Source organism: Trichocoleus sp. DQ-A3, from assembly GCF_039961975.1.
Lineage (GTDB): Bacteria > Cyanobacteriota > Cyanobacteriia > Cyanobacteriales > FACHB-T130 > FACHB-T130.
In genome coordinates this window covers 403,700-634,385 of the sequence record NZ_JAMPKC010000001.1, presented here as the reverse complement: position 1 = coordinate 634,385, position 230,686 = coordinate 403,700, and the positions used below count along the sequence as shown (strand labels likewise).

The following is a 230,686-nucleotide window of genomic DNA, read 5'->3' as shown; positions in this document are numbered from 1 at the left end:
GTTTTTTTAAGTGATAGGCTTGAGGGAAACAATTCGGCATCGGACTCAGGTTTATGTAAATTCCACAGTTATATAAACCTGTGATGGGAGAAATTGGGAATCCCGGCGAATCAATTCGGGGGATACACCGACTTGACCCCCTCATGATACGATGCCATTGGTAACACCCGTGGGTGCCTTGGAACTAAAAACGCGAAACCCAGGTGGAACGAGGTCAAAAGGGTTTACAATTCCATCTGCCCACGTTCTACCCATTCGCGGTCTGACTCCAGTCATTGGGGGATTCATTTCAATTCATTGAATGGAGGAAGCCACGTCAGTTGACAGTGTTACGAGTCCCAAGCCTAGAGACGGAAATCTTTAGAATATGTAACATCGGTGATTACCCTGACCCTGCTGCATCCTATCCAATCTATACCAGTTCAGAATTGGACTTTTGAACCCGAATCAGTAGTAATTCGGATTGGACGGTCAACCGAGAATGATGTCATTCTTTACAGTGCGGTTGTTTCTCGACACCACGTCGAGATTCGGCGTAGTGCTTCCGATTGGGAAGTTGTTAGTTTAGGTGCCAACGGCACCTATCTCGATGGAAAACGCATCGACCAAGTGCCGGTGGTCGATGGGATGATTATTCGCCTCGCCAGCTCCGGCCCCCAAATTCAAATTCGGATTGGCTCGGCAGAAACTAAGGCAAGGCTAAATACGGTTGCAGGTAAGCAATCGGTCACTCGAAAGTTTGAAGAGAAATCCAGAGATAGAGAGACTTTCATAGATGCCCGTTCGCTTGAACCAGATGAAAAGAATCAACCAAACGTGAAGCTGGTTGCTGCTTTGGAAAATCTTGGTAAATCTAAAAAATTACCCTAGGGTTGCCAAGATTCTGTCCTAGGTCTTTACCATCGCAATTCAAGGGTTGTATGGAATACATCCGTAGGGGCATGGCAATCAAAAAGCCCCTACCTAATGGGCGCCGTTAAAACGTAGAGCCGCGATATCTTCCACTCAACTTAAGAAACGCTATAAACAGGTATTGAGCTAGCAATAAGCGAAAATGCCAGTAAAATGCCTATCTCACAACAATGCTATCTCTCAGATAGCAACGGATTGCCGATCTGGAGATAGCATTGATTTTGGCTTGAATTGAAATGGGGGCAGAGGGACTTGAACCCTCACGACCTTTTACGGTCAACGGATTTTCATTCTCTCGCAGCTTTCGCTACTGTCTTTTACGACTTTGAGAATTGGACTCTCCCTTTACCCTCGGCTTGACGTTAGGGTAGCTCCCGTCGAGTCTCTGCACCTTCCAAAGAGTTTTGAAGTTTGGTTTTTGAGTTTTGAGTTTTAAATTCACTCAGTCCTCAGTTTTCAATCTTCAAGCACTGACTTTGGCTTGGCTCAGGATTGCCATGTCTGTTGCCAGATTTAGGTTTCCCTGAATTTGAGAGCCGTCACTTGACAGATTTCTCCATCAAGGCTCAGTTTTCTAAGTCCGTAGCGTCTGCCATTCCGCCATGCCCCCCCGATGGGGAGAAGTGTCGTTACGTATCTTCTACAAAACTAACTTCATTGTCTATTGCACCATTAAATGGGGACTTTATGCAACTATTCCTTTAGTAGTCTCACTAATTAAGCGGCTGATTCCAGCAAACGGTAAAATATGGACAGTTCGTCGGGTGTCTAAACGGATAGTTCTCTGTTGAGAGACTTTTTGTGTTGATGTCCGCGCCGGGACGCCGGTACTCGCGCTCGTTCTTCTACCGCCAGAAAAAATTATGATGGTTGCGATATTGTATCTAGTTTTGAGTGGAGCCTACCTGGTAGTGATTCCCTTCGCCCTGTATGCCTACCTGCAACAGCGTTGGTATGTGGCTAGCTCCTTTGAACGGAGTTTCATGTATTTCCTGGTTTTCTTTTTCTTCCCAGGTTTGTTGCTCCTCAGCCCATTTTTGAATTTTCGACCCAAGCGGCGGCAAGTTCAGAGTTAAGGTTTGTCGTTGGGTAAGCGCTAAATGCGACGAATTGACATCATTGGAATTGGCATCGGCGTCTTTGCCGCCGGTGGAATTGTGTATTTGCTGTTGCTGGTGGCTGGGCTAGATAGCCTGGAAGCGGGGATTTGGAGTCAAGTTTTCCTAGTGGGCGGGTTGGTTGGCTGGCTGCTGACCTACCTGTTCCGAGTCGGAACGAAACGGATGACCTATAACCAGCAGCTCAAAGACTATGAAGAAGCCGTTTTACAAAAGCGCCTGGAAGAATTGACGCCAGAAGAACTGGCTCAGCTGCAAGCTGAAATCGAACGGGAAAACAAATTAAAAAAATAGCTGATAGCCGTTAGCGGTCAGGTGTGTAGGGGCACGGTAATGCTGTGCCCGTATAAGAGCCTGTAGTTTCTTGTTTGCCCCTGACTGCTGATCCGTGAATTGCTAACGCCCGAAGTGCCACTGACCACTGACCACTGATTTTTGACAAATGACTTCAATTTCCGAGTGCTTTGAGTCTCTCGCGCGTCGCTCTGAATGTGCCTTAATTCCCTTTATCACAGCGGGAGATCCGGATCTGGAGACCACGGCTAAGGCGTTAAAAGTTCTTGATGCCGCCGGTGCTGACATGATTGAACTGGGCGTCCCCTATTCAGATCCGTTGGCAGATGGACCCACGATTCAAGCTGCCGCGACTCGCGCCTTGCAACGGGGAACCCGCTTGGAACAGGTAATAGAGATGGTATCCGGGGTTAGCAAAGAGGTGCGATCGCCTATCGTCCTATTTACCTACTACAACCCGATTCTAAACCGAGGCCTTGAACCGTTCTTCAAGCAGATTGCGAATGCTGGGGTGCGGGGATTGGTCGTGCCAGATTTGCCCTTGGAGGAGTCTTCCAATCTGCTGCAAACTGCTGCCAGTATGGGAATTGATGTAGTTTTATTGGTAGCGCCTACCAGTTCCCCAGAGCGAATAGAAGCGATCGCGCGTCAGTCTCAGGGATTCATTTACTTGGTGAGTGTCACTGGTGTAACGGGAATGCGATCTGGGTTGGACTCGCGGGTGCAAGATATCCTCAAGCAGATCCGAAGCGTTACGGATAAGCCCATCGGCATTGGGTTTGGCATCTCCGAGCCAGAACACGCCCGTCAGGTGAAAGACTGGGGGGCAGATGCTGCAATTGTCGGGAGTGCCTTGGTGAAACGTTTGGCAGAAGGAACACCCGAACAGGGACTCGATGCGATCGCTGAGTTTTGCCGGAGTTTGAAAACGGCGATTACAACCTAACCCCGTTTGTAAAGTAGTGAGTTTTAAGTGATGAGTTTTTTAATTCAAAATTCATCACTTAAAATTTTTGTCCGCCCAATTACCGATTAAATAACTAATCGCCACCCCTGATTTTGGCGAGTAACATGGGCGCGATCTCGGTGACGGGCAAAACATACTGTGCTGCACCGAGGGCGATCGCTTCTTTTGGCATTCCAAACACCACACAGCTTTTCTCATCTTGGGCAATGGTAATGCCACCGGCACGAGCGATCGCTTCCATCCCTTCCGCACCGTCTCTACCCATCCCAGTCAACAATATCCCCACCGCTCCTTGACCGTAGAAACTCGCCACCGACTTAAAAGTAACCGTGACAGAGGGGCGATGTCCCCCCACTGGCGGGGCGGCAGAATGACAAAATCTGCCTTGAGTATCCAATTCTAAATGCAGCCGTTCCGGTGGAAAATAAATCGTTCCCGCTTTTGGTATTTCCCCAGCACGGGCAATTTTGACGGGCAAACGACATTCCAACCCTAACCAATCCACCATTCCCTGCAAAAACCCCTCGCTGATGTGTTGAATACAAATCACTGGGAGGGGGAAATTCGCTGGCAGATGGATAAGAATGTTGTATAAAGCTTGCGGCCCTCCAGTAGACGCGCCAATTGCCACGATTTTGGATTTTTGATGGGGGATTTTAGATGGGGAATTTATCGTCGAAAATTTAAAATCCAAAACTGGCTTCTTCCGATACTGGGTAAAGACACTCACGCCAGACAGGATTTTAATCTTGCCGATTAACTCCTGTTTTACTAACTCATAATCCGATCCCGCACCACCACGAGGCTTGGGAAAAATATCCACTGCCCCCGCCTCTAAAAGCCGGAAAACATTTTGCTTATCCTCTTCCTGTACCGAAGTGCTAATCACCAGAATCGGACGAGGATAAGTTGCCATAACCTCAGAGATAAATTCCAGACCGTCCATCTGTGGCATATGTAGGTCTGTGCAAATCACCTGTGGCGAACAAGAAGGAATCAATGCCAATGCTTCCCGACCCGTTTGAGCCATTCCCACCACTTCAATTTCTGGTGAGGATGACAGAATCCGTTTCAGCACTGCCATTGCAATCGCAGAATCGTCTACTAATAAAACTCGAATTGGCATTTTGTTCATTGCTAATTGCTAATTATTCAAAAGCCATTAGCGATTAGCGATTAACTACACAAGTCTTCTTAAGGTTTCTAATAATATTTCTTGGTTAAAAGTGCCTTTGGTAATGTAAGCATTCGCACCAGCTTCTGCACCTCTGCGTTTATCTTCATCTGAAGCCAGAGATGTCACCAGAATGATTGGAATTTCATTATATTCCTTATTCTGGCGAATCTTTGCAGCAAAACTCAGACCGTCCAAATTCGGCATTTGCACGTCGGAAACCACCGCATCAAAAGAACGAGTTTTAAGTTTGTTGAAACCGTCCAATCCGTCCACTGCTGTTACCACTTCATAACCGGCACCCTCCAGAATGCGTTTTTCTTGAGTGCGAATGGCAATGGAATCTTCTGTCAACAAGATTACGGGTTTTCTGTCCTCTTCTGTAATGGGTGCAAATGATTTCACAAGCGGGTTTCGTTTTCGCACAGATTTAATTAAATCTGAAGGATTTAAAATCATACAAACTTCCCCAGTACCGAGGATAGTTGCGCCAATCACATTGCGAACTCGTTTGAGCAATTTACTTTGAGATTTGAGTACCACATCCTGTTGATCTACCCAGCCATCAACGAATAGTCCCAGTTGATCATCTCCCACTTTCAAAATAATGCAGGGCAGTTGTTCTAAATCGGTAGAAGTCGTTCGTTGTCCGTTGCTACTGGCGACTGGAAATTCCAGCAAATCTGCCAGTCGCGCGACGGAAACCGGGTGTCCATTCACAACAATGGTTTCTCTGCCTTCAATCGTAAAAATTTGATTCTGGGAAATCAACCGCATTGTTTGCACAAACTCCACTGGAAGGGCGTAAGCTTTTCCGCTCACTTCCACAATCAGTACCGGCGCGGTTGCCAGGGTCGTGCCTAAACAGAGCCGAAGCGTGCAGCCTTTTCCAGGTGTTGATTCAACCTCAATGCTGCCTTTGAGACGTTCTACATTGGTGCGAACCACGTCTAACCCTACGCCTCTGCCTGAAACTTCGGTCACAAAAGTCCGCGTTGAGAAACCAGGGGCAAAAATCAACGAGTGAATTTGAGCCGGTGTCATGGCGGCGAGTTCTTCTTCCCGGCAGAGTCCGCGCTTGAGAGCTGTCTGCTTAATCTTTTCGATGTCTAATCCTCGCCCATCATCCTTAATGGCGATCGCAATATTTGTGGCTGTTTGGTAGCTTTTAATCTGAATAGTGGCGGTACGCGGCTTTCCCTGCGCTTCTCGCTCTGCTGGTGTCTCAATGCCATGATCGACGCAGTTGCGAAGGATATGCATCAAGGGATCTTTCATTTCTTCTAAGATGCGCTTGTCCGCTTTGGTTTCGCCGCCTTCAATGACCAGATTGACTTCTTTATTTTGCTGTCTGGCTAAATCCCGTACCATCCGGGGAAATAACTGAAAAATGGTGGATAGGGGCAACAGGCGGAGAGTGCGAATGCCTTCTTCCAAATCACCGGCAATCGTGTCCAGTCGGGCGGTATCTTCATAGATGGCATCTCTTAACTGGTTGATCAGAACTCCCAGGCGCTCATCGAAGTCCTGTAGAGGCTGCCTTCCCCCGTTCATACTGTAGGATTGCCCCCCCACCGACGCTGTAGAGATGGGGTTCCTCCGCCCGTTCTGAGCGGCAGAGGTGACACTTACTGCTTGCCTGTCACCTGTTATCTTTTCTTTGTGTAGGGTCAGGGCTGAAGTTTTCTGCACGCTTAGACGGCTCGACTCCTCCCACAGCGCCACGATTTCCTCAATTTCAGCTAGTCGATGGGCAATGCGGATTTTGGTAACGGTGAGTTCGCCTGCTTGGGTCAGCAATGCATCAAGATTGCGGGTTTCGACGCGAATCGTTTCGATGCGGTAGGGTTCGCCGAGGGCAACGGGGGGGGAGTTTGGGTGTTGAGAGCCGTTGTGCGAAAAGTTGGGTGGACTGTCCTTACCGTCGGGAGCATCAGGGGCAGGTTTGACACCCACCTCCACTGGTGTGAGGGATGCGGGTGTTTGGAGAAATGTTGTCTGTAATACTTCTATGTTGGCGGATGTTTCGGGCAGTTCGGAAGTTATATCCGGGGCAAGGGTTTCTTGCTCAATTGCTTCCTCATGTTCTGGCTGAACGCCTTCTTGGTCTAAATAATTCTGATTATTCTGATTCGCTGGAGTTGTAAATTCAGCTCCCATCATGTGGGCGAGGACGAGAAAGGTGTTGATACCTGTGGGTTCCCCGGTGACGGCTTCGCAGACCAGTTTGCGAATGGCATCTAAGCCTTGATAGAGGCGATCGCATATTGCAGATACCAGTTGTGTCTCGCCACGTTTGACACCTCCCAAAATATGTTCCAGCTGATGGGTGAGAGTTTCCACATCGCGCACGCCCAGCATTCGAGCATCACCTTTGAGACTGTGGGCTTCCCGCAATAATTCTTCTAGTCGAGCTTCGTCGTTGGGGTACTTTTCTAAATGCAGCAACCCATCATCAAGTTTCTGCAAATGTTCTTCGCTGGCAATTTTGAATAAATCTCGGAGTTCGTCGTCTTCTATCATCATGGTTAACTGAGAAGCTTTTAGCTTTTGATTCTTAGTTTTAGAGATAATTAGCCGTAATTTTTTGGGATATTTCTAAGCGAATCTAGCAATCCTGGTTGAATAGGGAAATTTTCTTTTGTTAACGAACCGCGTTGGCGGAGCCTGCGCCTTAGTGCTTAGACGCTCTAGCAAAGCAGGGGGAAGCTCAGGACGCCAAGTAAGAGAGAAAAAGGAGCAGATAATTTTACGACTTTTGCACGGATTGCCATAGGATTCGCTACACCACTGACTTGAGGTTCAGAGCCGCTTCATTCAGTCTTTGGATGCCGATTTTAGTTTGAGTAATGCCACTGGCATTTTCTTTAGCTGCGACATTGAGGCTGCTCATTGCATCAACGACTTGTTGAATCGCGATCGCTTGTTGTTTGGCAGAAAGCGAAATTTGTTGACTGTTTATGGCGATATTTTCGATGGCATCAGCCACGCCGGTGAATGCTTGTGCTGTGCCCTGAGCGGTTTTCACCCCAGCTTCCACCGTTTTCGTCCCTTCATCCGTCACCATCACCGTGACATTGATCGCGTTTTGAATATCGCTAACCAGGACGTTAATCTTTCCGGCAGATTTCTTACTTTGTTCTGCCAGTTTGCGAATTTCTGCCGCCACCACCGCAAAGCCTTTGCCGTGTTCGCCAGCTCGAACAGCTTCAACGGCTGCATTCAGTGCCAGCATATTCGTCTGGTTGGCTAAGTCACTCACCAAGCCAGAAATATTGCCGATTTGATTCGTTTGCTCGGATAGACGGAGAATTTGAGAAGCGATCGCTCCCACTCTATCCTTGAGCAGCGCCATTTCCTCCAAAGTTCGCCCGACAGCTTGGCTTCCACCCTCCGTCAGCGAAAGCACCTGCCGCGATCCAGTTGCTGCTGCCTCGGCTTGCTCTGCTGATTGCTGAGATGAAGCACCCAACTCATCCATCGTGATCGTGGTTTGATTCACAGACGCCGCTTGTTGAGCTGCCGTGCGTTCTTGTTGCTCTACTGTGGCAGCAATTTCTGATGAAGAAGTGACAATCGTGTTGACAATGCCAGATATTTTGGCACCCAGCGGCTTAGCAATCGTGATGCTGAAGAAAACACCAAAAATAATCGCAGTCAGGGGGCCAAGAATCATCCCAACAAACACCCAAAAAGAGGTTTGAGCCACATCTGTTTCTGCTGCCTTCTGGGCTGCTTCCCCAAAGTTCTGGTTGTATTCCACAACTGCTAGCACCGATTCTGTGGCTGTGTTAAATGAGTTTAGTTCTTCATTTGCTGCCAGTTCGCTAAGTTCGTCCAGCAGGGCATCCGCCGCTTTTGCCCGTGCAAATTCTGGTGAGGTCTGCCTCTCCTGACTTACAAGCTCAGCCAGCCGATTCGCAGGATCTAAGACGCCCAGTTTGGCAAATTGTTGATAAATGTCCAGGAATCTTTCATGGTCTTGCTGCCACCTTTTCCAGTCCCCAAGAAATTTTTGATAGAGCTTTTTTTCGTCGGCAGTCTGTGAAATTGACTCATATTGTTTAAACCCTTCATCAATCTGCGCTTTAGCATTTTTAATTCTATTCAATTCAAACTGGCGATTTTCGGTTTTCAAAAATGTATTGAGTAGCGCTCGTTCCGATGACTGGATTTGGGTTTGTCCTTCATTGATTTTCCACAATCCAGTTACGCTAGGCAAAGTATTATTCCCCAGTGTATTAATATGGTCGCCCAGCCGAGTAGCTCCGCTCCAACCTACGAGAGCAACCACTAATACAATTAGACCCATTAGTAAAAATGAGCCGATTAATCGAGATTGTAAAGATAAATTTTTAAACATCAGACTTATCCTGCATTATTAAATTCGACGATCGGGTAAAGATTGAAGGCAGCTTTGTTCAGATTTTGGCGCTAAGTTTGATTTTGCTCGTACTAGTATTTTTTTGTTTCCTCAGTCAAGCCACCATGACTAGCTGGATAGCGATCGCTTAGGGCGATACAAGGAGTGAGAGAAAGCCAGTAACTCAAAATACTGTAGCTAATTTACCCGTTTTATGACTTTTCGTTTTTAAATTTAATACACCTAGAGGATTAGTATAAATACTGGTGATAAATTCTTCTTAGGGTAGGTTCTCCTAAAAAATTGAATTGCCAAAGAGAGGATTGTTTAGAAAATGTAAAATTTCTTAGTCAAACCTGCCCCTAACATCTCTATAATCCACCAAGAAAATACTCTTTGGAATTTTTTTTAAAATCTATACATACTTAGTTGTGTGTTAGAACGGCTCTTATTATTAATCCCTCTTCCGCTCTAGGAGTGTTAAGAGTTTAAAAAACTTAAAATATAGAAATGATATTTATTCACGCTGCTAACCAGCCGCATACAGATTAACCAAATGACTGCCTCGAATCTCAACGCAGCTTTGTTGAGGTTTTAAGTGCCAATCGGTTGAGTAATGCCGCAAGCGGTGTCTTTGGCTTGCTGATTGAGAGCCTTCAGCGCTCCAACAACCTGTTAGATAGTGGCTTTCGCTCTTCTCTTCTCAGCATCGCTGCCCCTTCTAATGTTAGCGATGCCGCCTGGGTTGCTATTCTCAGCCAGCATTAAAGCTTTCTGGGCAATGGAATTTAACAACTAATCACACTTCTTCATCAACCATCAACCCTGCTTGCATCAGGATTTTGGGTAGCTCTAAAATAGCTATCATCTTTTCGCCGTAAGCAACCGTTCCTCGGAGGTATTCTTCCTTAACAGAACGGGCTGCGGCAGGTACTGGCATCATCTCCGACAGGTGCAAATACATTACATCCAATACCTCATCAACTATCAAACCAGCCACTAGATCGTCGATGCAAGCAACCATCGCCTTCGCTGTATTCTCTAGATTACCCAATGGTAAATTTAATACCCCACGAATATCGATTAATGTCAAAATCTCACCCCGCAAATTCATATTGCCGACAATATAAGGTGGGCAACAAGGAATCGGAGTAACTTTGCGAATATCAGTAAATTCGCGCACGTTCCCCAAATCCACCCCAAAATATTCATTATTTAAATTAATCACTGCCATCGGGCGGCTTCCCGTAAAATCTTGGTTCTCCGCTTGTCGCCTTAAATTTTCTGCCCGTTCCTGAAAAATCGCTTTTTCTTCTGAGGTTTTATTGGAGAAAAATAGACGACTCTCTTGGTGAGAAACAAAGGCAATATCAGCTTTTATTTCTGGATTTAGCGATTTTTTTCCTGTAATTAATGTTTCAATTTTTTCTGAGAACTGGAGGAGCTTTTCCGGGTTTAGTAACATCACGATATCTGCCTCTAACTTGGCAATCCCCGTAACAAAATTGGGTTGATTTGCGATCTCTCGTTTATAGGAAAAATCTGCCGCGATCGCATTAGTGTAAATCTTCTGCACGTCATGAACTTCATTGACAATAATGCCAAATCTAAATCCCTGACATACCAGAACAATTACACTATCCATAAGGCGATATTCTGGGAATCCGTACCCCAGGCGAAAATGAAGATCCATAACTGGTAAGATTTCACCCCGGAGATTAAGCACTCCTACCATTTCAGGCGGTGCTTCTACGATTGGCGTTAACTCTGGGAGAAAGAAAATCTCTTGTACTGAAAATGCTTCTACTCCATAAAGGGAAGCATTCAAGCTGAAAATAATATATTGTTTATATTCCATAGAGATTATAACTGTGGTTGTAACATTTTTTGGATGTGTACGCTCAATTCTCCAACGGTCATTTTTTCTTGGGATTCAACTATCGATTCCTGGGGTAACTTTTTTAAAATTTCTAAAGCAACTGTTCGCATTTTTAAAGCTTTAGAAAGATTTCCTTCTAGTTCGTAAATGCCGCTAATTTCCAGATATGCCAAGATAGAGGAAGGCACTAAGTAAATGATTTTTTTTAATAAACTTTTAGCTTCTTCAACATCCCCTCGTTCTTCCGCAATATGGGCGAGTAGGTATAAAGGTTTTTCAGAAAGAGAATCGATTTTAAGTGCTTGTTGGCAGTAGTGAACTGCCTTGCCATATTCACCTAAGTTGGCATATATTTGAGCCATCAGATAGTAAGAGTCAAAGTTTTTGGGTGCCAAAGCGATCGCTTGCTCTGTTTTTTGAATTGCTGAGGGATAATACTTCTGTTTAAAAAGGGTTTTAGCTTCACAGATAAGTGCCTGAAAGCTTGAAGTAGTCGCCGGTTTTTCGCTGAATTCAAGATTAGATAAGCGTTCGCATTCATTGACTTCGTTACTATTTTTTCCTCTTACTTGTACCGGAAAATAATTTTTAGAAACTAATGGTGCAAGTTCTATTTTTACCTTATTTGCCGCTGGGGAAGATGGGCAAAGTATTGGTTCTTCAGTGTCAGAATAAACTTTTACTTTCTTCCTTGAAAGCTTCCCTCCAAACGTCTCCTTAGGGCGTTGATAGATTGTTGATTCGGGAAACGACTCCGTGTGAAGTAAGCTGATATCTATCCCCTGAAGTTCAGCATGAGCCGTCAAAAGATATCCTCCTGGTTGTAAAGTATTGTAAAATTTATTAACAACAAGTGAAATAGCAGGTTTATCAAAATAAACAAAGACATTTCGACAAAGAATTAAATCAATATTTTGAACATCTAAAAATAAATTAGGAAAGGGCGTTTTAATTAAATTGACAGTTTTGAAATTAACCATGTTTTGAATGCTGTTGTTAATTTTCCATTCCGTCCCATGTGGCTCAAAGTAGCAGTTTTGTAGTTTCTGGTCTAACAATCGAAATGACCAAGAACTATAAACTCCTTGTTTTGCTTTATTGATAGACTCTTGATTGATATCTGTTCCTAAAATATAGAGATTCCAGCTTTCCCAATCTGGAATGAGTTCGGTGAGGAGAATAGCTAGAGAATAAGGTTCTTCGCCAGTTGAGCATCCCGCGCTCCAAATTCGCAGGGTTTTCGTTTGCTTTTTAGCGGCTATCAATTGCGGTAAAATTTGATATTTTAATAGAGAAAACTGACCTTTATCTCGAAAGAAGTAACTTTCGCCAATTGTTAACAAATTCGCTAGTTCTTGCCATTCGCCCTGACTTTGATAAGTATCGGTTTCTAATAATTGGTAATAAGCCTCAGGAAGATAGATAGAAATGACGTTCATCCGGAAGCAAATTTTTTCACATAAAGCTTCTCGCTCTTGCGGACGAATCTGTAAGCCTATATGAGTCCCAATGAGTTGTATAAAACGCTGTATGAGAGCTTCATTAAATTGTCTTTGAAATGACACGGAATCTCCTTCTCATTAAACTTCCCTGGTAGGACGAGTAAATAGCTTACTGAATACAAGAGGGCGATCGCTTTAGCGGCAGATGCATTCCTCGGCAAGGGCAACGCTTAGTCGTGTTGAGTAGTTACAGGCAAGGAATCATAGGAATTTCAATCCAAAACTCTGCTCCCTGTCCTGGTTCTGACACGCACTTGAGCATTCCGCCATGTTTCTCCACCACAATTTGGTAGCTAATGGATAGCCCCAAACCAGTTCCCTTGCCGACTGGCTTGGTGGTAAAGAAGGGGTCAAACAGACGCTTGATAACGTTCTCTGGCATTCCTGGGCCATTGTCTCGAATCCGAATCACAACGACTTGGTTCTTGGTCATTGGTAATGGATCTTCGGTGATTGGCGTCAGCGACGTGTTAGGGCTTCCAGTCTCTTCCTCATTACCCGTTAGACGATTACGGATTTCGGTGGCGATAGTAATTTTCCTTGGTTCGGGTTGGCTGTCGAGGGCATCAATCGCATTGCTGAGAATGTTCATGAACACTTGATTGAGCTGACCGGCGTAGCAATCGACTAAGGGAAGATTGCCGTACTCCTTCAAGACTTGAATCCCGCCGTAAGCGCCATTGGGTTTCAGACGGCTATGGAGAATTAGCAAACTATTGTCGATTCCCTCGTGGATATCGACCGGCTTCATTTCAGCTTCATCCAGACGAGAGAAGTTCCGCAATGACAAGACAATCTGACGGATGCGGTCAGCGCCCATTTGCATGGAAGATAGCATTTTGGGCAAGTCATCAATGATGAAGTCTAAATCAATCTCTTCTTCTTGCGCTTGAATTGCGGGAACGGGATTGGTGTAGTGCTGTTGATAGAGGTGTACGAGATCGAGTAGGTCTTGAATGTAGTCGCTGGTGTGGCTGAGGTTGCCGGTGATGAAATTGACTGGGTTGTTGATTTCGTGGGCGATACCGGCGACCATTTGACCCAAGCTGGACATTTTTTCGGTCTGAATTAGCTGAGATTGGGCTTGTTTGAGATTGTGCAATGCTTGCTCTAGTTGTTGCGTCTGGGTTTGAGCGGCACGGGCGGCGGCACGGCTTTGGGCGTAGAGTTCTGCTTGGTCAATGGCGATCGCTAGCTGATCCACGACGCCTTGCAGTAGCTCAATTTCGCTGTCAAGCCAGGGACGAGATCCACTGCTATGACTACAGACAATCGCGCCTAAATGACCGGCGTGGGTTTTCAAAGGTAGCAGCAGCACCGAACGAACGCCCAAATTGCTCAGTAGAGGTGCGATTTGCATTTCTCCATCCTCGGCATTTAGGCTGCGATCGCTTGTCAGATCGTCAACCCGCAACGTCTGAAGTTTGCGGATTTTGTCGCTCAGGGGATCGAGTTTTTCTGGGGGACACTCGGAGAGCAAACTCGGTCTACTGTCTTCTGCTGTCGCTTCGTGAGTTACGGTCAGACTCGCCTGATTGGACTGCGCCCAGCACCACAAATACTGACATTGGTCAACTTGCAACAAACCGCGAATCTCATTTACGGCGGTTCCCAGAATGGTATCTAGGTCGAGGGAATCTCGAATCTGGCTTGCTAAGCGGAACAGCAAGGCTTCCCGACGTGCCGAGAGGGCTTCTTTCGCCCAAGACCGATCGATGGCGATGGCGATCGCGTTGACGACCCACCCTAAGACTTGATGAACGGCTTCGGTAAAGCGTTGGCTGCTGCATACAGCCATGACGCCCACCAGTCGCTCTTCGACAATCAGGGGATAGGTTGCTAAATAGCTTTCGGGAATTCGCAAACAGCTTTCAGCGACAAAATCATCGTACAAGCGGGCTTCCAACCCGCCCCCAGACCGATAATTACTATCCTGAGTCAGGTAGGGTTGACGAGTTTGAGCGACGAAGCCGACGAGGGTACCGTCTAGAACCTGGTGACGCTGAGCCAACAAATCTTGCCAATACAATTCGCTGTCTCGATCAACCCTTGTCGTTGCTTGCAATTCCAAGCGATTGAGTTTTTGGTTAAATGTCCAGATACAAGCAAAAGTTGCATCGAGATGCTGCACCATTGCTTCCGTACAGTGATTGAGACTTTCCGATAAAGACCCAGCCGCACCCAAAGCAGTACCGATTTCTGCTTCTAGGGTCGAGAGGCGCGATCGCTCCATCAGTGCTGCTTCTGACTGTTTGCGACCTGTAACATCCCGGAAATAAACCGATAGACCATCTTGATAGGGATAGCCCCGCACTTCAAACCACGACTCCAGCGGCTCGTAGAACACCTCAAAGTGAACCGTTACTTGATTGGCAACTGCCCGCTGGTACTCCTGATAAAAATTAGAAGTGACTGCTTCTGGAAACTCATCCCAAATACACTGATTAATCAACTCATCTTTGCTTCTAAACAAAAGCTGCTCTGCCCGCGAGTTCAAATAGGTGAATCGCCACTCGGTATCTAAAGTAAAGAAAGCATCGGTAATACTTTCCAAAATGCTCCGAGTGCGGTTCTCGCTGTTGACAGCCGCCTCGCGTGCCGCCTGTTCTCTCGCCAAAAGCTGGATGCGCTCCTCCTCTTGCCGCTTGCGCTCGTCGATATCCGTGTTCGTCCCAAACCAACTAACGATCCTGCCTTCGTTATCATGCACGGGTACCGCCCGTCCCAAGTGCCAGCGATAGTTTCCCTCAGCCGCATTCAGCAGGCGAAATTCAACTTCGTAAGGCTCTCCCGTAGAGAGAGAATGACTCCAGCGGGCAATACACCCCGGCACATCCTCCGGATGCAGCACATCTTGCCATCCCCAGCCCACCATTTCCTCGAAGGTGCGTCCGAAATATTCTAGAACGCGCTGGTTCACATAATCGAGTGCGCCATCTGGCTGTGCCGTCCATACCTGTTGCGGAATCACTTCAGCTAAAGCGCGAAAGCGCTGTTCGCTCTGCCGCCGTAATTCTTCTGCCCTTTTGCGCTCAGTGATGTCTTGACGGATTGCTACATATTCAACGGGTTTTCCATCGGAATTTAAGACGGGCACAATGGTGGTATCTACCCAGTAACAAGTTCCGTCTTTGGCTCGATTTCTGATTTCGCCATGCCAGACGCTGCCACTACTGATGGTTGCCCACATCTGCTGAAAAAATTCCTTGGGGTGATAGTCAGAATTGACGATGCGGTGATTTTGTCCGAGCAGTTCCTCTTTGGAGTATTGAGAAATTTCGCAGAATTTATCGTTTACATAGTTAATCTTTCCGGTGGAGTCAGTAACTGCCACGATTGAAGATTGAGCGAGTGCAAACTTGATGTCTGCCACTTCTTTGAGGGATTCAGACAGTGCAAATTCAGCTCGCTGACGCTCTTGTTGTGCATGAGCGTCTTTGATGGTAATCATCAAGTATCCGGCAATATCAGTTAAGGTGGCTAGCTCATGTTCGCTCCATTTGTATGGTTGCGGCGAGTCAAAGCACAGCAAGCCTACTAACTGGTCGGAATACGGAAACGGTACGTCAAGCATAGACTGAGTTTGGACTGCCAGCAGGACATCAGCGAGAGGTGCTAGCCGGAAGTCTTGGGTAACATCGTTACAGATGAATGATTCGCCCATCTGCAAGGCATTGAGATACTCCGGAGCCGCAGTGAGGTCAACCACCGCTCCTGAGAGTTTCGGCATTCCTGGCGGCTCGATGGCAGAAATTACCGTCAAGATACCTTGGTGATTAATCGTTGAGTAAGCTATTCGCAGATAAGGGAAATATTCGCTAATTTGTTTGAGCGTGCGCTCAATTATTTGCTCTATCGACAAACCAGATCGGGTTTTAGTCGAGATGCTGTTAAGCAACTGAAGACGAGTTTTGCTCTTCAGAAGCGCTGTCTCGGCTCGCTTGGAGAGCGTGATGTCTGTCTGAATGCCAACCAAGTAAAGTAAATCGCCATTATCTGAGAACACGGGCGAAATTTTTAATTGGTTCCAGAAAGGTTGACTATCTTTGCGATAGTTTAGCAGCGTGACTTTAACTTCTTTGGCTTGAGCGATCGCATTCCTAATTTTTGCGATCGCTTCTGGATCGGTATCGGCACCTTGCAAAAACCGGCAGTTACGACCAATCGCTTCCTCTGGCTGATACCCAGTAATTCGGGTGAAAGCTGGATTCGCGTATACAATCGGGCAATCTAGTTGATGGGGATCGACGATGACAACGCCATCTGAAACTGACTTTACAGCTTGTGCCAGTTTCAGATTTTCTGCGGCGGCTCGACGCAAGGCATCTTCAGTTTGCTGACGTTTGGTGATATCCATGACTGTGCCGATCGTGCGAACCGTTGTTGCCGTTTCGCTGTAAAGAACTTTGCCTTTTCCCGCTATCCAGCGGATACTGCCATCAGGACAGACAATGCGGAATTCAATCTCGTGGTCTGTTTTACCCTGAATAGAGTCAGCGATCGCCCCAGCGACAAGTTCCCGATCTTCAGGATGAACCCATTTTAGGAAGCATTCCTGAGTTGCGTCAGTGCCCGGAACTAAACCCAATAGCCCCTCTAAATTATCAGATCCTGTTGGAGCGATTCCTTCACCTGTCAAAAGATTAAAATCCTCAATGTTAGTGCCAGAAGCTGCTCGTCCCAACTGAAATCGAGTTTCTTTCTCCTGAAGTGCTGCTTCAGTTTGCTGTTGATTGATGATAATTTGTTCGAGGTTTGTTAAGTTTTTTCCCAGTTGTAAGTGAGCGATCGCTTGCCTTCCTAATGTCCCCAGTGCTTCCTGCTGTTCCCTGCTTAAATCTCGCGGCACATCATCGAGGGCAGATAGCACCCCTACCATCACGCCCTCAGACGTGACTAAGGGCACACCCGCATAAAATCGGATTTTTGGATCGGATTTCACCAAGGCATGGCTAGCAAACCGTTTATCAGACAGGGTATCCCGAACGAGCATCAACTCGCATTCGCAGATTTCTGGTTGCAGGATGGCATAAGTGCAGAAAGCAACATAGGCGTCAGTGTCTGGGGTAGAAATGCCCAATTTTGACTGAAGCCAATGTTGTTTGCCATCCATAAAGCTGAGCAAAGCCAGCTTTGTCTGGCAAATATAGGCTGCTAAACGGGTCAGATCGTCGAAAGCAGCTCCAGATATTTGAAGATACGCTAGCTCCGGAGGAGCTGTAACGCTGATGCGATCGGGGATAGAGTTGAGTAGCGGACACCATCCCAGAGCATCGAGCGGGATTGCTCCGTTTCCAGGTATTCTTGCGTTCATGTTAAGCGCCCTTTTCTGCGAATGCTGCACTTTTTAGGAGCTAGCTGTATAAATGTTTACTTTTATTAAAACCGGATGATGAAGGCACTCTTTGAGACTTACTTTCCCTTTGCCTCTATGAGAAGCTTTATTGAAAGTTATATGATGTAGATGTTCCCTTATTTAGTTACTGAACTTAATCTTTGATACTGCATCGCTCAAGTTAGGTTAGTTGATGCCAGCCACAGACTAAAAGAAACAACAGCGTAAAGTTTAGGTAGGCAATACCCTCTTCACCGCAATTGCCAAGCCACCATCCGTCTTTAGGGAAAGCTAGGTTTTTGGCTGCAAGCAGAAATGCGATCGCGCTTCTGCTTGCAGCCTGCTAACGAAGCCTTTCTAGAGCAACTTGGCAGAACCTTCTCTATCTAGGATTCCCGTCGAGGATATATTTCTATCACAGACTGATATTTTTTGATTAACAAACACCCCATCCGCTCTTTTAGTATTTTTATCTTTACAAAACAAATGCAGCTTCAGTTTGTTTTCTTGTTACAATTATTTAACTATATTCCCGTAATTCTTCTATTCACTGAGCAATAATCCTCAAGCTATAGTGCATATAGTAGAATGTTTATTTTAATAAAATTCAATTTTTGTAAAGCATTTTGAGATAGACAAACATTGAACAAACATTTATTAATAAGGAGTCCTAAAAAACTCAACGAAACTAGAAAAGCCTTAAATTAAGAATAGCTGGACAGGATAGATGTATTCTGACAAAGGAAAGCGATGCTCTCTTACCTACTGGGGCTGACGTTAGAATAATTTGGATTGGGCTTTTTAATCGCCTTTGAACCGAATTCAATGATTGTAGGTTTTTGTATACTAAAAACTGGGTAAAGAAGATGTCTTCAACTTTGAGTGATATACCGACTATCCTAGCAGTGGATGATAGTAGCGTCATGCAGACGCTGATCAAACGTGCCCTAGAAAGAGACTACAAAGTTTTGGTGGCAGATAATGCAGTAGATGCCTTATCGGTGATTTACCACCAGCAGATTTCAATTTTATTACTGGATGTTTCCATGCCAGGGGTAGACGGCTTAGAACTCTGCCGCACAGTCCGGAGTTTACCGCAATTTAGCGAGCTACCCATCATCATGCTGACAGCCCGAGACGGAGTTTTTGATAAAGTACAGGGGCGTCTGGCGGGTGCAACTGAATATTTGACAAAACCCTTTGAGGCTGAGCAACTGCGCCAGATTGTTGGCAGTTTTATTAATTCAAATTGTTCAACTGAAATTTAATTTCCACTCCCTCAAACTAGAAGTGTTAGCGTAGCGAATACTTGTTGGTTAAAATTAGTTACCAACACGATGCCATTGGTTCACATCCCCAACTTCTCTCTCGAAGTCGGGGATCTCGCCTTCAGGAATCATTTAAGACGGTTACAGTTATCCTAATCCTGGGTGATTTTGCTGATAGCTCATCGCAAAAATAGAGGCTTGAGATTAGCCATTAGCCATTCCTACTTTTCCGTCAACGTGAAAACCCCATCCCAGTTATCAGGAGGCGGTTCTTGGAGAAACAACTGACAGCGTTTCAGGTGCAAAGCAGCCGCTTTGTCGTTTTTGTCAATTTCTTCCAGAATCGTGCCAAACTCACCCATTGCGCGAGTAAACTTGCGATTTAGGTAATACTCGCGTCCTTTATGGTAAAGCTCGATCGTCATTTGCTTTTGATCTGAGATTTTCTCTTCCCGCAGTCCCACCAGTTCATAGATATTCACTGGCGTAGTCTTACCTTTGACTCGAATACAATCAAGTTCTCTTGCCCAAATCAGATTCTTGCAAGGCTGATAAGTGCTTTCGCTAATCACAATATCGCAACCATATTGTTTGCTAGCACCTTCTAAGCGAGATCCCAAATTCACTTCGTCACCAATTGCGGTGAACTCCATGCGCTTACTGGAGCCAATATTACCGCTAATTACCGTACCGGAATTAATCCCAATCCCAATCTTAAACGTTGGGAATCCGATGTCTTGGCGACAGGCATTAAATTCTGTCAAACGATGACGCATTTCGACGGCTGTTTGTACCGACATCCAGGCATGATCCGGCAAGGGTAAGGGAGAACCAAAGACTGCCATAATGGCATCGCCAATATATTTATCGAGGGTGCCTTTGTGTGTAAAAACAGCGTCTACCATCGACTCAAAATATTCATTGAGCATCTGCACCACGTCTTCTGCATTCATACTTTCGGTTAAGGTGGTGTAGCTGCGAATATCTGAGAACAAGATGGAAACTTCTTTTTTATCGCCCCCTAGTTTGGCATCACCGCTATTGATTAACTGTTCTGCTAATTCTTGAGTCATATAGCGGTACATCGTACTCTTGAGCCGTTTCTCCTGAGAGATGTCATCCATCACTACCAAGGCACCGTAGACGTTGTTATTGTCGCTGGCATCTGCAATGGAGTTAATTGACAAGTGAACGCTATGTTGTTCTGCTTCTGTAGAGAGCAGAGTTTGATCGGGGTAGTATTGCTGGCGGCTTTTTTCTTCAGCGGCGTCTATCGCAGCTTTAAACCATTTAGAAAAGTCACCTTCTTTGATGCGGATCAGATCGGCAATTTTTCTACCTTCTATATGGTCTTCATTTTTAAATCCTAAGAGTCGCTTGGCGCTTTCATTCGCTGCAATAATCTGACCGGATTTATCAGTAGAGAGAACTCCATTAGAAAGGCTGCGGAGAATGTCACGCTGCATTTGTTCTTGCTGTTTGACCGTAGCAAACAATTTGGCATTTTGCAGCGCTACACCGGCTTGAATATTAAATGCTTCCATGAAAGCTTCATCACTTTGATTAAAGCTTGCCTTCCAGCATTCGGGAGGTTCGGGCCAAGTTTCCGGATTATAAGGGGGAAATTCTCCCTGTTTTTTCTTATTTACAAGTTGGGTGACACCAATCAACGCTTTGTCAGCGTTAAAGATTGGCATACATAATAAGCTACAAGTACGATAGCCATTTGCCTGATCGACTTGTTTAGACACTTCAGAATCTGGATCGGCATAGAGGTCAAAGGAGATATTCAGGGGTTTGCCGGATTCAGCAACTTTCCCGACATAACCTTTTCCGACTGGCACTCGCAGTTCTCGCATGGAACCGTCGGAAAGAGGGATTCTTGTCCACAAGTCATGGCGATCGCTATCTAACAGCCACAGGGTGCTACGATCTGCATTCATCAGCTCCTGGGCTTCATGCATCACCCGGTTCAGGGTATCTTCTAAGTCGAGATTGCTTTGGCTTAAGGATCGAGTCGCCTTCATCAAGGCATCAGAAGCCCGCTGTCTCTGCGTTGCCATGTAAAAAGAGCGGGAACTTTCTAGAATCAGGCGAATGGAAGGCGCAAATTCTGCAAAAATTCTTTCATCTTTTGAAGTAAAACCATTGAGATCGATTCTTTCCCCTAACGGCTTTCCTGGCTGATTTGGTAAATTTAATTTATTAATTAATTGAACGACAGCGACTAAATTTCCCTCTTCGTTTACCAGAGGTAAAGTCAACATCGTATAGGTGCGATAGCCATTTTCTTGGTCTTTCTTTTTGGCGAACGCAGAGCGCGGATCTTCGTAAAAATCAAAGGGAATATTAATACTTTTTTTATGGGTTGCTACCTCACCGGCAATGCCTTTATCGGCCGGAATCCGCAACTCTAAAGGTCGCCCCTCTGCGCCTTCAGCAAGAATTGACCAGAGTTGGTTCTTTTCTTCATCCAGTAAATAGATGGTTGTGCGATCTGCGCCGAGTAATTCTCCGGTTTTTAAGGTAATGGCATTCAACATTTCTTGAAGAATGGCATCAAACCCCTGACTATCAGTCAACATCGACAGGGTTTGATTGACTACCTGAAGTTTTTCTTCGACACCTGTGACGACTTCTTTGAAAGTTTCCTTATTCAGTGGGGCAAGAAGTGCCGTAAAACTTCCTTCTTTTGTGGCTAATGCACCACCCGTACCAGTAGGAATATTTGTAGGGGTTTGGGGAATTTGATTTCCTGTTTGATTTTCATCGTGGGGAACAACATCAATCACCCTGTCTGTATCGTTCCAACCATGCATTTTGGTAGATGAAGGTGTCATAGATTTTTTCAGATGCCTGAATTTGAGCGAGGTACGAGGCGGTGGAATTATCCTACAAATTTAACAGCCAAACTTTTTGTGCCTAGTGAGCAAATGCCATACTACTTACTCAACAGTTTACTCTTTGTTTTGGGGTTGGATAGAGGGCAGGTTATTTATTTGTTGTTCTTGGTCTTGCGTCCATTATGTTTGACTGCGGCTTGAGCTAGCAAGGACTCTGCAAAAGCGATCGCATCTTTGGCAGAATGTCCCCCAGCTAGTGTTGCTAATTCTTGGCGGCGAGTCTGGTGATTGTCAAGCACGCTGACTCGGACAACCGTGCGTTCGGAAGCCTGAAGGATGTAAGATGTCGGGTCTTCTTCCCGGAGTCCTTGAATTGCTCTCTCTAAGGGGAGGGTTGGATGAATTGCTTCGGCGTTGGTTGTCGAGACTTCGCCCTTTTTCCCAGCCTTCTTGGAGGGATCTGGCTTCTGGCTTCCTTCAACGACGTGTTTATCGACGCGGAAATGGCGGTCAGCCATTGCGGCGACGAGGGGTTGGTGAGTGACGCAAAGAACTTGATGTCCCTGAGAAAGTTGGTGGAGTTTCTCAGCGATCGCTTGGGCAACCCGTCCGGACACCCCGACATCGATTTCGTCAAAAATTAGGGTTCCGGCAGCTTCCAGTTGCGAGAAACAAGCTTTCAGCGCCAGCAGGAAGCGGCTCATTTCCCCCCCAGAGGCAGTAGCAGACAGCGGTTGCAGGGGTTCGCCTGGGTTGGGACTAAAATAAAAGGCGATCGCGTCGGCACCTGTTGCGGTTGGGGGACAAGGGGTAATTTTGACTTGAAACTGCACCTTTTCCATCGCTAAAGGCTTGAGTTCTGCCACGAGCCTGCTTTCTAGTTTGTTGGCAGCAACGCCGCGCAAAGCGGTCAACTGGTCAGCCGTAGATGTCAAAGTTTCATGACATTGAGAATAGATTTTTTCCAGTTCTTCGAGGGAGTGACCGCTATCGGTGAGGAGAGCGAGTTCAGCTTGGATGCTCTGACTGTAGGCGATCGCTTCCCCTAACGTCGGGCCATACTTACGGCAAATCTGCTTCAGGGTGCGGATGCGCTCTTCCACTTCCGCCAGTCGCTGGGGATCGGCTTCTAAAGAAGCACCGTAAGCATTAATTTGCTGTCCGGCTTCCACCACTTGCGCCAGAGCCGTACTCACCATATCCAGAACGGGTTGCAGCGTGGCATCATACGTTACCATATCAATCAGCGTGGCTTCAGCTTGACCTAATAAGTCTGCACCCGCTGACTCCCCCGCATCATTTTGATAAAGAGCTTGATAAACCTGATAACTCAGCTGTTGTAACTCCACCACATGACTTAAGCGCTGGCGTTCTTGTTCGAGCTGTTCTGGCTCATCCGGTTCGCTCAAATTAGCGGCAGTTAATTCTTGGGCTTGATACTGTAGCAAATCGAGCCGTTGCAAGCGTTGCTGCTCGGACTGACGGCGTTTGTCTAAGCGATCTCGTGCTTGTTGGCAGTCGAGATAGGCAGCTTGAACGACTGAGCGTTGCTGTAGCACCGCCTCGCCGCCATAGACATCCAGTAACTCTCGCTGAAGCGCGGGTGCCACGAGTTGCACGGTTTGACCTTGGGCAGTAATTTCTACTAAGCGATCGCGCAGGCGATCCATTAATTGCCGGTTGACCAGAACGCCATTGACGCGAGAGCGGCTGCGGAGGCTTCCTTGCAGGCAGGCTATCTCCCGACAACAAACCACTGCTGTATCATCCAGCAGCTCGATCTCTTGTTCGGAGAGCCACTCGGTCACAACTCGGTCAACCTTGAAGGTGGCTTCAACCAAAGCGCGATCGCTACCCGTGCGAATCGACCATTTGCTGACTTTTCCGCCCAAGGCGGCGTCAATCGCATCCAGGATAATCGACTTTCCCGCGCCGGTTTCGCCGGTCAGGACATTCAATCCAGAGCCAAATTCAAGCTCCAGATGGTCAATCAAGGCAAAGTTTTCAATCCGTAGGGACAGGAGCATGGAGCAAAATTCACCTTGAGGGAAGAGGGCAGGCAGTGGCAACCCAATGAACAATGGCAAGTGCGAAGCATTTGATGCTGTGCGAGTTATTTAAAAAAGGTACTGGGCTACCAAACTTAGTTTAGTGTTTAGTTTTAAGTCCCGAAACTTTTTCAGGGTAGCGGGAAATTGACCGAACTGGCATTGTCCCCAGCTAGAGCCGGAATACCTTGTCCTGGCGCTTCCCCTACTTATTGTTACAATACTTAACAGAGTTGCTCTGAGTCGGTTCCCAAGCTTATGAATGTTAAAAGAGTCTCCCCTATGTCACATCGGACAGACGCAAGCGATCGCATTTCTACAACAGGTGTGATGAAACCTGCCCAGACAGCGTCCGCCGCGCCAGGAGAGGCGGTCGTGGTGGAGTATGAGCTGACGCCGACAGCAGAGCAATATCCAGCAGCCGTAGATGCCCAAACCGCCTATATCCAAGCAGAAGAACTGCGCTACGACCCCGTCGCCATTACCGATTACTACCGGAGGCGTCCATTCCAAGTTTGGGGGCGATTGTTCAATATTCTGGTGCCGATACTCCGCTTTGGACTGAGTTTGTGGTGGGACAAGCAAACAGGTAGCGTTCCCAAGAACGAGCGGAAACGGGCAATTCGATTGCGGACAATCATCACGAGACTGGGACCCGCCTATATTAAGGTGGGGCAAGCGCTCTCGACCCGACCAGACTTAGTTCCGACGACTTATTTAGACGAACTAAGTCACTTGCAAGACCAACTGCCACCTTTTCCCAATGAATTAGCTTATCGGTTTATTGAGGAAGAATTAGGCGATCGCCCCGAACAAATTTACGCCGAACTCTCCCCCACCCCGGTAGCCGCTGCCTCCTTGGGACAAGTCTACAAAGGCAAGCTCAAGACTGGCGAAACCGTCGCTGTGAAGGTGCAGCGTCCCGGCTTAAGAGAAAACATTGCCCTAGATATTTACATCCTGCGTACCCTTGCCGGGTGGGCGCAGAGAAATCTCAAACAGGTGCGGAGCGACCTCGTATCCATCATGGATGAATTTGGCACCCGCATCTATGAAGAGATGGACTATACCCAAGAGGGTCACAACGCCGAGCGCTTTGCCTCTCTATACGGTCACTTACAAGATATTTACATTCCCAAGATTTACTGGGAATACACCCAGCGTCGCGTCCTGACAATGGAGTGGATTAACGGCACCAAATTGACCCAGCCAGAGGCACTCCGCGCTCAGGGAATTGATGCCGTTCATTTAATCGAGGTTGGCGTTCAGTGTTCGTTGCGGCAATTGCTAGAACATGGCTTTTTCCACGCTGACCCCCATCCAGGTAACTTGTTAGCGACGACTGACGGTCAACTTGCTTATCTGGATTTTGGCATGATGAGCGATGTCAAACCTTATCAGCGGTATGGCTTAATTGAAGCCGTGGTTCACATGGTCAACCGGGACTTTGAAGGCTTAGCCCGCGACTACGTGAATCTAGAGTTTTTAACCCCAGAGACTGACCTGGCTCCCATCATCCCAGCCCTTTCCAAGGTCTTTAGCAACGCGCTGGGAGCTAGTGTCGCGGAGATGAACTTTAAGAGCATCACCGATGATATGTCGGCGTTGATGTACGAGTATCCCTTCCGCGTTCCAGCCTACTACGCGCTGATTATCCGCTCTTTAGTCACGTTAGAGGGGATTGCGATTAATGTCGATCCCAATTTTAAAGTTCTCAGTAAAGCGTATCCCTACGTTGCCAAGCGCCTCTTGACAGACCCTTCCCCGGAATTGCGGGCATCTCTGCGCGACCTCCTGTTCAAAGACGGCAGTTTCCGCTGGAATCGTCTGGAAAATCTGTTAAAAAATGCCCGTTTCAGTGACGATTATGACCTGACTCAGGTGCTGAACCAGACTCTAGATTTTCTGTTCTCAGAGCGGGGTGCATTTATCCGGGAACACCTAACGGATGAAATTGTGAAGGGTATCGATTCGCTGGGACGCCGCACCTTCCAAAATGTCACGTATTCGCTACGCGAACGGGTGGGGATGACAGTGAATGAGGCACCGCCGTCGGCAGAAACGCCCGCCAGTCTGGAGCATATTAAACGGATCTGGGATATTCTCCAGGAAACGAGCGGATTTGACGCGATGCAACTGTTGCCTGTGATTCCCCAATTGCTGATGAAGCCAGAAACTCAGCGCATGGGTCAAAAAATTGCCGGGGGTTTGGTGCAGCGAGTGGCGGCGCGATTGATTCGGGACGTTTTACTTCAGGATGCGCCCCCAAAAGCCTCCCAGAACGGTCACACGCCACGTACTTATCCCCCTACATCACCACGCTTAGCGTTGCCGCCTGCTGCCGCGAGATAAGGCTGTAGAGACCGTTGGGACATGGGAAAACTAGCTGGGTCACTGAAGAGCGTGAAGAGCGATCGCTCTGGTGACAATATCGTTCAGTTGAGAATGATCTTAGTTAAGAATGATCTTAGGTTGGGTGGAGCTGACGCTCCGCCCAACTTTTGCTTTATTAAGTTGGTTTATCTTGGCTTAACCTCAACTCACACTTTGATTAGGAAACGTTTACAAGAAAGCTAAGTTTGAGGCGATCGCTTCCCGACTCTTGTTAATCTAAAGCAGCATATATTGCCAATTGGATGAATCTCTAAGGATTTTGGTCATGAACGCGCAACCACAGATAATTAGACAAAGTGACTTACTCAATCGGCTGGTACTCGATCGCAGTACAGCAGAAGAAGTCGGTCGGGTAGAGCAATTGTGGCTAAATTCTCAATCTCACCAAGTCGTAGGGTTTAGCTGCAAGTCAGGATTTTTGGGTAGTCTAAAACAGGTGTTTAGGTGGGAGCAAATTACTACGATTGGCACCGATAGTATTATTGTCAACAACACTCCAGAAGTTATTGAACCCGAAACGCCAATTCAGAAAATTTCTTTAATTGGACATGAGGTGTGGACTGACGCTGGCAACAAAGCTGGCAAAATTATAGACTATCTCTTCAATCCTAAAACCGGCGCTGTTGTTAATTACTTATTTGTTTCTAGTGGTTGGCGCGGCGTTTTGAATGGTGTTTATTTGCTCCCGGTAGAAGCTATTTCTAGCACGGGTAGTAAACGAGCGCTTGTCGCGGATGCCATCGTCCAAACTCCGCAACAGTACACCCAGGGACTTAATCAAAAAATGAGTCAAGCCGCAGAGTTACTCAGAGAAGACTATAAGAAAACTCAGGATGATTTAGAAGCGCTAAAGCGCAGCGCTCAAAATATTGCTGAACAAGTCAAAGATACGACTGAAACAATGACTAGCATAGCTAAAGAAAAACTTTCTGAGGCGAAGCAGCAACAAGACGCTTCTCAACCAAATGAGACGATAAAAACGATCGATACGACGGCTCAGCCTTTACCGAGTGAGCCTCCAGAGCTACCTGGAAACACTAATTAAGCGAATGGGAGAAGAAATTGATGATGAAGCGCATCAAATAATCTTTACTTATCATTTTTGATTCAGTTGATTGAGCGGCAACTTAACGGTAAAAGTCGTGCCACTGCCAACCTCACTTTTGACAGCGATCGCTCCATCGTGTAAATCAACACACTCTTTAACGATTGTCAATCCCAGCCCTGTACCAGAGATTGTGCCGACATTCGTTCCTCGATGGAATCGCTCAAACAAGCGTCGTTGGTCCTCTTTTGGGATTCCTATTCCCTCGTCCTGAATTTGGAAGATTGCCTCACGATCCTGACAGATAAGTTCAAAATGAACTTTGCCACCTCTAGGAGAATATTTAATTGCATTTGAAAGCAAATGGTCAATAATTTGTCGCAGCAGCTTTTTATCCAGGTAGGCGTTAGCACACTGCCCTTGATGAATAAAAGTAATCGCGTGTTGGGAGCCTATGCTAAGTTGCAATTCTTCCACCAACTCGCGGCTAAACTCTACTAAATCCACTGGTATGGGATTAAGCTCTAACTTGCCAGCCTCTGTTTTATCCAGAAGGAGGATGTCGTTTAACAACCGAGCCATTTGTTTGCTAGCAGCTCTTATTTTCTGGAAATGCGAGTCTTTTTGTACGTCAGATAATTTGTGTTTGTAGCGTTCCAGTAATTCAGCAGACATAGAGATAATTGTCAGTGGCGTGCGGAATTCATGAGATGCAGCCCTGATGAAGCGAGATTTGAGATTGCTAAGTTCTTTTTCTTGTTCTAGTGCTTTTCGGGTTTGTTCCGCCTGTTTGTGGCGTTCGGTGATGTCACGCACTAGCCAGCGCAAACCGATTAAGTTGCCGGAGCGATCGCGTATCGCAGCCACATTCAGTGCAGCTGGGAACGACTGACCTTTTGAGGGTTGTACGCGCACTTCCCAGTCGTGCAACTGCGGGAAGTCATTCAATTGGGTCAATATATCCCGAAAGGTTTTGCGATCTTCCTTAGGCACAAAAATCGCCATTGGTTTGCCGATTAGAGAATTCTGGGAGCGGTTCAGCAAAGCCGATGCTGTGCGGTTAGCCTCCTGAATGATTCCCAAGGTATTCGTCACTAAGTACCCGTCTGGGGCAAACTCAAATAGCTCTTGGTAGCGCTGGCGTTCTGCTTTCACAGTCTCGTAAGCGATCGCAAGTTGTTCGTTACGTTCCTGCAACTCCTCTGTAGCGACCTGCAACTCTTCCAAGGCTATGGAGAGTTCCTGCAAAGCCTCGTTTGTCAGTGTTTCCTGCGAATGCGGAAGGGAAGGGGATTCCCTAGTACGCTTCCACAGCTCGTGCAGGCGCTGTTGTGCCGCCTCAATCTGTTGGTTAAATATTTCCTCTTCCATCACCTACTTGTTCTGTGAGAATAAAGTTTAAGGGTTTATGCGCTTCCAGGAGTTTTCATCGGTTTATCAGCGATCGCTTCCTTCATTCTCACAGCCGCATGAATTTAGTATAAAAGCAAATACTCTCACAAACGATGGCAGATAAGGAACAACCCTATTACTTACCAGAATAATATTTGTAACTAGCGGAAGCAGCCAACGATAAAAGTGAGTATTACGAGAGTAAAGTCTTGCCCTTGCTAAGTTGAAGCTCTCAATGAGCCTTAAAAAGGACAAATAGAATTCTCATTTAGGACTGCTACAGTGATCGCGCGTTGCTGCAATGGACGCGATCGAGCTTCTTTTCCTCATCCAAAGTCTATCTTCCCGATAAGTAAAGAAGTTGTAAAATATTTTCTGTTTATATAAAGTTAGTAAGTTGAAAGGAGCAGCGATCGCGTTTTCAATAATGGTATCAAGCTTGGACAAAATCAATTCTGTCATTGCTGACTAAGTACACTCTTCTGAGTCAATCCCTAACTCCTCACGATGGCTGTCAATACTCTGTGGTTCTAAAGTTCTAGCTTTGGCTCGTTCTAAAGCAGTTAGCAAACGTGCTGCATTCTTAGGTGAACGAAGTAAATAGGCTGTTTCTAGCAAACTATTTAATTCGTCAGCAGCAATCAAGGCGACGCTTTCACCTTCGCGCCGAGTAATTATCACCACATCTCGATCTGCAACTACGCGATCGCACAGTTCGGCTAGGTTGGTACTAGCATCAGTGAACGTTGTCTGGTTGGACATGGTGGATGATTCCCTCATGCTATATGCCTTTTCAGTACATGATAGCTTGACGAACTGGAGAGAGCGAGCGCGCCTTTAATTAAACACACTCAAACTTACCTTCTCAATCCTTAAGCAATTTTTTAATTAAGATTGTTACTTTGTCTCAATTTTTGGGAACTCTAGATAAGAAGTTAGTCCTGAATTTTTATTCAGGCAGAAGTTCAGGGGAATTTATCTATAAATGTAGTCCCCGCTCTTTATTCTTCACAAATAGAAGTATCTTTCAGTAGAGTAGTCAAAAAAAATGAGCGAAGCTTCTGAAAAAATTCGGGTTTGGGGTCGCGTACAAAAACTTTTGAGTGACAGGAAAGCCGGATTTATTACACCCGATCAGGGAACTGACGATCTTTATTTTGTTGCTCAGCAAGTTGAGGGTGATAAATTTGAAATCCTAAAACAGGGAGATACAGTTACTTTTACGATTGGTAAAAGCAAGGACGGCAGGCAATTCGCTAATGAAGTAGCATTAGCAAAAGAAGAAGACAATAACACATTTTCTGGGACTGAAACTCGTCTCACAGGTTGGGTCAAAACTCTTCTCAGTCACAAGCCAGCCGGATTTATTAGGCTTGATGGCAGCACTCAAGACTTTTATTTTGTCGCCCAACAAGTTGAGGATGATAGATTTGAGGCTCTAAAACAGGGAGATGTAGTTACCTTTACGATTGGTAAAGGCAAAGACGGGAAGCAATTCGCTAATAAAGTACAGCTTTCTCTTGATAGCTTTACAGATAAAAACAATCTTCCCGCACCTCAATTAACTGTTATAACCTGTGAGGAACTTAAGAGACAAATTATTGAGCAATTCAAGCGCATATTATTAACAACAAATCCTAGCGAATTTGAAGACCTTGTTTTTTTATTACTAAGAACCCTGGGAATCCACTCTCTTTATCAGTATGACAAAAGAAATCAAGCTGGTAGAGCAGATGGCTTTTTTGTGATTGGTAACCTTGCTGTCATGTATGATTGTACTCTTAGGCAATCTTTTGAAGAATATAAAAAAGATCAAATTGAAAACTATGTCAATAAGCTGGAGCAAGCTCAGTTGACCTTTGATCTCAAATCATCAGATGGTGCGAAAAGGAAAAAAACTCTCAAAATCTCTGGCAAAAGTACACAAGTTTGGATAATTACGACAGGTCAAACACGGGAAATCAGCGACTACGGGGACATTAAAGTTAAGGAAGTCTCAGTTAACGACCTTATTTGGCTACTTCAAATGAAGTTGAACATGGATGCAATAGAAGAAGATGATCTTGCCCTAAATCTACTTTCCCGTATAGAGAAGGTCATTCCCGGCTAACCCTGAAGATTTCAGAATCCTGAGTAGGGGCGGTAACACCTCTCCCTACTCAAATAATCAGCTAATTACTAATCGTTAAATACCCGCCGATATTAACGAACAAAAAACTAAGTAACTTGCTGGTCTGTACTCAGAAAATAGTTCAGCAGCCAGTCCTATAAACTGGCTGCTGAATACTCATATTCACCAAGTTTTAATTATGCGCCGACAGCTTCCTTGGCGGCATACATCACTTCTAAAGTGATGACGTTGAAACCGCGATCGCGTGCAAATTTCTCAGTGTTGCGCTTCACTTTACCGCGCACAAAACCGGGAACTTTGTTCAGTTCTGCTTGCGCTTCCTTGTTCCAACCGAGGTCAGAATCAGCCGAAATCCCCTTGGTAATCACTTCCTTGGTGTCGTGTCCGCCGAAGATTTCTAACAGGTGATCTTCCATTCCCAAAGTGAAGGAATTGTAGATCAAATCTGTAATTTGGTTCGTACCTTCGTAACCGCAGAATGGCTTGTAACCAATGGGGAAATTCTGAACGTGAATCGGTGCTGCAATGACGCCGCAGGGAATATTTAGACGCTTACCGACGTGACGTTCCATTTGGGTACCGAAGATGGCAGAGGGTTCCACACGAGCGATCGCATCCCCAATTTGACCGTGGTCTTCGGTGACGATCACTTCGTCGCAGTATTCGCCTACCTGCTCTTTGAACCACTCAGCGTCGTACTTGCAGTATGTTCCCGCCCAAACAACGTGAATTCCCATTTCTCTGGACAGAATTTTCGTGATAGCGGCGGCGTGGGTGCTGTCGCCAAACACCACAGCTTTCTTCCCTGTCAAGTTTTGGCAGTCAATAGAACGGGAGAACCAAGCGGCTTGAGAAACGTGCAAAGTTTGCTCGTTGATGTAGTCTTCGTAGTTAACATCTGCGCCTTGAGCATTAATGATTTCCTGAATTTTGCGGATGCAACGTGCAGTTTCCACCACACCCATCGGCGTAATGTCTACAACAGGCATCCCAAATTCTTTCTCCAGATACTGAGCTGCCATTGGCCCGATTTCGCGGTAAGGAACCAGGTTAAACCAAGCCTTTGGCAAATTCTTGAGGTTGTGAACTGATGCGCCTTCGGGAATTACTTCGTTGACTTGAATCCCCAAGTCAGCCATCAACCGCTTCAACTCGGTGCAGTCGTGGTGATTGTGAAATCCGAGGCTGGAAATTCCGAGAATGTTAACCGAGGGCTTTTCAGTTTTCCCTTCGGGTAAATCGCCTTTTTTCCGGGCTTTCTCGATGTAAAGCTGGACAATTTGCCGCAGGGTAATGTCGGCTGCTTGCAGTTCATTGACGCGGTAGTGGTTCACGTCCGCCAGCATTACGTCTGACTTGGTTTCTATGGAAGCTCGTTCTACGAAGTTTTCCAGGTCTTCTTGGAGAATGCTGCTGGTACAGGTAGGAGTTAAAACAATTAGGTCTGGATGTTCCTCAACGTCTTTGCGGGTGATATTGTCCACCACCTTTTCTTGGGAACCACGCGCCAAAACGTTCCGGTCAACGGAACTGATGGTAACTGGAGTGAAGTTGCGATCGCGCTCTAGCATCGAGCGCATGACGTTAAAGTAGTCATCGCCAATTGGCGCGTGCATAATGGCGTGGACGTTCTTAAAGGAACTGGAGACCCGCAGAGTACCAATGTGCGCGGGACCTGCATACATCCAGTAAGCCAATTTCATAGAGTTCTCCCTTCGTGCTGATGACTATCTATCTATCTGGAATGAGCTGAAACAGTTGATTTCAAAGGCTAATTGTCTCAGATTGTCTCAAACATCCACCAACCCCGATCTCATGAGCGGTTAGGGTTCTGGTGAACTGCAAAAGTGCCTGGAATGCCCTTCATCTATATAATCCAGGCTGGTATAAGAGCGATCGCACTCTCGTCGATCTGAAACGATTCTTAATTTTTAGGGATATTCCTTTATTTAATGGGTCGAGGAACTCAATGCTTTGCGCTGTGCATCTAGCAATTCTTGAATCCCCTGTTCGGCTAAATCCAATATTTGATTGAGCTGAGTCCGATTAAAGGTGCCTTCCTCAGCCGTTCCTTGAACTTCAATGATGTTCAGTTGGTCGTCCATCACCACGTTGAAATCTACCTCAGCCGCCACATCCTCAACGTAGTTCAAATCTAAAACTGGCTCTCCCTGCAACAGTCCTACCGAAACTGCGGCAATTTGATGGCGAATTGGCGATCGCTCTAACTCTCCCTGCTGTATCAGCTTTTCTATCGCGTCTGCAAGTGCCACAAACCCGCCGAAAATCGAGGTTGTGCGGGTTCCCGCATCCGCTTGTAAAACATCGGCATCTATCGTTATCGTGCGTTCTCCGAGTACCTCTAAATCTAGCGACGCCCGCAAGCTGCGCCCAATCAATCGCTGAATCTCTTGAGTGCGTCCAGACAGCTTCATAAATTCCCGTGCTTGGCGTTGGGGTGTCGCACCCGGTAGCATCCGATATTCAGCCGTTAGCCACCCTTTGCCGGTGCCTTCTAAAAACTTGGGGACACCTTTTTGAATCGTCACACTACAGAGAACATGAGTGTCGCCGCAGCTCGTGAGAACCGAACCCGCTGCAAATCGGGTGAACATTCGTTCAAACCGAACCGGACGTAGTTGGTAAAATTGCCGACCATCAGGACGCAGCCAAGACATCGCACTTGCCTCAAAATTCTTGATTAGGATACAGCACTTACCAGTCAATTTAAGTTAATTAATCTGTTGAACTTTAACAATCTACGATGATTTATTTAGGAACGACTCACTGCTATAGCTTTCGGCTAAGGCGGCGAGTCGTTTGCTATCATTTTCGTTCTGCGATTCGCAGTTTAGCGGAGCGAGAGCGAGGATTATTTTCCAGTTCATCGTCTTGCGGTGTAATCGGTTTTTTGGTTAACACCTGCAATATCGGCGATTCTCTAAAACCATGCTTTACCAAGCGATCTTCTAAACTGTGAAAACTGATGATGCCAATCCTACCGCCTGGTTTGAGCCAGGTGGGTGCTTGATTGAGGAAAGTTTCTAGAGACTTTAACTCATCGTTGACGACAATTCGGAGCGCTTGAAATACCCGTGTGGCAGGGTGAATTCTGCCGTAGCGGTACTGACGGGGAACGCTATACGCGATCGCCTCTGCTAACCCAGTTGTTGTCTGAAATGGACGCTTTTCTACAATCGCCCTAGCAATCCGCCGCGACAGCCTCTCTTCCCCGTATTTAAAGAAAATATTCGCCAGTTCCGTTTCTTCCCAGTGATTAATGACTTCTGAGGCGGTCAGCGATTGCTGCTGATTCATTCGCATATCTAAGTCAGCTTGGTGGCGAAAACTAAAGCCTCGCTCTGGAACATCGAACTGAGCAGAACTCACGCCTAAATCCGCAATAATTCCGTCAAATATTAGACCATTCGCTTGATATTTGGTGAAATTGCCATGCCAAAATTGGATGCGTTCCCTAAAATCGTGCAATTGGGTTTTAGCCGCAGCGATCGCTTGTTCATCCTGGTCAATCGCCGTCACCCGAACATCCGGTGCCGCTTCCAGAATTAACCGACTGTGTCCGCCACCCCCCACCGTCGCATCCAGGTAGTGTCCCCCCGGACGGATTTCCAACCCGGCAATTAACTCCCGACTCAGTACCGACAGATGAAAAAATGCCGGTGCTTCCGTCTGATTGGTCAAACTCTTGTCAATTTCATCCATCAAAAAAACTTAGCGACGATAAATAGGCGCACCCTCTATTTTGCCTATAATTTTTCCGATTTTCTGGTTATACCCATGCTTATCGTTATAGGAGCAGGACATAAGCTTGAGCTGGAAGCTGGATTTCCAAGACCAGTTTATTCAGAGTGGAAATCTATCGCCGTTGCTCATTGTCGAGCGCTCTTGCCTTGCTCTCAATAGTAGCTGGTAGTGATTTTGGGCACGCTTTTGGTAAACGTTTGCCGCCTGGATTTGTCCTTGTTTGAGAAAAGCGCCAATTAACTCGCCCCCTGAAATAAGGTGGTCTGGATTGATAGCGATCGCCTTCTCAATTGAATACCTGAGTAATTAAGCTCTTGTTGAAGACGATCGAAATCGCAGAAAAACCAAGCTGTACCGCAGTCAATTTCCGAATTGGCTAGTCATGTCAAGCTGCCTATTCTACTTGTAAACCCAATGTCCCCATCGCGTATGACGTCGCCTTGTTCACTAAATCAGGCCCCGCTTTTTCGGGTGAACCAGCATCGAAGGGTGGGGCTGGATTGTACTCCATCAAGAGTTGAGCGATCTTGGCGGCTTCTTCACCACAAAGCGCTTTAGCAACCACGAGACCAAAATCAATGCCTGCTGTCACCCCTCCCCCCGTCATGCGATTGCGGTCAATGACGACTCGCTCTGTTCCGACTTCAACCCCCAACGCGGCTAGGTGTTCCCGCATCATCCAGTGAGTCGCTGCTCGATAGCCTTGCAGCAGTCCTGCCTTCGCCAAAAACATAGACCCGCCGCACACAGAGGTAATAAACTTTGCGGTGCTTCCTTGCCGACGCAGAAATCCAAGGATCTCTGGATCGTCTATGAGTGCCATCTGTTTTAAGCCGCCGCCCACACAGAGCACATCCAAGGGCGGGCAACGGTCAAAGGTGGTATCTGGCAAAATCATCATGCCGTCATCGGTTTCGATCGGGTCTAGCGTTTTCCAGATTCGATGAATCTGGACATTGGGAAGCGCACTAAAAACTTGCTGGGGTCCCACAATATCAAGTGCGGTCATGCCGGGATAGATAACCAAACCAATAATGTGCTTTTGCGAGTCAGTCATACATCAATCCTACTAATCGGGCTTGCAATGAAATCTATCCTTATACTAGGAATGGCAAACCACCGCGCCTAGTCCTCGATTGAGTACTCTTTAAGGCACAACACCCAATCCAAGATGATTTCCTTGCAGCTTTTATTTGAAGCCATCAGTCAGGTAAAAGAGGAACAAGACCTGCGATCGCAACTCGTGCCAAAAATTGGTGAGTACTTTGCTGCTAAGCGTTCGGGAATTTTTTTCTTCGACCAGCTTTTAGGCGACCGCAAGTTTCAAAAAGTGCTGAATGTTGTCTTATCCATTGAACATAATCCTGTGGCGCGTTACCTAGCAGAGCGCCATACGCCTGTCCATGAAGGATTAGTGACATCCCCAAAAGCCTGGGCAATCATTTGTCCTCGTCCCGATCATTGGCACGTGATGGCAGGACCAATTATCGATCGGGGTCAATTAATCGGCTCAGTGGGTTGCACCCGTGACAAATCAATGCCTGCCTTTGATGCCCAAGATATCGCTGATTTGAGTGCCATTTGTTTACACCTATCAGTTTGGATCGCCAGCGTGCGATTCGCGCCAAGCACAGTTAAAGACCCGATTTTGGAACCTCAGCACCAACCCTTAAAGACCCATCGCTTAACGTCTCGTGAGTTGGAAATTGCCAACTTGGTAGCGCTGGGTCGAACCAACACAGAAATCGGAACTGAACTTTGGATTACCGAGAATTCTGTCAAGCAGGCTTTGAAGCGAATGTTCCGTAAGCTTGAGGTTTCGTCTCGTACAGAAATGGTTGCACAGCTTTTTGCGACACAACACCATTTTCCGAGTGCAAAGCCATCTCCATCCAACTTGGCGCTGAACGCTCACCAATAACCTTTGGCGGCGTTGCCTAAATGATTACGATTTCAGCAACGCCGGATTCTCTACGTTGTGCCAAAATTCCCCTTGGTTAAATGCAGCTCGAATTCCGACGTATCCTGCGGACAAAGCTCCATATAATTAAGGAAGCGAAACAAAAATCAACACTCAGTAGTAAACAGACAGTGCCAGTCGGAGTGATTTTGGCGTGTTTACGAAATTTCAGGTGCGGCTGCCCAAATCGGCTTCAAGGAGAGATGGCTGAACTATGGCAAAGATAGAAACTAGAACAGAACCGATGGTGCTGAACATGGGTCCGCACCATCCCTCCATGCACGGAGTGCTGCGACTCATCGTTACCCTGGATGGGGAAGATGTCGTGGATTGCGAACCCGTGATCGGCTACCTGCATCGCGGCATGGAAAAAATTGCCGAAAACCGCACCAACATCATGTACGTCCCCTACGTCAGCCGGTGGGACTATGCAGCGGGAATGTTTAACGAGGCTGTCACCGTTAATGCGCCGGAAAAACTAGCCGGTATCTCAGTTCCCAAACGCGCCAGCTACATCCGCGTCATCATGCTGGAATTGAACCGTATCGCCAATCACTTGCTGTGGTTAGGACCATTTTTGGCTGATACGGGCGCTCAGACTCCCTTCTTTTATATCTTCCGCGAACGGGAGATGATTTATGACCTGTGGGAAGCCGCCACTGGTTATCGGATGGTGAATAACAACTACTTCCGCATTGGGGGAGTTGCCGTTGATTTGCCCTACGGGTGGGTTGACAAGTGCTTAGACTTTTGCGACTACTTCCTGCCAAAAGTTGACGAATACGAGCGCTTGATTACAGACAACCCCATCTTCCGCCGTCGCGTGGAAGGCGTGGGCACCATCAGCCGCGAAGAAGCGATCAACTGGGGACTTTCTGGCCCGATGCTGCGGGGTTCTGGCGTCAAGTGGGACTTGCGGAAAGTTGACCACTACGAATGTTACGACGACTTCGACTGGCAAGTGCATACGGAAACTGGCGGTGATTGTTTTGCCCGCTACTTGGTGCGGATTCGAGAGATGCGCGAATCTGTCAAGATTATTTACCAAGCTATCAAAGCACTCCCCGGTGGTCCTTACGAGAACTTGGAAGCCAAGCGTATGGCAGAAGGGCCAAAATCCGAATGGAATGGCTTTGACTACCAGTACATTGGTAAGAAAATCGCTCCCACTTTTAAGATTCCCAAAGGCGAACATTACGTCCGAGTCGAGAGTGGGAAAGGTGAGCTAGGAATCTATATTATTGGCGATGATAATGTCTTCCCTTGGCGTTGGAAGATTCGTGCAGCCGATTTCAACAACCTGCAAATCCTCCCTAGTCTTCTCAAGGGTGTAAAACTCGCTGATATTGTGGTGATTTTGGGTAGTATCGATATCATCATGGGTTCTGTAGACCGCTAAAAAAAGCAAAAGGCAAAAGGCAAAAATCGGTCGGAAAATGTCCACCTAAAAAGCCTAAAGCTTTAAAAGTAGCAGCGGATAGGTAGCGAATGTAACGGAATCGATTGTCGGTTAAAGGAGATAGTTTAACTGCTTCTAAAGCTGAGAAAAGATTCATTACAGTCGTTTCCAATCGTTGCTACTTTTTTTGTTGAGGTTTGTTAATGACTATTCCTGAAATTACTCAAATACTTTTGGCTGCTAAAAAAGAAAAAGGGTTAAGCTTTGCTGATTTAGAAAAGGCTGTTGGACGCGACGAAGTTTGGATTGCGGCAGTGATGTATCGTCAAGCAAGTGCTTCTGAAGAAGAGGCTAGTAAGCTGCTCTTCGCCTTAGAGCTTGACCCAAATTATGCTAAAGAACTAACAGAATGTCCGGTGAAAGGATTGGGACCAATTGTTCCCACTGACCCTCTGATTTATCGGTTTTATGAAATTATGCAAGTGTATGGAATGCCGCTAAAAAGCGTTATTCACGACAAGTTTGGTGACGGAATTATGAGCGCGATTGACTTTACTTTGGATGTGGAAAAAGAAGAAGATCCCAAGGGCGATCGCGTAAAAATTATTATGTCGGGTAAGTTCCTCTCCTATAAAAAGTGGTAGCTCGTTGGTAGGGTTGGGAAAGGCGATCGCTCTCAGGATGAGATCGCCTTCTTGATGGGACGCTGGAAAGCGCGATCGCTTCCCTGTTAAACTCCTGTTTTAAGGATTTTTTGGAGAAAACTGTGGCGAACCAACCCAATGCCGTAGAGTGGACACCCGAAGCTGAAGCCAAGTTGAAAGAAATTCCCTTTTTTGTCCGTCCCGCCGCTCGGAAAAAAATCGAAAAATTTGCACAAGAAGCAGGGCAAAAAATAATAACGGTGGAAGTTTATCAGCAAGCTAAACAACAGTTTGGGCAGTAGCAGAATTCGCCCGGAAGTTTAAGGGCGATCGTATTTTCGGTTGAGAGCGCGATCGTGTTTTGTCTTAGTTTTGCCTCAAGTATCGCAGTCGTAAATGATTCGTGAAGGCGAGATCCCCGACTTCGAGAGAGAAGTCGGGGATCTGAAGAGCCGAAGCGCAACTCAAATAGGATTGCTATATCAGGCGACACACACCCAGTTGAACGTTTAAAACCCGCTATAGTTGAGCGTTGGATTGGGTGTAGTTGAAAATCCTGTGTTCGGCAAGCTGGTGGTGCCAGGAGTCGTGATTAACCCGCCAGAATTGCTGGTACTAGGAGTGATGGGATAGCTACTCGGCAAGCTGGTAGTGCCGGGAGTCGTCATTAACCCGCCAGAATTGCTGGTACTGGGAGTGATGGGATAGGTACTCGGCAAGCTGGTGGTGCCTGGAGTCGTCATTAACCCGCCAGAATTGCTGGTACTGGGAGTGGTGGGATAGGTACTCGGCAAGCTGGTGGTGCCGGGAGCCGTTATCGTCCCATCTGGCAAGGTTGTATTACCCAAGGGGGCGGGAGACTGATTTGGTTGGGTTGTAGCATCCGGCTGGGTTGTATAGACTCCGAACATGGTTGTCGGATCGGCGGTCGTTGTAGACTGTTTTGCCTTGGTCTTTTTGGGTGAAGAACGCCTAGTTGTGCCAGTCTCCTCAGAAGCAGTTTCCTTGAGAGTAGAGTTTTGATTGAGTTGGGACATGACTGGAATACTGACCAAATAACAGATTCCAAGAAATCCAGCGATGCCAACAAAACCTTTGACTAAATTTTGCCCCGCCGATGACTTTTCTGATTTTGATCTTGTTCGTGGATTCATGGGTGCTTCCTAAATTGAGTAGAGTACCCGCATGGTGAACAAACCTCTCACAACCCCGTAAATATACCTATCGACTCCCCCTACACTTTAAGGAGTCTCCAAGGAGAAGTGCTATAAAATCAGGGCTATCTTTATCAATCCTTTAAATAAATCGGTTATTCTCGCCCGATCGTAAAGCTTCTATGAAGTGCCTGTGAAGCGATCGCAGCACGTAAAAAGCCGGGAAATTTACTTCCGGCTTAAAGCTAAAGTAAGCTAAAGCTTTCTGGTCAGCCGCTGGTTGACTGACAAAATTCAAGAAGCAAAACCTGCAAGACTCTCCAAAACTCTCGAAACCCAATCTACACCGAAAGATTTGTCAATCAGATAGCGATCGCCTCCTCAGCGCGATCGGTTTACTCGCAACTTTTACTCCAATTCTTTAGTTTCTCTGTTGCGAACTCGCGCACCTTCTGGTCTGGGTCATTAACAGAGCGATCGCGCAACAGTGGTAGAGTCTGGGGATGGTGAGGATAATTTTTGATAATTATCTCAAGTGCTAATTGCCGAGGGTTGTCTTCCCAGTCTCCCTCACGCTCAAAGGGATCATTGACAGCGCGATTGTGCAAAAATTCAAACATATCAGGCTCATCGTTCCAGCCATGCGCTAATTCTTGCACCGCAAACTCACGCACTTCGTAGTCAGGGTCATTTACAGCGCGATCGAGCAACAGTGGTAAAGTCTGGGGATGGTTGGGATATTGCTCAAGGATTCCCTCAAGTGCTGTTTGTCGAGGGTTGTATTCCAAGTAATCCTCACGCTCAAAGGGAGCGTTGAGGGCACAATTGCACAAAAATTCAAACATTCCAGGTTCACCCTTCCAACCATCGGCTAGCTGCGATATCGCTGCTAATCGCACATATGAGTCCTTATCAGACTGAGCATAGCCTTTGAGAGTGGGTAAGATTTCCGGGTCATCTTTCCAGGCGTTGCACCAACCGCTCAATGCTGTCATTCGCACTGTCGGATACTCATCTGACTTAGCTAAAGTCTTCAGCCAAGGTAGAGTTTCAGGTTCCTCTTTCCAACCCTGTACCACTTGATCTACTGCTTCCACTCGTACAGCTCCGTAATTAACAGACCAAGCCAAAGTTTTAAGCCAAGGTAAAGTTCCAGAATTGTCTTTCCAACCCTTTGCCAATTCTTCTACTGCTGTTACTCGTACAACCCAATCATCATCGAACTGAGCCAGATATTTAAGCCAAGACAAAGTTGCTTGGTCATCTTTCCAATTAGCTGCAATTACTGAAACGGCTTGAGTACGAATTGCACGGACACGATCCTCCCCTTTGAAATAGCCCTTTGAGTTATCGTAATTTGGGTCATATTTAATCAGGTCTTTCAAGCTACTGAGTAGTTTCACACTGACTGTCATAAGCTCAAAGCGATTTCTTACTTCTGAAAGACACTCAGATGCCAGAAAGACATTCGTGAATTTTTCTGCTTCGCCATTCAGACTAATCAGATAATCAATGATTTGCCCTACAAAGCTCGTATCAATCATTCCAGCAATCAACCGCAGCACTTCATGCCAAGACTCATCCTGCCAGTGCTTACCAAACACTTCAGTCTTGAATTCTTCAAGCGTCAAGCCCCCTTCAAGACCCCGTTTCCCAAACTGCTCAATAAACTCGCAGGCACAGAAGTATTCTAAAAATGTTCGATGCACAAACGCATAGGAATCAGCGCCCAGGAAACACAAAATAAAATTGCGACTCCGTAGTTGTTCGATCAGCAACCTGGCAACCGTTCTTGCCTGACTAACTTCTATATTTTTCAAATAGCCAGTCAGAATTTTTTCTAAATCCTCCCCTTGCATCAGATTGCCAGCCAAACCCTTATCTGCCGCTTGCATATGGTAGGCAACCTGACGCAGTATCGCCTGCTTATCTTTATAGTCAATTGTTACCGAATCTACCCTCGGATTTTCTAGCAATTTCTGCTCCACATCCCATTGATGCAGCAGTAACCGCGAGGCTTGGTTGTAAAGTTCTGGTCTATCTCTGGGCAATTCTTGATTGCGGTTTAAAATCGCCATCATCGTCAGTAACAGAGGATTTCCCGCCAGTTCTCCAATCGCTGAAGAAGTCTCAATTGCCCTTTGCAGTCGCTCCCGCTTTCTAACTTTATCCGCCTCATCGGTGAACGTTAATTCATGCCATCGGTAGATAAAATCCTGAATCTGGTCTGGCTCTAAATCTTGCAGCATGAAGTGACGAAACTCAGCATCTCGCAACCGTTGGGGTTTGTAGCCAATAATGCGAGAAGTGACCATTACCCGCGCCTTCGGATAATCATTCGTGAAGCGATGGATATCAGTAATTACCTCCTCCCGTTTCACCGGATCGAACACCTCATCCAACCCATCAAACATCACCAAAACCTTACCAGCTTTTAGCAGTTCGTGGAGTTCAAGCTGATTGAGGCGACAGACAATTCCACAGCCCTTGTGGAAGAATTCCAGAAAATCCTTGCACTCTCCAGAGTCCCGATTGCGAATATAAGTCCGCAATTCAATCAGCAACGGAATCGGCTGTTCAATGACCGTATTGAGAGGCGTTCTTGCCCAATTCAAAGCGATGTATTGCAACAACGTAGACTTCCCCGAACCCGGATCGCCCAAAATTACAACATAGAGATAAGTTTGAGGGTCATTAATAATATCTAAAACTGAGCGAATTGGCTGTTGATAATAAACCTGTTTATATCGTTCCCACTCCTCCGGGTCAACGTCTGCTTCAAGTTGGTTACTCTCCTTCAGTCGTTTTTGATGCTCTTTAGGCATCTCGTAAACTTGGGGTAAATATTCCTGGCATTCGCGCACATTTTGTGCGATAAATACTTGCCATACCTTGAGTTTTTCTCGATAGTCATAAACCCTCGTATCTAAACTATCTAAATTAAGATTGCTGTATCGCTCTTGCAGCCCTTCCTGATACCGCTTCAAGTCAAATTCTGTAGGAACTCCAGCCAATTCTCTAGTGTTTTGTTGAATAGCTTCTATATTTTTTGAGTCAAAGATAGCGCGTAACTCATCCGACTCCCGGATAATGGCTTTAACCTTTTTGAGATAAAGCTTACCAATCCGTCCCCAATCAAAATCTTCTGGTAAAGACAACAAATCAAGGCGATACCAAATTTTAGATAATTCCTTAGTATCTATCGCTTGACAGTCATATTGAAAACCACTGCCCAGTATTTCTTTCACTGAGGTATCGTTAATAGATTTGTTTAACGATTCAGTGTATTGTTTCAGCCGTTCCTCAGAAAGGTCAGCACTTTCTAATTCCTGCTGCACCAATTGCAAAAATTCCTTCAGAGCTTTACCCGCTGCCTTTTGCAGGGTATCTTTCTGGGATAATCCCGTAAAATCCTTGATGCTGTCTTTGAAAAAATCTTTAACGTAATCCTCTAAAGCTCCTTTGGCTAAGGGAACCAACACCTCTGTAAACACAAATCCGGCAACAGTATGAACTCCCCAGACCACTAACCAATCCACCATAATCCTCGCACCTACTGAATTCCGTAGACTACGAGTATAGCGAGTGGATTGGAGCGATCGCCTTCAGCGTGCAATCGAAAGAGCGATCGCGACAACCAATTAGTATGGAGTTGATATCAGATAATTTTGATGCCCAGAGGTTTTTTATGAAAGAAAGCACCATCAACAAACAAGCGAATATCTCTGCTGAGTCTCCCTTATGGGAAGAACTTGCTGATGAAGCCGCCGCTACCTGCGTCGGGGGAACTGCGCTGACGGATCTTTTCGGCGAATTGGATAATGCGATCGCCACATCGCCTTTTTCAGAAGAAGGTAGCCTGTTTGTTGAGGAAAATAGCGGGACTATTCAAGACATCTTCCAAGGTTGGATCAATTATATTGACCTGATTAACAGCCTGGGTTGAAGCCTCTAGCACTCTAGCAATTCTCTATGGAATGGAGTACATAACCCCACCTCTGCCCCTCCCCGCAGAGGTCGAGCCACTAAATATTGCCCCTCTCCGTTCACGGAGAGGGGTTGGGGGTGAGGTTCCGAATTCCCCTCTCCTACTGCTCTACATAAAATCGCGGGGGTCAGTCACATATCCAGTCAACGCCGAAGCCGCAGCAGTATAAGGCGACGCCAGATAAATCCCCGCCTCTTTATTTCCCATCCGACCGGGGAAATTGCGGTTAGTCGTAGAAACGCAAATTTCCGGCTCATTCACACGACCGAAAGTATCCTTGGGACCACCCAAACAAGCCGCGCAGGAAGGTGCCGCAGGCTCAATGCAACCAGCCGCCAAGAAAATCTCAGACAAAGTTTGCCCTTCGTACTTCTGGGTGAACAAGTCTTCGTAGACTTTCTGCGTTGCCGGTACTAGATAAGTAGGAACCTTCACCTGCTGTCCCTTAAGAATGCGGGCAGCGTACATAAAATCTGAGGTTTTGCCGCCAGTGCAAGAACCGATATAAACTCGGTCAATTTTGACATCCCGGCATTCCCGCGCCAAGGCACGATTATCTGGAGAATGGGGCTTCGCGACGACCGGCTCTAACTTAGAGACATCATAATGTCGATCCGAGTAGAAACGAGCATCAGCATCCGTATAAACTGGCTCGAAAGGCTTATCAGTCCGAGCGCGGACGTACTCAAACGTCGTCTCATCCGGGGCGACCGTACCATTTTTGCCACCCGCCTCAATCGCCATATTACACAGCGTCATTCGGTCTTCCATCGACAGACCGTTAATGGTAGTACCGGCAAATTCCAGCGCTCGATACGTGGCTCCAGCAACACCAATATCTCCAATGATTTGTAAGATCAGGTCTTTTGCCAATAGGTAATTCGGCATCTCGCCCTCAAAGACAAAGCGCATCGTCGCCGGGACTTTGATTAGCAGCTTGCCGGTTCCCATAATGAAGCCAGCGTCTGTGTTGCCGATGCCGGTGGCGAACTGACCAAAAGCGCCCGCGTTGCAGGTGTGGGAATCGGTACCAAACAGCACTTCCCCCGGACGGGTGTGACCTTCTTGTGCCAGGGCAATGTGACAAACACCTTTGTAATCGGGATTGGCTTTAAAGTCGGCTCGGTCGGTGATGTCGTAGAAATATTTAATGTCTTGCTCTTTGGCAAAGTCGCGCAGAATATCAACGTTGCGGTTAGCGCGTTCGTCAGCAGTAAAAATGTAATGGTCTGGAATCAAAACAATCTTTTCTTTGTCCCAGACTTTGGCATCAGCGCCAAATTCGCGCTTGAACACCCCGATTGTACCGGGACCACAAACGTCATGGGTCATTAACAAATCAACGTTAACCCAAATATTCTCCGCCGGTTCGACAATAGCCCGACCGGAGGCACGAGCCAAGATTTTTTCGGTGAGAGTCATCCCCATAGCTATTTTCCTCTTCCTTGCAAAGACGCGATCGCTTTTATTTGATAATGCCTATTTTCTCCAGCCCTCTGTCATTCTATAACAATGTATTTCAGACAACTAATACTAAGGATAGATGTGGGCTGGATACCTGAAATGTTTTATTATCAACCTTGTCCACGATTTAACTACTCAAATTTATCAGGCAAAACTAAAAATAAGGGTTCAACGTTACTGAAGATAAATCTGAAGATAAATATAAATATTAAAAACGCTTGTAGATTCATCAATCTACATTTATATCCCTAAATATTAATCACTGATTTTTCTGGCGTTGTTAGTAAGGAATAATGGGTAATTGGTATAGGTAAAAACTTTTCAGTTCTAGAGACGCCATTATCGCCTCTAAATTTTGAATTCAAGAGCTTTCTTCAACTCAAAACACTCATTACCCATTACCCATTAACCATTACCACTTCAACAGATTAAACTGCTCCATGTCCACCGTCTCGCGGTTGCGATAGATTGACAGCACAATCGCCAAACCCACAGCGGCTTCAGCGGCTGCAACAGTAATCACAAAGACGGAAAAAACCTGACCTTTAATTTCTTGAGGATCGAGAAAATTAGAAAAGGCCATTAAATTCAGGTTGACAGAATTCAGCAGCAATTCAATCGACATCAGCACGCGAACAGCATTACGGCTGGTAATCAAGCCATAGATACCGATGCAGAAGAGGGCAGCGGCTAGCAGTAGAAAATACTGAAGTTCTAGGTGCATGAGTTTTCTTTGTTTCTATGTGTTGGTATCTGCGGGGAGTTTACCGCTTTCGGAGCCGACCGTCAAAAGTTCGCGAGGACGTTCCGGCAACGTTAACGAGGTTGGTTGAGTTAGCTGAGGTGAAATTTCTTCTGGAATATACTCACGACGTGCCAGAACAATTGCGCCCACCATTGCCATCAACAACAACACAGATGCCAACTCAAAGGGTAGCAAAAAGTCACTGAAGAAATGCAGACCAATCTGCACAATGCTACTTTCAATGGGAGTGGTCAAGACCGCTAAAGTCCAGGGAGTTCTGATCACCATCGTACCCAGAAGCCCAAACAAGCCGATACAGACCAAAGCCGTTGATGCTTGGCGAATCCAGCGATTGCGAATGGGTGCAAAATCTTCCCGCTTGTTTACCAGCATGATGGCAAACAAAATCAGGACGTTAATCGCTCCAACATAAATGAGAACCTGCGCCGCCGCTACAAAGTCTGCATTGAGAAGAAGATACAGCCCAGCGATGCTGACAAAAACTCCACCCAGTAAGAAGGCTGAGTAGACAATATTAGTAAACAGCACCACTCCTAAAGCTGAGCCAATCATCATTAGCGACAGCAGGCCAAACGAAACAATCTGAACGCCTTCAGCTAGATTCATTTTTGTCCTTTGTCAGTAGTCAATCGTTTATTTGTCATTCGTCATTCATCATTAGTTTTTTACAAGTGACTAATGACGAATGACAAATCACTTTTATTTTTCCGTTTTTTGTTCCAGAATTTCCGCTGGAAGCTGACCGGGGCGACGGGAACCTTCTGGCAGGTCGTGCGGGTCCATGACGCCCTTGGGTAGGTAGACAAGTTCGCGCAGCGGCGTCACCATTGGGTCTTGCGTGACTTTGTACGGTAAACGACCCAGTGCCACGTTGTCAAAATTCAATTCGTGACGGTCGTAGGTGCTAAGCTCGTACTCTTCGGTCATTGACAGGCAATTGGTCGGGCAGTATTCCACGCAGTTGCCGCAAAAGATACAAACTCCGAAGTCGATGCTGTAGTGCTTGAGGAGTTTCTTTTTGCTTGCTTTGTCAAACTCCCAATCCACTACTGGCAGGTTGATGGGACAAACCCGCACGCAGACTTCGCAGGAAATGCACTTATCAAATTCAAAGTGAATTCGACCCCGGAAACGCTCGGAAGGAATGAGTTTTTCGTAGGGGTACTGCACGGTAATCGGACGCCGCCGCATATGGTCGAAGGTTACAGACAACCCTTGACCAATATATCGAGCCGCTTGGACGGTTTCTTTGGCGTAATCGCCAACTTGTTTGAGGAACTTAAGCATTGTTCTGTGTCTCTCTCTGATTAGAGAATCGGTGATTGGTGATTGTGGAAAAGGTAATTCTTACCCCGATTTATTACCGATTACCGATTACCAATTACCCGCCAAAAGCAACGGGAAATGCTAATTTTAGGGCTGCGGTCAGTAGCAGGTTGACTAAAGACACTGGGAGCAGAAACTTCCACCCTAGATCGAGCAGTTGGTCAATGCGAACCCGTGGTACAGTCCAGCGCAGCAGAATCGCTATGAAAACGAGGAAGTAGGCTTTGAGGAGGGTCATGGTGATCCCCAGTGCTGCATCGATCACCTGCAACCAAGGACTGGTTTCACTGACTCCCAGCCAGCTGCCTAGCATTGAGATAGGAATCGGAAATTCCCATCCGCCTAGATACAAGATTGCAACTAGCAGGGCAGAGAGGACGAGGTTGACGTAAGAGCCGATATAAAATAGACCGAATTTCATCCCGGCGTATTCGGTCTGATAACCGGCAACCAGTTCTTCTTCTGCTTCTGGCAAGTCAAAGGGGAGTCTTTCGCACTCTGCCAAAGCGGCAATCCAAAAGATGAGGAAACCCACGGGTTGCCGCCAGACGTTCCAGCTGAGGACGCCGTAGCCAGATTGCTGTTCTACGATGTCGATGGTGCTAAGACTGTTGGACATCATCGCGATCGCAAGTACGGAAAGCGCTAGGGGAATTTCGTAACTAATCGACTGCGCTGCCGCCCTTAAACCCCCTAGTAGGGAATACTTGTTGTTTGAAGAATAGCCGGACATCAGCAAGCCAATCGGCTGAATGCTGGAGAGGGCAATCCACAAAAAGACGCCCATTCCGACGTTAGAGATTACCAGGTTTTGCCCAAACGGCACAATCAGGAAGGACAAAAACACTGGGATGACGACGATGATTGGGCCTAGCGTGAATAGCAAGCGGTCGGTCTTGGCTGGGACAATATCTTCTTTGAAAACCAGCTTTAGACCATCGGCGACCGGCTGCAAAACACCCAGTGGTCCGGCGAATTCTGGTCCAATTCGCTGCTGAGCCGCAGCAGAAATCTTCCGCTCCAGCCAGACGACCACTAGCACCCCTACGGTAGCACCAATAATCATCAGAAACATCGGCAGCGGCATCCAAATGGCTTTGGCGGCACCTGCTGGGATGCCCAGATCCCTGAGGGATTGGATAAAAGTTCCTTGTAGGTCAATACCTGGGTTCATGTTTCCCGAACGAAGTAATTACTAGGACAATTCGAGACAAGATGTATCGAATCAATCTATCTGTTCTTTTGTGAAGATTTTTTTCAGCTACACAGCCTAGTATATCGTTGGAGCGCATCCAGCCCAGCGCAGCAAATAAGAAATTCTACTTATCCTTAAGTTAAAGTTTTCTGTGGTCAGGAAGAAGGGAGGCGCGATCGCTTGTTGTGGCGGGTGAAAGTGCGATCGCCTGTGTAATTATCACTGATACTGCTCGAACCAGATGGCTAAATCCGTCGGTGCCGTAAAATCCAACAGCGCCTCACCCAACTCCTCTAATTGAGCGATGGGTATCTGTTGAATCCGGCTCTTGCATCTGTTGGTCAACTGAGGCAACTAATCCCTACGAAGGTCAACCAATTAACAGTAAGCTTCCCCATCTACCCCAATTTTCGGAACCAGCGATCGCTCCTCCCGTCTCCGCCACAAAAAAAGCGCGATCGCTTCTCTATACAATTTTTGTCGGAAGCGATCGCGTTTTTTCGGGTTCTAGATGACTATCGTTGTTCTATAGAAATGTAGCCAGCTTCGCGAGAACCTTTATAAATTTGAGTCGGACGATAGATGCGGTTTTCTCCTAACTGTTCCTTCCAGTGAGCCAGCCAACCAGCAACACGAGCGATCGCAAACACGGGTGTAAACAAATCTGTAGGAATGCCCATCTTTCGGTAAACCAGACCCGAATAGAAATCCACGTTTGGATAAATTCCTTTTTCGCCTAATTTTTCCTCAAGTACCCTTTCCAACTCCACAGCAATGTCGTAATACTTATCGTGACCAAATTTCTCAAACAGTTGTTCTGCCAAGTTTTGGAGAATTGTCGCTCGCGGGTCTTTCACTTTGTAAACGCGATGACCAAAGCCCATAATTTTCGCTTTGCGCTGTAAGGCATCCTCTAGCCACGCAGTAACATTTGCCACTGAGCCAATTTCTTCTAACATGGTGATGACTTCTTCATTCGCCCCTCCATGCAATGGCCCTGCTAAAGTTCCCACCGCTGAGGCAACGACTGCGTAGGGGTCGGTCAGGGTAGAAGCCGTCACCCGTGCCGAGAAGGTAGAAGCGTTCATCGTATGTTCTGCATGAAGCGTCAAGCAGACATCGAAAATCCGCGCCGCAAGGGGGTCGGGTTCTCGCTCGTTCAGCATATACAAGAAGTTGGCAGAATAGTCCAAATCATCGCGAGGGCGCACGGGGTCGTTGCCTTTCCGCATCAGTTGGAACGCTGCCACCATTGTGGGAATTTTTGCTAGGAGGCGCACCACCGCTTCCCGAATGTAAGCAGGGTTATCTAAAGCGCGACGGGAGTAAAACAAACCCAAAGCAGCGGCAGAAGCTTGCAGCGCATCCATTGGATGCCCGGTTTCCGGAAAACACTTCATCATGTCCCGGATGCGATATTTGATCCGCCGATGATAGCGAATTTCACTTTCAAAGGCTTCAAGTTCTTCCTTCGTGGGGAGCGTACCCCAAATTAATAAATACGACGTTTCTAGGAAGGTACTCTTTTCTGCGAGGTCTTCGATGCGAATGCCGCGATATTCTAGTATTCCCTGTTTTCCATCGACATAGCTGATACTGGATTGGGCAGCGGGAATGCCTTCTAAACCTGGTTTATACTCGCAGACAGTCATGTTGCTACGGATTGGGTGAGGGGAACATACTCAAGTTACCTTACCAGAAACCGTTTTTGTAGTCGCTAGTTTTACCAGAATTTCTAAACGGGGATTACAACAGCCACTTGGGTGAGGAAAGCAAAAACATCTGGCTATGACCCACGGGAGACTGAGTTTCTGGAAGGCTTAATCCAATCATGCCTGCTTTTTTCAAAATTAGCGCTTCTTGGGTATCGCCCCACACCAAAATTTCTGCCCAATTTCCCAAGTTAGGTTGATGACCTACTAGGGCTAATTGAGATCCACCCGCTCGCCGCCATTCCTCTAACCATCTCAGCCAAGCTTGGATGCCACCCCCAGGAGCTAGGTCGATTGATTCTTCTAGATGGGGACACAAACGGGCGGCGACGAGAATTTTGGCGGTTTGGCGTGCCCTCACCAAGGGACTGGTGAGGATCAGGTCGAAGCGCACACCGATTTCATCCAGTCGTTTTGCTACTTTAGCGGTTTTCTTGCGTCCCTCATGGGTCAGGGATCGCGCTTCATCTTTGACGTCCTCAGATGGCTCGGCGGCGATTCCGTGGCGGATCAAATAAAGTTTCATAGGTTAATTGCTGATGGAAGAATGGAAGAGTCGCAATTTCCATTCTTCCACTCGCTTTTACTCCCCATGAAGCAGATGGTCTTTTGGGTTGACCAACCGAAGCAGCTTTTGCTTGATTTGGGTGTCAAAAACTTCCCATTTCATCTTGGCGTACTCAGAATTTTCATTGAAGCCGCCCAAGAACCCCATCGGAATTTCAAAGCCACCCGCGGAAAGTCGTCCGCCGCCAAAAAAGCGTCCTTGATTGTCTTGCCCAAAGGCTTCTTTGATAAACTCGTCAGGGTCGAGAGTCAGCTTGCTGGTTCTCAGGGAGCCAATTACGACTTCCAATTCTTCGTCTTCGTCGTGGACGATTCCGTAGACGACAGCCGTGTGGACGTTTTCTTCTGTCACGAGAAAGTCTGCCGCTTGGGGGATGGCATCCCGATCTTCATAGCGAAGATAACCAACACCAGCGATAGAGAAGTTATTTTGGACAGTGCGGTTGGTTAGCGATCGCTCGATTACATCCATCACCCGTTTTGAGCGATACGCCTGCAAGACTGCATTCAGCAGCTGGGCGTCATAAAAACGGCTGAGATACCCCGCAGCTAGAAAATCCTCTTCCTGAGCTTGCATCAGCCGGTTCGTGTCTGACCTCAGACCATGCATCAGTGCTGTCGCACATTTCACGTGTTCGCCAATACCGCTATCCAGCTTGAGCAACCCTCCTTGGAGGTACTGGGTTAAAATCGTCGCCGTTGCTCGTGTAGAAGGGCGAATATCCGTAAATTCAGCATGAAGTTCCGTCTGTATACTGTGATGGTCAATCACCACCGTAATCGGGATTCCTGCCTTTTGTACCCAAGGCAGCAATTGACAGGTAGTGCCCTGGTTATCAATCAGAACACAGCCCTGATACACCGACAAGTCCTTCTCCTTTTCCTTCAGGCACTGGACGCCCAAGCGTTTTGCGGGTAAGCCTGTAAGTTTAACCAGAGCAATATTTTCTTGGTGGCTGAGAGTGCCAGCGTACACAATTTCGCATTGGATGTTGTACTGCTTGGCAATCAGTTGATACGCCCAAGCACCCGAAAGGGCATCCGGGTCCGGGAAATCTTGCAAAATTACCAGATGGCGATCGCCCCGGTGACGCTCTAAAGTCTGTCGTAGCGATTCCACGATTCTTTCCAGTGGGGGTTCGCTAGACCCTCTTGCTGAATAATTACCAGATCCATTCACTGTCTGTGTGGGAGCCGCCTCTGTTAGTTGAATTTCAACCACAGATTCCGAATCTGGCTTGGTGTCTATAGGCTTTGACTCGGCGGCGATTGGAGAACCATTGAGAGGCTTGAGCAAATTAGATCGCATATTATGGATAATGCAGGTGTGCAAAGCTATAAAATTAGTATTCCAGTTGCTGCAACAGTCTCTCTCCTCACGCTTCCTGCCAAGTATTTGACAGATTCAGTCAATCGCCCAAAGGGCAAAAAAAGCGCAGTACAGAAACCCTTGTAAATGCCGCGAAAGCTCGCCTCTTTACTGCGAAAACAGGTTTCCAGAGACGCCGTGATTACGCTTGTCTTGATATAGAGCTACCTATTCATAGATCTTGACAAAAAAACTGGTAAACGACACTCCCCCTGCGGTCGCGTTTTCCGGTCTTGACCTTTTACAGTTGCGCTCTTGCTCTTTCATGGCTACCGATTGGCAATGAGGGGTTAAGGAAGAGTGCAATGTTCCTCTGCCCCCAGTACTAGGGGCACCACCCGTACTTGCCAGTCTCTTGACTAGCCAAATTTTAAAACCCCCCGCAGTTGATTTAAATGCAGGGGGCTAAAGGCCGATCACATATTTTTTCCACTCCTGATGCGTACCACTTTTGAGGTGTTTCGCAACTTCAAAGTGCAGACTACTGTAAGGCTTGCGAGGCGGCTGCCGCAAAATCATGTTGGCTTCCTTGGGGGTGCGGCTGCCTTTATTAACATTGCAGCGCACGCAGGCGGTGACAATGTTTTCCCAGGTATCGCCGCCGCCACGAGAGCGGGGAATTACATGATCGAGCGTTAAATCGTCCCCGGTATAACCGCAATATTGACAAGAATGACTATCGCGGTGGAGGATATTTCGACGAGTCAGGGGAATTTCCTTATAAGGAACCCGGACATAGTAGCGCAGCCGAATAACCGTTGGGAGTGGAAACTCTGAGTAGACGTATTTGCCGTTGTGTTCAACCCGCTCTGCTTTCCCTTTGATCAACAAGACAGCAGCCCGCCGCCAGCTGGTGATGTTGAGCGGTTCATAAGAGGCGTTTAACACCAGAACCTTGCCCATAGGGTGATTGAGATATTGAGAAGATTTTTCCAGATGGTAACACAGTTAACCCAAACGCTGTCAGGGTCAAGAGATAGAGAGGGAGTAGGAGAGCATTCCTGTTTTCATTCAAACCTCAGACCTCACTCCTCAGCCTGCCGATTTCAGACCTCAACACTGCTATACGACAGCTTCTAACAGTTCTCTTAAGAGAAAACTATAGTTGAATAACACTTAAATTTTGTCTTTGAGTCCCGAAAATGCTTCTTCAACATTCCGTCTTTACATTAACTTTTTCTAATCGTTGCTATAAACGTGACTTATCCTTTAAATTAATTTTTTTTAAAGATAAAAAATCAATTTAAAAATATAAAAACTAATAACTGTATCAATAGATTTTTCAAGCGTTCTCTTATCGCAATCCTAATTTCAGTTGGAAGATGCCAGCCTTTCAGAACTCCGGCTGCTATAGGAAGTCGGGATTTTTTTTGCTTTGACGTTGCATGAAATTAGGCGAGCAATGCCTACCTGCCATACTTTTCGGGCACCCTGTTAAGATAGTACGGTTTCTAGGGGTAAAGAGATTGGTAGTTCTATGGTCATTGCCTTTGACATACTTTGACATAGATGATACCCCGCGCCTTAATCAGATGAAAGAGCATACTACTCAGCATTCACCCGCTTCTTGATGTAGGCTGAGAAGTCCTGTACGGGCGGCAATCATGCTAAAAAGCGCGCTGTGTAAAAACTTGCTACCCGCATGAATGTGACGTCTGCGTGACAGGCGTCACATTCATGCGGTATCCAGCCTCACTAAGTCATGAGGCGACTATCATACGCTATCAAGGTTTTCAATCACCAAATCCTCTAAAGAAAAAGTTTACATTTAGAATAAAGAATTCTCGATAGCGCAATGCAAGTTCAAGCAACCAGTAAGCACTCAAGAGTTCTTAAGACATCCACACTTAAGGATGTCTTATTAGATACTCATCAGACTGAACCACTCATTAATTCAAACAAGCTGGTGCCGAAGATTCCAGATCCTCAGGAAATAATTTGTCAGTTTTTTTTGGACATTGTTAAACAATGGGCACCAGATTTAGTTCTGTATGAGTTTAAAACTTTATTTATTAATCCAGTCAAGGCGATTGGTTCAGCACATCTGCAAGCACTTAAAACAATTGTTGATTCTAAAAATGAAGAAGAATTTAAAAATACATTAAAGCGTTCTTGTTATATTCTTCTCAATAACTGGATATTGGCTCGCCACTACCAAGCCTTAAAAGATTTAATTCAATTAATTTCTAATTCTGCTAACTGTGATAGCATCTCATCTCCAAGTGTAAAATGTCTAAAGGCTTGGCTTGCAGATTTCGTTAATAGCCAAGATTATGAGGAACTTAAGCTATTTGTTTCTAGATATGAAAATCGAGAGCAAGACCATTGGAAGAGCCGTTATACATCTTATTTGTTAGCGCCTCAGTATGTTAATAAGAAAAATTCTGAAGAACAGCGCCAAGCTGCTAAAGGCTTATCAAAGCAGTTGAAAGACCAGTTTAAGTTTGATCTGGCAATGTACACAGCTCATTCTGAGTCTAGGGGATTTAACAATAAGAAAAACCAAAATCCTACGGCTTTGGGCGATCAAGCACTCCGTTTAGTTAAAAAAGTTATCGCTAGACGCGGAATGTTTAGCTATGAAAACATTGCAAATATTTTTTTAAAACAAACCAAAGAATTGAAATACAAGCATTTTAAACAAGGCTTGCTAAAATATTTATTTTATTCGACTGAAAGCCAAGGTCAGGTAGAGACTTTAAAAACTAATTTGTGGAAAATATTAGAATTTATCTATAAAGAGGCTGATGAAGAAGAGATCAATAGCCTTCTGCTGATTAAAACCTGTAAACGGGTAATTGAATGTTTAACGATCAAGAATAATGGAGAACCTTCTTCTCTGTTCGTTTCATTAGCTTCTGAAGGAAAATCGGTTACTCTAGCAATCCTACTGCTGAAAATTATTCTAATTTGTCCTCCCACTCGGACTCATTTAGAAGTTTGTTTAGCTAAATTGATTCAATACTATGAAGAATATTCGCAAGAAGAATGTTCTTGGGTAATTAACTTTTTAGAAGTAATCAGAATTACTTTAACAATTTATACAGAAAATGTTCAATTCGATTTAGTAAATATGGAGGAGGATAGCCTCTCTCCGTCGGGTAGTATTGATGGGAAGGGTTATCGAGTTTTCTCTCGGAAGTATCGGAAGTAACCGGAAACTTGGTAGTGGCTCTAGAGGGCTACCTGTTTAAAGCGGGATGGTGGAACTTACTTCAATACTAATTTTTCCTGGTGATGCTAGCCATCAGAAATCCCAACCCTCTTCACAAGGGAGCAAAAAGAAAATCGTAAGTGTAGCGCCAGTAAAATGATGGGTATAAGTTGGTAAACCTGTAGAGCTAGAGTTAGTAGACCTGTAGAGCGATCGCATCTATGTAGCGAGTCTCAAAAAATTACTCCACCAGCCTACAAAAAAGGGGCGATTGATGAATCACCCCTACCTGTGTGTTGATTTATACCATTTTGTTGTAGATCTGCCGCTTGTGCCAATTTTGAAGTTATGTTGCGGCGCTTGTTTGGTCGTCCCAACCCCTAAATCTAAAATCCAAACGAGGATTAATGGCTTGACGAAGCGACTGGTTCCCCACCTGGCGTGCGTAACTCTTCCACCATTTCCTGTATTTCCAGCGGCGGTGGCGGAGTTAGACGCGAAACAACCCAGGTGACAACAAAATTGATCGCCATGCCCAAGGTGCCAATTCCCTCAGCAGAAACGCCGAAAAACCAGGGTGACATCCCATAAAATTTGACACCCGCAATGTAGGAGATGGTAAAGATAAGACCAGCTAACATCCCAGCGATCGCGCCTTCCCGATTTGTCCGCTTGTCGAAGATACCTAAAATGATGACTGGGAAAAAGCTGGCTGCGGCTAAACCAAAGGCAAAAGCCACCACCTGCGCCACAAAACCGGGAGGATTGATGCCGAAGTATCCGGCAATTGCGATCGCAAACCCGACCATAATTCGACCCACCATCACTCGCAGCGATTCTGACGCACCTGGATTAATGATGCGGTAGTAGATATCGTGAGCAACCGCACTGGAGATTACCAAAAGCAAACCGGATGCGGTAGACAGCGCCGCCGCTAACCCTCCCGTCGCCACCAAGCCAATCACCCACGGAGCGAGTTTTGCCACTTCTGGTGTTGAGAGAACGATAATATCCGGATCGATGCCGATCTCGCTGGTGGCTTTATCGGGCGTCAGCTGAATCCGCCCATCCCCGTTCTTATCTTCAAAAGTAAGCAGCTTGGTGTTTTCCCACTTGTTCACCCAGTCGAGTTGATGAATTTCCTGAATCGTCTGGTTGTGCAAACTGTCGATCAGGTTATAACGGGCAAACGTTGCAAGTGCGGGGGCACTAGTGTAGAGTATCGCGATAAATAGCAGCGCCCAACCCGCTGAGTAACGCGCCGCACGGACATCAGGAACTGTGTAAAAGCGCACGATGACATGGGGAAGTCCCGCAGTTCCCACCATCAAAGCAATGGTGGTAAACAAAACATCCAGCATCGATTTGTTGACAAACGGTTTGGTGTATTCCTGAAAACCGAGGTCAACCTGGATTTGGTTTAATTTCGGGACAATATCGCTAAAAGGGAACGCCAGTTGGGGGATCGGGTTGCCGGTGAGCAGCATGGCGATCGCGATCGCGGGAATCAAGTAGGCAATAATCAACACGCCGTACTGTGCCACCTGAGTCCAGGTAATCCCCTTCATTCCCCCTAAAACGGAGAAAAAGCCGACAATCACCATCCCAATGATCACGCCAGTGCTTACATCCACTTGCAAGAAGCGGCTGAACACAATTCCCACACCCCGCATCTGTCCAGCGACGTAGGTCATGGAAACAAAAACTGCCGCCACAACTGCCACTAAACGGGCGACATTGGAGTAATAGCGATCGCCCACAAAGTCCGGCACCGTATATTTACCGAACTTCCGCAAATAGGGAGCCAGCAACAACGCCAGCAGAACATAGCCACCCGTCCAACCCATCAGATAGATCGAGCCGTCGTAACCCAAGAAGGAAATCAACCCTGCCATTGAGATAAACGACGCCGCCGACATCCAATCTGCTGCTGTCGCTGCACCGTTGGCGATGGGTGGAACTCCACGCCCAGCCACGAAAAAGCCTGCACTTTCTTTAACGCGCGACTGCCAACCGATGTAGAGGTACCCAATGAAAGAAAGACTAACCAATAAAATAGTCCAGATTTCAACTGACATTATTTCCCTCACTCATCGATATCGTATTTGCGATCGAGCTTGTCCATCTGCACGGCGTAGATGAAAATCAGCCCTACAAAGACAAAAATAGAACCCTGCTGTGCCATCCAAAAGCCGAGGGGAACGTTACCAAAACGCACCGCATTCAATGGCTCAACTAACAGAATGCTAAAAACGAGGGATACTAGCGCCCAAACGATCAAAAGATTTCGAATTAAAGCAGTATTGGCTCGCCAGTAAGCCTGACGTTTATCTTGATGCATAGATTTTTACGGTTGCCAGAACCTCAAAAGAGAATAACTTGATTAGATTATCAGGAGTGGACGCGATCGCGCTCTTTTGATGCAGCCACCTAGCAGCGAAACATCTCGTAAAACTAAACGTAAAATCCCGGAGGGAGATAACTTCAGTTCCTACAAAATCCGGGTTTTTGAAGATTTACACTTACATGCTCAGCGTATACCGCAATGCTTCAGCTTCTTAAACTTAGGAAGTGGCAGAAAATCCGCGATCGCTTCCGAGTAAATACATAAATTGGGATTCTAAAAACAAAATGCAAAATTTTGTAAGAATTGGGATGAATACTCTGCATTATTTGTCGGAAGCGATGGGAATACTAATAAAAGATAACGGGGAGTAAACATCCAAGAGGGCTACTGTGAACAATCCCAAGCATCCAAGCGAACCGACTGAGCCGCTGGCGAAAGCAGAGTCCGAACTCAATGCATTTTTTAACCTGTCCCTCGATCTCTTAGGCATTTGCGGGCAAGATAGGTACTTCCAGAAACTCAACCCCGCCTGGGAGAGCGTTTTGGGCTGGACGCTGGAAGAATTGATGTCGCGCCCTTGGATTGAATTTGTCCATCCAGATGATGTTAATGCAACGCTAACCGCATCCGGAGAATCTGCTGACAATGCGATCGCTCATTTTGAAAATCGCTATCTCTGCCAGGATGGCAGCTATCGATGGCTGTCTTGGAGAACGTTACCGCATCAAAATGGATGCTTCTATGCAGTTGCCAAAGATATCACCGAGCATAAAGCCGTTGAGTTAGAACTACAACAACTCACCGCCCAAGTTAAGCAACAATCCACAAACCTCGACCAAATTCTCTCAGCTTCTCCAGATCAGATTTATCTGATCGATAGAGCGGGAAAATATGCCGATACTAGCGTTGCAGGTGCCAAGGCACTGGGGTTCCAGCGTAGTGACATAGTGGGGAAGACATGGCAAGAACTCGGCTTGCAACCGGAAAATATGGGGTCAATTGAAGCGCACCATCAGACAGTATTTTCTACTGGGCAACCGATGACTGGCGAAGCTTACCTTCCCGCCATCGAGGGTTTCAGGCACTACGAGTACAATATCACCCCCATCCATAATCCAGATGCCAGTGTGGATGCAATCCTCAGCACTGTCAGAGATATTACCAGTCAAAAGTGGGCAGCCGCCGCCCTAAAAGAAGCCAACGAAGAACTAGAAAAGAGAGTAGAAGAGCGTACAGCAGAATTACAACAGGTCAACGAGCAACTCCGGGACGAAATTAGCCAAAGCCTGCGACACGCTGCGCTAAGCCAGCGTGCAGAAGCAGCACGGCGCGAGAGCGAAGAAAGATTTCGTCGAGTTTTTGATGATGCTCCTATCGGTATCACCTTAGTCAGAAAACCTGACTATCGGTTTTTCATGGTAAATCGAGCCTTTTGTGAAATTTTGGGTTACACGGAGTCAGAACTGACAACCCTTGACCTTTTTGATATTAACCATCCTGAAGATTTGGAAATAGAAACGCCTTATCTCAAGCAAATCATTCAGGGAGACATAGACAGCTATCAGCTTGAGAAACGTTATATCAAGAAAAACCAAGAAATTTGCTGGGTGAAGTTAACGGTAACGGTAATCCGGAATGAAATTGGAGAAATCCTCTATGAATTAGGCATGGTTGAAGACATCACCGAGCGGAAACGAGCTGATGCTGAAATACGGAATGCGATGGAAAAAGAACGGGAACTCTGCGAACTGCGTTCTCGCTTTGTTACCACCGTATCCCACGAATTTCGCACTCCGTTGAGCATCATCATTCTATCTGCCAGATTACTAGAACGTTTCCCACATCAAGCAAGTGAAGAAAAAAAACGCGAGTATTTTGCTCGCATTCAAGCAGCTGCCAAGAATATGACCCATCTATTAGATGATGTGTTGTTTATTGGTAAAGCCGAAGCCAAGAAGCTTGCCTTTAATCCAGCACCTTTAGATTTAGAAAAGTTCTGTCACGACCTCGTGGAAGATATCCAAGTGACAATTAGCAAGCAACACGCGATCGCTTTCGCTTGTCAAGGTCAAAGTACCCATTTTTGTATGGATGAAAAGTTGCTTCGGCAAATTTTTACGAATTTGCTTTCAAATGCCATCAAGTATTCCCCGAAAGGCGGCAATATTCAGTTCGACTTAGTTTGCGAACAAGGAACAGCACTTTTTTCCATCCGAGATAAAGGAATCGGCATTCCTCCCGAAGCCAGAACACGGTTATTTGAATCTTTTCATCGAGCTGATAATGTGGGGACGATTCCGGGTACTGGATTAGGACTTTCTATCGTAAAAAATTGTGTAGATTTACACGGTGGAAAAATTTCAGTAAACAGTGAAATTGGAGTGGGAACGACCTTTGCTGTTACCCTTTATTCAAGTAATTGTGGGTCTAAAGTAGAGGCAATTAATCCTCTGGTTCGAGCTTCATAAATTTTAGGAATTATTTTTATCAAAATAATTCCTAAAATCAAGGCATTCATTTAAATTTGAGCTTAGATATTCCCTCCCTTTTTCAGGAACTGCTTCAAGATTTCGCTGGGTTTGCGATCCCATGTATCGATGTGATTGTAAATTAACCCATCTTTATTGAGTTTATAAGTAGAGTAGCCATTAAAAAATAGGCGAGGTTTCCAGAGAAGGCGCAAAACACCGCGTACAGTCCAATTCGCCCTAATGGTGTCTTCATCTGTCTGCTCCACATCATGAAGATCGAAAAATATTTCTGTAAAAAATAGCTGCGCGTGAAATCGCAGCGTCCAAAAGATAATCCGATAGTTGAATTTCCATTTAAATTTATTCACTGGATCTTCAAAATAGATATCCTGTGTATAAATGTCGTAGGAAATATCTCTTTCAAAAAGCATGGGTAGATCGTTTTTAAGCGTTTCCACCACTTGTTCTACTTGTAATTGATATTCCACCCGCATTCTCTCCTCAACCAGCGGCACAGTGATGATTTTAGCGGTTTTTTAAGTTCTTTTTTTGCAAAAAACCGGATTCTAGACCAGCTGCGATTTTACATTGATTTTCAGCGATTGCTTCTTGTCTATGGATGCGATCGCTTACAAAGTAATAAAAGATCCGAAATTCTACAGTAGACGGTATCTCCAGCTAATGCTGTGTCAGGGCGTTAGCGACAAAGATTTCTAGTCAAAAGTTTTCTGCCTAAAAATAAACTGATAGTTGCTGTCTAGATGACCTGCTAGCTATCCGTAATTTCTCTGAAATCTGTCGATTAACACATAAATAGTCAAAGTCGATTGTTTGCACAAATTGTAAGCAAATTGTTACCTTATTCATGAAAATCAACAAATATATGAAATATTCCAAGATAAGATACAAATTGAATATTAAATGTAAAAACTATTACAGCCATAAATCTTGATGCTAAAATTTGTGCAAAATTTTTTGTCAAAAGATTTTATTCCCCACGGGCATTGTTACCTGTGGAAGCCTGGATTAGTGTGGCTGCACATTACATCTGATATTTTGATCGCAGTCGCTTATTATTCGATTCCAATCATGCTGGTATATTTTGTCTCCAAAAGGCGAGATATGCCCTTTTATGGGATATTCCTGTTGTTTGGAACATTCATTGTTGCGTGCGGTACGACGCATCTAGCAGAGGTGGCGACGCTGTGGCATCCGTATTATTGGTTATCAGGATTCTTGAAAGCCTTTACGGCTGGGGTTTCTGTGTATACGGCGTTGATGCTAATACCCTTAATTCCTCAAGCACTTGTATTTCCTAGTCCAGCGCTATTGGAAACTGCCAACAACACACTAGAAAAGGAAATTGCCGAGCGCCAAGCCACTGAAGAAGAACTACGAAAACTCACATTAGAGTTAGAAAGACGAGTTGAAGAAAGGACTGCGGCGCTACAATCTGCCAACATCTTGTTACAACAGGAAATTGTCGAACGCCAGCAGACAGAAGCGGCGTTACGGGAAAGCGAAGCGCAATATCGTCGCATTGTCGAAACCACGACTGAGGGAATCTGGGTTCTCGACACCGCAGGCAATACATCTTTTGCGAACAATCAGATGGCCCAAATGCTAGGCTATACCATCCCTGAGATGCTAGGTCAGACTTTATTTGCATTCATGGATGAAGAAGGTCAGGCGATCGCGATCGCTCAGATGGAACGTCGCCGCCAAGGAATTAAAGAACAACATGACTTTAAATTCACCCGTAAAGATGGCTGTAACTTGTGGGCGATTGTTGCTACAAATCCCATCTTCGATCAAACAGGACAATACATCGGTGTCTTAGGAATGATTACCGACATTACCGAACGTAAAGCCGCCGAGGAAGCCTTACGGCAATCGGAAGCGCAATTGAGACAACAAACAAACCAGCTAGAACAAGCTTTTCGAGAACTTCAACAAACCCAAGCGAAGCTCGTTCAGAGCGAAAAAATGTCCAGTTTGGGGCAGTTAGTCGCCGGAGTTGCTCACGAAATTAATAACCCAGTCAACTTCATCTACGGCAATATCACTCACATCAGCGACTATACTCAGGAACTGCTCAACCTGCTGTCCCTCTACGAGAAACACTATCCTCATCCGGTTCCTGAAATTCAAGCCTATGTAGAGATGAGCGACTTCCAATTTATGAAGAACGATCTCCCAAAGCTGCTGGCGTCGATCAAGGTGGGAGCAGAACGCATCCGCCAAATTGTCTTGTCGCTGCGTAACTTCTCCCGACTGGATGAAGCGGAAATGAAAGTCGTTGATATTCATGAGGGAATTGAAAACACTTTGCTGATTTTGCAGCATCGCTTGAAACAAGTCGGAGGCACTTTAGGCATTCAACTGGTCAAAGAGTATGGCAAGTTGCCGCTAGTCGAGTGCTACCCAGGTCAGCTCAACCAAGTGTTTATGAATATTCTCAGCAATGCAATTGATGCCCTCGAAGAGGCAATCGGCAATGGGTCATGGGTTGTGAATCATGGGGAAGAAAGTACCCATGAACAATTACCTACGATTCTGATTCATACTCAAATGCTAAACACCAATCAGGTAGCAATCTACATCGCTGATAACGGCCCTGGTATGAGTCAAGAGGTGCAGCAACGAGTGTTCGATCCGTTCTTTACCACAAAAAGCATCGGCAAAGGCACGGGGTTGGGGTTATCCATTAGTTATCAGATTGTGGAAAAACACGGTGGTCAATTAAAATGTATTTCCGCAGCGGGACAAGGGGCAGAATTTACCATCGAAATTCCAATTCACCAGACCAGTCGGCAGCCTGCTTTTGTGAAGCCATCTGCCTTGTTTTTAGAGCCGTATAAATCTTGATAAAATTTATAAAAAATTAGGCAGCTCTCTGCTAAAGACAATAAAATCCCCGTATTTTCACGGTTGCTGAATTTTGCAGTTGCTCCAGCTAGAATACAAAAATTTAAATAAGCAGCATTTTGGCTACCGAGCCAAGTTGTAAATAGATTAATTAAATAATCTTTGTGATCCTGTATACAGACTAACTTTCTACATCTAAAAATTAATAAAATTAAAAACTTATTAAGGGAATTTGTGACAGAAAAACGAAATTTTTGTGACTTAGATCCCTCAAGAACCTATGTAAATTAAGGTAAAAGTAAAAATTAAGAATATAAATATAGCTAACCCATCTGCGGAAAAACAGAATATGGTAAACCTGAGCCGGATAGGTATATTTGAAGCTATATCCCAAAAAATAACCAAAGCTAGTGCCAACAAAAATGTCGCCAGCATCGAATCTGGAGAAATATCCTGGGTGAAAGCGCCTATGCCTAGCCATGAAGCAGCAAGGCTGAAAGCCCTCAGGCAGTATGAGATTCTTGATACCGATCCCGAACAGGCTTTCGACGATCTAGCTCGTGTGGCTGCACATATTTGCGGAACACCGATTGCGCTGATCAGCCTCGTCGATGCGAATCGGCAGTGGTTCAAGTCAAAAGTCGGTGTGGAAGTATCAGAAACACCGCGAGATATCGCCTTTTGCTCCCATGCTATTCTGCAACCCGATTTGTTTATCGTCTCAGATGCACTAACCGACCAACGGTTTGCCACGAACCCTTTGGTAACGACTGACCCCAATATCCGCTTTTATGCAGGTGCGCCTTTAATCACACCCGCCGGTTATGCGCTGGGAACGCTGTGCGCGATCGACTTTGTGCCGCGTCAACTCAAGCCTGAGCAGCAAGAAGCCCTCTTATCACTGAGTCGTCAGGTCGTAGCGCAACTGGAACTAAGACGTAATTTAGTAAATATGCGACAAGCGATCGCTGAGCGCTTGCAAGCAGAAAGTCTCTTAGCTAGTCAGAAGCGTGTACTGGAAATGATTGCTAGAGGAGACTCTCTCAATAGCGTCCTGAACGTCTTATGCCGCAATATTGAGAAACATTCCAGTAAAATGCGATGTTCCGTTCTACTTCTGGATGAAAATGGGCGCAATCTCCGCCACGCCGCAGCACCTAGTCTTCCAGAAAGCTATAATCGTGCCCTTGACGGAATCGCCATTGGGTCGCGTGTTGTTTCTTGCGGGACAGCTGCCTATTGGAAGGAGCCTGTAATTGTCTCAGATATTGCCATCGATCCGTTGTGGCAAGATTACCGCGAGTTAGCGTTGAGCAACGAACTGCGAGCTTGTTGGTCTACACCAATTCTTAATTCGGATGGCAAGGTGTTGGGTACTTTTGCCATGTACGACTCCCAGCCTTGCACCCCTACTTCTTATGATTTACAACTGATTGAAATAGCGACAAACTTAGCAGGAATTGCCATTGAGCGCCAGCGGACAGAAACCGCACTCCAGAAAGCGCACGAAAAGCTAGAAAATCGGGTTCGGGAACGAACCCAAGAGCTAGAAAAAGCGAATCAGACATTACAAGCCGAAATGGAAGAGCGCCAGCGAGCAGAAGCGGCGCGGCGGGCATCAGAAGAGAGATTCTTTAAAGCCTTCCGTTCCACTCCTGACGCAATCACTATCAGTACGGTGGCAGAGGGACGCCTTGTTGAAGTCAACGATAGCTTGTTAAACATTACTGGTTATACCCGCGAAGAAATCATCGGTCGCACCACAGTTGAGCTGAAGATTTGGGCAAATCAGGAGCAGCGCGATCGCATGAAGCAGATATTGCTAGAGGAAGGGTCTGTTCGCAACATAGAATTTACCTTCCTTACAAAATCAGGTGAGGCGCGTGTGGCATTACTATCAGCAGAGATTATTGACTTTGACAATCAGCAATGTCTCCTCGCTGTGAGCCGAGATATTACCAGCCGCAAGCAAGCAGAAGAAGCACTTAGAGTACAACAAGAGTTTCTTCGCAATGTGATTGACTCCACCCCAAATTTAATTTTTGTCAAAGACTGGGACGGAAAATTTACTCTGGTTAACAAAGCATTAGCAAGTATTTATGGAACAACCGTTGAAAATTTGCTTGGCAAAACCGATGCAGATTTCAATCCAAATTTTGAGGAAGTAGAACGGTTTCTCTCTGATGACAGAGAAGTGATAATAGGAGAAACGGAAAAAATCATTTCTGAGGAGACCCTCACCGACTCTACAGGCAACGTGCGTTGGTTTCAAACCACTAAGAAGTCTCTAGTCTCGCCAGATGGAAAAGCCCGACAAGTGCTGGGTGTTGCTACAGATATTAGCGATCGCAAACTGGTAGAGGATCTATTAATCCACGATGCCTTTCACGATAAGCTGACAGGTTTAGCCAACCGCGCTCTATTCATGGAGCGGCTCGGACATTTGGTTGAGCTGACAAAACGGCGTCAAGATTACTTGTTTGCTGTACTGTTTCTGGATCTCGATCGCTTTAAGGTGATTAATGACAGCCTTGGACATACAATCGGCGATCAACTACTTGTCGAAATCGCTTACAGGCTCCAGAGGTGTCTGCGTCCTGGAGATATGGTTGCCCGTCTTGGGGGAGATGAGTTCACGATTCTTCTAGAAGATATTCAAGATGTGAGTGACGCCACCCGCGTTGCGAACCAAATTCAAAATGAACTCGCTTTACCTTTTAACCTAAACGGGCAGGAAGTCTTTACCAGTGCCAGTATTGGCATTGCCTTTAACACTACAGATTCTCACCAGCCGCAAGACCTCCTACGCGATGCCGACATTGCCATGTATCGTGCTAAGGCATTGGGTAGAGCGCGTCATGAGGTCTTCGACATGACGATGCACACTCGCGCTGTGGAACTTTTGCAGTTAGTAACTGACTTGAGGCAGGCTGTTAATCGCCAAGAGTTTCTACTTCACTACCAGCCCATTGTTTCGCTCTCCACAGGTCAAATTACTGGATTTGAAGCTCTAGTGCGCTGGCAGCATCCAGAACGCGGTTTGATTTCTCCAGCTGAGTTTATTCCAGTAGCAGAAGAAACTGGACTAATCGTTCCTATCGGTTGGTGGGTATTACAGGAAGCGTGCCGTCAGATGTATGTATGGCAAAAACAACTTGTTAATGATTCATCATCCGGTGTTCCTGGCAACAAACCATTAAGCATCAACCATCAACCATTAACTATTAGCGTAAATCTATCGAGCAAACAGTTTACGCAACCTCATCTCGCTCAAGCAGTCCATCAAATTTTAGAAGAAACAGATTTAGATCCTGGCTGTTTGCGGTTAGAAATCACTGAAAGCGCGGTGATGGAAAATGCTGAATCTGCGATCGCGACCCTCTTACAATTGAAAAAACTAGGCGTCCAACTCTATATTGATGACTTCGGCACGGGTTATTCATCTTTAAGTTATCTGCACCGATTTCCGATTGATACGTTGAAAATTGACCGCTCTTTCGTCGGTAGAATGAGCAGTGATAGCGAGAATTGGGAGATTGTCCGTACCATTATCACACTGGCTCACAACTTGGGTTTGGATGTGGTGGCAGAAGGAGTAGAAACAGCAGAGCAACTTGCCCAACTCAGAACCCTGCAATGCGAGTATGGACAAGGTTACTTTTTCTCCCGACCTCTGGATGTTGCATCTGTCGAGACATTCATGGCGGCAGAGCATCAGTGGTGAGGAAAATCGGCTGTTTTGTTCTGAGAATGTGGATTTTCCTAACACCCTACAGAGACAGTAACGGGAGCATCCCCTGAATTGCGTTCCGGGTCTTGGCGTATGCGTTCTCTTTGCTGCTGGTTTTCCCCATAAATTTAATAATTTTTTGGGTTCAAATTAGAAAAAATAAATACAATAAGTATAAATACATATTCAACCGAAAAAGGTTGGAGTTAGCCATGAACAATGTGCAGTACGCTTTTGTACTTCGACGACTGGCTACTATTTTGGCTGTAGCGATTTTGTCTTTGAGCCTGACAGCAGCCGTCACCGGAATTCTTCTATCTTTCTATTACGAACCGACCGCAGGTGGAGCCTATAATTCCTTAAGGGAAATCAAATCAGAGATTCCCAATGGTTGGCTAATTCAGCGTCTCCATGAGATTGCTGGAAATGGATTAGTCGGGACTTCTCTGATAGCGATCGTTGTGATGTTTCTGGGTGAAAAATTTCGCCGAAGCTGGCTGACCGCTTGGATTAGCGGAATTTTATTAACTTTGGTAGCGATCGCGCTTGGTTGGACTGCCATGCTTCTCGATTGGACACAGTTAGGGTACTGGCGTTTCACCATCGAATTAGGCACAGTAGAAGCCGTCCCTGGAATTGGTTCCCTACTCCGAGAAATCCTCACGGGGGGTGGAGCCATCAATACGGTAACAGTTGCCCATTTGTACACGTTGCATAGTTACATTCTTTCAATTGGGGCACTGATTCTGGCAGTGATTCATCTCGGAGGACTATTGCTACAAGAAAAAGAAGAGAAGCAGACGCTGATAGAATCAGAAGCAAAATTAAGCTGACATACATCTAAATCACCCAAAAAAACTCAAACGTCTATGTCCGTCCCTCACCAACTGGCGGTTGGCAGCAATAGACAAGCCATTGTCATCGGTGGCAGTATGGCTGGGCTACTGGCAGCGCGAGTGCTTGCCGAACGCTTTGATCAAGTGACGATTATTGAACGCGATCGCATCGCAGACAAACCGGAGACGCGCCGAGGCGTACTCCAAGCCCACCAAGCTCACGTTCTGCTGTTGCGGGGGCAGCAGATTTTAGAGCAACTGTTTCCTGGGTTAGGTACTGAATTAGCGGCTGCTGGGGCTACTGCTTTGGACTGGACGTTAGACTGTCCCATGCTAGATTTTGGCGGCTGGGCACCCCGCTTTCCCTCCGGTCTGGTGACTCGTGCCTGTAGTCGGAACCTGCTGGAGTGGATGATTCGCCGCCGACTGGCTGCTTACAGCAATGTACGCATTCTGGAAGAAAGCCAAGCAACCGAGTTGTTGTCCGACACCAGCAAAACTAAGGTAACGGGCGTACAGGTGCAATTTCACAACCACGGGCAAAACACTAGCGCCGCAGATGTAGAGACGCAAAATTCCGCGTCTCTACCAGCCGATCTGGTCGTGGATGCAACTGGACGGAATTCCAAAACCCCTGAGTGGATAAAGGCATTAGGTTACACACCGCCTCAAGAGACAGTCATTAACTCCTTTTTAGGCTACGCCAGCCGTTGGTATCAACGTCCAGCGGATTTCCAAAGCGATTGGAAATCCATCGTGGTGTGGTCTAAACCAGGGGAAAACTCTCGCGGTGGGCTGCTTTATCCCTGTGAGGGTGACGCTTTTGTGATCACCCTGGCTGGTTTGGGTCGAGACTATCCACCCAGCGACGAAGCTGGCTTTTTGGAATTTGCCCGCAGCTTGCGATCGCCCATTCTCTACGAAGTGGTCAAACAAGCCCGACCGATTTCACCCATCTACTGTCATCGCGGCACAGAAAACCGCCTGCGTCACTACGAACAATCCAGACTGCCAGAAAACTTTGTCGTCTTAGGTGATGCCGTCTGTTCCTTCAATCCTATCTACGGTCAAGGCATGACCGCGGCGGCGATGGCTGCGTTAACGCTGGAGGAGTGCTTGAAAGAGCAATTTCAGCGTCACTCTCAAGACGATTTAACGGGTTTAACGCGGCGCTTTCAAAAGCAACTGGCAAAAGTGAATCATATCCCTTGGCTGATGGCAACAGGCGAGGATTTCCGCTGGCCTACGACCGAGGGCGGTCAAGCCGATCTGAAGACCCGATTTATGCAACGGTATCTGGATCGTGTGAGGTTAATCACGATTGAGAGTCCCGTAGCCTTCAAAGTTTTCATAGAAGTCCTGCACCTGCTGAAACCACCCACGGCGTTGTTTCAGCCTCGTATCTTAGTGCAAGTGCTAAGGCAGTTCATCAATCGGCGTCAGCAAGATCAACCGAATGTTAATGAACTATCTCTTCCGAACCTGCCGTCTTCTGCTGTTGATTCGTTAACCTGAAGAGTGTTCGCATCGGCGATGAATCGCCGATGCCATGATTACAACAGCAAAGGAGGTATCTATGTCTGTGCTAGAGGGTTCTTGGAAGCACGAATATATCACCAGCAACGGAATTAAGCTGCACTACGTCACTCAGGGAGAAGGCCCTTTGATGCTGATGCTGCATGGGTTCCCGGAATTTTGGTACTCCTGGCGGCATCTAATCCCCGAATTTGCCAAAGATTATAAAGTCGTCGCCCTCGACTTGCGCGGTTATAACGACAGCGATAAGCCAGCAGCTCAATCGGCTTATGTGATGGATGAATTTATTAAAGATGTTGAAGGGGTAATTCAGGGACTCGGATACTCTAGCTGCGTGCTGGTGGGTCATGACTGGGGGGGCGCGATCGCTTGGAATTTTGCCTACTCATACCCCACGATGGTGGACAAGTTGATTGTGCTAAATCTGCCTCACCCTGCCAAATTTGCCGAAAATATGCGTAATCCTCAACAACTATTACGCAGTTCCTATATCTTCTTTTTTCAGCTACCGTGGCTACCAGAATTTCTTTTACAATCCTTCGATTACCAATCGATTGAAACGGCTATCGCGGGTATGGCTGTTAATAAGAATGCCTTCACCAAAGCCGATCTGGATGCCTATAAACAAGCTGCTGCAAAACCCGGTGCCCTGACAGCCAGCCTGAACTATTATCGCAATCTTTTTCAGCAGAGAATGCTCAGTCAAGATTGGAGTATTCTCCAGGTTCCTACGCTAATGATTTGGGGAGAGCAAGATACTGCACTTGGTAAAGAACTGACTTACGGAACTGAAGCGTATGTCAAAGACTTGACGATTAAATACATCCCCGACTCTAGCCATTGGGTTCAGCAAGAGAAACCGCAACTGGTCACTCAATATATGCGAGAGTTCCTTGCCGCTACCAGCAGCTGATCGATTGCTGATTCTGCAACTTTTTAAAGTAGCTCACTTTGCTGCTGAGATTAGCTTTCAAGGTGCCAATCAAGAGGCTGAAGCTGCTTTTTAAATTCTAAGCAGCTCCAGCCTTAAAGCGACAGATTGCCAATCTATCAACAATATTACCTTAGTCTCATCTAAGAGCGATCGCGCTTTCCTGACGATGTGGGGAAAATGCGAGCGCGTGGTTTATTTTGGCAATTTTGCTCTAATTGTGTCACAAAATTCTATAAAATTCCCGAAGGTAGCCAATTGGTGTGGCTGAGCTTTAATTCTCTGCCTTAATTCATTCAAATAGTATGCTTCTAACACATCACCTGGGTTTCTTTTATTATAGGTAATATTTTTTTCTTCAAATAAGGCTTTTAAATAAGCACAATGAAACTGAGCGTGAGTATTAAAATCGTTATATTTGCCCATCAATTCAGGGTCATCGACTGACACATCATAATAGCAGCTATAGTTTTTTAACAAAGGTTGGTTTTGAGGATTTCTTGAATAAATTTTCCGATTACCCAGAAACCACGTTTCTATACATCTATTTTGGACAATGATAACAAGCTTTGTCTTTCCTAGTTCAAAACTTTCCGTTCTCATAAATTCATCAATTTCATTTCTAATATCTGCAACAGTATTTTCTTCTGCATCAAGACATATCACAAAATAGTCATACTTTCCACTTAAATTTATTTCTTCAATTGCTCTGGGAATGAAATCATAAATGAGAGAAGGATAACCTTCACCACTTATAAGGTAATAGTTTTTTTCATTCACCAGCTCGTAAGCATCAACTCGCTGTAGTTCTGGTAAAAGATGGCCTAACCAAGCTGGATAAACTTTTTTTTCAGTTCTTACTCCTTCTACAAGAAAATAAAGATTCATTCAACTGCTATTCCTTCGCTGTAAGCTTCAAGATTTAGTAGTTGAATAAAAGCTTGATGTCTAGATTTTCCTATGTTAAAATCCTGAGCATCTTTTACGGTTACTATACCGCCTCTGCGAGTAACTATTTTCCAGTGTTCCATGCCAATATTATTAATAATGTAAGGGTGATGGCTGGTTATGATAAATTGCAGATTTCTATGTTGCACCAACAAATCTTCAGTTAAAACATCAATACAGTTAACACCTAAACTATTCTCAAATTCGTCGATGAGAATCACACTTCCTTCAGGCGCTAAGTATAATTCGCTAATCTGCATTAAAGTTTTAAACATTCCTGAAGAAATGCTTTGTTGAATTATCCATCTATCAATACCTTTTTCTTTTATTTGAACAAAAGTGAAGCCATTTAAAAAAGTTGTGAAGAGTGAACTTTCCAAGGCTTTCTCTAAATCTTTATTTTTATCAAATCCTATTTTGATATCTTCTACTTGGGGAAATATTTGGATAAAACGTTTTTTAATCTTATGAAACACGTCGTCCAAGAGAAATTTATACACAAATGCAAGTTTCAATTTAGTTGGTAAATTACTTTTTTTAATATTTTCTTCTAAAAAATTATTTTCCAAATTATTTTCTAAGAGTTTTGCCAGTTTTAGTAATCTCTCTTTTACAGTCTCAATTCTCACGTCTGAATCAAACTCTATGATTTTCTCAAATCCTTCCTTTACAGGAGCAATATCTTCCTCTTCACTTAGAATTTCTACTAAGCTTTTAAAAGGTGATAGCTTTGGAGTTATCTTTTTTTTAAATTCTATTTTACTTGAATCTCTTTTAGCAATTTCGTTACCTTCTTTATACAAACATTCGTTTAAAATCCTAAATTTAGAACCTTCATCTTCAGTATCAAGAATCTCTCCGATCAATCCCTTATTTTCAAACTCCCCTTTCCATCGATACTCAATATTGTTTGTACTTTCAAATGTAATATCCCATTGCACTCCATTCAAAGATTCTCCGTTAACTATTCTCTTTAAATTTAAAATGGACTTAATAATCTGAGTTTTGCCAACCCCCGATACACCAACAAGTAAGGTGAGGTTGGAAAAACTCTTAGTAAAATCAACTTTATTTAAGTGCCATTCCAACGCTTTGTTATAATATTCGATTGTTTTAATTTTCATAACTAATCTCCCCTTCAGTCACATAAATTACAACGATTAGCTTGAACTGGCTAATATACTGAAGGTATAGCTGTTAAACACCTACAGCCTAAATTCTTAGACATATTAGCAAAATATTTGTACAGCTCTATTAACTGAATGTATGGTGCAGGACTTACACAAGTGTAATAGCGATCGCTCTCCACTATTATTTTTCCTCTATTCCAAAAAAGCCATCTGAGCCAGAGGCGCGATCACCTCCTCCACTCTCCTTCCCCCGCCACTGCAAAAACAAGACACAATAGTTAACAGACTCGCCCAGAGCATCCTAAAATCAAAGATTGCCCCTAAAAGTTCCTTACCATGTCCTCAGATGATATCCGCGCCACGCGGTTAGAGAAAGTCGAACAGCTAAAGCAACTGGGAATGAATCCCTACGCTTACCAGTGGGAATCCAGCCACCATGCGGCTCAATTGCAGGAAAAATATGCAGATTTGCCAAGCGGTGAAGAAGTAGAAGTAGAAGTCGCCATTGCTGGACGCATTATGGCGCGTCGCGTCTTCGGCAAACTCGCCTTCTTTACCTTGCAAGACGAAACTGGCTCGATTCAGCTGTACTTGGAGAAGAAAAGAATCGATGAAGGGATGGCGGATGTCCCGGATGCCTTTAAACACCTAAAGGATCTAACGGATGGCGGGGACATTCTAGGAGCCAAGGGGACAGTTAAACGCACGGAAAAGGGTGAGCTATCAGTTTACGTCAAGCAGTACGCGATTCTCACCAAGTCGCTGCTGCCTTTACCGGATAAGTGGCATGGATTGACGGATGTCGCCAAGCGCTATCGTCAGCGTTACGTGGATTTGATTGTCAATCCGGAAGTGCGAGAAACTTTCCGACGCCGCGCTCTGATTACCGCCGGAATTCGCCGCTATTTGGATAAACTGGGCTTTATTGAAATTGAAACGCCAGTGTTACAAGGAGAAGCTGGCGGTGCGGATGCGCGTCCCTTCATCACCTATCACAACACGCTGGATATGGAGTTGTATCTGCGGATTGCCACAGAACTCCATCTGAAGCGGCTAATTGTGGGTGGATTTGAGAAGGTGTTTGAACTGGGGCGGATTTTCCGGAATGAGGGGATTTCCACTCGCCACAATCCCGAATTCACCACGATTGAGGTTTATCAAGCCTACGCCGACTATCAGGACATGATGGCGCTGACGGAGGGAATTATTACCACTGTGGCGCAAGAGGTGCTGGGGACGCTGGAAATTACTTATCAAGGCGAGCCGATTAATTTAACACCGCCTTGGCGTCGCGTTACCATGCACGACTTAGTGAAGGAGCAAACCGGCTTAGATTTTACCGCTTTCCCAACGCTGGAAGCCGCGAAAGCAGCAGCAAGTGAGGCAGGTATCGGAGGCGCAGAAGAATGCGAATCGATTGGCAAAATTCTTAACGAAGCCTTTGAGCAAAAATGCGAACCAAATCTGATTCAGCCAACGTTTGTGCTGGATTATCCGGTGGAAATTTCGCCCTTGGCTAAGCCGCACCGCTCGAAACCGGGATTGGTAGAGCGATTTGAGCTATTTATTGTGGGACGGGAAACGGCGAATAGTTTCTCAGAATTAACCGATCCTATCGACCAGCGGCAACGGCTGGAAGCGCAAGCGGCGCGGAAGGCGGCGGGAGATTTGGAAGCGCAAGGCGTGGATGAAGATTTCCTGACAGCGCTGGAGTATGGAATGCCGCCGACGGGTGGTTTAGGGATTGGGATTGACCGCTTAGTGATGCTGCTAACGGATTGTGCCAGCATTCGGGATGCGATCGCTTTCCCCCTCCTCAAACCCGAAAAATCCGACGCCACCCCAGAATCAACCTAACCCCAGCCCCTTCCCTACTAAGGAAGGGGAGAATTAAAAAGAACCCAACAACCCAAAAATTTCTTCCTTTTCCTTCTCAGTAACAAACATTTCTCCCGAACCCTCCCCTTGCAGGGGAAGGTTCGGGAGAAATAGGGAGGGGTTAAGGAAAGGTCAATATCGCTAATTCGATACTTCTGCCATTTCAATCACGCGACCATCCAAATCTTTTACCAAAAAATTCAATGGTTTGTCGCGGCGAATTTTGTGCTTGACGCCCCGCATTTGCACCCGCATCAGCACCATCTCTAGGCAATCGTGGTCAAAACAAACGTGGCGCTGCTGGTTTTTCTTCCCCAAACTGGCTCCAGAAATTACGTGCAGTTGGGTGTTCTTCTTGAGCTGATACCATAAACCTTCCGTACCATTCAGCTTTTGGGTAGCGGTGCTTCCTCCCAACGTGGGTGAGAGATAAAGCGGATCGATGGCAGTAGCTCCCAACGTTTGCTCGTAGTTGTAGTAGTAGTGCAGCGGCACTTCTGCGACTGGCAAATCTAACAAGCCTTCATAAAACTGTCGCGCCGTGTCTAAATCGGACACCATGACGGTATGGACTTTTGGGGCGCTGGTGAGAAACATCCACATAGCACCAGCGTAGGCTGCCAAGAGCATCACCATGATGCCTTGAGTAGACAAGAGACCATCTAGAGGTAATTCAGGGAAAAAAGCACCTAAATGAACGAGCTGAGGCAGAAGAGAAATCGTATCAATTGCTGCTAGAACCATGAACCTACAAGGCTTGAAGAACTCTATTGAAAACTAAACTTACGGTTGCACATAACACTTTGACTGTAAAGCAGTCAAGAGCGCTATTTAATTCTATCAAGCTTAAACGAGTCTCTAAAATACTCTGTAAGTCTGCCGAAGTTAATAAAACTGACGCTGCAAGTCATCCAGCTCGATACTGAGACAAAGCGATCGCTACGATTTCAGATACCCGATTTCTCTATGAAGTCGGGTATCTTGCCTTCACAAAATGAGAAAGATAATCAGAAGGATGCGAGTTTGTTGAGCGCGATCGCTATTCAATCCATCGCAGTGAAGCCCTCAAAGCAGCTAAAAAAATAAAGGGCGATTGGCACTCTTCCCACCGACTAAAAATACAAGTATCATTTCCATTCCTGAAAACACTAGATATATTAGGGATCGTTCCTGGATAGAATGACTCCAGTAAGTGATTCAAAATCGTGCAAATTCCTCATTTCCCTGAAAGCAATCATCCGATTGTCAAATCGCTGTTTCATTACAGCGATCAGGAATTACTGACTTTGTTTCAGCGCCATCCGGAGCAGGGGCGCTTCTTCGTAGCGCTTTTTAGTCGCTATAGTCCGATTGTTTATACCCTGATTCAGCATTTGGCGCGATCGCCTGTACAAGCAGACTACCTCTTCGCCCTCACCTGGCGGCACATCTACTTTGAGCTAGGCGGACTGGATTTGCGCGATGTTAGCGGGACTGGGATGCTAACGTTCCAGAACTGGCTGATCAACATTACTGCTGTATGTATCAACCAGGCAGAATTGCCACCCGTGGAGTCAATTCATTACAACCTACAAGCGGCTTCCCCGCCCCTGTGGTGTTATGTCGAACAAGCGTTGGAGCGATTCCCGCCGATGCTGCGATTGATGGTGCTGATGGCGCAGACCTTTAACTGGAGTCATACGCGGATTGCCGCTTATCTCCAGGCAGAGGGAGAAACAATTTCTCCCGCACAGGTTCAAGTCAAGCTCCAAGAAGGGTATCAACTGTTAGAAGCTTCTTTACCAGAGGATATTCGCACAATTTATCTGGTAGGAGCAGCTAAGCAACAAAAAGGTGAGAAGCAAGAGGCAAGTGGAGCGATTAGCTATGAGTTATGAGGAGCGAGGGTGGTTGTTTGCAGCATTCGCCAAACTAGGCAAAAATAGGGCACAAAAAATAGAAGAGAACAATGCTAATAAATTGAGATTCTTTTCTGTTTCTTTTATCTTTTTACTGTTTACTTTTTACTTGCCGAGCAGTGCCAAAGCCGTTAGTATTGACCAACAACTCAGTATCCCCTTGAACAATGGCACCCAAGGATATGCGAGGGAAGATGCTGACCGACTGCTGCGATTGGGCGCACAGGAGGAACAGAGAGGGAACCTGGCAAAAGCAATTCCCTACTGGATACAAGCACTGGATATTTATCAACAAATAGGCGATCGGCGGGCAATCGGTCAGACATACGATTATTTAGGTCTTACTTACGCCCGCTTGGGACGCTACTTTGAGGCGGAAGATGCCCTGCGACGCCGGTTGGCGGTTGCCCGCGACGAACCAGACTTCCAGGGGCAGATTTATGGCTTAAATAACGTCGGCACCGTTTTGCTGCAACGAGGTGCCGTGCAGGCGGCTTCAGCAAGCTTTTCTGAAGCACTGGCAATTGCCCAAAGCATCAACAGCCAAGCTGGAGAAGGACTGTCGCTGAGTAATCTGGGATTGGCAGCGGCGAATACTGGCGATTATTTGCAAGCGATTAAACGTTACGAAGAAGCCTTGATTTTTCGGCGTCGCGGGAAAGACCCGCTGGGCGAGGCGAATACAGTGAATAATTTGGGAGATGCTTATCTGGCACTCAATCAATATCGGGATGCCCAGATTTCATACCGTGGGGCACTGAGATTGGGTCGGCAAACACGCGATCGCTCAACTCAATATCGAGCGATTGATGGTCTGCTGGTCGTCTACAGCAAGCTTAGGCAGTATCAGGAGGGTTTTGAACTGCTCGATCGCCGCTTAACCTTGGCTCAGGAATCGCAAAATTTGCGGCAAGAACTAGAATCGCTCAGGTTATTTGCCCAACTTTATCAGGTCAGCGGCAACCCAGTAACGGCGCGGACCTTCTACCAACGAGCGATCGTTTTGGCGCGTACTCTTGGGGATGAGCAGGAAGAAGCACTTTTGCTCAACAATTTGGCTCAAATTCGGATTAGATAAAGCGTTTGAATCAAAAGAGAAATGTAGGGATGCAAAGCTTTGCATCCCTACATTTGTAATTATGGAAATATTAAAACGGTTAGTTCAGCAAGACATTCCCGTTTTCCTGGATAGTCATGGCATTTTTGTCAACACTAAGATCCGTTGTTTCCTCTAAAACCACCTCTAACATTCCCTGTTCGCCTGATGTTTGGGGAACGACTCTCAACAGTGCGCCATTCGGACGTTGAAAGGTCAGATTTACAGGGGTTTTCAAGCCTTGGAGCGTAATATTATCTCTACCCGGTAGTCTTCTCTGATTGGTATCGCCCAGCACCTGGTAAGTAATGGGATCGCCGGTTTGGTTAATCAGCCTGACATTCACCATCCCGTTCATGGGCATCACGTTAGAAGCGGGAGATTGTAGCTGTTCCGGGGCTGGTGCTTGAATCACAGCACCCGGTTGTGTCGGCGGTGCCGTCTCAGCGCCCGGTCTTGGCGGCGCTGGGGATGTTGTCTCAGTTGCGGAACCTGGCTGGAGTGGCGGAGCGGCTGGGCAACCTGCGGGAGGACGAATGCCCGCTTGAATGTATCTAGATTCGTAGAAAATGCTAGGACAAGGATTTAGCGGCGAAGCACCCTGAGCGTTATTCTGCAATTGGTTGACATTGCTGGGAGTGGAGTTATTTTGCATCATGCGATCGCCACTTGCAGGTGGTTGCATCATGCGATCGCCACTTGCAGGTGGTTGCATCATGCCCTCTCCACTAGCGGGGGGTTGCATCAGGCGATCGCGAGTATCGCGCGGTTGGTCGATCTCCCCTGGAGCCGAGTTCATCTGAGCCAGCGCTGGTAAGCCAAAGAGCAAACTCCCGCAAATCGCGCCTGCTAACGCTAGTGTTTTTTTGATTGGCTGATGTTTGTGAATCATGATTGATTCTCCTTTAATTCAGTTTTTTAAAAGCATTTATACTGCCCGACTTCAGCAATTTGGTACTCGTCGGGCAGCAAAAAAAGATTTAAATTCTAGTCAGTAAAAGGCGAAAGTAAAGAATTTGCTCTTTTTACTTTTGCCTTTTTCAAAAAGTTAGGCTTGCTCCCAGAGTTCTCTAATTTTGTCGGGTAAGAAGCCAGCAATTTCCTGAATCCGTTCTTCGGACAATTCATCTTTTGTCGCCGAGAACACAGCCTTAATTGCCATTTCTGGTTCTACCCCTTGCGGCAAACCTGCTTCTTGGCGAATCCGGAATAGAAAAGTATCAGCCTTAATGATCAGGGGAGGACGAATCCGGCTAAGGAAATGGACAATTGGATTGGTATCCTGCCACAAGTCAGCAATTTCGTTTTGCAGCGCCTTATCTTCTGTCGGTTCTACTGGTTCATGCAGTTCAGAAGTCACCCGATCGGCGGCTTCATTCGTCATCATATCCCGCATGGTACGGAACACAACCTCACTGATATCTCTAGCATCAAAGATATCTTCCAGTTCGCCCCTGAACATCACTTTCTCTAGGAAGGGCATATCTTTTGTGGCAATGGGAACCACAGGACCTTCCTTAAGGGCTGCTGGCGGGTTTTCCTCCATTTTTTCCAACAGGCGTTGCCCTTTTTCGGTCAGTCTGGCACTTTTAAATTTAATTAGATGAGGTGCTAAACCATCAGAGGGATCGTAGGAATTGGCAATGCGGAAGTCGAACTCTTTCGGATTAACGACATCCGTAGTATCTTCCTGATTAGCGTAAGCATTGCCAGTAAATTCAGCATCGATATACTGCTTTTGATTTAAATAATCAAGATGCCCCATCAAGTCGGTTTCTGTGACTTGTCTACCAGCGAAGTCTGCCGCCGTGAAGGCTACTTCATGCTTACCCGGTTCGCTGTCACCTTCGTGAATTTTTTTGAGTAAAATGTAAGCAACATCTTCTCTTAAGGGTATTGTCATCAGAATCTCCTTATATTTTGAATGTCGGATTTAGTAAACGCGGCGCTTTGCCCTAAACTTTCCATAAGAAAGGACTCGTATATAACGAGTAGAGCAATTGAAACTCAAAGAGAGTTTTAAAACCACTTTTGGGTCTAAATTTGGCTAAATTGCCTTAGCCGCTATTCAAGAAATTAGTAGGTCAAGCTTGATCCCTGCATCTGCCAGGGGAAGCATTTCTAAAGTAGAGTCTTCGGAAGGATGCAGGAAGAGGGATAAAATATGAATGGATTTGTCCTTCCTAATATTCTTCTGTGGCTGCCGGTAAAGTAACGGTAACGGTTGTACCTTGATGGAGAATACTTTCAATCTGGATATGACCTTGGTGAGTTTCAACAATTGCCTGCGCGATCGCTAACCCTAATCCAGATCCCGTTACCGTTGTATTTCCTGCGATATGAGTTCTAGCTGGATCGACTCGATAGAATCGGTCGAAAATGTGGGGCAGTGCCGACTCTGGAATGCCGATGCCAGTGTCGCTGACTCCGACTTGCAGATGGGGCATCCCGTGGCGTTTCGTGGCGAGGCGATTCATGGTATCGACCCATTGCAATGTCACATCAACTTTACCCCCTGCTGGAGTGTATTGCAGGGCGTTACTAACCAGATTTGTGAAGAGACGCGCCAGCTGATCCCAGTCACCTTCAATAGCAAAGGCATCCTCTTCAAATTTGGGCTTTGGGATTTGAGAGGGGAGATTTTCTTCCTCAATCATTCCCATATTTAAAATTGGCAATCCAAAATCGAGAGATAGCTTGACACCTTTCTCCGCAGCGACTAGCTGTTGTTCTTCAATCACCTCCATCAACAAGGCATCAAGGTGAACTTGAACCCAAGTGCGTTGTTTCATGCCACTATCCTGCCGCGCCAGAAATAGCAGATCGTCCACCAAACGCCCTAAACGCCTGGTTAGCCGTTCTACAACCTTCAGCTGTTGTCGGTAATGGATAGGTGCCGCCCCAGATGCCGCTATCAGGTCGGGATCGTCCAGCGCCACCTGCACATTCGTTTGAATCATGGCAATCGGGTTCCGCAGTTCGTGGGAGGCGTCAGCGGTGAATTGTTTAAGCCGTTGGTAGGACTCTCTCACGGGTTCCATCGCCAAACCGGAAAGCCACCAGCCGCTAGTCGCCACAGAAATCAACATTAGTCCGGTGCCAAAAATCAAATCAACCATCAACAAGCGAGTCGGTTTGGCAACCTCAAACCAAGGATGGCTGACCCGCAGATATCCTAGTACCTGACGCCCCATTTGCACTCGTTGCGTCACCTGTCGCAAAAGCAGCTTGGAGTCCTTCGTTGCCTCCCTGGTCGAAGACCAAAATTCCGAGTCTAATATCCCTTGCCAGGAAGCCCGAACGACCGGCACGGTTTCACCAGTGCGGTTGAGATGAATGGGAATATCTAAAGGTTCGGAGAGAGTTGACCAGAGTAATTCACCTGTGGGGCTAAACCACTCTAGGTCGATGTGGTCGTCTTCAGCGGCTTCTGCATCGTTGCGAAAACTTGCTTCAACATTGACGGATGAACTGCCATTCGGGGCGGTTTCAATCACGAGCGATCGCTGCACCACTTCCACTACATGATTGAGCGTGTCATCCACGCGCTCAATCAGCGTGTTGCGGACATACAAATAAACCCCAGTAGCAAATAGCAGTAGCAGTACCGCTGTAACAGCCGTGTACCAAATAGCTAATCGCCGACGAGTAGCTTGAAACATAAATTAACTCAATCTTTTGCCAATGCTATTCTGGCAACTCACCCAAACGTTGCTAGTCGGTAAGCGTAGCTAGGGGTAAAATTTTACTATAATCGCTATCCTCTTAAGCGCCTGCCTTTCCCAACTTCGATGATATTAAATTAGCGAAAAAATTAAGCATATAACTTCAACGCTAATATCTACTTTTTACACAAAGATACGGAGAGAAATCAATCTGACTTCGCGTACCTTTGCGTTTTCCTTAGCGTACCTTTGCGTTTCAAATATTCAATCTAAGCAACTTTAAGCAGCACTGCGTTGCCCAAATTGAGTCAGGAAGCGGAACGCCTTGACAATAGAACTCGCACAATCTCTGGGAGAAGTGTCGTAAAAAGCACGCCATGCGGCGGCTTTGTACTCGTCATAGCGATCTGCTCGTTCTGGAAATTTGTCCAACCAAGCCAAGCGTACGGCATGACCAATTAGCACATCTAGCACAATATATTCTTCTACTTGTAACTCTGGATTCGCTTGAGCGATCGCTGCCAATTCCATTAATGCCTCAATATTTACCTTTCGGTATTCCGGTGCCTGTATTTTATTGAGTAAATGCTCGATTCGCAGAGCAAAATTCTTTTCCCCTGGCGTCATTTCTGACAAAATCAAATGGCTATCCAAACGATTGCGACGCTCTAGCTTATCCCCAATTACTACACCTTTGCAGTGTTTCAGCAATCTCCAAACGCTGGGATAAAAATCTTTCGGTACTCGATTGAGTGCCCCATCTAGTTGTCGCTGTCGCAACCAACCCCCAGCAGTGGGTGCCTCTTCCTCATCGGGTTCCACCGGCACCACCCACTCAATCTCCTGTTCCTGCTGTTTAACGTGTAAAGATTCTTGCTGACGCAGCACTTGATTCATCCCCTCATACCCAGCCAATACTTGGCGCAGCCGCATCCTCACTTCAAACGGACTTAACTGCATCAAGTGTTCGTAAGCTTCATCCTGAGTCAGACGCAACTCGTGCGCCAATTCGCTAGTCAACAGCAGGATCAAATATCCTACCCGCAGCGTCAGCAAACCGTCAAATAGCTGAGGTTCCGCCTTGATCAGCAGACCCAGGTAAATTAGGATTTCTTGAGTGAAAACGCGATCGCGAATATCCTCCCCACAGAACTCGCGGATCTTGTCCATAATTTCTGTATAAGACATCGGGCGTGCCATCAGCGACGCCTCAGTATACGCCTTGCCCACCGTAATCTGCTTGCCCCGCACCAGGATATCCGTCACCGCATCCGACAAGCCAATATCAACCTTATTCAGTAACCCAGCCGCATGACGTACCACCGTCCAGTGGGGGGACGCTTCGCTGGTGCCTGCCTTGGTGTAAACTTCATCCAGCAAATCCGCCACTGTCACTCGCTGTTCCGGCCCTCCAAAGCCGGTATCAAAATCCAATCCCTGCAACCGCACTAAGGTATGCAACAACTCGATTTGTTCGTAGATGTTTTCCGACTCCCGCAGGCTAGAGAGCAATAACCCCAAATTGGTTTCGCACTCCAGCATAAATTCTTGAGTATTACCCAGCGGCCAATTTTTATCAGGATGGCTGGTCAGGTAGTACCGTCGTGTCGCGGCATCTTGAACCGGCGATTGGGTAAACTCAAAGTCGTGTAGAAAATCAATTCGTTGTGTCCCAGATGTCAGCATCAGCTGATTCAGCCGCCCCAATTTCACTCGAACCCCATTGCATAAACCATCTTTTAGCTCCTGCATCAGTTCTAGAAGCGCCTCTGAGCCGGTTTCCAGCATTGCGTGGGTCAGCAACAACGTCATCGTAGGACGCCCTAGCTCAAACCAATTGCGCTGAATATAAGCAAGTTCGCTCTGAATTTCAGCAACTAAGAAATGGTAGTCAAGGGTCAGGTAAAACTGCTGTTGATCCAAAAATGACGGTAAGAAGACAATCGTCTCGCTCCGGATGCGAAAAATCCTCGATGTTGTTAAAGTCCGCAACCGGCGCACGGGTCTGCCCGTGAGTCCCAGCTTATCGTTCCGCCCAATTTGGGTATAAACCGCTGAGAGTTCTGTTGCTTGACGCACCTGAATCGGCTCCAGTTGTTGCGGCGTCTGGGTTGCAATGCCGTGGACTGCTAATTCAGCCTGTAACTTTTCATCTTCTGCCAACAGCGCAATTTGTACCATCGGGTTTCCTTCCCGACCCACACTCAGGTGCCGTCCCAGCGGGTCAATATCTCCCACCGCGATTAACTTCTCACTCAGCATTTCTCCTAGCAGGTACAAGCTTTGCGCCCACACCAAGGGGATATTTTCATTTGGCAGGCGCGGTTGGGTGTGGGGGTTCTGTCTCTCCGCCTCAATCTTTTCCGCCGGGACATAATAAAGCTCCGGTAGCAGCCGCAAACCGTCCTGCTCAATCAGCAGAAACTCCAGGCACTCTTGATAGTCCTTAACTTGTTCCATGTCTCCTCGAAACAAGCCATCCAGAACCAGGTAGGTGAAAAATAAAGGCCATTCGCACTCAATATGCTCAAATTGCTGCAATTCCCAAGGTTCGTAGTGCAAGCGGCTGGTATCTTCCAAAACAGTTTGGTGTCCATCTCGCAAAAAGCGTTTGCAGCCGTAGCGTCCCTCCAGCTTGTCGATGATTTTCTGTCGAGTGCGTTCCATCAGCTCCATATTTTCCACCGCAAAGGCTGGGAAACTAATGACGCTTAAGCTAGCCGCATCCACTTCTTTGGAGCTAGATTCTCTTGGTAACAGGGATTTCAGGGTCATGCGGGCGCGAGCAATTTCATCCGGCAGCACGTGAATTACAGAAGCCTGAGAACCTCGCACTCCAAATAAATCCAGTCCGCTAATTGCTTCTAAAGCGGCTTTTGCCATCCCGACCGAACTGGCATTTAGTTCTGGATTCCCCCGGTTTATCTTATTTCCTCGCTCCCAAATCCCATAATCGGGGGTTCGGTAAGTTCTGCCAATGTAATAGACCAGATTTTGGACAAAGTTGACTTCGTCAATGGCGTAGATGATATGTAACCCCGATGCCGTCATCTGAGCCAGCATCAGCAGAAATAGCGAGGTGGCATCTAACTGCAAGTGTCCCCAAGCGTCATCGCCGACTACGACATCACCGCTGCTGGTGTTGTATTTGGCGTGCAGGCAGTCTAGGAGGGATTGGCTTTGTTTAAATTGCTCAACTTTGTGGCTCTGTCGCATCATACAGAACAACAGCCCGCGCATCAGCTTGACGACGCTTTGTTCCAGCTCGTAGGTGCGCCCCTTATCTTCATCGACTTTGCGGTAAGCTAGTGCCAATCCCCAAACGGCGAGAATGCTGTAAACGTTGTCGCGTACCCAGGCATCGGTGTAGTCGCCGTGGGCGTTAATTGCAGTACTGGCGGGCAATAGACCCGTAATCGGATTTTGACGGTTGAGAATGACAGCCTTGATCTGGTGGTAGTAATCGTCTAGGCGATCGCTTAGCGGTTGTGAGGCGTTTAGCAACATATCATTCTCCTAAAGAGAGGGGTGCTGGGGGTCGTCCCCGGCAAAACGAAGAGAGTGTCAGAAATCCAGCCCAAGTGCTTTTTATTTTCGCACCAAAGCTAAAATTCATCTGCCTCGCGAAGCAGATTGCTGCGCGTTCACAATTCTTTAGTTACATTCTTGTACAGATGGTAACAAAAGTTTATTTTACAGAGTTAAGACTATGCAAACTCAAGACCGCAACGATGCAACCAAGATTGGCTTTACGCCCCAAGCTAAAAATTGGAATGGGCGTTTTACCACGATCGGCTTTTTCATTGCCATGATGATTGAACTCACCACAGGTCAAGGCGTGCTTCACTTCTGGGGTCTGATGTAATAATATATTTCAATTTTATAAATTTGGTCAATTTCAAAAGCTCGCTGGGAGTTTATCTAGGAACTCCCAGTTTTTTGTTTCCCAAATAATAGTAGGGGCAGGTAAAGAAACCCGCCCCTACTATTATTTATCTCGCTAAAAAGGATTGTCTAGCGAATGTATTCTTTGAGAATACTGTTGCGATTGGGATGCCGCAACTTGCGGAGAGCTTTCGCTTCAATTTGACGAATCCGTTCGCGGGTAACGTTGAAGATTTGACCGATTTCTTCAAGAGTTTTCATGCGTCCATCATCCAAACCGTAGCGCAGACGCAGCACATCCCGTTCGCGGGGGCTGAGGGTGTCGAGGACGCTTTCTAGATCTTCCCGGAGGAGGTTTTTAGAAACTTGATCTTCGGGGGTTTCACCATCTGCTTCGATGAAGTCACCCAGACGGGAGTCTTCTTCTTTACCGATGGGAGTTTCTAGAGAAATGGGTAACTGAGCTGATTTAGCAATGAATCGCAGTTTCTCGATGGTCATTTCCATACGAGTAGCGATTTCTTCTTCAGTGGGTTTGCGACCCATTTCTTGGGATAGAAGCTTGGTAGTTTTTTTGATCCGAGAAATGGTTTCGTACAGGTGAACAGGTAGTCGAATGGTGCGAGATTGATCCGCGATCGCTCTCGTGATTGCCTGACGAATCCACCACGTTGCATAGGTGGAGAATTTGTAACCTTTTTCGTGGTCAAATTTTTCAGCGGCTCGAATCAAGCCTAGACTGCCTTCCTGAATCAAGTCTTGGAAGGATAAGCCGCGATTCATATATTTTTTGGCAATCGAAACCACCAAACGCAGGTTTGACTGCACCATTTTGTCTTTAGCACGGCGACCTACATAGAGGCGATGTCGGAACGCTGGTAGGCGCTTCTTCACCTCTTTAGACCACTCTTCTTGTTGCGGTTCTCGCCCTAGCTGAGTAGCGAGTTGTTCCCAGACTCGCTCAGATTTCAGCACTCCCTCAGCCCACTCTATATCCTGCGGTTCCCGCTCCAGATTTTCGATCAGTTGCTCGCGCAAACGCTCTAATTCTAGTAAGTCGGCTATCTTGCGTGCGAGTTCAATTTCTTCATCGGCTCTTAAGAGACGAATCCGACCAATTTCTTGTAAATAGAGACGAATCGAATCCTCAGTGTAGTGTTTCTTTTTCGTTTGCACCCGACGACGGGATCTACTGACCTTACCAGGCTTACCTTCGTCTTCATCGGGCGTTACGTCTACAAAGTCGTCTTGATCCGCGTCTTCATCAATTAAGAGATCCAACTCGCTCTCAGGCGGAGTGATGATTTCGAGTACGTCGTTGGCCTGGGTCATGCCGAATTCCTCATGCTCCTTCAGTTAAAGACCAGAAGATGGTGTTAGTTAATCTACAAAACAAGTTAGCCAGTCGTTTACCTTGCCAGCTTTCAACGCTTGCTGACTGGCTCAATGAGAGAAAAGAGAGAATGCGCTTGCGTGCAACGCCAGCGTTCGATAACCGCGTTGAAATAGGTGTTAATGCTGGTAGTGTTCAAAACCTTTCCGATTGTAGCCTTTCTCACAAAACTTGCACGCTTTTGGTTTATTTAAACCTTCAAATATGAAGTTAATGTCAAGGCGGCTTTTCCCAATGGATAATCCGATTGGAATTGATACACCCACTCCGATCTCATCTCCTTCAACTAGCTTGTACAGGATTTACCAGCAACACTCGCTGGTTGATTTGGTGATGCCTCCAGCCAGTTGAGCGCTGTCTTTCTATAAATAGCCTATAGTTAAGCGTCAAAGGTTTGGGGAGAGTAGCACTAAGCAGTAATGAACGTTTAGGCAAAACTAGAGAAAATATTGCTTGATTTCGCATTTTGCTTAAATGCAACTCTATCCTACTGACGCTTGATGGGCGATGGGTTGCGACAAATGGCTGAATTCTATTCCGTCATTCTAATCAACAAGAGCCAAAATGTGACAGAGAAAACATCAATATATTTCGTATTTAGGTTAAAGAGGTCAACTGACTTTGCTGCCACAGCGCATCGATGGTAACAAATTGATATCCTTGCTGCAATAGTTTAGGCACTAACTGGGCGGTCGTTTCAGCCACATCTTGACCTCCATAATAGCCATCATGCAAAACAATGACCGAACCATTTTGGACTTGCCGCAAAACTCGCTGTACGACGACGCTAACCCCAGGCTGTACCCAGTCTTCCGGCACCACGCTCCACATGACAGGTCGATAGTTCCACTGCTGCAATAAATCTAAGGTCTGGGGTGTAAACAAACCATTGGGGGGTCGAACGTCACGAATAAATCGTGGATCGAGTTGACAGGCGTGTTGGATCGCCTGCTGTGTCTGTTCCATACTTTGTTTGAGGTCAGCTGGACGCAGCTTGGGAAAAGCGCGATGATCGTACCCATGTAGCCCAAGCCAGTGACCCCGCCGGTAGACTTCTTTCGCAGTCGCTGGTGCGCGGTTAACGCAAACACCCAGCCAAAAAAAACTGGCGGGTATGCCGTAGTGGTCTAGCACTTTCAAGAGTTCGGGAGTGTATTGGGGATGGGGGCCATCATCAAACGTGAGAGCGATCGCTCGTGAATTTCCAGTACCCGACCACAGACAACGGGGAAAGGCAGGCTGAAGAATTCGGTACACAATAGGAAATAGCGGAGCTAGCTGCATTTGCTCTTTGATGTCGTTTTTCTAATGGGTGTCAATAGACGGTGAGTCTCAAAGGTCAATTTAAACAACAAAGCCCATGTTTTGCCATACTGGCGGGAGCTTCTCTTTTATTTGCTCTCTCTGGGTGCAGCACCGTAACCACTAACCAGTATGAAGCAACCGCCCGGACAACTTTAACTTGGAAAGTCGGTTACTCGACTAATCCGGGTCGCAATCAAGAGCGAATCGAAACTTTTGGCTCTACTTCCTTACTCAACCGCAATGGGGAGAAGCCAGAAGGCGCGGTAATTGGCCCCGACGAACGGGAACTTTGGTGGTCTGCACTGCCACCACGACCCACGCTTGATGAAATTGAACAGCGGCTGCAACCTGCCGAAAAGGCAAGCCAGCCAGAGATTTTGCGAGATGTGAATTACCAAATTACTTATCGCAGCAACGGGCAGAGTGTTACCTTGCCGACGAATTACGATGTCTATCGAGAGGTTGTCAAGGCATATCCTTCCCAAACGCCTTTAGAGCTGACGCTAGGAGTCAATGATTCCTCTGTGGAGAAAGCGGAACCCAAGTTTGAGAATTAAAAAGAGATATTAAAAAGCAAAAATTAAGCGGGGGCGATCGCTTCCCTGTCTTTCGGCTCCTCTGCCCCCCTGCTTAATTCTTCCTGCGGACTTTAGCCACAGAGCGTTTCAAAACAACAGGCGTCTTTAACGGTTGACTACCCTTAATTAACGGCTGGTTACTCTCCAATGCTTGCAGACCATCGAGAACCGCATCTCGGATCGCCGCTTCCGGTTCTTGATTCAGCATCAGCCGAAAGTATTCGGCAACACTACGTCGATGCTCCCGCTCTAACCGAGCCTCTGTGACTAAGGCACAAAGTCGGCGAACCGCAATCAGACGCTTCAGGGGGTCTACCTGCGTCAGCTCCGTTAACCAATGGTTCAGGTTAGCTTCATCCCGATTCAGTTGACGGCTAATAATTTGCCAGACCAAGAGGATTAGGGTTGCCAGAGTGCCCAGACCTTGAAGAATTGCACCAGCAGCAATCCAGGGACTGTCAGAGTCTACCCAGATGGAAACTGCCATATAGGTGCTGAGGCTGGCAATGCCGCCACTGCCAACGGCAAGCGTTAATTGCCGGTTGGAACCACTAAAAAACCGTTGCAGGCTCGACCAGTGTACTTGCCAGTCCCACTCCTGCATCAGGTAAACCAGCAACATTACCAACACACCAGCGCCGGTAGCCAGTAGGAGCTTCCAGTTCCAGAACAGCATCACCACCACAACGGCGCTCACCACCAGCCAGCTGCCCGATCCCTGATCTGGGTGCCGGGGAAACAGCTTGAGGACTGGCATTTTTAATTGTTTCTGCGACAGAGCCAATTGGATCTGGTTTACGAGTTGTTGTCGCCAAGACGACGCCTGTGCCACGAAAGTTTCCTGCTTAAGTCAGATAGATTATACCTAACGAGTTAACTATCGTAATACCTTTTAGTCCTAAGCTCGTAGCCCGTAGTCATTCGTCCTTTGTTTTACCAAGTTGACCAATGACTACGAACCAATGACCGATGACCGCTCACAAACCAAAGCTCAAGTCATCGACGGTCAGACAGCCATCAAAAGCGTAGAAGGTGATCCGATAGATATTTGGTACTGCGACGCTCAGCTGACTGTTCGGAGGAATATTGGAATCCGTTCCGGCTAGATTTGGCTCTGTCAACTCCGAGCGCCCCAGGAGTTGGTTTTGCTGGTCGTAGGCAGATAAAATTGTTCGCTGAGAACTGGTGACAAAGCCGCTGACAAAGCGAACCGGAAACTCAAAGGAAATTTCTATCAAGCCGTTTTTAGGGGCACCCATGAGGACGGTGGTGCCAGATCGAGGGGGGAAAGCGGGGTTGGAGGGATGGAGAGCGATCGCATTTCTAAACGTGAGACCCCATTGCTGAAACTGGCGCTCCACCACGTCAAAGCATTTCAAGTCTTCCATGTTGAGGCGAACGCAGGTTCCCTTATTTAAGGGGAAGCCGGAGTCAGCGCTAGCCGGCTCCTCGCTAGGAGAAGCAACAACGGTGGACGCATCGCTCGACTCAATTGTTGGTGCGGATGCGGAGGCGTTAAAGTCGCTGATTTCATCCCACGGAAGACTGCATTGCTTTGCCATAACGTTCTGTGAATGTACTTTTTCAAGAACTGGATCGCCGTTTATTACTCCGACGCAGATATCTCCAGACTTGACGGAGCTATCACTTGGGAGTGACGACCTGAAGCTACTAATCCCCCCTCTGTTCATTCAGCCTCCTTGACTTATGGGGCGTCTTTTACGATCTGATTCCGAGTAATGCTTCTTCCCTCAGGCAAAAAATTCCGCATTTTTAATTTCTTGTGAGGGAAGTTTTAGAAGAAATGTTCCAGTCATCAACATTGGCTGATGACCGATTGCCATCGCGATCGCACACACCCTGTTACTTAAATACGCAAAAACCCGGTGAGGGGTTTCACCCCCTACCGTTTGGATTATCTCTGATTTTTTCTAATTTGGCGGAAAAAAACCAGCGGCTGGATTGGCATAGCGGAAAGTCTTATCAACCGGCTGATGTATTTTTACCTTAATTTACATCTGCCTTTAGGGATAACTATTTGCAAAATCTTTAATTTCAAGACGGTTGTTTTATCGTTCCTTTAAATTGCGGATAAATTACAGGATCGTTGCTCCAGTTAGGCTGGGCGCATTTGCTGCTAGATCGTTTGGTCTGACGCTACCCGATGAGAAATTCTGAAACCACCTATATGCAAGCGTTTCATCGTTCAAAGTCTAAAGCAAAAATCTAAAATAGTATCAGTCACCAGCTCAACTGAGCATCGCCGATTGAAACTGGGTGTTAGGAATCAACCAGTAGTCAGACGTTCTAACACTCAACAATTCGCGACAATGAGCGCTCGTGGCGATAACAATGAGGTTTATTCATGATTCAGCCACCCGGCTTTGAGATGCAATCGATTGTCACTTCCTTGGGAAGAGTGGTGTACTACACCCCCAAGGGGGCACCTTGGCGCTCGGCGGATGCAGCCATGTCAGAGAATCTGCCCACGTTGGTTTTCCTACATGGCTTTGGTGGTGGGTCATCCGCCTACGAATGGTCGAAAGTCTATCCAGCTTTTGCAACCGATTATCGAGTGATTGCACCCGACCTAATTGGTTGGGGTCGGTCTGACCACCCCGCACGCAATTACCAGATAGATGACTACATCAACACAATTATTGAGTTCATCGAGCAGACTTGTAACGAGCCAGTACCCGTCGTGGCATCTTCTCTCACGGCTGCTTTTACAATTAGAGCTGCGATCGCTCGCCCCGATCTCTTTAAGTCCCTGATTCTCACCACACCGGCGGGTCTGTCTGACTTTGGGGAAAATTACACCCGTAGCTTTTTTGCCCAACTCGTTGCTACGCCCATTCTGGATCGCTTGCTCTATAGCACGGGCGTTGCTACGGAGGTTGGCATCCGTAGTTTCCTAGAACAGCGACAATTTGCTCGTAGCCGCCGCGTCTACCAGGAAATCGTAGACGCTTATCTGCAATCTGCCCAACAACCCAATGCGGAATATGCAGCGCTCTCTTTTGTTCGGGGAGATTTATGCTTCGATCTATCCCTGTACATCACTCAGCTAAACGTGCCTACTGCCATAATGTGGGGGGAAAAGTCCGAGTTTACGGGTCCGGAAGTTGGCAGGCGGCTAGCAGCTTTAAATCCGCAAGCTGTCCGAGTTTTTCAGGCGCTTGATGATGTGGGATTGACGCCCCAACTGGAACTGCCTGCGGTGACAATCGGCTTCATCCGGCGATTTTTAGACTTGCTGGACTAGAAATGTCAAAGAAACCCATTATTTTAGAAAATAGTGGGTTTCTCTACCGCAAGATTAGTCTGGGAACCGGATATCAATGACTGTGGAATTGAAGTTATAACCTGAGCCGTCTAGTTCTACTGGGATGCCAATTTTGAGTTTGGTACCGCCGACAACCGGCCCATCTTTTGTGATTTGGGCTTTAGTACCGAAAGTCATCAGCATATCGGTACTGAAAGAATCAGGTCTAGGATCGGGGAGCGCTTTGACAGAACCATCCGGTTGCGGGACGGTCACGCTTCGGGGCAGGATCTTGATGGATTTAATCTCCATCTGTCCGGCGGGTTGATTGCGGATAATAATATTCGTTTTTTTGTCCTTCTGGAACTGGTCGATTAAAGCCTGGGGATCTCGCACATTTAAACCCCGGACAATCAAATCCATTTCTACGGGTTTTGTGGTAACGCCGACTTGGGCAACCGAACCGGAAGTGCCGGGAAAAAAGAAGATTCCTACAATAACTGAGAGAATCACTAAGGCAGCACCCACATCTAAGATGCTCACCTTGCCGAATAAGCGACCTTGAGAATCCAAAATCTTCATGCAGAATTGTCCTGGCTCTAGCTAAAAAACTGGGGAAATTCAGTAACCTCTAACTCTACAAATCACAAGGTAGATGATACTTAATCCGGCAGTCTTTTGTCAGAGTACCATGAGTGTCGCCTAGAGAGTGCTGGCAGATGGCTGGTTGTAAAGCCTTCCTGAAAAGACTGCCTAACTTAGTCTACGACACGGATGTAGCCTTGTTTCAGGCTGTCAAATACTCGGTTGACTTGGATCTGCTCTTCGGAGCTGAGAGCCGTCTTCGATAACAGCGCCGCCATCAGCCGTTGTTGGTCATGGCGAGTAATTCTGCGCGTAGTTAATAATTGCTCGACTAATTGAGCGATCGTTAGGGAGAGGCTTTGAGCTTGCATCTGGTTATCGGGACACAGGATTCTATTTAAATTTTCGGTAAACTTGCCCTCCAGTTCATCAGGACATTCACCGAATCTGGTGATGAAAAATGGCTAAATTTTCAGGAGTACCGAATCAGTATTGTACGGGGGAGCGATCTTAGTTGGAGGCTCTGCCCAGGCTTGAGCGATCGCAAAATCTCTCGATTGTGGTTGAAGCTGCAACTTAGAATTCTCAAATCACGTCTGTTTGTTTCAGACTAATGAAAGTTGTTGTCACATTTACGGGGAGATGCGATCGCATTCTATAAGATTCTCTTTCTCTGGGCTGATGCTTGGGAAGAAGAACAAGAATCCGAAATTGTGACTTTTAAAATGTGGTGTTGCCTCGCCTGCTTTCAGGGTAGGGAGTGTTGAAATTGTCAAGACTGGTCGCCGATCGCAACTGTCGATTTGATTATCACTCGTATTCGCTATGAAGTTGAACCCCTTGTCATTTTTTTCTCGTCGTTCCTCCCGCCGCTGGTTCTATCCGTTCCTCTCATCTGTAGTGGCGCTGTTTATTTGTGTCGGTTTGCCTCAGTCTGGGCAAGCAATCTCGTTGTTTGACTTGATTTTGCGCGGCGTTCAGGTAATTCAGCTGTCGAGTATTTCTGATAAACAGGAAGTCCAAATTGGTCGGGCAATTAATAACCAGCTAGTCAGTCGGGAGATTCGGCTGTATCGCAATCCCCAAATTGTTCGCTACGTTGAAGAGATTGGTCAGCGGTTGGTGGCGAAGAGCGATCGCCCTGATATTCCTTATACGTTTCAAGTCGTTAACGATAAGGGTCTCAATGCCTTTGCGACAATGGGAGGCTTTGTCTACGTCAACACTGGCTTGCTCACAGCAGCAGATAATGAAGCTCAGCTGGCGAGTGTAATGAGTCACGAAATCGGTCATATTGCCGGTCGTCATGCAATTGAGCAGATGCGGAAAAGTGCGCTAGCTCGCGGCGTAGCGGCAGCAGCGGGGTTGGATCGCAACCTAGCCGTTCAAATTGGCGTGGATTTGGCTCTACGGCGTCCGAACAGTCGGCAAGATGAATTCGAGGCGGATCAAAAGGGACTGCAAACCATGATTAGGGCAGGTTATGCTCCCTCTGGAATGGTGGCTTTCATGGAAAAGCTGCTCAGGGCAAATTCGGTGCCTACTTTCTTAAGTACCCATCCGGCAACCTCGGATCGGATTAAGGCTTTGGAACGTGCCATTGACCCGGAAGATGCCAATATCGGCGATGGGTTGGATCAGCAGGCTTATAAAGCGAAAATTCGCCCTCTGATTTAAGGTCTGAGCATCTGGCGGCGCATCCGACTCACCTGAGAGGGATCGATTTGCGTCACTGCTTCTTTCAAGGGTAGTTTGCGAACGCGACGCCGCGCCACATTGACTTGATAAACCAAGTTGTTCGTGAGATCCAAGCCTGTCAACCAGCCACTTTTCTGGTGATAGGCACCCGTATCGATGTCAAGCCAGCCGTTGCCTTGGGCAAGTTTTCCTGGTGCAACTCCAGGCAGGGTAAAGGTGATGGTGTGACCTGTAACGATCAGTTTATCGGGGAAGTACGGCTGGGGAATGCTGTGAAATTCTTCGCGAATCCAGCAAAATTCCTCAGCGGTTTGCTTCTCGAAGGGAATTTGCGGATGGACGCCTGCATGAACCAACCAGACATCGCCTAAGTCTAAATATGTGGGTAGCGATCGCATCCACTCGATATCCTCTGTTGGAATACCCGCTTCCCCATAACTGTTCACGGTTGCATGACCGCCACTGTAGAGCCATCCTTGCAGCGCTGGGCCGTAAATTTGTCCATCGCCCAACACGTCTAATAACATTTGCTCGTGGTTGCCCAACAAACAATGGTAGGAATTTTGCTTAACAAATTTAACAACCTGAGCGCTGTGAGGCCCTCGATCGATTAAATCCCCCAAAAAATAAACCGAGTCATTTGAGGAAGGAGCGATCGCTTCCAATAAGGTCATCAGGCCTTCGTAGTGGCCATGTACATCACCAATCACAATGCGACGGGGGGTCATTTTGCTCATCCTCAATCCGATTACTCACAACCTTAGATAGCGCCTCAAAGTAAGACACCGAATCACTGTCGATCAAAACTTATACACTCATGGACATCCCTAGTCATGTCGCCCAGGTTATAGCGCGGGTGGGGAAGTGACTTTCAAACGCGGCACAGTATCATCAAATTCCATGTCTTACCAATAAACCATTGGTAATATGTTTGTTGCGTCTGCTCCGTTACAGCTAGATGCAACTTATAGCCCGTTAAAACTGATAACCACGCTAAAACTGGGTTGATTAGTAAGTCAATCAAGTAGGAGAATGTCAAAAAAGGGAATGTCCTTGTATTAAGAGTTTCACGGAGCGGATGCACAGCCTGAATAGGGAACACCAAAAAAGCACTGGGAAAACCAACTAGAAATGGGAAGTTAAAAGTCAAAGGTATATTTTTAAAGCTGACTTTTAAGTTCTAAATTCTCTTCTAAGTGGCGGGATGTATCAAATTGTAAGTATGGTAGACTACATTATTAATCATATCTCGCCTAGCTTGAGTAGAACCTTCTGGGATCGGGAATCTCTCTGAAGGCGGTCGAGTGTTGGGTGAAACAGAGCGAGACAATCAATAGAAAAATTCTCTCGCTATCGTTAAATGTCAGGGTTTTTTACCTTAAAGTTCCTTGCCTCCTGTGTCTTCTACTGTGTCTTCTGCTACGCTGCCAGTTATTATTGCTCTGAAACAAGCTAGTAGTATCGCTTGGGTAAATCAGGCGATCGCTAACGTGGATACTATTCTGCTCGATCATTCCCACTGCGAACGGAAAGCAGCCGGAGTTGCCTTGAATTTGATGTTTCGCTACCCTTCTTATACTCAGTTAGTGCGGCAGCTTACCAGGATCGCCTGCGAAGAACTGGAACACTTTGAGCTGGTTAATCAGTGGCTGGAACGTTGTGGCATCCCCCTTGCTGCCCTCTCTGCGCCTCCCTACGGTGCCGGGATGAAGGCGCAAATCCGCGCCAAGGAGCCAGAGCGGTTATTGGATTCTTTGCTAGTTTCTGGGTTGATTGAGGCTCGAAGTCACGAACGGCTGGGATTACTCGCCACCCACTTACCCGATCCAGAGTTAGCCCAATTTTATGGCAGCTTGATGGCATCTGAAGCACGTCACTATGGCGTTTATTGGGTGCTTGCCGATACTTACTTTGAGCGTGCTGTTGTCAACCAACGGCTGGAGGAATTAGCCGTCGTTGAGAGTCAGTTGCTGGAAACGCTGCATCCAGAACCGAGAATTCACAGCTAAAGGCAAGAAGCAGATGAAGGCTCAATATCGGGATTTTGTGATTCGTGGCTGGGAAAAGCGCGATCGCACTTTTGCAGCTGATGTCATCCATTCGGTGTTAACCGAGTATGGCTTGCCTTGGCAACCAGAGGAGGCAGATAGGGATGTTCTAGAGGTAGAAAAATTTTATCAAGATCCTGGGGGTGAGTTTTGGGTAATTGAAAGAGAAGGGAAAGTGGTAGGGACTGGCGCGTATTATCCAGTGAAGCGTGGGGACAGAGCGGTAGAATTACGCAAAATGTATCTATTGCCAGCTGTGAGAGGGCAAGGACTGGGTAAGTATTTGTTAGAACAACTCGAAAATGCGATCGCTTCTCGTGGTTTTCAGGAAATTTGGATTGAAACCGCCAGCGTTCTCAAAGAAGCAGTCAAATTGTATGAAAGGAGTGGGTATGAACCAGAAACAGGTGTTGAGACGGCAAGATGCGATCGCGTCTACGTTAAATTCCTGTAAGCCTCACGACTGATTTTGACCATTTACATTTCCGTTTGCTACTAAAAAAAACAAAACATTCTCCAGCCCTTTCTCAAATCGCAATGTTTTGGCAAGATTGTCTCGCTTTGAAAGGATTGAATCGATGATAATCATATCGGGCTTGGCTGAGATTGCCTTTTCAATACATTCCTGACCGTTAGAAGCTTCAACAACGCTGTAGCCTTTTGCCTGTAACACATCAGTAAGGATTTTGATTGTTGATTCATCTTCATCTACTACCAAAACTTTTTTCTTTGAGGTTTCTTGAGCCAGAAGCGATTCGATAGCACTTAGAAGTTCTTCCTGGTTAATTGGCTTTGCCAAATACCTATCAATTCCTAAACAATAGCCTCTATCTTTGTCTTCTATAATTGATAAAATGATTATCGGTATGGTTGTAGTTCCAGGGTCATTTTTCAGTACTGCTGCCACATCAAATCCATTCATGGCAGGCATCATCACATCCAGAATAATCAAATCAGGATGTTCTTTTTTAACCTGTGTAATGGCATCCATACCGTCTTTAGCTTGCCTAACAATATAACCTTCTGCTTCCAATTGCTGTCTGAGAAGTTCTCTAATAGATGCTTCATCGTCTACCACCAAAATTGTTTTCTTTTGTTTATTAGAAGAGGCTTTAGAAGTGATTACGTGACCTTTTAGTTGTTTTAAAAGGGTGTCCAAATCAACTTTCTCAAACTCAAAATTTCCGCCTGTACTGATAGGTAAGGTGAATGAAAAGTTGCTTTCTTTACCCAATTTACTTTCTACCCAGATTCTACCCTGATGATGTTCTACGATTTGCTTGCAAATGGGCAGTCCTAAACCAGTTCCTTTAGGTTTGTCTGTTAATGTATCACCTACCTGCTTAAATTTTTCAAATACTTGCTCTTGGTCAGCCTTGGCGATGCCTATACCACTATCAATAACGCTGATAATAACCTCGTTGTTGATTTTTTTTGCTCTGCAAGTTATGCAGCCTTCTGGCGTGAATTTGACAGCATTGGAAATTAAATTAATCACAACCTGAACGAGTCTATCCTTATCACCCACTAGCTCAGGTAGTTCATTTTCGATATCCTTTATTAACTTTAGCGGCTTTGTTTCAAATAAGGCGGATGTAGCCGCTGTTGCCTGTTCAATTATTTCAGATATATAAATTGGTTCTGTCTTCCACTCAATCTTTCCTGCTTCTAACTTTGCCAAATCAAGGACACTATTAATTAAATTTGTTAGTCTTTCCCCTTCAGACACAATGATGTCCAGGTTTTCTTCTACTTGCTTGATGGTTTTCCGAACTTTCTTATCTTCACTTTGAACTTCAGGAAATATAACGGAATCTAGTTTTTTCTTGATAATTTTTGCGAATCCCAAGACGGAGGTAAGAGGTGTTCTTAACTCATGGGAAACAAGAGATAAGAAATCTGACTTGGCACAATTAGCAACTTCAGCGGCTTCTTTAGCTTGTTGTAACTCTTGTTGCGTCCGCTGGCGCTCGGCAATCTCGCTTTGCAAATTCTGAATAGTATGATTCAATTCAAGAGTACGTTCCTCTACTCGAATTTTTAACTCTTCCTCAGACTTTTTCAGAGTTTCTTCTACCAACTTTTTATCAGTGATGTCTTCATAGGTACCTAGAATACCTACAACATTCCCTGCATCATCATGGAGTGGAATCTTATTCGTTTCTGCCCAAGACTGTTTGCCATCTGCTTGAAATTGAGTTTCAACGATATGATATTGGGGCGTATCTGCCTCCATGATGCGATTGTCACACTCGCGGTACCAGTCCGCCTCCTCCTTATTCCAAGCCAAGTCGTAGTCTGTTTTGCCAACAATTCCTTCTGGTGTATCAACCCCTGCTACTCGCGCAAAGTTGTAATTGCAACCCAGATAAACAGACTTTCTATCTTTCCAAAAAATTAACTGCGGGATGTTATTCATCACTAGCTGTAGCATTTGCTTACTCTCTCGTAGTGATGCCTCTGCCTCTTTAGTAGGAGTAATGTCTTCTACTGTTCCCACAAAACCGATGAGTTCGCCTTTATTGGAAAGCAAAGGAGATGACCGAATGTAAGCCCAACGTACAATTCCCTCTCGTGTTTGAAAGCGACATTCGTACGAATATTCCTTCCGCTGACGAGTGTAGGTATACCATTGTGCGATGACGCGATCGCTATCTTCCGGATAAACTGACCGCAACCAACCATCTCCCAAGCTTTCCTCAAGTGTAAAGCCACAAATTTCTTGACAGCGCGGGTTTGTATAAGTGCATTTACCTTCAATATCTGTCATAAAAATGCCGACTGGCAAACAAGCACTGAAAGAACGAAATTGCTGTTCGTTTTTCTTAAGTTCTGCATTGATGGCTTCCAAGTCCAATGCTTGTTGTTTTACCTGTGCTGTATTCTTAAACAGGTCAACAAACATCGATACTTTTGAGAGTAATATTTCCGGTTCAATCGGCTTAACCAGGTAATCTATCGCGCCTAAGGAATAACCTGTGAATATATTAGTGTCGCTTGTGCCGTATGCGGTTTGGAAAATAATCGGAGTCTGGCGCGATCGCTCTCTAGCTCGAATCAGCCTTGCTGTCTCAAATCCATCCAGTTCTGGCATCTGGACATCGAGCAAAATCACAGCAAAATCCTCATTTAGCAAACATCTTAAGGCTTCCATCCCCGAATTTGCTTTGACTAAATTCTGCCCTAAGCTACTCAATACTGCCTCTAACGCCAGCAGATTTTCTGGATGGTCGTCAACCAAAAGGATGTTTGCTTTCGGTTCTGACTGCATATTTTACCCTCAACGTTTAGTGACAAAATTTGATTAAAAAATTAATATTGCTAAATATTTTTGCGATTGATCTTACAGGCGCTAGAGCTAGCTCTGTAGGCATTCAACGCCGTTTTGATTTTTGCAAAAATCTTTATTACAGTTACTACTGTGCTATGGCAATCCTACATCTTTTTCTTTTCCTAAGCCCAAAGTACGGGCTACATCGAGGCGATACGATAGCGCGATCGCTACCGCCCAGGCTACACCTACGTACACTTACATAGTTCAACTACATCTATTCACAAAATTAAGCTCTCTCAATTTCTAGAATATTCGATGCTTTTGCCACTACCTCATCTGGATCGAAAGGCTTTGTCATATACATATCCGCCCCTACTTCATTTCCCTTCTGCTTATCAAATTCTTGCCCCTTAGCAGTCAACATGATAATGTAAACGTCCTTAATATCTAGTTCATTTTTAACCGCATTACATACATCAAATCCATTCATTTTAGGCATCATTACGTCGAGAAAAACAAGAGCTGGCTTCTCCGCTTTAATTGTCTCCAATGCTTCTTCACCATTAGTTGCTGTTAGTAACTCCACGCCCTCATCTTCAAGATCCTCAAGGGTTTGTTCTAACAAAAGTCGAATGTGAGGCTCATCATCAACAATTAATATCTTCGGATTCATTCTGTTTCTTACTATTTAATAAAGAACTTCAAAAACTTCTACAGCTTCTTTTTTTCCTTTTACTTGAACGCTCCCAATCTCCTTAAATTCAAATAGATGTTTTGTATTCTCATAAATAGAACGACTAACTAGGATCTGCTCACCCTTCGCCATAGATTGCAGCCTAGACGCTATATTAACTTTATCTCCTATTGCTGTATAGTCCATGTGTTGTGGAGAGCCAACGTTGCCAACAACTACCTCTCCCGAACTTATTCCAATCCCGGTAAGAAAATTATCCCTAATCCAAGCAACTGGGATTGTTTTTATGCGTTTTTGCATCTCAATAGCTGTTTCAATAGCTCGTCGTTCGCTATCAACAAGAGTTGAAGGTGCGCCAAACATGGCAACAATCATATCTCCAACAAACTTGTTCACAGTACCCCCGTGGCTAAATATCACCTCTACCATGTGAGTGAAATATTCATTCAGATATTCTACAATTGCTTCTGGTTCTAACTCCTCGCATTTAGTGGTAAAGTTTCTAATATCAGAAAAGAGAATGGAAATGTCTTTTTTAGCAGGAACTAAGGAAATATCTTCTTGAGGATCTAAAATAGCTTCAACGACTTGTGCAGGGACATATCTTTCCAAGTTACTTTTAATCCGCGCTTCTCTAAGTTTATTTTCATGGAGCAGAGCGTTTTCGATAGCTGCTGCGGCTTGGGATGCTAAAGCAGTGAAAAGTTTTAAATCTTGTGCTGTATAATTGACTAATTCATCGCTACTCAAATTAAGCACGCCAAGAACTACGTTTTGTGTCTTAAGTGGGGCGCAAATTAGAGATTTTATCTTATTATTACCTGTAATAAATCTAGAATCCGACTCTACATCATTGACTATCTCTGCGTTTCCTAGATGAAACACGCTGCCAGCGATACCTTCACCTGGAAACAGGGTGGTTTTATGCTGATATTCTTGACCAAAAGCAGCAATGATTTCAAGCTTTCCTGTCTTTTCATTCAGTAGCATTGCTGAAGCATTGGTTGTTTTTATAAGTCTCCTAGCTTCATCAATCACTAATTTGGCAATCTCTTTAAGATCCAGGCAAGCTGATAGTTTTCCGGAAATATTATAGAGAAGGTTTATTTCTTTATATCTATCCAGTACTTCGCGGGCAAGCGTCTTTTTTTCAAGCTCTTTTCCAGCTATATAGGTAAGCAACGATGCAAGACTGGATGCTTTGTCTCCGCCAAATACCCATCCAATTACTTCCTCTGAAAGCTGTATAGGGAATTTATTTGATGAAGAAAAAATACTATTCCCGATTAGTAGACTACCGTTGACATCTATAATACTTACAGAGCTATCCAATGTCTCGATTAAGTCAGCGATGAGCGAAGAAATTTCTTTTTTAGAAATCAGCTTTTTTAAACTAATTAGAGTCATAAAATTTTTTGTCTGCCAATGCTAGGAATAATATAGCAACATTAAATGATTTATGAGCGCTAAATTCTCGATTTAGCGAAGAATCGGAGAGCTGAATCCCTGATTTAAGAATAAAATAACATTGCCATTCCCTAGCGAAAAGAATTTAAATCACAATGTTTTAAGAAACATAGCTAGTGTTTCTAATGCCGATTTGTCACCCTAAGCTTAGAATACCCATCAAGACTATGAAAATTCAAAAGAGTATTTTTTTACATTCGTGTTCAGAAAAGTGCCTCCCTTAATACATCCGCCGTTTGCACTAACCGTTGAATCACGATCGCCTATGGGATCGCTTCTTCAAGAACGCCGCTACGAGGAAGCCAGCAGCGCTAGGACAAAAATCTGCATCCAATGGCTAACCCAAGCGATCGCATCCATCAAGCCGCCTCAACTTCAAATTTCAGCCGCCGCTCAGCGAAAGATTAATAACATTTTATGTTTTCTTTAACGATCCTTGGGGCGGATGTGTAAACCTATGGTATGGCATCATTTGCTCAGGGGATCGCTTGGCTACTGTTCTTGTGGAGAGGGGTATTTTTGCGCCAATGGTATTAGGAGTGTAGGAAATGAACCCTCATCAATTAGTACCCTGGGATGACAGTTCTCAGGCAACAACTCCTCGCGGACAGTTAGAGCATTTTGAAGAGCTAGTTGCAGCATTAATAGATCAACCGATCCAGACGAAGGAACAACTCCAAAAAGAGATTCTCTCACGACAAAGGTTTGAAACAGCGTTAAGCGAAAGTGAGAGACGATTCCACGCTATTTTTAATCAAACATCCCAATTTATCGCGCTACTGCAATCAGACGGGATTGTCCTAGAAGCCAATCAGACGGCGCTAAACTTTGGTGGAATCACTGCAAGTGATGTAATAGGTTGTTTTTTTTGGGAAGCGCCGTGGTGGAGCGTTTCGCCAGAGATCGAGGAACGTTTAAAATGCGCGATCGCTCAAGCAGCAGCCGGAGAAATCGTGAGTTACGAAGTTGAGATGCGGGGTGTTGGAGAGACTGTCGCCACCTTTGACTTCTCGTTGAAGCTTTTGAAGGTAGAAACAGAGTTTGTTGAGGCACAGCATACGCTACCTTTATTGATTGCCGAAGCTCAGAATATTACCGAGTGCAAGCACTCAGAAAATCAGCTCACCCTGTGTAATCTAGAACGGCTAACGCTATACAAAATTTCAGAAATCGCGCAGGGGACTCAATCTCTTCACGCCGCATTTCAAGAGATTGTTGAACAAATTAGTATTGATACTGGTTTTCCGATTATCACCATCGAACTTTATGACGAAGCAAGGCAAATGATGGTGTTTGCAGGGCTAAAAGGAGTTCCCTTGCCTGCGGACACAACTGTTCTTGAGGTGCCGGTAGACCAGACACTTTCGGGGAGTGTGGTTCGCACGGGTCAACCTGTCGTGAAGACGGAGCTTTCGCAGTCAGCCAAGAATAGTAACTTTAATAAAATATTCTCGCAGTCAGAGATTAAAACTTTCATTTGTATGCCGATGATCGTCAACCAACGGTCGATCGGAGTTTTAAGTTTAGCCCATTGGGAAATCGTTCAATGCAATGATTCATTCCTGAAATGGATTGGAAGTTTGGCTAATTCTATTGCTTCCCTAACCGAGCGCAAGCAGGCAGAGCAAGCACTACGGGAAAACGAAGCGAGGTATCGTCGAATTGTCGAAACCACCGTTGAAGGGATCTGGGTTCTCGATCCAGAGGGGAATACAACTTTTGTGAATAACCAGATGGCACAAATGCTAGGACTAACAGCGGCTCAAATGTTAGGCAAGCCTTTGTTTGCTTTTATGGATGACGAAGGTCGCGCGATCGCAAAAGCTTTGATGGAACGTCGCCGCCAAGGAATTAAAGAACAACATGACTTTAAATTCTGCCGTCAGGATGGCTCCGATCTCTGGGCAATTGTTTCTACCAATCCCATCTTCGATCAAGCGGGGAAATATGCGGGAGTCCTGGGGATGGTCATGGATATCACCCAGAGAAAAGCTACTGAAGAGGCATTGTTGCAGCAGGCAAAGCGGGAGTCGTTGATTCGGGTCATTACCCACCAAATCCGTCAATCTCTGAAGCTGGAGGAGATTCTCAACACGACGGTGACGGAAGTACGACAATTTCTTCAGGCTGACCGAGTACTCATTTTCCGCTTTCATCCAGACTGGAGTGGCGTTGTTGCAGTTGAGTCGGTCGATTCTAGGTGGACGCCAATTTTAGGCTCGACGATGACAGACCGTTGTTTTGCACAAACTTATGTGGAACCTTACAAAAACGGTCGGATTCTAGCGATTGAAGATATTTATACGGCAAAGATAAGCCCGTGTCACGTTGATTTATTGGCTCAGTTTCAGGTGAGAGCAAACTTGGTGGTTCCCATACTCCAAGGCGAGGATTTGTGGGGATTGTTGATTGCTCATCATTGTTCGCAACCGCGACAGTGGCAGCAGCTAGAGATTAATTTACTCCAAGAATTAGCAACACAGGCGGGAATCGCCATTAAACAAGCCCAACTTTATCAACAGTTGGAGGAAGCGAATCAGGAGTTGCAGCGCCTTGCTGTTTTAGATGGATTGACTCAGGTAGCGAATCGCCGTTGCTTTGACCAGTATCTGAATAGTGAGTGGCAGCGGCTGGTGCGAGAGCAAGCACCCTTATCCTTAATTTTGGGCGATATCGATTTTTTTAAACTCTATAACGATACTTACGGTCATCAAGCGGGAGATGAATGTTTAAAGGAAGTGGCGAGTGCGATTCGGCGCGCAGTGAAGCGTTCGACGGATTTAGTGGCTCGTTACGGGGGAGAAGAATTTGCGATAATTTTGCCGTATACCGTAGTTGAGGGAGCAATCCGAGTTGCTGAGCAAATCCGCGCTGAAGTGAAGGCGTTAGCGATCGCGCACGTTAATTCTCAAGCTAGTCAGCAGATATCGCTCAGTTTGGGCATTGCTAGTGTAGTTCCGACTTTAGAATCCTCACCAGCAATGCTGATTTCCGCAGCAGATACCGCCCTCTATCAGGCAAAAGCCGCAGGGCGCGATCGCTATTCCGCACACAATTAACGGCTCAGGGTACGAATGAACCGTTGTAAATTGGTGAACAATCCAGGTTTTTTTGGCGCTGCGGTGTCGCTGCTGCGGTTGCTGGGATTGGCGGCGTCCTTACCCTGAGTAGTTCCTGCCAGGATGTTGTCAAGTTCTTCGCCCACTGGTTTTGTAGAAACTTCGGCAATCAGCTGATAGTTGTCCTTGGTTTCCTGCCAAACTTGCCAGGGTGAAGGGTAGCAGCGAAGCACCGCAGCACCGTCAAGGGGTCTGAGATAGTAACTAGATTCCAGGGTAGTCAGGAAGCGATCGCGCAATTGTCGTCCCGCGTAGCCAATGCCAATAATAGCGGCATCTTCTAGATTAGGGTTGAGGAGAACCACCGGGCGATCGCCTGCTGCTTCGCACAGTTTTTCGACTTGCAAGACTTCTACTGCGGAAGGTTCAACGAACAAGAAAACCCGATCTTCTGGGTGAATTTTCTCATCTACCGACGCTCGGCTACTGCCAATATCTGTAATTTTAAAGGGTACTTGTCCCCAGTCGCGGCGGGCAAGGGCAGCTGCCCCAGCGTCGGGAAAGAAAACTTTCAACTCCGATGCCATCTCCTCAAAGGCTTCGATAAATTGCAAGGCGACGGGCATCGGTTTGAGTTCTGGGAAGACTAACTCGACCTTGATTCGGGTGTAACCATTGGCGATCGCAGCTTGGGTTGCTTCGCGGGATTGCGCGATCGCTTCTTCTAGTGATTTAGGAAGTTCTGCCATCTCGAAAATTGTTAAATTTAAGTGGATTCAGCCAAAATGTCAAATTGATTAAAAAACCTCTTTCTAACCCTCTTCTAAGAGGAGAAGGGACAAGAGAAAGAATGTTTTAATTATGTCGGGATTGCTGCTTGCCTCCGTTAGGAACGCGCAGTACGGGAAGGAGGTTGGGGATTCGGTTTAATGTTGTCGTTGATGATTCCCACCTACTGATTACTGTGAGTCGTTAGCATTCAAAATTCTAAACTCAAAACTCGCTCCGGCTGAAAGCTATTCTTGGAAACAGGCATCAATCGCTCTAAAACTTGCTTCAGCACCATTGCCGCCCAGTCTACATCAGCTTCCTCTGTGTCCCGTCCCAGGGTGAAGCGAATGCCTCCCAAGGCAACTGCATCGCTGTATCCCATTGCCAGCAAGATGGGGCTGGGGCTGAGTTTGCCACTGTGACAGGCAGAACCGGCACTGATGGCAATTCCAGCTAGGTTCATCTGCCGCACCAAGGTTTTTCCGGTGACTTTTTCACTCTCACCGATAACGCTGAAACTGACGTGGTGGGGTAGCCGATGCTGCCTGTCGCCAGTAGGGATGAGGTGGGGAACATCCGCTAAATGGGAAAATAAGCGATCGCGCAATTTTATCAATCTCGGCGTCTCTGTTCCCAGTTCTTGCGCCGCCAACTCAGCCGCCACGCCAAAACCAGCAATCACCGGAACAGCCTGAGTCCCGGAACGCAGCTTCAATTCTTGCCCTCCCCCGCACAATAAGGGCGCTAACTCTACACCAGGGCGGACATAAACCGCACCCGCGCCCTGAATACCATAGATTTTGTGGCTGGAAAGAGAAAGCATATCCACCGGCAGCTGCTGCACGTCAATCGGCAAGCGCCCAGCCACTTGGACGGCATCAGTGTGAAACAACACCCCGTGGGAGTGGGCAATCTTGCCCAATTCCTCAATCGGTTGCAGCGTGCCGACTTCGCTTTGCCCGTAAATAATCGAAACTAAGACTGTATTCGGTTGCAGTGCCTTTTCTAAATCGGTGGGATTCACCCTCCCTTTAGTATCTACCGGCAACCGCGTCACCTGCCAACCCCACAACTCTAATAAACGCGCCGGTTCTGACACGGCTGAATGCTCGACGCTGGAGATAATGATATGCTGGGGCGTCCTGTAGCTGCGGGCAACCCCCATAATCGCTAGATTGTCTGCCTCGGTGCCGCCAGAAGTGAAGATAATCGACTCAGCCGGTGCGTTAATGAGTCCAGCGACCTGAATTCTTGCCAGTTCCAGAACCGTTGCTGCCCGTTGCCCCCACTCGTGCAAGCTGGAAGGATTGCCCCACTGCTCGGTGAGGACAGTTTGCATGGTTGCGATCGCTTCTGGGCGAGTGGGCGTAGTAGCACTATAATCCAGATAAATTTGCATGGTTGATTAAGCGACAGGCTGTCTCTTCTTTCAGCATATAGCGCCTCTCGCTAGAGCGTCTCTCACCTAACTACCAGGTTTGCAGACGTTATATTCTTCGTGAGACATGACTTCTTCTGGCACCAGCTTCGTCCCGCAGTCGCGGCAAATCATCCGGTAGTCGCGGCTCAAAGGGATACTAATAATCAAGCGGTTGTGGCGCATCCGCTTGCCCCTAAATTCTATATAGTTCCGGCTACCCTCCAATCTAGCGATGATGGCACGCGCCTTCACTACCAAATGAGCGGGAAGATGTCTTAAATTAATCGGATCGAGTGAAAAAGATTCTTCCCACTCCTGTTTTTCCTGTTTTCTTTGAATCCAGGTGGCGCGTTCTTGAACGCAGCGATGGCAGGTTTGACCATGACCTTTGTGACCGCACGAAAACGTTTTTTTTCTGGTTGGCATAAAAAATAGTGGTGTGGCTTGGTGCCTCCCACCCCCACAAAGCTTTTATCCTGTGGAAACTCTCCGCCGTGGGCGGTTGGACAAGATCGAATATTTTGTCCGCTTGCAGTTTATGTTAATGCAAGAGGGGCAAGTCTTTGAGAATCGTTTTCGCTTGCTGACGAAAAATCGGTGATGACACCACGAATCCGTCAGGTTATCGTGTGGGTGATGAAAGAAATTTATGCTTCGATGACGTAAAAAAGGGATGGCGAGTTCGCCTATCCTCTGTATCTATCAGCATCTATCAGCGAATCCAACTTCCCGTGCATCTTCTTTTTTCCCCGCCGACAATCCGTCTGGGTTTCACGTTACTGCTGGCGCTAACTCTCGGCGCGTGTCAGCGAGTGCAGTCGCAGAATTCCCGTCTCACGCCTCTGCCGCAAGATCCTTTTGTCCAGGTATATTTCAACCACGCCCAAACAGCAGAATATACTGAACCTTACCGCCAGCAACGACGACAGGGAGATGATTTAGAGCAACAGATTGTCGATGCGATCGCGTCTGCGAAATCCAGCGTTGATGTGGCGGTGCAAGAGTTGCGCTTACCAAAGATTGCCACAGCGCTAGTGGATCGCAAGAAAGCTGGGGTAAAAGTTCGGGTAATTTTAGAAAATACCTACAGTCGTCCTCTCAGTGCGATCGCTTCAGCAGAGTTAGCAAAACTGCCGCAACGAGAACAGCAACGCTATCAAGAATTTCTCAAATTAGTAGACCGCAACGACGATAATCAGCTCAGTCCAGCGGAAATTAACCAAGGAGATGCCTTGGTCATGTTACGCAATGCGGGTATTCCGACAATTGACGATACCGCTGACGGTTCCAAAGGCAGCAGCCTGATGCATCACAAATTTGTGATTGTCGATAACGCAAAACTTATCGTGACTTCCGCTAACTTTACAACGTCGGATATTCACGGTGATTTTGCCAAGCCTAGCAGTTTGGGCAATGCCAATAACTTGCTAAAAATCGATAGTCCGGAGTTGGCAACCCTTTTCACCCAAGAGTTTAACGTGATGTGGGGCGATGGGCCAGGAGGCAACCCGGATAGTAAATTTGGCATCAAAAAGCCCTATCGATCCCCACAGCAAGTCAAGTTGGTCAATACCACCGTCACCGTCCAGTTTTCTCCAACTTCGACCACTCAACCCTGGAATCAAACCAGTAACGGCTTAATTGGCAAAACCTTAAGTACCGCCGCCCAAAGTGTTGATATGGCGTTGTTTGTCTTCTCCGATCAGCATTTAGCGAATATTCTAGAAACCGACCATCGAAATGGGGTGCAGGTACGGGCTTTAATCGATCCCGATTTTGTCTATCGCCCCTACAGTGAAGCTTTGGACATGATGGGGCAAGCCCTAAGCAATCAATGCAAGTATGAGGTTGATAACCGCCCCTGGCAAGAACCGATTACCACAGTTGGCGTGCCATTACTGCCAAAGGGCGATTTGTTGCATCACAAATTTGGGGTGGTGGATAAAAAAAACGTCATCACTGGCTCCCACAACTGGTCAGAAGCCGCCAATAGCGGCAATGATGAGACGGTGTTAGTCATTGAAAGTCCGACGGTTGCTGCCCATTATGAGCGCGAATTTGACCGCCTTTATAAGAATGCTGTGTTAGGTGTTCCTGATGGGATTGGGCAGAAAATACAAGCACAACAGAAACAATGTTCCCAGCAAACAACAGCTTCTCAACCCTCCCAAACCACTCCAGATGCCAATCCAAAAGCCAAACTTCCGATCCAAAAGGCGCAACCACCGAAAAGTCTCTCTAATTCTCCTCAATCCTCTGTCCCTAGCCCTAAGCCCGATCCCTATCTGGTCAACCTCAATACTGCAACTCAAGAAGAAATCGAGGCATTGCCTGGAGTCGGGCCAAAATTAGCGCAACGCATTATTGAGGCGCGTCAGCAGAAATCTTTTACCTCATTACAAGACCTTGAAAAAGTGCCAGGAGTTGGCCCCAGCTTGCTCGAAAAATTAAGCGATCGCGTGACTTGGTAGCAACTACTCCTTCTTTCCGGATAAAGACAATTTGCTGACGCTAACGACAAGTGGACTAGCATCTGACAGGATAGTGCTGGTCTTTATCTACTGGGGTGTTGTTCCATGAAGCTAATCCGCCTTCTCCTCAAAAATTCTTGGGTAACAGTCATTTTGGCTGCATTGACGGGTCTTCTCAGTGGTGGGAGTAGTGCGGGTCTAATAGCCCTGATTAACCTCACCTTAAGAAATATTCAACTACCAACAACGACCCTGGCTTGGAGCTTTGTTAGTTTGTGCTTTCTTCTGTTTGTGACCATGACTGCGTCCCAAGTCCTGATTGCCCGATTAGCAGAGGAGGTCATCTTCAATCTGCGAATGCTCTTAAATCAACGCATTCTGGCTTGTCCCTTGCGTCACTTAGAAGAAATTGGTTCCTCCCGGCTTCTCGCGACCCTCACAGAAGATATTGAGGTAATTTCTAGTGCCTCTATTTCCGTTTCTGGACTATTTGTAAATCTCGCCATTTTAGTGGGGTGCCTGCTCTATTTGAGCTGGCTATCTGTACCTCTTTTCTTTTTCATCCTAGGTTTCATGGCGTTAGGAATCTTGAGTCATACTCTACTGGTGACGAAGGGTAGGGATTCTTTCAAGCTTTCCCGCGAAGTGCGAGATAGGTTATACGAGCATTTTCGGACTACCACGGAGGGGACGAAGGAACTCAAGCTGCACCACTCTAGACGCCAAGCGTTTCTCTCTCAAGAACTCCAGGCTGCCGCTGCATCTTCGCGCCATTACCGAGTTGCGGCAATGAGTATTTTCGCTTTTGCTGGAAGTTGGGGGCTACTGTTGTTCTTCGTTCCCATTGGGTTGCTGATTTTTGGTTTACCTTTGCTAAGAAATATTCCTGTTTCTGTTCTATCCGGCTACGCTTTAACAATCGTATTTATGATTACTCCGTTGCGGGGGATTTTAAACACTCTTCCCGATTTAAGTAGAGCGAATGTTGCTTTAGATAAGATTGAATCGCTTGGCTTATCGTTGGTAGCCCAGAGAACTGAGGAGCATCTGACAACGACCCTAGATTCACAATTTGAGTGGAGTTCTTTAAAATTAGTGGGGGTGACTCATGCTTACCGTGGGGAACGGGAAGAACATCGCTTCATTCTAGGGCCACTCGACGTAACTTTTCATCGTGGAGAATTAGTGTTTATTGTCGGTGGGAATGGGAGTGGCAAATCTACTCTTGTGAAGCTGCTAGTTGGACTCTATATTCCGGAATCGGGAGAAATTCAATTTGACGGTAAAGCGATTACAGATAAAAATCGCGAGTGGTATCGCCAACAGTTTTCAGTTGTTTTCTCTGACTTCTATCTCTTCAACCGTCTTCTAGGATTAGACACTCCATCGCTAACTGACCAAACCCAAAAGTATTTAGAAAAGCTGGAATTAGATCGTAAAGTGCAGGTAAAAGACGGTATCCTTTCCACTACTGCCTTATCCCAAGGACAGCGCAAGCGTCTTGCTTTATTAACGGCGTATTTGGAAGATCGTCCTATTTATATATTTGACGAATGGGCGTCAGACCAAGACCCTGTATTCAAAGAAGTTTTTTACACTCAACTGTTGCCAGAGTTAAATAGTAGAGGCAAGACGGTTTTAGTTGTTAGTCACGATGACCGGTACTTTGAAGTTGCCGATAGGATTGTGAAGTTAGATTATGGGAAGGTGCAATATGATAAAAACTTACATCCTTAATGATATGTTTTCTTGAATTCTTACTTATAATTCGGAACCCCACCCCAACCCTCCCCGTTCACGGGGAGGGGGAAATATGCTTCTTTCTCGTTTATGAGAGAATTGAAAGAATTTTCGTAAGTAAAGATGAGGGTAAATTTTTTTATCCTTTATAATTACTGATTAACAATTCCTCTTTGTTTGATAGTGTTCTCTGTGTTCTGAGATAAATCAGGCCAAGGTAAAAAATTCAGCCGGAGAATACGTTTATTCGGAACGTTGTCCCAAGCGCTAAAAACGCGCTTCCAATCATCAAGAAATTCGGGTTGAACTTGCCCTAAGGTTTTTACTAAAGAGTAATAGACGCGCTCGCTTACTGCTTCATCGGATGTAACGCCTTGCCGAATTTCCAAATCGAACTCTAGATATTGTTGGTCTTCTTCATAAAGAATTCGGGCGCGGTATAGTCCGGTGAGAATATCGTTGAGTTCTTCGCATTTTACCGCTGCATCCAACATATATTCGGTCAGATTAGTCCCTAAAAGAATTAAACAACTATCTGAGCGACCCGTGACTGCTAAAATATTTGGAAGCCAAGGGCTAGATTTTGCAATAATCTTAACTAAAGCTTCATCCTGAGAATCTAGCTTGTCCGAAGTAAGAATTGCTTTTCTTAATTTGCTCCAACTATATAACGCAACACGGTCGTAGAGAATGTAGCGCACTAGCGGAATTCCTTGCCAACGAGTCACGCAAAAGTGACCATCAACAAGTTCCACAAAAGTGTCAGAAGCAATGAAATGAAAGAAGTGAGGAATGGGAGATTCTAGACCTAGCGAATTAGCAAGTTTCTGGTTACAATACAGTAGTTTTCGCAAAGCGATCGAAGCGAGAGATTCAGTTCCCAGTCCCCCAGTATCGGCGCTGGCGTACATGGAAAACATAAATGGAATATCTTCTGCTATTTTCGCCCGATTTTGCAAAGAAGTGCGGATACTTTCTGGAAAAGGTTCACCAATTACGATGTATCTTAATTTTTCTAATGGAAGCGATCGCTTTTGCTCACTTGCCTTTAGATGAAGATGCGCGATCGCAGATGGTACAATCAATAAAATAATCTGATCTACGAATGGGTTCATCTTGCAGATCATCTCGATAATATCATCTTGCTGGATACCTGGACAGAATACCCAGAAAGGATAAGGCGTATTCGCTGCCATATTATTTAACACCCAGGAAAACGATACTCCTCCGAGGGAACTTCCTAAGCTAAGTCCAACAATTGCCAGCGTTTTTTTCTTGTGTACAGCAAAGGTTCGTTCCAGAAATATCCGGGTTTTAAGACCGACAAAACGGCTATTTGATTTTAGAATAGGCCAATAAAATGAGTTTCCGGATGATCCGGAAGAACGAGCGATCACATAAATTTTATCGGCATCATCCGCTAGTAGTTCCTCAAATGGATAAGCTAAGGCGTAGGATTTTTTGTCTGACAAAGGTAGCTTGTTAAATGGAACTTGTGCTTTAATTCCCTGTGTCTCTAAAAACTGTTTGTAAGCGGGTACGGCTCGTTGGGCACGTTGATACACTCTTTGGGCTAATCTTTTCGATCCTAAAGAGTTTTTTATAAATGATTGAAATTTCATAGGTTAGTGCTAAAGAAGTTGGAGAATTTTCTTTTTTTACGAACCGCGAAGGCGCGAAGGGCGCGAAGGAAAGAGAAAAAAGAGAAGAGGGATCTATAAATAAGTCTTAAATTTCTAACGCTAAACGCAGACTACTATAAGACAAACTAAAAGTTGAACAATTTTTAGATGGTGCTTAATGAAATGTGGAATGAATTAAATTAGATTGAAACAAAAATTTATTAAACTAAGTCATAAATTCCAGAGCTTTGCAAATTCTTAGTGTAATAAAGAAATAGGAACCCCAAACTGATTTTAGGGTTGGATGGAGGCGGGAAACTTCCCTATGTCAAGCTTTCTAGATCGGCACATTCACGCAGGCGTGAAGTTTTGAACGTTATTAGTATATAAATTATGATGAATTTTAATTTGCAAGCGTCTAATTCTCTTCGCAAAACCCAAACTTTTAACAATCCCGATCGCTTTATTGAGGGATGGTATTGGGCTATTCCCTCTCACAATCTCAAGGTGGGTGAGGTGAAGCCTGTAACCCTTTTGGGAAGGGAACTGGCGATTTATCGGGGCAAGGATGGGAAAGCGATCGCTCTCGATGCATATTGCCCGCACATGGGCGCACACCTTGCCGAGGGAAAAGTTGAAGGCAATGGGATTCGCTGTTTTTTCCACAATTGGAAGTATGACCAAGCGGGGAAGTGTATCGATATTCCGTGTTTGGAAAAGCCGCTTCCAGCGAAGGTGCAAAGTTGGCCTACGGCGGAAAAGTACGGAATGGTATGGGTTTGGACGGGGGAAACGCCACGACAGCCTTTACCGTGCCCTCCGGAACTCAAAGACGAAGAATGCGATGCAGCGATCGCGTCTCGCTTCGTGAAGAACTGTCACCCCAATGTGGTGATGATCAACGCTATCGACGCCCAACACTTCAATACCGTTCACAACCTGCCACTGAAAATTGTGTTTGAGAAGCAGGAAGACGAAAACGCGATCGCCTTCAGTAACACCACGCGGGGAGGGGACGAATCTCTGTTTGTAAAACTAATCCGCCCCTTATATAAAAATGAAGTTACTTATAGTATGTGCTACTGGTACGGCAGCACTGGCACTGTGACACTTGGGCCAGACTTCCTCCATTTCTACATCATGTTTGCCCTTCGCCTCACCGAAGCCGGAAAAACTGAAGGACAGACTTTATTAATTACTAAGAAGCGTCCGGGTGTACTCGGCTGGATGTTTAACCGAATCGTGCTTTGGCTGACGAAAATGGTGGGGAATTACTTTGCCAAAGGAGACACCCAAGTTTTCCAAACGATTAAGTTTGACTTTCAGACTCCGACGAAAGAGGATAAGTCGATTATCCAGTTCATCCAGCACGTCGAGAAACAGAGAGCGATCGCTTGGGGAACTTGGGAGGCGGCTTTGCCGGAGGAGGAGCAGCGGCAATATGATTTGGATAAGGCAGTCCTAACCCCCCAACCCCATTCCCTGCAAGGAAAGGAGGTGCAGGACTCCCCAATTCTCGCAGCAGAAGGTCAGGGAAGCCGAGAGGTAAAGGAGAATTCTTCCTCAGTCCTCAGTCCTCAGTCCTCCCTCCTCAGTCCTCCCTCCTCAGCACTCAGCCCTCAGTCCTCAGCACTCAGTCCTGTCTCCCTAACCACGGAGGCGAGATGAGTTCTGTATTGATTACAGGCTGTTCGTCCGGCTTTGGTCGGGCTATGGTTGATGAGTTTCTTCGGCGGGGTTGGCACGTCATTGGTACGATGCGGAACGCGCAACAGCGACGGGAGATCCTCGCAGAATCCCTAGAAAAATATAGCGATCGCTTGACGATTCTCAGCCTGGAAATCACCGAATCCAGCCAACGAGATGCCGTAGTTGAAGCAGTTCGCCAAAGAGGGCGGCTGGATTGTTTGGTAAATAATGCAGGCTACAGGTTCTACGGCGCTTTGGAGGATTTGAGCGAGGAGCAAATCCGCCGTCAATTTGAGGTAAATTTCTTCGGTGGCGTGTTCCTGACTCGCGCGTTGCTTCCGTTGATTCGGGAAGCGCAGGGAACCCTGATTTTTATCTCCTCCACTTTCGGCTTTACGGGCTTTCCCTTAACCTCGGCTCATTGCGCCAGCAAGTATGCTCTGGAAGGCTTAGCAGAGAGTCTTTATTACGAGCTTGAGTCCCACGGGGTTCGTGTCGCTTTGGTAGAACCTGGAGCCAGCAAGACGACGAACAATGGCAAGAATATGAGCTGGGCGGAAGGGAACTCTCAAACTTATCGAATTCAGACGGAAAACTACCGGAGGCTGAATCAGCGAGTTATCTCAACGGCTCAGGATAATACGCATCTGGTCGCCAAACGGGTTGCTGATATTGCCGAAGGAAGCGATCGCCAACTCCGCCGTCGAGTCGGTTGGGATGCCAATTTTACCCATATTTATCAACAAATCTTGCCAGATAGGTTGCGCTTACCGTTATCAAAAATGATTTATCGACGGCTATTTATGGGGAGACAAAGCCGATGAATCAATACCAAAAAACAGCAGGCTTCGATTTGCCCCACATCTCCTTTGACGACAAGCTGCGTCGCGTACTCTCCTCAGCCTTGAAGAGTCGGCTGGGTGCCGATCCGATTTCCCCAGAATTTATGAGTAATTCCTACTGGGATGCCGCTCATTTCAATCTTGAGAAGGTGCAGATTTTCCAAGATTCCAGCCAACAAGAGCAAGAAGAAATCCTGCGGCGATGTAGTGGCGGGCTTCTAGAAGAAGCCTATTTCATCGAAAAAGCCGGAGTCGGTTACATGGCAAAAATGGTGCTGCTGGCAGAAACCACCGAGGAGCGAATGCTCTACGCACTCTTCAGCTCCGACGAAGTGACTCACCTTGCCCAGATTAGTCGCTTTTTGCCGGAAAAAGACCTCCTGGGGACAGACGACCCCTTCTTACGCTTCCTGGCAGATTTGGTGGAAACCCAGGATAAAACAGTCCTGCTATTTGTGCTTCAGGTAGTGCTAGAGGGTTGGGGTTTGAGCCATTACAGAAGCCTCGCCAAAGACTGTGTAAATCCTCAAATGGCTGCAATACTTGAGGGATTTTTGCAAGACGAGAGCCGTCACCACGGCACCGGAGTCACTCTGTTCAACCAGATATCCGTCTCCCAAGCGAGTCAAGCAACCATCATCGAAACCCTAGCCCTATTTTTGCAGATGGTTCGGGTAGGGCCTCAAAGCGTCGTCACTGCCATTGAGCAAGTGAAGGGTCATTTGTCCCGCCAACAAAAGCTGAATATCTTCCAGGAACTCGACACAGAGACTCATAGCGGAATCCGTCTCAATCTCCTGCGTTCCCTGATGCGGGGAGAAGAGGCGGGAATTATCGTTCAAGAACTAGAGGATCGGGGGGCGTTCCAGCCTTTCCCCGCAGAAAAATGCGTATGAATAAAACACTAAACGAACCCAAAGACAACATGCTTCTAGAAGACCCAAAGGTTGACCAGCAACTTCAGATTAACGAAACCAAAGGGAACACCCTTCTAGAGAACTCAAAAGTCTATCGCAAGCTTCAGATCAACCACACGCGCAATAAACAGCAGGATCATACCCAACTGCTCGACGAAGCCGCAGCATCTTTCCGATATGAAGACTGCAAAAATGAGTATTGGAATCCGGAAGAATTTTCCTTACTCTACGGAACTCCGCTGTGGGAACAAGCGAGCGTAAGCCAAAGAGTAATCTTAAACCAACTTTATTGGGTGGCTTACTATTCGCAGATCGTTTCCGCAGAAATTGCCACGATTTACTTTAATCAGACTAGCGCCGCCGGACTTTACGCCCAGGAGGACTTCCGCCTAGTTTGCGATACCCTCGACTTAGAATCTGCTCAGGAAAGAGCACATATCAGCGCCTTCCGAAAAATCTCTAGCGAGGTGGAAGCACAGCTTTTTGGCAAGCGCGTCTTCAGCTATCCTATGCGCGGGCCATTTGCAGAAACAATGATTTTTGCGGACACCAATGCTCTCAAGACGTGGTGGAAAAAGCTCCAGTTGCAAAGCTTTGGAATGCTGTCAGCAGGCAATACTTTTCTGGCTTGCCAATACTTCACCGTTCGGGGTCTGCGAACGCTAAACGGTAAGCTGGTACAGCATAAGCTCAGCAACTACTATCAAAAACATCCCAACTCAGAAAACGCTCCCATTCCCTCGAAAATTTCCTTTTATCACTTCATGGATGAGAGCTTTCACTTTAACAGCTCTACGATTCTCTCCCATGACGTGGTGAAGTGCCTCAAGCCGCCGACCGCTTTCGAGAAGCTAGTTGCTAATTTGGGGATACGCGGCTGTCAGCGAGATCACTATCATTTTTCCGTTGCAATTAACGGGATTTTTTGGTACGACCCCGCCCTCTATTTGGCAATTTACGAGGTATTGCGATCGCCTATTTTTGGAATGAGCGACCCAGAAGCCAAAGAAATGATGCGATTGTGCTTCACAGAGGAATCTGAAGGGCTGCACCTCAGCTACAAAACCCGTACAGAAGCGATGGATTCCTACAAAGTTTACCTCGAAAAAGTTGACTACGCTTGGGCAAGTAACCGGGAGATGTCCATCATGGCTGCTAATTCTATTCCCCAGTACCTTGCTACTCAAAAGAAGGCAATTGGTAATTGGTAATTGGGCTTAGGAAAAATTTTACCCATTACCGACTTGACAAATAACCGTGCATATTTCCTACTTTTTCATATGAACGAGTCTCAAAATCCAAACACGCAACCCCTGTTGAAAATGAAAATATTTAACAATTGGGATGTTGTTGCTAAAGGCTGGTATATTGCTTGCCCTAGCCGAGAACTTCATCCAGGCAAGGCAAAATCCTTGGAAATATGTGGACAAAAAATTGTTGTCTTTCGCGGACAAGATGGAAAAGTTCGTGCTTTAGATGCCTATTGTCCTCACCTGGGAACCGATTTAGGAATTGGGCGGGTTGATGGAAATTCGATTCGTTGTTTTTTCCATCATTGGGCATTTGATGGACAAGGAAAGTGTCAAGATATCCCCTGCCAATCGGCGATTCCTGAAAAAGCTCGCCTTCAATCTTATGCTACTGATGAAAAATACGGTTTGATTTGGGTGTATCCAGATTCAAAAGCACCAGAAGGTGTGGCAGAATTTGATGAACTTAAAGGCAAATCAATTGTAACAGTACACGACAAAGCATTTGAGCGGAGTTGTCATCATCACATTTGTATGATGAATGGAATTGATGCTCAACATTTACAAACTGTTCACAAAGTAGACATCAATATGAATCTATCATTGCGACAGAATCAATCTGGCAATGTGATAGATTTTACCCTTCAAGGGGAGTTTCCTAAAACTACTCGGAGAGAACGCTTGGGACGAAAAATTCTCGGCGATACTTATGAGTATTCTATGAGATATGCCGATGGCTGCATCGGACTTTTGACGATGATGAAGAATGTTCGGCTTTTTCCTTCGCTGCACATGATTTATGCCTATACTCCAGTTGCACCTGGAATAACCCGTATTCAACCGATTTATGTGGCAGAGAAAAGAACAGGATTGTTTGGTTGGTTGGTGACGCAACTATTACTCTTATTCACTCGTCTGGGATACTATGCTTTGAAAGGGGAAGATGGACAAATTTATGACAATATTCGTTATAATCCCAATGCAATTCTGAATATTGATACGCCATTAGTTAAGTATATGTATTATGTAAACAAACTTGAAGTTTCTGTATGGTCTAAAAATTTCAATTATATAAAATAAATGATTTGCAATCAGGTCAGTTAATTTGGATTTATGATTTTTTGGACGAACCGCTAAGGACGCAGAGGACGCCAAGGAAGAGAAAGAGAGAAGAGGTTTCGGTTGGGTTGAGGCTCGAAAGCCAACGTTGTTAACGATTTGCAAGCTTGGGTTTCCCTTTGTTTAACACAACCTACAAATGAAGGGGTTTTAACTAATTAACAAAAATTTTTATTGCTGGATACTTAACTAAAAATTTTTAATTAAATATGAATGATGAATGCTGTATTATCCGCTTTCCAGAAACAGATTATTCTCCCTTAATTCTGGCAAAGCACTCTAATCTTTCGGAGCATCTTACAGTACAAAATTCTCCGGTACTTTTTGGGTGTCGTACCGGAATTTGTGGGACTTGCATTGTAGTTGTAAGAGGTAATATTCCTCTTCCTCGCAAAGATGAAAAGGAAGTATTAGAAACTCTAGCACCAGGAAATAACCAAGTGAGGTTAGCTTGTCAATTGGATCTCACCAGTGACATTGAAATTGCTGCTTTTTATGATGAAGAATGAAGCCAAAAAATCTTCTATTTCTTATTTTTAATTTATTGCGGAGGATTAGTGAAATTTGAAGATTTCTGGTATGTTGTGGCACTCAGCGAACATCTGAAGCCGAATACTGTGCTGGAACGCACGGTTTTGGGGGAATGGCTGGCAGTTTTTCGAGGAGATGACGGAAAACCAGTGGCATTGCGCGATCGCTGTATGCACAGAAATAGCCGTCTCTCTAAAGGAAAAGTCTGTCAGGGAATGCTCCAATGTCCCTACCACGGCTGGGTTTACGACAAAACTGGGAAGGTAGTCGCTGTCCCCGCAGAGGGAGAAGATTTTAAGGTGACTCATGCTCGTCGCACTCAGCATTATGACACTAGAGAGCAGGATGGATACGTCTATGTGAGGCTGGCACAAAAGCCGAGTGAGGAGTTTGAGCCTTTTCAAATGCCTTACTACGGAAAGCCTGGATGGGAGACGGTACGGGTTATTAACCGTTTTCGGAACAACGTTACCAACTGTGCGGAAAATTTTATCGATATTCCTCACACCGCCTCGGTTCACCCTGGGGTATTTCGCACCTCTCGCAAGCAAAAGCTGGAAATGATGGTAGAGAGGCGAGACGGCTCAGTTTTCGCAGAATACCGCAACGAAACGACAAATCTCGGCTGGTATACCCGCTTTCTAAATCGGAAAGGTTACGAGATCCGGCACACAGATAGCTTTCATATGCCAAACGTTACCAGCGTGGAATACGATATGGCACCGAAAAGAAGGCTTTTTATTACTAGCCAATCGATTCCGGAAGCGGAGGACTCTACTCTCGTCTATACCGACGTCACTTTTAACTACGGCATTTGGAACAAGATTGCGCGTCCGTTTGTTCGCTGGACTGCCCAATATATTATCCGTCAGGATGTGGAAGCGCTTGGTATTCAGCAAGAGGTAATCGAAAAGTACGGCACCCAGTTTGCCAATACGCCAGCTGACACAATCCACGTCCTAGTTGAATCGATTCGGAGCAAGATTGAAGCAGGAGAAGATCCTAGAACTCTCTTGGATAAGTCTGTTCAAGTAACCTTCTGGGTTTAATTCGGTGGAAGTATATCAATGCTTGTAAAAACATCACTTGGCATCCGGAACCCCACCCCAACCCACCCCGTTAACGGGAAGGGAGAGATCGTACTTCCCTCCGTTAATGGGAGATAAGGGGGGTTCTGTGCAAATTTTCACAATTGAGATGCTCCCAATCCGATTTTGAATTTTGGATTGGGAACTATAAGAGAGCGATCGCGTTTTTTCGGAAGTCATCTCAAATTCGTCGAAGAACCTCACCCCGCCTCCGGTACCCCTCTCCGTTAACGGAAAGGGGTTGGGGGTGAGGTTCTAAATAATGAAGATTCAAACGAATTCAATATCAGGCAACATTCCCTAAATTGAGTGATTAGCGATGGGAGTATTCTTTACTTTTGCGGTCTTAATGACGCTGACTGTGGCGAATCAGCGCAGTTTTACCGCCTTGCGAATGAGAACCTATGAGGACTGGATTTTAGATGCTGTTGGTCTGTTTTTTCAGGGTGTTCTCATCCCAATTCTTCAGCTCACAGTAGTTTACCATCTGTACCACTATCTTCTACCCAGCGATCGCGCCTTGCTTGCTCTGCCTCCAGTCGCAGCATTCTTGCTGAGCTTCGTGTTTGTGGATTACATCTACTACTGGAACCATCGCTTGCTCCATAGTCGGTGGCTCTGGTCTCTCCACGCGGTTCATCATACCAGCACTGAAATGAATGTCTTGTCTACCTCCAGAAATACCCTGTGGACGAGCTTTTTGATCGTCTACTTATGGGTTCACGCTCTATTTATTTATCTGCTGCAAGATCCCACTTGGTACATCGCCGGTGTCAGTCTTAGCTCAGCTTTAGACTTGTGGCGTCACAGCGCCATAACTCCCATACCAAACTCTTGGCTATATCGCTGGCTATCGCCTTTGCTGATAGTACCCCAAGATCATGCTTGGCACCACGCCAGCAGCTCAGTTTGTGGCAATTACGGAGCGAACTTTAAACTTTGGGATTGGATGCACGGAACGTATTACAAAAGCGATCGCGTGCCGGATTCTTTGGGGGTCAAAATCAACCTCACCTTAACTCAGAAGCTACTGTGGCCTTGGAAGAATTAGCAATTAAAAATTAAAAGATTGAGTTCTTCATTTTTAATGCAAGCATTTTTAATTTCACTATGACTTTCCTCGGCACAATCCTCTCCTGTTTTCCCGCCTTAGTTATCCTGATTGCGATCGCGTCTTTTCTAGGGATCTGCTTCTTTCCAGGAATCTTCAGCATCTCGGCTCTTTTCCTTTCTCTGTACGGGTTTCCCCTGTTGGTGTATCGCCTCCACGAGCGTTTTTACCCAGTCAAGGAAGGGATCAGCTATCTAGGCAGCAAAGAGTATTCACCCTGGTGGGGAAGTCACCAAATCCAAGTTATCTACATTGCGTTTCCAGCGCTGGAAACTCTGCTACGCCTGATTCCCGGTGCTTTTTCTCTATGGCTGAGACTGTGGGGAGCCAAGATTGGTAAAAGCGTTTACTGGACGCCACAGTTAGAAATTGCCGATCGCGGACTGATTGAGGTAGGCGATCGCGCAGTTTTCGGTCACGGAGTAGGCATCTACCCCCACATCATCAAACCTAGAAAACAGGACTTGATGCTGTATGTCAAAAAAGTGAAAATCGGCAGCAATGTCTTCCTAGGAGCCTGGAATCACATTGGCCCCGGAGTTGTAGTTGAGGAAGGAACCTACGTTCCGGTTGCGACCCACATTTATCCCAACAAGAAATTCAAGTGATATCCAACCTGAGACAACGAACACACCGCCTCCGGCTCCCTTTTTGACTCCCGAAGCCCCTCTTGACTTCCGGCTCCCCTCTCCGTCAACGGAGAGGGGCTGGGGGTGAGGTTCCAAATTAATCCTCCAAACAAATTTGATATGATGCGCCCTATTGTCAAGCTTTTCGGACAACTTCTTTCCCCCTACGCCAAGGGCTTCTTGCAAGCACTAGAAAATCCCCAAAGAACCCAGCAATCCGTTCAAGAGGAAATTGTAGACAATCTTGCTAAGAGTGAATATGGCAAATTTTTAGGTATCCGATCGGTTGCAGATTGGCATCGCATTCCGATAGTTAACTACGACGATCTCAAAGAGTGGATCGAGCGGCAAAAAACAACCCGGCAGCCAATCTTGACACCAGAATCGATTCTCTTTTACGAAAAGACTTCTGGAAGTAGTGGCTCGGCAAAATCCATTCCTTACACCAAATCTCTTGGAGCTACCTTTAACCAGATGTTCTGTGTTTGGGCGCATGACCTAATTCAGCATGGCCCAGGGTTTTCTACGGGTAAGATATACTTCTGCATCTCTCCCCGGCTTGATACGGCAAGTCCAAATAGCATTCCCGTCAGATTGGAGGATGATTCAGAGTATCTGGACGAATGGTTAATGTTATTTCTTCGTCCTTTTCTGGTTTCTCCTCCCGGATTGAATCGCCTTCGCAACGCAGAGGAATTCAAGGAGAAACTTGCCCACGCACTCCTACTCGAAGAAAATCTGGAAGTTATCTCGATTTGGAGTCCAAGTTTCCTTCGCGTACAACTCGACTACATCCAGACGCATCGAGTACGACTGTGGAAAGAACTCAAAAACAAAATGTCAGCAAAGCGCTCTAAACTCCTCTTGGAGCCAGAGATTCCGTGGAAGCTGCTTTGGCAAGAATTGAAGCTTATTTCCTGCTGGGATAGCGCGAATGCTGCGGATGGTGCAGGGTTTTTGCGATCGCTGTTTCCGGGTGTCATGGTGCAGGGAAAAGGACTCCTCGCCACCGAAGCACCGATGACGATTCCCCTAATTGAGGCAAAGGGATGCGTCCCGATGCTCGATCAGGTGTTCTTTGAGTTTGAGGATGGAGAGGGGAAAATCCACCGACTCCACGAGATTGTGGCGGGGATTGACTACGAGATAATTATTTCTCAGAAAGGGGGATTATACCGCTACCGAATTGGCGATCGCGTGCGCGTCAGCCACTTTTATCAAGGAACGCCGTGTCTGGAATTTTTGGGTAGAAATCAGGCGACAAGCGATCTCGTGGGTGAAAAGCTGCATTCTGAATTCGTGCGCTCTGTCCTTGAGGATTTGGCGCTAGAAGGAACGTATTTTAAGAGCTTGGTGCCTTCTAGAAAGCCGGTGGATCGTTATATTCTTTTGCTCGACACCGCCGAAGAGTCACCCGATGCGATCGCGCAACGATTAGATGATGCTTTGATGCGATCGCACCACTATCGACAAGCTCGACTTTTAGGACAGCTGGCTCCAGCGCGGGTGCTGGTATCAAAACAAATCCCGGAAATTCTCACCCTGTATGGGATGCGAGCTGGCAAGAAATGGGGAGACTTGAAACATCCTCTGTTAGCGATCGCACCCCTTGAGGAAGAATTACTCGTCGAACTAGAAAGAGCCTCTCAGAACAGTTGTTTTCGCTGACATTTTCTCTAGAGATTTTGAGTCAGGAGTTGCATACAAAGAAAGGAAAAACCGAGTGCTTACACTCGCGCTACGCGATCGCGCCCCTCTTTTTTGGCTGCATAAAGTGCCGCATCAGCCGCATTAATTAGATGTTGCGGCAACAGTTCTAAATTGGGTACACTACTCGCCACGCCTAAACTGACGGTTACATAGCCGCACACTTTAGACTGACTGTGGGGAAGCGCCAAGTTACTGACTGCCTGTCGAATCGCCTCTGCTACGAAAACCGCTCCTTCAATATCAGTATTGGGAAGAATTACGGCAAATTCTTCTCCACCATATCGCGCCACTAAATCCGCGGGACGACGGACAACACTTTTAATCGCACCAGCCACCTGCCGCAAACAATCATCCCCTGCCAGATGACCGTAAGCATCGTTGTAGCGTTTGAAAAAATCTACATCTAACAAAATCAAAGACAGCGGTGCTTGTTCGCGTCTTAGTCGCTTCCAGTCAGTATTCAGACACTCATCAAATCGGCGACGATTCGCAATTTGAGTTAAGCCGTCTAGGTTAGCGAGTTGCCGGAGTTCCCGATTGGCAGACTGCACATATTGGTAGAGTTGGGATTGATGAATTGCGATCGCTACCTGATTTGCCAACTGAGACAACAAATCCACTTCAAATGGCTGCCAGTCACGAGGAGCAGCACACTGGTGAGCAATCAGTAACCCCCACAGATGCTCTTCTTTCAAAACCGGCATTGCTACAACAGCTTTGACCTGATAGCGTTGGAAAAACTCAATCCCATCACCTGTAAAATTAAACTTTTCAATATTGTCCAAAACGATTGGGAATCCCTGAGAAAAGGTGCTAAAACCTTCTTGAATCCAGGATGGATTCACAGTCTGTCCTAACATGTGAGGGTAGTTTTTACCAACTGATTCTGCTACAAAGGTGCCGTTATTGTTAGCGGCGAACTGGTAGATAGCTACCCGATCCGAAAGCAAACACTGTCGAATGCTGTTGACTGTCGCATCCAGAATCTCGTCTAAATTCAGCGATTGGCGAATTTGTTGAGTAACTTCAGCAATTAGCCGTTCCCGTGCTGCTTGTTGTCGCAACACTTCCTCCGCTTTCTTGCGCTGAATCATTGAGCCTAATTGGGTCGCGACTGCATTGACGAGTTGGAGCGATCGCTCATCCGGCGTGATTTCCTGCTCATGAAAAAATATCAAAACTGCCAGCACTTGATGGTCGAAGGCGATTGGAATTCCTAAGACTCCTTTAAGTCCCGCTTGCATGGCAATTTGACTCCGCAGAAAAAGGGTCGAGTTGTCCTGCGTTATGTCTGCGATCCATTCCACTTGTTGGGACAGCCACACTCGTCCTGGCAATCCCTCCCCAAGAGAAAAACGAAACGCCTCACTCTGGCGTCGAAATTCATCAAAACGGATATCCTGGTACCAACATCGACAATATTCAAGTACAGTCCCCTTCGAGGAAGGCATCCATACTTCCCCAATATCCCAACCGAGATTTTGACAAAGATTGATTAAAATGACTTCTAATGCTTCTTCTACATCAGCAGCAGAACTAATTGCTTGAGTTGTAGTCAGTAAAAGTTGTAATTGTGTATTCTGAGTTTGCATCTGTAACTGAAACCGACGCAGCCGTAATTGATGTTCAATTCGTACTAAAACCTCAATTGGCTCAATCGGTTTGGTGACGTAATCTACTGCCCCTAATGTAAAAGCATTCACCTTATCAAAGGTTGCATCTAAAGCACTGATGAAAATAACTGGGATACTACAGGTTTGCTCTGAGGCTTTCAACTGTCGGCAAAGTTCATACCCATCCATATCCGGCATTTTGATATCGAGCAAAATCAAATCGGCAGGGCTTGCCTGAACTGATTGCAGCGCTAGCTTACCACTCAGAGCAACACGCACTTTATATCCATGATTTGACAAAATTTTAGTTAGCAAACTAACATTTGCTGGAGTATCGTCTACTACCAGTATTTTCTCTTTTAATTTTAAATCTTGACCCTGATCCATAAAGTGTTTTTATCGTTATTTTTGACCAATCAGCAGATAAGTCATCATCTCCCCCTTCCCTTTTATTGAAATAGTCCCTCGTTCTTGGAAAAGGAACTGTTCTTTTAAGCGTTCGTAAACGGCAGCCGTTACCTGAGTTTGACCAGGAATCCCACTTGACTCCATCCGGGAAGCCACATTCACGGTATCTCCCCATAAGTCATAGCTGAATTTTGTTAAACCAATTACTCCAGCAACTACAGGTCCAATATTAATTCCTATACGAAGACTGAACTTTTCATTAATTTGGGTATTGAATCTAGCAATAAAATTTTGCATATCTAGCGCTATTTTGGCAATTGATGAAGCATGATCCGCTTTCGGTATTGGTAGTCCTCCTACTACCATATATGCATCTCCAATTGTTTTTATTTTTTCTAATCCATGTCGATTAGACAATAAGTCAAATTCAATAAAAATTTGATTGAGAATTTCTACGAGTTCAGTTGGAGTCTTTGTGGATGCAAAGTTAGTAAACCCTACTAAATCAGCAAACAAAACACTAACATCAGAAAAACTATCGGCAATAACTTGTTGCTTTTGTTGTAACCGCTCGGCAATTGGTTTAGGTAATATATTTAATAAAAGTTTTTCTGTTTGCTTTTGAGCCAATTTTCGCTCTGTGATATCAGAAACCGTTCCCTCGTAATAGAGAAGTTTTTCTTTTGAATCACAGACTGAACGCGCGTTTTCAGAAATCCAAATAATTGTCCCATCTCGGCGGTAAACTTGAGACTCAAATCCCCTGACAGCATGATTAGAATTCATTTCTTCTATAAATTCACGCCGTCGATTCGAGTTAACATAAAGTTGTTCTTCAACATTTTGACTACTGTTTATTAATTCTTCTGGAGATTCATACCCATAAATTTTCGCCAGTGCTAAGTTAGCGCTCAAATAACGCCCGCAAGGTGTTGTTTGATAAATTCCTTCTACTGCATTTTCAACAATACTGTGATAGCGTTCTTGAGTAATTCTGAGAATTTCTTCAGTTTGCTTGTGATAGATTAAAGGACTTAATTGTGTAGCTACTGCGGTTACTAAATTAATGGTATGTAAATTAATCGGAACCGAACCTTTTTTATAGAAAACCAGAATAGCTAATACTCGTTCGTTTAGTATAATGGGAACTCCAAAAGCAGATGCTAAGCTAGCATTTCCTATTTCCTCGCCTAAAATCGGCAAATCTCCGGAATTTAGAATCTTTTCTACCCATTCTGGTTTTTTAGAAACAAATATTTTACCTGGTAACCCTAGATTAGAAGCCAAGGTAACTGTTCTATTTTGTTTTTTAAAATCCCAGAAACTAGCGTGGCTAGAATACCAATTTTGACTGCATTCTAAAATATTATTATCTTCGGTGGGCAACCAAGCTTCACCATAATCCCATTGAATTGTTATCCCAACTAAGCGCAGTACAGCTTGTAACACGGAAGGCACATTATTTTTGCGACTAATCGCTTGAGTCGTTGCGAGTAAAAGACGAAGTTCAACTTCTGCTTTTCGCCGTGAATCTAGGTGTTCTTGCAATAACTTATTTTGCTCTATCAGTTGCATTTTTAGCTCTCGAATGCGTAGCTGATTCTCGATTCTGGCTAATACTTCTAAGCGTTTAAAAGGTTTTGTGATATAGTCAATCCCACCAACTGTAAAGGCGTTTACTATGTTATTTGTATCATCTAAAGCACTAATAAAAATAACTGGAATGTCGCGAGTTTTTTCAGAAGCTTTTAGACGTTGGCAAACTTCATGTCCATTCATTTCTGGCATATTGATATCAAGCAAAATCAAATCAGGAGGATTTGAATTGCAAGCGTTGAGTGCGAGTTGGCCGCCAGGTGCAACTCGCACTTTGTAAGACTTTTCAGATAAGATGTGGAGGAGAAGTTTTAAATTTGCAGGATTATCATCAACTACTAGGATATTAGGTCTAGCGATAGATACTTCCATTGGATTATAAGTCTTTCACAGATTGAATCAATATCAACAATTGCTCAAATTGGTATTGATTAACTAATGTCATTAAACTTTTTGACAAAACATCATTTTTGGGATGCAATTCCTCAATCAGTGTAGCGATAATTTCTAAATCTCCCTCAACAAGAGCCTGATATAAATCTTCTAACCAATTTTTAGGTAAATCAGCCAAGTCGGCAGTATTTAAGACTGGCAGTTCCAGTATTTTTTTCTCAGATGTAGCAGCCATTTCCTCATAAGTAAAAGAGACATCCAAATGCTTATGGATAGCATTAAAAATATCTTCTTCTCGAAAAGGTTTGCGTATAAAATCATCACAGCCAGCTTCAATAACAGATGCTTTATCTTCATTTAAGGCGCTGGCAGTCAGGGCAATAATCGCAGTACGAGAATTGGCTAATGTCTTTTGAACTGAAGGTTTCTGATTCTCTCGCTTTCTAATCTGTTTAGTGGCTTCATAGCCATCCATTATCGGCATTCGTATATCCATCCAAATTAGATGAGGTGAACTACGTTCCCAGATTTCTAATGCTTCTTTGCCATTAGAGGCTTCTAGTAATTCAAAGCCAAGAGGCTGGAGGAGCTTAAGCAGCAGTTGGCGATTAAAATCGCTATCATCTGCGATTAGTATTTGATAGCGAGGTTGCTGGGGCGCGAGTGCAATAACGCGGCGGTTTTGGAGGGGGATTGCAATCTCGCTGGCAGCGATAATATTTGCTTGAATGTTAAATTTAAACGTTGTTCCCTTTGCAAATAAAGCACTTGTATCGTCACTAAATTCCCTGATGGGGGTTCCAGGAGTGAAAACTTTGCCACCACTAATGAGGGTGATTTCACCTCCCATTAAATGGATAAATTGACGGCTAATTGTCAATCCTAAACCAGTTCCTTCTTGTACTTGTTGACCAGCGGCTGTTTGCTCGAAAGGTTTGAATACTTTGTCAAGTTCTTCGGAAGCAATACCGGCGCCCGTATCGGAAACTTCAAAAATAATTGAGGAAAGGGTAGAAAAAGAAGGAAATTCGGAATTTGTTGTCCCTAATTTCACTTTAACTAAGACTGTTCCGGAATCGGTAAATTTAACGGCGTTACTTAGTAGGTTAATCAACACTTGACGCAACTTTACTTCATCTGTGCGGAGGTATCGGGGAACATCAACACCACAATCAAATTTTAGGTTTAAGTTCTTTTCTGTAGCTTTCAAAGAAAACATCGCTTCGACATCATTTAGCAAGCTGTAAAGGTCGAAGTTATTTTCACTCAGCGTCATGCGTCCAGCTTCAATTTTGGACAGGTCAAGGACTTGGTTAATCAGTGTCAGCAGATGTTCTCCACTGCGACGAATGATCGTGAGATTTTCTTGCTGTTCTGTTGAAAGATTGGGGGCACGACTCATGAGGTGGGAAAAGCCTAAAATGGCATTGAGGGGGGTTCGGAGTTCGTGACTCATGTTGGCGAGAAAGATGCTTTTGGCGCGGTTAGCAGCCTCAGCAGCTTCTTTGGCTCGTTCAAGTTCAGCTTCTACTATTTTACGAGTGGTAATATCGACTCCGATTCCTAAAACGCAGATTTTATCACTTGCAGGTGGATGCAGAGGAATCTTTTGCCACTGAAACCACTTATCTTGGTTATTTGCGCCTGTCACTTTTTCTTCGGGAATAAATAAGGCTTGACCCGTTTCAATGATAGAGCGGGTTTCTTGGAGGAAATGCTCAACATCCTCTAAGAATGGATGGAAGTCTACATCCCGTTTACCCACCAGTTCTTCGACAGTCGTGTTGTAGAGCTTGGCAGCAGCTTTGTTAAGCAGCACAAAGCGTCCTTCCCAGTCTTTTACAAAAATGGTGTTGGGGTCATTATCAATTACCTTTCGCAGGAATTCTTGTTGCTGCCGAAGAGCTTCTTCAGCAATTTTGCGATCGCTAATATCTAGAAGTACCCCCCGCCAAATTATGCTGCCATCAGCTTGGGATTCCGGGCGAGAACTGGCAGCTAGCCAACGAATGGCACCATCTGGGTGGAGATAGCGCCACTCATAATAGAAAGGCATTAAATTGTTGAGGCTGATTTTTAAAGCGGCGTTATAACCAGGGAGGTCTTCTGAGTGATATCGAGCTAATATGGCAGAGAAATTTTCCATCGCCTCGTGAGCGGAAATCCCTAAAAGTTCGCCACACCCTTCACTGATGTAGTCTAGAAAATGTCTGCCGTCAGCACAGTAAGTGTAGGTGAAAACCGCACCGGGAAGGTTATCGGCAAGGCTTCGCAAGCGAGCTTCGTTCTCCCGTAAAGCCTCTTCTATTCGTTTGCGATCGCTAATATCGATAGCATGACCGACAACTCGAAGTGCCTGTCCGTCTGCGCCTCGCACAACCACCCCATAATCCACCATGTGAGTGTAGCGATCTTCTCGGTGACGGAACCGATATTCAAGCATATACTCATTTTGATGAGCGATCGCCTGGGAAAACGTTCGCGAAACCTGCGGCAAATCCTTCGGATGGACGCGATCAACCCACCACTGACCTGTGAGTCCGGCTTCTTCGGGACGATATCCACTCGTTTCATAGAGTCCCTGCGTCCGCAGAACAATATTCTGCTTCAGATCCCAGTCGTAAACATATCCTTTAATTGCCGATGCCGCTAGCTGAAAACGTTCGTTGCTCTCTTTGAGCGCTTGCTCTGCCCGTTTGCGCTCGGTGATGTCAATCGCCACACCTCCAACAAGGCGTTCTCCAGAGAGGTTAGCCAGCGGAAACTTGTATACCAGAAAATCCCCGATTGTGCCGTCCGTTCTGGGAGCTTGTTCGATCGCCTCTACTGACTGATTCGTTTGGATGACTTTCCGAATGTTTTCCAGATACTGTTGCGCGAATTCATCGCTATAAAGCTCTGTAACAGTTTTTCCAACTACATAGCCTTCTGGGATTTGGAGTATCTGGCGGTAGGTTTTGCTAGAGAAAACAATTCGCCCATTTTCATCCGTGATCCAAGAAGCCGCCGGACTGTTATCCATGAACCCATGAAAACGGGCTTCGCTTTCTTTTAATGCCAGTTCTGCCTGTTTGCGAGCCGTAATATTCGCGAATGAAGATACCACTGCATACGGCAGAGATTCGCCAGCCCGAAATAGAGGTTGGGCGTTAATAGAAATCCAGGTTAAGCTACCATCTGGCTTGTAAACTCCCATTACTACATCAGAGCAAGGTTCGCCAGTTCGTAGCGTCACCATTGCTGGATGTTCCTCCCCTGGAAAGGGCGAACCATCTTCACGAATGGCTCGCCAGCTGGGATCGAGGGAAGTTCGTTCCATCATTTGCTCGCGAGACAAGCCGAGAATTCTGTTAGCACTGGCATTACAGGTATGGATAACACCGTTGGCATCCTGCAAAACAATGCCTTCTGCCATTGTTGTCACGACTGAACGATAGCGTTCTTCGCTTTCCTCTAAAGCAGCCGTGAAACGTTGGCGTTCTGTGATATCTCGCACGATACAAACCACTTCATCAGCACCACTTTTGACGATGCGTGTCTCGTAGTTGTGAATGCCATCGGGTTTTTCCACCTCGTGTTCGTAGGTTTGTCGCTCTCCGGTTTCAACTGCTACCCGAAAATACTCAAGCAGGTCATTTTTAACCTGTTCGGGCAACGGTAAATCCCATAAGTTTCTGCCAATTAAAGCTTCAGGCAGCATCTGAAAGGCTTCTTCGCCTGCTTTTACGTCTAAATAAGTGCCGTCTATCCGGTGCCGGAACATTGCATCGGGAATCGCGCTCAAAAGCGCCTGCATTCGTTCTTCATTCTGATGCAAGGCTGCTTCTACCTGCTTTCGTTCGGCAATCTCCTGCTCTAGCTGGGCATTGGTTTGGGCTAGTTTAGCAGTGCGCTCTTGTACTTGGCTTTCTAAAGTACGGTTGTAGTCGGCAAGCAGATGTTCTGCTTGCTTGCGCCAGGTGATGTCAACGAGCAAGCCATCCCAAATAATGTCACCATTGGCTTGCTGTTCCGGGCGGGAAGTGGCTTGCACCCATTTCAAGTCACCAGAAAGCGAGGTAATGCGACCTTCCCAGTACCAAGGCTGCAAGTCTCTAGCAGAAACTAGGATGGTTTCATTTAGCAAAAGCAGGTCATCGGGATGCACCGCATTCCAGGCAATCTGAGGATTTTGGACGATCGCTTCTGGTTCATATCCATAGATATCACGAGCGCCAGAACTCATGTAAGTAAACTCATGGCTGCCGTTTGGATGGAGGATGTACCGGAAAATTACGCCCGGTACATTTTCCGCGAGATGGCGAAACTTCGCTTCGCTTTCCCGCAGCGCGGCTTCTGCTTGTTTGCGCTCCAGGTTTGCTATGTGCTGGTCTTCCAGACTGCGATAAGCGATCAGCGCAACCGCAGAGCCAGTCATGCCGATTAGCGGGGCAACGACAGGGAGCCACCATCTGGCTAAAAAAGCTAGGTAACTGCCACCCGTCAGAATTCCCCCGATTAGGCAAATGCTAACCCCAGAGACGATCCATCTGGCAGCAACATTCTGTTTCAAGGGGTTGAAGCGAAGTAACGTCCAACTCACTCCACCGCCAATCAAACACCAGACCAAAATCCATAAGGCTTCTTTTGGTTGAGACCAAACCTGGATCAAAGGACGACCCTCTAAAGCACCACTCAAAATTTGACTGATTAAATTGGCATGAATGACGACGCCCGGTAATCGTTTGGGAGTCGCAAAGAGACTACTACTATAAGGGGTGAAGGAAAGGTCATTGAAGCTAGAGCCGATTGCGCCGATTAAGACAATGCGATCGCGTAAAAGATTGGGCGGGATGCGGTTCTCTAGAACATCCGTCATCGATACCGTGGAGAAATTTTCTAACATCCCCCGGTAGTTCAACAAAATCTGGTACCCACCAGAATTGGCACGAACGTAACCGCCTTCATTTCCCGTAAATGGGGTAAATACAGCGTTCCCTAATCGCAATTTATTAGCACCAATGCTCTGGAGGCTAATCTTTTCTTTTTCCAGATACATTAAAGCCAGCTTTGCGCCTAAGCTCAGATGGGTTTTACCATCAGATGTTCTAATAGACAGCAACCCTCGACGGACTTTGCCATCTGCATCTAACACCAAATCCGCGAGTCCCACTTGGTTCAGACGATTCAACGCTGGGGGTGGAGCAACCGGATTTCCTACCGCTTTTTCGACACCCACTAGATTAGGCGTAGATTCAAATACTTTCACCAGTGCTTGATGACCAGGAGGGACTGGCAAATCTCGATAAATATCCAAGCCAATGGCTCTGGGTCGCTGAACTTTCAGTTTTGCGATCGCTTCAGCTAACAGAGCATCAGAAATAGGCCATCGTCCGACCTTTTCAATATCTGATTCATCAATAGTAATAATTACAATACGGGGATCGATTGGTTCACGAGGTCGCCAGCGAAAAAATTGATCCAATATCGCCAAGTCAAATATTTGCAGTACGCCTAAAGAACTTGTAGCGATGACTGTGCAAGCCACAATCGGAGCTGTAATCAGTAGCCCGCGCCATTGCCGAACTTGGTTTTTAAGTTTTTGTACCATTAATTTATGAGCATCAAAAATAAGAGGAAGGGGAAAAGGAAAATGCTTCTTCTTTCCCTATTCCCCTTATCGATTTTGGCAATTGATTGATGCTTGAATTTAATTAGGCAGCATCCGACTCAACTCGCCTGCTTTCCGTCCTACGTATATTTACTGAACTAATTCAATCCTTTTCTGCCCTACTCTTAAATCCTCAAAACCTTAGATTTTCCCATAGCCTAGTTTAAAAGTGGCTTGGTAGCGATCGCTTGTAGCCCAATCGAGTTTAACAATTCCTGCCATGTTGAAGCCAAAGTTGCTTCACTCGGCTCTAAGCGTCTAGCTTCAGCTAAACTTGCTACGGTATCGAACCAAATCCCGTGTTTTCCATACAGAGCAGCACGCTCTAGTAGAGGTTGATTCTGAAGCTGGCTCATTACCTCGGAAGTGAGTTTAACTCGTCGAATTTCTCCTTGTACCCCAGGACTACCGGGTCTGAGTCCTTGTTCGCCAATGATGATAAAAGTCCACCGATACTTCTTGTCAATTTCTAGAGGTGGCGCATTATCTGGAAGTTTGAAACTAAGAATGCCTTCTTGACTCGAAATTGGAATTTTTGCTTGGTAATGAAAATTGTTATTTTCGTCTACTAATCCAAAAAATATTTCCTTAGCAGAAGTTGGAGGTACATAAACCAAGAATGTTGGATGCTCTGCTACTGTCAACTTGCTTGTAGCTATTGGCACCAGCGGAGTCACGCACTCGCCTGTAGCGATTACTGCTTGAGGACATTCATCACCACGAGATGCACCTCCTGCGGTGTCATCTGGTTGTCCACTTCCTGGAGGTTCAAAGGTTACGCGACCTATCGAAGTACCGGCTAGAGTTTGAGATTGGTTAACCGACTCGGATTGGGCGATCGCTTTAGTCAAAAAGCTAGGAGCAATAATCAGTCCTAGTGATAAAAAAAATGCAACTAGCGTTTGAGTGGTAAAAGATTTGTGCTGTACCATTTTCTTACCTCAAAAAAAATATTGTACTGAATTTACACCTAATTATTACTGTAATAACACGTAGATTTCTTCAGTAGAAATACTTGGTTGTTGTAAGAAGTTCCCCAGCGAACAGTAATCATGTTTATGGACTTTTAGAGTTTCTATCGAAAGTTAAGGCTAAAAATAGGCAGATAAAGGGTTCGTGAATGCGAGATTCCCGACTTGGTTAAGAAGTTCGGAATCTGAACCGCTAGCTCATAACTCCAATAGGATTGCCATCAATACGGTTCAATTAGTAGAAATATGCAATAATTTTCGCCGCCTAGGAACAAGGGCTATCGAGGCTTTTTAATCTATTGCTGTTTAAGGAATCATCTTATCCGAACCGTTTTGCGATTTCTATGTTACCTGGGGGTAACTCTCTGTTAGCCTCCTAGAAACAGAACCTCCAAAAATTGCGAAGTAAGTGGACTGAAAACTCCTACCTATTCAAAGCCAACTTCCTACTAAAATAAAAGATGACCAGTAAAAAGGATGAGCATATTTTGGCTGTTTTAGCAGAGCTATCTGTGCCTGACGAAGGGCTTTAACTTTGCTTTCTCCTTGTAAGAGTTGCTGATAAAATTCGCCCATAAGCTTAGCAGTGGATTCATCTTGCACTGACCAGAGAGTTGCTAAAGTACTGCGTGCGCCAGACCGCACGGCTACTCCTGCTAATCCTAATACCGCTCGCTTATCACCAGTTGCAGTTTGGCAAGCACTCAGAACTAATAGTTCAATCGGATTAAAAGTACTCGGATCTCTAGAACGTAATAAATTCTCGAATTCTTTGACATTTATCCTACCATTCCACGTCAGAATAAATGTAGAATCTGAGCTAGAGCTAAACTGCCCGTGAGTAGCTAAATGAACAACCGTAAAAGAATTTTTATTCAGATAGTTTTGTAAGTTTACTTCGGTAAAATCCTCATTTATAAATACTTTGGAAGGAACTTCAGACGCGATTTGGCTGACTTCAGCTCCTACTCCTGGCAATGCTGGAAAACCTTGTCGAGCTTCGGTAATTCCGCCTGCTAAAATTTTGTTTCGCTTTTGGGCAAGTAACTGGCTTAACGACGCACTTCCCACTCGTGGTGCAACCAACTGTAAACCCGGAGCTACTACTATATTGTATTTTTCAATGAGATATTGTTTACCGTCGTACAGCGCTGCCATTGGTAAACTTCGCAACGAACCGTCTAGCACAAATACTAAAGTGGCGATATTACTTTTGGTTAATTCTGTTTCAACAGGTTGGATTAACCAGCGATAAACTTGCTGAGACAGACGCAAACGAGCTTCACTTGAAAAAAATGGATTAAGAGATTCTAATAACTGCTCCAGGGTTTCTTCAATATCATTTTTCACTAGCCTAGTCGAGTAATGGCTGAGAGGTTTTCCGGGTAAAGATAAGATTACCTCTAAACGATTTGACAAAATAATGGGGTAGATGACTGCTGCTTGAGGATCGAGTTGATCGATTTGCTGGGGTTGAACATCTAAACAAGCTTCTCGAAAAAAGTTATCTAATTCTGCTAGATGTAGCGCTTCAATGACTTCGCGAGCTTGTTTAATATTGGTTTGGCTGGGATTAGATTCTAACAGTAACTCTACTAACTCACGATAAATGGGTTCGACGTTTTCGCGAAAGGAAAGTTGAACGTCGGGATTCAGCGCGATCAAGTCGCTGCGGAGGGATTGTAAGGTATTAACAGCTTTGGTGTAAGCCGCGATCGCATTCGGAATATCGCCTTGCTGTTTGAGAAGTTTGCCGAGTTGTCCTTCCCAACGAGCCACAATACTAAAAGCATTAATTTCTTGCGCGATCGCGAGTGCTTGTCTCGTCAGCTCCTCCGCTGGTTTCCATTGCTGCGTTTGTTCGTACAGGTATCCGAGTTGACCCAGCGCGTAAGATTCAGCACGCGAGTCTTTAAGCATTCGCGCTTGTTCGACAGCTTTTGCTAATATCTGAGCAATCTCTTGAGAATTGACCATCTGCGATCGCTCTTCCCGATTTCCCAATTTTATGAGAGTTCTAGCCAAGTTCACTCGACTGTAAACAGCAGCGCGACTAGGTAAGATACTTTCTAATTGAGACTGGATTTGGGGTAATAATGCTTGGGCTGCGGCTGGTTGTCCAGTTTCTACTAAAAGGCTTAATCGGTTCAGTTGGACTTCTAAAACTAAAGAATTGGGAGAACTCTCTACTATCTTTCGGTAGATTTCCAGCGCTTCCCTCGGTTTTTGTAAAGCTCTAAGAGTATTTCCCAAACTAAATAAACTGGCATTAATCTCTAAGGGAAAGTTTAGCCTTTGGGCAAGTGACAAACTTTGTTCTAAAACCTGCTGGGACTGAGTTAAATCTCCGACTACTTGTAAGGTAACTCCCAGACTTCGCAATCCTGATACTTTCAGCGAGGAATCTGGCAAGTTTTGCAACTGAGTATTTAATTGTTCTAAGTTTGTTTTAGCTTGTCGGTAGAGTCCTAATGCTTGCAAAGCTTGAGCTTGGTTTATCAAACTGCCTAATTTCCCAACGTCGTCGCCTGCTGAACCGTAAGCTTTTTCAGCTTGTTTCCATGTATCTAAAGCCGCTTCCGTTTGTCCCAATGCTAGCTGGAGGCTGCCTTGAGTATTCAAAACTTGGGCAAGAGTGGCTGCATCGGGTTGGGTTTGCAATAAGTTGAGACTTTGAGCGATCGCGTTTTTCGCTTGCTCCCATTGACCCAATTCTTGATAAGCGTTCGACAGATAGCTTAAAACGAGGGCAGCGTGGAGGCGATTGCCCTGCGCCTCCAGGTTTTCGAGCGCTTGTTGCCAGAATGCGATCGCTTCATCAAATCGTCCTGCTTCATACAGGGTTCTGCCTTGTTCTAGTACAAAGGCATCATTCTGTTTAGATTCTGAAGGAGCATCAGAATCCGGAATATTTTTAACAATTGATACCAATTGTGAATCAAAATAAGAAAATTTAAGATTAGTCTGCGCTAGTGCCGGTAAAAATGCTGTCACCAAAAAAAGTGTCAACAAGCTTAGCAAAATCCGATAATGAATACTTTTTATAAGCCACCTTATTTTTAGCATAAAAGTTTTTGCAAAATTAAAGGGTTATTCATATTTCTCTGTTTTTATCGGCGGTTCAAAAGATAAAAATTCTTTTGCAATAAGTCTCTAGCAATCTAAAGTTAGTTTTAAAATTTAATAAACCGCAAAAAACACTAAAGAAAAGAGACGGAAGATTCCATGAATGATTGAAGATTGTTATATTACTTAGAAACACTGCAACTAGCAATTTCATTCCAGGAACTTTGAGCCACACCATTGATAGATTTGGAAACCAACTCTACCTCACCATTAGAATTTTTTACCCATCCAGTTGCCTCCACCATTGGAGTACGTGCAGAGGCAGTCTTGGAAACGGGGACAGGTAAGGAGGTATTACCCCTAGGGAGGCGCAAATCCCGCCATACTGTACTTCCTAACAAAGTTTCATTGGGATCTGCTGGCAAACCGCCGCGTCCAGTGATAACAAAACTATTACCTCTAGAAGCCAAACAACCTTGGGAAATTTGTTTGCTAATGTCAGTAAAATTTTCTGGTAGTGCAACTAAGCCAGAAGAAGGGTTCACATCAGCAGTATTAATTTGGACAATCCCACTGAACTGAGTTCCTCGACTAGAAGTGGCGGTGATATCGCTATTTGAAGTTTTAAAGATGCCGCTAGCATTGATTCTTACTTGACCCCCAAAGCTTTGTTGAGCATTGGCAGTAATATCGCTATTTTCTAACGCGACTAACGTTTTTGTATTAATAATGATGTTGCCACCATTGGTACTGATATCATTATTTGCAATTGTCTGACCCGTATCAAACAGGATGATGTTACTGGCATCAGTCGTAATTAGGCTGTTGCGCCACAATCGCAAATCTTGAGATTCAATCGTAATATTTCCCTGTTCCGCCTGTCGCTGAGTCGCTCTAATAATCGAGTTATTATCTAGCTCAACTATGGCAGCGCGAATATTAATATTACCAGCATTGCCTTTCCCAAAATTAGCAACATTAATTGTTGCCCGCTCCCGAAAGCTCAATCTGTTAGCAATTACTGTTACGTTACCCGAATTTCCCGTCAACGGCGGTGGAGAACTCGCAATATTGCTTAAGCTAGTCCTAGCATAAAAACCGCTACCAATTCCCCCAGTTGCAGAAGTTCCTCGTATTTGTACGTCATTAGCTCGAACTGTTATGTTGCCACTTTGACCTGCGCCAAAGGTAGACACAGAGATCACCGCTCCATTTTCAAGAGACAGTTGTTTAGCATCAATAATGACATCACCGCCAACTCCAGTTGAGGCAAAAGTAGGATTAGAAAAAATACCCGTCAGACGCGATCCATTTGCTGAAAGACCGCCCAAGAGAACATTCCTCGCTTGCACTCGTAAGGTACCAGAATTCCCTGAAGCGTTAGTCCCCATACCAATGGATGCTCCATCTCTTAGTAGCAACCTATCTGTTGTAATTGTTAAATTGCCGCCTTTTCCCTCACCATTCGTCTGAACAAAAAAGCCGCTACCGATTCTGCCATCGGCTGTTCTACCAATCAGTTCTACAGTATCCAAAACATTGATGGTGGCGCTTCTCCCCGGTTGAGATCCTTCTGTGAGGGATACGATGAGCGAACCTTGTTCTAGTTTCAGATTTCGGCTTTGTATCTGAAACGAACCTCCCTGTGCGCCGCTGCTATCCACTGAAGCAGCACCCGATAAATTAATACTTCCTAATTCTGCAAGTTGTTGTTCATTGTTGAAGTTGATTTGTTCGCTGCTGACTTGCATTGGCAATGAGCCACGAGTAACTGACCAAAGCTCAATTGCTCCCGACTCAGCCTTTAAATTACCGCCCTCTAAGGCAATTTCTCCCCCGACTAAAGCTAAAGTTTTCCCAGGTTGCACCGCTAGACCCTCGGTTTTCGTATTCGGCTCTAGTCCACCTGTCTGTCCGAACCTGAAATTGTGTCCCGATCCTTGAACGCGAATAACTCCTGCGTTTGAATCGTTAAATTGTAAGCCTATCGGAACATTTATCGTTAGCAATGGGGGGGCGCTAGGCTTAGTAGCGCTAAACTCAGTTCCATTGCTAAATCGAATGCTGTTAGCAGTCGAAGCGAGAAAGGAACCACCTATATTAAGTTTGGCATTTGGACCAAAAGTAATGCCGTTGGGATTGATAAAAAACAAATTAGCTGTGCCGTTCGCTTGAATCAATCCATCAATATGAGAAAGATTGCTACCTGTAACGCGACTGAAGATGTTTTGAGTCTCTACGGCGTTGTTGAAGAAAGCTTCAGTATTTATAGGAATGGAAAATTCTGTAAAGCTATGAAATAGATTGCCGCCTACTTGCGTGCCGCCCTCAATTCGGATGGCGTTGCCTTCGGGGATAGCAATGGTATTATTTTGCAGCGTAGCATCCGGAATAATTTGTGCTAAGGTGCAGCTAGAATTATTTAACCATAAAAGGAAAATCGTACCAGTAACCCAGAGGAAATGACCAGGCTGGCTCACAGTTTTTAAACTCAAAGGTAGCGCTTGCCTACAGTATACGCGATCTACAACTTGCCCTAGGGAAAATACACCCTAAACTTCTAGGGAAAGGTAGATTGTAATACAAAATGTGGGATGGATAGCTCCTATAAAATAGTTTATCATTCCCGTGTTTTCCTGAATAGATGACCTATTAAAAAAGGGATTTGCGCTCAAAGAGTACAACAACAGGAATTTAGATGGAGAGGTTTAAGTTGTGTTAGTCAAAAGATAAATAGACGGATTAGAGAGAATGTTGGCAATTTGGTTCTGGCTAAAACCGAATTGGCTAAAGCTATGAAAGAGATTTTTAGGACATCGCCCTTCTGTATAATATGGATGCCAGTGCCATCGGTCGCAGAGACAATCGACTGTGCCTGTGCCGCTGCGCTGAATGCAAAAGCATTCCCATGCAAAAGCTAGAACAAGGGAAGAAAGAAAACCGAAAACAATTGTGCTGAGTTTTAGTTGCTTGTTGGCTTTGTTCGGAGTTTCAATAGATAGCTAATTTGATGGGTGGATGATTTTGTATCCTTTAAAAAGAGGGAGAATTGATTCATTTAAAATGATTTCTTCGACAAAAACCTTAGGATTACTTAGAGAATTGGTCATCCTAATGTCACACTAATGTTAGCAAAGATTTTTTTTACAACATTCAAATTTACCATGAAAGCTAATCTGAAAGAATTTTTAGAATCCTGCGAAAATTTAGGAACACTGCGCCTGATTGTTACCAGCAGCGCTGCTGTTTTGGAAGTACGCGGCCCACTTACCAAGCTGTTTTATGCAGAATTGCCTAAAGGTAAGTACGCTAATATGCACGCCGACATATTCGAGTTTCACCTGAATATGGATGCTATCAAGCAGGTGAAATTTGAGACGGGCGAATCAAAACGGGGCAACTTTACTACCTATGCTATTCGCTTTTTGGATGAGAAAAATGAACCAGCCTTGAGCGCATTTCTCCAGTGGGGCAAACCAGGAGAATACGAACCAGGACAAGTAGAAGCATGGCAGTCTCTTCAGGAGAAATATGGAGAAGTTTGGGAACCAGTACCCGTTGATTCGGTGTAGTCGAAATGCTTGAAAACCCGGTAAGTTGAGGATATTTCTGTGTTTAAAAGCTATCTAAACCGACAAACAAACCGACGCTTACCGTGATGCAACGAGTCTTTTGGAGTTGTTTCCTAATTTTGGGGTTGCTGCTATGGGGAGGGGAAGCGCAGGCGGGGGTTTTAGCTGACCGTTTGGCGCAGTTTCCTCACTGGGACAGTAAACCACTCGTCAGCGCCGCGAAGGGTGACTTAGTTTATCCTGACTGGATGGAAGGTACTTGGAACGTCACCAGTACATTAGTGGATTTAGTGGCACCCTTAGCGCCAGAAATTGTGACGCCAGGGTTTGAAAGCAATCGTCGCCAGCTGAATCAGCCTGTTAGTTTCCCAGTGCGATTCAAAAATCAAGACGCGATAGCTGTCTCTACAAAAGGCAAAAATCATCTGGTAGTGGCAGATCGGGCGTTTAATGGGTTGAGTATCGGGAAGGCATATTTAGGCGATCGCGCGATCCTCTCGGTCAAAGTCGATCCCAATTCTCCCAATCGTCAGGTGACTTTACTGCGAGGCGATCGCCAGCTAGTCTCAATTGTCACGAGTCGAGGCACCGAAACACTCGCCCCAGATCGATTTATTGCCACAGAAGTGTCTCAGCAAGTCTTTCGCGGCACCCCTCAGCCGTATTTCAATACAGTGGAAACCACAACTGCTTATCACCGGATTCACTCATCCATCGAAGCCGATCAAGTAACAGCAATTTACCTCTCGCCTCAAGATCCAGACTATTTCAAAGCTGTCGATCGACCCGTTGCACTTTATCGCTATCAACTACAACTTTTGCCCGTTCAATAGCCAAACGCGAGAAATAGCATCTTTTAAAACTTTATTGTGCTTCGCCAATGAGGGTAAATGCAGCCCAATTTTTGGGATCGGGGTGTTGTTTCATTGTTGTCAGCATGGCTTGACGGAGTGCAGTGGCTTTGTCGGAATTTTGCTGCATTTGGCGATAAAATTCGGTCATTAAGGCTGCTGTGGGAGAATCTGGTACCGACCATAGGGAAACAATTACGCTGGGAACTCCTGCGGAAATCAAAGAACGAGATAACCCGATGACGCCATCACCAGTAATTTTGCCTCTTCCCGTGTCACAGGCACTCAGGACGGCTAATTCGGCGTTTAGCTTCAAGTCGAAAATTTCAGCAGAAGTCAGCAAACCGTCATCTGTTCCCGCAGGTGCCAGCGCGATCGCGCCCGGTACGCTCAACCCTTTAAAATCATCCAGTAGCCCGTGTGTTGCCAGATGAATAATCTTAGCTTTAGACATTTGTGGCAAGATAGCAGCTTTGGTGGCGGCGTTGCCGATAATGGGTTTGGTATTGAGGAGTTGCGCGATCGCTTTAGCTTCTGCTTCCGCACCCGGTAAGCTTGACAGTTGTTGAGGCGGTTCTCCTGTTTTAGGAATAATCCTTGGCATAGTCGGATTTCCGACTACCAGCACATCTGTTCCTGAAACCTTTTGCCGTTGTTGGCGTGTTAACTCTAACACTTGCATTGCTGGTGCTGTAAGGATAGTGTGTTTTTCGATTAAGTATTTACCATTCGCGTCCTTAAGTGCTGCGAAGGGAACTAAAAATAGCGATTCTTGGGGAATGAAGATAACGCGATCGCTTGGATCTTTTGGCAAGAATTCAGCAATTGGTTGAATCAACAGTTGATGTAGTTGCTGCAAGCGTTGTTTTTGGTCAACTTTATCTACCAGCGACACTCCAATGCCACCGCGTCCCCTGACACCAATAGAATCACGACTGTTGGTAACAAGGTCTTTTAACGATGTTTTTAGCGATTTGAGGTCAACCTTCTTAAACGCTACTTCACCCGTAGGCTTGATGACCCAAATGTAGAGTTCTGATTGACGCCATTCCTCTTTCCCCTGATTTTTGAGGGCATCATAGACAATCGAATATTGAACTAACGTAGAGTTTTGTTCTTTAGCAATTTGCTGGATTTGTTGAATTGTTGGTGGTTTGCTAGAGACAAGGGTTATCGCGTCTCTACTTCGATCGTTGGACTTAGAGGATTGCCGTGAGGCTAACAACTCCACAAAGGCTCTGGCTCTACCTCGTTCGGCAACCTCTAAGGCAGTATTAATCTTATTCTGGGCAACAAGACTCTGTTGCAGCAAGCGGTAGGAATTCGCTTGCGTCTCAAAGACTGAGACTTTAGCCGTATCTGTTAATCTAGGTCGCAGAGACTCCCGAACTTCCATCGCAGCAAATAAAGCTTTTTCCGCATCAGGATACAGTCCCAGCTTGTTGTAAACTGCCCCAAGATTGTTGAGAGTTGTTCCTTCCCCTTCCTTGTCGGCCACTTGTTGGCGAATGACCAAAGCTTGCTCGTAAGACTTCAAGGCATCAGCATACTGTCCCAGAGAGTCGTAAACTGCCCCCATATTGTGGAGAGTAGTCCCTTTCCCCGCCTTATTACCTAATTGTTTGTGAATGACTAAAGCTTGCTCATGGAACTTTAAGGCTTGGGCATATTGTCCCAGCTTGCGGTAAACTTCCCCAATATTGTTGAGAGTAGTCCATTCCCCCGCCTTGTCGCCAATTTGTTGGACAATCACCAAAGCTTGCTCATGAAACTTTAAGGCTTGGGCATACTGTCCCAGATTGTCGTAAACCTGCCCGATGTTGTCGAGAACAGCCCCTTGCCCCTGCTTATCGCCGATTTGTTTGAAAATGACTAAAGCTTGCTTGTAGGATTTCAAGGCATCCGCATATTGTCCCAGCTTGTTGTTAACTAACCCAATATTGTTGAGAGCATTCCCTTGCCCTGCCTGGTTGCCGATTTGTTTGAAAATGACCAAAGCTTGCTCGCAGGACTTCAACGCATCCGCATACCGTCCCAGATTGTCGTAAACTCCTCCAATATGGTTGAGAGCAGTTCCTTCCCCCTTTTTATCGCTAATTTGTTTAGCAATGACCAAAGCTTGCTCATAAGACTTCAAAGCATCGGTATACTGTCCCAGCTTGTTATAAACACCTCCAATATTGTTGAGAGTAGACCATTCCCCCGCCTTGTCGCTGATTTGTTTGAAAATGACCAAAGCTTGCTCGTAGGATTTCAAGGCATCCGCATACCGTCCCAGATTGTCGTAAACTGCTCCAATATTGTTGAGCGTAGCCCCTTCGCCTTGGCGATCGCCGATCCCTTTGAAAATCTCTAAGGTTTGCTCAAACGTTTGTAACGCTTCTCGGAACTTAGTTGTATTAAACTGCTGAATACCTGTATGGTTCAGCCGCAATGCCTCGGCTTTTCGCTCTTGAGTTGTTTGTGCCTGTGCTGATGCTAGTTGGGGCGCATAGGGATGGGATGAGCGCCCATCAATGGATGAATTCAGGCAAATGAGCAGCGTTACAGCGATTGTAGAGATAAGAGATATCGTGTCTTTAGGAGATTTCAGGTGTGGGTACATGGATAGACGGCTCCACAAGCAAGCTAGACAATTTCTCGCCTAATCTAGCCCTACTTCTTTGCTTTCGAGAAGTTCCCACCTACATAAAGTAAAAAACCGTGGGAGTTGGAGTTCCACGGCTTCTGAAGGAGTCTTATCTTAAAACAATCTTATTCGGTAGCAACTTATAGAAAAGGGCTGGTAACAGTTTTTGTAACCGAGTTGCCCCAGCCAGTAGAAGCTGCGGCTATATAGCCAAAACCCGGATGGTGCGCGGGTTTTAATTTCATCAGTCCGCAACGGGAGACTGAAGTTTATGTCGCCGCAATTTTTAATTGCCAAGGCAAGGTGTTCCCAGAATTTACATCCGTTCCACATAACGCTTCAACTCCCGCGCCATCCGCTTGATGCCTTGCTGCTCATCATCCCGAATGAAAGGCATAAATACACGAGTCAGCACCCCTGAGAAGGTGTTGCGGTGGAAGTATTTAGTCCGCCCAATACCAATCTCTTGCAACTCAAAGACATACTCATTTTTAAAGCCAGGAATCGAGGAAACCCAAGCGAGGCATAGTCCAGACTGCACTCTAGTAATCAACGGCTGAAACTCTGTTTCCTCCTCACCCGGTACGCGCCGCACAGAGAGTAAAACTTCTTCCCCCTGCTTAAATGGCACCGTTGGATCGAGGTCAAATAAAAAAGTGTTCCACTTGTACCACTTTTCTTTTTTCAACAGAACCTGCCAAACTTCCTGCTTAGGAGCATTAATTTCAATTTCGGTATAGAGACTCGCCATTATCGCGGCAGCTAATCCGGTAGTGTAACTGGGTACAATTGGAAACTTGCAGCTCCTTTAGGCTAGGAGCGAACAATTTTGGATTTTGGAGGAAAGGATTTTAGATTCCCAATCCAAAATCTATCATCTTAAATCTAAAATCCTTAGTCAGCATGGTCAACCTAACACCCAACTCTAGCTTCAGTTTAACGATTCGCCTCCAGATTCCCAATCGCACTGGGATGTTAGCAAGCATTACCACCGCGATCGCTAGTGTCGGCGGTAACATCGGTCAAATTAGTTTAATCGAGCGGACTCGCAATATCGTGGTGCGAGAAATCACCGTCGATGCTGTCAGCACGGAACACACCGAACAAATTGTGCAAGCCGTGAAAGGATTGCCAGATGTCAAGGTAATCGATGTCTACGATTGCACCTTTAACTTGCACCGCGGCGGCAAAATCGCGATGCAGAGTAAGATTCCGCTGAAAAGTCAAGCCGATTTAGCAATGGCTTACACTCCCGGCGTCGGTCGCATCTGTATGGCGATCGCATCGGACCCGGAACAGGTTCACACTCTCACGATTAAACAAAACACGGTTGCGATTGTTACCGATGGTAGCGCTGTACTGGGATTGGGCAACTTGGGCGCAGCCGCATCGTTGCCGGTAATGGAAGGCAAAGCGATGTTGTTTAAAGAATTTGCTGGGATTGATGCCTTTCCGATTTGCCTGGATACCCAAGACACGGATGAAATTATCCGCACGGTAAAAAATCTTGCCCCAGTCTTCGGCGGCGTTAACTTGGAAGATATTGCTGCCCCCCGTTGTTTTGAGATTGAAGCGCGACTGCGGCAGGAACTCGATATTCCGGTGTTTCACGACGATCAACATGGCACCGCAATTGTTAGCCTTGCCGCATTGATTAACGCCCTCAAGTTAGTGAAAAAATCCTTAGCGGATGTCCGAATTGTGATCAATGGGGCGGGTGCTGCTGGGGTAGCGATCGCTCGTTTGCTCAAGAAAGCGGGCGCACAATCCATCTGGATGTGCGATTCTAAAGGCATTCTGTCCAGCCAACGCACCGACCTCACCCCGGAAAAGCAAGAATTTGCTGTCGAAGCCAGCGGTAACTTGGCAGATGCCATGCAACAATCTGATGTCTTCTTAGGCGTCAGTGCGCCTGGAGTTGTAACGCCGGAAATGGTGCGTTCGATGGCAAAAGATCCGATTGTCTTTGCAATGGCGAATCCCATTCCTGAAATTCAGCCGGAATTAGTCACAGAAGATGTCGCGGTCATGGCAACCGGACGCAGCGACTACCCGAATCAAATTAACAACGTCCTCGCCTTCCCTGGCGTTTTTCGCGGGGCGCTCGATTGTCGTGCAGAGACCATTACCACCACGATGTATCTAGAAGCCGCTTACGCGATCGCTTCTTTAGTCAAACCCTCCGACCTCGACCGGGAAAACATCATTCCCTCCGTGTTCGACCCGCGCGTTGTCAATGCCGTCGCTGGTGCCGTGCAAGCCGCCGCCCGTCAAGAGGGCATCGCCCGCCATTAAGCGAGAAAAGCAGCTGGTTCCAGGCGCAATCTATCGCGTCTGGAACTGGAAAGCGGGGAAGCGACCAACAATCGACTCCCCATTTTCATCTTTGAAATAGTTTGCTCTACAGATAGAGTTTCAATTTTCTAGATATTGGAAGAATAAGGGGAAATACTGCGTTCTTGCTAGGGAATAATGAGCTTTAGTTTCTTTGACCTCTTCTGGGTATTTCTGGCTGTCAGCTCGATCTTGCCCGCCTTCCAACAACGCCGCTTGGCTTTTCAGCGAGTGCAAGCCTTGCGGAATTTCGAGCGATCGCGCAATAGTCGAGTGATTTTGCTAATTCACCGGCAAGAATCGATTAGTTTCTTAGGAATTCCCATCTCGCGCTACATTAGCATTGAAGATTCAGAACAGGTGCTACGGGCAATTCGCCTCACACCTCCCGAAGTTCCCATCGATCTAATCTTGCATACCCCAGGTGGTTTGGTGCTAGCAACCGAGCAGATTGCTAGAGCGTTAATTCGCCACCCTTCCAAAGTCACCGTGTTTGTACCCCACTACGCCATGAGTGGCGGCACCATGTTAGCTTTAGCATCTGATGAAATCGTCATGGATGCCAACGCTGTCTTAGGTCCAGTCGATCCCCAGTTGGGAAATATGGCAGCGGCGAGTGTCCTCAAAGTCATCGAACAGAAGCCAATTAGCGAAATCGACGACAACACGATCATCATGGCAGACCTCTCGCGCAAAGCGATGGATCAGGTGCAGCGCTTTGTCCGAACCCTCTTGAAAGACAATATTCCCCAACCGAAAATTGCTCCCGAAAACATCGAACGGATTGTGGACGCTATCACTACAGGGCGCGTCACCCATGACTATCCGATTACAGTCGAGGAAGCTACAGAACTCGGTATGCCGATCACGGTAGGGCTGCCGATGTCAATCTATAACTTGATGGATTTCTATCCGCAGCCCCAAGGAGGACGTCCAAGCGTGCAGTACATTCCCATGCCCTACGAACGTCCCCCAGTTTTACCCCCAGCGCCTAAGGGCAGACCCATCCCAGAGAATGCTAAGTTTTAAGCTGCCCTGAGATTGAATTTTTCCAGGAGTTGAGGCTGTGATAATCGTCAGTAGTCATAAGTCCTTTAAGTAATGACTCCTAACTACTGACCGATTATCCATTGCCAACTCAGCGCGATCGCTATGCGATTTAGACCCACAGCACCTTAAAGATTTATCAGCTTGAAGGCGATGGTTTTGGGCTGGGAGCCGGGGATGGACTTGGACTCGGCGTTGGTCTTGGCGATGGGCTAGGACTAGGACTTGGTCTTGGGGATGGCGATGGACTCGGACTCGGCGTTGGGGTGGCGCGGGGGGTTGGCGCGGGACTCGGTGTTGGCGATGGCGCTAGTGTTGGTTCTGGCGCTGATTCTGGTGTTGGTGTTGACGCTGGCGCTGGCGATTGCTGTTCAAATCCGAGGATTCTTCTTGCTTCTTGGTCGAGTCTCTGACGAACTGGTAACGTAGCAATGCCAGTTACCGGCAAATTAAATTGTCTCTGAAACTGCCTGATAGCATCTTCAGTGCGCGGACCATAAAACTGGTTACGGGGAAGGGGCGGATTTGGCTTAACGACAAGATTCAAGTTTGCCTGAAGAATTCTAACGATATTTGCGGCATAATCCTGTGTCTTCGGCCCCGCTGTAGCATCAACAGGTGTTAGCTTATATCCCTGCTGAAACTCGCGGATAGCCCTTATCGTGGCTTCATCCGTCAGAGTATCTCCAATCGTGACGTTATACCCAAAGCCGCGCAACAAGGAACGAAATTCCCTTGGCGTGTAATCGCGGCTGCGTTCGGCTATAGCTACTTGATAACTAACTAAGCTGGCGGTTATGGTTATCACCGCAGCTAAAGGCATTCCAAACCTATTCCACATAGCTCAATCTCCTCACTCACTCACTGATTAAGCGCGATAGCGATTTGAACAGTTACAGTTTAAGCTGAATTGAGCATTCTACCGTTTATTTTTCGCAAGCGATCGCTACAACCGCCAATTGCGATCGCGTCGCGTGCGCTACCGGGTTCGACCTTTCAGCGTGCTGATATCCAATAGAATCCTTCTATTTTGAAGGCAACATCAGCAATTGGTGAACAATTAGTGGTATCAAATATGACTGAAGCTTCAGAGGGTCTGTCAAGCTGATAATTGGTAATTGAAAATTGTGATGGATGCTAGCTAGGTAGTAGGTAGCAGCTTTTTCGTCATTCCCTTTTTTTCCATTACCGATTCCCGATTACCAATTACCTCATCTTCCTTTCCATGTCACCTCAAAAATTGGCAAAGACTCCCCAATCCCGCCGGAACTTGTGGTTTGAACGTGTGATGGCACTTTTGGCAGTGGCTAACTTGGGCTTAGCGCTGTTCGACTTAACTTACATTCCGCTGCGCGATTTCTACCTGCGGGAATTTCGCAGCATTACCCGAATCTATGACCCCATCAAAGGTATTGAACCCCATCGAGAAACCCAGCAGTACCTAGAGACAGTAGAAAAACTCAAAGCACAGCTGCAACAGACAGAAGGATTGCAGTCGCCAGAGGTGGCAACTTTACTGGAGGAACTGCGCCAACAAAGTGTGGAAATGATTGAGACAAACCCGTTTGCAGAGGCGAATAAGACAGGGACTCTGGAAAAAATCAAAAATCGGATGCGTCAGCGCGTTGGCAATGTCTCTGCCAAACAATCTTTTAGCACCTTTTGGAGTCTGCCTTATTTATCCCAAGCTGGCGTGGAAAAAGAAATTACCTTTTATAACCAAGAAATTCAGCCTTTGATGGCAAGAAATTATTTTCGCCCAGTTGGGGAAACAGGTAATTTCGTTGACTACTTCTGGAAAATCGATCTCTGGTTTATCATTCCCTTTGGCATTGAGTTTCTACTTCGTACCTACTATATCCACCGACGTCACCATAGCCTCACTTGGCTCGAAGCAATGATGTGGCGCTGGTATGATATTTTCTTGCTGCTACCTTTTTGGCGGTGGCTGCGCGTCATTTCAGTTTTCATGCGCCTACACCAAGCACAATTATTAAATTTAGAATCAATCCGGGTGCAAATTAACCGAGGATTTGCGGCAAACTTTGCAGAAGAATTGGCAGAAGTTATTGTGATCCGGGTAATCAACCAGCTACAAGGGTCGATTCGTGGCGGAGAACTGACTCGGTGGTTATCAGGACGGGAGGCTCGTCCTTATGTTGACATTAACAATGTTAATGAAGTAGAAGCGATCGCTACTTTACTGATGAAAGTAACTGTCAATCAAGTGTTACCAAAAATTCAGCCAGATCTAGAGGCAATTCTACAGCACAACATTGAAAAAATTCTCAGCCAATCTCCCCTCTATCGGGGACTCCAGCAAGTACCTGGAGTGGGTACTATCCCCACACAGATAACTGAAAAACTGGTCAAAGAAATCTCACTTGCAGCCTACAACACCCTCACCGCCTCTCTGGAAGACGATCCGGTTGGCGCAGAACTTTCCAAACACCTGATAGAACACTTCACTGAAGCCTTAGGATCGGAGGTGCAAAGACAGCAGACTGCTCAGAAAATTCAATCTTTACTTTTCGATATGTTGGAGGAAATGAAACTCAACTACGTCCAACGCTTGTCCGAGCAAGATTTGGAGCAAGTGTTAGAAGAAACACGGGCGATCCGTCAGATTGTCAAGCAATAATTTGAATTTGTATGTCAATTGCTGATGTCAATCTCTAACTTGAACTCCTTATTTAGGATTCAAATTTAGTCTTGGCTTGTGCTAGGACAAGACCGAGACTGTTGAGCTTGGATACGAAGGTGTTTGAACAGTAGTATTGGCATCTGGGAAGGATTATTTATTTAGTAAACTACCTGCCACAAATTTTGATAGATTGTCGCAAAAACGCCAAATTCCCGATAGATAAGGAGTGTCATAACCAATTTTTCAGACATTCTCTACCAATCTCAATTTCTAGCATTTCTTTCATAGATGTTTCTAGAGAGTTTCCGATCGCGATCGCGCCGCCACCCAGAAGAAAAATTGTTCTTCTACAGAGTCTTCATCCCGCGCTTGCACGCGCCTACGTTAATAATCCTCAGTCCAATTTTCCTAGCCCTTCAGGCACCGAGCATCGGTGCCTATCTCTTTTTTCTTATCTTCCCTCAGCGCTCGGTTGACGACTCGCCACTGGCATACCGCTTGAGTTAAACTCAAAGTTAGGAAGGCGAATCCATCAGGATTCGTCCAGAGACTTCTTGGAATATAGTGTTCGCAGGAAGTGGGGCAGCACCCACTTTTTTTATTGGAGTTTTCCAATGACTCATCCCCTGATTCCACAAATTATTGATTTAGCAGCGCCAGTGGCAGAAGCCTTGGACTTGGAAGTAGTCGGGGCGGTTTTTCACACCAACCAACGCCCACCCGTGCTACGCGTGGACATCCGGAATTGCAACGCTGACACAGGGCTGGATGACTGCGAACGAATGAGTCGGGCATTGGAGGCTGCTTTGGATGCAGCGGATTTCATTCCTGATGCCTATGTCCTGGAAATTTCTAGTCCCGGTATTTCGCGTCAGTTGACGACAGATCGGGAATTCATCTCCTTCAAGGGATTTCCCGTAATTGTCACCACATCCGAACCCTACGAAGGTCAGCAAGAGTGGACAGGGCAACTGATTCGTCGGGATGAAGAGGGTGTTTACCTCAACCAGAAAGGTCGAGCGATCGCCATTCCCCGCCAAATGGTCAGCCGAGTGCAGCTGGATGAAAAACGGTAATTGAGCTGTCAGCTTAGTAGTTAGTCGTCAGTGGTTCGCAAGGAAGTTGCCTCTTGACCACTGACCGATTACCAATTACCAGTTACCAATTACCAATAGCAATTAGCGAGGTTTTTTTATGTCAATGGTTAGTCTACGCGGACTTAAAGAGCTAATCGATAAAATTAGTGTAGAGCGCAATTTACCCAAAAGTGCCGTACAAGCAGCCCTACGAGAAGCTTTATTGAAAGGATACGAGCGATATCGTCGTACCCAGAACCTCGACAAGCATCATTTTGATGAAGAGTACTTTCAAAACTTTGAAGTCGAACTCGACCTAGAACAAGAAGGAGAAGAAGGCTTCCGCGTTTTGGCGACCAAGACCATCGTTGAAAAGGTGAGTAGTGGCGATCATGAAATTGGTCTAGAAGAAGTGCAGAAAGTCGCGCCTGAAGCAGCGATTGGCGACACGGTGGTTTTAGATGTAACCCCCGATCAAACTGAGTTCGGTCGCATGGCAGCAATTCAGACCAAGCAAGTGCTATCGCAAAAACTGCGAGATCAGCAGCGCAAACTCGTCGCAGAAGAGTTCCAAGAACTGGAAGGAACCGTTTTGCAGGCGCGGGTACTGAGATTTGAGCGGCAATCCGTGATTTTAGCTGTCAGTAGTGGGTTTAGTCAGCCAGAAGTAGAAGCCGACTTACCGAAACGGGAACAGCTACCCAACGATAATTACCGTGCCAATGCAACCTTCAAGGTATTTCTCAAAAAAGTACGCGAAGGCCCAGCGCGGGGGCCACAATTGCTAGTGTCTAGAGCTGCCGCAGGTTTAGTCGTTTATCTCTTTGCCAACGAAGTCCCAGAGATTGAGGATGAGGTGGTGCGGATTGTAGCAGTGGCGCGGGAAGCAAATCCTCCGTCTCGTCACGTTGGCCCGCGAACTAAAATCGCGGTCGATACCCTGGAGCGCGATGTGGACCCCGTCGGAGCTTGTATTGGTGCCAGAGGATCGCGGATTCAAGTGGTAGTGAATGAATTACGTGGCGAAAAAATTGATGTAATTCGTTGGTCGCCCGACCCATCTACTTATATTTCCAATGCTCTCTCGCCCGCACGAGTGGATGAGGTGCGTCTGATTAACCCAGATGCTCGTCAGGCTCATGTTTTGGTGGCGGAGGATCAACTAAGTTTGGCGATTGGTAAAGAAGGTCAGAATGTCCGTCTAGCAGCCCGTCTGACTGGTTGGAAAATTGATATTAAAGATATTGCCAAGTACGATTACGAAGCGGAATCTCGGAACATGGCAGCGATCGCAGCCGCTCGGCAAGCCCAAGAGGAAGCTGAATATGAGGAAGAATACGATGAGCCAGACGAACTGGAAAGACCCACAGCAGTTCCTAGCTGGCAGCAGAACGGTGACGATTTTGATGATGTAGATGTAGATGAGGTGGAAACCACGGAAGTTTAGATTTGAGATTCAATCCTCAATTCAAAATCTAAACTCCCCCCTTGCTTGAGATGGAACCAAACTACCGCCGTTGTGTGAGTTGCCGCCAAGTCGCGCCAAAATCGGCGTTTTGGCGAATTGTCAGAGTCTATCCGTCCCAGCAGTTACAATTAGATCGGGGGATGGGGCGATCTGCCTATCTTTGTCCCCAAGAAAGTTGTCTGGTAGCGGCTCAAAAAAAAAATAGGCTGGGCAGAGCGCTCAAAGTACCTGTTCCAGAAGCACTGTACCAAACCCTGTGGCAGCGCCTAGCTACTAAACTTGAAGGCTGCGATCGCTCCTTGTCAAGAAGCGAATCCAGCCCTCAAGAACGTTGCCTCCCATCCGCATCAGACCTAAAACAGCCGTCCGAATGAGATATTGTAGGAAAGAAGCCCAAAAAAAGCGACGTGCCCCAAATTGTAAAGATTTGTGCAAAATTAGAAATAGAAGTGTTTCACTATCCTTAGGGATAGGGAATTTACTTGGTGATAAACAGACTTCCCATAAGTAGCTTGGATATCATTAGTAGAAGTATAGGCAGCAAGTTAAAGCTTCACACCCATTAGGCAGTAAGCAAATGATCAACAAGTTGTCGTTCAAGCAGATGGTTATGGTGTAAAAACTGGTAGGATTCGAGGGGAAAGACTGGATGAACAACGGCAAAGTAAGAATTTACGAGTTATCGCGGGAATTGGATTTGGAGAATAAGGATATTCTAGGAATTTGTGAGCGGCTCAATATTGCAGTCAAGAGCCACAGCAGCACAATAACTGAATCGGAGGCGGAGAGTATTCGCTCGGCGGCAGAAAAACAGGCAGCAGCCCGACCAGCTTCACGTGCGCGGGCTCCAATGGATCAACGTAAAACAGCACCGCCAGCCGCTCAATCGGTGCGACCCCGGCTAGAAAACAAGCCGCAAATTCTGGAGATTCGTCAGCATAAATCTGGGTCTGGTTCTAACGCACCACAACAGCCGGGAGAACAGGTCGCGATTCCTCCCCAACCACCAGTAAGACAGCAGACGCCATCACCCATGAAGCCGACAAGTCTGAATAAACCAGTGCGTCCTAGCCAGCGGGATAATCCTCCTGTAGTAGAAGTAGTAGAAGCAGAAAAACTACAGGTAGACCCAGTAGAGGCTCCTCCTATTCCAGCTCCGAAAGCTGTTGAACCAGCTCCCCATCTGGTTGAACCTCCCATGCGACAAGCAGGGGAGCGTCCTGCGCCAAGTAATGTGGAGCGGCCTGTATTAAAACGTGCCAAGGTAGAAACAGCTACTAGCTCGCCTGTCAGCGCACCCCAAAGAGTAGGACCAGCGAGCGGGGCACCCGAAAGAACTAACGCCTCGGCTCCTCCTGCCCCCGTCAGAACGGAGCGACCTGCCCCCCCGGCTCCACCCCGAGTTCCAGAACTGCACTCGCCTCCCCAAAGGCCGGTGCGACCTTCCATGCCTGTTGGTAGACGCCCAGGCGGTGCTGGTGACACGCAACTAGAACCTGGTTCCAGTCGCTCGAAGCTACTACGGGACGAAAATGATGAAGGTTTGGGAACGCCCGATACTCTGGGAGAAGAGGCAAGAAAACCGAATCCCCCCCGTCTCGTTGGTCCCAATAAGCGAAAACCTGAGTGGGAAGATGAGGAAGAAGAAAACCCAGATAAAGCAGGCAAGGCAGGTGCTAAAGCCAAGCGTCGGGTTCAACCCCTCATTGATGACGACGAAGACTTTGACACAGATTTAGAGGAATTGCCAGCAGCATTACAGGTGAGTCTATCTGTAGCTCGTCCTCCCAAGCAGCAGAAAGCTCGTCCAGCCAGCCCAGTCGTGGTGGCAGCGGAAAGAGAGAAGCGGAAGCCTCAAATGCAGCGCGGCGAAGGGCAAAGCAACGATCGCGATCGCCGTCGCGAACCTGCTGCTAAAGCAGAACGTCCGGAAAATCTGGTGTTAACGGGCAGTATGACCGTTCAAGAACTTGCTACGGCCTTAGCAGTTCAGGAAACAGAGATTATCAAAACTCTGTTCTTTAAAGGCTTTGCGATCAATATCACCCAAACCCTAGATATCCCAACCATCACAATGGTGGCGAAAGAACTGGGCGTAGAAGTGGAGACGCAAGAAGAACAAGCTGCGGCGACAAAAGTAACGGAGATGGTGACAGAGGAAGACCTCGATCACCTGCAACGCCGTCCGCCAGTAGTGACCATTATGGGTCACGTAGACCACGGGAAAACAACTCTGCTCGATTCCATCCGCAAAACCAAGGTAGCGCAGGGAGAAGCTGGGGGAATTACTCAGCACATCGGTGCCTACCATGTGGATGTGGAATATGAAGGAAAAACTCAGCAAGTTGTGTTCCTAGACACCCCCGGTCACGAAGCCTTTACAGCAATGCGGGCGAGGGGAACGCGAGTCACCGACATCGCTATTCTGGTGGTTGCTGCCGATGATGGTGTCCAACCCCAGACAATTGAAGCAATCAGCCACGCGAAAGCTGCTGAGGTGCCAATTGTTGTGGCGATCAACAAAGTTGATAAACCGGATGCCCAGCAAGACCGTGTGAAGCAAGAGTTGACCCAGTACGGTCTGCAACCCGAAGAATGGGGCGGCGATACCATCATGGTTCCCGTGAGCGCCATCAAAGGGGAAAACTTGGATACCCTGCTGGAAATGATTTTGATCCAGGCCGAAGTTTTAGAACTCTCTGCAAACCCAGACCGCGCAGCTAAGGGTACGGTAATTGAAGCCAATCTAGATAAGTCGAGAGGCCCAGTTGCTACCTTGCTGGTGCAAAATGGTACGTTGCGAGTTGGTGATGTCCTGGTAGTTGGCTCAGTATTGGGCAAAGTCCGGGCGATGATCGACGACAGGGGAGATCGGGTAACGGCAGCGGCACCATCGTTCGCGGTGGAAGTGTTGGGCTTGAGCGATGTCCCAGCGGCTGGCGATGAGTTTGAAGTCTATCCAAACGAAAAAGAAGGTCGCGCGATCGCAAGTGTCAGAGCCGACGAGCAACGCCAGTCACGCCTGCAACAGGTCATGGCATCGCGCCGAGTCACTTTGAATACCCTCTCAGCTCAAGCGCAGGAAGGCGATCTCAAAGAACTCAACTTGATTCTGAAGGCAGACGTTCAAGGTTCCGTAGAAGCTCTTCTGGGCGCGCTCGGACAGCTGCCACAAAATGAGGTACAAGTTCGGGTGCTGTTAGCGGCTCCTGGAGAAGTCACCGAGACAGACGTTGACTTAGCGGCTGCCAGTGGCGCTGTAATTGTTGGATTTAATACCACCCTTGCCAGTGGTGCACGCCAAGCAGCGGATCAAGCAGGTGTCGATGTGCGCGAATACAACATCATCTACAAACTGCTAGATGATATTCAAGGTGCAATGGAAGGTCTGCTAGAACCGGAGCAGGTGGAAGAGCCTCTGGGTCAAGTCGAAGTCCGGGCTGTCTTCCCAGTCGGTCGTGGCTCCGTCGCTGGTTGCTATGTGCTGTCGGGTAAAGTGGTTCGTAACTGCCGAGTGCGGGTGCGCCGCAACAGTCAGATAGTTCATGATGGCGTCTTAGATTCCCTCAAGCGGATGAAGGAAGATGCCAAGGAAGTCAATGCTGGATACGAATGCGGCATCGGAGTCGATCGTTTCAATGCCTGGGTAGAAGGCGACATTATCGAAGCTTACCAAATGGTTAGCAAGCGCCGTACTCTCTCGCCAAATTAAGGCAAAAGTCAAAAGGCAAAAGTCAAAAGAAAGAAAAAAGGAAATAATCTCCTTTGCCTTTCTTCTGACTTTTGCCTTTTATTTTGCTTTTTGCCTTTTTACTACTTGTAATATGCGCTCTTTTTGGTTGGAACCGTTCTTGTGGATTCATCTTGCTGGTCTGGCGACAGTTCCCATTTGGTTGGAACTATGCTGGCTGGGTTTGGCAGTTGGCGATCCCGTGTTGCCGGTGTCGTTGGAACTTTTTTTGGTTGCAACTGTAGGTATTGCACCCATACTGTGGATGCAGTTGAGCCGTCCTTTTAACATTTTTAGCATCCTGGCAGTGGCCTTGAAGCCAAGCCAACTGACGCTTAACCAGCGACGCCTGTTGTCACAGTTCAAGTCACCTACAAACCAATTTGTAGCCGTTCTAGCAGCTGGTTTCATGCTGTGGGTATTGTGGCTAATCTATCAGGCAGCACCGCTAGCGGCAACTGTTACACCGCTTCCCCCGGAGTGGCGGTTCGCTGGACTGCTAGTAGCGGCACTGGCATTTCTGGCAAGCAATTTGTTCTTGCAGATACCACTGAGCGTGGCGCGAGTCCTTTTGACTAATGAAGCAGCATTTTCTGCTACGCAACCCTGTTCAGCAGAAGAAATCCCGCAACAATTTACAATTCCGGGCCTACAGGTCAATCAAATCTTACCTTCGGAAATTTCCGAGACATCGGCGATATCACCCAACTCTGTAGAACCAATAAATGCAGGAATAGAAGCCCCAGCGTCCTCCGACTAATCTAAAAAAGAGATTTTTCTTCAAGGTTCTTGGTTTTTCAGCACATGGGTGTCTATGTAGAAAAGCTTTCAGCAACTGGCGTAACTCAAAAAGTTTTGGCTGGTTGACTAGCGAGATGTTACTGACAGCACAAATCCCCCCAACCTAACTGCGTTATCCTAAGAATAGACATAGAAATTTGTTAAATAGTCATCAGCGGGCAGTCAATTTTAAAGATTAGATTTAGAGATTAGATTTTAGAGTGGGTTGTAAATTCACAATCTAAAATCAAAATCTAAAATAGAATTGCTGAAGGCTGATAGCTGAAAACTCCTTGTTCCCTTAATTTAAGGTGCATATGATCAGGTTTCCTGCTTCATCAACCAGCCAATTCTCCGGCAATACCAAAATCTGGGAAAGCCTCAAGCAAGCGATCGCATCCAGTTCTGGGTTTCAGCGCTGGGAGATAGAACACCCGTTGGATAACGACCGCCTTCAGGAGTTCAACCTTGATTATCGGGTTCGCCGGTATCTGCGCGAAACCCTAGAAACTCTTGCTTATTAGTCATAAGTCATTCGTTCGGTAGCCAAGAACGAATGACTAACGACCCATCACTACTGACCAATTCTGATTAAATCACCTAGATTGGGCAAGCCCTGTCCCAGTCGCTTGAGTTTGCCAAAAACCTCAGCAAGGCGATCGCCCTCCACATGAACTTCTGAGGTTGGGTAATTTTCTAAAATTTCAATCAAGGTAATCTGATTGTCTGGAAGCGCTGAACTCATCACAGCTCCTCGCAAAGACTGGATGTTTGCGCCATTTCCGGGAGTATGAACCACGTCACTGACTTGACCCAAGACTAATTCCCCAATCTGGTTATTGAGTACCCGATCTAAAATGAGGGCATTCACCTTAACTTCTTGCGTTAGGGTTTTTCGCAAATCCTCAGGTTTTCTTCCTGCCATAGCCAAATAAGCACGTAGCGCTGGCGAAAGTTCACCCGTTTCAGCAAAAGTTGTGAGTTCGGGAACAGATACCGATTCCCTTAGAAAGCGGTACTTCAGCACGACTGTATTGGCAGCATCCGCACGAGAGGGGCTAAACAAAATACCCGTAGCGGCGGCTAAAGAGAACACGAAAGGTAGCGATCGCAGCAGTAGAGAGCGCATAAGGAACCTGAAAACAGCTTAGAGATAGCGCAACTGTGCTATCTCTACTTTGACGATACTGGATGCCGATGGGTTGCATCCTCCTGCTCAAGTAACAACTGCTTTTGAATCATCCCTCTCGCCTGGATTAGCCTAAGCCAAAACGCTCTTAAATTTATAAAACCTCAGCCCTATGAGCATTTCAGGGTTTACATCGCCTGAATTTTCTTTGCAGGGGCAAGTTGCCATGTTGGGAACTGATAATATTCGCAACTTGTCATCAAACGTAATTGTGAATATTAATATTAGCGACGCAAGTGCATACACCAAGTATGTATAGCTTCCAGCGTAAAAAAATATCCCAATTGGTGAGTCTCTAAGTTACTAAATCGTACAGTTAATAATGCACATCAAAAGCATCAAACGTATGACACCCCAGGGTTTTCCCGATCGTTTCTCCCATTCTTCTAGCATCCGTTTCGCCAAACGTTTCGCTGGTGTCGTACCCGTCCGGGCGTCCCTGCTAAGCGCTTTGTTACTTTGGTCTGGCGGGGTCATGGCACTTCCTGCGGCTGCCCTTACCCCGCCATCAACGCAGATAGCTCAACTTCCTGCAAGCGCGAACGTTGTCTACGTCAACCAATCCACGGGCAACGATACTGCCAGTGCTGGCACCAGTGAAAACACACCCTATCGCACTATCACCTACGCCCTCCAGCAAGCCCGCTCTGGCACAGTCGTACAATTAGCTCCAGGTTCCTACACGGCTGACACGGGTGAAGTTTTCCCCCTCCTTGTCAAACAAGGCGTCATTCTGCGCGGCGACGAGCAAAGCAAAGGGCAGACTGTAGCGATTATTGGCGGCGGCGGCTATGTTAGTCCCACCTTTTCCGGTCAGAACATTGCAATACGAGCAGAGAAAGACAGTGAAGTCAGAGGATTGACCATCACTAACCCGAATCGTCGGGGAACTGGACTGTGGATTGAATCTACCAATGCAACAGTCAGCAACAACACCTTTTCGAGCAACGACCGGGAAGGAGTTTTCGTCACCGGGACAGCTACCCCCAAAATTGAAAGCAATATCTTTACCAGAAATAAGGGGAATGGCATTTCAGTCGCTAAGACAGCGCAAGGAGAAGTCCGCAACAATCTGTTTCAAGAGACGGGGAATGGGATTGTCCTAACTGAGACGGCATCGCCTTTGCTCGCAGACAACCGCATTGTCCAAAACGTTGATGGAATCGTCGCCTCCAACTCCGCTGCCCCAGTCCTTCGTAACAACATTATTGAGGCAAACACGCGGTATGGAGTCGTAGCAAGCGGAGATGCCCAGCCCAATTTAGGGACTCAAGAGAATCCTGGGCAAAATCGGATTCGCAACAATGTTCGTTTCGATGTTGCCAACCTAACGCGCACGAATACTATCATCGCGGTCGGCAACGATATTGATTCTAAGAAGATTTCCGGGCGCGTGGATTTTGTGGCGACGTCGATACCTAGCGGTGGTTTTGCCGATGTTCAAGGGAACTGGGCGCAAGCCTATATCGAAGCTTTAGTTGCTAAAGATGTAATTGCTGGTTTCCCTGATGGGACTTTCCGCCCCAACGAACCTGTCACCCGCGCTCAGTTTGCCGCGATTATCAACAAGGCTTTTTCACCAGCACAGATACAGCCTGGGATTAATTTTGTCGATGTCAAAACTAATTATTGGGCTTATCAAGCGATTCAAAGCGCTTACCGGGGAGGCTTTTTGTCTGGGTATCCGGGTCAAGTTTTTAGAGCCGAACAGCGCATTCCCAGAGTGCAGGTTTTAGTTTCTTTAGCGAGTGGTTTGAAGTTGCGCTCTGAGGATACAAATGTGCTGTCTGTTTACAATGATGCCACCCAGATTCCTAGCTGGGCCAGCACAGCGATCGCTGGCGCAACTCAGAAACAGCTGGTGGTCAACTATCCCACACTGGCTCAGCTCAATCCTAGTCGTGATGCCACCCGTGCTGAAGTCGCCGCTTTTGTCTACCAGGCGCTGGTGAATGCCGGTCGTGCTGAGGCGATTTCTTCACCTTATCTAGTCAAGACTCCATAATCGCGACTCAACGTTAAGATGTATCGCGCTAGTTTTCCAACTACTGGATGCTGGTGTTCGATCGGTCGTATAATAAAGGTTAACCATCAGTAGACTGCTGATGGTTAACCTCAAAATGCGGGTATAGTTCAGTGGTAGAACGTCACCTTCCCAAGGTGAATGTCGTCGGTTCGAGTCCGATTACCCGCTTTTCTAGACAGTGACTCATTAAATGTCATCGTTGATAGATGAATGTCGCTTTGACAATTAGGGATGTCGTTAAGGCTAAATCATCCAATTTGCCGAAACGATTCGCAGTGGCTTGGGCAGTTGAGGCAGTGGCAGGCATTTTTACAAGGCGACTTGGAATATCGAAAAAAACCTCAATTGGGATTCAAGTTTTCTGACGCCGTTGGCTGAAATTGGAATTTCTATGTAAGGCTTGGCAACTTGCGACAGAGAACTTAGCCGGAAAAGTGAGAGTAGAGGCTAGCGATCGCGCACAATAACAAAGCTTCTGTCCACTCTACAACTGCTCCGTAAGTATCGCCCGTATGTCCGCCTAGCTGGCGGTGAAACCAGGCTCCGGTTAAAAGCGAGATCGTGCATCCTGCGGCGGCTGTTCCCACCGCTGCGAGCCACCGAGTCGGCGATAGAACGATCTGTAATCCCATCAGGGCAAATAGCACTAGCAATCCCAGTAGGATGTCTTGAGGCGTCCGGATGGATTCTTTATGGAAGGCACCTTTACCCTCCGCTTTGAGGTAAGGATAGCAAGCGATCGCTACCACTTGTCCCCACCTTCCCCATCCTGCCGATACCATTAGTGCCAGCCACCGATAAGATTCTAAGTCACTCAAAGCAGATGTTTTTAATAGCAGCAGCGCGATCGCTGCCATCGCCCCAAACGCACCCGTGACGCTATCTGCCATCACCTTTAAACGCCGCTGCCGTTCGCGTAGCTTGTCCGAAGAAAAATCCTGCACTGCCAGTCCATCTGCTGTATCCATAGCCCCATCCAGATGCAGACCCCCGGTGAGGGCAATCCAAGCAACAACGACCATTGCAGAGCGAGTCAGCATTGGGACACCCAGCAGTTGAAAACAAGTATCCAGAAGAGCGAGTAACCCTCCAATAAATAAACCCACCAAAGGTGCCCAACGCGCAATGCCGCGAAATTCTAATGTCCATCCAGATGGAATCGGAATACAGGTGTAAAACGCGATCGCACCCAGAAATCCTTTCCAAAATGAGAAAATTTGCACCACAAACAAACTTAATGACTTTTCAATAACAAATTCAGCAGATTAGCGTATGAACAGGGGAGAAATGTTGGGCTAAGATTGTCTCGTAGCAGTTCCGATTGCCATAGGCGTATGCCGTTAGGCTGCTCGCGCTTTGCTGAGTGTTCGCGTTCGCCATAACCGTCGAATGCGTATGCCGTAAGGATTCGGATTCTTGCCCAAAGCGCGTATACCATTAGGTTATGAAAGCTACCTACTTCCCTAAGTAGTGTATATCGCATTATTCTGTTGCATCTACGCAGCGACCAGGCAAGATCGGGCTTGTTTGAACCAGAGGCTGTTCCCATGACTTATGACCAATCTCCGCCCCACTTACCGGCTCCATGTATTATTGACAGCGGCATTATTGTTAATAAACAAGATATGCGACGACTGTTGACCGATCTAGGTCGCGTTCGCTACATCCACACCCTCGATGGCAAAGTGCAGAGCGAGGGCGAAGGATGCGTACTGGACGTATTTGCTGAACCACAGCGGTCTACGATGATTGCTAACCAGGCAATCTATCTTAACGTCCATAGTTTTGATTATCTGCAACTGCACCAGTCGAGCGAACAGGAATCTTATTTTGACTTGATTCAAGATCATCGTCAGTTACGTTTGATACCACTTTCTACCCCACTCCAAGAGCAAAGCACGCCGATCATTAACGCCGCTGCTTTAGAAGCAATGGTGACACAAGTTCTGTCTGCTAAGTGGGATGTCCAACTTGACGACGACGATTGCTTATTCTAAGTAATCTTTAGTTAGGAAGTCGTTAGTCATCAGTCATTAGTCAATAAAAATCGACTAATCATCTAAAAACTAAAGACTAAAGACTATTGTTAGTAGGACTCGCAGCTAAAGTAAGTGGGATTTTCGTTTCAATGTCAGGCGCGTTGTCGCCATACGCAGGCACGAGCCGGGACTTTTTTGACACCACATGGCTTAGTAGAAACACCTAAGTTTATGCCGGTAGGGACGCTGGCGACTGTCAAATCTGTGACAATCGATCAGCTGGAGGCAACGGGTGCCCAAATGGTTTTGGCGAATACCTTTCACCTCCACTTGCAACCTGGAGAAGCAATTGTGGCGGGTGCAGGTGGGCTGCACCGCTTTATGGGCTGGAAGAAGCCGATGCTGACAGATTCTGGCGGCTTCCAGGTGTTTAGCTTGAGCGAGTTGCGGAAAATTACTGAAGAGGGTGTAACTTTTCGCTCTCCCCGCGATGGGCGGATGATTCATCTAACGCCGGAGCGGTCAATCCAAATTCAGAACGAACTGGGAGCAGATGTGATTATGGCATTTGATGAGTGTCCGCCTTATCCAGCGGAGCGCTCAGAAGTCATGGCGGCAACAGAGCGGACTTATCGGTGGCTGGAACGATGTATAAATGCTAACCAACGTCCGAATGAGCAAGCTTTGTTTGGGATCGTTCAAGGTGGCGTTTACCTGGATTTGCGAGTTGCGGCTGCTGAGTCATTAGCGGAGTTAAATTTGCCAGGATACGCGATTGGCGGCGTCAGCGTGGGAGAACCGGCAGAACTGATTCACCAGATTGTGCGGGCGACTGCGCCAGTGTTACCCGCCGAAAAGCCTCGTTACCTGATGGGTGTCGGCACTTATCGAGAAATGGCACAAGCGATCGCTGCGGGTATCGATTTATTTGACTGTGTGATACCCACTCGCTGGGCGCGTCACGGTACTGTGATGGTACAGGGAGAACGCTGGAATTTGAAAAACGCCCAGTACAGAGAAGATTTCACTTCCCTGGATGTGAGTTGTCCTTGCTACACCTGCCAGAACTTCAGTCGCGCTTACTTGTGTCATTTAGTGCGAACGCGAGAAATTCTCGGTTACACTTTACTCTCAATTCACAACATTACTGAATTGATTCGGTTTACCCAACGAATCCGGGAAGCAATTTTAGGCGATCGCTTTGTCACGGAATTTGGTCACTGGCTAGACACTCCAACAGAATAATTAAAAATTAAAAAACTTTAAGCATGAGCGTAAACGTTTTTCGGAGCGAGTTGGCTTTTTTAGAGATAGCGATCGCAATTTTGGAGAATTTTAGCGGTCGAGGATCGTCAAGAGCGATCGCCACCGTTTAGTAAAAGTAAATTTTCCATGTAGGCTGAAATCGCGTCCAGCTAACAGCCGAGTCATGTTAAGATACTTGTCAATTCTTAAAACTGTGTTGGAAAGGTGGATTTTAAATATGGAAGCAGCACTGCTGTTGGCAAAACTGCCGGAAGCTTACTCCTTCTTTGACCCCCTGGTAGACGTTCTCCCGATCATCCCCGTGTTCTTCTTGTTGTTGGCTTTCGTTTGGCAAGCATCTGTGGGTTTCCGCTAAACCTGAATTGCAAAAAAATTGAAAGGGCACCCACATGGGTGCCCTTTTATGATTCAGGGTAGGCACAAGGCCGCTTCCTAAAACTTGTTTAACCCTGCGATCCCATTGCTTTCTGAAAGGCAGGACGTTCCGAGAGTCGCTGGATATAGGTAACAACTGCTGGATATTCGTTCAGGTCGAGCTTCAGCATCATGGGTATATAAGCCAGAATCGACCCTACCGCTACATCGACGACCGTTAGTTCCTCGCCTAATAAAAATGGTTGCCCTGCCAAAATTTCATTCAGCGGTGTCAGCAACTTAGGCGTTTCGCGTTCCCGGCTTGCTTCCACAAAAATCCCTGGTCCCAAAGTGGCATTGCCAAATATTACCCATTGGGTGGTTTGTGCTTGTTCCTCCAGAGTGGCTGGCATCTTGCCGTACTTTTGGGCGAGATACAGCAGAATCGCCCCTGACTCCCAGAGTTTAAAATCTCCATCAACAATTGCCGGGACTTTTCCGATCGGGTTAATTGCCAGAAACTCTGGTTGGAGATGAGCGCCTGCCTGCATATCGAGCTGGACGAATTCGTAAGGAACGCCCAACTCTTCAAGATACCACTTAACAATGGATGCCCGACTACGGGCACCGCCATACAGTTTCAACATCGCAGATATCCTAAAGGACTTTATGGGTGTGAGAGTGTTGTTTCACGTTGTCTTCTTTGCGGACAACGCGCTGAGCATTCAGTACTCGCTTGCGTTCGACGGAATAGTTAAAGTCATTGCGGGTAGTGCCCAGAGGAATATGAGATTTGGCCTCTGGTTTGTTTTTATAGGTGCGAACAGATGCGATCGCCCGAAAAGTGAACTCATCGCTAAATTGCGCCTCTTCTGGAAAATCTGCTGGCTTGTAGAGGTTATCGCCGACGATCACTGCACCCATTGTGGTCGCAACAGCCATCTTGTAGGAGGTTGGAATGCCTTTGAGAAGGGCTTCCAGGGCAGCTGAAGGAATGGGTTCAATAATGTTGACTTCTTGGACTTCGCCATCTTCCTTGAAGAAACAAGTGGCTAAGCCAAGTAGCAGGTAGTCATTTTCGCTGAGATCGGGAGCATTGGGATAAGAAGTTGCAGTTGTCATAAGACCGTTTTAAGGAACGATTGCCAAACACCGACGGGAGCGCGTAAGTATCGCTTGCATTCTACCAGCATCCATTCAGTTGGGGCAGTGGGGAGAGGTGTAATGGGGAGCATCGCTTCAATTTTCCCTGCTCTTTTGCACCTTTGCATGGTTGTAGGATTTTCACCCCTCGCATCCCCCGCTCAAAATCCATAATTTTTTTCTATGCCAATCCTGCAAGCTTCACAGTCGTCAGTTCTCCTAGACGGGTAAATACGAGATTTAGGGAGTCTCTACAGATAGTTTCAGTAATGCTCTGGATTGGGGCTGTAGATTTCCTAAAGGACATCCAAACCGAACTGAAGGTATAGGAGATCGCTCCAGTGCTGGAAGACGCTTTAAGCAGTGACACAGAACACCCCGGCAACGAATAGGAAGCCGCTAAAGTAGATTCCAGAGAAGTCCAAGGTACCCTTGAGGATGATTATGAACGCTCGCGCAATCAATTTTCAAGACCAGGCAAAACACCAAAACGGTTCGCCGGTTTCATTGACCACCGGCACAGTTCCAAGGCGTTTTAATCTAGTCACCTCGGTATCTGGAGGACACCAGAACCAATCCCTGCGCTCCCTACGAGCTTTAGCAAAGGAAAAAGCTCAGCATGGCGATCGCAACGGCGCGATCGCTATCCTGACGACTCTCATCGAACTGAACCCCAGCAGTGCCACTGACTATAACAACCGGGGGTTGATTTATTTCCAGAACGGTCAAAAGGAGCAAGCGATCGCCGACTATAACACGGCGTTGGAACTCGATCCCCACTTGGACAGTGTTTACAACAATCGCGCCAACTACTACGCTTCTTTAGGACAGTTGGCAGAAGCGATCGCGGACTACGAGATGACCCTGGATCTCAACCCTGGCAACGTTCGGGCTTGGATCAACCAAGGGATCACCTTTCGGGATCTGGGACTTTACGACTTGGCGTTAGAGAATTTTGACCTAGTGCTGAGATTAGGTCAGCTACAAGGGAATATCTACGCAGAGCGGGGTCGTACCCATCATCTGCACGGCGACTGGAACTGCGCGATCGCTGATTATCAAAACGCTTTGGCTGTGCTTGCTCCTTTTGGTTCTGCCGGACGCTTGCGCTTGCAAGTCGAAAATTGGATGAACCAACTGCTGAAACCTATCAGCGCTTGAGGAACCATTTAAAATTCAAAAAAATTCAAAATTCAAAATATTTTGAATTTTTACTCATCAGTCGTATTGTTATCCAGCCACACAACTGGACGCTGAGAAGGGTCAACTCGATGGCTTTGTTCCTGCATCACGCTTTTGGCTTGCTGGGGATCGAAGTAGCGGCTGAAGTTATTACTTAAACGATTGACTCTTTTTTCTGTGCGCTTCACTTCTTGTCGGATTTCTCCTAGCTTTGCTTGCTGGGACAGGTGATAAGGCAAAAGTTGCACGAGAGCGGCGATCGCTGCCGATGAAAGCACTACATTTACTGCTAATTTAGCTGTCGTTTCGATTGCGATCGCTCGGTTAGGATGGCGTCGCGGTTGTCGCCGCGTCCGAGGAACTATCCGGCTGTTTGGTGCCGGTTGCTGATGAGGTTGTGAGGGTTCAATAGCATTCATGGTGTCAGGATACCACTCTGGACGCAAGCGCCACTATGTCTGTCGATAGATGTCAAAGGCTTTAAGGGAGGTACCCCTGCCTAGAGTTGCTGCAAGTGAATTAAGAAGCTAGGGATTGGATGCTAAGGACTAGAAACCAGGGGAAGAGGGAGCGGGAGAAGGGGAGCCGATGTGTACTAAAGCCCTGTCATTCCCTCACTCTCTCTTGCCATCAGCGGCTAGTCCCTAGCAAGGGGTGACATCTACTTGTACAGTTCCGTTGATAGCCGGAATGCCATGATGCCAGCAAACAGCGCCACAACTAAAGCAATATACACTTGGGTATCGGATATCGACATCGTTTACCAACTCCTTATTTCAGGTTTATAGTTCAACAATTTCGGCTAAATTATGCCCAATATAAACATCTTGTAACAAGATGCAACACAGCCGCGTAAAAATTCTAGCTCCATTGTTTGGCTTGCTTAATGGAATTTTCGACTAATTTTTCCCGACAAAGGTTAAGCTTAATTAAGACAGCAATCATTTTGGCACAATTTAGCCAGTTAATTTTTGCTTTTAGTTTGATAGTTCCAGTTTGAAGCTTGCGTGAATGCTAGACCAAATCCTGAACTCTCCGCTCAATCCGGGACTGGAAGCTCCCCTTGTACTGCTTGTTCTAGTTGTATTAGAGGCAGTGCTGTCAGCGGATAACGCGATCGCCCTAGCAGCTATTGCCCAAGGTTTAGAAGACAGCACGCTCCAGCGTCGCGCCCTCAACTTCGGATTAGCAGTTGCCTACATCCTCCGAATTACTTTGATTCTGACAGCAACCTGGGTAATTCAGTTCTGGCAGTTTGAGTTATTAGGGGCACTCTATCTGCTTTGGCTGGTGTTTCAGTATTTTACTTCCGATGAAGGGGAAGCTCAGGAACATCATGGGCCGCGATTTGCTTCTCTATGGCATGCAATTCCGATAATCGCCGTCACCGATTTAGCTTTTTCCCTCGATAGCGTCACTACAGCGATCGCAATTTCTAAAGATACCTGGCTGGTTCTCACCGGAGGTACGATTGGAGTGATTACGCTGCGGTTTATGGCTGGCTTATTCATCCGTTGGCTCGATGAATTTGTCCATCTTCAGGATGCTGGCTATATCACCGTTGCCCTTGTCGGATTGCGATTGCTCTGCAAAGCGATTCAGCCAGATTTGGTGCCGCCAGAGTGGTTAACCATTGCCTGTATTGGGGTGATATTTGCCTGGGGATTTTCTCAGCGCGTCCCCGCTGAGCAAACCGCAGAGATTCAGCAGAAGGAAGAGCAAAAGCGTTAGGCAAAAAAAGATTGAAAATGGCTAATCGCCGATGGCACATTGTTTAAGCGCCGTTCGCGATTAGCCGTTGGTGATTTACTCGTAGATCCAGGAAGTCAAGCTCGGCTTCCAGCTCACCAGTTCTTCATCTTTAAACCACAGAGCAATCTCGCGCTGCGCGGTTTCGATAGCGTCGGAACCGTGGATGAGGTTGCGACCAATACTGACTCCATAATCGCCGCGAATTGTACCCGGTTCAGCGGTCAGTGGGTTAGTCGCCCCAATCATTTTTCTAGCGGCTGCGACCACTCCATCGGCTTCCCATACCGTCGCGACTACTGGGCCAGAGGTGATAAACTCGACCAGACCCGCAAAAAACGGTCTTTCTCGGTGTACGTCATAGTGCTGCTCTGCCAGTTCCCGGCTCACACTCATCAACTTTAAGCCAACCAGAGTAAAACCTTTGGCTTCAAAGCGCCGGATGACCTCACCCGCGAGGTTGCGCTGTACACCATCAGGCTTGACCATGACAAATGTCCGTTCCAAGTTTATCTCCTTTAGATTTTACAAACTGATACAAAACACAGATTAGACTAGAAGGCTTTTTAACGCAAAGGGCGCAAAGGTTTACGCAAAAGGATACGAAGATCAACTTAAAGTAAATTCCCACCGCGTTGACACTGCCAAATTGAGCATCTCACCCAAATCCCCCTTGGCGTACCTTTGCGGTTTCCTTCGCCTACCTTTGCGTTAAAAGTTTAAATGAATTGGTGCCGATCTACCCGTTATGACGTTCTAAGGCTAATTGAATCAGTTGATCGACTAATTCTGGGAAAGCAACACCCGTCGCCCCCCAAAGTTGGGGATACATACTCGTTGCCGTGAAACCAGGCATGGTATTAATTTCATTAATCAATACTTCGCCAGTGGCTTCAACGTAGAAAAAGTCCACCCGCCCCAAACCAGCCCCATCAACTGCGGCAAACGCTTGAAGAGCCATTTCTTGGATTTGAGTGGCAACGGCATCTGGCACTCTCGCGGGGATCGCTAAATCCGCTCGTCCCTGGGTGTACTTCGTTTCGTAGTCATAAAAATCACTGTCAAAGGTAATTTCTCCAACGACGGAAGCCTTAGGATTGTCATTTCCCAAAACCGCACATTCTAACTCCCGCGCCACCACGCCTGCTTCCACGATGAGGCGACGGTCGTAGCTGGCAGCGTTATCGAGGGCGGTTTCTAACTCAGCACGCGATCGCACTTTGGAAATTCCCACCGATGAACCTAAATTCGCCGGTTTCACAAAACAGGGATAACCGAGTGTCGCTTCAATTTGTTCGCAAAGCTTGGGGAAAACACAGGGATTCGACCACACTTGCGAGCGATTAACGGTGATGTATTTCACTTGAGGCAATCCTGCATTGGCGAATGCCATTTTCATGGCAATTTTGTCCATTCCCATCGCAGAACCTAAAACCCCAGTCCCGACAAAAGGCACTTGCATTAATTTAAGCATTCCCTGAATGGTGCCATCTTCCCCATTCGGGCCGTGGAGGATGGGAAACCAGACATCTACCTCAGCAGCTTGGGGGGGAGATTGCCAACGATTGAGGTCTGGCGATGGGATCGTAAGTTCGGTATTCGGTGATGCGTTTTCGTTACTGGGTAATTGTTGCGGAGAATTTTCTGAGGCCAGTTGGGATTCCGGGGGTCTTCCAGATGCTAAAACTTGTTGAGCCACTTCCCCGGCTTGCCAACGTCCATCTTTGTGGATGTAGAAAGGCAGGAGTTCGTACTTAGCGCTGTTTTGGTCGGCACTCAAAGCTTGCGCGATCGCCCGTGCCGAACTTAGCGAAACTTCATGTTCTCCCGAACAGCCCCCAAACAGCAATCCCACCCGCATTTTATTCATTTCGGATATTCCTGACACTGCACACCGCCGATAGTTTACTACAGCCTAGAGGCGTGAGACGAACTCCGATACGGAAACTCCCTCAACCCTCTTTGTTATGATGCCAGTGTTATTTGCCTCGCTCAGGAGCGGACAACGAGTTTCCAGGGACGTTGGACAGTCATCGCTTCTTCCGGCTCCAGCACGGCAATCCGCCATCCTCTGCCCCAAGGTCGCGCCAGGACGACCCGATCGGGATTTGCTGCTTTGACCTTTTGAGCCGCCGTAGTGGTCAACTCGCTCAGTGCGATTTTTTCCACGGCTAGAGGTGCGCGAGCGACTGGCGTCAGGTCTGGGGGAGCCTGAATGGTGGGTGTTGCCGTGGGGACTGGGGTTGTGGCGATGGAAGCCTGGAGGCTTGGTTTGGCGGTGGGGAGGGGTGCCGTGGCGGTGGAAGTCTGAATCGCCTGTACCGGGGGTTTTTTGCCCTTGAGCTGAAGCGGTTCCTGTTTAGGAAGAATCAGTTGACGAGTGCTAGCACCCAATAAGTAAGTAAAGCGGCAAGTCAACCAAGCAATGCTTCCCGCAGCAATTGCCGTCCAATACACCAATATCAGACTGTTGTATAAAGTGTAAGCAATGCGAGGGGGAAGATAAACGGCTTCCTGTAAGTCTCGCCGGAGGAGTGGAAGGCGGGAGCTTACTTCAAGTTTCCACAAGGTGATAAATGTTTTCATAGCAGATGCTAGCACCGCGAAATCCTCTGAGCCACCTAAAAATCTTATACCGGCACTGGCTGATGCACTTCCAATGGTTCCCCAGTCAAACTAAACGCGCGAACTTCGGTGATTTTGACTTTCACCACTTGACCTTTGAGTTCGGCAATGTTGCCGGTAAAGAAGGTGAGACGGTTGCCCCGCGTACGTCCCATCACCTGGGTGGGATCTTTGGTATTTTGATCTTCTACCAAGACTTCTTCGATGCGACCGAAGTAACGCTGGGACGCTTGAGCCGCTTTTATGGAAACTAAGTGATTGAGACGTTGAAGGCGATCGCTTTTTACCTGTTCGCTCAGCTGATTCTCCCACAGGGCTGCTGGCGTTCCCGGACGCGGAGAATAAGCAGCCGTATTTAACAGGTCAAAACCAATATCTTCCACCAGCCGCAGCGTATTCTCAAACTGTTCCTCGGTTTCTCCAGGGAACCCGACAATCGCATCCGCACTAATCGAGGCATCTGGCATATACCGGCGAATCGTGTCAATGATGCGGCGATATTTCTCGTGGGTATAACCCCGTCCCATTGCCTTCAGAATCTCGTTATCTCCTGACTGGAAGGGAATGTGGAAATGTTCGCACACGTTGGGCAATTCGGCACAAGCTCGAATTAACCTTTCGGTGAAATAGCGCGGATGGCTGGTTGCAAAGCGAATCCGGTCAATTCCCGGCACATCATGAACGTAATAAAGCAAGTCTGTGAGCGTATTCTGGTGACGCCCTTCTGCCGTGATTCCTGGCAAATCCCGCCCGTAGGCGTCGATATTTTGCCCCAGCAGGGTGATTTCCTTATATCCTTGCCGCGCGACTTCCTCCATTTCGGCGCGAATCGCTTCTGGAGTCCGCGATTGCTCGACGCCGCGAACGCTTGGAACCACGCAGTACGTACAGCGTTCATTGCAGCCGTAAATTACATTCACCCAAGCTGTCACTTTACTGTCGCGGCGCGGCTTGGTGATGTCTTCAATGATATGAACTGCCTCAGTCGCCACTACCTGATTACCGTTAAAAACTTGTTCCAGCAAATCTTGGAGGCGATTGGCGTGTTGAGGTCCCATGACTAAGTCTAATTCTGGCACCCGCCGCAACAGTGCTTCCCCTTCCTGCTGAGCGACGCAACCCGCAACTACCAGTGTCAAATCTGGTTGTTCGTGCTTGCGCTTCGCCTGTCTGCCTAGATAGGAATAAACTTTTTGCTCAGCGTTATCCCGAATGGTGCAGGTGTTGTAGAGGATCAGGTTTGCATTTTCAGGTTCTTCTGACCATTCAAAGCCCATATTTTCCAGGATGCCAGCCATACGCTCTGAGTCGGCTTTGTTCATCTGGCAGCCAAAGGTGGTGATGTGATACCGGCGGGGAGAAGTGGTCATGGACGGCTACAACAAATCAATGAAAGTAATCGGAACTGTATATCTATAGTACCTATCTGGAGAATACAGCTATCGCGTCTTTACATCTAAAACTGCCAGAACTGCCCGTAAGCGTTGCCAAAGTTCGAGAGCGATCGCTCTCACGGTGCCCAAGCACCCACGATCCAAGCACCTATAACCCAAGCAGCGGTGAGTCAGCGTTCTTGAATCTTCAGGCAAGCCTATATTTTCTGACGCTTGTAAAAAATTGCGGGAACAAAGTAGGACGTTTATTCTACGAATTCCGCAATAAATTACAGCATCCTAAACTCAGTTATTCAAATTGTTTTGCAATTTTATCCTGATTATGCATCAGAGAGTCCGAATCAGGCAATAGAAGCTCTGACGAGACATCTACTATGCGCCTTTACAGCTCCCTCTTCTTATCAAGCCTATTAGTTACTGGCTTCGCGGTGAATTTACCAAACCTTCGGGATCGCTCGGAAAATTTGCACCAAGCAGATTCAACCCAAAAACACTTATTTACTCATGATTCAAGGCAGGACAGTGCCCATCGCGGTAGCGGACGAAGAGGAAAAGGAAATTCTGAAGCCGCTTTGAGGGGGTTGTTTCATCTTGATTTGACATAGAAGCGCAACCCAGCTTCCCCTAGTTCTACAGGTCGGTTTTTCTATTTTCTGTGAGGATTAAAACAGTCAACATCAGCCAAATAATCGCCAAATTTTAAAAGCCCGTTTTCTTGAATAAAGCGGGCTTTTTATATTATCTTTTTGAATTCGTCTACTTTGCCTTAGTTTTGAAAAATTAGCTAATTACTTAGCAAAAAAATTGTAGATGTAACCCTGAAAATCAGCGAAGCGGGCGATCGCGCTCTGGGTTGATGAAGGAGTCGCCGGATGATACAAAAGGCGAGATTTCGCCCATTGAGGGTCTGTAGGGGCGCAAGCAAGAGTGCCCCTACAGAGACAAAAAGACTTCAAAATAACGTTGATAGAACCCTAAGCTGGTTTCCAGGTGCCGTGGAAGCTAGGAGGGATTGTACTAGGTAATCCCAAACGACACGCGGGTTGCTCCGAAAGGCGATCGCTATTCATAACCCAGACTTCGCTGGTATCAGTGTTGCCGTCATACACCACCGTTAACACCCAACCCTGTTCGGGATTCAGGGCATCAGGGGCATAGATGGGTTCTGAGGGATAGCGATTCTCATCCAAATCGGCTTCCTCTAGGGTGCCAGTTTTGGCGTCAAAACGAGCGATCGCGCCAAATTGTTCTTGGCTAATCTCTACACCTTGCCGATGTACCGATAGATAGGTTTGGGGCGAAGCTTGACCAACCAGATGCTGTGGCACAACCGGGAACTCACAGTGCCGATCTAAGACTTCTTGGATGCTTGTTACCTGGCTAATTGCCGGGTTGAGATGGATTTGCCACAGCGTACTCTTGGCAGGAGTCCGGGTTTCACCCGTCGCGACTTCCTTGAGATACTGATTGGTCTGAAAGTCTTCGTAGCGGACAACATCCACAATCACCGATCCGCTGGCATCCACATAGCCATTCGCAAAGTGCCACTGATACCAGGGTTCAGTTTCGCCACGACTCACCAACGACAGGGTTTCGCGGTCAAAAACCAAAAACTGAGTACCGAGGTTTGGTTGCCACTCCAGCGCATCGCTATAGCTGGTTATGCCTGTTAGCAACGGCAGCACGTTCACTCGCACTGGCGGCACGAAAAAGACTAAATACTGCCCAGCAAGGACAAAATCATGCACCATTGGGATGCCATCTAGTTGAACTGCCGCCTTTTGCAGAATTTTGCCTGTAGAGTCACTTTTATAAATATTCAGCGTTGCATTCCGTCCGGGTGAAATCCCAAAGTTAAAAATTTCCCCAGTCTGGGCGTCGCGCTTGGGATGAGCGGAATAATGTAATCCGTCACTCAGTTCCGATAAATTCTCTAATCCCCAAGTTTCCAAGGTTTGCAGGTCGAGGGCGTGGGGTTTGCCGCCTTCCCACAGTGCCAGCAGTTTATCCGGCAAAGCGAGTACCGAGGTATTGGCGGCATTTTTAATCGGTTTGAACCATTGATTCCAGATGGGGCCTGGTGCGGTCATGCCATAGTTGCCATAGAGCAATTGATTCGCTTTGGCTTCCTCTTGGTATCCCTCTGATTGAACGTAGCGATAGACACCAGAGGCACCAGCATCGCTGAAATGCACCCCTAGAATCGCACCATCCCCATCAAACCAGTGTCCCACCCGGATGCCGCCACGTTCTAAGCGGGCTGGGCCGTTGCGGTAGAGGGTGCCGCGCAAACCTTCCGGTATGTTGCCGGAAAGGAGTGGGAGGGGAGTCAGGGGAAATTCTTGTGCAGGTTGGGCGATCGCATTTGCCCAAGCTTTACGGGTTGACGGTTTCGTGGCTGTGGTCATAGTTCAGAAATAGAACGCAACAGAATGGGGATAAAATTAAGTAATGTTAAGCAAGGTCTTTCTTGAGTGTGAACGATCTTGCGGGCGTGCTGCTATATGAGAGGAAGTGCGATCGCAAAACGCCGACGTGTCGGTTCGCATCCTATGATTTACAGGGAAGGGATCGCGATCGCTAGAGCAAAAATTGGCTTTATATGAAGAAACTGATTAGAGGGCTGCGTGAGTTTCAAAGCAACTACTTCAGCGAACACCAGGAATTGTTTGAGCAACTCGCTCACGGTCAGAAACCGAGGGTACTGTTCATCACCTGCTCTGATTCTCGCATCGATCCGAATTTGATTACTCAAGCGGCTGTCGGCGAACTGTTTGTCATCCGTAATGCTGGCAACCTGATTCCGCCATTTGGAGCAACCAATGGCGGCGAAGGCGCAAGCGTTGAATACGCCGTTCACGCTTTAGATATTCAGCAAATTGTTGTCTGCGGTCACTCTCACTGCGGTGCAATGAAGGGACTGTTAAAATTGAGCAGTTTGGCGGCAGAAATGCCCTTGGTTCACGACTGGTTAAAGCACGCAGAAGCGACCCGTCGGCTGATTAAAGAAAACTACACAGAGCTTTCTGGTGAAGAACTTCTGGAAGCCACGATTGCTGAGAACGTGCTAACGCAAATCGAAAATCTGCGGACTTATCCAGCAATTCGCGCTAAACTTCACCGAGGCAAACTGTCTCTCCATGCCTGGATTTATCACATTGAAACGGGAGATGTTTGGGGATACGATCCGATTCGTCAAGAGTATTTGCCACTCTACAGCCAACTTTCCACCAATCAGGATGAATCTGTAGAGCCTAAACCTGAGCGAATTGCCTCAATGCTGTTATCTCCGGAGCAAGCAGAACGAATTTACAGGGGTTCTGCCGCGAGATAAAGGTGTGGGTTATCAAGCGTTTATCTGCTGGTATCTGCAATTTCAATTATTAGGAACCAGCAACCTGAAAATCCTTGCCTCTAATAGGGGTTGGATTTTTAGGTATTTTTACTTTCATTTGTGCAATGGTAATTTGTAGCCTCCACATTAAGGGGGCTATCGGCTTCAAAATTACGCCTCACGGTCTTGATATTAAAAAGGAATTTGAGATCAAAAATTCCAACTTGATCGGCGTTAAAAGGAAATCTGCGATCGCACGTCTCAAAGGTTTAGAAATATGCGATCACTTACTTTTAAAACCTACCGACTTGCTGCTTCAGCGGTTTCTGACTTCTGGGCAGATCCCTGAGTTCCTAGCTGAATTAGCTCAATCTTGTAGCCATTCGGATCTTCTACAAAGGCAATCACCGTGGAACCGTGCTTCATTGGCCCCGGTTCCCGCGACACCTTGCCGCCACGCGCCTTAATTTCGTTACAGGTGGCGTAAATATCATCAACGCCAAGAGCTATATGACCGTAGGCATCTCCCAGGTTATACTGCTCTACGCCCCAGTTGTAGGTTAATTCCACAACTGTATGGTCAGATTCGTCACCGTAACCCACAAATGCCAGCGTGAACTTCCCATCCGGATAATCTTTGCGGCGCAGTAACTTCATGCCCAGCACGTCGCAGTAAAATTTCAAAGACTCTTCTAAGTTGCCGACTCGCAACATCGTATGTAGCATTCGCATCGTTTTGATCCCGAATTCCTTTTTAATATGACGTTTGAGTGTCCGCTCAGGACGTATTCTATTTCAATCCCCGATCGGGATCTTTACACAACAACCCACGCCACCATAGAAACCATATTACATTCAGCCACGCTAGGTGTTTTCGACAAGGGATGACCACCGCTATAACCAGCTGGCTAAAAAGCCTATCTAAGGTTTGCTGATGTGTGAGACACTTGCAATTTTGCTACTGAAGGGTGAAACGGAATGATTAACACGCCAGATACTGCCATCGACGCCATTGTGGCTCGTGAAATTCTCGACTCGCGGGGGCGTCCTACAGTGGAAGCCGAAGTCTATCTCATCAACGGTGTGATGGGATTGGCTCAAGTTCCCAGTGGCGCTTCTACAGGGACTTTTGAAGCCCACGAACTGCGGGATGAGGATGCCAGCCGCTACGGTGGCAAAGGCGTCCTCCAAGCCGTCCAGAATGTTGAGGAGAAAATTGCTCCTGAGTTGTTGGAGATGGATGCGCTCGATCAGGTTTTGGTTGACCGCACGATGATTGAGCTGGATGGCTCGGAAAATAAATCGAATTTGGGAGCCAATGCCATCCTCGCCGTCTCCCTGGCAACCGCCAAAGCGGGTGCGGCGGCTCTGGAATTGCCGCTCTATCGCTATCTTGGGAGTCCCTTATCGAATGTGCTGCCGGTGCCGTTGATGAACGTGATCAACGGCGGTGCCCACGCGGATAATAACGTGGATTTCCAAGAATTTATGATTGTGCCAGTCGGCGCGTCTTCATTTAAGGAAGCGCTGCGTTGGGGTGCTGAGGTGTTTGCGGCTCTCAGCAAAGTTTTAAAGGACAAAAACTTGCTGACTGGTGTTGGCGATGAAGGCGGTTTTGCTCCTAATTTAGAGTCCAATCAAGCGGCTTTAGAACTATTAGTGGCGGCGATTGAAAAGGCTGGCTATAAACCCGGAGAAGACGTAGCGCTGGCGCTAGATGTTGCTGCCAGTGAGTTCTATAAAGAAGGGCAGTATGTCTACGATGGCTCATCTCACTCTCCGGCTGACTTTATTGAGTATCTGGGTAAGTTGGTGGGACAGTATCCGATTGTCTCAATTGAGGACGGACTGCACGAAGAAGACTGGGAAAACTGGAAACTATTCACCGAGAAAATGGGCGATCGCGTTCAACTCATCGGCGACGATTTGTTTGTCACTAACCCCATCCGTCTACAAAAAGGCATCGAGCAAGCCGCAGCAAACTCAATCCTGATCAAACTCAACCAAATTGGTTCTCTTACGGAAACCCTGGAAACGATTGAACTGGCTACTCGCAACGGATTCCGGTCGATTATCAGCCATCGCTCCGGCGAAACTGAAGACACCACGATTGCTGATTTAGCCGTAGCCACGAGAGCCGGACAAATCAAAACAGGTTCGCTTTGCCGCAGCGAACGGGTGGCGAAGTACAACCGACTGCTGCGAATTGAAGATGAATTAGGCGATCGCGCCGTCTATGCCGCTACGATTGGGCTAGGCCCCCGCTAAAGCGGATTATTCGGGCAGTTTGTGCCAGATAATCGGGTGGCTCGTTCAGGAATTCAGTCAATTTGTCTGTTGTCTATAAAAGGATTGACCGACTTTTGCACAACTCAACATGAAACTAAAAATCCTGGCGATCGCCACCCTATTTGCTCCCCTGTCCGTGTCAGCAGCCGTCCGCGCCGAAGCAGTTAGACCATTACTTCAAATCCAACCTTGTAATAACTGTCAGCTCATTGGCGCTGCTGAAACGACGCCAGACGCTCAAGAGGATTGGCAGGAGTTTTCTTCCTCTGAAGGGGGCTTTGTGGTGTTAATGCCGGGAACCCCAGAGGAAGAGACACATACCGAGAAAGCTGAAGAAGGCGACGTTGAGCAGCATTTGTTTACAGCCGCTACGTCGGATGGTGTCTTTTTAGTCTCCTATGCTGACTTTGCCAACGAGATCGATCGGCTAGAGGCTGAAGAACTCTTGGATGCGGCGACTGAGGGTTATATAACGGATGGTGCGAAGTTAATCGCTCAGCGCCCAATTTCACTGCATGGAAGTCCCGGCAGAGAAATTAAGTATAAAGATTCGGACGGTTCTATTGGTCAATGTCGGATTTTTCTGGTGAACAAGCGGCTGTATCAAGTCAGCACGCTTGGTTCAAATACCAAGGATGTTCAAAAGTTTTTCGGCTCATTTCAATTGATGCCGTAATCAAAGCATTTGGAGTATTTTTTCACATAAACTCATTCACATTTTGTGGGGGCGTGTTTGTGCCATGCCCCCATACCAGGAATAGGGAGTGAATAAATACTACGACCTGCGATCGCTGTTTGCCAGCCAATTATTTTAGATACCCGTTTTCTAAACTAGAAAACGGGTTTTTGGTATGTACCTAGCGATCCAATATTTTATTGGGCTGCGACTGAGTCGCGCGATCGCGTCAAATTTTTCTCGTCGCAGCTAACTTCAGTAAGCCCCTCTGATTGCCAACACCAGCCGCTCATTCGACGACTCCGAAAAAACGATCCCTCAGCCATCCAACTCAACACCCAAAAATCTAAAAGGCGATCGCTACGGGTAAAAACCGAGTTGAGGTAAACCTAGGGTTTCTTCCATACCCAGCATCAAATTGAGACATTGGAGAGCTTGACCAGCTTGACCTTTGATTAAATTATCAATCGCTGACATAACAATGACCCGATCCGTGCGGGGATCAACTTCGATGCCGATATAGCAAAGATTAGTCCCGCAAGCCCATTTCGTTTGAGGGTAGATGCCGCCTGGTAATATTTTGACAAAAGGCGAAGCACGGTAGAAAGCTGAAAAGATGGTAATTAAGTCTTCTCGCACTAACCCCGGATCGCGCAAGTTGGCATAAACGGTTGCGAGAATCCCGCGCACCATTGGAATCAAGTGAGGGGTAAACTGCACTGTAACTTCGTGACCGGCGAGATCGCTACAAACTTGCTCAATTTCGGGGGTATGTCGGTGCCGTCCGCCAACACCGTAAGCTCCTAGCGTATTATCTGCCTCAGCCAACAACAAATTGGTTTTCGCTTGCCGTCCGCCGCCGGAGGTGCCAGATTTGGCGTCGATAATCGCAGTTTCTGGTAAGACTAACCCTTGCTTGAGTAGCGGCGAGAGTGCTAGCAAACTGGCGGTGGGATAGCAACCCGCACAACCTACTAACTGGGCGTCGGCAATGCGATCGCGGTATAGTTCCGGTAAGCCGTAAACCGCCGTAGTTGCGAGTTCTCGGTCTTGACGTTCTCCACCGTACCAAGCTTGATAGGTTTCCGGGTTGGAAAATCGGTAATCGGCGGATAAATCCAGTACTTTGCACCCCTTCGCCACTAGCGTCGGTGCCATCTGATAGGCAAGACCATTGGGCAAAGAGAGAAAAACGGCTTGACAGCGATTGGCAATGGTATCTAAATCAAGCGGTTCTATCTTTAAGTCAACACGATGACCTAAATGGGGGTAAAGGTCGGAAAAGGACTTTCCAGCGCTACTCTCACCACCTAGGTAAACCAGTTCGACTCCTGGATGCTCCATCAAGAGTCTTACAAGTTGCACACCACCATAGCCTGACGCGCCAACAATTCCAACAGGCACGCGCCCTAAATCACCCATGATGCTTGTTCCCTAAAAAGTTTAAATTTTAAACGCTCAGCGGTCAGCAAAGCGCAGTCAACCAAAGTCAGTACTGAGCGATCAGGATACGGCATTGCCATGTCCCTAATGGTTGCTGAATAGAATTTCTTTGTCATTGCTTATTCCTCAGTCCTGCTAAAAGCTGATGGCTGAAAGCGACTTTTGCTGCATTGTAGTATTAAAACCAAGATTTGGTGGTAGAAATATCAGCGTTATCATTTAGGGTTACAAGGTTAGCTGCGGGGAATTCAAGGTTGGCTAGAGCAACTGTTCGGGGAGTGACCGACTCTTTTGGGAATTTATCCTTATAGAAAAGCACCGCTCCAATTGATATTTTGGGCGGTGCTGCGTGGTCTAATTAGCGTTATAAATCAATATCATGACATATTGCGCTTCTCACTTGAACCAAATGTGGCAGAAGAACCTAACGCCCTAACTCTCTTTTAGGCAAGGTGCGAGGGAATCCTTCTTTCCCTTAATTCCTACTTATAGCAGTCATAAATGAGTTGTGAAGGCGAGATCCTCGACAAGTCTTACGAAGTTGGGGATCTGAAGGGCTGACATCACACAACTCAATTTGGATCGCTATAGCAGTCCGAGGGGATTTCTATGAGATATTTTAAACGAATCGTCTTAGCGAGCGAGCATAGCTGAGGGCGTCCACGCTATAGAATATAGAAGATAAGAGAAACGGAGAAAAAAGAATATTTCACTTTTTTTTAGTTACTATCTATGAATCTCGATTTAGTTATTTATATAATTATTTTTTAAGTTTATATTTTAATCCCAAAACGGTAATATTTTGTATTTTAATCGAATTACTTTCATAGAAATAAATTTAAAAAAACTAATAATGTGAGATTCATTTATTCAATTTGTTTTAACAACTCGGAGGGAGATACGCTTAAAGCTTTTGCTAAACGGACGATATTAACAAGGGAAACATTTCTCTCGCCCCGCTCAATACCACCGATGTAGGTGCGGTGTAACCCAGTTAATTCTGCTAATTTTTCCTGGGAAAGTTCGCGTGTCTTTCTCAATTTTCGGAGTTGTTTGCCAAATTTTTCGAGTTCGGGATTAGCCGCCATAATTGAGAAAGAAGGTTGTTTTAGATAACGATAAGTCTACAGACGATAAGTATCAATTTGAGCGATCGCCGTCGAATTCGCGCGATCGCGCCGCTGGGGGCTGCCCACAGGCTACTCTCAAAAAGAGATACTGGATCTATGGTTTATTGCGCTAATTAATCTGTGGAATTGTCTCAAAGCAAAGACGCGCAAAATCGCGCTTCTTCAACCCAACCGTTTAAATTTGACGCGATTGACGCCGCCTTGGCAGACCTGAAGGCTGGGCGGGTGGTCGTAGTAGTCGATGATGAGAGCCGGGAAAACGAAGGCGACTTGATTGGCGCGGCTCAGTTCGCCACGCCCGACATGATTAATTTTATGGCGGTGAATGCAAGGGGTTTGATTTGTCTGGCGCTGACAGGCGATCGCTTGGACGAACTGGATCTGCCCTTGATGGTGAGTAACAACACCGACAGCAACCAAACGGCCTTCACCGTCAGCATCGACGCCGCACCGAATATGGGAGTTCGTACCGGCATCTCAGCGGAGGATAGGGCGGTGACGATACAAGTCGCCCTTAACCCAGCAACCCAGCCAAATGACTTGCGCCGTCCCGGTCACATTTTCCCCTTGCGGGCGCGGGAGGGGGGCGTCCTGAAACGAGCCGGTCATACAGAAGCCGGTGTTGATTTGGCAAGATTGGCGGGATTGTACCCGGCTGGGGTGATCTGTGAAATTCAAAATCCTGATGGGTCGATGGCGCGGTTGCCACAGTTAATCGAGTACGCCAAGACTCACCAACTGAAAATTATTAGCATTGCTGACTTAATTAGTTACCGCCTCAACCACGAACGGTTTGTCTGCCGCGAGACGATTGCTGAACTGCCGACTCAGTTTGGGAATTTTCAAATTTACGCCTACCGCAACAGCCTGGATCAATCCGAACACGTTGCAATTGTCAAGGGAGACCCAGCCGAGTTCTCAGACCACTCAGTGATGGTGCGGATGCACTCAGAATGCCTCACGGGTGATGCTTTGGGTTCTATGCGCTGCGACTGCCGAATGCAGTTGCAAGCGGCGCTGAAAATGATTCAGAATGCCGGGTCGGGGGTTGTGGTTTACCTGCGCCAAGAAGGACGGGGAATTGGGCTGGTTAATAAATTGAAAGCATACTCGTTGCAAGACATGGGGCTGGATACCGTCGAAGCAAACGAGCGCTTAGGTTTCCCTGCTGACTTGCGGGATTACGGGGTGGGGGCGCAAATTCTCAACGATTTGGGAGTGAAAAAAATTCGCCTGATCACGAATAATCCCCGCAAGATTGCAGGTTTAAAAGGTTATGGCTTAGAGGTGGTGGATCGGGTGCCGCTGTTGATTGAGGCGAATGATTATAATTCCATCTATCTAGCGACCAAAGCGAAAAAGCTGGGTCATATGCTGTTGCAAACGTATTTAATCACCGTAGCGCTGCACTGGCAGGATGAGCTGGAGTCAGTCACAAAGCGCTACGAACGATTAGAGAAACTGCGGCATTTGGCAAAAACTCACGATTTGTTGTTGCAGGAAGAAACGCGACCTGTTGGGATTGCTTTGTTCGGCACGCCATCGTTAACTGTTCATTTGGGTTTTGACCAACCGAATCTGGCGTCACCGGATTGGTATCAGCAGACAGGACATCCTTACGTCCGAGCGATCGCGCAAATTCTGGATGCTTTGAGCGCGTGGCCTCAGTTGCAATATCTAGAATTTATGGTTTCGACGGGAATAGACCCCCTGACAGGCTTACAAATCCAGCTAGACCGGCAGAACTTCCCCGCAAGTACCCTGCCTTCGTCAGTTTGCAACCATTTAGAAACCCAAAAAATCTACAGCTTTCAGAGTGGTGAGGGCTAAGTAGAGTTAGGACTGAGGACTGAGGGCTGAGGACTGAGTAGAGTTAGGGCTGAGTAGAGTTAGGACTGAGGACTGCGTAGAGTTAGGACTGAGGGCTGAGGACTGAGGACTGAGTAGAGTTAGGGCTGAGGACTGCGTAGAGTTAGGAAGGTTTTCAGCTAACGTTTGTGAGCTTTTACTTGATGAGCGTCTAAGTAGATTGGGATAAATAAACTTAACGGATAGGACTGTTTATCGCTCATGGAAAATTGAAAATTACCATGCACAATCAACGATGAACGGGCTTATTGAGTTATGTTTATTGTCACCCAGTTACTTAATTCCGTAATTTCTAGTAATGAAGCGATGCACTACGGATATAAAGCTATCACCGTTATAGGAACTGCCGCCTTACTTAGTGGAGGGACGACAGCTATCTATGCACAGACTCAGCCCCTACTCTTTCCTCAGCACTCTTTCCCCAGCACTCTTATAGTGGCTCAGTCGAGTGCAGAGGAATTATTCAATCGAGGGATGGAGAAGTATAACCAAGAAAACTATAGCGGCGCTTTCAATGATTTCACCGCTGCAATTCGCCAGGATGCCAACCTGACTAAAGCCTACTACAGCCGAGGGTTGGCAAGGCGGAAGCTAGGAGATAATCAGGGAGCGATCGCAGATTACACGGAGTTGCTAAAGCGAAATCCCCAGAATGCCGATGCCTACCTCAACCGGGGTGTAGTTTATGCCGACCAAAAAAAGTATGGGGAAGCAATTGAGGACTACACTAAGGCGCTGAATCTCGACCAGAAAAATGCGATCGCTTATTACAACCGGGGAAACGCCCGCAGTGCCCTAGTAAATCCTAGAGGAGCCGTTGAGGACTACAGCAAAGCGATTCAGCTTCAGCCTAGGGATGCCACCGTCTACGTGAATCGGGGGAATGCTCGCGTTCAACTGGGAGAAACCCAGGAAGCGATCGCTGATTTTACGAAGGCTCTGGGTCTGAACCCTAATCTAGTAGAAGCTTATTACAATCGCGGGATTGTCCGGCGGCGGCTGGGAAATATCAAGGAAGCGATCGCGGATTATGACCAAGCCATCCAGCGCGATCCCAACAATGCAGCAGCTTACTACAATCGAGCGATCGCTCGTCAGCAAATCGGTAATCCTCAAGCAGCCATTGCCGACTATACCGAGGCGATCGCTATTTCTCCCAACTTTGCTAAAGCTTATGGCAACCGGGGGCTGCTGCGCTACGAAACCGGCGATGCTAGAGGCGCAATTGAGGATTTACAAGCATCTGCGCGACTTTTCTCCGAGCAAGGATTAACCGCTGACTCTCAAAAGGCATTGCAATTGCTGAGACAGTTAAAATAGACCGCCTCCGTCATCGAAATGAGCCAGTGCCCATCTTCTGATACATCCCAACCACGTTCTGAGGTGAAAGTCGGTCAGGGTTGTTATTTTTCGCAAACACCGCTGGAATTTTGTACACCCTTTTTCAGAGGAGATAGGGTAGAGATCGTGTGCCGCTTCGCAAGGATACGTCTCTTTAATTACAGCAAATCCAACCGCATCTCATTACTTTCGCTAAAGCCAAGACTAGAGTAGACTGGCTTACCTGGTGGGGAGGCGTGTAGGATAACCCTTGTGCAGTTAAGCGATTTTAGATGGTCGATCGCACAAAGCGTAAGTTTCTTGGCAAGTCCCTGTCTGCGGTGAGGCGGTTCAACGTAAACTCCCCAGATGTATCCATATTTGCGAGATTCCGGTTTGAGGATATGCGGGTAAAGACCAGCAAACAGCTGACAACTTGCTGAAGCGATCGCTCTCCCATCAATCTCCGCCACAAAAGCTTTGTGGCATCCCTCTTTTCGAGCGCCTTCTATAAACTGGAGCGTAATGTTGAGCCAGTCAGACTCAATAGAATCAGAAGGAACATGATTATCCAGCCACATTTGATAAAAATGTTGAGCAATTAGAGAATCTTCCTCTGGAAAAGCTTCTCTGATATAAATTTCTCGTTCCATCACCACGATACGGGTTCATTCTTATTTTACGGTCAGAGTAATCTTGAAAGTGGTCTTCTACAAGAGCCACTTTTTCAATCTAATCTCAGTCCACTTCGGTTTGATTATCTCTTATCTGGTAACTATGGATTTAGCAATCGCGCTCGATAGCAATTCCGTATCCTTACCCTTGGGTTAAGTCACCAAAGCGATCGCGATATCTCTCTAATAACTCTGCCAGCTCATTTGAGCGTTGTCGTTCCGACTCAGCTTGCTGTTGTGCTAACTCCCGCTGATTCCGCTCAATTTCAGCTAATTCCTCCCCTGTCTGATACCTCACACCTTGGGCATCGTACCAGTACAATACCTCGCGCTGTATGCCTCCGACTTGAGCCACAAATCGCCCAATTCCTAAACCGATTTCTGGCATCCAGAATGGTTCTCCGATTTGTAACTGATATTGCCCATTTACTAAACGGTAAACTTCAAAAGGTTGTTCCTGGTCGCGCCGCCAGAAATTCGGATTATAAATTACATAATACAACACTCCTAAATTGGCATAAATTGCCATTTTTGTATCGTATTCTCCCCCATAAGTGTGAGAGACAATTTCTAAGACAAAAATGGGGGCAATATTATTTTCTTCCCAGAGAACATAGCTGGAGCGAGAACCATTGTTTTTCCTCCGTTCCACTCCCAAACTTAGAAATCCATCTGGCACCACGGGTACTCTTGGATTCACGCCTGTCGTGTGATAGATGCCCATATCTACACCAAAATACCAGTCAAGGCGATTACCCCAAATGAACTCTAGCAAGAATAATAGAAAATTCGGGATAAAATTCTGGTCTTCGTTATCCACAGGTGTATCATCCGAACAAGGAAGTTCAGCACTTGTTGGTAATCTGGTTTCCGGGTTGTGCTGTACCATAAAGATTAGCTCCACAAGCTATTAATATAATTATCCAATAAATCTCCCTAATATAAATCCAATCTATTTAAAGAATAATCTCTTTTCTCTTCCTCTGCGTTCTCAGCTTCTAAAGCGCTAACGCGCATGGCTTCGCCAACGCTAAGGCGATTCGTTTAAAAAAGATAGTGTTCATAAATTAAATGAGATTGTCATAACATGAGTTTAGATGTAATTGTTATCGGTAGCGGAATTGGCGGTTTAACCGCAGGGGCGTTACTTGCCCGTTACGGAAAACGAGTGCTAGTGTGCGAAAGTCACGCGATCGCTGGTGGTGCTGCACACAGTTTCTCGCGGCAGGGATTTCATTTTGACTCTGGCCCCTCATTTTACTGCGGACTCACCCCTGGAAGGGGTCTAAATCCATTACAGCAAGTGTTAGAAGTTCTGGGAGAATCGTTGCAAGCTGTTCGCTACGATCCTATGGGTCATTATCACTTTCCTGAAGGCACTTTTCCCGTTTACAGCGATGCTGAACGATATTGCCAAACTGTTGCTGAAATCACGCCTCAAGGTGCAAGAGAATTAGAACAATTTGAAAAACGTCTGCTACCTCTTTACGAATCGCTGCGGGAGATTCCTACTATTGCTTTAAGGGCAGATTGGCAGATAATACCAGTGGTTTTGAGGAAATATTTACCATCTGTATTGAAACTGCTACCGCATCTAAAAACCGTCCAAGGTTCTGTTGGTAATGTGATGGATCGAGAGGTACGAGAGCCTTGGGTGCGGCGCTTAATTGACTTGGAATGTTTTCTACTTTCTGGACTTAAGGCGCACGGAACAATTGCCCCAGAAGTGGCATTTATGTTGGGAGAACGTTCTCGCGCTGGTGTCGAGTATCCCGTTGGAGGAAGTGGCGCAATTGTTGATGCTTTAGTGCGCGGTTTAAAGCGTTGGGGTGGCGAATTAAAATTAAATGCTCAGGTTGAGCAAATATTAATCCAATTGGGAAAAGTAACAGGGGTTAAGTTAAAGAATGGTGAAATTATTAATGCGCCTATAGTAATTTCTAATGCTACCATTTGGGATACTTACACTAAGCTATTACGCCCCGAAGATTTGCCGCCATCTTATCGTCAGCAATCTTTAGAAATGCCAGCCGTTGATAGCTTTATGCACTTACATTTAGGCATCCGCGCTGAGGGTTTGGAAAATCTGACGGGACATCATGTGGTAGTTCACGATGCGAGTAAAGATATTACTGAACCGGGGAATACTTGCATGATTTCTATCCCTTCGGTGTGGGATGCTAATCTTGCACCAGAGGGACATCATGTAGTTCACGCCTACACATTAGAACCTTATGAGGGATGGCAACGAGATGAAGGGTATGAGGAGAGGAAAAAAGAGCGATCGCAATCTCTATTCCGTGCGTTAGAGAGGGTGATCCCGGATATACGCGATCGCGTTGTATTAGAACTTATTGGTACACCATTAACTCACGCTTATTACTTACGCCGCTATCAGGGAACTTATGGCCCTGCAATTGCAGCAGGTCAAGGGACATTTCCTGGCACACAAACGCCGATTTCTGGATTGTATCGTGTGGGAGATAGTACGATGCCAGGAATTGGCGTTCCCGCTGTTGCTGCTTCGGGAATTTTGTGTGCAAATACTTTGGTTACGCCGCAAGAGACGGCGAAGTTATTAAAAATTTGAAGTTCAAATTAAGCTTTCTTAATTGTCGGCTTCGCGGCGATACTCTCCGCCTAGCATCTCACAACTCAAGTAGGATTGCTAGAAGAAAAGCGATTAGTAAAGCGGGAAAAAAGTAAATGGGTGTGAGGAGTATCAAGAAACAGCAACAATATATATTAAAAAAACGAATCGCCCCGCGATCGTAATCACAGACCAATTAGAAAAGAGAGGATTTTCTTTTAGGGTGCGATCGCGCTCCAGTTTATTTCCTTTCATCCTCTGTTGATTCAGTTAAAATTTCCTGCATGACGGGTGAGAGTCGATTATTCAAACGTCCTGCACGGATCAGTTCAGCGTAGGTGTCGCCTTCAATATCTAAGAGTTTTTCTCGCAGTTGTTGCATATTAAGCGCTCGCAACTGAGGATATTGATTTTGCAACTTCTCAATTTCCTCCTCAATACCCTTGAGTTGTCCTTGAACCAGATTTAACTCGTAACGATAAAACTCCTGATCGATTTCTAATTCTTTGCCAGCTTCCAATAAATAATTCAACACTCGATTTAAGGCAACGCGACGGGCAATTGCCTCTGAATATTGCTGGCGTAGCGGCTGATCTCCAATCAGTCCTAATCTTTCCAAAAACCACTGAGTTGTCAAACCTTGAACTAACAGAGTAAACAACACAACGCCGAACACCATATCAATAATTTCCTCTCTTCCTGGTAAGATAATGGGTACACTTACCGCCAAGGCAATTGAAACTGAGCCTCTTAAACCACCCCACCAAAGTATTGTTTGATCTCGCCAACCTATTTGAGATTTAACTAGCCAATTGCTCAAAGCACTGAGCCCATAGATGGCAATTGCTCGCGTTACCAATACCGCCCCCATTGTCACCGCAATCAGACTAAAATTCTCTACTAGACGCGAGTAGTGGATTTGATCGCCAATTAAAAGAAAAACGATGGAATTAACAAAAAATGCTAAAAATTCCCAAAATTCAGATACCAATAACCGGGTGCGCGGGTTCATGCCAATGCGAGAGCCAAAGTTACCCAAAATTACGCCAACCATGACAACCCCAATTACCCCAGAACCACCCAACTCTTCTGTTATCAAATAAGTGCCATAAGCGGAAACAAGAGTGAGTGATTGTTCTACTAATGGCAAGTCAAAACGTTGCGTAAGGTAGGAAATTCCAAAACCAACTAAGCTGCCAATTCCAATCCCAACACCAACAAATACTAAAAAACTAGCAACTGTAGTGTCTAGTGCAAACTCATTAGTTCCCAGCGGGATTCCCACTAGCAACGTAAACGCCACCACCGCCACGCCATCATTAAATAAACTCTCTCCCTCCATCAACATTGTTAAGCGTTTGCCAGCACCCAGTTCCCGAAACAAAGCTACTACGGAAACGGGATCGGTAGCAGATAAACAAGCACCGACAAGGAGGGCAGTTGTAAGAGGAAGTCCAGTCAGCCAATTGAGAGGAAATGCAATACCAACAACCGAGATGATGACACCGACAATGGCAAACAAAGTGACGGGAAATATATCATCTTTCAAGTCTCGCCAACGGATATTCCAAGCAGCTTCAAATAGTAGGGGAGGCAAAAAAATCTCTAGAATTAATTCTGGCGACAGATTCACCAACCGCACATCTACAAATGCTAAAAATAACCCGACAATTACCAGCAGCAATGTGTAAGGAATTTGGCGTAACCAACTGAAAATTCGCGAGAGTGTCGCCACACTCAAGGAAATAGACAACACTAGCAGAAATTGCTCCAAGCTTTGCTTAATGGAAGCTTCATATAGGGTGGTTTCTATCGCCATAGGAAACTCCAAATCGTAATTAGTCGTTAAAACACTGTAGCTTTTAATTTGCCCTTTAATCTAGACGTTGTATAGGATAGTCTCTTGAATTGCCAACATCGTATCATTCAATAGATTTTGTGTTTGCAAACATAATTTATTGCATCTATCTTAAGTAAGATAAAACGTTATGTCAGACATTAAACAGTTAATTGCAGATATCCAGCAGGAAGCCCAACGGGAAACATTTCCCGTTGATGAACCTGTGTATCTGGCAGCGAGTTTGGAGCCTACGCAGCCAATTCTCTATGTAGGCAATCTAGAGAGCAAGCTATGCTTTTTTGCCCGCGATTTAGGAAAAGATGAAGTACGGGCACGTCAACCGCTTTATGGTGCTGCTGGTGGCTTTGTGCGTCGGGGTTTGTACAGTGCGATCGCAGCCACCGAACCCAATAAGGATACCGATTTACAAGTTGTCCTCGATCGCGTTTTACTGACAAATACCGTGCCTTACAAACCACCGGGTAACAAAGCATACGCTGAGGCTGTGAAAAAACGATTTCGCCCCTTTTTAGAGCGATTATTGGTATTGCATTGGCAAGGGGATAAAATTATCACTTTGGGAAATGAAGCGTTTAATTGGTTTGCCCCTTATGCGGCTAAGGGTGAATTGAAGCAGTTTTTTACAAGAAGCGATCGCTACTCTGCCAGCATTCAAGTTACGCTTCAGGCGAAGGACACAGAAGGCAATATACATCAACGTTCAGTGATGCTACTGCCACTCCCTCATCCTTCCCCACTCAATCAAAAATACTACGCCCAATTTCCTCAACTACTTCAGCAACGCCTCGCTGAAATAGTGCCGTAACACATTAACCCCAGCTATCGAATGGTTGAGAAAAGCGCTCTGTGTATTTATTTAAAGGGGGTATATATTCAGTTAATCATGATTAATGTAGCGTTTTTTCCCTATTACTTTGCCTTCTTTATCAAAAGACATTTCAAACGAAATCCAAGCAAAATCACCCCAAAGAGCTGCACCATCTACACCAGAACTCCAATTCTCACGATCGAGGCTATGTTCGGGAGCAGGTAAGATTTTTAAAATTTCATCTTTGCCCATTCCTAATTGGATACTGGAGAATTTTTCTTCTGAAAAGCCTGGAGGTAATTTTGTATCACTTAAAGGATAAGGCAGAACATAATTCTCGGTATGGCAAACAAACCAGGCTAAAGTAAAAATTCCAATTCCTGCAAAAAACAAAGATTCGATTCTAAGAGGTGATTTCATGGATTTCCTCAATTCATAAATATAAATATTGACGATATCGGAATTGATGATTCCCTTGACTACCCTGTAAAATCTAATTTCACAGAACCAAAGTTAATTAGTCTCCCCTAAATTTTGGATTTCTGTTAGTTCCTTGCACTTAGAAGATTAGGGGCAAGATAACTAGCGATCGCTCTTGGGTTGGAAAACAGGGCAAACGCATCGAAAATTCAGATGTACCCATCTCTCCATAATCCTTCCCTCTATTCTCTGATGACTCATTACCGCTACTAACTGATAAGAATTTCTAATGGTTTGGCTAAACTTCGATCGGATAAGTATTTTAAGATTTGCCTGAGAAATTAGCCTGAATTTTGAGCGGATTTGAGACTCATGAATTATAAGTATTGAGTGTTTTTTTAAATTTAAAACTCAACACTTATAATTCAACTAACTCAAAACTTCTGCTTTCTACTCACATTGGTTTTAGGCGCGTTACCTTGAGCTTAAAAGAACCGCCACTTGTTTCCCCAAAAGCCCGAACCCGAATAATATAATCACCCGGCTCGGTAATGCGGGAAAATAAAAGCGAGTTAGTGCTGCCGTCGGGACCGTCATCATTTTCCGCCACAGTAGCGCCATCCGACGACATCAGCGTCACAATCGTGTCAAAACTATCAGAGATCAAGTCAACCGCTACCTGATCTCCAGCATCCAGACTCACCACGTAATCACGAGCAAAACCTCCCTCACCAGTCGGAATATCTTTTTCAGTCAGCGTGTCGGAAACTTCGTTGTTTGCCGGTACAGGAATTGGGCTGTACACCTTATTTTGCGCTCTGGCTGATATAGTGGTCAGACAAAGAGCCAGCAGCGTGGCAGGAACAATCAGGGTGCGGTGCCATCTAAGGGCAAAAGCGTCAGTCATAAAAATTTCCGCTGGACACCCTTCCCTTTTGAGGGTTGGGGGAAAGCGGGGCGGGGTGTACCGCTTCCCAAACAAAGAATGTTTCTACTATTTATTCTTTACTTTCTTTGGCACCCGGAAGCGATTCGATAGAAGCGATCGCTTTGCTTTACGCAATTTGTGGATAGTCCGGCACTTGGGAAGAAACCGGAAAATCCGATCGGTAATTGCTCTGTCCGTGTTACCGCCCGACTTGAGCTTTCTCCAGATGGGCAGGCTGGAGCTGGCTAATTCACTAGCTTATCTCCTAAAAGCGATGAGTTGGCGCTCAAACTCCTGTTCATTGATTGAGTGGTGGTGAAATCCATTCTTTTTATATCCTTCCTAATTAGTTTTGACGGACAGGACGATACGGCAATTTACCGCAGAGCGAGGACTTCTCCCTTTACACTGTCCAAACACTATAAACAAAAGCCTGTAGCCATTTCAACACTGCCTCTAGCGCAAAAGTTGCCCCAAAAGCTAGCGTTGAAAAATCTAAAGACTTGAGGAACGTGTTTCCTTTCAGGAGCGGCCTTATGAAATCAATTGTCAAAAGAATTAAATTGTTGTTAGCACGACAAAAAGGAAAAGTCAAAAGGAAAAGGTCAAAATCTATCGCCTTTTTGCTTTTTGCCCTTCCACATCTGGCATTGGGAATATCCGTTTGCTTTCTGAGCGTGCAGGCACAATCGATCGTCCCGGCGACTGACGGCACCGGCACCATTGTGAAGCCTAATGGAACCCAATACGACATCCAAGGCGGCACGACATCCGCTGATAAGACCAATTTGTTCCACAGCTTCACCCAATTTGGTCTTAGCCAAGGTGAGATTGCCAACTTCATTTCTAGCCCCTCCATTCAAAATATCCTGGGGCGCGTTACGGGGGGCGATCCTTCAGTCATTAATGGGCTTCTCCAAGTCTCTGGCGGCAATTCCAACCTCTTCTTGATGAACCCCGCTGGGATCGTTTTTGGCGCAGGAGCCAGTTTGAACGTACCTGGAAGCTTCACCGCTACCACAGCGACTGGAATTAAACTTGACTCAGGATGGTTTAATGCCATCGGTTCTAATAGCTATGCGGCGCTGGTAGGGACGCCGAATACCTTTGCCTTCGCCACCCCTCAAACTCCCGGAGCGATTGTCAACGAGGCACAGCTAGCCGTTAAAGATGGGCAGGATCTCAATCTACTCGGTGGCACGGTTGTCTCCGTCGGTAATCTCTCGGCACCTGGGGGGAAGATCGCGGTTGCATCTGTACCAGGTGAAAAGATGGTTCGCCTTTCTCAGGCGGGAAACCTGCTGAGTTTAGAGATTCAACCTCTCTCGCCTTCTCTCCCCCTCTCCATCGCTTCTCCTCTCTCTTTGCCGCAGTTACTCACAGGTGGAGGCGCTAACAATGCGACAAAAGTAACGGTTAGCGGCACTGGGGAGGTGAAACTGTCTGGAGCTAACATCCAGGTAGACGCTGGTGATGTCGTGGTGCAGGGAGCCACTTCTAAAACTTCCTTGCCCTCCCTGGGGAGTTCTGTGAATTTGGCTTCTGCTAACAACATTACAGTCCTCGGAAAAATCGATACCTCTGCCACTTTTTTAGGGGCACATGGGGGTTCTGTAACGATGTCCGCTTTTAAGGATATTAATATCCTGAGTTCGCCCTTAGACGGGATTTTGACAACTTCTGATTCAGGTAATGGCGGCAATATTTTTCTAACGAGTACAGCAGGTTCAATTAACATTAAAAGTTTTTTAAATTCTTCATCAAATCTTGGAGATGGAGGTGCAATTACTCTTTCGGCACTTGACAAAATTAACAATATTAATTCACCCAATAGTCCAACAGGGACAATTAATATTGCTGGTTCTATTAATTCCTCTTCCAACGCTGGTAACGGGGGCGCGATCGCGCTTTTGGCTCTGAACGAAATCAACGCTGGAGTCATCAACTCTAGTTCAGCAATTGGGAATGGGGGATCTGTAACCCTCGATCCGCTTGGAGATATTCAAGTTGCCTCCATCAATGCCCAAGGGGGAACGAATGGCGTGGGGGGAAACGTTAACATTGCAACTGATCAATTTTTCAAAGCTACGGGCACTTTTCTAGACCAAGATGGGATCTCTGCCAGTATCTCTACGTCCGGAGGAATTGGAGGAGGCGCGATCGCTATCCAGCATGGTGGCGGCAATAATTTAGTTCCTTTTTTAGTTGGAAATCCAACAACGAACGGGACAGCCGGAGCGCTGAACAATGGACAATTCACGATTCCGACCTTCCAATCTTTTCCTGGGCCAGACACTCAGGGAAACATTCAATTAATTACTGCCGATCCCGATCAAATAATCGATCCCACAATCTTAATCGACGACCCAGAAGAGGAGCCACCCACAGAACTCCCACCGGATATCCCGGCAATTGAAATTGATGCGGTCGTGACTGAACGCGAAGAAATTTTTACCCGTCAATTTGCCGAATATTTCGGTCTTAATAATCTTCCCACTCGTGTTAATTCTCTGCTTGATGCTCGTCAGACTCTCGCAAGAATTGAAACAGAGACGGGAGTCAGACCAGCGCTGATGTATGTTGCTTTTGTTCCCAAAACTATTGCCCCAGAGGTGCAGGAAAGTAGGAAAGTACAAGGGACTGAAAAATCCCTCTCACTCAACACTCAGCAGGGGCAGGAAACCCCAGCCTCTACAGCCGTTAGCCCTCAGAGCGACGAGCTGGAAGTAGTGCTGGTAACGGCAGAGGGTCCACCCATCCGCAAGCGGTTATCGGGAGCCGTGCTAGGAGCGCAAGGCGCATACGCTTCGCGAACGCAAGTTCTCAAAGTCGCCGAGCAATTTCGCAAGGAAGTCATTCGGATCAGACGCACTCCCACCTACCTGACCTCAGCCAAGCAACTGTATCAGTGGCTAATCGCTCCGCTAGAAGACGAGTTACAAGCTAGAGGCATCCAAAATCTCGTATTCGTACCCGATAGTGGGTTGCGTTCTGTACCATTTGCAGCTTTATATGATGGTCAACAATTTCTGGTGGAGAAATACAGCGTCAGCTTGATCCCCAGCCTTAGCCTAACGGACACTCTCCAACGCAACCTAAAAAACTCTCAAGTTTTGGCAATGGGAGCATCGGAATTTCCGGACCAAGACCCGCTTCCCGCTGTGCCAACCGAGTTATCAATCATTACACCTGAGTTGTGGCCTGGTAAATCCTTCCTCAACAACGCCTTCACTCTCAAAAATCTCAAGACCCAGCGCCGCCTACAACCGTTTAGAATTGTTCACCTGGCAACCCATGCAGAATTTGAAGCAGGAGATCCGAGTAACTCCTACATTCAGCTATGGGACACGAAGCTGTCCTTAAACCAACTGCCACAGCTTGAGTGGAATGACCCGCCGGTAGATTTGTTAGTCTTGAGTGCCTGCCGCACTGCGCTGGGTGATGAGCAGGCGGAGCTGGGTTTTGCTGGGTTAGCGGTGCAGGCAGGAGTCAAATCAGCGCTGGCAAGTCTTTGGTACGTCAGCGACCAAGGCACCTTGGGACTGATGACGGAATTTTACCAAGAATTGAAAAAAGCCTCCGTGAGAGTGGAGGCACTGCGGCAAGCACAGGTAGCGATGCTGAAGGGGCAAGTGCGAATACAGGGAGGTAAACTGCAAACTCCCAGAGGGGATGTGGTTCTAACGCCCGAACTCGCGAAGCTGGGGAATCAAAATTTATCTCATCCTTATTATTGGGCAGCTTTTACGATGATTGGCAACCCGTGGTAATCCATGCAAAATGCAGAATTAAAAATTAAAAATGAGGAGTTCTTCAATTTTTAATTTTTAATTCTTTCTAAAATTGATAGTTAACGCTGAAATAAAATCCCCGATCTTGGGCATTTTCGCCACGGTCTTCAATATCAACCAGTGGAATGCCATAGTCTAGTCGTATATTTAGCTTGGGCAGAGGTTGCCAGATTAGCCCTAAGCCAGCACCTGCTAAAAATCTCTCATCCTGTAACGTGGCATCGTTGGGATTATCAGACACATTCCACACCCAACCCACATCCACAAAAGGAGCAAACTGCAATGTGGCGGCACCGGCTTCATCTCGCTGAACGGTAATGCGATCTTCAATTGAAAGTCGCACTCCATTGTCACCAGCACGCACATTTTGCCGGTAGCCGCGCAACGATTGACCGCCGCCAATTACAAACTGTTGGGAGGGTAATAAGCCACTGGTTGATAGCTGAATATCTCCTTGCACAATTAAGAAATTATTGTTATTCAGGACTTGAACTCGCTGCACTTGGCCCAGCCAGCTTAAGAACCGACCATCGGGTATGGGGTCGGGATTGATGGTGGCATCCAATAAGCCAGTGCCAAGACTGAAAAGCGATCGCAATGCCCAAGCACCCTTAACATCCCGACGCAGATAGTCTTGCCCAAATTTAATCACGCTGGTGCGGCTCCGACCTTCTTCGTCGGGGCCAAAACCAAACGGGGTTGGCCCTGCAAAAGTAAAAGTCTGACCATTCTGGTGAGTAAAGCCTAAAGAAAGGGCAAATTCTTCACGCGGTGAGCGGATTAACGGCTGTCGATAACTAATTTCATAAAGCTGTGATTCTCCCCGAATGTCGAAAACTTCAAAAGGGGCTTGGGTGACTCTATTTCGGTTGGGAGCATATCTCAGTTGCAAGGTACCGTTCATGGCGTTGAGTGGCACCCGATAGTTTAAGTCAAGAACATCAGCGCCGCCTGTGGTCGTATGGTAATAGGAGCCAAAAATTTCATCTCCAATGCCGGTGATGTTGCGATAACCCAGATTGACGCCCAATCGTTCGGAACCAACGCTCGGAGGCGAGTAGTTATCGACGCCGAAGCTGCCATAAAAGGGGTTGGCTTCGGTAACGCGAACGACGAGAATACTTTGACCCACCCCGCTCCCAGAGCGGAGGCTGGCTTCTACATTTTTAAATAGGGGATCGACGCGCAATAGCCTTAATTGATCTTCTAGCTTGCCCGTATTGAGCGGTTTGCCAGCCCCCAAACGCACGCGCGATCGCACGTAATTTGAATTCAACCGGCGCGTTCCTTCTACCCTAATCTCTTCTAGGCTGCCTTCAATGACGCGAATCTGGACGACACCATCCGTAATGGCTTGGTCTACCAGGATGGCTCTTGAGGTAATGTAGCCTTGGTTGAGGTATAGCTGGGTGATCGCATCGGCAACGTTTCTGAGTTCTTCTAGGGTGACAGTCCGCCCCTCTACAGTTTGAGTAATCGAGTTCAACTGTTCTGCCCCAAAGATGGTGCTGCCAGTGACTTGAATCTTTTTCACCTCAAGAGTGTCTGAGGACGGCGCAGCATCAGGCGCTGGTGTTGGGGGCGTCAGTACGGGCGACGGTGACTCTTCCGGCAGAGGTTCTGGGAGGGGTGCAGGCTGCGGAAAGCGATCGCGGTTAGGATCGGATTGGGGTTGCAGGGGTTGATTTAGCTGTGGTTGGTTCTGCGGTGAAGCCGGTAGGGTCTGCGCTTGCAGCCGCCTATTTTCAGACCTCTCTGGCTCAGGATGAACAACTCCCACTCGCTTTTGCTGTATGCCCTTTGACGGGGCAACTGAACGCCTAGCGGGTTCTTTTTTTGCTCTCTCGTCGCTGGAAAACGCTTTCATCGTTTCCATTTCGCGATGAAAATTCAATCCATTCAGATCGGGCGTTGCCGGTAGTGTTTTGGCATTAGCACCGCTGGCAGAGACACAAGCGATCGCACCCTCAATTAACACTCCACACCAAAACCATTGAAATTTTGAACGCATGGTAGCTGTGTTCTCCACGGGTTGAATTGTCTAAAAACTTCAATTAATACAATTTTTTTGTATCCAATCCGTATTTTCTTTACTTAATTCAACTTTTTTCCTTTTCTCTCTCCAAAAGTAACATTCTCGCTTTTAGGAGCGAGAATGTTACTTTTGCAAGCAAACGAGCGGCATGATTTTGCGGTTTTCACCAAAATTGCATCTATCTGAAGACTCAATTTTATGTTTTCATTATGCCATCATCTGTCAATGGCGTCGCCTCTTTGCTAGTTACATTGTGCCTTCAGAAGGCGAGCTAATTTGCTCGCGAACAAGATCGGTTTGCTACCACACTCAAACGCCCAATCAATGACTTTTGCACCTGACTTTTGCACCTGATTGCACGCGCACTCTCATTTCAGACTGGATTCGCGATCCCCAAGACAAACGGATCGATATCACCTGCGGCACTATTATTCAGCCAGGGAACGTATTTTCCTGACAGCTTTACCCAGTTTGGGCTAAACCAGGAGGGAATTGCTAATTTTCTCCCCTAGCCTGCTATCCAGAATATCCTGCTGAGAGTACGAGGTAATAATGGCGAGAGGGTAAAAGTGTGATGCGTCCCTCTATAAGATTTGAAATTTTGAATTGCCGATTTTGGCTGGTACAAGTCTTGCCAGTAGCCACTTTCAGCAATCTATTTTAGGCGATATTAAGGTAAAAGGTTATAGTACCATTTCACAAAAGATGGTACATCAGAGACCCCAATCCCTGCAAAGAGAGTGCATCTGCGCCACAACGCGATCGCTAGAAAAAAGGGCTGCGAGAATTAAAGTACAGCCCCAATAAAGTGAATTGATATAAGCCGGGACACTTGTGGAGTTTAGATATCCAGCCTTCAGCTTTATCCTGTCCTCTAGCCGTTCATTTCGTATTTACAGAAAATTGCAGTGCTAAGTGGTAGGGGCATAGGCTTTTTCCCTGCCCCATTGCCTGCTGAGTCTTCAAGGATGAGAAATTAAGTATATTTTCATCCTTAAAGTGAGGGAGCAGTTCATTCAAAACTATTGATTTTCTCTCAAGCGCTGAAAGGGTGTCGTTTGGCTAGCAGATGTCGTCATACTGGGAAGCAAAGGCTCTTTGGCAATGTTGTCCAGTCCAACTGCCTTCAAGAGTTGTTCCCACTCAGCAGAATAAGCGGAATTGTTCGGATTGGAGCGGCGCAGTTCTGCCAGAGTAGTTAAGGCATCAAACCACATCCCCGCCTCTGCATAAACATCTGGGCGCTTATTCGGTGTAGCCACCCTCAACTGATTATCAAGCTGCGCGGTTTGTGGAACCCGCTGAATCGAACCTTGTACAAAAACATCGAGCGATCGCTGTTCGGAATCGCAAACCATCGACAAGGACCACTGATAATTCTTACCGACTTCCAAGGGTGGTAATCCAGCATAAGTTGGAAGACTGATGCTGACAATACCCCCCTTCCCCGTAGTCATAAAGGTTGTTGTATAAATCTCTCGATCGTTTTTTTCATCCTTCAGTACAAACTCTAGCGCCAGTGGCGACGCTTGGGCGGGCACTGGAGGGACGTAGAATGAAAAGCTCGGATATGCTGCTACTGTAAGCCCAATATTATTGGCAGGGATCAGCGCGGTGAGCGGCTTGCCTGCCACTGGGCAGCTTCCAGGACTGCGAGTTCCGCCCCCTTCTCTGCGCCCTGGTGCCCCAACGGTTTTAGGTGGATTATATCCAGCAACTATCCACCGATCGGGCATTCCTTGGGCGAGTAGTGTTGGTGGTGTCCCTATCAGAGTTGAGAAACCCGTGAGCAGTGCCACTTCCATAGAGATAGCTAAGGCTCGTTTTAACCTAGGGGACTTCATCCAGTCCATAGCAGAACTGCTCCAAAGAATTTTGAGTTTTGAATAGATAGGTGCGGTTCAACCAACAAGATTTGATTGTCCCGCCCTAGATTGACTGACTACCCAACCCGTAAATCGTTTTCTTCACGATCCGAACTCGGCTTTCTGCCTTCATCAAGTCGCATTTTGGGGTTGAAAACTCTGAACGAGTGGGTCAAATATTCCTAATTTTTAGCAGATATAACAACCTAAAGACTGGTTGTTTTAGTTTGAGCCAGTTGTTCTTCGACTAGCTGCGCTCTGTACTAGAGGTTCGCTCGCAACCTTGTTCAGTTCAACTGACAGTAACAGCTTTTTCAAGTCAGATGCCAGAGTAGAATCATTAGGATTCAACCGGCGTAGCTCCAGCAGGGTAGCGAGTGTCTCATGCCAAAGGCGAGCTTGTGCATAGAGACCAACGCGCTCTTGTAAAGTGGCTCGCTGGATTTGTCTGACCAAGGCTGAATCGGGTGCGATGCGCTTGATCGCACCCCCGACGACAATATCTTTCTCCCGGTCGTTAGCATCACAAATCACCGAGACGTCCCAATGATATTCCTTGTCCTGCGCCAAGGGTGGTAAATTGGCGGATGGAGGAAGGTTGAGGCTGTAAATGCCAGGTTTTCCTGCGATTGCAAAATTTGCTTTGTAGACTTCTCGGTCGCTTGCATCTCTCAGCACAAATTCCGCTGACCGAGCCGACGTTGTAGACATATACCATGAGAAGGTTGGATACTCTGCAACCGTTAACCCAACATCCAAGGGTCTTAAGGCAGTGAGACCTTGCGTGCAAATGGTGGGATAGCGGGTTGCACCTTGTTCTCTGCCATCAGGAGTGCCTCGCTCTGGCGGCTTGAAGTTTAAAGTATCGGGTAGTAGGCTGCGGCTGAGTGAGGCAGGCTGTGCCTGTGCCTGGGAAGGCACGTTCAGAACCAGTCCGAGCGTTAAGGAAACAGCCAGTGTTGTAATCTGTGAGTAGCGTTTCATCCAAATCATGCTAGAACTGTTTTCTGTTGACACTCCCCAGAACTTAAGCTGTGGGATTTTTACTTCAACGAGTCTACTTAAAAAATTGAAATTGGGTTGAATTTTGCCGAGGGTTTCTCCTTTAGGGAGCGTATCGCAATCGACCCCTAATTTTTGCGGAACTGTAGTTTCTTGTGTAGACCTCATGAATCCGGTCTCTTTCAATTTCCTGACCTTTTCAAGTGGAGTGCCTGAAGATTTTGCCCATCCAGACAGTTGTGGATGGCTCTGCACTCTCACACTTTTGAACGTTCTGTTTAACAACCAATCGCTAGATTGATATCGCTTTGGAGCAGCAAGCTCGTCCGATCGCGTGTCCATAATTATATATCAAACTCATGTACGGAAAATTTGTTTTTCTATTCGGACATCGAGTCATGAAGTCTGCCCTTCTGCAAGAATCCCCAGAGGGGGCATCTAAAGGCAATGGGTCGGCTCAATCCTTAGTTGGGTCATTAATTAAAGAAGTCCTAACCGTTGTTAGAGTTCCCGGCTGACACAGACAAATAAGATCGTACTCAAGTTCGTATAAAGCAGTTGTCTTGGTTGCATTTTTGGTAACTTGGGCTAAGACTAGGGTCAAACCAATTTGAGAGTGGCGATCGCTATTCTAGATTGACTAAATCCTCATAATCCCAAATCCCAACTTTCAAACCCCTCTGCCTCCCTGGGTATCCACTTCTACATAAACTTCACTGAGATTTGAGATGATTCCTGATTCAGCGGCTCTACCACTCAAAGAAAATCCTTGGCATCGGACAATTAGACCGATTGCAGCTGCTGCCATACATGGCATTGCTTCTCAGAAAGATACACTTATCGCCATTGACGCCACTAACGGGTATCTGCTGCAAATCGATCCGAAGAGTGACAACACTACTATACTCAATGCCAATCATCTGCCAGATTTTCTGGGCGTGACTGGGTTAGCTCTTTGGGAAGATACTCTCTGGTGTACCCAGGAAAATGGTGTTTTCTTTTGTCCAAACGCCATTAATGGCATCTCTACCACTGATTTGACGCCTCAGTCTTTTGTCACCTTGCCCTACCTAGCAAATGGGGTTGCTGTTTGGGAATCAACTGTTTACGTGACTTCCCAGAAGGCGGGATATATTCTTGTTTTTAGTCGTGAGACAGGTCAAGAGATTACCCGTTTTTATGCCCCTGGAGTAGGGGTAGAAAATATCACAGTCAAGGGTGAGGAACTCTGGGTTTCCGATAGCATTGAGCAAACAGTTTACTGCCTTGACCGAGCTACGGGTGAGATCAAATTCAGCGTACTGACGCCTTTTGAATGCCCGACAGGGTTAGCTTTTTACACAGATCCTCAAACGGGGAAAGATATTCTCTACGTAGCTTATGCAGGTGAGGAGCCTTACCTGCGCGATAACCCGAACGCCGACCCGAATTACGAATTACAGTACCGCGATCGCACGTTTATTCACCCGTTGTATTTTTACTACAACGAGGCTGAACGCTACGCTCTCTCAAATGGTTATCTGATGGAAATTTCCTACGTCGAGGAACTTTCCCCCCTCGACGAGGTGGATTTAGAAAATGTGGAGTGGCGAATTGCTCTACCCTCGGAGACTCATCGACAGAAGATCAGAAAAATTGAAGCGGTCGGATTGCCTTTCACGGAAGAAATTCAAGACGGACAGCGGGTGGCTGTATTTAAATTTAACAGCCTCAAAACTGGCGATCGCTATATATTTGGCTGGAAAGCCCTGATAGAAGTCTGGAGCATCAAATATCGCCTGACGCCCAGAGATGCCGAAAAACTTCCCGACCTCCCGCCTGAGTTACGCAGCAAATATCTGACGGATGATGATGATTTGGCAATGGACACCGATATCATCCTCAAGGCCGCCAAGGAAGCGATTGGCAGCGAAACGAATATGCTGCGGAAAATTTTCAAAATTCGCAACTATGTCTATGACCGTCTTTCCTACGGGATTAAGCCCTACATTGACCCGCCAGATGTCGCCTTAGAAAGGGGTGTTGGTTCCTGCGGTGAGTACCTGGGGGTTTTACTTGCCCTGGCGCGGCTGAATGGCATTGCCTGCCGCACGGTAGGTCGCTACAAGTGCCCTCCCCATCCTGAATTGATGAATTTGCCCCTGCAACCTGATTTTAATCATGTCTGGATGGAGTTCTACCTGCCTGGATTTGGTTGGTTGCCGATGGAATCCAATCCGGATGATGTGGTCGAAAAAGGCCCCTATCCATCGCGGTTTTTCATGGGTTTAGCTTGGTATCACGCTGAAATGGGCAAAGGTATCACCTTTGAAAGCTTGATGAGTCATGGGGAAAGAGTCAATAAGCAGTCCGTTTCTATTGGAGAATTATCTCTAAATCATGTGAGATTTACGATTTTGGAGGAACTAGCACCGTCCTCATAAGGGTGAATAAAGTCAGAAGGGTGGGCACTGTCCACCCTTTTTTACTGGGTACTCATTGCTAATTGTCCGCTATTCCCTAGTAGGTCGCTGCTTAAACTGTCACAAGCTGTTCTCCGTTTTTACCAGAAAGCAGCAGTTTAGGGAAAGTGGTATCTATCGCCTATTAAAGTAATTGGAAATCGCTTAACGATCGCTAATTTAAGACTTTCACAGTAGGTCAATATTTTAACTGTCACAAAATTTAGAAAAAATCCGGATTGCTCTTCGATACTAAATTTGTCCTACAAGCATCAATCTTTATCAAGAATCTAAGCTTTTGAATATCAGAATACTGTTACAAAGATACTTGCTAGAGGGTTGAATAGGTACTTATTAATCAAGGCTAAAGCAAGAAGGAAGCACTGAATCTATGAATAATTCTAGCATTAAAGAGCGCTCGGTCGATCTAGCTGGATATCAATATCCCCAGCCGCATTATTTACAAACGCGATCGCGCATTAATTATCTGATTGAGCGCTATCTATCGTTGGAGATTCTCCAGCAGAACCTGTCAGACTTACCGAGACAGTTTAAAAATCCTCATCAGCGCCGCTGGGAAACGATTGATTGGCAAGCAATTACTTCTAATCAAATTATCGGTGTTGCTCCCGAATTATTTATTGCAACAGTTGCAAATGCGGTGGAGATTGAAACGCCGATTCGCGCTTATGCGATGGAAAGCTGGAATTATTTGCAGGCAGCCCACTTTCCAATGGCGCGATTTGTGGGCGGTACCTTTGCAGTGGATGGCTCGGTGTTAGAAGTCGGAATATGGGAGAAAGAAGAACGGCAACACCGTCCTACTTTTAGCAAAATTTATCAACAATTAACGGGTGAAAAAATCCAAGCCTATCCGAACTCAGTAAAAGGCTATGAATCGAGGGGAAATCTGCGAGAAGATGTTTATAAACACGCGATCGCCCGGATCGCAACCGAGTGGGGAGCAACGTCTGTATATCTCTGGTTAATGGCTCATTCGACGGGGGCATTGCAACAAGCGATCGCGCAACCCATGCAAGACGAAATCAATCACCTAGCAAAGTTCTGGGGGATTAGCCGTTGGGCGTTTGGAGATTCCTATCTCACCCGCTTGCAGGGCACCACTAAAAATTTAATGGGTCTTCTCAAACATCATCAGGGCGAACGCCCGAAAGGGAACGATGTCTTGCAAATTGGCTATGCCTTATACGCGGTGGAATTAGTTTTCACATTTGCCCGACTCATGGTGCAGCTGCGTCACTGGAACCAAATGCTTACGCCTGATTATCTCGAAGAGTTGTTTGGGCTGCCGCCACAACAATTAGCTGCTAGCTGATAGCTGTTAGCTGATAGTCTGGACTGAGTAGGGGGGCGCTGCCCACTCTACTCATTTGATGATTTGAATAGCTGAAGATGAATGTAATTCCAGCGATTGATTTGCTAGAAGGTCGGTGCGTGCGGTTATATCAGGGAGACTATGCGCGATCGCAAGTTTTTGATAACAACCCCGCTAATATTGCTAAACAGTGGGTAGAACAGGGGGCAACCCGGCTGCATATCGTAGACCTCGACGGTGCTAAGGCGGGTCAACTGGTCAACCGACAGGCCATTGAGGCGATTTTACAGGCAGTGTCGGGAGAAATACAAGTAGGGGGCGGCTTGCGCGACAAAAGCTCAGTCTCTGAGCTGCTAAACATGGGTGTGAAGCAGGTAATCTTGGGAACCATAGCCGTAGAACAACCCCAACTGGTCGAAGAACTTTGTCAGGAATTTCCAGGGCAAATTATCGTAGGAATTGACGCCCGGAATGGACGAGTTGCCACGAGAGGCTGGTTAGAAACGTCTGAAGTTGCGGCAATCGACTTGGCTCAGCAAATGCAACAATTAGGGGTTGCTGCCATTATCTACACCGATATTCATCGAGATGGCACGCTTTCTGGCCCTAATTTAGAGGCATTAAGAGAACTCGCCAACGCTATTTCCATCCCCATTATTGCCTCTGGCGGTGTTAGTTCGATTACTGACTTGTTGAGTTTACTAACACTCGAACCTTTGGGAGTTAGCGGTGTGATAGTGGGTCGCGCCCTTTATACAGGTGATGTCTCGCTCAAATCAGCCCTGCAAGCGATAGGGTCGGGACGGATTCAAGATGTCCCGCCAGATTTAGGCTTTTCCACTTTTGCTTGAGACTTCAACGATGTAGAGACGCGCAACTGCGCGTCTCTACATTTCCTTCTTTTTATCCTCAAAACTAGAGGTTTAGTTAATTAGCCTATAATCCCGGAGATTGGGTTGAGGCACGAAAATTAACATCGAGTAAGTTTAGCGAGTGATTGGGTTGAATGACAGTGAAACCCAATCAAGAAATTACTTTTTCTGTTTAAGCTTTTTATGCTTAAGTAAGTTCCATTCGCTAATTTCTACACTCCTTCCGGCTGGGGAAGATTTACGGGTAGCTCAATACAGAATTCTGTTCCTTCTTCCGGTGCCGACTGACACTTCAAGACGCCGCCGTGTTTTTCGACAACAACCTGGTAGCTGATTGACAACCCCAAGCCAGTACCTTGACCGACTGGTTTGGTAGTAAAGAAAGGGTCAAATATATGTTGCTGCACTTCCGATGGTATGCCAGGGCCATTATCAGTAATCTGAATGACCACCTTATTGTCATTTGCCAGTTCGGTGCGAATCCGGATAGTAGGAATGTCAGTTGTTTTTCTACTGGCAACTGACCATTCACCATTAATGATTGACTCTTCTAGGGCATCAATCGCATTACTCAGAATATTCATAAATACCTGATTGATTTGCCCAGCATAGCAATCGACACGAGGCAGATTGTCATACTCTTTAACTATCTGGATCTCGGTGCGTCCTGCTTTCGGTTTCAAGCGATGTTGTAACAAAAGTAAAGTGTTATCGATTCCATTGTGAAGATCGAAAGGCTCTCTTGCCGCTTTATCTAGACGAGAGAAGTTCCTCAAGCTCAGCACAATTTGTCGAATACGTTCAGCTCCCACTTGCATTGAATTCATCAGTTTTGGAAGGTCTTCACTGAGGAAATCTATGTCCAGTGCTTCTGCTGCTTCTTGAATGGCGGGTGTTGGTTGTGGATATTCCTGCTGGTAGAGGTGAACGAGGTGCAGCAGGTCTTGAGTATACTCCGTCGCGTAGGGAAGATTACCGTAGATAAAAGAAACCGGGTTGTTAATTTCGTGAGCAACACCAGCGACTAATTGCCCTAAACTGGACATTTTTTCTGTTTGTACCAGTTGACTTTGAGTTTGTTGCAGTTCGTATAAGGCTTGTTCCAACTGAGCTGCTTTGTCTCTCAGTTGTGCTTCCGATTGAATTAAAGCTGTCTCAGCCAGTTTGCGATCGGTAATGTCACGAGAGTTCACAACAATACGAACCCCTGGTGCATCCATTACCAGATTGCTGTGGGTTGCTTCGATATAACGCCACGAGCCATCTTTGTGCTGAAACCGGAACTCAATGGATAAAGCAGTTGTTGAATTTTCAAGGACGCCTTGAAAATCGTTTTTGACTAGAGAAACATCCTCTGGGTGAACAAGATCAAAGGTATTTTTGCCAATTAATTCTTTTTGCTTGTATCCTAAAATGCCTTCAATGGCAGGACTTGCGTATTTGATGGTGCCATCGGCTTCCAAAATGGTGATCAAATTGGAGCTGTTTTGCAGTAGCGATCGCCATTTCCCTTCGTTTTGCGCCCACACCACTGCTTCCCTCTTGCGTTCCTCTTCTACACCGATCGCCGCAGCCATAATCCCGATCAGCTTCTTGTCAGATTCTGTGGGAACAAACTGGTTCTGATAGACCACGCAAAGAGAGCCGATATATTCACCCGCGCATCTAACTGCTTGTCCAACGTAGGTTTGCAGTTGGTAAGGAATGACCCAAGGATCTCTGTGTGCGTAGGGGGTATTGGGTAAATCCTGAACGACATAGGGCTGGTTGCTTCCCTGCTGAATCACGTCATAACAGAGATGTCCGTCCGGATCGCCTACGTTTGGGAACTCCGACGGCGTCTGCCATTGACCCCAAGACCACAGTAAGCCTTGATGCAGTCGATTGTAGACTGCCCAAGCACCGCCTAGTAATTCCCCTGCGGATGCCGTGATGCGGTTAATATTCTCATCCGGGTCGGAACCAAGACCCGAAAAACATTCATTGATTTTTGAAAATTGTTCACTTGCCTTGTGGTTGGTGATTTCACTCAGCGTGCAGACGACTTGCTCGACGCAACCATCTGGATCTAACTGCGGTTCGGTGTTAACAGATATCCAAATGCGATCGCGCTTTGTCGGTCTATAAACCCCTAGCACCAGGTTTCGCAGCGATTGTCGGGTCGAAAGCAGCAACAATGCTTGCTTTGCCCGGACTGGTGCCGTGTGGAGTTTCATCTGAAATGGCGTTCCATTCTCCTGGATGACGTGCCAAGCGGGATCGAGCGGCGTTTGATCCAGCATCTGGTCTGCTGTTAAATCCAGCAAGTCCAGTGTCGCCTGATTCGTAAAGCGTATTTCCCCCTGCGCTCCCATCACCAAGACGCCAACTGCTAGTTCGCTCAGAAGTGCCTGAGGGAGGGTATCCATCCTGGGCGCTGATTGGGCAGCGCCTTGCTGATTCGCTTGTAAACTTCGCATAGCTTTCAATCAAGGCACTGGCTGAGTACCTGGAGTTTTTATTATGGCAATCTTTGTTAACTCGTTCAGCCGTTGGACTGGATACACCCTTTTGTCTCTACTCTGGTATAGCCTTTCTAGCTGTGGAGCTGCATACACCCTGAGTCGTAACTTTCAGACTATTTTATTTAAGTCTTTGAAGCCACCAGATTAACAAGTTTGTCTACAAATAGATAGATGCTTATTTTTTCTAAAAGTTACACTCTAATCACTGTAGCTAAGGGTTTTGAGTTTGTATTGGTATCAGTTTTAACAAGTAATGAGAATTTCTGGCCTAAAAGGAGTTATTTCCCTAAAACTCGGTTAAAAAATCGAATAGGATATTTAGATTTCTGTATATATTTTTAAATATTTAAATAATACTTGTCTTTTCTTAATGTCCAAAAAGCTAAATTGTTGCTAGTTGTTCTCTGGAATTAACCACAAGGACTATTCCTAAGGATTAATCGGTTATTCGCCAGTCAGTATTCGTTATTTTTTACACGCAAACATACTGAAAGTTTTGACCTAATCAAAAATTAAAGTAAAAGGAAAAAGCAGTTTTTATACCTATTTTTTGAATTGCAAAAGACAGCTTAATGATAAATGTTCGTCTAATTGCAACGTGAGTTCGGGATAAGGAGGGGTGGAACAGATACAGTTGAAAGTACCTAATTCTCAACGCATCTCACCACCCCATGCTTAGTTTAGAATCCTTGTTTTGTCATGTCGATGACTTTTGCCAATGGTTTGAACCTGCTTGGCAACAGCAACTTCTGGGCGATGGTTTACAGCATCGTCGTCGGTGTCGCAGCCTCTGCTTAAGCGAGATTATGACCATTTTGATTGCCTTCCATCAGTCGGCATACCGCAATTTCAAGTGGTTTTACACCCAATTAGTCAGTCGCTATTGGCGCAACGCCTTTCCTGGCTTAGTGAGTTACCAGCGCTTTGTCGAGTGGATGCCGTCAGTCTTGATTCCCTTGTGTGCCTACTTGCGCCACTGCTTTGGCAGATGTACCGGAATTAGCTTCATTGACGCTACCAGCATCAAGGTCTGCCACAACCGCCGCATTGCCTCCCACAAAGTGTTCAAACCTTTAGCAGCCAGAGGCAAAACCTCGGTGGACTGGTTCTTTGGCTTCAAGTTGCATCTAGTGGTCAATGAGCAAGGGGAATTGCTCAATGTCCTGCTTACTCCTGGCAATACCGATGACCGTCTGCCTGTGCCCCAACTGCTGCAACAGCTCTTTGGAACGGTGTTTGGCGACCGGGGCTATGTCTCCCAGAAACTTGCCCAGCACTTGTGGCAGGCGTCGGGTATTCAACTGGTCACCAAACTACGACGGAACATGAAGAACCGCCTGATGAGTTTGCGCGATAAGCTGCTGCTGCGCCGACGAGGGATCATTGAGTCGATCATTGACCAGTTGAAGAACATTTCTCAAATCGAGCATTCCCGTCACCGTTCCCCCGTCAATTGCTTCGTCAACTTGGTCTGCGGCTTGATTGCCTACTGTCACCAGCCCAAGAAGCCTTCCCTGCTCATTGATGCGGCTTTGCCTGCTTCTGCTTAACCCGAACTGACGTTAATTGCAAAAAAAACGATGGGGCAGTACCCAAAGCACTGCCCCATCGATTGATTCTGTAGCTGGTTGAGCAAAGGAAAAGTAGCCGCGTGCTTTGTGCAACAGCCGCGTTTTGTGGTAGAGAGAATCAGCGAGAAGCTTGGTGGAGTAACTTTGCTAGCAGCAGCAGTTGCTCTTTATTAAACACTTGAGCCAAAACCTTTGCCGCCGCCCTAGGTTCTACAGGCACGGCGATTTGTTTGATGGATGTCGGAGTGGGTTTTGACTCCGTTGGGCTGGGTGCCCCTTCCCCAACTGCCACCTTTGCCGGCGGAATTGGGGCGGTAGTTGCTTCAGGGGAAGCTGCCAACAGCCGCAAACTGGCACTTGGCGCGATCACGTCAGTTTTTCCGTGTGGCAACAGATCGCTAGCCTGCTTGAGTTCCTTAATTACAATCGGTGCCAAGGTGGCATAAGTATTTTTGGGATTAGCGATCGCTCGATTTGCAGTTCTTACCAGCACTTGCCAGGTTTTTATTTCAGCACTCATCTGCACGAGACGACTGCACAAAGCGCAAAGTTGTTGACGATTTGCGGGTGTTTCTGCTTGTTTAAACAGCGGCAACATTTGTTTTAGCACCCCAGTCACCTGAGCAGAAATATCTGGAGTTGACGTTTTGCTCGCTTCTGGAGCGCTTCCTGCCGCCCCAAGCAGGTGGTTAAGGTGTGCCTGTAACTTAACAAAATTAGGTTCTGCTGCTTGTACGATTTTCTCGCCTTCCTCTTCTCGAAGACCAAATGGCCCCTGAAGCTGGTCAACTAAGTGCTTAAGGGTGTCATACCCTTCTAAAAACATGGACTCCAGATCGTTATCGATATTGACTGGATGTTCCTTGAGGAGCTTGAAACAATCCTCAAACCGATGGGAAACTTTTTGAATACTGTTAAAGCCCAGCATCGCTGCTCCTCCCTTAACAGAATGGGCGGCGCGAAACATTTCATTAATCCTTTCTTGATCTGCCATTACGCCTCGCAAATCCAGTAGCCCTTTTTCCAGGGTTTCGAGGTGTTCTTTTGCCTCCTCGATGAAAAAGCCCAAAATCTTTCCCGACTCCACGGCAGCATTCCTCAAAACAACAATTTTGTGTAGTCACCTGGTTATGGGGGAGTCGTTCCTGGCAGTGGATTTTTCCACTAGGCACTGTTTACCCCTGTTCCTGTCGGCACGCCTCAGGTTGAAGCGCAGCTAAGTTTGATATACGTTGGAGACTGTTCCTAAAATAGCCGAAACCACCAATTTAAAGCTTGGTAGCAATACTTAAATTAGCAAGTGCTAATTTTGCCATTGCGTGAAAGTATTTTATAACTAAGCTTCAAAAAGCTGAAAGGCGAACCAGCGGCTTCTAAAACAAACAACACTTCACAGTTAACTGTTGACGGGCGAAGTCACCGGGTTCGATTGTCGCCTTCCTTGTGTTTTCCAGAGAATACCAGTGCATGGAGGGCGAACCCGTAACCTCTGGCGAAGCCGATAGCGGCGCGGATTCGCTTAGTCGTGCGCTCTCTGGGCTATAGGACGCATAGAAACGTAGAAAAAAATAGAGTTTCCAAATCAGTTACGAATGCGAAGGGCTGAATGCAAGTACGATTTTCTCTGCCTCAGTCCTCAGCCCTCAGCCCTCAGTCCTCAGTTCTCAGTCCTCAGTTCTCAGTCCTCAGTCCTCAGCCCTCAGTCCTCAGTCCTTACCCCTTACTCCTCTTACCAAGGATTGCCAATCATCGTGAAAGCTGCCCAGTAGTAAGGATGCGTTAGCTGCGTGTCGCCCCGGTTGGCGAGTTCGGGTGGCAGCTTGATGTTTCCTGTGGGGAGGCGCAGTTCGCCCGCCTCCAAGCGTACCTGCCCCTTGAGCATTGCTATCTGCGCTTGCCGTAAAGCTTCTGACTTGATCGGGGCTTTCTTCAATTGGGCATAGAAATCCGCCATCAATCCTTGAGTTCCCTCGTCGCTGACATACCATAAACTGGCTACAACTGATTTCACCCCTGCCAGCACTGCTATGCCCCCAAAGCCTAACTCTGCTTGTTCATCTCCCAGTGCGGTGCGACAGGCACTCAGTACCAACAATTCCACTGGCGGGTCATTCCAGCCCAATTGGCGCAGCTGGTTGAGTCGTAGCTTGGTATCCCATAACTGAATGTAGGAGTTTTCGATTTTCCCAGGTTTAAATTCGCCATGCGTCGCCAGGTGGATAATTCCATAAGGCTGTTGCTGACGCTGTGCCTTGAGATTTCCTAGCGTAAATTTCTCGTTGAGGAAAGATTTCCCCGACCACAGCGTCGGAGTGATGATAGATAATTCAATCGGCACGGCTGGTAAGGAATTCAGTTCGGTAAACTTTGACGCGCCCATTGCCAAAACTTGAGTGTTTTTGATATTCACGTAGCGGGTATCGGTGAGGCTAAGACTGGGCATCATGCCGATGCTGTAGTTTTCCACCAGGAACTGTTGACCATTGTGGAGGGCAGCCATTGGCAGCGATCGCAAACCTGTATCCATCAGAAATACTAGGTTTTGGATACCTCTAGCTTGTAAATCGGCTTCTAAAGGTGCCACCATCCACTGATAAAGTTCCTGAGATGGTGCCAGGTAGCCATTGAGTTTTTTAAGGTTAGTAACTTCGCTGCGGAATTGTTTAGCGACTGTGAGAACTTCTTCGCGTGTTGTCCCCTGCACCCGTTTGCGAATTGGTTGACCCTTGGCAGTGATGACAACTAATTCGAGTTGGTCATTGTCTTGGGCGGGGAGACTGGTAGCGGGAGTAGCGGCGGGTTGCGGGGATGCTTGACTGAGGGCAAAGCCTTGGGGATTAAACTGCCAAAGGATGTCTGATTCTGGCGATGTTGCAGGTAATAGAGTCTTATCGGTAGCTGAAGGAGGTGCCGCCGTGGCAGGAACAAAAGTGATGTAGATAAGTGCCGGTTTTACCCCAGTCGATTTTTCAATGTTTTGAAGAATATCGCGGGCTTCGGTGAGGGTTCTAATCGGAGTATCCGCACTTCCACTAAAATATTGCTCAAACTGGCGCGTGAACGGTTCGTCTAGGTCAGCGAACAAGGTGTCAACTTCCGCGAGAGCCGAACTGGCAGACACCGACAATTGGGGCGTTAGCGTTTCCTGTGGAGGCTTGATTTCCTCTGGCAGGGGACTCGGTGAGGACGGTGTATCAGGTTGGTCGGCTTGATCGGCAGTAATGAGCTGAATCTTGCCCTGAGTATAGCTGCCGGGGAAAGATCCTGAAGCAATTGTATTGCCTGACCCAGTTGTTAATACTCCGGCTGTGCCGTTATTACTAGCGTTGCCGACAACGAAGGGAACGTCTTTGGAACCGCCTCCGTGGCGCAGGATCATGGAGCCTTCACCAGCACCCCCAGCGGCGGAAATACTTGCTTTTTGCCCATTTTGGTCAGTGAAGGTGCCCGTAGCTCGAAACAGACTTTCGGTGGTAATGTCAACGATGCCCCCTTTGCCTCCCGTTCCGCCTTGGGCATTAATGAAGCTAACTTGAATGTCGTTTTCGGGGTCAAGGGTGACATTACCAGCATCTCCGAAGCTAGCGCTGGAATTAATTCCCAGCGTTGTAATGCTGTCAATGGCAGATACAAAGATATTCCCGCCTTTCGTGGTGCCTGATGCGGTTAAATTTCCGGTTTTTATCGCGGCTGTTTGGCTGATGAGGGTAATATTTCCGCCAACCCCATTATCAGAATGAGAGTCGATGTTAGCCGTGGCAAGGTTGTTTTTAGCAGTAAGAGCGATCGCTCCCCCATTTCCCGTCGTCTGGCTAGTATTGAGCGAACCTGTACTGATACTATTGTTCGCTGTTATTTTAATCCCGGTAGCCGTAATATCTTTTGCAATGACATTGTTGCCGCTATTCACAGTCAGATTATCTAGAAAATAACCATTTCCTCCCACTGCATCCTGGAAAGTGACATCACTGCTGACACTGATGGTTAGGTCGGTAGCATTGCCGCTGACACTGATGGTTAGATCGGGAGCATTGCCACTATTAGCGAGGATACCGCCAAATGTAATCGAGCCAGCGCTACTAGTGAGTTCTATCGGGTTTTGACCGACGAGGTAAACATCGCCGCCATAGTTTTGAATTCCGCTGGTGGTGACATTCCCGTCGATGACGCTACTCCCCTGTATCGTCACGCTAGCTGCATTGACACTGCCATCCAAGCTAGTGAAGCCACTGGTGTTAGCAGTTAAGGCTCCGATGGAAGTGCTGTTGCCCACTGCATCAGCGATTTTAAGGCTGCCGGTACCGGCAGTTAAAGTGAGGTTTTGCCCCCCTGCGCCCGTTCCATTCGTCTTACCACTGAGATTAATATCACCACCCCCTTGAGCGCCGGTACTGAGGGTGATGTCTTTACCCAGAAGCGTATCGCCGTTGATAGTAATGTTTTGATCGGCGGTTGTGATATCTGCGTTGAGGGTGGTTAATCCAGCATCAAGGGTGATGGAGGCGTCCCCCGTGCCTGTCATGGCTCCATTAACCGCCACTGAGCCAGAGGGTGCTTGAACGGTGAGAGGATCTTTGAAGGTGACACCTGCACTGTCGATTGTAATGGCACCACTGCCGTCAAGGCGTCCAATCGTAATAGAGCTAAAGCCATCTTGCAATTGTCCCAACTTTGCGGCGGTCAGATTCAAACTATCGGTTACAGGAGTCGCATTCCCAACCTGAATATTTTTCGATGCTGTTGCGGGTGCCAGTCCAATTTGGTATCCCGCACCGCTGACTGCCCCATTAAAGTTAATCTCGTCTGCGGTTAGAGTTGCATTGTTACTCAGCGTCACGGGGGTATTGAAACTGATGGTACTGCCGCTGATTGTGGTGACGTTGCCGTTCAGGGTGAGATTGGAGGCACTATTGACGCTCAAATTTCCAATAGGTGTAATATTGCCGACAGCGTTCCCAAATGTAATGTTACCCGTGTCTGCATTCAGCGTCAGATTTTGACCGCCTGCACCCGTGCCATTGACCGTTCCGGTGATTTCGATGTTACCGTCCCCATAACCAGAACCATAACCATAACCAGTACCACCGATTGTGGTGAATGTGGCGTTGTTACTGAGCAAGACATCGCCAGTGAGGGTGATAGCAGATCCGGAACCATAAGCACCGCCAGAGGAATTGAGATCGCCTCCAATTGCGATCTTGCCACCTGCACTCGTTATCAGGTCAATATTTCCACCATTACCATTAAAAAAAGTAGAACTGGCGTTGAGGAAGCCTGTAGTAATGTTGCCAGTAGCATCAATGTTGATATTCCCGCCTTGGGTGGTAATGGTAGTAGCGCTACTGTTGAAAGTGTTGCTCAGGCTACTGAAGTCACCGCCGTCAGTATCAATCAGACCATTAATTGTTACATTGTTTGCTCTAGTTCCCGCACCCCCTTGACCTCGAAGCACGACATTTAGGGCGTAGCCATTACCGCCGATAGAGCCATTGAGGATAATGTCATTGGCTGCCTCAAGAGTAAGAGTGACAGGACCACCAAAAAAATACCCACCGCCAATCGCTGCATCAGCATTCTGCGTAATATTGCCTACCTGGGTGCCATAAGGATTATTCGTGGAGATGATTACGCTACTGCCAAAGTTGAGGGCGTTATTGATTGCGCCATTACTAACCGTAGAATTGTCGGCATTCGCAGTGAAATTTGGCGAAAAACTGTCTAAGCTACCATAGCCATAACCGCCGCCATTGATGATAGTGATATTCGAGGGATCGAGCAGCCAAGTGCCGGGAAGACCTTTGGGGGCGCTGGCATCCGCTGCTTTGGTGACATCCAGGTAAACTTTGCCGGAAGTTTCGATAAATCCGCCGTTACCGCCTTGTGCGCCGCCACGGGCACTAATGGTGCCATAGGTACGAGTGGCTTGATCTGACCAGACAATGACTTTACCGCCATTGCCATTAGTAATGGCATCGGCATTGAGTGTCACATCTGCGCCGACAAAGGTGAAAGCAGCATTGGGTACGCTACCTTTCCCCAGATAATCTCCGCCAATCAATACTTGACCGCCGCCTGCATCTCCGGAGGCATTCACACTGGCGTTCTCGACTAAACCAACTTGATTACCTAGTACAGCTACTGCGCCGCCAATACCAACTTGAGTGTTAGAGGTATCCAGCTTCCCGGAGACAATTGCAGTTCCCGGTTCTGTGGGAATGGTAATACCCGATCCGCTTAGCACCACTTGTCCCGCACTGTTGACGGTCATTTTGGTGGCATTGGCGACACCTCCACCGGAGAGTAATTGCGGCAGTGAGGGAGGATTTGATAACTGGGCATTAAAGCTGGAAGGTAAGACAGAGGGCTGAATTTCTAAACTCAGCACGTTTCCTGCTTGCGAAATCTGTACCGTCTTCTTGCCTGGGACGGCGGCTACGGTGATATTACCTGTTGGTGCTTTGAGTTCTCCGGTGTTGACGACAGTTCCGCCGATAAGAGTGAGATTTTTTCCCTCTCCCACCGTTAAATTCCCAGCGTTGATAATGCTACCCGGCTGAGATGTGGTAAAGGCAAAGAGATTGGGCGTGCCTACCAAGTTGGCGTAGTTATTAGGATCGAAGGCATTGAACCAATTGTCACCAATCCCTATTCCGGTGGCGGTGGTGGCGGTGAAGCTTCCTGGTACGTTCAAAGTGGCACCCGAACCAAACACAATGCCAGCCGGGTTCATCAAGTATAAGTTGGTGGAGTTGCTGCCGGAAACTTGGATAAGTCCGTTAATAATAGAAGGGTTGCCACTCGTGACGCGACCCAAAATATTGTGGATAGATGGGTTAGAAAGAAAGTTGGCAATTTGATTTTGTTCTAAGCCAAATTCGTTGAAGCTGTGGAAAAGATTTCCTCCATCGGCTGAAAGTTTTCCACCAGTAATATTGAATTGATTGCCAGAGGTGGTGACATTGGTGTTGGTGCCGTCATTTACCGTAGTAATTGATTGTGCTTGGGCAAAAGTTGGAGAAAGGCTACAGGTGAGGGCAAGAAGGCAAGAGGCGATGTTTTTGGCAATCGGTAATTGGTAATTGGTAATTGGTAATTGGTAATTGAGAATTGATTGCTTTTTGGGAACTAATAAAACTTTAGAGTTGAAGGGAAAATGGCTGAGGATGTGCAGTTTTACCGAAAAGCGATCGCTTAATCCTCTCCTTTGCACTGCCCGCGCGATCGCTTTGCAAGCGTTTTTCGCCTGTTGCTTGGTATAGGTGTGCGAGTCACTCGCCTGATGGCAACGATAGTAATAAAGTGGCTTGTTGATATGCCGCACTTCGGCAACTTCTGACAGCTTCAGGCACAGATCGTAGTCTTCAACGTAGTCGAAGGACTCTTCGATTCCCCCCACTTGGTCGAAGAAACTGCGACGCATCAACCGGAAGTGAAAGGTCATAAAATCGAGCAAAAGCCGCTCTTTGGAGTAGGGGATGCGACAGCGCTTCCCGTAGTCGATGACTTTGCCGCTTTGGTCGATGTCGATGTAGTCGGTGTAGACAAAACCTACCTCCGGGTTCGCCTCCAGCACGGTTGCTGTCTCTTGCACTGCTGTGGGCGCAAGCAAATCGTCACTATCTACCAAACCGATGTAGGTGCCGGTGGTTTGCGCGATCGCTGCTTGCAAGGCGCTGACTCGTCCTTGATGTTCTGCTGCAACTACCCGAACTCTGCGATCGCGGGCTTCGTAGTCACGGGCAATTTCTACAGTTCTATCTGTAGAACCGTCATCCCACACCAGTAGCTCAAAGTCTTGCCTAGTCTGCGCCAGAATACTTTCAATCGTGGCAGCAAGATAAAGTTCCCGGTTGTATGCCGTGATGACTAGGGAAATGGGTACGAACATGGGAAGACTCCGGAGGTGTTAACTCTCGTTGCCGAAAGTCATGCGAGTGCTAACTAAATTATTTTCTTTTCTAGAATACTCCTATGGATAGTTGCATTGGTGAACTTCTTTATACAATTCCTCCTAGAGATTTGCCTCACATCATGCTCCGGACGGGCGGTTGAAACCGTACAGCGACAGCAAGCACACAAACGAAACCTGCCGGGAGCAGGTTACATTTGTATCGATCGATCGCTGAAACTCTAAAAATCTACGCCACGCTTCAAGTCCACCCCTCTGTCAGCGTAATGCTTATGGCAAATCATCTCTGAATGGACGCTGGCAAGGTCAAAATACGCCGGACGATTTAGACAGCGCCCCGTGATAATCACTTCCGTGTCGCGGGGTTTGCGTAGCAGTGCGTCTACGATTGGTTGTTGATCCAGCAGTTCTAAGTCAACTGTGGGATTGAGTTCGTCTAAGATAATTGTCTTATAAAGCCCAGACGCGATCGCTGCCCTAGCAATCTCCCAACCGCGTTCAGCTTCCACATAATCTAGTTCTTGCTGTTGTCCGCGCCAGACAATCGCATCTTGTCCGCAGCGCTGATGATCGACTAAGTTTGGGTAACTTTGTTGCAAAGCTGCGATCGCGGCATCCTCAGTATATCCAGTCCCACCTTTGAGCCACTGCATAATCAGCACTCGGTGCGACTGATCCTGACTAATCCCGCGCCCAATCGCCTGCAATGCTTTACCCAATGCGCTAGTAGACTTGCCTTTACCAGCACCCGTATAGATTTCTATCCCCTGTAAAGGCAGGGAAACCCCGTCCCTACCTTCGGTAATCGGGTGGTGCGGCTTCATCTCAGAGTGCAAATCCGCAATTTCTAGCAGTTGTTGGGGGGCAGCCCGACCTGTAACAATTACTTCCAACTCCTGCGGTTTATGCTTGAGCGTCCGAACCACTTCCTCCACTGGCAACAAACCCAAGTCCAGTAACGGGTTCAGTTCGTCCAGAACTAGGACAGAATAGAGGTCAGATGCGATCGCGCCTTTTGCCACATCCCAACCGCGCTGCGCCTCCTGTCGGTCAAAGCGCGTTATTTCCTCCGCACCAAAAAATTCTGACCGCCCTGTGCGAACTTGGTCAATCAAGTGAGGGAAGCCTTGTTGCAAGGCAGCGATCGCCCCATCTTCATCGTAGGAGCGTCCCGGTCCTTTGAGAAACCGCAACAGCAGCACTCTCGTTGCTAAATCAGTATTAATTCCCAGCCCAATTGAGCGTAACACCACGCCCAGCGCTGCCTGGGACTTTCCCTTCCCCGCCCCATCGTAAACATGAATCTGACCGACGAGACGCTCAGAACGCACTTGAGCCGTGCGAATGCCGATCCCCATTCTACTCATAATTCTCATGAATCTTAGCTGTCACAAACTGTTAACAATAGCAGCTTAGAAGGGTAAAGTGAAAAGAATCAAGAGTAGCCGTTCCACAAAAGCTAAAGTTGAGACTAGAAATAGGTATTAGGGGGTAGGGAGTCAATTGTCCATCATTCAGTTATCAGTTCTTTTTTCTCTTCTACTGAGTTATTTCTCGCGCTAAACTACCCACCCCTCTACTTAATTTAGGAGTATTCCAAATATGCTTTCTTTACATAAAAATTTTCTTGATATTCCCAAATTCGCAGGATAATAGAAGTAAAGAGCAAGCTGCCATCAACAACATCAAAGTTTACGTCTAAACTTAATTAAATAGGTTTCACAGAGACAACCTTATGCTTGCAAATGTTTTTCCGCTTCAAACGATTTTATTTCAATTTTTATTGCTGTTGGTTGGAATTGCGATTGAATCATTCATTTTATACCGACAATTAAATCTTAGCCAAAGAAGAAGCATTGACTATGCCATTTCGATTAATTTATTTTCAACAATTTTGGGTTGGGTAGTTTTCTTTTACGTACATCCTTGGCTTCCCCGATCGCTGAAATCTCAGTTAATCAGTTATATCTTTTTTGATCGATTCTTTCCATTTGCTCAGTCGTCCAATATTGTAACAGAACTAATCTTAAGTGGCTTTGTTGTCTTCTTTGCCACCTTTATCGTTAAACTAAAAGGATTAGAAATTTTACAAATGTTACTTGAAACACCGTCTTATGGGGAAAGACAAAACCAAGAAAAGTTTAATCTAAAAGATTTTCGACTTCTTACTTTTAATTCCAACCCTCTTTTAACTAATACTATTTTTCAGGCTAATATCTACAGTTTTGGGGGATTCGTATTGCTTCTATTTATTCGGACTCAATTTAGTTAAACTACAAACATTTTTGAGTTAATCATCTTTTGATAGATGAATTTAAATTTTAGTTGCGACCAATTTATCAAATTAGGCTTAGCTTAATAAAGACTTACAAAGAATATGGCATCGATTCTTGATTTTTTTATTTTCAAATACTTAATTAATACTTTTAAAGTATTATGGAAATCCCTAGCTCCTTCCCGTGCTTATTCCTGGAAAACGTTTATTTATCTCAGTTTCTTTTCTTGGGTGATGTCATTTTTTGCAACTGACTTAGTACATGATATTATCACTCATTGCGGTTGGTTATTTTTAATTATTGGAGTAAGCTGGGCTACAACAGAGAATCCAATAAAAATTTGGGGTATTCCGATTGGTCCTTGGATTACGGGTGCCTTAATCTGTATGTTTTTATTTGGCGATTGGACTGGGAGTATCCCCCCGATTGCTTTAATAGTTTGGCCTACGCTTTCATCAGTAATTGCTGTGTTTCCAACCTTTTTTGATGAAAGATTTAGATTAAAAGTACCGGCGCTGCAATTTCGTCAAAAAAGTGTTATTTTGATTGGCAGCAATATGGTAATTAGCTGCTGGATTCAATTTTATTTTATTAGTCAAGATTGGTTAGAACAATATCCTACCTTGCTGTCGGATCATTTTGGGAAAACCACAATGGTATCCCAGTCAGCATCTCAATCAACAAGGACTCTTAGAGGTACGGTTATTTTAGAATTTATGGAACCCTTGATTGTACAAGAATTAGAAAATAAACCTTGGTCGGAAGTGGAGCGATGGCTGCTAGAACCACAACCGCGTATAGAAGCAATTCGGGCAGAAGCCGCAAAAAAAATTCCGCTTGTGGAAGAAGATTTTTGGTGGCGTTATACCTATAATATTGGTTCGATTAACTCAGGATACAACTTACAATTACGCGCAATTTGGCAAGGTCCTCGTTCGCAAACCGAAGCATATTATGTGGAAAAAAACTGTCAAATTACTCAAAGCTATCAACCAATAGTAACTGGAGCAAGGACAACGCCTAGCCAGACAGCAGCACAAAATATTGCGGTTGCACAAGTCAATTGTCAGCCTATCAGCGAACTAAAAAGCTATGAATGATGAAGACTCTCTCTAAAAGTTATCAATAGAGCTAGGAAGTGGCTGCTCGTGAAAGATAGTTAATCGCATAAAGAATTAACTATTAGTAACAAAAAAGTTATTTTGTATTCGTGCAAAGGATAAAATATAAATCGTTGAGAGAAATCATCAATGATGATTTAGAAGGACGATGAGTTTAAGCACAGTAAAATCGAGGAAAATAAATGTGTTTCGGGCAGCGCTCGAGAGTTTAAAGAGAATTTGGGCGATCGCAGTGAATGGGTTTCGGGAAGTCATCCGCGATCGCGTTCTCTATATCATCGGTTTGTTTGCGCTGTTAATGGTGGTGGCGTGGCGACTGTTGCCAGAAGTGGCAGCAACAACAGAAGATAAAATTCTTAAAGATGTTGGATTAGCAGCAATGGATGTACTGGGAACCATTGTTGCTGTATTTGTCGGGACTGGATTGATTAACAAAGAAATCGAAAAGCGCACTGTCTTAGTGTTAATTCCCAAACCGCTCAGTCGCGCCGAATTTATTATTGGCAAACATCTGGGGCTATCAGCCGTTTTAGGCGTCTCGATCGCTGCTATGACGGCAATTTATCTTGGCATCCTCAGTTTAAGTAAGATTTCTTACCCGCTAGGTAGCATTCTGATTTCGGCGCTGTACTTGTTTTTTAAGCTATCTTTACTGACTGCTGTCGCGTTGATGTTTGGCGTCTTTACAAGTTCGCTGTTAGCGACCTTGTTTACATTTGCAGTGTATTTGATGGGACATTCCAGCCGAGATTTAGTAGAGCTGGGAAAATTAAGTCGGAATGTAGACATCGAACGGATCGTAAATGCTTTATATGTGGTACTGCCAGATTTATCTCGGCTAGACCTCAAAAATCAGGCGGTTTATGGTCTTTTGCCTTCTTCCTCGGCGCTCCTAACCGATGCTTTGTATGGTTTGGTGTATACCGTCCTCCTCTTAGCGATCGCTATCATAATTTTTTCGCGACGTGAGTTTTGAGCTGCCTCACGATACAAACTAGCTAGAAGAAGCGCGAAAGTAAAAGAAGCAAACCCGTCCCTAATCCTTCGTCCGTTACTCCTTGTTTCCAGCTCGTACTTCGCCTCGTGATGCCACAACTGCAACAAGCTCCGTCCCCAGATGCCCTCCGCCTCTTGATCGTGATAGCTTCAAGCGCGGATGTCGGGCTGATTACAAATCCACTGCGGGAAGCGGACATTGATTTTACTTACGAAATTGCCGCTACATCTGCCGCTTGTCGAGAACAATTGCAGCAAAACACCTACGATGCAGTGTTGTCAGTCCAGGGGAGCGGGGATGCTAGCTCAATGACAGATAGGAAGGCTGGGAGGCAGGGAAAACTAGAAAATTCCCCTTCTCACCCCCTCACAGATGTCCCAAGCTCCTTAGAAGCATTAGAGTTAGTCCAACAATCCGGGCAGTTTATTCCTTTGATTGCGATCGCGCCGGAAGCTGAAATCGCCGATGTTGGCTCAGAACAGATGAAACATCTGCCAAAGATTTTGATGCGATCGCTCCACGAATTTGAGCAACACCGAATCGAGCGCGATCGCATTGTCAAAATTCAGCAGCAAGCTCAGCGAGAGGCAATTATCAACCGCATTGTGCAAGCAATGCGAGAAACGCTGGTTCTGGAGGAAGTGCTGCAAACCACCGTCAATTTGCTGCACGAAGCGCTCAACCTCAGTCGGTGTCTAATTTTTCTGCCCGATCCCAATCAACAAATGCAGGCTTGCCTTGCTAGCGAATCTACCCCTCAAAGGCAGAGCCTGATTGGCGTCTATTGCGGCTTCTACTCCTATTACCATTCCTCCCTTGCTCAAGGTGAGCCGCTGATATTCAACCAAATTGACGACCGCATCCCACTCAAACTGCAAGAATTAGCCAGAGAGTATGAAGTTTGCTCCATGCTGACGATGCCGATGTTGTATCAGCAATCCTTAGTGGGGGGGATTAGCCTGCATCAATGTGTTAGCGAACGGCAATGGACAGAAGATGAAATCGCTTTGGTAAGTGCGATCGCGAATCAATGCGCGATCGCCATCCATCAAGCGCAGCTGTTCGATCGAGTTCAACAACAAGCAACGCGGGAGCAACTGTTAAATAATATCTGTCGGAGCTTAAATTCCAGCCTCGATCCACAATATATTTTGCAGGAAATTGTGAATCTAACTGGAGAGTTCTTCGGCGTTGATCGAGTCGCTATCTTTGCCTTAGAACCAGAGGAAATTAAGATTCTCAAAGAATGGCGAGTCAGCGAACAAGTGGTTTCCGTCTTGAACCTCAAATTTCCTAGATCGGAAAACCCCGATGTATTAGCTCCTTCCTCTAACTATTCGGTTCATCAAGTTTTTCATGCCCCCAAAATTGCAGACATCGCCTCTTCTCCCAACCGCGAAGAGCAAATTCGGCAGCTACAAATCCTGTCTATGGTAAGAGTGCCAATTTTTATTCGCGGTCAGATTTTTGGTGGCATTTCGTTACAATCCACAACCCGTTACCGAACTTTCACCGAAGACGAAATTCACCTTCTCAAAAGAATTGCTGACCAAGTGGCGATCGCGCTTTACAATGCCCAAAGCTACGAAGCAAGCGAGCAACTTGTCAAAGAACGTACCCAACAATTAGAGCAAGAAAAACAACTTTCAGAAGCCGCGAATCGTGCCAAAAGCGAATTTATCGCTACGATGAGCCACGAACTGCGAACCCCTCTAACTAGCATTTTGGGGCTTTCTCGCCTGCTAGTCGATCAAATTGTCGGATCGCTCAATGACAAACAGCAAGAATATCTTACTTTGATTACATCCGGCGGCGAACATTTATTGGAACTGATTAACGACCTTTTAGATTTATCCCTGATTGATGCCGGTCGAGAAGAATTCAGCCTAGAAATCCTGTTAGTGGAGGAAGTTTGTCAGGCGTCCATTTCCGCCGTGCGCGAACCGGCGCAAAATAAAGGATTGCAATTAATTGTAGAGATTTCCCCAGGCATCACCACCTGCGTAGGCGACCATCGGCGCTTGAAGAAGATTTTAATCAATCTGCTCTCTAATGCGGTGAAATTTACACCCGTTGGCTCAGTTACGCTAAAAGTGGAAAAAACCACAGACGCTATCTTATTTTCAGTGATTGACACCGGAATTGGTATCGCCAAAGCCAATCATGCCACCCTTTTTGAACCGTTCCGACAGATAGATAGTGGTTTAAATCGTCAATATGAAGGAACGGGTCTCGGCTTAGCTTTATCCCGCAAACTGGCATTCCTTCATGGCGGCAATATCACCGTAGATTCAGAACTGGGACAAGGCAGCTGCTTTACTTTACACTTACCGATCCAGCCACCAGACGAATTGAATAAAGCTTGAAATTCGTTACGATCTGGAGAGTGCTGAGGACTTAGGACTGAGGACTGAGGGAAGGATGAAAAACTTCTCCCCATCTCCTCTGCACCATTTGGAGAGTGCTGAGGACTTAGGACTGAGGACTGAGGGAAGGATGAAAAACTTCTCCCCATCTCTTCTGCACCATTTGGAGAGTGCTGAGGACTTAGGACTGAGGACTGGGGGAAGGATGAAAAACTTCTCCCCATCTCCTCTGCACCGGAAGCGCCTGAAACACCTGAAGCACCTTTGCGTCCTCTGTGATTCGATTTAAAAAAAACCATGATAAAGCAGAAACTTGAGCAACTAAAAACCCTCTTTGCTGAAATGGATCGGGCATTAATTGCCTATTCTGGGGGCGTCGATAGTACCTTGGTTGCCAAGATAGCTTACGACGTTTTGGGCGATCGCGCTTTAGCCGTTACCGCCGTTTCTCCCTCCCTCCTCCCGGAAGAACTCGAAGACGCCCAAATCCAAGCAGCCGCGATTGGAATTGCCCATCAAGTGATACAAACGCACGAAATGGACAATCCTAATTACACCTCGAATCCTGTCAACCGTTGCTATTTTTGTAAAAGCGAACTTCACGACAACCTTAAACCCCTGGCACTTCAACTGGGTTATCCCTATGTTGTAGATGGCGTGAACGCCGACGATTTGGGGGATTATCGTCCGGGAATTCAAGCGGCAAAAGAGAGGGGTGCGCGATCGCCTTTAGCAGAATTAGGCATTACCAAAGCTGAAGTCCGCCAACTTTCTCAACACCTCGGACTTTCCTGGTGGGATAAACCCGCCCAACCTTGCCTAAGTTCCCGCTTCCCCTACGGCGAAGAAATCACCGTCAGCAAACTGCAACGAGTCGGACGCGCAGAAATCTATCTGCGTAAATTAGGATTAAAAAATCTCCGCGTTCGTTCCGAAGGTGATACCGCCAGAATCGAGTTACCGTCAGAACAAATTAAAGAATTTGTTCTTACCACCGATTTATCCACCCTGGTTTCCACCTTTCAAGAATTCGGCTTTATTTACGTCACCCTCGATTTAGAAGGCTACCGCAGTGGCAAACTCAATCAGGTGTTACCACTGGCAGTAAAAGCCTAAAATTCTGGCGTTGTACAAAGTTAAGTTGTACAAAGTTAAATAGATTCTAGGGGATGGGGACGTGTCTACCCCCTCAACGCCGATCGAGATTACGATCCCCCATCCTCTCAAAAGTTGCGATCGCTTCTAGCAACTAAATTAGGTTTTAATACAAATCCATCAACAATAATCACTCATGCCATAAGATAGTAGTTTTCTCGCAGCATGGGCACGACGCCCAAGAGTGCGAACAAATGGCATGAAAGCTTCGGCTTTGTCTACATCATCTTCGATCGAGAACGAGCGATCGCTCTGACAAGCAGAATCAGCTTGGAATCGGGAAGTATTGTACGTCAAAGTCTGACTTCTCAATTTACAACTCAACCAAAAAGTAGGGGTACCTGATTGCCGTACCCTTAAAATTGAAATATACGAGGCGAAGTGCGGCGACGATACTACCCGATTATAAGCTTAGGCAAAAAGGCAATTCCTGCCAAACAACGATTCCTCATGAGTTAGCTGTGTGGCAACCAATGGAGGGCAAGGCTAGGGCAATGCATAAACTTTCAGAAATGGTATATTCGACTGTATTTTGGTTAATTTCCGGCTTACTTGTGTGGCTGGTAGTTCTGCCCGCAGCACTCATTACTTTACCCATTATCTTACTGGGAAAAGTAGTCAAACAGCTACTTTTCAAGATACCTCAACAAAATCTGACAGAGGTCGAAATCTTATTAGAAAATCACTCCGAACAGAAACCTAAAAATGCAGGAGAATCGCTTTTGACTTCGTTGCTCATGACAACGCTTGTGGGAGTGCCCGCTCTACTCGCATCAGCCATTTCTTTGCAGCCAATGAGAGTTATTAAAAGAGAAACAGAACTTACCCCAAAGCCTCCGCTACAGCCAACAACAGCACAGACAACCTCATGGATAGAGACTGAGGAAAGTGAAACTTAAACTAGAAAGGCATCAGTGACATTGCCAGACACAGAAAAAATGCTAGGCATCTTATAAATTGGAAAGTCCGGTTTGAGGTAAGGAACCCGGCATTTCCTGTAGGAGCATGGCACAAAAATGCTCTACTCAAAATCTCTTATATTTATTAAAATTTTGTGCAGCAAATTTAAATAACTTACTCAACTATCTAACCATCACCAAGTCACTTTTCCATCTTAGTTGGTTGATTACAGAGCCTTCAGTCATTTTATAATCAGCCAAGGAAAGTATGCGATCGCTCGAAAAAATGGGATTAAAACTTGAAAGCGTCATTCCTTGGGGACGTTCCCTGGCAGAATACATCAGGATGTTCAACTTAACGCCTGACGACCTCCAGTTAAAAATTCTAGATTGTGGCGGTGGCCCTGCCAGCTTCAATATTGAGATGACACGCCTAGGCTACAACGTCATCTCTTGCGATCCGGTGTATCAGTTTTCCAACCACGAAATTCGAGAACGTATCCAGAAAACCTATCAAAAAGTGATTGATGGACTCCAAGCCAACCTCGATAGCTACGTTTGGCACGAGATCCAGTCACCAGAAGATTTAGGGCAAATTCGGATGTCAGCCATGCAGCAATTTTTAGAAGATTTTCCACAAGGAATTCAACAAGGACGCTATTTAACCGCTGAATTACCTGTTTTACCCTTCAAGACTCAGCAGTTCGATTTAGCCTTATGCAGTCACTTGTTGTTCACCTATTCGGATTTCTTCTCAGAAGACTTTCACCTCGCCTCCATTGTGGAATTGTGCCGTGTTGCTGCTGCGGTACGGGTTTTTCCTCTCTTAAATGTTTCTGGAGAGGCGTCGCCAGTCCTTGAGCCAGTAATGGAGAAATTAAAAGCGCAAGGCTACAGTGTAGAAATTCAGCCAGTACCCTACGAATTCCAAAAAGACGGCAATCAAATGTTGCAGATAAAGTCAGTCGTGTAAATATGTACTGCAATCTGTCGCTCCTTTGAACCTAGATGATTCAAGAAGGCGAAATCCCCGACTTCTTAAAGAAGTCGGGGATCTGAAGGGCTAGTATTTCACAATTTAAATAGGATTGCTGTATATGCCTGCTACACATCATGCAGGTTAGCGGTAATGGATAAAAGGTCATACGATAACGTGAAATGGTATAAGAAACACTTTTTTCTCTAATTACCTATTCCCAAAAACCTATAAGTCGCGCATTTAAAGGGAAATACTCAAAAGGAGATACTATTTTTTCAAAAAAAAAGTTTCAGGGTGTTCTTATTGAAAAGAACACCCTGAATTAGGTTAATTATTTATTTAGCAGCCTTTGATATATCAAATAAAGCTGCTACACCACTATGCAAGCGAGATAATACAAAAAACTAACTCTAGCCGGTTAACTTTAGCTCAAACCTAGCTCAGCGAGGCACCGCTGCGGTCGTAGCTAGAGCGGAAGCTTGGGTGTGGTTGTCCTTGAATGTGATTCCAGTATTCAGATGATTCAACATCTAGACCCACTTCAGCAGCGGCGCGACCCAGCATAGACTGCTGACGGTTCTTGATGAGGTGATGATGACGCATCATGAGGGCGCGAGCTTGTTCTTGAGTAGACATACCAGGTTTCTCCGTACTGCTTCAGTGATGTTTGACTAACTTATTTTCTCTTACCTATTTAATATAACAGAAAATTCTGTATCTAAATTTACAAAATGCTTTTAAAAACAAAACTTTACAAAAAAATTAAGGTTAGGTGCGGCACTCATCCGATAGAGCGATTCTAAATGAGGAAAAAATCGGAATTGCTGATTCCAATTTTGCATAGGGGATAATAGCCAGACGCAGAAACTGTAAAATTTGACAAACATCCTGAAAGTTTAAACGGCTACATCCTCCAAAAGTGTGATTTAGTAGTCGCCTTTGGCAGCCTAAAAGCATCATGGACGATGTGGAGTTTGTGCCCAGATCCAAAAGAGACAGCTGACCAGGAGATAAAACAATGGCTACCCCCTGTCACATTCTTGTAGAAGGCAACCCGGTCATCATCTATGCTTCCCGGAATGGCAGCCCTAAAAAAGTTTTGCCTATCCTCAATCGCTTTCTAGAGAAGTTTTGGCAAGAGAGAGAAACCTGCGGAGAATACTGCGATACACCTGGGTGCTTAGTGGCTCAGATTCTCGTCCGTTTTGGCTACGAGATATGCGAAGATGATTTTTCTAACCTGCGAGTGGGAGTGAGTTTCGACCCAGCGGTGGAATATCTCTACTGGGTTTCTTTGGATTACAAAGTGAGTATCTGGGTTCCAGAGGAGTCCTATCGCAATAATCCCGCTTTGGGACTGCAAGGCTGTCACCAGGACTTAGTTTTGAGTACTATCTGAATGCTGTGTGCGCGATCGCACATTTTGTTTGCATTTTATTATTTGCACTCCTCACCCCCATTCCTGACCTGGCTGCACGCCAGATAACAGCGAAAACGACTAATCTGTATACAGATGGATAAGACCCACAAACTCACAAATGTGGGCTTTCTTCAGCCGATTTTGATAAGCAGATAACTATCTAGCCGCCTAAAAGATACACATATTATGTTCGACGCACTTGCTGAACGCTTAGAATCTGCCTGGAAAAGCCTGCGGGGTCAGGACAAAATTTCCCAATCCAACATTCAAGATGCCCTGAAGGAGGTGCGTCGCGCTTTATTGGAGGCGGATGTCAATCTCCAGGTCGTCAAAGATTTTATTGCCGATGTTGAAACCAAGGCACAGGGAGCCGAGGTCCTTTCCGGCGTGCGCCCCGACCAGCAGTTCATCAAAATTGTTTACGATGAGCTAGTCCAGGTGATGGGGGAAACCAACGTCCCCCTGGCTTCAGTAGATAAGCCTCCCACGATTGTACTGATGGCTGGGTTGCAGGGAACGGGTAAAACCACAGCCACCGCAAAGCTAGCTTTGTACCTACGCAAGCAAAATCGCAGTACTTTGCTAGTCGCAACCGACATCTATCGCCCAGCCGCCATCGATCAGCTGGTGACGTTGGGACAGCAAATTGAGGTGCCAGTGTTTGAACTCGGCACCAATGCTGACCCAGTAGAGATTGCGCGACAGGGGGTTGAACGAGCTAAAGCAGACGGCGTAGATACAGTCATTATTGATACTGCCGGACGCCTCCAGATTGACCAGGACATGATGGCGGAATTAGCCCGCATCAAACAAACCGTCCAGCCGCACGAGACACTGCTGGTGGTGGATGCCATGACCGGGCAAGAAGCGGCGAATCTCACCCGAACTTTCCACGAACAAATTGGGATCACGGGTGCCATTTTGACGAAGCTGGATGGCGATAGTCGCGGCGGTGCAGCGCTATCAGTGCGACGGATTTCCGGTCAGCCGATTAAATTTGTCGGCGTTGGAGAAAAAGTCGAGGCGCTGCAACCGTTTTATCCAGAGCGCATGGCTTCCCGAATTCTGGGCATGGGAGACGTGATCTCCTTTGTGGAGAAAGCCCAGGAGGAAATAGACCTAGCAGATGCCGAGAAGATGCAGGAAAAAATGCTCTCGGCTAAGTTTGACTTCAGCGATTTTCTCAAGCAGATGCGGCTGCTGAAGAATATGGGTTCTCTGGGGGGAATCCTGAAGATGATTCCAGGGATGAATAAGATTTCCGACGAACAGTTGCGCCAAGGAGAAACCCAGCTAAAGCGGGCTGAGGCGATGATTAATTCTATGACGAAGGAAGAACGCCAAAACCCAGACTTATTAGCGAAGTCTCCCAGTCGTCGTCGCCGGATTGCTCGCGGTGCTGGCTATCAGGAAACGGATGTCAGCAAGCTGGTAACTGATTTCACAAAAATGAGAACCGTCATGCAGCAAATGGGTCAAGGCGGTTTCCCCGGTATGCCCGGAATGGGCGGTATGCCCGGAATGGGTGGCGGCAATCGTCCTTCCCAAGCCGGTTGGCGGGGCTACGCACAAGGAAGTCCCGGCAAGAAAAAGAAAAAGGAGAAAAAGAAGAAAGGCTTCGGCACTCTCTAGCTGGAACCGTTAATGCAATTAGCTTTTAGCTTGGAGGGGTAGAACTTGATGCCAAAAAATGGTACAATCAATGACTCTGCGTCTAAAGTCTAAAAGCTAATCGCTAAAGAGCTGATGGCTTAAAATCCAAACAGGAACATTCTTCATCAACATGATCAAACTGCGATTAAAGAGATACGGCAAAAAGCGGGAAGCTAGCTACCGGATTGTGGCAATGCAAAGCACTTCCCGCCGCGATGGGCGTCCTTTGGAAGAACTGGGCTTTTACAACCCTAGAACTGATGAAGTCAGACTAAACGAGCCAGCACTCACCAAGCGCCTCCAACAGGGAGCGCAGCCTACGCCAACGGTGCGCCGGATTCTTCAAAAAGCTAATGTCTTGGAACAAGTCAGTGCCCCAACTACCGCATGAGTCCGAGTTGGATTCCCCAGATTCAACCAGCCAGCCTGTAAGGTCATCCCACGGGAGTTCCCTACCGGATTATGCTGCTCTGGTGAAATTTTTGGTGCAGCCGTTTTTAGAATCACCAAAATTGCTGAGCGTGGACTGCGAAATGTCGCAGGGAAATACTAAAGCGTGGGTGCGGCTGGCTTTTGAAGGCGAAGATAAGGGAAGAGTTTTTGGTCGGGGAGGACGTAATATTCAGGCAATTCGGACGGTGATTGAAGCGGCTGCGAAAGCTGCCAATCAATCTGTCTACCTGGACATCTATGGGAGTTCAGCGCGATCGCTTGAAAGTACGTCAGGAAGTCCAGAAGTTGCGAAAAAAGATCCACCCCGCCGGTCTTCCCCAGTATCTGCTCCCAAATTCCGCTCCCGTTAAAACTTTAGACGGTTAGCATTGAGGAGGTGATGGATCGCCTCCGATTATGAATATCTCCTAAGTAAATCGCCTGTTATCTTTGGCAAAGGGGGCTATCAGCTTAGTATTGGCACTAACCAAAAGCTAGGGTTGATGGTTAACTTAAGCAAAAAACAGCGAGTGGCTGCAAGTCCGTTTGGTTGAACACAAGTTGATTAACTCGGCGTGAAGATGCAATCAACCAGAAAATCTAGCGATGCGGAATTTTCTGGGGTTAAATCTTGCCAACGGTACGAAAAGCCGAGTATTCGTCGAAAGCGGAAGCCTCCCGTCAGCGCCTACGCTCTCATTGAGGATCTGTAGCCAATTAAATTGGGACGCCTGAGCTGTTATGGAAAGTCATATATCGGGCGTCTTTTCGCATCAAAGGGACGGATTTTACTAATTAATTCCGTCCTCTCACCGACGAATGCTGTAAACTCGCCCATAATATTACGATGACCGAGGCATTTAAAACAATACATCTACCAAATGCTAATAGCGCGATCGCTTTAGCAGGCGATCGCGAAGAAAACCTCAAAACCCTGGCAAAAACGACTGGCGCAGTTCTAGTGTTGCGGGGTCAAGAACTGATGGTTTCTGGGACACCTAAACAAGTAGACCGCACCAACGATCTGGTGAACGTCCTCAAACCTTTCTGGAAAGACGGGAAGCGGATCTCCAAAGTAGATATCCGCACGGCTTGCCAAGCCCTGGATACGGGACGCCAGGTGGAATGGCAAGCAATGCAAGAGGAAGTTCTCGCACGAAACCGTCGCGGCGAAGAAATTCGAGCTAAAACATTTCCTCAGTTGCAGTATATCCAAGCAGTACGCACCCACGACCTCACCTTCTGCATTGGCCCAGCAGGTACCGGCAAAACCTACCTAGCAGCCGTTATGGCAGTTCAGGCGCTGCTTTCCGATCAGTACGAACGACTGATTCTAACCCGTCCCGCTGTGGAAGCTGGGGA

The 230,686-nt window shown here is 46.5% G+C and carries 177 protein-coding genes, 1 tRNA gene and 1 pseudogene (1 of these 179 only partly in view); 89 read left to right on the top strand and 90 right to left on the bottom strand.

Annotation, left to right across the window (positions count from 1 at the left end; translation table 11 throughout):
• Window positions 1-378 precede the first annotated feature (378 nt).
• The 4 genes from NDI44_RS02570 to trpA all read left to right on the top strand — a co-directional run bounded on the left by NDI44_RS02570 (window position 379) and on the right by trpA (window position 3,270).
• Window positions 379-870, top strand: coding sequence for an FHA domain-containing protein (locus NDI44_RS02570; RefSeq protein WP_190413564.1), 492 nt, complete (start codon window positions 379-381; stop codon window positions 868-870).
• Between the two features lie 905 nt (window positions 871-1,775).
• A complete protein-coding gene (gene ndhL / locus NDI44_RS02565; protein WP_190413562.1) occupies window positions 1,776-1,988 on the top strand; it encodes an NAD(P)H-quinone oxidoreductase subunit L in 213 nt (70 codons plus the stop codon).
• Window positions 1,989-2,012: 24 nt separating this feature from the next.
• Window positions 2,013-2,324, top strand: a complete 312-nt coding sequence (locus tag NDI44_RS02560) for a DUF3007 family protein (protein ID WP_190413560.1) — start codon at window positions 2,013-2,015, stop codon at window positions 2,322-2,324.
• A gap of 148 nt (window positions 2,325-2,472) precedes the next feature.
• Window positions 2,473-3,270, top strand: a complete 798-nt coding sequence (trpA, locus tag NDI44_RS02555; RefSeq protein WP_190413558.1) for a tryptophan synthase subunit alpha — start codon at window positions 2,473-2,475, stop codon at window positions 3,268-3,270.
• 94 nt (window positions 3,271-3,364) lie between these two features.
• On the opposite strand, the gene cheB is transcribed toward trpA, so the two are convergent.
• The 3 genes from cheB to NDI44_RS02540 form a co-directional block, all read right to left on the bottom strand.
• Window positions 3,365-4,417 carry a chemotaxis-specific protein-glutamate methyltransferase CheB gene (gene cheB / locus NDI44_RS02550; protein ID WP_190413777.1) on the bottom strand — a complete coding sequence of 351 codons (1,053 nt, stop codon included), beginning with the start codon at window positions 4,415-4,417 and terminating at the stop codon, window positions 3,365-3,367.
• A gap of 54 nt (window positions 4,418-4,471) precedes the next feature.
• Complete coding sequence (locus tag NDI44_RS02545; protein WP_190413775.1) at window positions 4,472-6,988, bottom strand: hybrid sensor histidine kinase/response regulator; 2,517 nt, start codon at window positions 6,986-6,988, stop codon at window positions 4,472-4,474.
• 259 nt (window positions 6,989-7,247) lie between these two features.
• Window positions 7,248-8,828 carry a methyl-accepting chemotaxis protein gene (locus NDI44_RS02540; RefSeq protein WP_190413556.1) on the bottom strand — a complete coding sequence of 527 codons (1,581 nt, stop codon included), beginning with the start codon at window positions 8,826-8,828 and terminating at the stop codon, window positions 7,248-7,250.
• A 609-nt stretch (window positions 8,829-9,437) separates the two neighbouring features.
• On the opposite strand from NDI44_RS02540, the gene NDI44_RS02535 reads away from it, so the two are divergent.
• Window positions 9,438-9,596, top strand: a complete 159-nt coding sequence (locus tag NDI44_RS02535; protein WP_190413554.1) for a hypothetical protein — start codon at window positions 9,438-9,440, stop codon at window positions 9,594-9,596.
• 31 nt (window positions 9,597-9,627) lie between these two features.
• Here the strand turns inward: NDI44_RS02535 and NDI44_RS02530 are convergent, their stop codons facing one another.
• The 3 genes from NDI44_RS02530 to NDI44_RS02520 all read right to left on the bottom strand — a co-directional run bounded on the left by NDI44_RS02530 (window position 9,628) and on the right by NDI44_RS02520 (window position 17,523).
• On the bottom strand, window positions 9,628-10,686 hold the full coding sequence (locus NDI44_RS02530) for a chemotaxis protein CheW (RefSeq protein WP_190413552.1): 1,059 nt from the start codon (window positions 10,684-10,686) through the stop codon (window positions 9,628-9,630).
• Between the two features lie 5 nt (window positions 10,687-10,691).
• Window positions 10,692-12,272: a CheR family methyltransferase gene (locus NDI44_RS02525; RefSeq protein WP_190413550.1), complete on the bottom strand. Its 1,581-nt coding sequence runs from the start codon at window positions 12,270-12,272 to the stop codon at window positions 10,692-10,694.
• 124 nt (window positions 12,273-12,396) lie between these two features.
• The gene (locus NDI44_RS02520) at window positions 12,397-17,523 is read right to left on the bottom strand and encodes a PAS domain S-box protein (RefSeq protein ID WP_190413548.1); all 5,127 of its coding nucleotides are present in this window, start codon (window positions 17,521-17,523) and stop codon (window positions 12,397-12,399) included.
• An 887-nt stretch (window positions 17,524-18,410) separates the two neighbouring features.
• Here NDI44_RS02520 and NDI44_RS02515 point away from each other — a divergent pair.
• Complete coding sequence (locus tag NDI44_RS02515) at window positions 18,411-18,812, top strand: response regulator (protein ID WP_190413546.1); 402 nt, start codon at window positions 18,411-18,413, stop codon at window positions 18,810-18,812.
• A 221-nt stretch (window positions 18,813-19,033) separates the two neighbouring features.
• Here the strand turns inward: NDI44_RS02515 and NDI44_RS02510 are convergent, their stop codons facing one another.
• Together NDI44_RS02510 and recN are read right to left on the bottom strand one after the other, a co-directional pair.
• A complete protein-coding gene (locus NDI44_RS02510; RefSeq protein ID WP_242037093.1) occupies window positions 19,034-21,652 on the bottom strand; it encodes an adenylate/guanylate cyclase domain-containing protein in 2,619 nt (872 codons plus the stop codon).
• Between the two features lie 155 nt (window positions 21,653-21,807).
• Entirely contained in the window at window positions 21,808-23,682 is a 1,875-nt protein-coding gene (gene recN / locus NDI44_RS02505) for a DNA repair protein RecN (protein WP_190413543.1), read from the bottom strand.
• Window positions 23,683-23,961: 279 nt separating this feature from the next.
• Here recN and NDI44_RS02500 point away from each other — a divergent pair, with 279 nt between their 5' ends.
• Window positions 23,962-26,055 carry an AarF/ABC1/UbiB kinase family protein gene (locus NDI44_RS02500; protein ID WP_190413541.1) on the top strand — a complete coding sequence of 698 codons (2,094 nt, stop codon included), beginning with the start codon at window positions 23,962-23,964 and terminating at the stop codon, window positions 26,053-26,055.
• Between the two features lie 307 nt (window positions 26,056-26,362).
• Complete coding sequence (locus NDI44_RS02495; protein ID WP_190413539.1) at window positions 26,363-27,142, top strand: PRC-barrel domain-containing protein; 780 nt, start codon at window positions 26,363-26,365, stop codon at window positions 27,140-27,142.
• Window positions 27,143-27,193: 51 nt separating this feature from the next.
• On the opposite strand, the gene NDI44_RS02490 is transcribed toward NDI44_RS02495, so the two are convergent.
• On the bottom strand, window positions 27,194-28,513 hold the full coding sequence (locus NDI44_RS02490) for an ATP-binding protein (protein WP_190413537.1): 1,320 nt from the start codon (window positions 28,511-28,513) through the stop codon (window positions 27,194-27,196).
• Between the two features lie 489 nt (window positions 28,514-29,002).
• Entirely contained in the window at window positions 29,003-29,296 is a 294-nt protein-coding gene (locus NDI44_RS02485) for a type II toxin-antitoxin system prevent-host-death family antitoxin (RefSeq protein WP_190413533.1), read from the bottom strand.
• 286 nt (window positions 29,297-29,582) lie between these two features.
• Between NDI44_RS02485 and NDI44_RS02480 the strand changes: the two genes are divergently transcribed.
• On the top strand, window positions 29,583-30,644 hold the full coding sequence (locus NDI44_RS02480; protein ID WP_190413531.1) for a cold shock domain-containing protein: 1,062 nt from the start codon (window positions 29,583-29,585) through the stop codon (window positions 30,642-30,644).
• Between the two features lie 197 nt (window positions 30,645-30,841).
• Here the strand turns inward: NDI44_RS02480 and bchB are convergent, their stop codons facing one another.
• The 4 genes from bchB to NDI44_RS02460 all read right to left on the bottom strand — a co-directional run bounded on the left by bchB (window position 30,842) and on the right by NDI44_RS02460 (window position 35,487).
• The gene (gene bchB / locus NDI44_RS02475; RefSeq protein ID WP_190413529.1) at window positions 30,842-32,368 is read right to left on the bottom strand and encodes a ferredoxin:protochlorophyllide reductase (ATP-dependent) subunit B; all 1,527 of its coding nucleotides are present in this window, start codon (window positions 32,366-32,368) and stop codon (window positions 30,842-30,844) included.
• Between the two features lie 246 nt (window positions 32,369-32,614).
• Window positions 32,615-33,343 (bottom strand): ribonuclease PH, encoded by a 729-nt coding sequence (gene rph / locus NDI44_RS02470; protein ID WP_277877612.1) that lies wholly within the window; start codon window positions 33,341-33,343, stop codon window positions 32,615-32,617.
• 148 nt (window positions 33,344-33,491) lie between these two features.
• The gene (rsmH, locus tag NDI44_RS02465; protein WP_190413527.1) at window positions 33,492-34,388 is read right to left on the bottom strand and encodes a 16S rRNA (cytosine(1402)-N(4))-methyltransferase RsmH; all 897 of its coding nucleotides are present in this window, start codon (window positions 34,386-34,388) and stop codon (window positions 33,492-33,494) included.
• A gap of 436 nt (window positions 34,389-34,824) precedes the next feature.
• Entirely contained in the window at window positions 34,825-35,487 is a 663-nt protein-coding gene (locus NDI44_RS02460) for a DJ-1/PfpI family protein (protein ID WP_190413525.1), read from the bottom strand.
• A 114-nt stretch (window positions 35,488-35,601) separates the two neighbouring features.
• Here NDI44_RS02460 and NDI44_RS02455 point away from each other — a divergent pair, with 114 nt between their 5' ends.
• The 4 genes from NDI44_RS02455 to NDI44_RS02440 all read left to right on the top strand — a co-directional run bounded on the left by NDI44_RS02455 (window position 35,602) and on the right by NDI44_RS02440 (window position 38,735).
• Window positions 35,602-36,351, top strand: a complete 750-nt coding sequence (locus tag NDI44_RS02455) for a LuxR C-terminal-related transcriptional regulator (protein WP_190413523.1) — start codon at window positions 35,602-35,604, stop codon at window positions 36,349-36,351.
• 253 nt (window positions 36,352-36,604) lie between these two features.
• Window positions 36,605-37,789: an NAD(P)H-quinone oxidoreductase subunit H gene (locus NDI44_RS02450; protein WP_190413521.1), complete on the top strand. Its 1,185-nt coding sequence runs from the start codon at window positions 36,605-36,607 to the stop codon at window positions 37,787-37,789.
• Between the two features lie 203 nt (window positions 37,790-37,992).
• Entirely contained in the window at window positions 37,993-38,433 is a 441-nt protein-coding gene (gene cynS / locus NDI44_RS02445) for a cyanase (protein WP_190413519.1), read from the top strand.
• A gap of 122 nt (window positions 38,434-38,555) precedes the next feature.
• Window positions 38,556-38,735 carry a PCP reductase family protein gene (locus tag NDI44_RS02440; protein ID WP_190413517.1) on the top strand — a complete coding sequence of 60 codons (180 nt, stop codon included), beginning with the start codon at window positions 38,556-38,558 and terminating at the stop codon, window positions 38,733-38,735.
• Between the two features lie 207 nt (window positions 38,736-38,942).
• Here NDI44_RS02440 and NDI44_RS02435 read toward each other — a convergent pair whose 3' ends face one another.
• The 3 genes from NDI44_RS02435 to NDI44_RS02425 form a co-directional block, all read right to left on the bottom strand.
• A complete protein-coding gene (locus tag NDI44_RS02435) occupies window positions 38,943-39,587 on the bottom strand; it encodes a hypothetical protein (RefSeq protein WP_190413516.1) in 645 nt (214 codons plus the stop codon).
• A gap of 142 nt (window positions 39,588-39,729) precedes the next feature.
• Window positions 39,730-39,885, bottom strand: a complete 156-nt coding sequence (locus tag NDI44_RS02430; RefSeq protein WP_190413514.1) for a hypothetical protein — start codon at window positions 39,883-39,885, stop codon at window positions 39,730-39,732.
• Window positions 39,886-39,982: 97 nt separating this feature from the next.
• Window positions 39,983-43,129: a HEAT repeat domain-containing protein gene (locus NDI44_RS02425; RefSeq protein WP_190413512.1), complete on the bottom strand. Its 3,147-nt coding sequence runs from the start codon at window positions 43,127-43,129 to the stop codon at window positions 39,983-39,985.
• Window positions 43,130-43,197: 68 nt separating this feature from the next.
• Here NDI44_RS02425 and NDI44_RS02420 point away from each other — a divergent pair, with 68 nt between their 5' ends.
• Window positions 43,198-43,533 (top strand): hypothetical protein, encoded by a 336-nt coding sequence (locus NDI44_RS02420; protein ID WP_339380708.1) that lies wholly within the window; start codon window positions 43,198-43,200, stop codon window positions 43,531-43,533.
• 150 nt (window positions 43,534-43,683) lie between these two features.
• On the opposite strand, the gene NDI44_RS02415 is transcribed toward NDI44_RS02420, so the two are convergent.
• The 10 genes from NDI44_RS02415 to NDI44_RS02370 all read right to left on the bottom strand — a co-directional run bounded on the left by NDI44_RS02415 (window position 43,684) and on the right by NDI44_RS02370 (window position 52,877).
• Window positions 43,684-45,003, bottom strand: a complete 1,320-nt coding sequence (locus NDI44_RS02415; RefSeq protein WP_190413508.1) for a 3-isopropylmalate dehydratase large subunit — start codon at window positions 45,001-45,003, stop codon at window positions 43,684-43,686.
• Window positions 45,004-45,451: 448 nt separating this feature from the next.
• Window positions 45,452-45,763, bottom strand: a complete 312-nt coding sequence (nuoK, locus tag NDI44_RS02410) for an NADH-quinone oxidoreductase subunit NuoK (protein WP_190413505.1) — start codon at window positions 45,761-45,763, stop codon at window positions 45,452-45,454.
• Between the two features lie 15 nt (window positions 45,764-45,778).
• Window positions 45,779-46,411: an NADH-quinone oxidoreductase subunit J gene (locus tag NDI44_RS02405; RefSeq protein ID WP_190413503.1), complete on the bottom strand. Its 633-nt coding sequence runs from the start codon at window positions 46,409-46,411 to the stop codon at window positions 45,779-45,781.
• Window positions 46,412-46,504: 93 nt separating this feature from the next.
• Complete coding sequence (ndhI, locus tag NDI44_RS02400) at window positions 46,505-47,092, bottom strand: NAD(P)H-quinone oxidoreductase subunit I (RefSeq protein ID WP_190413501.1); 588 nt, start codon at window positions 47,090-47,092, stop codon at window positions 46,505-46,507.
• Between the two features lie 94 nt (window positions 47,093-47,186).
• The gene (nuoH, locus tag NDI44_RS02395; protein ID WP_190413499.1) at window positions 47,187-48,305 is read right to left on the bottom strand and encodes an NADH-quinone oxidoreductase subunit NuoH; all 1,119 of its coding nucleotides are present in this window, start codon (window positions 48,303-48,305) and stop codon (window positions 47,187-47,189) included.
• 240 nt (window positions 48,306-48,545) lie between these two features.
• Window positions 48,546-48,671: a DUF4351 domain-containing protein gene (locus tag NDI44_RS02390; RefSeq protein WP_199302809.1), complete on the bottom strand. Its 126-nt coding sequence runs from the start codon at window positions 48,669-48,671 to the stop codon at window positions 48,546-48,548.
• Window positions 48,672-48,841: 170 nt separating this feature from the next.
• A complete protein-coding gene (locus tag NDI44_RS02385) occupies window positions 48,842-49,978 on the bottom strand; it encodes a citrate synthase (RefSeq protein WP_190413495.1) in 1,137 nt (378 codons plus the stop codon).
• 94 nt (window positions 49,979-50,072) lie between these two features.
• On the bottom strand, window positions 50,073-50,564 hold the full coding sequence (sixA, locus tag NDI44_RS02380; protein WP_190413493.1) for a phosphohistidine phosphatase SixA: 492 nt from the start codon (window positions 50,562-50,564) through the stop codon (window positions 50,073-50,075).
• A gap of 57 nt (window positions 50,565-50,621) precedes the next feature.
• The gene (locus NDI44_RS02375; RefSeq protein ID WP_190413491.1) at window positions 50,622-51,914 is read right to left on the bottom strand and encodes a bifunctional oligoribonuclease/PAP phosphatase NrnA; all 1,293 of its coding nucleotides are present in this window, start codon (window positions 51,912-51,914) and stop codon (window positions 50,622-50,624) included.
• 465 nt (window positions 51,915-52,379) lie between these two features.
• Window positions 52,380-52,877, bottom strand: coding sequence for an HNH endonuclease (locus NDI44_RS02370; RefSeq protein ID WP_190413489.1), 498 nt, complete (start codon window positions 52,875-52,877; stop codon window positions 52,380-52,382).
• Window positions 52,878-53,769: 892 nt separating this feature from the next.
• On the opposite strand from NDI44_RS02370, the gene NDI44_RS02365 reads away from it, so the two are divergent.
• Window positions 53,770-55,128, top strand: a complete 1,359-nt coding sequence (locus tag NDI44_RS02365; protein WP_190413487.1) for a hypothetical protein — start codon at window positions 53,770-53,772, stop codon at window positions 55,126-55,128.
• A 404-nt stretch (window positions 55,129-55,532) separates the two neighbouring features.
• Here the strand turns inward: NDI44_RS02365 and NDI44_RS02360 are convergent, their stop codons facing one another.
• Both NDI44_RS02360 and NDI44_RS02355 read right to left on the bottom strand, forming a co-directional pair.
• A complete protein-coding gene (locus NDI44_RS02360) occupies window positions 55,533-57,206 on the bottom strand; it encodes a sodium:solute symporter family protein (RefSeq protein WP_190413485.1) in 1,674 nt (557 codons plus the stop codon).
• 8 nt (window positions 57,207-57,214) lie between these two features.
• Window positions 57,215-57,469 carry a DUF4212 domain-containing protein gene (locus NDI44_RS02355; RefSeq protein WP_190413482.1) on the bottom strand — a complete coding sequence of 85 codons (255 nt, stop codon included), beginning with the start codon at window positions 57,467-57,469 and terminating at the stop codon, window positions 57,215-57,217.
• Window positions 57,470-57,864: 395 nt separating this feature from the next.
• Here NDI44_RS02355 and NDI44_RS02350 point away from each other — a divergent pair, with 395 nt between their 5' ends.
• A complete protein-coding gene (locus tag NDI44_RS02350) occupies window positions 57,865-59,943 on the top strand; it encodes a PAS domain-containing sensor histidine kinase (protein ID WP_190413480.1) in 2,079 nt (692 codons plus the stop codon).
• Between the two features lie 62 nt (window positions 59,944-60,005).
• Here NDI44_RS02350 and NDI44_RS02345 read toward each other — a convergent pair whose 3' ends face one another.
• Entirely contained in the window at window positions 60,006-60,440 is a 435-nt protein-coding gene (locus NDI44_RS02345) for a DUF2358 domain-containing protein (RefSeq protein WP_190413768.1), read from the bottom strand.
• Between the two features lie 481 nt (window positions 60,441-60,921).
• Here NDI44_RS02345 and NDI44_RS02340 point away from each other — a divergent pair, with 481 nt between their 5' ends.
• The 5 genes from NDI44_RS02340 (at window position 60,922) to NDI44_RS02320 (ending at window position 69,829) form a co-directional block, all read left to right on the top strand.
• Window positions 60,922-62,814 (top strand): PAS domain S-box protein, encoded by a 1,893-nt coding sequence (locus NDI44_RS02340; protein ID WP_339380706.1) that lies wholly within the window; start codon window positions 60,922-60,924, stop codon window positions 62,812-62,814.
• 349 nt (window positions 62,815-63,163) lie between these two features.
• Window positions 63,164-66,538 (top strand): EAL domain-containing protein, encoded by a 3,375-nt coding sequence (locus NDI44_RS02335; protein ID WP_190413476.1) that lies wholly within the window; start codon window positions 63,164-63,166, stop codon window positions 66,536-66,538.
• Between the two features lie 218 nt (window positions 66,539-66,756).
• Entirely contained in the window at window positions 66,757-67,377 is a 621-nt protein-coding gene (locus NDI44_RS02330; RefSeq protein ID WP_190413474.1) for a cytochrome b N-terminal domain-containing protein, read from the top strand.
• Window positions 67,378-67,413: 36 nt separating this feature from the next.
• Entirely contained in the window at window positions 67,414-68,895 is a 1,482-nt protein-coding gene (locus tag NDI44_RS02325; RefSeq protein ID WP_190413473.1) for an FAD-dependent monooxygenase, read from the top strand.
• 61 nt (window positions 68,896-68,956) lie between these two features.
• Window positions 68,957-69,829: an alpha/beta hydrolase gene (locus NDI44_RS02320; protein ID WP_190413471.1), complete on the top strand. Its 873-nt coding sequence runs from the start codon at window positions 68,957-68,959 to the stop codon at window positions 69,827-69,829.
• 213 nt (window positions 69,830-70,042) lie between these two features.
• Here NDI44_RS02320 and NDI44_RS02315 read toward each other — a convergent pair whose 3' ends face one another.
• Both NDI44_RS02315 and NDI44_RS02310 read right to left on the bottom strand, forming a co-directional pair.
• The gene (locus NDI44_RS02315; RefSeq protein WP_190413468.1) at window positions 70,043-70,735 is read right to left on the bottom strand and encodes a hypothetical protein; all 693 of its coding nucleotides are present in this window, start codon (window positions 70,733-70,735) and stop codon (window positions 70,043-70,045) included.
• On the bottom strand, window positions 70,732-71,919 hold the full coding sequence (locus NDI44_RS02310; protein WP_190413466.1) for an AAA family ATPase: 1,188 nt from the start codon (window positions 71,917-71,919) through the stop codon (window positions 70,732-70,734). Before NDI44_RS02310 ends, NDI44_RS02315 begins: the two co-directional genes overlap by 4 nt.
• A 342-nt stretch (window positions 71,920-72,261) precedes the next feature.
• On the opposite strand from NDI44_RS02310, the gene lysS reads away from it, so the two are divergent.
• Window positions 72,262-73,782: a lysine--tRNA ligase gene (lysS, locus tag NDI44_RS02305; RefSeq protein ID WP_190413464.1), complete on the top strand. Its 1,521-nt coding sequence runs from the start codon at window positions 72,262-72,264 to the stop codon at window positions 73,780-73,782.
• Between the two features lie 162 nt (window positions 73,783-73,944).
• On the opposite strand, the gene NDI44_RS02300 is transcribed toward lysS, so the two are convergent.
• Entirely contained in the window at window positions 73,945-74,547 is a 603-nt protein-coding gene (locus NDI44_RS02300; RefSeq protein ID WP_190413462.1) for a glyoxalase-like domain protein, read from the bottom strand.
• Between the two features lie 461 nt (window positions 74,548-75,008).
• Between NDI44_RS02300 and NDI44_RS02295 the strand changes: the two genes are divergently transcribed.
• Window positions 75,009-75,680, top strand: a complete 672-nt coding sequence (locus NDI44_RS02295) for a sigma-70 family RNA polymerase sigma factor (RefSeq protein ID WP_190413460.1) — start codon at window positions 75,009-75,011, stop codon at window positions 75,678-75,680.
• Window positions 75,670-76,779 carry a tetratricopeptide repeat protein gene (locus NDI44_RS02290; RefSeq protein ID WP_190413459.1) on the top strand — a complete coding sequence of 370 codons (1,110 nt, stop codon included), beginning with the start codon at window positions 75,670-75,672 and terminating at the stop codon, window positions 76,777-76,779. The genes NDI44_RS02295 and NDI44_RS02290 overlap by 11 nt, the downstream gene beginning before the upstream one ends.
• A gap of 79 nt (window positions 76,780-76,858) precedes the next feature.
• Here NDI44_RS02290 and NDI44_RS02285 read toward each other — a convergent pair whose 3' ends face one another.
• The 4 genes from NDI44_RS02285 to NDI44_RS02270 form a co-directional block, all read right to left on the bottom strand.
• On the bottom strand, window positions 76,859-77,689 hold the full coding sequence (locus tag NDI44_RS02285) for a hypothetical protein (protein ID WP_190413456.1): 831 nt from the start codon (window positions 77,687-77,689) through the stop codon (window positions 76,859-76,861).
• A 156-nt stretch (window positions 77,690-77,845) separates the two neighbouring features.
• A complete protein-coding gene (locus NDI44_RS02280) occupies window positions 77,846-78,700 on the bottom strand; it encodes a DUF2267 domain-containing protein (RefSeq protein ID WP_190413454.1) in 855 nt (284 codons plus the stop codon).
• 280 nt (window positions 78,701-78,980) lie between these two features.
• Window positions 78,981-80,459: a HAMP domain-containing sensor histidine kinase gene (locus tag NDI44_RS02275; protein WP_190413452.1), complete on the bottom strand. Its 1,479-nt coding sequence runs from the start codon at window positions 80,457-80,459 to the stop codon at window positions 78,981-78,983.
• Window positions 80,460-80,741: 282 nt separating this feature from the next.
• Window positions 80,742-83,969 (bottom strand): glycoside hydrolase family 15 protein, encoded by a 3,228-nt coding sequence (locus NDI44_RS02270; RefSeq protein ID WP_190413450.1) that lies wholly within the window; start codon window positions 83,967-83,969, stop codon window positions 80,742-80,744.
• Between the two features lie 202 nt (window positions 83,970-84,171).
• On the opposite strand from NDI44_RS02270, the gene NDI44_RS02265 reads away from it, so the two are divergent.
• Window positions 84,172-84,327, top strand: coding sequence for a chlorophyll A-B binding protein (locus tag NDI44_RS02265; protein ID WP_190413448.1), 156 nt, complete (start codon window positions 84,172-84,174; stop codon window positions 84,325-84,327).
• A gap of 149 nt (window positions 84,328-84,476) precedes the next feature.
• Here NDI44_RS02265 and rpoD read toward each other — a convergent pair whose 3' ends face one another.
• Together rpoD and NDI44_RS02255 are read right to left on the bottom strand one after the other, a co-directional pair.
• Window positions 84,477-85,679, bottom strand: a complete 1,203-nt coding sequence (gene rpoD / locus NDI44_RS02260; RefSeq protein ID WP_190413446.1) for an RNA polymerase sigma factor RpoD — start codon at window positions 85,677-85,679, stop codon at window positions 84,477-84,479.
• 658 nt (window positions 85,680-86,337) lie between these two features.
• Window positions 86,338-87,024, bottom strand: coding sequence for a polysaccharide deacetylase family protein (locus NDI44_RS02255; RefSeq protein ID WP_190413444.1), 687 nt, complete (start codon window positions 87,022-87,024; stop codon window positions 86,338-86,340).
• A gap of 89 nt (window positions 87,025-87,113) precedes the next feature.
• Between NDI44_RS02255 and NDI44_RS02250 the strand changes: the two genes are divergently transcribed.
• The gene (locus NDI44_RS02250) at window positions 87,114-87,602 is read left to right on the top strand and encodes a hypothetical protein (protein WP_190413766.1); all 489 of its coding nucleotides are present in this window, start codon (window positions 87,114-87,116) and stop codon (window positions 87,600-87,602) included.
• A 73-nt stretch (window positions 87,603-87,675) separates the two neighbouring features.
• Here the strand turns inward: NDI44_RS02250 and NDI44_RS02245 are convergent, their stop codons facing one another.
• Window positions 87,676-88,455, bottom strand: coding sequence for a hypothetical protein (locus tag NDI44_RS02245; protein WP_190413442.1), 780 nt, complete (start codon window positions 88,453-88,455; stop codon window positions 87,676-87,678).
• A 145-nt stretch (window positions 88,456-88,600) separates the two neighbouring features.
• Complete coding sequence (locus NDI44_RS02240) at window positions 88,601-89,185, bottom strand: hypothetical protein (RefSeq protein WP_190413440.1); 585 nt, start codon at window positions 89,183-89,185, stop codon at window positions 88,601-88,603.
• A 242-nt stretch (window positions 89,186-89,427) separates the two neighbouring features.
• On the opposite strand from NDI44_RS02240, the gene NDI44_RS02235 reads away from it, so the two are divergent.
• A complete protein-coding gene (locus NDI44_RS02235) occupies window positions 89,428-89,634 on the top strand; it encodes a hypothetical protein (RefSeq protein ID WP_190413438.1) in 207 nt (68 codons plus the stop codon).
• Between the two features lie 354 nt (window positions 89,635-89,988).
• Window positions 89,989-90,888, top strand: a complete 900-nt coding sequence (locus tag NDI44_RS02230; protein ID WP_190413435.1) for an alpha/beta hydrolase — start codon at window positions 89,989-89,991, stop codon at window positions 90,886-90,888.
• 54 nt (window positions 90,889-90,942) lie between these two features.
• Here the strand turns inward: NDI44_RS02230 and NDI44_RS02225 are convergent, their stop codons facing one another.
• A complete protein-coding gene (locus tag NDI44_RS02225) occupies window positions 90,943-91,470 on the bottom strand; it encodes a DUF4330 domain-containing protein (RefSeq protein ID WP_190413433.1) in 528 nt (175 codons plus the stop codon).
• A gap of 176 nt (window positions 91,471-91,646) precedes the next feature.
• On the bottom strand, window positions 91,647-91,844 hold the full coding sequence (locus tag NDI44_RS02220; RefSeq protein ID WP_190413431.1) for a hypothetical protein: 198 nt from the start codon (window positions 91,842-91,844) through the stop codon (window positions 91,647-91,649).
• Between the two features lie 454 nt (window positions 91,845-92,298).
• Here NDI44_RS02220 and NDI44_RS02215 point away from each other — a divergent pair, with 454 nt between their 5' ends.
• Window positions 92,299-93,150, top strand: coding sequence for a M48 family metallopeptidase (locus tag NDI44_RS02215; RefSeq protein ID WP_190413429.1), 852 nt, complete (start codon window positions 92,299-92,301; stop codon window positions 93,148-93,150).
• Here the strand turns inward: NDI44_RS02215 and NDI44_RS02210 are convergent.
• Window positions 93,147-93,908, bottom strand: coding sequence for a metallophosphoesterase (locus NDI44_RS02210; RefSeq protein ID WP_190413427.1), 762 nt, complete (start codon window positions 93,906-93,908; stop codon window positions 93,147-93,149). The two genes, NDI44_RS02215 and NDI44_RS02210, sit on opposite strands and share 4 nt — an antisense overlap.
• A gap of 672 nt (window positions 93,909-94,580) precedes the next feature.
• Here NDI44_RS02210 and miaE point away from each other — a divergent pair.
• Together miaE and NDI44_RS02200 are read left to right on the top strand one after the other, a co-directional pair.
• Window positions 94,581-95,180 (top strand): tRNA isopentenyl-2-thiomethyl-A-37 hydroxylase MiaE, encoded by a 600-nt coding sequence (miaE, locus tag NDI44_RS02205; RefSeq protein WP_190413764.1) that lies wholly within the window; start codon window positions 94,581-94,583, stop codon window positions 95,178-95,180.
• Between the two features lie 13 nt (window positions 95,181-95,193).
• Window positions 95,194-95,673 (top strand): GNAT family N-acetyltransferase, encoded by a 480-nt coding sequence (locus NDI44_RS02200; RefSeq protein WP_190413425.1) that lies wholly within the window; start codon window positions 95,194-95,196, stop codon window positions 95,671-95,673.
• Between the two features lie 3 nt (window positions 95,674-95,676).
• Here the strand turns inward: NDI44_RS02200 and NDI44_RS02195 are convergent, their stop codons facing one another.
• The 3 genes from NDI44_RS02195 to NDI44_RS02185 all read right to left on the bottom strand — a co-directional run bounded on the left by NDI44_RS02195 (window position 95,677) and on the right by NDI44_RS02185 (window position 100,594).
• Window positions 95,677-98,490: a response regulator gene (locus tag NDI44_RS02195; protein WP_190413423.1), complete on the bottom strand. Its 2,814-nt coding sequence runs from the start codon at window positions 98,488-98,490 to the stop codon at window positions 95,677-95,679.
• 289 nt (window positions 98,491-98,779) lie between these two features.
• A complete protein-coding gene (locus tag NDI44_RS02190; RefSeq protein ID WP_190413421.1) occupies window positions 98,780-99,166 on the bottom strand; it encodes a response regulator in 387 nt (128 codons plus the stop codon).
• Window positions 99,167-99,181: 15 nt separating this feature from the next.
• The gene (locus NDI44_RS02185; protein ID WP_190413419.1) at window positions 99,182-100,594 is read right to left on the bottom strand and encodes an adenylate/guanylate cyclase domain-containing protein; all 1,413 of its coding nucleotides are present in this window, start codon (window positions 100,592-100,594) and stop codon (window positions 99,182-99,184) included.
• Window positions 100,595-100,919: 325 nt separating this feature from the next.
• Here NDI44_RS02185 and NDI44_RS02180 point away from each other — a divergent pair, with 325 nt between their 5' ends.
• Window positions 100,920-101,084 (top strand): hypothetical protein, encoded by a 165-nt coding sequence (locus NDI44_RS02180; RefSeq protein ID WP_190413417.1) that lies wholly within the window; start codon window positions 100,920-100,922, stop codon window positions 101,082-101,084.
• A 118-nt stretch (window positions 101,085-101,202) separates the two neighbouring features.
• Window positions 101,203-103,713: a diguanylate cyclase gene (locus NDI44_RS02175; protein ID WP_190413415.1), complete on the top strand. Its 2,511-nt coding sequence runs from the start codon at window positions 101,203-101,205 to the stop codon at window positions 103,711-103,713.
• Here NDI44_RS02175 and NDI44_RS02170 read toward each other — a convergent pair.
• From NDI44_RS02170 to NDI44_RS02160, 3 genes are all read right to left on the bottom strand, one after another.
• A complete protein-coding gene (locus tag NDI44_RS02170) occupies window positions 103,710-104,462 on the bottom strand; it encodes a DUF1995 family protein (protein ID WP_190413407.1) in 753 nt (250 codons plus the stop codon). The genes NDI44_RS02175 and NDI44_RS02170 overlap by 4 nt on opposite strands.
• Window positions 104,463-104,692: 230 nt before the next feature.
• Window positions 104,693-105,883 carry a cysteine desulfurase family protein gene (locus tag NDI44_RS02165; protein WP_190413405.1) on the bottom strand — a complete coding sequence of 397 codons (1,191 nt, stop codon included), beginning with the start codon at window positions 105,881-105,883 and terminating at the stop codon, window positions 104,693-104,695.
• 66 nt (window positions 105,884-105,949) lie between these two features.
• Window positions 105,950-106,330 (bottom strand): hypothetical protein, encoded by a 381-nt coding sequence (locus NDI44_RS02160; protein ID WP_190413403.1) that lies wholly within the window; start codon window positions 106,328-106,330, stop codon window positions 105,950-105,952.
• A gap of 332 nt (window positions 106,331-106,662) precedes the next feature.
• Between NDI44_RS02160 and NDI44_RS02155 the strand changes: the two genes are divergently transcribed.
• Both NDI44_RS02155 and NDI44_RS02150 read left to right on the top strand, forming a co-directional pair.
• On the top strand, window positions 106,663-108,375 hold the full coding sequence (locus NDI44_RS02155) for a DUF655 domain-containing protein (RefSeq protein WP_190413762.1): 1,713 nt from the start codon (window positions 106,663-106,665) through the stop codon (window positions 108,373-108,375).
• 105 nt (window positions 108,376-108,480) lie between these two features.
• Window positions 108,481-110,112, top strand: coding sequence for a cyclic peptide export ABC transporter (locus NDI44_RS02150; RefSeq protein ID WP_190413401.1), 1,632 nt, complete (start codon window positions 108,481-108,483; stop codon window positions 110,110-110,112).
• 155 nt (window positions 110,113-110,267) lie between these two features.
• Here NDI44_RS02150 and NDI44_RS02145 read toward each other — a convergent pair whose 3' ends face one another.
• Window positions 110,268-111,680: a hypothetical protein gene (locus NDI44_RS02145; protein ID WP_348235256.1), complete on the bottom strand. Its 1,413-nt coding sequence runs from the start codon at window positions 111,678-111,680 to the stop codon at window positions 110,268-110,270.
• Window positions 111,681-112,133: 453 nt separating this feature from the next.
• On the opposite strand from NDI44_RS02145, the pseudogene NDI44_RS02140 reads away from it, so the two are divergent.
• The 7 genes and pseudogenes from NDI44_RS02140 to NDI44_RS02110 form a co-directional block, all read left to right on the top strand.
• Window positions 112,134-113,147: pseudogene (locus NDI44_RS02140) on the top strand (aromatic ring-hydroxylating dioxygenase subunit alpha); the annotation flags it as partial.
• Window positions 113,148-113,401: 254 nt separating this feature from the next.
• Window positions 113,402-114,250: an SDR family oxidoreductase gene (locus NDI44_RS02135; RefSeq protein ID WP_190413397.1), complete on the top strand. Its 849-nt coding sequence runs from the start codon at window positions 113,402-113,404 to the stop codon at window positions 114,248-114,250.
• On the top strand, window positions 114,247-115,164 hold the full coding sequence (locus NDI44_RS02130; RefSeq protein WP_190413395.1) for a ferritin-like domain-containing protein: 918 nt from the start codon (window positions 114,247-114,249) through the stop codon (window positions 115,162-115,164). The genes NDI44_RS02135 and NDI44_RS02130 overlap by 4 nt, the downstream gene beginning before the upstream one ends.
• Window positions 115,165-115,193: 29 nt before the next feature.
• On the top strand, window positions 115,194-116,396 hold the full coding sequence (locus NDI44_RS02125) for a P-aminobenzoate N-oxygenase AurF (protein WP_199304875.1): 1,203 nt from the start codon (window positions 115,194-115,196) through the stop codon (window positions 116,394-116,396).
• A 69-nt stretch (window positions 116,397-116,465) separates the two neighbouring features.
• The gene (locus NDI44_RS02120) at window positions 116,466-117,515 is read left to right on the top strand and encodes an aromatic ring-hydroxylating dioxygenase subunit alpha (RefSeq protein ID WP_199304874.1); all 1,050 of its coding nucleotides are present in this window, start codon (window positions 116,466-116,468) and stop codon (window positions 117,513-117,515) included.
• A 248-nt stretch (window positions 117,516-117,763) separates the two neighbouring features.
• Complete coding sequence (locus NDI44_RS02115) at window positions 117,764-118,063, top strand: 2Fe-2S iron-sulfur cluster-binding protein (RefSeq protein WP_190413393.1); 300 nt, start codon at window positions 117,764-117,766, stop codon at window positions 118,061-118,063.
• Window positions 118,064-118,111: 48 nt separating this feature from the next.
• Window positions 118,112-119,134, top strand: coding sequence for a Rieske 2Fe-2S domain-containing protein (locus NDI44_RS02110; RefSeq protein WP_190413391.1), 1,023 nt, complete (start codon window positions 118,112-118,114; stop codon window positions 119,132-119,134).
• 33 nt (window positions 119,135-119,167) lie between these two features.
• Here NDI44_RS02110 and NDI44_RS02105 read toward each other — a convergent pair whose 3' ends face one another.
• Window positions 119,168-119,353, bottom strand: coding sequence for a hypothetical protein (locus NDI44_RS02105; protein ID WP_190413389.1), 186 nt, complete (start codon window positions 119,351-119,353; stop codon window positions 119,168-119,170).
• 139 nt (window positions 119,354-119,492) lie between these two features.
• On the opposite strand from NDI44_RS02105, the gene NDI44_RS02100 reads away from it, so the two are divergent.
• The 3 genes from NDI44_RS02100 to NDI44_RS02090 all read left to right on the top strand — a co-directional run bounded on the left by NDI44_RS02100 (window position 119,493) and on the right by NDI44_RS02090 (window position 122,581).
• Window positions 119,493-120,224: a sterol desaturase family protein gene (locus NDI44_RS02100; protein ID WP_190413387.1), complete on the top strand. Its 732-nt coding sequence runs from the start codon at window positions 119,493-119,495 to the stop codon at window positions 120,222-120,224.
• 59 nt (window positions 120,225-120,283) lie between these two features.
• Window positions 120,284-120,892, top strand: coding sequence for an acyl transferase (locus tag NDI44_RS02095; protein ID WP_190413385.1), 609 nt, complete (start codon window positions 120,284-120,286; stop codon window positions 120,890-120,892).
• A gap of 144 nt (window positions 120,893-121,036) precedes the next feature.
• Complete coding sequence (locus tag NDI44_RS02090) at window positions 121,037-122,581, top strand: GH3 auxin-responsive promoter family protein (protein ID WP_190413753.1); 1,545 nt, start codon at window positions 121,037-121,039, stop codon at window positions 122,579-122,581.
• Between the two features lie 59 nt (window positions 122,582-122,640).
• Here NDI44_RS02090 and NDI44_RS02085 read toward each other — a convergent pair whose 3' ends face one another.
• The 6 genes from NDI44_RS02085 to NDI44_RS02060 form a co-directional block, all read right to left on the bottom strand.
• A complete protein-coding gene (locus NDI44_RS02085; protein WP_190413383.1) occupies window positions 122,641-124,623 on the bottom strand; it encodes a diguanylate cyclase in 1,983 nt (660 codons plus the stop codon).
• A gap of 15 nt (window positions 124,624-124,638) precedes the next feature.
• Complete coding sequence (locus tag NDI44_RS02080) at window positions 124,639-126,612, bottom strand: adenylate/guanylate cyclase domain-containing protein (RefSeq protein WP_190413374.1); 1,974 nt, start codon at window positions 126,610-126,612, stop codon at window positions 124,639-124,641.
• A gap of 4 nt (window positions 126,613-126,616) precedes the next feature.
• Window positions 126,617-132,223, bottom strand: a complete 5,607-nt coding sequence (locus tag NDI44_RS02075) for a PAS domain S-box protein (RefSeq protein WP_190413372.1) — start codon at window positions 132,221-132,223, stop codon at window positions 126,617-126,619.
• A 218-nt stretch (window positions 132,224-132,441) separates the two neighbouring features.
• Entirely contained in the window at window positions 132,442-133,215 is a 774-nt protein-coding gene (locus NDI44_RS02070; protein WP_190413370.1) for a DUF928 domain-containing protein, read from the bottom strand.
• 471 nt (window positions 133,216-133,686) lie between these two features.
• Window positions 133,687-136,185, bottom strand: a complete 2,499-nt coding sequence (locus tag NDI44_RS02065; protein ID WP_339380703.1) for a CHAT domain-containing protein — start codon at window positions 136,183-136,185, stop codon at window positions 133,687-133,689.
• 317 nt (window positions 136,186-136,502) lie between these two features.
• On the bottom strand, window positions 136,503-138,815 hold the full coding sequence (locus tag NDI44_RS02060; RefSeq protein WP_242037089.1) for a filamentous hemagglutinin N-terminal domain-containing protein: 2,313 nt from the start codon (window positions 138,813-138,815) through the stop codon (window positions 136,503-136,505).
• A 669-nt stretch (window positions 138,816-139,484) separates the two neighbouring features.
• Here NDI44_RS02060 and NDI44_RS02055 point away from each other — a divergent pair.
• A complete protein-coding gene (locus NDI44_RS02055) occupies window positions 139,485-139,892 on the top strand; it encodes a ChuX/HutX family heme-like substrate-binding protein (protein WP_190413364.1) in 408 nt (135 codons plus the stop codon).
• Between the two features lie 86 nt (window positions 139,893-139,978).
• Complete coding sequence (locus NDI44_RS02050; RefSeq protein WP_190413362.1) at window positions 139,979-140,725, top strand: DUF6816 family protein; 747 nt, start codon at window positions 139,979-139,981, stop codon at window positions 140,723-140,725.
• 31 nt (window positions 140,726-140,756) lie between these two features.
• Here the strand turns inward: NDI44_RS02050 and NDI44_RS02045 are convergent, their stop codons facing one another.
• Window positions 140,757-143,348 (bottom strand): CHAT domain-containing protein, encoded by a 2,592-nt coding sequence (locus NDI44_RS02045; RefSeq protein WP_190413360.1) that lies wholly within the window; start codon window positions 143,346-143,348, stop codon window positions 140,757-140,759.
• A gap of 340 nt (window positions 143,349-143,688) precedes the next feature.
• Window positions 143,689-144,123: an SRPBCC domain-containing protein gene (locus NDI44_RS02040; protein WP_190413358.1), complete on the bottom strand. Its 435-nt coding sequence runs from the start codon at window positions 144,121-144,123 to the stop codon at window positions 143,689-143,691.
• A gap of 152 nt (window positions 144,124-144,275) precedes the next feature.
• On the opposite strand from NDI44_RS02040, the gene NDI44_RS02035 reads away from it, so the two are divergent.
• Together NDI44_RS02035 and NDI44_RS02030 are read left to right on the top strand one after the other, a co-directional pair.
• Complete coding sequence (locus NDI44_RS02035) at window positions 144,276-145,667, top strand: malic enzyme-like NAD(P)-binding protein (RefSeq protein ID WP_190413356.1); 1,392 nt, start codon at window positions 144,276-144,278, stop codon at window positions 145,665-145,667.
• A gap of 177 nt (window positions 145,668-145,844) precedes the next feature.
• Window positions 145,845-146,735: a hypothetical protein gene (locus tag NDI44_RS02030; protein ID WP_190413354.1), complete on the top strand. Its 891-nt coding sequence runs from the start codon at window positions 145,845-145,847 to the stop codon at window positions 146,733-146,735.
• 157 nt (window positions 146,736-146,892) lie between these two features.
• On the opposite strand, the gene NDI44_RS02025 is transcribed toward NDI44_RS02030, so the two are convergent.
• Window positions 146,893-147,594 (bottom strand): peptidoglycan-binding protein, encoded by a 702-nt coding sequence (locus tag NDI44_RS02025; protein WP_190413352.1) that lies wholly within the window; start codon window positions 147,592-147,594, stop codon window positions 146,893-146,895.
• Between the two features lie 384 nt (window positions 147,595-147,978).
• On the opposite strand from NDI44_RS02025, the gene NDI44_RS02020 reads away from it, so the two are divergent.
• The 8 genes from NDI44_RS02020 to NDI44_RS01985 all read left to right on the top strand — a co-directional run bounded on the left by NDI44_RS02020 (window position 147,979) and on the right by NDI44_RS01985 (window position 156,975).
• Complete coding sequence (locus tag NDI44_RS02020; protein WP_190413350.1) at window positions 147,979-149,394, top strand: hypothetical protein; 1,416 nt, start codon at window positions 147,979-147,981, stop codon at window positions 149,392-149,394.
• A 291-nt stretch (window positions 149,395-149,685) separates the two neighbouring features.
• Window positions 149,686-149,904, top strand: a complete 219-nt coding sequence (locus tag NDI44_RS02015; protein ID WP_190413348.1) for a hypothetical protein — start codon at window positions 149,686-149,688, stop codon at window positions 149,902-149,904.
• Window positions 149,905-150,011: 107 nt separating this feature from the next.
• On the top strand, window positions 150,012-150,473 hold the full coding sequence (rimP, locus tag NDI44_RS02010) for a ribosome maturation factor RimP (protein WP_190413346.1): 462 nt from the start codon (window positions 150,012-150,014) through the stop codon (window positions 150,471-150,473).
• A gap of 118 nt (window positions 150,474-150,591) precedes the next feature.
• A complete protein-coding gene (nusA, locus tag NDI44_RS02005) occupies window positions 150,592-151,920 on the top strand; it encodes a transcription termination factor NusA (RefSeq protein ID WP_190413344.1) in 1,329 nt (442 codons plus the stop codon).
• 50 nt (window positions 151,921-151,970) lie between these two features.
• Window positions 151,971-152,315 carry a YlxR family protein gene (locus NDI44_RS02000; RefSeq protein ID WP_190413342.1) on the top strand — a complete coding sequence of 115 codons (345 nt, stop codon included), beginning with the start codon at window positions 151,971-151,973 and terminating at the stop codon, window positions 152,313-152,315.
• A 275-nt stretch (window positions 152,316-152,590) separates the two neighbouring features.
• Window positions 152,591-155,653 carry a translation initiation factor IF-2 gene (gene infB, locus NDI44_RS01995; RefSeq protein WP_190413340.1) on the top strand — a complete coding sequence of 1,021 codons (3,063 nt, stop codon included), beginning with the start codon at window positions 152,591-152,593 and terminating at the stop codon, window positions 155,651-155,653.
• A gap of 112 nt (window positions 155,654-155,765) precedes the next feature.
• The gene (locus NDI44_RS01990) at window positions 155,766-156,431 is read left to right on the top strand and encodes a low-complexity tail membrane protein (protein ID WP_190413338.1); all 666 of its coding nucleotides are present in this window, start codon (window positions 155,766-155,768) and stop codon (window positions 156,429-156,431) included.
• A gap of 337 nt (window positions 156,432-156,768) precedes the next feature.
• Complete coding sequence (locus NDI44_RS01985; RefSeq protein ID WP_190413336.1) at window positions 156,769-156,975, top strand: hypothetical protein; 207 nt, start codon at window positions 156,769-156,771, stop codon at window positions 156,973-156,975.
• Window positions 156,976-157,025: 50 nt separating this feature from the next.
• Here NDI44_RS01985 and NDI44_RS01980 read toward each other — a convergent pair whose 3' ends face one another.
• A complete protein-coding gene (locus NDI44_RS01980) occupies window positions 157,026-157,580 on the bottom strand; it encodes an alpha/beta hydrolase (protein ID WP_190413334.1) in 555 nt (184 codons plus the stop codon).
• Window positions 157,581-157,986: 406 nt separating this feature from the next.
• Here NDI44_RS01980 and NDI44_RS01975 point away from each other — a divergent pair, with 406 nt between their 5' ends.
• Both NDI44_RS01975 and NDI44_RS01970 read left to right on the top strand, forming a co-directional pair.
• Window positions 157,987-159,645 carry a DUF1565 domain-containing protein gene (locus tag NDI44_RS01975; RefSeq protein WP_190413332.1) on the top strand — a complete coding sequence of 553 codons (1,659 nt, stop codon included), beginning with the start codon at window positions 157,987-157,989 and terminating at the stop codon, window positions 159,643-159,645.
• A 117-nt stretch (window positions 159,646-159,762) separates the two neighbouring features.
• Window positions 159,763-159,834, top strand: a tRNA-Gly gene (locus NDI44_RS01970).
• A 254-nt stretch (window positions 159,835-160,088) separates the two neighbouring features.
• Here the strand turns inward: NDI44_RS01970 and cobS are convergent.
• Complete coding sequence (gene cobS / locus NDI44_RS01965; RefSeq protein WP_348235255.1) at window positions 160,089-160,892, bottom strand: adenosylcobinamide-GDP ribazoletransferase; 804 nt, start codon at window positions 160,890-160,892, stop codon at window positions 160,089-160,091.
• A gap of 321 nt (window positions 160,893-161,213) precedes the next feature.
• Here cobS and NDI44_RS01960 point away from each other — a divergent pair, with 321 nt between their 5' ends.
• The 3 genes from NDI44_RS01960 to NDI44_RS01950 all read left to right on the top strand — a co-directional run bounded on the left by NDI44_RS01960 (window position 161,214) and on the right by NDI44_RS01950 (window position 163,266).
• On the top strand, window positions 161,214-161,663 hold the full coding sequence (locus NDI44_RS01960; protein WP_190413330.1) for a hypothetical protein: 450 nt from the start codon (window positions 161,214-161,216) through the stop codon (window positions 161,661-161,663).
• Window positions 161,664-161,777: 114 nt separating this feature from the next.
• Window positions 161,778-162,890 (top strand): tRNA guanosine(34) transglycosylase Tgt, encoded by a 1,113-nt coding sequence (gene tgt / locus NDI44_RS01955; protein ID WP_190413328.1) that lies wholly within the window; start codon window positions 161,778-161,780, stop codon window positions 162,888-162,890.
• Between the two features lie 238 nt (window positions 162,891-163,128).
• Entirely contained in the window at window positions 163,129-163,266 is a 138-nt protein-coding gene (locus NDI44_RS01950; RefSeq protein WP_190413748.1) for a photosystem II reaction center protein K, read from the top strand.
• 88 nt (window positions 163,267-163,354) lie between these two features.
• On the opposite strand, the gene NDI44_RS01945 is transcribed toward NDI44_RS01950, so the two are convergent.
• Together NDI44_RS01945 and NDI44_RS01940 are read right to left on the bottom strand one after the other, a co-directional pair.
• Window positions 163,355-163,912, bottom strand: coding sequence for a glutathione S-transferase family protein (locus tag NDI44_RS01945; RefSeq protein WP_190413326.1), 558 nt, complete (start codon window positions 163,910-163,912; stop codon window positions 163,355-163,357).
• A 10-nt stretch (window positions 163,913-163,922) separates the two neighbouring features.
• Window positions 163,923-164,387, bottom strand: a complete 465-nt coding sequence (locus NDI44_RS01940; RefSeq protein ID WP_190413324.1) for a hypothetical protein — start codon at window positions 164,385-164,387, stop codon at window positions 163,923-163,925.
• 465 nt (window positions 164,388-164,852) lie between these two features.
• Between NDI44_RS01940 and NDI44_RS01935 the strand changes: the two genes are divergently transcribed.
• The gene (locus tag NDI44_RS01935; RefSeq protein ID WP_190413322.1) at window positions 164,853-165,569 is read left to right on the top strand and encodes a tetratricopeptide repeat protein; all 717 of its coding nucleotides are present in this window, start codon (window positions 164,853-164,855) and stop codon (window positions 165,567-165,569) included.
• A gap of 50 nt (window positions 165,570-165,619) precedes the next feature.
• Here the strand turns inward: NDI44_RS01935 and NDI44_RS01930 are convergent, their stop codons facing one another.
• A complete protein-coding gene (locus tag NDI44_RS01930; RefSeq protein WP_190413320.1) occupies window positions 165,620-166,009 on the bottom strand; it encodes a hypothetical protein in 390 nt (129 codons plus the stop codon).
• Between the two features lie 242 nt (window positions 166,010-166,251).
• On the bottom strand, window positions 166,252-166,347 hold the full coding sequence (gene psaM, locus NDI44_RS01925) for a photosystem I reaction center subunit XII (RefSeq protein ID WP_190413318.1): 96 nt from the start codon (window positions 166,345-166,347) through the stop codon (window positions 166,252-166,254).
• Window positions 166,348-166,601: 254 nt separating this feature from the next.
• Between psaM and NDI44_RS01920 the strand changes: the two genes are divergently transcribed.
• Window positions 166,602-167,321, top strand: a complete 720-nt coding sequence (locus NDI44_RS01920) for a TerC family protein (protein WP_190413317.1) — start codon at window positions 166,602-166,604, stop codon at window positions 167,319-167,321.
• A 75-nt stretch (window positions 167,322-167,396) separates the two neighbouring features.
• On the opposite strand, the gene ndk is transcribed toward NDI44_RS01920, so the two are convergent.
• From ndk to NDI44_RS01890, 6 genes are all read right to left on the bottom strand, one after another.
• On the bottom strand, window positions 167,397-167,846 hold the full coding sequence (gene ndk / locus NDI44_RS01915) for a nucleoside-diphosphate kinase (RefSeq protein WP_190413315.1): 450 nt from the start codon (window positions 167,844-167,846) through the stop codon (window positions 167,397-167,399).
• Window positions 167,847-168,078: 232 nt separating this feature from the next.
• Window positions 168,079-169,209 (bottom strand): D-alanine--D-alanine ligase family protein, encoded by a 1,131-nt coding sequence (locus tag NDI44_RS01910; RefSeq protein WP_190413313.1) that lies wholly within the window; start codon window positions 169,207-169,209, stop codon window positions 168,079-168,081.
• A 122-nt stretch (window positions 169,210-169,331) separates the two neighbouring features.
• On the bottom strand, window positions 169,332-169,925 hold the full coding sequence (locus NDI44_RS01905; protein ID WP_339380701.1) for a hypothetical protein: 594 nt from the start codon (window positions 169,923-169,925) through the stop codon (window positions 169,332-169,334).
• A gap of 44 nt (window positions 169,926-169,969) precedes the next feature.
• On the bottom strand, window positions 169,970-171,334 hold the full coding sequence (miaB, locus tag NDI44_RS01900; protein WP_190413310.1) for a tRNA (N6-isopentenyl adenosine(37)-C2)-methylthiotransferase MiaB: 1,365 nt from the start codon (window positions 171,332-171,334) through the stop codon (window positions 169,970-169,972).
• A 69-nt stretch (window positions 171,335-171,403) separates the two neighbouring features.
• Complete coding sequence (locus NDI44_RS01895) at window positions 171,404-171,553, bottom strand: hypothetical protein (protein WP_190432246.1); 150 nt, start codon at window positions 171,551-171,553, stop codon at window positions 171,404-171,406.
• A 779-nt stretch (window positions 171,554-172,332) separates the two neighbouring features.
• On the bottom strand, window positions 172,333-173,766 hold the full coding sequence (locus tag NDI44_RS01890) for a carotenoid oxygenase family protein (RefSeq protein WP_190413308.1): 1,434 nt from the start codon (window positions 173,764-173,766) through the stop codon (window positions 172,333-172,335).
• 194 nt (window positions 173,767-173,960) lie between these two features.
• On the opposite strand from NDI44_RS01890, the gene NDI44_RS01885 reads away from it, so the two are divergent.
• Window positions 173,961-174,692, top strand: coding sequence for a carbonic anhydrase (locus tag NDI44_RS01885; RefSeq protein WP_190413306.1), 732 nt, complete (start codon window positions 173,961-173,963; stop codon window positions 174,690-174,692).
• A gap of 300 nt (window positions 174,693-174,992) precedes the next feature.
• Here NDI44_RS01885 and gloA read toward each other — a convergent pair whose 3' ends face one another.
• A complete protein-coding gene (gene gloA, locus NDI44_RS01880; protein WP_190413304.1) occupies window positions 174,993-175,424 on the bottom strand; it encodes a lactoylglutathione lyase in 432 nt (143 codons plus the stop codon).
• Between the two features lie 246 nt (window positions 175,425-175,670).
• Here gloA and eno point away from each other — a divergent pair, with 246 nt between their 5' ends.
• Entirely contained in the window at window positions 175,671-176,960 is a 1,290-nt protein-coding gene (eno, locus tag NDI44_RS01875) for a phosphopyruvate hydratase (RefSeq protein ID WP_190413302.1), read from the top strand.
• A gap of 109 nt (window positions 176,961-177,069) precedes the next feature.
• A complete protein-coding gene (locus NDI44_RS01870) occupies window positions 177,070-177,657 on the top strand; it encodes a hypothetical protein (protein ID WP_190413300.1) in 588 nt (195 codons plus the stop codon).
• A 360-nt stretch (window positions 177,658-178,017) separates the two neighbouring features.
• Here the strand turns inward: NDI44_RS01870 and argC are convergent, their stop codons facing one another.
• On the bottom strand, window positions 178,018-179,079 hold the full coding sequence (argC, locus tag NDI44_RS01865) for an N-acetyl-gamma-glutamyl-phosphate reductase (RefSeq protein ID WP_190413299.1): 1,062 nt from the start codon (window positions 179,077-179,079) through the stop codon (window positions 178,018-178,020).
• A gap of 887 nt (window positions 179,080-179,966) precedes the next feature.
• Window positions 179,967-180,188: a helix-turn-helix transcriptional regulator gene (locus tag NDI44_RS01860; protein WP_190413297.1), complete on the bottom strand. Its 222-nt coding sequence runs from the start codon at window positions 180,186-180,188 to the stop codon at window positions 179,967-179,969.
• A 162-nt stretch (window positions 180,189-180,350) separates the two neighbouring features.
• Between NDI44_RS01860 and ribBA the strand changes: the two genes are divergently transcribed.
• Window positions 180,351-182,060 (top strand): bifunctional 3,4-dihydroxy-2-butanone-4-phosphate synthase/GTP cyclohydrolase II, encoded by a 1,710-nt coding sequence (gene ribBA, locus NDI44_RS01855; RefSeq protein WP_339380700.1) that lies wholly within the window; start codon window positions 180,351-180,353, stop codon window positions 182,058-182,060.
• A gap of 294 nt (window positions 182,061-182,354) precedes the next feature.
• A complete protein-coding gene (locus NDI44_RS01850; protein ID WP_190413293.1) occupies window positions 182,355-183,419 on the top strand; it encodes a tetratricopeptide repeat protein in 1,065 nt (354 codons plus the stop codon).
• Between the two features lie 179 nt (window positions 183,420-183,598).
• On the opposite strand, the gene NDI44_RS01845 is transcribed toward NDI44_RS01850, so the two are convergent.
• On the bottom strand, window positions 183,599-184,072 hold the full coding sequence (locus NDI44_RS01845; RefSeq protein ID WP_190413290.1) for a GNAT family N-acetyltransferase: 474 nt from the start codon (window positions 184,070-184,072) through the stop codon (window positions 183,599-183,601).
• 163 nt (window positions 184,073-184,235) lie between these two features.
• Window positions 184,236-184,982, bottom strand: a complete 747-nt coding sequence (locus NDI44_RS01840; RefSeq protein WP_190413288.1) for a Uma2 family endonuclease — start codon at window positions 184,980-184,982, stop codon at window positions 184,236-184,238.
• A gap of 198 nt (window positions 184,983-185,180) precedes the next feature.
• On the opposite strand from NDI44_RS01840, the gene NDI44_RS01835 reads away from it, so the two are divergent.
• Window positions 185,181-186,683: an NAD(P)/FAD-dependent oxidoreductase gene (locus NDI44_RS01835; RefSeq protein WP_190413286.1), complete on the top strand. Its 1,503-nt coding sequence runs from the start codon at window positions 185,181-185,183 to the stop codon at window positions 186,681-186,683.
• Window positions 186,684-186,924: 241 nt separating this feature from the next.
• Here NDI44_RS01835 and NDI44_RS01830 read toward each other — a convergent pair whose 3' ends face one another.
• Complete coding sequence (locus NDI44_RS01830) at window positions 186,925-188,502, bottom strand: Na+/H+ antiporter (RefSeq protein ID WP_190413284.1); 1,578 nt, start codon at window positions 188,500-188,502, stop codon at window positions 186,925-186,927.
• 169 nt (window positions 188,503-188,671) lie between these two features.
• On the opposite strand from NDI44_RS01830, the gene NDI44_RS01825 reads away from it, so the two are divergent.
• The gene (locus NDI44_RS01825; RefSeq protein WP_190413282.1) at window positions 188,672-189,349 is read left to right on the top strand and encodes a uracil-DNA glycosylase family protein; all 678 of its coding nucleotides are present in this window, start codon (window positions 188,672-188,674) and stop codon (window positions 189,347-189,349) included.
• A gap of 72 nt (window positions 189,350-189,421) precedes the next feature.
• On the opposite strand, the gene NDI44_RS01820 is transcribed toward NDI44_RS01825, so the two are convergent.
• Window positions 189,422-189,772, bottom strand: coding sequence for a hypothetical protein (locus tag NDI44_RS01820; protein WP_199304862.1), 351 nt, complete (start codon window positions 189,770-189,772; stop codon window positions 189,422-189,424).
• Window positions 189,773-190,226: 454 nt separating this feature from the next.
• The gene (locus tag NDI44_RS01815) at window positions 190,227-190,679 is read right to left on the bottom strand and encodes a PPC domain-containing protein (protein WP_190413280.1); all 453 of its coding nucleotides are present in this window, start codon (window positions 190,677-190,679) and stop codon (window positions 190,227-190,229) included.
• Between the two features lie 557 nt (window positions 190,680-191,236).
• On the opposite strand from NDI44_RS01815, the gene NDI44_RS01810 reads away from it, so the two are divergent.
• Window positions 191,237-194,470, top strand: a complete 3,234-nt coding sequence (locus NDI44_RS01810) for a CHAT domain-containing protein (RefSeq protein WP_190413278.1) — start codon at window positions 191,237-191,239, stop codon at window positions 194,468-194,470.
• Window positions 194,471-194,537: 67 nt separating this feature from the next.
• Here the strand turns inward: NDI44_RS01810 and NDI44_RS01805 are convergent, their stop codons facing one another.
• From NDI44_RS01805 to NDI44_RS01795, 3 genes are all read right to left on the bottom strand, one after another.
• Window positions 194,538-196,502 carry a ShlB/FhaC/HecB family hemolysin secretion/activation protein gene (locus tag NDI44_RS01805; protein WP_242037088.1) on the bottom strand — a complete coding sequence of 655 codons (1,965 nt, stop codon included), beginning with the start codon at window positions 196,500-196,502 and terminating at the stop codon, window positions 194,538-194,540.
• Window positions 196,503-197,548: 1,046 nt separating this feature from the next.
• Window positions 197,549-198,379 (bottom strand): DUF928 domain-containing protein, encoded by an 831-nt coding sequence (locus tag NDI44_RS01800; protein WP_190413276.1) that lies wholly within the window; start codon window positions 198,377-198,379, stop codon window positions 197,549-197,551.
• Between the two features lie 234 nt (window positions 198,380-198,613).
• Window positions 198,614-199,561: a DUF928 domain-containing protein gene (locus NDI44_RS01795; RefSeq protein WP_190413274.1), complete on the bottom strand. Its 948-nt coding sequence runs from the start codon at window positions 199,559-199,561 to the stop codon at window positions 198,614-198,616.
• A 560-nt stretch (window positions 199,562-200,121) separates the two neighbouring features.
• On the opposite strand from NDI44_RS01795, the gene NDI44_RS01790 reads away from it, so the two are divergent.
• The 3 genes from NDI44_RS01790 (at window position 200,122) to hisA (ending at window position 204,021) form a co-directional block, all read left to right on the top strand.
• On the top strand, window positions 200,122-201,816 hold the full coding sequence (locus NDI44_RS01790; RefSeq protein WP_190413271.1) for a transglutaminase domain-containing protein: 1,695 nt from the start codon (window positions 200,122-200,124) through the stop codon (window positions 201,814-201,816).
• A 409-nt stretch (window positions 201,817-202,225) separates the two neighbouring features.
• Entirely contained in the window at window positions 202,226-203,170 is a 945-nt protein-coding gene (locus NDI44_RS01785; RefSeq protein WP_190413269.1) for a hypothetical protein, read from the top strand.
• Between the two features lie 77 nt (window positions 203,171-203,247).
• The gene (gene hisA, locus NDI44_RS01780; RefSeq protein ID WP_190413267.1) at window positions 203,248-204,021 is read left to right on the top strand and encodes a 1-(5-phosphoribosyl)-5-[(5-phosphoribosylamino)methylideneamino]imidazole-4-carboxamide isomerase; all 774 of its coding nucleotides are present in this window, start codon (window positions 203,248-203,250) and stop codon (window positions 204,019-204,021) included.
• 233 nt (window positions 204,022-204,254) lie between these two features.
• Here hisA and NDI44_RS01775 read toward each other — a convergent pair whose 3' ends face one another.
• Complete coding sequence (locus tag NDI44_RS01775) at window positions 204,255-206,501, bottom strand: PAS domain S-box protein (RefSeq protein ID WP_190413265.1); 2,247 nt, start codon at window positions 206,499-206,501, stop codon at window positions 204,255-204,257.
• 43 nt (window positions 206,502-206,544) lie between these two features.
• Here NDI44_RS01775 and NDI44_RS01770 point away from each other — a divergent pair, with 43 nt between their 5' ends.
• Together NDI44_RS01770 and NDI44_RS01765 are read left to right on the top strand one after the other, a co-directional pair.
• Complete coding sequence (locus tag NDI44_RS01770; RefSeq protein ID WP_190413262.1) at window positions 206,545-206,694, top strand: hypothetical protein; 150 nt, start codon at window positions 206,545-206,547, stop codon at window positions 206,692-206,694.
• 523 nt (window positions 206,695-207,217) lie between these two features.
• Window positions 207,218-208,096 carry an IS982 family transposase gene (locus NDI44_RS01765; protein ID WP_190413261.1) on the top strand — a complete coding sequence of 293 codons (879 nt, stop codon included), beginning with the start codon at window positions 207,218-207,220 and terminating at the stop codon, window positions 208,094-208,096.
• Window positions 208,097-208,235: 139 nt separating this feature from the next.
• Here the strand turns inward: NDI44_RS01765 and NDI44_RS01760 are convergent, their stop codons facing one another.
• From NDI44_RS01760 to NDI44_RS01750, 3 genes are all read right to left on the bottom strand, one after another.
• Window positions 208,236-209,204, bottom strand: coding sequence for an Hpt domain-containing protein (locus NDI44_RS01760; protein ID WP_190413742.1), 969 nt, complete (start codon window positions 209,202-209,204; stop codon window positions 208,236-208,238).
• 642 nt (window positions 209,205-209,846) lie between these two features.
• Complete coding sequence (locus NDI44_RS01755) at window positions 209,847-216,005, bottom strand: CHAT domain-containing protein (protein ID WP_190413259.1); 6,159 nt, start codon at window positions 216,003-216,005, stop codon at window positions 209,847-209,849.
• A gap of 242 nt (window positions 216,006-216,247) precedes the next feature.
• Window positions 216,248-217,393 (bottom strand): cob(I)yrinic acid a,c-diamide adenosyltransferase, encoded by a 1,146-nt coding sequence (locus tag NDI44_RS01750; protein WP_190413257.1) that lies wholly within the window; start codon window positions 217,391-217,393, stop codon window positions 216,248-216,250.
• Window positions 217,394-217,761: 368 nt separating this feature from the next.
• Here NDI44_RS01750 and fraC point away from each other — a divergent pair, with 368 nt between their 5' ends.
• The 5 genes from fraC to larE all read left to right on the top strand — a co-directional run bounded on the left by fraC (window position 217,762) and on the right by larE (window position 223,902).
• Window positions 217,762-218,298 carry a filament integrity protein FraC gene (fraC, locus tag NDI44_RS01745; protein WP_190413255.1) on the top strand — a complete coding sequence of 179 codons (537 nt, stop codon included), beginning with the start codon at window positions 217,762-217,764 and terminating at the stop codon, window positions 218,296-218,298.
• 105 nt (window positions 218,299-218,403) lie between these two features.
• Window positions 218,404-219,402 (top strand): DUF5357 family protein, encoded by a 999-nt coding sequence (locus tag NDI44_RS01740; RefSeq protein WP_190413253.1) that lies wholly within the window; start codon window positions 218,404-218,406, stop codon window positions 219,400-219,402.
• Window positions 219,403-219,607: 205 nt separating this feature from the next.
• A complete protein-coding gene (locus NDI44_RS01735) occupies window positions 219,608-220,399 on the top strand; it encodes an ABC transporter permease (protein ID WP_339380699.1) in 792 nt (263 codons plus the stop codon).
• Between the two features lie 110 nt (window positions 220,400-220,509).
• The gene (locus NDI44_RS01730; RefSeq protein ID WP_190413249.1) at window positions 220,510-222,786 is read left to right on the top strand and encodes a GAF domain-containing protein; all 2,277 of its coding nucleotides are present in this window, start codon (window positions 220,510-220,512) and stop codon (window positions 222,784-222,786) included.
• Between the two features lie 297 nt (window positions 222,787-223,083).
• Window positions 223,084-223,902, top strand: a complete 819-nt coding sequence (gene larE, locus NDI44_RS01725; protein WP_190413247.1) for an ATP-dependent sacrificial sulfur transferase LarE — start codon at window positions 223,084-223,086, stop codon at window positions 223,900-223,902.
• Between the two features lie 159 nt (window positions 223,903-224,061).
• On the opposite strand, the gene NDI44_RS01720 is transcribed toward larE, so the two are convergent.
• Entirely contained in the window at window positions 224,062-224,238 is a 177-nt protein-coding gene (locus tag NDI44_RS01720; RefSeq protein WP_190413240.1) for a hypothetical protein, read from the bottom strand.
• A 197-nt stretch (window positions 224,239-224,435) separates the two neighbouring features.
• Here NDI44_RS01720 and NDI44_RS01715 point away from each other — a divergent pair, with 197 nt between their 5' ends.
• Entirely contained in the window at window positions 224,436-224,840 is a 405-nt protein-coding gene (locus NDI44_RS01715) for a hypothetical protein (protein ID WP_190413238.1), read from the top strand.
• Between the two features lie 286 nt (window positions 224,841-225,126).
• Window positions 225,127-225,813 carry an SAM-dependent methyltransferase gene (locus NDI44_RS01710; RefSeq protein WP_190413739.1) on the top strand — a complete coding sequence of 229 codons (687 nt, stop codon included), beginning with the start codon at window positions 225,127-225,129 and terminating at the stop codon, window positions 225,811-225,813.
• Between the two features lie 441 nt (window positions 225,814-226,254).
• Here the strand turns inward: NDI44_RS01710 and NDI44_RS01705 are convergent, their stop codons facing one another.
• Window positions 226,255-226,455, bottom strand: coding sequence for a hypothetical protein (locus NDI44_RS01705; RefSeq protein ID WP_190413235.1), 201 nt, complete (start codon window positions 226,453-226,455; stop codon window positions 226,255-226,257).
• Window positions 226,456-226,837: 382 nt separating this feature from the next.
• Between NDI44_RS01705 and NDI44_RS01700 the strand changes: the two genes are divergently transcribed.
• From NDI44_RS01700 to NDI44_RS01680, 5 genes are all read left to right on the top strand, one after another.
• Complete coding sequence (locus tag NDI44_RS01700; protein WP_190413233.1) at window positions 226,838-227,218, top strand: histidine kinase; 381 nt, start codon at window positions 226,838-226,840, stop codon at window positions 227,216-227,218.
• Window positions 227,219-227,425: 207 nt separating this feature from the next.
• Complete coding sequence (gene ffh / locus NDI44_RS01695) at window positions 227,426-228,871, top strand: signal recognition particle protein (RefSeq protein ID WP_190413231.1); 1,446 nt, start codon at window positions 227,426-227,428, stop codon at window positions 228,869-228,871.
• A gap of 151 nt (window positions 228,872-229,022) precedes the next feature.
• Window positions 229,023-229,283: a 30S ribosomal protein S16 gene (gene rpsP / locus NDI44_RS01690; RefSeq protein WP_190413229.1), complete on the top strand. Its 261-nt coding sequence runs from the start codon at window positions 229,023-229,025 to the stop codon at window positions 229,281-229,283.
• Window positions 229,246-229,695, top strand: a complete 450-nt coding sequence (locus tag NDI44_RS01685) for a KH domain-containing protein (RefSeq protein ID WP_190413227.1) — start codon at window positions 229,246-229,248, stop codon at window positions 229,693-229,695. Before rpsP ends, NDI44_RS01685 begins: the two co-directional genes overlap by 38 nt.
• Window positions 229,696-230,171: 476 nt before the next feature.
• Window positions 230,172-230,686: the 5' portion of a PhoH family protein gene (locus tag NDI44_RS01680; protein WP_190413225.1), read on the top strand. Its footprint extends 442 nt past the window's final position; 515 of the gene's 957 nt are visible here — the first part of the coding sequence; it begins with the start codon at window positions 230,172-230,174; its stop codon lies beyond the right edge, outside the window.

Excerpts from the sequence above, each read along its gene's own strand:
- NDI44_RS02050 (WP_190413362.1), top strand. The coding sequence starts at position 139,979 with ATGCAACGAGTCTTTTGGAGTTGTTTCCTAATTTTGGGGTTGCTGCTA.
- NDI44_RS02130 (WP_190413395.1), top strand. The coding sequence starts at position 114,247 with ATGAATCAATACCAAAAAACAGCAGGCTTCGATTTGCCCCACATCTCC.
- ffh (WP_190413231.1), top strand. The coding sequence starts at position 227,426 with ATGTTCGACGCACTTGCTGAACGCTTAGAATCTGCCTGGAAAAGCCTG.
- NDI44_RS01830 (WP_190413284.1), bottom strand. The coding sequence starts at position 188,502 with ATGGCGATAGAAACCACCCTATATGAAGCTTCCATTAAGCAAAGCTTG.
- NDI44_RS02150 (WP_190413401.1), top strand. The coding sequence starts at position 108,481 with ATGAAGCTAATCCGCCTTCTCCTCAAAAATTCTTGGGTAACAGTCATT.
- NDI44_RS02000 (WP_190413342.1), top strand. The coding sequence starts at position 151,971 with ATGGAACCAAACTACCGCCGTTGTGTGAGTTGCCGCCAAGTCGCGCCA.
- NDI44_RS02020 (WP_190413350.1), top strand. The coding sequence starts at position 147,979 with ATGTCACCTCAAAAATTGGCAAAGACTCCCCAATCCCGCCGGAACTTG.
- NDI44_RS01785 (WP_190413269.1), top strand. The coding sequence starts at position 202,226 with ATGAATAATTCTAGCATTAAAGAGCGCTCGGTCGATCTAGCTGGATAT.
- NDI44_RS01825 (WP_190413282.1), top strand. The coding sequence starts at position 188,672 with ATGTCAGACATTAAACAGTTAATTGCAGATATCCAGCAGGAAGCCCAA.
- NDI44_RS01790 (WP_190413271.1), top strand. The coding sequence starts at position 200,122 with ATGATTCCTGATTCAGCGGCTCTACCACTCAAAGAAAATCCTTGGCAT.
- cheB (WP_190413777.1), bottom strand. The coding sequence starts at position 4,417 with ATGCCAATTCGAGTTTTATTAGTAGACGATTCTGCGATTGCAATGGCA.
- NDI44_RS02545 (WP_190413775.1), bottom strand. The coding sequence starts at position 6,988 with ATGATAGAAGACGACGAACTCCGAGATTTATTCAAAATTGCCAGCGAA.
- rimP (WP_190413346.1), top strand. The coding sequence starts at position 150,012 with ATGACTCATCCCCTGATTCCACAAATTATTGATTTAGCAGCGCCAGTG.
- NDI44_RS02015 (WP_190413348.1), top strand. The coding sequence starts at position 149,686 with ATGTTTCTAGAGAGTTTCCGATCGCGATCGCGCCGCCACCCAGAAGAA.
- ndhI (WP_190413501.1), bottom strand. The coding sequence starts at position 47,092 with ATGCTTAAGTTCCTCAAACAAGTTGGCGATTACGCCAAAGAAACCGTC.
- NDI44_RS01705 (WP_190413235.1), bottom strand. The coding sequence starts at position 226,455 with ATGTCTACTCAAGAACAAGCTCGCGCCCTCATGATGCGTCATCATCAC.
- psaM (WP_190413318.1), bottom strand. The coding sequence starts at position 166,347 with ATGTCGATATCCGATACCCAAGTGTATATTGCTTTAGTTGTGGCGCTG.
- NDI44_RS02175 (WP_190413415.1), top strand. The coding sequence starts at position 101,203 with ATGAACCCTCATCAATTAGTACCCTGGGATGACAGTTCTCAGGCAACA.
- NDI44_RS01755 (WP_190413259.1), bottom strand. The coding sequence starts at position 216,005 with ATGTTCGTACCCATTTCCCTAGTCATCACGGCATACAACCGGGAACTT.
- NDI44_RS02115 (WP_190413393.1), top strand. The coding sequence starts at position 117,764 with ATGAATGATGAATGCTGTATTATCCGCTTTCCAGAAACAGATTATTCT.
- recN (WP_190413543.1), bottom strand. The coding sequence starts at position 23,682 with ATGCTCCTGTCCCTACGGATTGAAAACTTTGCCTTGATTGACCATCTG.
- NDI44_RS02285 (WP_190413456.1), bottom strand. The coding sequence starts at position 77,689 with ATGATTCACAAACATCAGCCAATCAAAAAAACACTAGCGTTAGCAGGC.
- NDI44_RS01920 (WP_190413317.1), top strand. The coding sequence starts at position 166,602 with ATGCTAGACCAAATCCTGAACTCTCCGCTCAATCCGGGACTGGAAGCT.
- NDI44_RS02035 (WP_190413356.1), top strand. The coding sequence starts at position 144,276 with ATGGTCAACCTAACACCCAACTCTAGCTTCAGTTTAACGATTCGCCTC.
- sixA (WP_190413493.1), bottom strand. The coding sequence starts at position 50,564 with ATGAAACTTTATTTGATCCGCCACGGAATCGCCGCCGAGCCATCTGAG.
- NDI44_RS02345 (WP_190413768.1), bottom strand. The coding sequence starts at position 60,440 with ATGCGGGTGGAATATCAATTACAAGTAGAACAAGTGGTGGAAACGCTT.
- NDI44_RS02375 (WP_190413491.1), bottom strand. The coding sequence starts at position 51,914 with ATGCGATCTAATTTGCTCAAGCCTCTCAATGGTTCTCCAATCGCCGCC.
- bchB (WP_190413529.1), bottom strand. The coding sequence starts at position 32,368 with ATGAAATTGGCTTACTGGATGTATGCAGGTCCCGCGCACATTGGTACT.
- NDI44_RS02405 (WP_190413503.1), bottom strand. The coding sequence starts at position 46,411 with ATGAATCTAGCTGAAGGCGTTCAGATTGTTTCGTTTGGCCTGCTGTCG.
- NDI44_RS02160 (WP_190413403.1), bottom strand. The coding sequence starts at position 106,330 with ATGCCAACCAGAAAAAAAACGTTTTCGTGCGGTCACAAAGGTCATGGT.
- gloA (WP_190413304.1), bottom strand. The coding sequence starts at position 175,424 with ATGCGAATGCTACATACGATGTTGCGAGTCGGCAACTTAGAAGAGTCT.
- NDI44_RS02120 (WP_199304874.1), top strand. The coding sequence starts at position 116,466 with ATGAACGAGTCTCAAAATCCAAACACGCAACCCCTGTTGAAAATGAAA.
- ndhL (WP_190413562.1), top strand. The coding sequence starts at position 1,776 with ATGATGGTTGCGATATTGTATCTAGTTTTGAGTGGAGCCTACCTGGTA.
- NDI44_RS02100 (WP_190413387.1), top strand. The coding sequence starts at position 119,493 with ATGGGAGTATTCTTTACTTTTGCGGTCTTAATGACGCTGACTGTGGCG.
- NDI44_RS01775 (WP_190413265.1), bottom strand. The coding sequence starts at position 206,501 with ATGCGAAGTTTACAAGCGAATCAGCAAGGCGCTGCCCAATCAGCGCCC.
- NDI44_RS01885 (WP_190413306.1), top strand. The coding sequence starts at position 173,961 with ATGAAGAAACTGATTAGAGGGCTGCGTGAGTTTCAAAGCAACTACTTC.
- NDI44_RS02255 (WP_190413444.1), bottom strand. The coding sequence starts at position 87,024 with ATGCAGCTAGCTCCGCTATTTCCTATTGTGTACCGAATTCTTCAGCCT.
- NDI44_RS02200 (WP_190413425.1), top strand. The coding sequence starts at position 95,194 with ATGAAGGCTCAATATCGGGATTTTGTGATTCGTGGCTGGGAAAAGCGC.
- NDI44_RS02215 (WP_190413429.1), top strand. The coding sequence starts at position 92,299 with ATGAAGTTGAACCCCTTGTCATTTTTTTCTCGTCGTTCCTCCCGCCGC.
- nusA (WP_190413344.1), top strand. The coding sequence starts at position 150,592 with ATGTCAATGGTTAGTCTACGCGGACTTAAAGAGCTAATCGATAAAATT.
- NDI44_RS02095 (WP_190413385.1), top strand. The coding sequence starts at position 120,284 with ATGACTTTCCTCGGCACAATCCTCTCCTGTTTTCCCGCCTTAGTTATC.
- rsmH (WP_190413527.1), bottom strand. The coding sequence starts at position 34,388 with ATGGATGAAATTGACAAGAGTTTGACCAATCAGACGGAAGCACCGGCA.
- NDI44_RS02165 (WP_190413405.1), bottom strand. The coding sequence starts at position 105,883 with ATGCAAATTTATCTGGATTATAGTGCTACTACGCCCACTCGCCCAGAA.
- NDI44_RS02235 (WP_190413438.1), top strand. The coding sequence starts at position 89,428 with ATGTTCCAGTCATCAACATTGGCTGATGACCGATTGCCATCGCGATCG.
- NDI44_RS02070 (WP_190413370.1), bottom strand. The coding sequence starts at position 133,215 with ATGGTACAGCACAAATCTTTTACCACTCAAACGCTAGTTGCATTTTTT.
- NDI44_RS02040 (WP_190413358.1), bottom strand. The coding sequence starts at position 144,123 with ATGGCGAGTCTCTATACCGAAATTGAAATTAATGCTCCTAAGCAGGAA.
- NDI44_RS02085 (WP_190413383.1), bottom strand. The coding sequence starts at position 124,623 with ATGGATCAGGGTCAAGATTTAAAATTAAAAGAGAAAATACTGGTAGTA.
- nuoK (WP_190413505.1), bottom strand. The coding sequence starts at position 45,763 with ATGCACCTAGAACTTCAGTATTTTCTACTGCTAGCCGCTGCCCTCTTC.
- NDI44_RS01820 (WP_199304862.1), bottom strand. The coding sequence starts at position 189,772 with ATGAAATCACCTCTTAGAATCGAATCTTTGTTTTTTGCAGGAATTGGA.
- NDI44_RS02320 (WP_190413471.1), top strand. The coding sequence starts at position 68,957 with ATGTCTGTGCTAGAGGGTTCTTGGAAGCACGAATATATCACCAGCAAC.
- NDI44_RS02025 (WP_190413352.1), bottom strand. The coding sequence starts at position 147,594 with ATGTGGAATAGGTTTGGAATGCCTTTAGCTGCGGTGATAACCATAACC.
- NDI44_RS02080 (WP_190413374.1), bottom strand. The coding sequence starts at position 126,612 with ATGGAAGTATCTATCGCTAGACCTAATATCCTAGTAGTTGATGATAAT.
- NDI44_RS01770 (WP_190413262.1), top strand. The coding sequence starts at position 206,545 with ATGGCAATCTTTGTTAACTCGTTCAGCCGTTGGACTGGATACACCCTT.
- NDI44_RS02265 (WP_190413448.1), top strand. The coding sequence starts at position 84,172 with ATGCAAACTCAAGACCGCAACGATGCAACCAAGATTGGCTTTACGCCC.
- NDI44_RS01815 (WP_190413280.1), bottom strand. The coding sequence starts at position 190,679 with ATGACTGACGCTTTTGCCCTTAGATGGCACCGCACCCTGATTGTTCCT.
- NDI44_RS02415 (WP_190413508.1), bottom strand. The coding sequence starts at position 45,003 with ATGGGGATGACTCTCACCGAAAAAATCTTGGCTCGTGCCTCCGGTCGG.
- NDI44_RS02435 (WP_190413516.1), bottom strand. The coding sequence starts at position 39,587 with ATGAATCCACGAACAAGATCAAAATCAGAAAAGTCATCGGCGGGGCAA.
- NDI44_RS02180 (WP_190413417.1), top strand. The coding sequence starts at position 100,920 with ATGGGATCGCTTCTTCAAGAACGCCGCTACGAGGAAGCCAGCAGCGCT.
- NDI44_RS02490 (WP_190413537.1), bottom strand. The coding sequence starts at position 28,513 with ATGGAAGAGGAAATATTTAACCAACAGATTGAGGCGGCACAACAGCGC.
- NDI44_RS01710 (WP_190413739.1), top strand. The coding sequence starts at position 225,127 with ATGGGATTAAAACTTGAAAGCGTCATTCCTTGGGGACGTTCCCTGGCA.
- NDI44_RS02335 (WP_190413476.1), top strand. The coding sequence starts at position 63,164 with ATGGTAAACCTGAGCCGGATAGGTATATTTGAAGCTATATCCCAAAAA.
- rpoD (WP_190413446.1), bottom strand. The coding sequence starts at position 85,679 with ATGACCCAGGCCAACGACGTACTCGAAATCATCACTCCGCCTGAGAGC.
- NDI44_RS02480 (WP_190413531.1), top strand. The coding sequence starts at position 29,583 with ATGAGCGAAGCTTCTGAAAAAATTCGGGTTTGGGGTCGCGTACAAAAA.
- NDI44_RS02515 (WP_190413546.1), top strand. The coding sequence starts at position 18,411 with ATGTCTTCAACTTTGAGTGATATACCGACTATCCTAGCAGTGGATGAT.
- NDI44_RS01835 (WP_190413286.1), top strand. The coding sequence starts at position 185,181 with ATGAGTTTAGATGTAATTGTTATCGGTAGCGGAATTGGCGGTTTAACC.
- hisA (WP_190413267.1), top strand. The coding sequence starts at position 203,248 with ATGAATGTAATTCCAGCGATTGATTTGCTAGAAGGTCGGTGCGTGCGG.
- NDI44_RS01945 (WP_190413326.1), bottom strand. The coding sequence starts at position 163,912 with ATGTTGAAACTGTATGGCGGTGCCCGTAGTCGGGCATCCATTGTTAAG.
- NDI44_RS01685 (WP_190413227.1), top strand. The coding sequence starts at position 229,246 with ATGTCTTGGAACAAGTCAGTGCCCCAACTACCGCATGAGTCCGAGTTG.
- infB (WP_190413340.1), top strand. The coding sequence starts at position 152,591 with ATGAACAACGGCAAAGTAAGAATTTACGAGTTATCGCGGGAATTGGAT.
- NDI44_RS02135 (WP_190413397.1), top strand. The coding sequence starts at position 113,402 with ATGAGTTCTGTATTGATTACAGGCTGTTCGTCCGGCTTTGGTCGGGCT.
- NDI44_RS01905 (WP_339380701.1), bottom strand. The coding sequence starts at position 169,925 with ATGAAAACATTTATCACCTTGTGGAAACTTGAAGTAAGCTCCCGCCTT.
- NDI44_RS02185 (WP_190413419.1), bottom strand. The coding sequence starts at position 100,594 with ATGACTCTAATTAGTTTAAAAAAGCTGATTTCTAAAAAAGAAATTTCT.
- NDI44_RS02220 (WP_190413431.1), bottom strand. The coding sequence starts at position 91,844 with ATGCAAGCTCAAAGCCTCTCCCTAACGATCGCTCAATTAGTCGAGCAA.
- NDI44_RS02450 (WP_190413521.1), top strand. The coding sequence starts at position 36,605 with ATGGCAAAGATAGAAACTAGAACAGAACCGATGGTGCTGAACATGGGT.
- NDI44_RS02315 (WP_190413468.1), bottom strand. The coding sequence starts at position 70,735 with ATGAATCTTTATTTTCTTGTAGAAGGAGTAAGAACTGAAAAAAAAGTT.
- NDI44_RS02240 (WP_190413440.1), bottom strand. The coding sequence starts at position 89,185 with ATGGCAAAGCAATGCAGTCTTCCGTGGGATGAAATCAGCGACTTTAAC.
- NDI44_RS01985 (WP_190413336.1), top strand. The coding sequence starts at position 156,769 with ATGATCAGGTTTCCTGCTTCATCAACCAGCCAATTCTCCGGCAATACC.
- NDI44_RS01700 (WP_190413233.1), top strand. The coding sequence starts at position 226,838 with ATGGCTACCCCCTGTCACATTCTTGTAGAAGGCAACCCGGTCATCATC.
- NDI44_RS02055 (WP_190413364.1), top strand. The coding sequence starts at position 139,485 with ATGAAAGCTAATCTGAAAGAATTTTTAGAATCCTGCGAAAATTTAGGA.
- NDI44_RS01730 (WP_190413249.1), top strand. The coding sequence starts at position 220,510 with ATGCCACAACTGCAACAAGCTCCGTCCCCAGATGCCCTCCGCCTCTTG.
- NDI44_RS01930 (WP_190413320.1), bottom strand. The coding sequence starts at position 166,009 with ATGAATGCTATTGAACCCTCACAACCTCATCAGCAACCGGCACCAAAC.
- NDI44_RS02560 (WP_190413560.1), top strand. The coding sequence starts at position 2,013 with ATGCGACGAATTGACATCATTGGAATTGGCATCGGCGTCTTTGCCGCC.
- NDI44_RS02540 (WP_190413556.1), bottom strand. The coding sequence starts at position 8,828 with ATGTTTAAAAATTTATCTTTACAATCTCGATTAATCGGCTCATTTTTA.
- NDI44_RS02325 (WP_190413473.1), top strand. The coding sequence starts at position 67,414 with ATGTCCGTCCCTCACCAACTGGCGGTTGGCAGCAATAGACAAGCCATT.
- NDI44_RS02195 (WP_190413423.1), bottom strand. The coding sequence starts at position 98,490 with ATGCAGTCAGAACCGAAAGCAAACATCCTTTTGGTTGACGACCATCCA.
- NDI44_RS01910 (WP_190413313.1), bottom strand. The coding sequence starts at position 169,209 with ATGAATAAAATGCGGGTGGGATTGCTGTTTGGGGGCTGTTCGGGAGAA.
- NDI44_RS01740 (WP_190413253.1), top strand. The coding sequence starts at position 218,404 with ATGGCATCGATTCTTGATTTTTTTATTTTCAAATACTTAATTAATACT.
- NDI44_RS02360 (WP_190413485.1), bottom strand. The coding sequence starts at position 57,206 with ATGTCAGTTGAAATCTGGACTATTTTATTGGTTAGTCTTTCTTTCATT.
- NDI44_RS01715 (WP_190413238.1), top strand. The coding sequence starts at position 224,436 with ATGCATAAACTTTCAGAAATGGTATATTCGACTGTATTTTGGTTAATT.
- NDI44_RS02385 (WP_190413495.1), bottom strand. The coding sequence starts at position 49,978 with ATGACTGTCTGCGAGTATAAACCAGGTTTAGAAGGCATTCCCGCTGCC.
- NDI44_RS02455 (WP_190413523.1), top strand. The coding sequence starts at position 35,602 with ATGATTTCCTTGCAGCTTTTATTTGAAGCCATCAGTCAGGTAAAAGAG.
- NDI44_RS02225 (WP_190413433.1), bottom strand. The coding sequence starts at position 91,470 with ATGAAGATTTTGGATTCTCAAGGTCGCTTATTCGGCAAGGTGAGCATC.
- NDI44_RS01960 (WP_190413330.1), top strand. The coding sequence starts at position 161,214 with ATGACTTATGACCAATCTCCGCCCCACTTACCGGCTCCATGTATTATT.
- NDI44_RS01845 (WP_190413290.1), bottom strand. The coding sequence starts at position 184,072 with ATGGAACGAGAAATTTATATCAGAGAAGCTTTTCCAGAGGAAGATTCT.
- NDI44_RS02270 (WP_190413450.1), bottom strand. The coding sequence starts at position 83,969 with ATGTTGCTAAACGCCTCACAACCGCTAAGCGATCGCCTAGACGATTAC.
- fraC (WP_190413255.1), top strand. The coding sequence starts at position 217,762 with ATGCTTGCAAATGTTTTTCCGCTTCAAACGATTTTATTTCAATTTTTA.
- NDI44_RS02125 (WP_199304875.1), top strand. The coding sequence starts at position 115,194 with ATGCTTCTAGAAGACCCAAAGGTTGACCAGCAACTTCAGATTAACGAA.
- trpA (WP_190413558.1), top strand. The coding sequence starts at position 2,473 with ATGACTTCAATTTCCGAGTGCTTTGAGTCTCTCGCGCGTCGCTCTGAA.
- NDI44_RS01890 (WP_190413308.1), bottom strand. The coding sequence starts at position 173,766 with ATGACCACAGCCACGAAACCGTCAACCCGTAAAGCTTGGGCAAATGCG.
- NDI44_RS02170 (WP_190413407.1), bottom strand. The coding sequence starts at position 104,462 with ATGGCAGAACTTCCTAAATCACTAGAAGAAGCGATCGCGCAATCCCGC.
- NDI44_RS01950 (WP_190413748.1), top strand. The coding sequence starts at position 163,129 with ATGGAAGCAGCACTGCTGTTGGCAAAACTGCCGGAAGCTTACTCCTTC.
- lysS (WP_190413464.1), top strand. The coding sequence starts at position 72,262 with ATGTCCTCAGATGATATCCGCGCCACGCGGTTAGAGAAAGTCGAACAG.
- NDI44_RS02230 (WP_190413435.1), top strand. The coding sequence starts at position 89,989 with ATGATTCAGCCACCCGGCTTTGAGATGCAATCGATTGTCACTTCCTTG.
- NDI44_RS01850 (WP_190413293.1), top strand. The coding sequence starts at position 182,355 with ATGTTTATTGTCACCCAGTTACTTAATTCCGTAATTTCTAGTAATGAA.
- NDI44_RS01840 (WP_190413288.1), bottom strand. The coding sequence starts at position 184,982 with ATGGTACAGCACAACCCGGAAACCAGATTACCAACAAGTGCTGAACTT.
- argC (WP_190413299.1), bottom strand. The coding sequence starts at position 179,079 with ATGGGTGATTTAGGGCGCGTGCCTGTTGGAATTGTTGGCGCGTCAGGC.
- NDI44_RS02300 (WP_190413462.1), bottom strand. The coding sequence starts at position 74,547 with ATGGTTCTAGCAGCAATTGATACGATTTCTCTTCTGCCTCAGCTCGTT.
- NDI44_RS01795 (WP_190413274.1), bottom strand. The coding sequence starts at position 199,561 with ATGAGGTCTACACAAGAAACTACAGTTCCGCAAAAATTAGGGGTCGAT.
- rph (WP_277877612.1), bottom strand. The coding sequence starts at position 33,343 with ATGTCTTGGCTGCGTCCTGATGGTCGGCAATTTTACCAACTACGTCCG.
- NDI44_RS01750 (WP_190413257.1), bottom strand. The coding sequence starts at position 217,393 with ATGAGTAGAATGGGGATCGGCATTCGCACGGCTCAAGTGCGTTCTGAG.
- NDI44_RS02190 (WP_190413421.1), bottom strand. The coding sequence starts at position 99,166 with ATGAATCCGAAGATATTAATTGTTGATGATGAGCCTCACATTCGACTT.
- NDI44_RS01860 (WP_190413297.1), bottom strand. The coding sequence starts at position 180,188 with ATGGCGGCTAATCCCGAACTCGAAAAATTTGGCAAACAACTCCGAAAA.
- NDI44_RS01990 (WP_190413338.1), top strand. The coding sequence starts at position 155,766 with ATGCGCTCTTTTTGGTTGGAACCGTTCTTGTGGATTCATCTTGCTGGT.
- NDI44_RS02075 (WP_190413372.1), bottom strand. The coding sequence starts at position 132,223 with ATGGTACAAAAACTTAAAAACCAAGTTCGGCAATGGCGCGGGCTACTG.
- eno (WP_190413302.1), top strand. The coding sequence starts at position 175,671 with ATGATTAACACGCCAGATACTGCCATCGACGCCATTGTGGCTCGTGAA.
- NDI44_RS01810 (WP_190413278.1), top strand. The coding sequence starts at position 191,237 with ATGAAATCAATTGTCAAAAGAATTAAATTGTTGTTAGCACGACAAAAA.
- miaB (WP_190413310.1), bottom strand. The coding sequence starts at position 171,334 with ATGACCACTTCTCCCCGCCGGTATCACATCACCACCTTTGGCTGCCAG.
- NDI44_RS02530 (WP_190413552.1), bottom strand. The coding sequence starts at position 10,686 with ATGGAATATAAACAATATATTATTTTCAGCTTGAATGCTTCCCTTTAT.
- NDI44_RS02495 (WP_190413539.1), top strand. The coding sequence starts at position 26,363 with ATGAACGCGCAACCACAGATAATTAGACAAAGTGACTTACTCAATCGG.
- NDI44_RS02485 (WP_190413533.1), bottom strand. The coding sequence starts at position 29,296 with ATGTCCAACCAGACAACGTTCACTGATGCTAGTACCAACCTAGCCGAA.
- NDI44_RS02310 (WP_190413466.1), bottom strand. The coding sequence starts at position 71,919 with ATGAAAATTAAAACAATCGAATATTATAACAAAGCGTTGGAATGGCAC.
- NDI44_RS02105 (WP_190413389.1), bottom strand. The coding sequence starts at position 119,353 with ATGACTTCCGAAAAAACGCGATCGCTCTCTTATAGTTCCCAATCCAAA.
- NDI44_RS01940 (WP_190413324.1), bottom strand. The coding sequence starts at position 164,387 with ATGACAACTGCAACTTCTTATCCCAATGCTCCCGATCTCAGCGAAAAT.
- nuoH (WP_190413499.1), bottom strand. The coding sequence starts at position 48,305 with ATGAACCCAGGTATTGACCTACAAGGAACTTTTATCCAATCCCTCAGG.
- NDI44_RS01800 (WP_190413276.1), bottom strand. The coding sequence starts at position 198,379 with ATGGACTGGATGAAGTCCCCTAGGTTAAAACGAGCCTTAGCTATCTCT.
- NDI44_RS02355 (WP_190413482.1), bottom strand. The coding sequence starts at position 57,469 with ATGCATCAAGATAAACGTCAGGCTTACTGGCGAGCCAATACTGCTTTA.
- NDI44_RS02090 (WP_190413753.1), top strand. The coding sequence starts at position 121,037 with ATGCGCCCTATTGTCAAGCTTTTCGGACAACTTCTTTCCCCCTACGCC.
- NDI44_RS02290 (WP_190413459.1), top strand. The coding sequence starts at position 75,670 with ATGAGTTATGAGGAGCGAGGGTGGTTGTTTGCAGCATTCGCCAAACTA.
- larE (WP_190413247.1), top strand. The coding sequence starts at position 223,084 with ATGATAAAGCAGAAACTTGAGCAACTAAAAACCCTCTTTGCTGAAATG.
- NDI44_RS02280 (WP_190413454.1), bottom strand. The coding sequence starts at position 78,700 with ATGACAATACCCTTAAGAGAAGATGTTGCTTACATTTTACTCAAAAAA.
- rpsP (WP_190413229.1), top strand. The coding sequence starts at position 229,023 with ATGATCAAACTGCGATTAAAGAGATACGGCAAAAAGCGGGAAGCTAGC.
- NDI44_RS02510 (WP_242037093.1), bottom strand. The coding sequence starts at position 21,652 with ATGACACCTTCATCTACCAAAATGCATGGTTGGAACGATACAGACAGG.
- NDI44_RS02460 (WP_190413525.1), bottom strand. The coding sequence starts at position 35,487 with ATGACTGACTCGCAAAAGCACATTATTGGTTTGGTTATCTATCCCGGC.
- NDI44_RS01870 (WP_190413300.1), top strand. The coding sequence starts at position 177,070 with ATGAAACTAAAAATCCTGGCGATCGCCACCCTATTTGCTCCCCTGTCC.
- NDI44_RS02365 (WP_190413487.1), top strand. The coding sequence starts at position 53,770 with ATGCAAGTTCAAGCAACCAGTAAGCACTCAAGAGTTCTTAAGACATCC.
- cynS (WP_190413519.1), top strand. The coding sequence starts at position 37,993 with ATGACTATTCCTGAAATTACTCAAATACTTTTGGCTGCTAAAAAAGAA.
- NDI44_RS02210 (WP_190413427.1), bottom strand. The coding sequence starts at position 93,908 with ATGAGCAAAATGACCCCCCGTCGCATTGTGATTGGTGATGTACATGGC.
- NDI44_RS01765 (WP_190413261.1), top strand. The coding sequence starts at position 207,218 with ATGCTTAGTTTAGAATCCTTGTTTTGTCATGTCGATGACTTTTGCCAA.
- NDI44_RS01935 (WP_190413322.1), top strand. The coding sequence starts at position 164,853 with ATGAACGCTCGCGCAATCAATTTTCAAGACCAGGCAAAACACCAAAAC.
- NDI44_RS02370 (WP_190413489.1), bottom strand. The coding sequence starts at position 52,877 with ATGGGCAAGGTTCTGGTGTTAAACGCCTCTTATGAACCGCTCAACATC.
- NDI44_RS02520 (WP_190413548.1), bottom strand. The coding sequence starts at position 17,523 with ATGAACGCAAGAATACCTGGAAACGGAGCAATCCCGCTCGATGCTCTG.
- NDI44_RS01980 (WP_190413334.1), bottom strand. The coding sequence starts at position 157,580 with ATGCGCTCTCTACTGCTGCGATCGCTACCTTTCGTGTTCTCTTTAGCC.
- NDI44_RS01805 (WP_242037088.1), bottom strand. The coding sequence starts at position 196,502 with ATGCGTTCAAAATTTCAATGGTTTTGGTGTGGAGTGTTAATTGAGGGT.
- NDI44_RS02045 (WP_190413360.1), bottom strand. The coding sequence starts at position 143,348 with ATGTACCCACACCTGAAATCTCCTAAAGACACGATATCTCTTATCTCT.
- NDI44_RS02275 (WP_190413452.1), bottom strand. The coding sequence starts at position 80,459 with ATGTTTCAAGCTACTCGTCGGCGATTAGCTATTTGGTACACGGCTGTT.
- NDI44_RS02330 (WP_190413474.1), top strand. The coding sequence starts at position 66,757 with ATGAACAATGTGCAGTACGCTTTTGTACTTCGACGACTGGCTACTATT.
- NDI44_RS02500 (WP_190413541.1), top strand. The coding sequence starts at position 23,962 with ATGAATGTTAAAAGAGTCTCCCCTATGTCACATCGGACAGACGCAAGC.
- NDI44_RS02425 (WP_190413512.1), bottom strand. The coding sequence starts at position 43,129 with ATGGTGGATTGGTTAGTGGTCTGGGGAGTTCATACTGTTGCCGGATTT.
- NDI44_RS01975 (WP_190413332.1), top strand. The coding sequence starts at position 157,987 with ATGACACCCCAGGGTTTTCCCGATCGTTTCTCCCATTCTTCTAGCATC.
- NDI44_RS02030 (WP_190413354.1), top strand. The coding sequence starts at position 145,845 with ATGAGCTTTAGTTTCTTTGACCTCTTCTGGGTATTTCTGGCTGTCAGC.